This window comes from Glutamicibacter nicotianae (assembly GCF_006539525.1).
GTDB classification, from domain to species: Bacteria; Actinomycetota; Actinomycetes; order Actinomycetales; family Micrococcaceae; genus Glutamicibacter; species Glutamicibacter nicotianae.
Window position 1 is genome coordinate 1 of record NZ_BJNE01000006.1, and the last position, 196291, is coordinate 196291.

188 protein-coding genes and 2 tRNA genes are annotated in these 196291 nt (G+C 62.3%); 133 read left to right on the forward strand and 57 right to left on the reverse strand.

All coding sequences use genetic code 11. From position 1 onward, the window contains the following. Positions 1–54 precede the first annotated feature (54 nt). The 3 genes from ANI01nite_RS08460 to ANI01nite_RS08475 form a co-directional block, all read right to left on the reverse strand. Complete coding sequence (locus tag ANI01nite_RS08460) at positions 55–492, reverse strand: 6,7-dimethyl-8-ribityllumazine synthase (protein ID WP_073706713.1); 438 nt, start codon at positions 490–492, stop codon at positions 55–57. Between the two features lie 355 nt (positions 493–847). After that, positions 848–1870: an LLM class flavin-dependent oxidoreductase gene (locus tag ANI01nite_RS08470; RefSeq protein ID WP_073706714.1), complete on the reverse strand. Its 1023-nt coding sequence runs from the start codon at positions 1868–1870 to the stop codon at positions 848–850. A 52-nt stretch (positions 1871–1922) separates the two neighbouring features. Further along, a complete protein-coding gene (locus ANI01nite_RS08475) occupies positions 1923–2216 on the reverse strand; it encodes a helix-turn-helix domain-containing protein (RefSeq protein WP_058255293.1) in 294 nt (97 codons plus the stop codon). 46 nt (positions 2217–2262) lie between these two features. On the opposite strand from ANI01nite_RS08475, the gene map reads away from it, so the two are divergent. Then, positions 2263–3036 (forward strand): type I methionyl aminopeptidase, encoded by a 774-nt coding sequence (gene map / locus ANI01nite_RS08480; protein WP_038989739.1) that lies wholly within the window; start codon positions 2263–2265, stop codon positions 3034–3036. Here map and bioD read toward each other — a convergent pair. The 9 genes from bioD to ANI01nite_RS08525 all read right to left on the reverse strand — a co-directional run bounded on the left by bioD (position 3033) and on the right by ANI01nite_RS08525 (position 15347). Beyond that, the gene (bioD, locus tag ANI01nite_RS08485; protein ID WP_141357393.1) at positions 3033–3749 is read right to left on the reverse strand and encodes a dethiobiotin synthase; all 717 of its coding nucleotides are present in this window, start codon (positions 3747–3749) and stop codon (positions 3033–3035) included. The two genes, map and bioD, sit on opposite strands and share 4 nt — an antisense overlap. Beyond that, the gene (locus tag ANI01nite_RS08490; protein ID WP_141357395.1) at positions 3746–4924 is read right to left on the reverse strand and encodes a cytochrome P450; all 1179 of its coding nucleotides are present in this window, start codon (positions 4922–4924) and stop codon (positions 3746–3748) included. The genes bioD and ANI01nite_RS08490 overlap by 4 nt, the downstream gene beginning before the upstream one ends. Next, complete coding sequence (locus tag ANI01nite_RS08495; protein ID WP_141357397.1) at positions 4921–6090, reverse strand: aminotransferase class I/II-fold pyridoxal phosphate-dependent enzyme; 1170 nt, start codon at positions 6088–6090, stop codon at positions 4921–4923. Before ANI01nite_RS08495 ends, ANI01nite_RS08490 begins: the two co-directional genes overlap by 4 nt. After that, a complete protein-coding gene (gene bioA / locus ANI01nite_RS08500; protein WP_141357399.1) occupies positions 6083–7444 on the reverse strand; it encodes an adenosylmethionine--8-amino-7-oxononanoate transaminase in 1362 nt (453 codons plus the stop codon). Before bioA ends, ANI01nite_RS08495 begins: the two co-directional genes overlap by 8 nt. Next, a complete protein-coding gene (gene bioB, locus ANI01nite_RS08505) occupies positions 7441–8679 on the reverse strand; it encodes a biotin synthase BioB (RefSeq protein WP_141357401.1) in 1239 nt (412 codons plus the stop codon). Before bioB ends, bioA begins: the two co-directional genes overlap by 4 nt. Positions 8680–9342: 663 nt before the next feature. Then, a complete protein-coding gene (locus ANI01nite_RS08510) occupies positions 9343–9915 on the reverse strand; it encodes an NADPH-dependent F420 reductase (protein WP_141357403.1) in 573 nt (190 codons plus the stop codon). Positions 9916–10118: 203 nt separating this feature from the next. Continuing rightward, complete coding sequence (locus ANI01nite_RS08515; protein ID WP_141357405.1) at positions 10119–12467, reverse strand: GNAT family N-acetyltransferase; 2349 nt, start codon at positions 12465–12467, stop codon at positions 10119–10121. A gap of 10 nt (positions 12468–12477) precedes the next feature. Further along, on the reverse strand, positions 12478–13824 hold the full coding sequence (locus tag ANI01nite_RS08520; RefSeq protein WP_141357407.1) for a lysine N(6)-hydroxylase/L-ornithine N(5)-oxygenase family protein: 1347 nt from the start codon (positions 13822–13824) through the stop codon (positions 12478–12480). After that, positions 13821–15347: an aminotransferase class V-fold PLP-dependent enzyme gene (locus ANI01nite_RS08525; protein WP_141357409.1), complete on the reverse strand. Its 1527-nt coding sequence runs from the start codon at positions 15345–15347 to the stop codon at positions 13821–13823. The genes ANI01nite_RS08520 and ANI01nite_RS08525 overlap by 4 nt, the downstream gene beginning before the upstream one ends. Before the next feature lie 319 nt (positions 15348–15666). On the opposite strand from ANI01nite_RS08525, the gene ANI01nite_RS08530 reads away from it, so the two are divergent. The 7 genes from ANI01nite_RS08530 (at position 15667) to ANI01nite_RS08560 (ending at position 21785) form a co-directional block, all read left to right on the forward strand. Then, on the forward strand, positions 15667–16920 hold the full coding sequence (locus ANI01nite_RS08530; RefSeq protein ID WP_141357411.1) for an MFS transporter: 1254 nt from the start codon (positions 15667–15669) through the stop codon (positions 16918–16920). Between the two features lie 42 nt (positions 16921–16962). Further along, positions 16963–18036 carry a glycosyltransferase family 4 protein gene (locus tag ANI01nite_RS08535; RefSeq protein WP_038989725.1) on the forward strand — a complete coding sequence of 358 codons (1074 nt, stop codon included), beginning with the start codon at positions 16963–16965 and terminating at the stop codon, positions 18034–18036. A 139-nt stretch (positions 18037–18175) separates the two neighbouring features. Further along, a tRNA-Asn gene (locus ANI01nite_RS08540) sits at positions 18176–18251 on the forward strand. Between the two features lie 272 nt (positions 18252–18523). Next, on the forward strand, positions 18524–19369 hold the full coding sequence (locus ANI01nite_RS08545; RefSeq protein ID WP_052253506.1) for a phage holin family protein: 846 nt from the start codon (positions 18524–18526) through the stop codon (positions 19367–19369). An 86-nt stretch (positions 19370–19455) separates the two neighbouring features. Beyond that, positions 19456–20367 (forward strand): DMT family transporter, encoded by a 912-nt coding sequence (locus tag ANI01nite_RS08550; RefSeq protein WP_066139382.1) that lies wholly within the window; start codon positions 19456–19458, stop codon positions 20365–20367. 54 nt (positions 20368–20421) lie between these two features. Beyond that, entirely contained in the window at positions 20422–21609 is a 1188-nt protein-coding gene (locus ANI01nite_RS08555; RefSeq protein ID WP_038989723.1) for a glycosyltransferase, read from the forward strand. 99 nt (positions 21610–21708) lie between these two features. Beyond that, positions 21709–21785, forward strand: a tRNA-Ile gene (locus tag ANI01nite_RS08560). Between the two features lie 165 nt (positions 21786–21950). Here ANI01nite_RS08560 and ANI01nite_RS08565 read toward each other — a convergent pair. Beyond that, positions 21951–22484 (reverse strand): M23 family metallopeptidase, encoded by a 534-nt coding sequence (locus ANI01nite_RS08565; RefSeq protein WP_141357413.1) that lies wholly within the window; start codon positions 22482–22484, stop codon positions 21951–21953. Positions 22485–22880: 396 nt separating this feature from the next. On the opposite strand from ANI01nite_RS08565, the gene rpsB reads away from it, so the two are divergent. The 6 genes from rpsB to ANI01nite_RS08595 all read left to right on the forward strand — a co-directional run bounded on the left by rpsB (position 22881) and on the right by ANI01nite_RS08595 (position 28527). Next, positions 22881–23705 (forward strand): 30S ribosomal protein S2, encoded by an 825-nt coding sequence (gene rpsB / locus ANI01nite_RS08570; RefSeq protein ID WP_038989721.1) that lies wholly within the window; start codon positions 22881–22883, stop codon positions 23703–23705. A gap of 145 nt (positions 23706–23850) precedes the next feature. Next, positions 23851–24687: a translation elongation factor Ts gene (gene tsf, locus ANI01nite_RS08575; protein ID WP_141357415.1), complete on the forward strand. Its 837-nt coding sequence runs from the start codon at positions 23851–23853 to the stop codon at positions 24685–24687. Between the two features lie 203 nt (positions 24688–24890). Further along, entirely contained in the window at positions 24891–25613 is a 723-nt protein-coding gene (gene pyrH, locus ANI01nite_RS08580) for a UMP kinase (RefSeq protein ID WP_038989720.1), read from the forward strand. Between the two features lie 78 nt (positions 25614–25691). Continuing rightward, on the forward strand, positions 25692–26249 hold the full coding sequence (gene frr, locus ANI01nite_RS08585) for a ribosome recycling factor (protein WP_038989719.1): 558 nt from the start codon (positions 25692–25694) through the stop codon (positions 26247–26249). Beyond that, on the forward strand, positions 26249–27793 hold the full coding sequence (locus ANI01nite_RS08590; RefSeq protein WP_255314471.1) for a phosphatidate cytidylyltransferase: 1545 nt from the start codon (positions 26249–26251) through the stop codon (positions 27791–27793). Before frr ends, ANI01nite_RS08590 begins: the two co-directional genes overlap by 1 nt. A gap of 161 nt (positions 27794–27954) precedes the next feature. Further along, a complete protein-coding gene (locus ANI01nite_RS08595; protein ID WP_038989718.1) occupies positions 27955–28527 on the forward strand; it encodes a DivIVA domain-containing protein in 573 nt (190 codons plus the stop codon). 103 nt (positions 28528–28630) lie between these two features. On the opposite strand, the gene ANI01nite_RS08600 is transcribed toward ANI01nite_RS08595, so the two are convergent. Continuing rightward, positions 28631–29134: a MarR family winged helix-turn-helix transcriptional regulator gene (locus tag ANI01nite_RS08600; protein ID WP_141357417.1), complete on the reverse strand. Its 504-nt coding sequence runs from the start codon at positions 29132–29134 to the stop codon at positions 28631–28633. Positions 29135–29173: 39 nt separating this feature from the next. On the opposite strand from ANI01nite_RS08600, the gene ANI01nite_RS08605 reads away from it, so the two are divergent. Further along, the gene (locus tag ANI01nite_RS08605; RefSeq protein WP_141357419.1) at positions 29174–30124 is read left to right on the forward strand and encodes a DMT family transporter; all 951 of its coding nucleotides are present in this window, start codon (positions 29174–29176) and stop codon (positions 30122–30124) included. Here ANI01nite_RS08605 and ANI01nite_RS08610 read toward each other — a convergent pair. The 4 genes from ANI01nite_RS08610 to ANI01nite_RS08625 are packed head-to-tail and all read right to left on the reverse strand — an operon-like array spanning position 30121 to position 33941. After that, positions 30121–31596: a sodium/solute symporter gene (locus ANI01nite_RS08610; protein ID WP_369826770.1), complete on the reverse strand. Its 1476-nt coding sequence runs from the start codon at positions 31594–31596 to the stop codon at positions 30121–30123. The genes ANI01nite_RS08605 and ANI01nite_RS08610 overlap by 4 nt on opposite strands. Next, positions 31589–31996: a hypothetical protein gene (locus ANI01nite_RS08615; protein WP_052253504.1), complete on the reverse strand. Its 408-nt coding sequence runs from the start codon at positions 31994–31996 to the stop codon at positions 31589–31591. The genes ANI01nite_RS08610 and ANI01nite_RS08615 overlap by 8 nt, the downstream gene beginning before the upstream one ends. 17 nt (positions 31997–32013) lie before the next feature. After that, positions 32014–32730 carry a LytR/AlgR family response regulator transcription factor gene (locus tag ANI01nite_RS08620; protein WP_038989713.1) on the reverse strand — a complete coding sequence of 239 codons (717 nt, stop codon included), beginning with the start codon at positions 32728–32730 and terminating at the stop codon, positions 32014–32016. Between the two features lie 29 nt (positions 32731–32759). Beyond that, positions 32760–33941, reverse strand: coding sequence for a sensor histidine kinase (locus ANI01nite_RS08625; RefSeq protein WP_073706732.1), 1182 nt, complete (start codon positions 33939–33941; stop codon positions 32760–32762). Between the two features lie 197 nt (positions 33942–34138). Between ANI01nite_RS08625 and ANI01nite_RS08630 the strand changes: the two genes are divergently transcribed. Then, positions 34139–34483 carry a DUF485 domain-containing protein gene (locus ANI01nite_RS08630; protein ID WP_038989711.1) on the forward strand — a complete coding sequence of 115 codons (345 nt, stop codon included), beginning with the start codon at positions 34139–34141 and terminating at the stop codon, positions 34481–34483. Then, positions 34484–36109 carry a monocarboxylic acid transporter gene (locus ANI01nite_RS08635; RefSeq protein WP_052253503.1) on the forward strand — a complete coding sequence of 542 codons (1626 nt, stop codon included), beginning with the start codon at positions 34484–34486 and terminating at the stop codon, positions 36107–36109. An 86-nt stretch (positions 36110–36195) separates the two neighbouring features. On the opposite strand, the gene ANI01nite_RS08640 is transcribed toward ANI01nite_RS08635, so the two are convergent. Continuing rightward, positions 36196–36669, reverse strand: a complete 474-nt coding sequence (locus ANI01nite_RS08640) for an Lrp/AsnC family transcriptional regulator (protein ID WP_038989709.1) — start codon at positions 36667–36669, stop codon at positions 36196–36198. 150 nt (positions 36670–36819) lie between these two features. On the opposite strand from ANI01nite_RS08640, the gene pdhA reads away from it, so the two are divergent. From pdhA to ANI01nite_RS08695, 11 genes are all read left to right on the forward strand, one after another. Further along, complete coding sequence (gene pdhA, locus ANI01nite_RS08645; RefSeq protein WP_141357421.1) at positions 36820–37935, forward strand: pyruvate dehydrogenase (acetyl-transferring) E1 component subunit alpha; 1116 nt, start codon at positions 36820–36822, stop codon at positions 37933–37935. 14 nt (positions 37936–37949) lie between these two features. Next, positions 37950–38939: an alpha-ketoacid dehydrogenase subunit beta gene (locus ANI01nite_RS08650; RefSeq protein WP_073706846.1), complete on the forward strand. Its 990-nt coding sequence runs from the start codon at positions 37950–37952 to the stop codon at positions 38937–38939. Then, entirely contained in the window at positions 38939–40303 is a 1365-nt protein-coding gene (locus ANI01nite_RS08655; RefSeq protein ID WP_141357423.1) for a dihydrolipoamide acetyltransferase family protein, read from the forward strand. Before ANI01nite_RS08650 ends, ANI01nite_RS08655 begins: the two co-directional genes overlap by 1 nt. Positions 40304–40499: 196 nt before the next feature. Continuing rightward, the gene (locus ANI01nite_RS08660) at positions 40500–42131 is read left to right on the forward strand and encodes a peptide ABC transporter substrate-binding protein (protein ID WP_141357425.1); all 1632 of its coding nucleotides are present in this window, start codon (positions 40500–40502) and stop codon (positions 42129–42131) included. 190 nt (positions 42132–42321) lie between these two features. Further along, positions 42322–43248 (forward strand): ABC transporter permease, encoded by a 927-nt coding sequence (locus ANI01nite_RS08665; RefSeq protein WP_038989703.1) that lies wholly within the window; start codon positions 42322–42324, stop codon positions 43246–43248. Next, entirely contained in the window at positions 43241–44263 is a 1023-nt protein-coding gene (locus ANI01nite_RS08670; RefSeq protein WP_255314473.1) for an ABC transporter permease, read from the forward strand. Before ANI01nite_RS08665 ends, ANI01nite_RS08670 begins: the two co-directional genes overlap by 8 nt. 3 nt (positions 44264–44266) lie before the next feature. Beyond that, a complete protein-coding gene (locus ANI01nite_RS08675) occupies positions 44267–45910 on the forward strand; it encodes an ABC transporter ATP-binding protein (RefSeq protein WP_038989702.1) in 1644 nt (547 codons plus the stop codon). A gap of 437 nt (positions 45911–46347) precedes the next feature. Beyond that, the gene (locus ANI01nite_RS08680) at positions 46348–48156 is read left to right on the forward strand and encodes an ABC transporter family substrate-binding protein (protein WP_038989700.1); all 1809 of its coding nucleotides are present in this window, start codon (positions 46348–46350) and stop codon (positions 48154–48156) included. Between the two features lie 140 nt (positions 48157–48296). After that, a complete protein-coding gene (locus ANI01nite_RS08685) occupies positions 48297–49814 on the forward strand; it encodes an ABC transporter permease (RefSeq protein ID WP_141357427.1) in 1518 nt (505 codons plus the stop codon). A gap of 51 nt (positions 49815–49865) precedes the next feature. After that, positions 49866–50930: an ABC transporter permease gene (locus ANI01nite_RS08690; RefSeq protein ID WP_038989696.1), complete on the forward strand. Its 1065-nt coding sequence runs from the start codon at positions 49866–49868 to the stop codon at positions 50928–50930. Then, positions 50927–52627, forward strand: a complete 1701-nt coding sequence (locus ANI01nite_RS08695) for an ABC transporter ATP-binding protein (protein ID WP_141357429.1) — start codon at positions 50927–50929, stop codon at positions 52625–52627. Before ANI01nite_RS08690 ends, ANI01nite_RS08695 begins: the two co-directional genes overlap by 4 nt. Before the next feature lie 345 nt (positions 52628–52972). Here the strand turns inward: ANI01nite_RS08695 and ANI01nite_RS08700 are convergent, their stop codons facing one another. Beyond that, positions 52973–53434, reverse strand: a complete 462-nt coding sequence (locus ANI01nite_RS08700) for a GNAT family N-acetyltransferase (protein ID WP_141357431.1) — start codon at positions 53432–53434, stop codon at positions 52973–52975. A 69-nt stretch (positions 53435–53503) separates the two neighbouring features. After that, positions 53504–54178, reverse strand: a complete 675-nt coding sequence (locus ANI01nite_RS08705; RefSeq protein WP_223308907.1) for a TetR/AcrR family transcriptional regulator — start codon at positions 54176–54178, stop codon at positions 53504–53506. Positions 54179–54361: 183 nt separating this feature from the next. Here ANI01nite_RS08705 and ANI01nite_RS08710 point away from each other — a divergent pair, with 183 nt between their 5' ends. The 13 genes from ANI01nite_RS08710 to ANI01nite_RS08770 all read left to right on the forward strand — a co-directional run bounded on the left by ANI01nite_RS08710 (position 54362) and on the right by ANI01nite_RS08770 (position 67838). Then, entirely contained in the window at positions 54362–55516 is a 1155-nt protein-coding gene (locus ANI01nite_RS08710; protein WP_038989689.1) for an acyl-CoA dehydrogenase family protein, read from the forward strand. 86 nt (positions 55517–55602) lie between these two features. Beyond that, positions 55603–56817 (forward strand): 1-deoxy-D-xylulose-5-phosphate reductoisomerase, encoded by a 1215-nt coding sequence (gene dxr, locus ANI01nite_RS08715; RefSeq protein ID WP_141357433.1) that lies wholly within the window; start codon positions 55603–55605, stop codon positions 56815–56817. After that, on the forward strand, positions 56814–58163 hold the full coding sequence (locus ANI01nite_RS08720; RefSeq protein ID WP_038989688.1) for a M50 family metallopeptidase: 1350 nt from the start codon (positions 56814–56816) through the stop codon (positions 58161–58163). The genes dxr and ANI01nite_RS08720 overlap by 4 nt, the downstream gene beginning before the upstream one ends. Before the next feature lie 23 nt (positions 58164–58186). Next, positions 58187–58486 carry a YciI family protein gene (locus ANI01nite_RS08725; RefSeq protein WP_038989687.1) on the forward strand — a complete coding sequence of 100 codons (300 nt, stop codon included), beginning with the start codon at positions 58187–58189 and terminating at the stop codon, positions 58484–58486. 115 nt (positions 58487–58601) lie between these two features. Next, positions 58602–59024 (forward strand): alternative ribosome rescue aminoacyl-tRNA hydrolase ArfB, encoded by a 423-nt coding sequence (arfB, locus tag ANI01nite_RS08730; RefSeq protein ID WP_038989686.1) that lies wholly within the window; start codon positions 58602–58604, stop codon positions 59022–59024. A gap of 122 nt (positions 59025–59146) precedes the next feature. Continuing rightward, complete coding sequence (locus ANI01nite_RS08735; RefSeq protein WP_038989685.1) at positions 59147–59701, forward strand: NAD(P)H-dependent oxidoreductase; 555 nt, start codon at positions 59147–59149, stop codon at positions 59699–59701. Between the two features lie 139 nt (positions 59702–59840). Next, on the forward strand, positions 59841–61007 hold the full coding sequence (gene ispG, locus ANI01nite_RS08740; protein ID WP_038989684.1) for a flavodoxin-dependent (E)-4-hydroxy-3-methylbut-2-enyl-diphosphate synthase: 1167 nt from the start codon (positions 59841–59843) through the stop codon (positions 61005–61007). Positions 61008–61044: 37 nt separating this feature from the next. Then, complete coding sequence (locus ANI01nite_RS08745; RefSeq protein ID WP_141357435.1) at positions 61045–61857, forward strand: GNAT family N-acetyltransferase; 813 nt, start codon at positions 61045–61047, stop codon at positions 61855–61857. 262 nt (positions 61858–62119) lie between these two features. After that, entirely contained in the window at positions 62120–62824 is a 705-nt protein-coding gene (locus ANI01nite_RS08750) for a PDZ domain-containing protein (protein WP_141357437.1), read from the forward strand. Between the two features lie 52 nt (positions 62825–62876). Then, positions 62877–63623 (forward strand): hypothetical protein, encoded by a 747-nt coding sequence (locus ANI01nite_RS08755; protein WP_141357439.1) that lies wholly within the window; start codon positions 62877–62879, stop codon positions 63621–63623. Between the two features lie 362 nt (positions 63624–63985). Continuing rightward, the gene (locus tag ANI01nite_RS08760; RefSeq protein ID WP_141357441.1) at positions 63986–64726 is read left to right on the forward strand and encodes a hypothetical protein; all 741 of its coding nucleotides are present in this window, start codon (positions 63986–63988) and stop codon (positions 64724–64726) included. Between the two features lie 473 nt (positions 64727–65199). Next, a complete protein-coding gene (locus ANI01nite_RS08765) occupies positions 65200–66987 on the forward strand; it encodes a proline--tRNA ligase (protein ID WP_066139305.1) in 1788 nt (595 codons plus the stop codon). A 59-nt stretch (positions 66988–67046) separates the two neighbouring features. Then, positions 67047–67838, forward strand: a complete 792-nt coding sequence (locus ANI01nite_RS08770) for a TSUP family transporter (protein ID WP_141357598.1) — start codon at positions 67047–67049, stop codon at positions 67836–67838. 5 nt (positions 67839–67843) lie between these two features. On the opposite strand, the gene ANI01nite_RS08775 is transcribed toward ANI01nite_RS08770, so the two are convergent. Both ANI01nite_RS08775 and ANI01nite_RS08780 read right to left on the reverse strand, forming a co-directional pair. Beyond that, on the reverse strand, positions 67844–68185 hold the full coding sequence (locus tag ANI01nite_RS08775) for a hypothetical protein (RefSeq protein ID WP_141357443.1): 342 nt from the start codon (positions 68183–68185) through the stop codon (positions 67844–67846). Between the two features lie 551 nt (positions 68186–68736). Continuing rightward, positions 68737–69810: a hypothetical protein gene (locus ANI01nite_RS08780; RefSeq protein WP_141357445.1), complete on the reverse strand. Its 1074-nt coding sequence runs from the start codon at positions 69808–69810 to the stop codon at positions 68737–68739. Between the two features lie 175 nt (positions 69811–69985). Here ANI01nite_RS08780 and rimP point away from each other — a divergent pair, with 175 nt between their 5' ends. From rimP to rbfA, 5 genes are all read left to right on the forward strand, one after another. Further along, a complete protein-coding gene (gene rimP / locus ANI01nite_RS08785; RefSeq protein ID WP_038989669.1) occupies positions 69986–70552 on the forward strand; it encodes a ribosome maturation factor RimP in 567 nt (188 codons plus the stop codon). A 2-nt stretch (positions 70553–70554) separates the two neighbouring features. Continuing rightward, entirely contained in the window at positions 70555–71538 is a 984-nt protein-coding gene (gene nusA / locus ANI01nite_RS08790) for a transcription termination factor NusA (RefSeq protein ID WP_038989667.1), read from the forward strand. A gap of 139 nt (positions 71539–71677) precedes the next feature. Continuing rightward, positions 71678–71998 carry a YlxR family protein gene (locus ANI01nite_RS17205; RefSeq protein ID WP_052253499.1) on the forward strand — a complete coding sequence of 107 codons (321 nt, stop codon included), beginning with the start codon at positions 71678–71680 and terminating at the stop codon, positions 71996–71998. Positions 71999–72174: 176 nt separating this feature from the next. Continuing rightward, positions 72175–75072 (forward strand): translation initiation factor IF-2, encoded by a 2898-nt coding sequence (infB, locus tag ANI01nite_RS08800; protein WP_141357447.1) that lies wholly within the window; start codon positions 72175–72177, stop codon positions 75070–75072. Positions 75073–75173: 101 nt separating this feature from the next. After that, a complete protein-coding gene (gene rbfA / locus ANI01nite_RS08805) occupies positions 75174–75608 on the forward strand; it encodes a 30S ribosome-binding factor RbfA (RefSeq protein ID WP_141357449.1) in 435 nt (144 codons plus the stop codon). 87 nt (positions 75609–75695) lie between these two features. On the opposite strand, the gene ANI01nite_RS08810 is transcribed toward rbfA, so the two are convergent. Further along, on the reverse strand, positions 75696–76139 hold the full coding sequence (locus tag ANI01nite_RS08810) for a MarR family winged helix-turn-helix transcriptional regulator (protein WP_170214610.1): 444 nt from the start codon (positions 76137–76139) through the stop codon (positions 75696–75698). 82 nt (positions 76140–76221) lie between these two features. On the opposite strand from ANI01nite_RS08810, the gene ANI01nite_RS08815 reads away from it, so the two are divergent. Further along, complete coding sequence (locus ANI01nite_RS08815; protein WP_141357453.1) at positions 76222–76881, forward strand: maleylpyruvate isomerase family mycothiol-dependent enzyme; 660 nt, start codon at positions 76222–76224, stop codon at positions 76879–76881. 510 nt (positions 76882–77391) lie between these two features. Beyond that, positions 77392–77838 carry a YdeI/OmpD-associated family protein gene (locus tag ANI01nite_RS08820; protein WP_141357455.1) on the forward strand — a complete coding sequence of 149 codons (447 nt, stop codon included), beginning with the start codon at positions 77392–77394 and terminating at the stop codon, positions 77836–77838. Between the two features lie 18 nt (positions 77839–77856). On the opposite strand, the gene ANI01nite_RS08825 is transcribed toward ANI01nite_RS08820, so the two are convergent. After that, a complete protein-coding gene (locus ANI01nite_RS08825; RefSeq protein WP_255314474.1) occupies positions 77857–79257 on the reverse strand; it encodes a molybdopterin-dependent oxidoreductase in 1401 nt (466 codons plus the stop codon). A 4-nt stretch (positions 79258–79261) separates the two neighbouring features. On the opposite strand from ANI01nite_RS08825, the gene ANI01nite_RS16995 reads away from it, so the two are divergent. Further along, positions 79262–79384: a hypothetical protein gene (locus ANI01nite_RS16995; protein WP_255314475.1), complete on the forward strand. Its 123-nt coding sequence runs from the start codon at positions 79262–79264 to the stop codon at positions 79382–79384. Between the two features lie 155 nt (positions 79385–79539). Here ANI01nite_RS16995 and ANI01nite_RS08830 read toward each other — a convergent pair whose 3' ends face one another. From ANI01nite_RS08830 to ANI01nite_RS08840, 3 genes are all read right to left on the reverse strand, one after another. Beyond that, positions 79540–80364 (reverse strand): anti-sigma factor, encoded by an 825-nt coding sequence (locus ANI01nite_RS08830; protein ID WP_141357459.1) that lies wholly within the window; start codon positions 80362–80364, stop codon positions 79540–79542. After that, positions 80364–80945 carry an ECF RNA polymerase sigma factor SigK gene (gene sigK, locus ANI01nite_RS08835; RefSeq protein WP_239543236.1) on the reverse strand — a complete coding sequence of 194 codons (582 nt, stop codon included), beginning with the start codon at positions 80943–80945 and terminating at the stop codon, positions 80364–80366. The genes ANI01nite_RS08830 and sigK overlap by 1 nt, the downstream gene beginning before the upstream one ends. Before the next feature lie 170 nt (positions 80946–81115). Further along, the gene (locus ANI01nite_RS08840) at positions 81116–81778 is read right to left on the reverse strand and encodes a fasciclin domain-containing protein (RefSeq protein WP_038989659.1); all 663 of its coding nucleotides are present in this window, start codon (positions 81776–81778) and stop codon (positions 81116–81118) included. A 257-nt stretch (positions 81779–82035) separates the two neighbouring features. Between ANI01nite_RS08840 and truB the strand changes: the two genes are divergently transcribed. The 6 genes from truB (at position 82036) to rpsO (ending at position 86002) form a co-directional block, all read left to right on the forward strand. Then, positions 82036–82959 carry a tRNA pseudouridine(55) synthase TruB gene (gene truB / locus ANI01nite_RS08845; RefSeq protein ID WP_141357461.1) on the forward strand — a complete coding sequence of 308 codons (924 nt, stop codon included), beginning with the start codon at positions 82036–82038 and terminating at the stop codon, positions 82957–82959. A gap of 17 nt (positions 82960–82976) precedes the next feature. Next, entirely contained in the window at positions 82977–83339 is a 363-nt protein-coding gene (locus ANI01nite_RS08850; protein ID WP_083586687.1) for a hypothetical protein, read from the forward strand. A 9-nt stretch (positions 83340–83348) separates the two neighbouring features. Next, on the forward strand, positions 83349–83816 hold the full coding sequence (locus tag ANI01nite_RS08855) for a hypothetical protein (RefSeq protein ID WP_174787679.1): 468 nt from the start codon (positions 83349–83351) through the stop codon (positions 83814–83816). Between the two features lie 64 nt (positions 83817–83880). Then, positions 83881–84834, forward strand: coding sequence for a bifunctional riboflavin kinase/FAD synthetase (locus tag ANI01nite_RS08860; RefSeq protein ID WP_121866442.1), 954 nt, complete (start codon positions 83881–83883; stop codon positions 84832–84834). Between the two features lie 5 nt (positions 84835–84839). Then, on the forward strand, positions 84840–85625 hold the full coding sequence (locus ANI01nite_RS08865; RefSeq protein WP_141357463.1) for a class I SAM-dependent methyltransferase: 786 nt from the start codon (positions 84840–84842) through the stop codon (positions 85623–85625). Between the two features lie 107 nt (positions 85626–85732). After that, on the forward strand, positions 85733–86002 hold the full coding sequence (rpsO, locus tag ANI01nite_RS08870; protein ID WP_013348393.1) for a 30S ribosomal protein S15: 270 nt from the start codon (positions 85733–85735) through the stop codon (positions 86000–86002). Between the two features lie 139 nt (positions 86003–86141). On the opposite strand, the gene ANI01nite_RS08875 is transcribed toward rpsO, so the two are convergent. Continuing rightward, positions 86142–86879, reverse strand: a complete 738-nt coding sequence (locus tag ANI01nite_RS08875) for a type 1 glutamine amidotransferase domain-containing protein (protein ID WP_141357465.1) — start codon at positions 86877–86879, stop codon at positions 86142–86144. Between the two features lie 303 nt (positions 86880–87182). Between ANI01nite_RS08875 and ANI01nite_RS08880 the strand changes: the two genes are divergently transcribed. The 3 genes from ANI01nite_RS08880 to ANI01nite_RS08890 all read left to right on the forward strand — a co-directional run bounded on the left by ANI01nite_RS08880 (position 87183) and on the right by ANI01nite_RS08890 (position 91845). Beyond that, a complete protein-coding gene (locus ANI01nite_RS08880) occupies positions 87183–88853 on the forward strand; it encodes an amidohydrolase (protein WP_255314476.1) in 1671 nt (556 codons plus the stop codon). A 337-nt stretch (positions 88854–89190) separates the two neighbouring features. Further along, positions 89191–90288 carry a pyridoxal-phosphate-dependent aminotransferase family protein gene (locus tag ANI01nite_RS08885; RefSeq protein ID WP_038989650.1) on the forward strand — a complete coding sequence of 366 codons (1098 nt, stop codon included), beginning with the start codon at positions 89191–89193 and terminating at the stop codon, positions 90286–90288. 135 nt (positions 90289–90423) lie between these two features. Further along, positions 90424–91845 (forward strand): plasmid pRiA4b ORF-3 family protein, encoded by a 1422-nt coding sequence (locus ANI01nite_RS08890; protein WP_170214611.1) that lies wholly within the window; start codon positions 90424–90426, stop codon positions 91843–91845. A gap of 49 nt (positions 91846–91894) precedes the next feature. Here the strand turns inward: ANI01nite_RS08890 and ANI01nite_RS08895 are convergent, their stop codons facing one another. Then, positions 91895–92911: a S66 family peptidase gene (locus ANI01nite_RS08895; protein ID WP_141357471.1), complete on the reverse strand. Its 1017-nt coding sequence runs from the start codon at positions 92909–92911 to the stop codon at positions 91895–91897. A 178-nt stretch (positions 92912–93089) separates the two neighbouring features. Between ANI01nite_RS08895 and ANI01nite_RS08900 the strand changes: the two genes are divergently transcribed. Then, on the forward strand, positions 93090–93491 hold the full coding sequence (locus ANI01nite_RS08900) for a DUF4282 domain-containing protein (protein ID WP_038989647.1): 402 nt from the start codon (positions 93090–93092) through the stop codon (positions 93489–93491). A 68-nt stretch (positions 93492–93559) separates the two neighbouring features. Here the strand turns inward: ANI01nite_RS08900 and ANI01nite_RS08905 are convergent, their stop codons facing one another. The 4 genes from ANI01nite_RS08905 to ANI01nite_RS08920 are packed head-to-tail and all read right to left on the reverse strand — an operon-like array spanning position 93560 to position 97079. After that, positions 93560–93961, reverse strand: a complete 402-nt coding sequence (locus tag ANI01nite_RS08905; RefSeq protein ID WP_073706764.1) for a universal stress protein — start codon at positions 93959–93961, stop codon at positions 93560–93562. Continuing rightward, positions 93958–95544, reverse strand: a complete 1587-nt coding sequence (locus ANI01nite_RS08910; RefSeq protein WP_038989644.1) for a tripartite tricarboxylate transporter permease — start codon at positions 95542–95544, stop codon at positions 93958–93960. Before ANI01nite_RS08910 ends, ANI01nite_RS08905 begins: the two co-directional genes overlap by 4 nt. A 21-nt stretch (positions 95545–95565) precedes the next feature. Continuing rightward, complete coding sequence (locus ANI01nite_RS08915) at positions 95566–96069, reverse strand: tripartite tricarboxylate transporter TctB family protein (RefSeq protein ID WP_038989643.1); 504 nt, start codon at positions 96067–96069, stop codon at positions 95566–95568. Next, positions 96066–97079 carry a Bug family tripartite tricarboxylate transporter substrate binding protein gene (locus ANI01nite_RS08920; RefSeq protein ID WP_141357473.1) on the reverse strand — a complete coding sequence of 338 codons (1014 nt, stop codon included), beginning with the start codon at positions 97077–97079 and terminating at the stop codon, positions 96066–96068. The genes ANI01nite_RS08915 and ANI01nite_RS08920 overlap by 4 nt, the downstream gene beginning before the upstream one ends. 239 nt (positions 97080–97318) lie before the next feature. Between ANI01nite_RS08920 and ANI01nite_RS08925 the strand changes: the two genes are divergently transcribed. Both ANI01nite_RS08925 and ANI01nite_RS08930 read left to right on the forward strand, forming a co-directional pair. Next, positions 97319–98920, forward strand: coding sequence for a sensor histidine kinase (locus ANI01nite_RS08925; RefSeq protein ID WP_307723208.1), 1602 nt, complete (start codon positions 97319–97321; stop codon positions 98918–98920). A 10-nt stretch (positions 98921–98930) separates the two neighbouring features. Then, positions 98931–99605, forward strand: a complete 675-nt coding sequence (locus tag ANI01nite_RS08930) for a response regulator (RefSeq protein WP_141357475.1) — start codon at positions 98931–98933, stop codon at positions 99603–99605. Positions 99606–99653: 48 nt separating this feature from the next. Here the strand turns inward: ANI01nite_RS08930 and ANI01nite_RS08935 are convergent, their stop codons facing one another. Then, positions 99654–100514, reverse strand: a complete 861-nt coding sequence (locus tag ANI01nite_RS08935; protein ID WP_141357476.1) for a prephenate dehydratase — start codon at positions 100512–100514, stop codon at positions 99654–99656. 190 nt (positions 100515–100704) lie between these two features. On the opposite strand from ANI01nite_RS08935, the gene ANI01nite_RS08940 reads away from it, so the two are divergent. The 4 genes from ANI01nite_RS08940 to ANI01nite_RS08955 all read left to right on the forward strand — a co-directional run bounded on the left by ANI01nite_RS08940 (position 100705) and on the right by ANI01nite_RS08955 (position 103762). Beyond that, positions 100705–101448: an IclR family transcriptional regulator gene (locus ANI01nite_RS08940; RefSeq protein ID WP_141357478.1), complete on the forward strand. Its 744-nt coding sequence runs from the start codon at positions 100705–100707 to the stop codon at positions 101446–101448. Between the two features lie 66 nt (positions 101449–101514). Next, positions 101515–102489 (forward strand): thiamine pyrophosphate-dependent dehydrogenase E1 component subunit alpha, encoded by a 975-nt coding sequence (locus tag ANI01nite_RS08945; protein WP_141357480.1) that lies wholly within the window; start codon positions 101515–101517, stop codon positions 102487–102489. A 17-nt stretch (positions 102490–102506) separates the two neighbouring features. After that, complete coding sequence (locus ANI01nite_RS08950; protein ID WP_141357482.1) at positions 102507–103532, forward strand: alpha-ketoacid dehydrogenase subunit beta; 1026 nt, start codon at positions 102507–102509, stop codon at positions 103530–103532. Continuing rightward, positions 103529–103762, forward strand: a complete 234-nt coding sequence (locus ANI01nite_RS08955; RefSeq protein WP_141357484.1) for a biotin/lipoyl-containing protein — start codon at positions 103529–103531, stop codon at positions 103760–103762. The genes ANI01nite_RS08950 and ANI01nite_RS08955 overlap by 4 nt, the downstream gene beginning before the upstream one ends. Positions 103763–103883: 121 nt before the next feature. Here ANI01nite_RS08955 and ANI01nite_RS08960 read toward each other — a convergent pair whose 3' ends face one another. From ANI01nite_RS08960 to ANI01nite_RS08970, 3 genes are read right to left on the reverse strand one after another with little or no spacing between them, the layout of a single operon-like run. Further along, on the reverse strand, positions 103884–104894 hold the full coding sequence (locus tag ANI01nite_RS08960) for an NAD-dependent epimerase/dehydratase family protein (protein WP_141357486.1): 1011 nt from the start codon (positions 104892–104894) through the stop codon (positions 103884–103886). Then, positions 104891–107479: an alpha/beta fold hydrolase gene (locus ANI01nite_RS08965; protein WP_141357488.1), complete on the reverse strand. Its 2589-nt coding sequence runs from the start codon at positions 107477–107479 to the stop codon at positions 104891–104893. Before ANI01nite_RS08965 ends, ANI01nite_RS08960 begins: the two co-directional genes overlap by 4 nt. Then, on the reverse strand, positions 107476–108501 hold the full coding sequence (locus ANI01nite_RS08970; RefSeq protein ID WP_038989634.1) for a 3-oxoacyl-ACP synthase III: 1026 nt from the start codon (positions 108499–108501) through the stop codon (positions 107476–107478). Before ANI01nite_RS08970 ends, ANI01nite_RS08965 begins: the two co-directional genes overlap by 4 nt. A gap of 394 nt (positions 108502–108895) precedes the next feature. Here ANI01nite_RS08970 and ANI01nite_RS08975 point away from each other — a divergent pair, with 394 nt between their 5' ends. The 3 genes from ANI01nite_RS08975 to ANI01nite_RS08985 all read left to right on the forward strand — a co-directional run bounded on the left by ANI01nite_RS08975 (position 108896) and on the right by ANI01nite_RS08985 (position 111742). Continuing rightward, entirely contained in the window at positions 108896–110215 is a 1320-nt protein-coding gene (locus ANI01nite_RS08975; protein ID WP_141357489.1) for a YjiH family protein, read from the forward strand. Between the two features lie 129 nt (positions 110216–110344). Then, positions 110345–110596 carry a hypothetical protein gene (locus ANI01nite_RS08980; RefSeq protein ID WP_141357491.1) on the forward strand — a complete coding sequence of 84 codons (252 nt, stop codon included), beginning with the start codon at positions 110345–110347 and terminating at the stop codon, positions 110594–110596. Between the two features lie 171 nt (positions 110597–110767). Next, the gene (locus ANI01nite_RS08985) at positions 110768–111742 is read left to right on the forward strand and encodes an ADP-ribosylglycohydrolase family protein (protein WP_170214612.1); all 975 of its coding nucleotides are present in this window, start codon (positions 110768–110770) and stop codon (positions 111740–111742) included. Between the two features lie 21 nt (positions 111743–111763). Here the strand turns inward: ANI01nite_RS08985 and ANI01nite_RS08990 are convergent, their stop codons facing one another. Further along, entirely contained in the window at positions 111764–112075 is a 312-nt protein-coding gene (locus ANI01nite_RS08990) for a DUF1883 domain-containing protein (RefSeq protein WP_170214613.1), read from the reverse strand. 316 nt (positions 112076–112391) lie between these two features. Between ANI01nite_RS08990 and ANI01nite_RS08995 the strand changes: the two genes are divergently transcribed. After that, positions 112392–112994 (forward strand): hypothetical protein, encoded by a 603-nt coding sequence (locus ANI01nite_RS08995; RefSeq protein ID WP_141357497.1) that lies wholly within the window; start codon positions 112392–112394, stop codon positions 112992–112994. A gap of 100 nt (positions 112995–113094) precedes the next feature. On the opposite strand, the gene ANI01nite_RS09000 is transcribed toward ANI01nite_RS08995, so the two are convergent. Continuing rightward, positions 113095–114138 (reverse strand): NAD(P)-dependent alcohol dehydrogenase, encoded by a 1044-nt coding sequence (locus ANI01nite_RS09000; protein WP_141357499.1) that lies wholly within the window; start codon positions 114136–114138, stop codon positions 113095–113097. A gap of 465 nt (positions 114139–114603) precedes the next feature. Between ANI01nite_RS09000 and ANI01nite_RS09005 the strand changes: the two genes are divergently transcribed. Both ANI01nite_RS09005 and ANI01nite_RS09010 read left to right on the forward strand, forming a co-directional pair. Further along, positions 114604–115800 (forward strand): exodeoxyribonuclease VII large subunit, encoded by a 1197-nt coding sequence (locus ANI01nite_RS09005; RefSeq protein ID WP_244213620.1) that lies wholly within the window; start codon positions 114604–114606, stop codon positions 115798–115800. A gap of 293 nt (positions 115801–116093) precedes the next feature. Further along, positions 116094–118325: a polyribonucleotide nucleotidyltransferase gene (locus ANI01nite_RS09010; RefSeq protein ID WP_038989628.1), complete on the forward strand. Its 2232-nt coding sequence runs from the start codon at positions 116094–116096 to the stop codon at positions 118323–118325. 98 nt (positions 118326–118423) lie between these two features. Here ANI01nite_RS09010 and ANI01nite_RS09015 read toward each other — a convergent pair whose 3' ends face one another. Together ANI01nite_RS09015 and ANI01nite_RS09020 are read right to left on the reverse strand one after the other, a co-directional pair. Further along, positions 118424–119695 carry a DUF2254 domain-containing protein gene (locus ANI01nite_RS09015; protein ID WP_170214614.1) on the reverse strand — a complete coding sequence of 424 codons (1272 nt, stop codon included), beginning with the start codon at positions 119693–119695 and terminating at the stop codon, positions 118424–118426. 261 nt (positions 119696–119956) lie between these two features. Then, entirely contained in the window at positions 119957–120517 is a 561-nt protein-coding gene (locus ANI01nite_RS09020; RefSeq protein ID WP_141357505.1) for a phosphorylase family protein, read from the reverse strand. 121 nt (positions 120518–120638) lie between these two features. Between ANI01nite_RS09020 and ANI01nite_RS09025 the strand changes: the two genes are divergently transcribed. The 3 genes from ANI01nite_RS09025 to ANI01nite_RS09035 all read left to right on the forward strand — a co-directional run bounded on the left by ANI01nite_RS09025 (position 120639) and on the right by ANI01nite_RS09035 (position 123212). After that, positions 120639–121130 carry an S-ribosylhomocysteine lyase gene (locus tag ANI01nite_RS09025; protein WP_038989613.1) on the forward strand — a complete coding sequence of 164 codons (492 nt, stop codon included), beginning with the start codon at positions 120639–120641 and terminating at the stop codon, positions 121128–121130. Between the two features lie 142 nt (positions 121131–121272). Further along, entirely contained in the window at positions 121273–121665 is a 393-nt protein-coding gene (locus ANI01nite_RS09030; protein ID WP_141357507.1) for a hypothetical protein, read from the forward strand. A 176-nt stretch (positions 121666–121841) separates the two neighbouring features. Further along, positions 121842–123212 carry a M16 family metallopeptidase gene (locus ANI01nite_RS09035; protein ID WP_371858954.1) on the forward strand — a complete coding sequence of 457 codons (1371 nt, stop codon included), beginning with the start codon at positions 121842–121844 and terminating at the stop codon, positions 123210–123212. A gap of 70 nt (positions 123213–123282) precedes the next feature. Here the strand turns inward: ANI01nite_RS09035 and ANI01nite_RS09040 are convergent, their stop codons facing one another. Both ANI01nite_RS09040 and ANI01nite_RS09045 read right to left on the reverse strand, forming a co-directional pair. Then, positions 123283–124017: an alpha/beta fold hydrolase gene (locus ANI01nite_RS09040; protein WP_141357509.1), complete on the reverse strand. Its 735-nt coding sequence runs from the start codon at positions 124015–124017 to the stop codon at positions 123283–123285. A gap of 92 nt (positions 124018–124109) precedes the next feature. Then, positions 124110–124520: a hypothetical protein gene (locus ANI01nite_RS09045; RefSeq protein WP_141357511.1), complete on the reverse strand. Its 411-nt coding sequence runs from the start codon at positions 124518–124520 to the stop codon at positions 124110–124112. 194 nt (positions 124521–124714) lie between these two features. Between ANI01nite_RS09045 and dapB the strand changes: the two genes are divergently transcribed. After that, positions 124715–125473: a 4-hydroxy-tetrahydrodipicolinate reductase gene (dapB, locus tag ANI01nite_RS09050; protein WP_128469862.1), complete on the forward strand. Its 759-nt coding sequence runs from the start codon at positions 124715–124717 to the stop codon at positions 125471–125473. Further along, complete coding sequence (locus ANI01nite_RS09055; protein WP_141357513.1) at positions 125470–125922, forward strand: tetratricopeptide repeat protein; 453 nt, start codon at positions 125470–125472, stop codon at positions 125920–125922. The genes dapB and ANI01nite_RS09055 overlap by 4 nt, the downstream gene beginning before the upstream one ends. A gap of 60 nt (positions 125923–125982) precedes the next feature. Here the strand turns inward: ANI01nite_RS09055 and ANI01nite_RS09060 are convergent, their stop codons facing one another. Further along, positions 125983–127119, reverse strand: a complete 1137-nt coding sequence (locus tag ANI01nite_RS09060; protein WP_170214615.1) for a heparan-alpha-glucosaminide N-acetyltransferase domain-containing protein — start codon at positions 127117–127119, stop codon at positions 125983–125985. Positions 127120–127222: 103 nt separating this feature from the next. On the opposite strand from ANI01nite_RS09060, the gene dapA reads away from it, so the two are divergent. Both dapA and ANI01nite_RS09070 read left to right on the forward strand, forming a co-directional pair. After that, positions 127223–128134 carry a 4-hydroxy-tetrahydrodipicolinate synthase gene (gene dapA / locus ANI01nite_RS09065; RefSeq protein WP_141357517.1) on the forward strand — a complete coding sequence of 304 codons (912 nt, stop codon included), beginning with the start codon at positions 127223–127225 and terminating at the stop codon, positions 128132–128134. Between the two features lie 19 nt (positions 128135–128153). Then, positions 128154–129860 carry a ribonuclease J gene (locus ANI01nite_RS09070; RefSeq protein ID WP_038989607.1) on the forward strand — a complete coding sequence of 569 codons (1707 nt, stop codon included), beginning with the start codon at positions 128154–128156 and terminating at the stop codon, positions 129858–129860. A gap of 88 nt (positions 129861–129948) precedes the next feature. Here the strand turns inward: ANI01nite_RS09070 and ANI01nite_RS09075 are convergent, their stop codons facing one another. After that, positions 129949–130218: a hypothetical protein gene (locus ANI01nite_RS09075; RefSeq protein WP_066139183.1), complete on the reverse strand. Its 270-nt coding sequence runs from the start codon at positions 130216–130218 to the stop codon at positions 129949–129951. Between the two features lie 240 nt (positions 130219–130458). Here ANI01nite_RS09075 and ANI01nite_RS09080 point away from each other — a divergent pair, with 240 nt between their 5' ends. From ANI01nite_RS09080 to ANI01nite_RS09165, 18 genes are all read left to right on the forward strand, one after another. Next, positions 130459–131286: an ABC transporter ATP-binding protein gene (locus ANI01nite_RS09080; protein WP_121867782.1), complete on the forward strand. Its 828-nt coding sequence runs from the start codon at positions 130459–130461 to the stop codon at positions 131284–131286. Next, positions 131283–131969, forward strand: a complete 687-nt coding sequence (locus ANI01nite_RS09085) for an ABC transporter permease (RefSeq protein ID WP_121866463.1) — start codon at positions 131283–131285, stop codon at positions 131967–131969. Before ANI01nite_RS09080 ends, ANI01nite_RS09085 begins: the two co-directional genes overlap by 4 nt. After that, entirely contained in the window at positions 131966–132694 is a 729-nt protein-coding gene (locus ANI01nite_RS09090) for an ABC transporter permease (protein ID WP_038992621.1), read from the forward strand. Before ANI01nite_RS09085 ends, ANI01nite_RS09090 begins: the two co-directional genes overlap by 4 nt. Further along, positions 132691–133593, forward strand: a complete 903-nt coding sequence (locus ANI01nite_RS09095) for an ABC transporter substrate-binding protein (protein WP_141357519.1) — start codon at positions 132691–132693, stop codon at positions 133591–133593. Before ANI01nite_RS09090 ends, ANI01nite_RS09095 begins: the two co-directional genes overlap by 4 nt. Before the next feature lie 228 nt (positions 133594–133821). Beyond that, a complete protein-coding gene (locus ANI01nite_RS09100) occupies positions 133822–134841 on the forward strand; it encodes an ABC transporter substrate-binding protein (RefSeq protein ID WP_141357521.1) in 1020 nt (339 codons plus the stop codon). Beyond that, on the forward strand, positions 134841–136088 hold the full coding sequence (locus ANI01nite_RS09105; protein ID WP_141357523.1) for an MFS transporter: 1248 nt from the start codon (positions 134841–134843) through the stop codon (positions 136086–136088). The genes ANI01nite_RS09100 and ANI01nite_RS09105 overlap by 1 nt, the downstream gene beginning before the upstream one ends. A gap of 17 nt (positions 136089–136105) precedes the next feature. Further along, positions 136106–137191 carry a FecCD family ABC transporter permease gene (locus ANI01nite_RS09110; protein WP_255314478.1) on the forward strand — a complete coding sequence of 362 codons (1086 nt, stop codon included), beginning with the start codon at positions 136106–136108 and terminating at the stop codon, positions 137189–137191. Between the two features lie 30 nt (positions 137192–137221). Next, positions 137222–138019, forward strand: a complete 798-nt coding sequence (locus ANI01nite_RS09115; protein ID WP_141357527.1) for an ABC transporter ATP-binding protein — start codon at positions 137222–137224, stop codon at positions 138017–138019. Between the two features lie 79 nt (positions 138020–138098). Beyond that, entirely contained in the window at positions 138099–139502 is a 1404-nt protein-coding gene (gene mtr / locus ANI01nite_RS09120; protein ID WP_141357529.1) for a mycothione reductase, read from the forward strand. 87 nt (positions 139503–139589) lie between these two features. Beyond that, on the forward strand, positions 139590–140051 hold the full coding sequence (locus ANI01nite_RS09125) for a hypothetical protein (RefSeq protein ID WP_141357531.1): 462 nt from the start codon (positions 139590–139592) through the stop codon (positions 140049–140051). Positions 140052–140187: 136 nt separating this feature from the next. Continuing rightward, positions 140188–140439: a hypothetical protein gene (locus tag ANI01nite_RS09130; protein WP_141357533.1), complete on the forward strand. Its 252-nt coding sequence runs from the start codon at positions 140188–140190 to the stop codon at positions 140437–140439. A 96-nt stretch (positions 140440–140535) separates the two neighbouring features. Further along, entirely contained in the window at positions 140536–143526 is a 2991-nt protein-coding gene (locus ANI01nite_RS09135) for an FtsK/SpoIIIE family DNA translocase (protein WP_141357535.1), read from the forward strand. A 5-nt stretch (positions 143527–143531) separates the two neighbouring features. Next, positions 143532–144134 carry a CDP-diacylglycerol--glycerol-3-phosphate 3-phosphatidyltransferase gene (gene pgsA, locus ANI01nite_RS09140; RefSeq protein ID WP_141357537.1) on the forward strand — a complete coding sequence of 201 codons (603 nt, stop codon included), beginning with the start codon at positions 143532–143534 and terminating at the stop codon, positions 144132–144134. Positions 144135–144140: 6 nt separating this feature from the next. Continuing rightward, complete coding sequence (locus tag ANI01nite_RS09145) at positions 144141–144623, forward strand: CinA family protein (RefSeq protein WP_141357539.1); 483 nt, start codon at positions 144141–144143, stop codon at positions 144621–144623. Positions 144624–144819: 196 nt separating this feature from the next. Continuing rightward, positions 144820–145233, forward strand: coding sequence for a helix-turn-helix domain-containing protein (locus tag ANI01nite_RS09150; RefSeq protein ID WP_141357541.1), 414 nt, complete (start codon positions 144820–144822; stop codon positions 145231–145233). A gap of 111 nt (positions 145234–145344) precedes the next feature. Next, positions 145345–145569 carry a DUF3046 domain-containing protein gene (locus tag ANI01nite_RS09155; protein ID WP_038992632.1) on the forward strand — a complete coding sequence of 75 codons (225 nt, stop codon included), beginning with the start codon at positions 145345–145347 and terminating at the stop codon, positions 145567–145569. A gap of 241 nt (positions 145570–145810) precedes the next feature. Beyond that, on the forward strand, positions 145811–146863 hold the full coding sequence (gene recA / locus ANI01nite_RS09160; protein WP_038992608.1) for a recombinase RecA: 1053 nt from the start codon (positions 145811–145813) through the stop codon (positions 146861–146863). After that, positions 146863–147762 (forward strand): regulatory protein RecX, encoded by a 900-nt coding sequence (locus ANI01nite_RS09165; protein WP_255314479.1) that lies wholly within the window; start codon positions 146863–146865, stop codon positions 147760–147762. The genes recA and ANI01nite_RS09165 overlap by 1 nt, the downstream gene beginning before the upstream one ends. On the opposite strand, the gene ANI01nite_RS09170 is transcribed toward ANI01nite_RS09165, so the two are convergent. Further along, positions 147756–148064: a hypothetical protein gene (locus tag ANI01nite_RS09170; RefSeq protein ID WP_141357544.1), complete on the reverse strand. Its 309-nt coding sequence runs from the start codon at positions 148062–148064 to the stop codon at positions 147756–147758. The two genes, ANI01nite_RS09165 and ANI01nite_RS09170, sit on opposite strands and share 7 nt — an antisense overlap. A gap of 172 nt (positions 148065–148236) precedes the next feature. Between ANI01nite_RS09170 and miaB the strand changes: the two genes are divergently transcribed. From miaB to dapF, 3 genes are read left to right on the forward strand one after another with little or no spacing between them, the layout of a single operon-like run. Further along, the gene (gene miaB, locus ANI01nite_RS09175; protein WP_141357546.1) at positions 148237–149766 is read left to right on the forward strand and encodes a tRNA (N6-isopentenyl adenosine(37)-C2)-methylthiotransferase MiaB; all 1530 of its coding nucleotides are present in this window, start codon (positions 148237–148239) and stop codon (positions 149764–149766) included. Between the two features lie 4 nt (positions 149767–149770). Next, entirely contained in the window at positions 149771–150673 is a 903-nt protein-coding gene (gene miaA / locus ANI01nite_RS09180) for a tRNA (adenosine(37)-N6)-dimethylallyltransferase MiaA (RefSeq protein WP_038992604.1), read from the forward strand. 32 nt (positions 150674–150705) lie between these two features. Further along, positions 150706–151641: a diaminopimelate epimerase gene (gene dapF / locus ANI01nite_RS09185; protein WP_038992602.1), complete on the forward strand. Its 936-nt coding sequence runs from the start codon at positions 150706–150708 to the stop codon at positions 151639–151641. 70 nt (positions 151642–151711) lie between these two features. On the opposite strand, the gene ANI01nite_RS09190 is transcribed toward dapF, so the two are convergent. Next, a complete protein-coding gene (locus tag ANI01nite_RS09190; protein WP_038992599.1) occupies positions 151712–152317 on the reverse strand; it encodes a class I SAM-dependent methyltransferase in 606 nt (201 codons plus the stop codon). A gap of 420 nt (positions 152318–152737) precedes the next feature. Here ANI01nite_RS09190 and hflX point away from each other — a divergent pair, with 420 nt between their 5' ends. The 3 genes from hflX to ANI01nite_RS09205 all read left to right on the forward strand — a co-directional run bounded on the left by hflX (position 152738) and on the right by ANI01nite_RS09205 (position 157486). Further along, complete coding sequence (gene hflX / locus ANI01nite_RS09195) at positions 152738–154306, forward strand: GTPase HflX (RefSeq protein WP_038992598.1); 1569 nt, start codon at positions 152738–152740, stop codon at positions 154304–154306. Beyond that, positions 154299–156296 (forward strand): ATP-dependent DNA helicase, encoded by a 1998-nt coding sequence (locus ANI01nite_RS09200; RefSeq protein WP_038992597.1) that lies wholly within the window; start codon positions 154299–154301, stop codon positions 156294–156296. Before hflX ends, ANI01nite_RS09200 begins: the two co-directional genes overlap by 8 nt. 110 nt (positions 156297–156406) lie before the next feature. Then, complete coding sequence (locus tag ANI01nite_RS09205) at positions 156407–157486, forward strand: glycoside hydrolase family 76 protein (RefSeq protein WP_141357548.1); 1080 nt, start codon at positions 156407–156409, stop codon at positions 157484–157486. 56 nt (positions 157487–157542) lie between these two features. Here the strand turns inward: ANI01nite_RS09205 and lexA are convergent, their stop codons facing one another. After that, the gene (gene lexA, locus ANI01nite_RS09210) at positions 157543–158262 is read right to left on the reverse strand and encodes a transcriptional repressor LexA (RefSeq protein WP_073706797.1); all 720 of its coding nucleotides are present in this window, start codon (positions 158260–158262) and stop codon (positions 157543–157545) included. Positions 158263–158520: 258 nt separating this feature from the next. On the opposite strand from lexA, the gene ANI01nite_RS09215 reads away from it, so the two are divergent. The 8 genes from ANI01nite_RS09215 to ANI01nite_RS09245 all read left to right on the forward strand — a co-directional run bounded on the left by ANI01nite_RS09215 (position 158521) and on the right by ANI01nite_RS09245 (position 164740). Then, positions 158521–158874, forward strand: coding sequence for a LysM peptidoglycan-binding domain-containing protein (locus ANI01nite_RS09215; RefSeq protein WP_052253918.1), 354 nt, complete (start codon positions 158521–158523; stop codon positions 158872–158874). A gap of 80 nt (positions 158875–158954) precedes the next feature. Further along, the gene (locus ANI01nite_RS09220) at positions 158955–160061 is read left to right on the forward strand and encodes a histidinol-phosphate transaminase (RefSeq protein WP_141357550.1); all 1107 of its coding nucleotides are present in this window, start codon (positions 158955–158957) and stop codon (positions 160059–160061) included. Positions 160062–160083: 22 nt separating this feature from the next. Continuing rightward, positions 160084–160704, forward strand: a complete 621-nt coding sequence (gene hisB, locus ANI01nite_RS09225; protein WP_013348471.1) for an imidazoleglycerol-phosphate dehydratase HisB — start codon at positions 160084–160086, stop codon at positions 160702–160704. Next, positions 160705–161340 (forward strand): imidazole glycerol phosphate synthase subunit HisH, encoded by a 636-nt coding sequence (gene hisH / locus ANI01nite_RS09230; protein ID WP_038993703.1) that lies wholly within the window; start codon positions 160705–160707, stop codon positions 161338–161340. Between the two features lie 2 nt (positions 161341–161342). Further along, the gene (locus tag ANI01nite_RS16690) at positions 161343–161492 is read left to right on the forward strand and encodes a CG2302 family histidine operon protein (protein WP_162989234.1); all 150 of its coding nucleotides are present in this window, start codon (positions 161343–161345) and stop codon (positions 161490–161492) included. Positions 161493–161521: 29 nt separating this feature from the next. Beyond that, positions 161522–162259, forward strand: coding sequence for a bifunctional 1-(5-phosphoribosyl)-5-((5-phosphoribosylamino)methylideneamino)imidazole-4-carboxamide isomerase/phosphoribosylanthranilate isomerase PriA (gene priA, locus ANI01nite_RS09235; RefSeq protein WP_038993701.1), 738 nt, complete (start codon positions 161522–161524; stop codon positions 162257–162259). A 220-nt stretch (positions 162260–162479) separates the two neighbouring features. Then, complete coding sequence (locus tag ANI01nite_RS09240) at positions 162480–163361, forward strand: SseB family protein (RefSeq protein ID WP_128469885.1); 882 nt, start codon at positions 162480–162482, stop codon at positions 163359–163361. A 41-nt stretch (positions 163362–163402) separates the two neighbouring features. Further along, the gene (locus ANI01nite_RS09245) at positions 163403–164740 is read left to right on the forward strand and encodes an MFS transporter (RefSeq protein WP_141357552.1); all 1338 of its coding nucleotides are present in this window, start codon (positions 163403–163405) and stop codon (positions 164738–164740) included. Here ANI01nite_RS09245 and ANI01nite_RS09250 read toward each other — a convergent pair. Together ANI01nite_RS09250 and ANI01nite_RS09255 are read right to left on the reverse strand one after the other, a co-directional pair. Continuing rightward, positions 164737–165288 (reverse strand): GNAT family N-acetyltransferase, encoded by a 552-nt coding sequence (locus ANI01nite_RS09250; RefSeq protein ID WP_141357554.1) that lies wholly within the window; start codon positions 165286–165288, stop codon positions 164737–164739. The two genes, ANI01nite_RS09245 and ANI01nite_RS09250, sit on opposite strands and share 4 nt — an antisense overlap. Before the next feature lie 96 nt (positions 165289–165384). Beyond that, on the reverse strand, positions 165385–165750 hold the full coding sequence (locus ANI01nite_RS09255; protein ID WP_038993696.1) for a DUF1844 domain-containing protein: 366 nt from the start codon (positions 165748–165750) through the stop codon (positions 165385–165387). 329 nt (positions 165751–166079) lie between these two features. On the opposite strand from ANI01nite_RS09255, the gene infC reads away from it, so the two are divergent. From infC to ANI01nite_RS09300, 9 genes are all read left to right on the forward strand, one after another. Continuing rightward, positions 166080–166730, forward strand: a complete 651-nt coding sequence (infC, locus tag ANI01nite_RS09260; RefSeq protein WP_038993694.1) for a translation initiation factor IF-3 — start codon at positions 166080–166082, stop codon at positions 166728–166730. A 165-nt stretch (positions 166731–166895) separates the two neighbouring features. Continuing rightward, positions 166896–167090 carry a 50S ribosomal protein L35 gene (gene rpmI / locus ANI01nite_RS09265; protein ID WP_013348480.1) on the forward strand — a complete coding sequence of 65 codons (195 nt, stop codon included), beginning with the start codon at positions 166896–166898 and terminating at the stop codon, positions 167088–167090. A 104-nt stretch (positions 167091–167194) separates the two neighbouring features. After that, positions 167195–167842: a 50S ribosomal protein L20, sunset domain variant gene (rplT, locus tag ANI01nite_RS09270; RefSeq protein ID WP_038993693.1), complete on the forward strand. Its 648-nt coding sequence runs from the start codon at positions 167195–167197 to the stop codon at positions 167840–167842. Positions 167843–167953: 111 nt separating this feature from the next. Then, the gene (locus ANI01nite_RS09275) at positions 167954–168832 is read left to right on the forward strand and encodes a TrmH family RNA methyltransferase (protein ID WP_121866479.1); all 879 of its coding nucleotides are present in this window, start codon (positions 167954–167956) and stop codon (positions 168830–168832) included. A gap of 25 nt (positions 168833–168857) precedes the next feature. Further along, complete coding sequence (locus ANI01nite_RS09280; RefSeq protein WP_073706803.1) at positions 168858–169298, forward strand: (deoxy)nucleoside triphosphate pyrophosphohydrolase; 441 nt, start codon at positions 168858–168860, stop codon at positions 169296–169298. A gap of 74 nt (positions 169299–169372) precedes the next feature. Beyond that, complete coding sequence (locus ANI01nite_RS09285) at positions 169373–170014, forward strand: LppM family (lipo)protein (protein WP_141357556.1); 642 nt, start codon at positions 169373–169375, stop codon at positions 170012–170014. Positions 170015–170156: 142 nt separating this feature from the next. Further along, positions 170157–171236: a phenylalanine--tRNA ligase subunit alpha gene (gene pheS / locus ANI01nite_RS09290; RefSeq protein WP_128469891.1), complete on the forward strand. Its 1080-nt coding sequence runs from the start codon at positions 170157–170159 to the stop codon at positions 171234–171236. 3 nt (positions 171237–171239) lie between these two features. Continuing rightward, the gene (pheT, locus tag ANI01nite_RS09295; RefSeq protein ID WP_141357558.1) at positions 171240–173783 is read left to right on the forward strand and encodes a phenylalanine--tRNA ligase subunit beta; all 2544 of its coding nucleotides are present in this window, start codon (positions 171240–171242) and stop codon (positions 173781–173783) included. Positions 173784–173938: 155 nt separating this feature from the next. Next, positions 173939–174148, forward strand: a complete 210-nt coding sequence (locus tag ANI01nite_RS09300) for a hypothetical protein (protein WP_038993684.1) — start codon at positions 173939–173941, stop codon at positions 174146–174148. Here ANI01nite_RS09300 and ANI01nite_RS09305 read toward each other — a convergent pair. Together ANI01nite_RS09305 and ANI01nite_RS09310 are read right to left on the reverse strand one after the other, a co-directional pair. After that, the gene (locus tag ANI01nite_RS09305) at positions 174145–174627 is read right to left on the reverse strand and encodes a GNAT family N-acetyltransferase (RefSeq protein ID WP_141357560.1); all 483 of its coding nucleotides are present in this window, start codon (positions 174625–174627) and stop codon (positions 174145–174147) included. The two genes, ANI01nite_RS09300 and ANI01nite_RS09305, sit on opposite strands and share 4 nt — an antisense overlap. A 260-nt stretch (positions 174628–174887) precedes the next feature. Beyond that, the gene (locus ANI01nite_RS09310) at positions 174888–175409 is read right to left on the reverse strand and encodes a phosphoribosyltransferase (RefSeq protein ID WP_141357562.1); all 522 of its coding nucleotides are present in this window, start codon (positions 175407–175409) and stop codon (positions 174888–174890) included. Positions 175410–175703: 294 nt separating this feature from the next. On the opposite strand from ANI01nite_RS09310, the gene ANI01nite_RS09315 reads away from it, so the two are divergent. After that, positions 175704–177218 (forward strand): DUF5129 domain-containing protein, encoded by a 1515-nt coding sequence (locus ANI01nite_RS09315; RefSeq protein WP_141357564.1) that lies wholly within the window; start codon positions 175704–175706, stop codon positions 177216–177218. A gap of 71 nt (positions 177219–177289) precedes the next feature. Continuing rightward, positions 177290–177823 carry a 4'-phosphopantetheinyl transferase family protein gene (locus ANI01nite_RS09320; RefSeq protein WP_141357566.1) on the forward strand — a complete coding sequence of 178 codons (534 nt, stop codon included), beginning with the start codon at positions 177290–177292 and terminating at the stop codon, positions 177821–177823. Here ANI01nite_RS09320 and ANI01nite_RS09325 read toward each other — a convergent pair. The 3 genes from ANI01nite_RS09325 to ANI01nite_RS09335 form a co-directional block, all read right to left on the reverse strand. Then, complete coding sequence (locus ANI01nite_RS09325; RefSeq protein ID WP_141357568.1) at positions 177747–178010, reverse strand: AMP-binding protein; 264 nt, start codon at positions 178008–178010, stop codon at positions 177747–177749. The genes ANI01nite_RS09320 and ANI01nite_RS09325 overlap by 77 nt on opposite strands. Before the next feature lie 165 nt (positions 178011–178175). After that, positions 178176–179099 carry an amidohydrolase family protein gene (locus ANI01nite_RS09330; protein WP_141357570.1) on the reverse strand — a complete coding sequence of 308 codons (924 nt, stop codon included), beginning with the start codon at positions 179097–179099 and terminating at the stop codon, positions 178176–178178. Between the two features lie 16 nt (positions 179100–179115). Then, the gene (locus tag ANI01nite_RS09335) at positions 179116–180084 is read right to left on the reverse strand and encodes a quinone oxidoreductase family protein (protein WP_141357572.1); all 969 of its coding nucleotides are present in this window, start codon (positions 180082–180084) and stop codon (positions 179116–179118) included. Positions 180085–180292: 208 nt separating this feature from the next. Between ANI01nite_RS09335 and argC the strand changes: the two genes are divergently transcribed. The 7 genes from argC (at position 180293) to ANI01nite_RS09370 (ending at position 188337) form a co-directional block, all read left to right on the forward strand. After that, a complete protein-coding gene (argC, locus tag ANI01nite_RS09340) occupies positions 180293–181324 on the forward strand; it encodes an N-acetyl-gamma-glutamyl-phosphate reductase (RefSeq protein ID WP_141357574.1) in 1032 nt (343 codons plus the stop codon). Further along, positions 181321–182535: a bifunctional glutamate N-acetyltransferase/amino-acid acetyltransferase ArgJ gene (argJ, locus tag ANI01nite_RS09345; protein WP_141357576.1), complete on the forward strand. Its 1215-nt coding sequence runs from the start codon at positions 181321–181323 to the stop codon at positions 182533–182535. The genes argC and argJ overlap by 4 nt, the downstream gene beginning before the upstream one ends. A gap of 22 nt (positions 182536–182557) precedes the next feature. Next, positions 182558–183508: an acetylglutamate kinase gene (argB, locus tag ANI01nite_RS09350; protein WP_141357578.1), complete on the forward strand. Its 951-nt coding sequence runs from the start codon at positions 182558–182560 to the stop codon at positions 183506–183508. Further along, the gene (locus tag ANI01nite_RS09355; RefSeq protein WP_141357580.1) at positions 183505–184770 is read left to right on the forward strand and encodes an acetylornithine transaminase; all 1266 of its coding nucleotides are present in this window, start codon (positions 183505–183507) and stop codon (positions 184768–184770) included. The genes argB and ANI01nite_RS09355 overlap by 4 nt, the downstream gene beginning before the upstream one ends. A 52-nt stretch (positions 184771–184822) precedes the next feature. After that, complete coding sequence (gene argF / locus ANI01nite_RS09360) at positions 184823–185782, forward strand: ornithine carbamoyltransferase (protein WP_141357582.1); 960 nt, start codon at positions 184823–184825, stop codon at positions 185780–185782. 1 nt (position 185783) lies between these two features. Further along, entirely contained in the window at positions 185784–186287 is a 504-nt protein-coding gene (locus tag ANI01nite_RS09365; RefSeq protein ID WP_141357584.1) for an arginine repressor, read from the forward strand. Positions 186288–186372: 85 nt separating this feature from the next. Then, on the forward strand, positions 186373–188337 hold the full coding sequence (locus ANI01nite_RS09370; protein WP_141357586.1) for an HNH endonuclease signature motif containing protein: 1965 nt from the start codon (positions 186373–186375) through the stop codon (positions 188335–188337). Between the two features lie 80 nt (positions 188338–188417). Here ANI01nite_RS09370 and ANI01nite_RS09375 read toward each other — a convergent pair whose 3' ends face one another. Continuing rightward, a complete protein-coding gene (locus ANI01nite_RS09375) occupies positions 188418–188969 on the reverse strand; it encodes a macro domain-containing protein (RefSeq protein WP_141357588.1) in 552 nt (183 codons plus the stop codon). A 251-nt stretch (positions 188970–189220) separates the two neighbouring features. On the opposite strand from ANI01nite_RS09375, the gene argH reads away from it, so the two are divergent. From argH to tyrS, 5 genes are all read left to right on the forward strand, one after another. Then, positions 189221–190636, forward strand: coding sequence for an argininosuccinate lyase (gene argH / locus ANI01nite_RS09380; RefSeq protein ID WP_038993666.1), 1416 nt, complete (start codon positions 189221–189223; stop codon positions 190634–190636). 119 nt (positions 190637–190755) lie between these two features. After that, a complete protein-coding gene (locus ANI01nite_RS09385) occupies positions 190756–191496 on the forward strand; it encodes a maleylpyruvate isomerase family mycothiol-dependent enzyme (protein WP_141357590.1) in 741 nt (246 codons plus the stop codon). 107 nt (positions 191497–191603) lie between these two features. Beyond that, on the forward strand, positions 191604–192152 hold the full coding sequence (locus tag ANI01nite_RS09390; RefSeq protein ID WP_121866497.1) for an adenine phosphoribosyltransferase: 549 nt from the start codon (positions 191604–191606) through the stop codon (positions 192150–192152). A 217-nt stretch (positions 192153–192369) separates the two neighbouring features. After that, on the forward strand, positions 192370–194652 hold the full coding sequence (locus tag ANI01nite_RS09395; RefSeq protein WP_141357592.1) for a HelD family protein: 2283 nt from the start codon (positions 192370–192372) through the stop codon (positions 194650–194652). Between the two features lie 185 nt (positions 194653–194837). Further along, the gene (gene tyrS, locus ANI01nite_RS09400) at positions 194838–196157 is read left to right on the forward strand and encodes a tyrosine--tRNA ligase (protein WP_052254096.1); all 1320 of its coding nucleotides are present in this window, start codon (positions 194838–194840) and stop codon (positions 196155–196157) included. Positions 196158–196291: the final 134 nt, after the last annotated feature.

The following is a 196291-nucleotide window of genomic DNA, read 5'->3' on the forward strand; positions in this document are numbered from 1 at the left end:
GCCTTGGCCAGTGAAATCTTGGCCAAGGCGGCACGCCATTTTCCGCGAATTACTCTAGAGCTCGATAGCTGCCACTGCCTGCACTGCACGGGCAGCTTCTGCACCCTTTTTCAGGAAATGCTCGAAATAGAAGGCCTGGTGCTCATCGTTCGAGTGGAAGTGGTGCGGGGTCAGGCTGACCGAAAAGGTCGGCACGTCGGTGTCCAGCTGCACGCGCATCAGCCCGTCGACCACAGCCTGGGCCACGAAGTCGTGGCGGTAGATGCCGCCGTCAACCACTAGGGCCGCGGCCACCACTGCATCGTACTTCCCGGTCTTCGCCAGGCGCATGGCCTGGAGCGGCATTTCGTAGGCACCGGGTACGGCAACGACGTTGATGGAGCATTCCTGCCCGGAAGCTTTCATCTCGGCCTTGAACCCGGCAAGCGCCTGGTCAACGATATCCGCGTGCCAGCTGGCCTTGATGAAGGCGATGTTCAATGGCTTGCTCATGAGTTACTCCCTGGATCTGCGTGAAATCTTCTTGTTCTTTTGATCCACCCTAGTGCTGCAGGTCTCAATGAAATAACTGGGGAAGGAGTCGGCGTAACGATTCCCCCGCTTCAGTGCCAACCCAGTTGCGGGGCCACGTGCTTGAGCACCGATTCGATGACATGTGCGTTATAATCGACGCCCGGCTGGTTTGGAACTGTCGCGGCGAACCTTGATACGCTCCAGCCGGTGCTTCGAATGCTCTGCCATCTGGCTCTCCTGCACACAGAAAACCAGCCCGCGCCTTGCGGCAACGGGCTGATCATGATGTGGCTATGATGGCACGGTCAATCTAGGCGCACCATCCTTCGTTGTGCTACCGCCAACCTAATTGCGGAGCAACATGCTTGAGCACCGATTCGATGACATGCGCGTTGTAATCCACGCCCAGCTGGTTCGGAACGGTCAGCAGCAGCGTGTCGGCTGCGGCGATCGCTTCGTCCTCGGCCAGCTTCTTGGCCAGCTCATCGGGTTCGCCGGCGTAGGACTTGCCGAAGACCGCACGGGTCTTCGCATCGATGTTGCCCACCTGGTCGGAGCTGTAGCGGTCGCGGCCGAAGTACTGCCAGTCGCGCTCGTCGGTCAGCGCGAAAATGCTGCGGCTGACCGATACCCGTGGCTCGCGGGCATGGCCGGCATCTTTCCAGGCCTGGCGGTACAGCGCGATCTGCTCGGCCTGCTGGACGTGGAAAGGCTTGCCGGATTCATCGTCCTTCAGCGTGGAGCTTTGCAGGTTCATTCCCAGCTTCGCCGCCCATACTGCGGTGGCATTGGAGCCCGAACCCCACCAGATGCGCTCGCGCAAGGTGCTGGAGTGCGGTTCGATGCGCAGCAAGCCGGGAGGGTTGGGGAACATCGGCTTGGGGCTGGGTTCGGCGAAGCCCTCGCCGGAGAGCACTTCGAGCAGCCGCTCGGCGTGGCGGCGGCCCATGTCGGCATCCGATTCGCCTTCGCGGGGCTCGAAGCCGAAATGCCGCCAACCGTCGATAACCTGCTCGGGCGAGCCGCGGCTGATGCCCAGCTGCAGCCGGCGATTGGAAATCAGGTCGGCTGAACCTGCATCCTCGGCCATGTACAACGGGTTCTCGTAGCGCATGTCGATCACGCCGGTGCCGATCTCAATGCGGCTGGTCCGTGCGCCGATGGCGGCGAGCAGCGGGAACGGGGAAGCGTATTGCTGCGCGAAGTGGTGCACGCGGAAGTAGGCGCCGTCCGCGCCGAGCTCCTCGGCTGCGACTGCCAGGTCGATGGCCTGCAGCAGTGCGTCGGATGCTGAGCGGGTGCCGGATTGCGGATGGTCGGTCCAGTGGCCAAAGGACAAAAAGCCGATGTTCTTCATGCTTGGGGCAACAAGCGGCCGCATCCCGTTATTCCGCGGCGGACCAGCACGGCTAGCGGCGCAGCAGCCGCCTATCCGAAAGCCCTGCGGCCCTATCCGGCTCCGCGTCGTTCATGCTGGACCAGATGCTGTCCAGGGAAAGGTCCAGCACTGCTGCAATGGCGGCGATGGTTGAGAACGCGGGAGTGGCTACGCGTCCGGTCTCGATTTTCCGCAATGTTTCAGGGGAAAGCCCGGCCTCGAGCGCGATATCGAGGATGGTGCGTTCCCCGCGCGCCCGCCGAAGCAGTGCACCAAGGTTCTTTCCCTGCTCGATTTCGCGGGGAGTAAGCGGCAATCTGACCATGGAAAAATTATAGTACCGGTAAAGTTTGACCGGTATAATAATTGGAATGATTGAGATACTCACCCCCAGCGAACTGGACCGCGCCCGGGACACCGGACGCCTTGTTGGCACCATCCTGCAAACGCTCAAGAACCGGGTCAAGGTCGGCACCAACCTCCTGGAAATCGACACCTGGACCAAGGAACTGATCGAGGAAGCCGGCGCGGAATCCTGCTATGTCGATTACGCCCCCGCCTTCGGCAATGGTCCCTTCGGACACTACATCTGCACCGGTGTCAACGACGCGGTGCTGCATGGCTTGCCGTACGACTATGCGCTCGCCGACGGCGACCTGCTGACCTTGGATTTGGCGGTGAAGCTGCGCGGCATCGCTTCGGACGCGGCCATCAGCTTCATTGTGGGAGAGAAGCAGCGGGCAGAAGATCTCAAGATGATCGAGGTAACCCAGCGCGCCTTGGCCGCAGGTATCGCAGCTGCGGTCCCGGGAGCCAAGATTGGCGATATTTCCTTCGCTATTGGCTCGGTGCTCACCGCCGAAGGTTATCCGGTGAACCTGGAATTCGGCGGCCACGGCATCGGCAGCACGATGCACCAGGACCCGCACGTGTCCAATGACGGCCGTGCAGGCCGGGGCTACACGCTGCGCCCGGGCCTGCTGCTCGCGCTTGAACCCTGGATCATGGAAGACACCAGCAAGCTGGTCACTGATAAGGATGGGTGGACTCTGCGCAGCTCCACCGGCTGCCGCACCGCGCATACCGAGCACACCATCGCGATCACGGATACCGGAGCCGAGATCCTCACCCTGCCAAAGAACTAGCAGGGTCCAGGGCAAGGCCAGGCCAGTGTCGCGGCCGCTTCATGCAGGGCGGCGCGGCACCGGCTAGGATCGCGGACCAGGCCAGCTGGCAGCGCCCCGGCAAAATCCCAGCCATGGCCGGCGGCCATGTTCCGCAGATTCGCCAGATTTCGTTGATGCAGCGGCTCGGGCTGTTCCGGATAGCTGCCCAGCAGCAACGTGCCCCGGGTGAAACCGCGGGTACTGCAGGCCTCCAGGGTCAATGCCGTATGGTTCAGCGTTCCCAGATCCGGGCGGGCGGCCACGACGAGGCTGGCCCCCACGGCCTGCGCCAGATCGGCGATGGTTTCCCCGGCCGCTGTCAGCTCCACAAGCAAGCCGCCGGCCCCCTCGATGATCACCACATCATGCGTGGCATCGAGCTCGCCGACCTGCTGCACGTGCTGGGCCAAGGTGGGCAGCACAGCAGCCGGATCCAGCCCAGCGCACAGCGCTGCATCCACCGGTGCCATCGGGTGGCGCAGGCGCACCCCTTCGAAGGCCGAGAGCTGGCCGGGATTGCCCAGCCAGCGTGCCACATCCTGGGCGTCCCCGGGTTCTGACTTGCCCAGACCGGTCTGCGTCGGCTTGTAGATGGCGACGCTGTGCCCGTGGGACAGTGAGCGGGCGGCCAGCACCGCGGTGGCTACGGTCTTTCCGACCTCGGTATCGGTTCCGGTCATTGCATGGATCATTCCAGCATCCTCTCTGCAGGGTAGACGATGGGCACTGCGGGTGGCGCCTGGAATGACAGCAGATGGCCGAAGGGCACGGGCGGCCCATCGGCGACGGCCAGCGGCAGGCAGCGTGCGGTTTCGGAGAGCACCAGCTCGGTTTCCATCCTGGCCAGGGAAGCGCCCAAGCACCGGTGGATCCCGTAGCCGAAAGCCAGCGAATCATCGCCGGCGGCGCCGAGCTCGCCACCGGCCAAGCGCAGCACCAGCTGCTCCCCGGTGGCGAATTCCAGGTCCCCGATCCGCGTGTCCTTGAGGGCAATGCGCCGCCAGGTCGGCACCGAAGAGGCCCGGGCCAGCACCTCGCGCACCAGCCCCTGGGCCGCGGCCTCATCCGTGCCCGCTTGGGCCAGGGCTTCCCAGCGATGATCATGCAACGCCGAATGCAACGCGGTCTGGATGAGCATCGAAGTGGTTTCCTGTCCGGCGATGCCCAGGAAATAAGCCAGCGAGCGGATCTGGGGTTCGGATACCCCGGCCCGGTGCAATGCGGCGTAGAGATTCCCATCGTCGCGTTGCACTGCTTGGTGCACCGATGCATCCAGCCAGCCGTAGTATTGTGCCGCGCTGCGGGCAAGCACCAGCTGCCGCTGCGCATCGGGCCAACCCCAGAACAGCTCCAGCGAGTCCCGGCTCCAGGCCTTGAGCGTCCCCAGCTCGGGCACCGGCACCCCGGTGAGCCGGGCCATGGCTTCCACCGGGATCACGGCTGCCAATTCGGTGGCCAGATCCGCCGATTCCCCGTTGCGCAGCCTGGGTTCGAGGTCCGCGCAGATCCCGCGCACACGGTCGAGGATCGGCTCGCGCTGGGCACGGACCTTGGCGGGGCTGAAGAATCCAGCGACAATCCTGCGCACTTCCAGATGCGCTGGGCCCGAAGCGCTGGCCAGCACCTCGGGAAGCGCGAAGCGCGCCCGGGCAAGGATCCGCAGCGCGGCAGGTTCCGGTTCCACCGCAGTGGACAGGGCATTGGCCGGCGAGAACTCATCGGGCCGCGCCAGGATGGCGCGGACGGTGTCCGGATCCTCGATGCTCCGGTAGCGCGCGTTGACAACGTCCGGGTAGGCCTCGGACAGCGGCCCGGCGAGCGGTGCAAGGTCCAAGGCGCTCGCCGTCGCGGCGTAAGGGCAGCTCATGAATCCTCCTGGATGATGGCGCGGGCTACCGCGTGGACAGCCGCAGATAATTCCGGGTGCCCGTGGTGGGCATGGGCGGTGAGCCGGATGCGGGAGATGCCATCGGGCACGCTGGGCGGTCGGAAGCAGGCTACCGAGATGCCCTGGGCGGCCAGCGTTTCGGCCGCCCGGGTTGCGGCGCCGGCACTGGGCATCTTCACCGAGAGCACGGCTCCGGCTCCGGCTTCCACGTGGCCGGCCACGGCCGGGTGGGCTTGCAGCTGGTCGCGGATCAGCAGTGCATTCTCCGCCAGTGCGCCACGGCGTTGCGGCCCGGCCAAGCGCAAGGCCGCCAGCGCTCCGGCTGCCGCGGCAGGGGATAGCGCGGTATCGAAGATGAAGGTGCGGGCAGTGTTGACCAGATGATCGCGCAGTGCCACCGCGCCAGGCCCGCCCATGAGCACCGCGCCGCCCTGCGACCCCAGGGCCTTGGACAAGGTCGCCGTGGACACTACCCGTCCGTGGCCAGCCAGTCCGGCGGCCAGCACTGCGGAGCCTTGGCCGGTGGCAGCCAGCGAATGCGCTTCGTCCACCAGCAGCAAAGCGCCGAACTCGGCGCACAGTGCCGCCAGCCCGGGCAGCGGCGCGGCGTCGCCGAATACCGAATAGACGGATTCGACCACCAGCAGCACGCGGGGCTTGGGGCGCTGGGCGCTGCAGTTGGCTTCCAGCAGGCGGGTGAAATCAGCCAGGTCGTTATGCGCTGCGGTGGCGACCTCGGCACCCGATAGCCGGGCGCCGTCGATCAGGCTGGCGTGGGCATGCGCGTCGAGGATGAACAGGCTTCCCGGACCGCCGAGGGCGGCGAGTACCCCGAGGTTGGCGGTGTAGCCGCTGGAGAACACCAGGGCGGCTTGGCGCTGGGCGTAGTCGCAGAGCCCGGCTTCCAGCTCGCGATGCACCGGCAGGGTTCCGGCGGCCACCCGGCTGGCCGAAGCTCCGGCGCCGTAATCCAGGGCGGCCTGAGCGGCGGCCTGCCGGATATCGCGGTGCCCGGACAACCCCAGATAGTCGTTGGAAGACAAGTCGAAGAGCCCCGCCGCGGCCGTGTCCTCGCGTTGCAGCCCCCGCCGCTGGCGCACCGTGGCGCGCGTGGCCAGCCAGGAGTCCCAACCCGGCTCAGCCATGGACCTGCTCCACGGCGCCCACCACGCCGCGGCCCAGGACCGCGAGCTGTTCGGGGGTGCTGATATATGGCGGCATCACGTAGACCAGGTTCCGGAAGGGACGGATCCAGACCCCGCGCTGGACGGCAGCTTCGGTCACCTCGGCCACCTTCACCGGGGAGGCGAGCGCAATGGCCCCCACCCCGCCCAGCACCCGCACCTCCTGCACCGAGGCCAGATCAGCGGCCGGTGCCAAGTGGGTGCGCAACCCGGATTCCAAGGTGGCGAGCTGCTGCCGCCACGGAGCGCGCTCTGCCGAGGTGCCCGGTTCCCCGGCGAGCAGATCCAGCGAAGCGCAAGCCACCGCGCAGGCCAGCGGGTTGCCCATGAACGTCGGACCGTGCAGCAATGCCGCGCCCTCCGAGTCCCCGCTGCCGGACAGGGCCGAAGCGATCCGCGAAGAGCACAGCATCGCCGCCAGGGTCAGATACCCGCCGGTCAGCGCCTTGCCCACGCACATGATGTCCGGTTCGATGCCGGCATGCTGCACCGCGAACAGCAGCCCGGTGCGCCCGAAGCCGGTGGCGATTTCGTCGGCGATCAGCACCAGTCCGTGGCGGTCTGCCAGCTCGCGCAGGGTGCGCAGCACCGCAGGGGGATAGATGTGCATCCCGCCGGCTCCCTGCAGCACCGGCTCGAAGACGATCCCGGCCAGCGTGGTGGCGTGGGCCGCGATCAGCTCGTGCGTTTCCTGTTCCCATTGCGCCAATTCGGCGGCTGAATATTCCCAGCCGCCGGCGGCGTCGCGGCGCGCCGCAGGAGGCTTGGGCAGGAACAGCTCGCCGGAGGAGCGCGGGGCGAACGCGGCATGCATGCCGTCCACCGGATCGCAGATGCCCATGGTGGCGAAGGTATCCCCGTGGTAGCCGCCGCGCAGCGCGGCAAAGCGGTGGCGTCCGGTGCGGCCCTTGGCCTCCTGGTATTGCAGGGCGAGCTTCAGCGCTACTTCGACGCTGATCGACCCGGAGTCGGCCAGGAACACGTGGCGCAAGCTCTCCGGGGCCAGCGCGACCAGGCGTTCGGCCAGTTCGATGGCCGGCTGGTGGGTCAGGCCGCCGAACATCACGTGGCTGAAGCGCTCCAGCTGGCCGCGGGCCGCGGCATCCAGAGCTGGGTGGCGATAGCCGTGCACCGTCGACCACCATGAGGACATCCCGTCGATGACCTCCCGCCGGGTTCCTGCGGCGTCTTCCAGGACCAGCTGGGCGCCGTGCGCCTCGCGCACCGCATAGTGCGCGCCGGCATCCAGGGAAGCATAGGGGTGCCAGAGCAGCCCGGCATCCCTCTCCAGCAGCGTCGTTCCGGTGGCGATCATGCGTTAGGGCTCTGCGCGGTTCCGGCGCCGCGGCGGCGCAGCACCGGTTCGGCGCTTCCGTTGCCGCTGCCGCAACCGGGGGCAGAACTGCCGCAGGACGAAGAATCAGCAGCGGAGCAGCAGGAACCTGCGCAGCCCGTGGAACCGGCATTGCCCGCATCCGATGGCTGGCGCGCTGCATGGCCGGCGGCTTCGCGCAGTTCCGCGGCCAGCTGCATCGGGTCCTTGCCCTGTTGCCCGAGCACCACGAACCCGGCGTCGGCAATCATTGCCAGGTCGGCTTTCGCATCCTGGCCTTCGCTGGTCAGGTAGTCGCCGAGGAACAGCGAATTGGCCACTTCCAGCGCGGTGGCCTGCAAGGAGCGCAGGTGCATCTCGCGACCGCCGGCCATCCGCAATTCCTTGTCCGGGCAGGCCATGCGCACCACGGCCAGGATCCGCAGGCAGGCCAGCGGTGTCAGGTTCCAGGTCCCTTCCAGCGGGGTGCCATCGAATGGCATCAGGAAGTTCACCGGAATGGAATCGGCATCCAGCGCGCGCAGTGCGAAGATCGCCTCGACGAGTTGCTCTGGGGTTTCGCCCAGGCCGACGATGAGCCCCGAGCAGGGGGAGAGGCCGGCGGCCTGGGACTGCTGGACGGTGGAGACACGCTCGTCAAAGCTGTGCGTGCTGCAGATTTCCGGGTAGAGGGATTCGGCAGTATTCAGATTGTGGTTGTAGGCATCGGCACCGGCCTCCTTGAGCCGCTGGGCCTGCCCCTGCTTCAGGATGCCCAGGCAGGCGCAGACCTCGACTTCGGGATGGTCTTCCTTCAGCGCGCCGATCATCGTGGCCACCCGGTCGACATCGCGGTCCGTGGGCCCCTTTCCGGAGGCCACCATGCAGACCCGCGAGGCGCCGCCGGCGATGCCCAGGCCGGCCTGGTGCACCGCTTCTTCGGGCTTGAGCCAGGTGTACTTCAGGATTTCAGCTTTGGAGCCCAAGCGCTGCGAGCAGTAGGTGCAGTCCTCGGGGCACAGGCCGGACTTCAGGTTGACCAGGTAGTTGACTTTCACCGTGTTGCCGAAATGCTTGCGCCGAAGCAGTCCGGCCGCGTTGACCAGCCGTGTCGTGTCGGCGTCCGGCGTTGCCAGCAGGCCGAGGGCTTCTGCCTCGGTGAGCTGGTGGCCGTCGGCGATGCGGACGGCCAGCTCGGTGAAATCTGCGGTGCCGATGCGATGCGTGGAGATACTCATGGGGTCCTTAGCGTGGTTGGGCGACTGCCTGCCAAGAATCAGCCAGTCCTGAACGGTGTTCAATTGCTGGCCTCAATGTAGCACGAAAAGCCCCTAACTTGAACAATGTTCAAGTTAGGGGCTTGCACTGCTCCGCATGCGGCATCTGCTGCTCAGCTGGTGGTCTTGCCCCGGTAGATCCGCGCGGCCAGCGCCCAAGCCAGGAGCGTGATGCCCGCCAGCCACGCCAGTGCTGCCCACAGCTCGGAGCCCGCGGGGTCCTGCGATAGCAAGGCGCGCAGGGAATCGGCTATCGCCGTGATCGGCTGGCGCTGCGCGCTGTGGCAGAATTCTTCGCCTCCAGGGATTTCGCGGTCAACAGCAGCACCCTAGTCAAGGGGTTGCGGGTATCGGCAGCCGATGATGATTTCAGCAGCGGGACGGGACCCGAGGTTCGCGGCGGATTGCTCGATCTTCTCCTCGCCATGGCTGGCAGGAAACAGGTGCTCCCGCGGCTTGAGGGCTCAGGGGTTGAAGAGCTCGACCGCAGGATCGCAGCGCAAGTGCGGACGTAGGCAACTGGCAGCCAGAGGTGGGGAGTGCGGGCAGCTTGATGCACGGCAATGCCCCGGCGGTGGACATTGTCCACCGCCGGGGCATGGTGCGCATGAGGGGTTGGCGGGATTAGTTGACCCCGAAGCCTCCGGTCCAAGCGATCTTCTCGCCGGCTGCCAGGGAGATCTGCATGAAGCCGATGCCTTCCAGCTCGCGGGCGCGCTTGGTGGCGCCAGCGTCGATGGCGCGTAGGCCGCCGGCCGTGACCAAATCGGCCAGCTGGGACTTGGCATCCTCGTCATCACCGGCGATCAGCACGGTGGTCGGGGTGGTTCCGACCTTGCCTTCAGCGATGGTGGAGGCGAAGTTGGTGTTGAAGGCCTTGACGACTCGCGATGAAGGCAGGGTCTTGCTGATTTCTGCGGTGGCCGAGCTGTCTGCCGGGACAGTCAGGGAATCGAAGGTCTCGAAGTTCAGCGGGTTGGTGATGTCCACGATGATCTTGCCCTCCAGCTGTTCGCCGCGCTCGGCGATGATGCCTTCGATGGCCGGGTATGGGACGGCAAGAACAATGATGTCGCCGTAGGCGGCGGTGGCTGAATCGCCCGAGCCGAGCAGCTGGATGGTGGCCCCTGCCTTGCTGAAGACTGACGAGATGGCCTGGCCCATGTTGCCCTTGCCGATGATGCTGACGTTGACCATGATGACTCCTTGGAAATGTTGATTGAAGCTTTAACTAAATACTAGGAGCAATTGATTGAAGCGTCAAGTAATTTTCCAAAGAAAATTTCACCAATAGCCACCGCACTGCTTCCAGGACTGTGGATTGGGGCGTTGACTAGGCCAATGAACGGCAGTGCCGCCGCACCCGATCTGGGCGCGGCGGCACTGGGGAAAGTAATCGGTCAGGACACCGGGGCGGCCACGGCGGCCAACGGGTTCTCCAGATCCCCTGCATAGAGCAGGCCGCCGGATTGGTCGGCCAGGTCGAGCATCTGCTGGTTATTGCGCAACTGCAAGCGGTTCAGGCAAGAGAGCGGGAAACTCTGTGCAAAGAGCCCCAGCTCGTCGAAGCGGCCAGCGAACTGCGGGTGCTGCCCACGGTACTCAAGCAGCCGATCCACCACGGTCTTCCAGAATCCAGCTTCGGACAGCAGGCCTTCGGCATCCAGCAGCGGGGCGAGGAAGCGGAAGAACGAATCGAAGACATCCGTGAAGACCGACAAGACCGGGTCTCCTCCGGTACGCACCCGGCGGATCTCCTCCGGCAGTTCCACCCGATCCGACAGCACCGCAATCTCTTCGCCCAAATCCTTGAGCAGCACCTTCTTCACGACACCGTTTTCCAGCACCATGATTACGTTCTCGCCATGCGGCATGAACACCAGATCATAGGCTGCCAGGCAATGCACCAGCGGAATCAGGTAGGCATCCAGATAGCGGCTCAGCCACTCGGCCGGAGCCAGTCCGCTGCGGCGAATAAGGGCGCCGGCAAAGGATCGGCCGGATGCATCGACGTGCAGCAAGCTGGCCATCGTGGCCAGCTTCTCTTCCGGGCCGAGCAGGCTGATCGGGGACTCCCGCCACAGCGCGGCGAGCATCTTCCGCTGCGGATCGCTCTTGGTCGTTGCCGCTTCGAACTGCGGGTTGCGGTAGCCGACGGCCGCGATTTCCCGCAGCAGGGCGACCGGCTGGGTGGAGAGCACCGGGTCCTTTGCAAACAGCTCGCCCAGCCACTGGTTGATGGCCGGAGTCACCTTCATGTACTCGGCACTCAAGCCGCGCATGAAGCCCATGTTCAAGATCGACATTGCCGTCTTGACGTAGTGGCGGTGCGGGGTGGACAGGTTGAAGAAGGTGCGGATCGACTGCTGCGCCTGGTATTCGTCGGCGCCGATGCCGAGCCAGATCAATTGCTTGCGGGCAATGTCGTTGGCGAATGTGATCGACAGGCGGTTCTCCCACTGCCAGGGATGTACCGGAATGAACAGGTAGTCTTCGGGTGCATAGCCGGTACCGAACAGGGCGGCCTCCAAGGCCTCGTCCAGTCGCTGGCGTTCGGCTGGATCCAGCTCGCTAGCCAGCAGGCCTTCGTAATCCAGCGAATCGATGGCATCGAATTGCGCCCGGGACTTGTGGGCTGCCGCCCAGCCAAGGTGCAGGGCGGCCCCGGTTTCGGGGGCGTACTTCAGGTAGTCGGTGCGTCCGATGCCCATGCGTCCATTGTTGGCAACGAAGCACGGGTGCCCCTCGGTCATCGAGGATTCGATGAGCTGGAATGATTGTGCGGCGCTGCCATTGAATTCGGCCAGCTGCGCTGAATCATGGGTTGCATGGACCTGCTTGTAGCAGTGGCTGCTCAACGTGGAGGAGAGCTCCTCCAGATAGGTGGGAAGCTGCGCTGGGGAGAGCGTGAGTTCCTCGGCGAAGAGCGTGATGAATTCGATGGCATCCGCGTCTGCCGGCTGCCAACTGCCGTCAACGAAAACGTGGTGTTCCACAGACTGCGGTGAAACCATCCAGTGGTTCAGCTGGTAGCGCTGGGCGCTGAAGCTGTAGCGGTGCGCGTCCTTCTGGACTGAATATCGGCTGTCGCCATGCTCGGCAGGTTCCAGCAGGCGCTCATGCGAAAATTCGCCCAAGGCCTTGGCTAGAACATGGCGATTGGCGATATCCCAACGCACGGGGGAGAGGAACGAGGATTCCAAGCGGCGGCCGGTTGCGCTCTCGAAATCCTGGCGGGTGCAAATGGACAGCAGAGCCTGCTTGATCGAGCCGTCTGCCTCGGAAAGCTCCACTGGCCGTACCGGTCGGAAGCCGACGCGGGCATTCAGCGCATGGATGGCTTTGTTGCGCACATCTGGCTCCACGATGATTCGTTCAGTTCCAGGCAGGGCGAACGCCTGGACCATGGCTGCGGCCAGCGCCTCCAGCGTGAACCCGGGCTGGGGGTTCGCTGCCTCCGGCGCCAGGAAATGCAATCCGCGATCGCCACGTACATAGTTGTACGCGTCGGCCAGTGGGGAAGCGGCTGGGTCGTAGAGCTCGACCAGGAATTTCTCGTCTCCCGAAGCGTCGATACCGAGGAGCACTTCGTATCCGGGGGTAGAGAGCAAGGTGCGGTATTCCGCTTCGATCTCCTTTTCGGTCGCATTGGGCATGCCCCAGAACGAGGCGTGTTCGGTGGCAATCCACGAATGAAGCAGCGCCGAATCGTCGGGCAGTGAAACGGGGCGGAAGGTGTAGCTGGTCATCGGTAAATCCTTAGGCTCGTGCGCTGGCATTGGAGGAAGTGGGCAGGCCGCTGAGTTCAGCGGCGCCGAATCGCTGGAAGGCGATCCGTTGCTCTACCGGGTAGACCTCGCGTCCAGCCAGGCGGTTGATGATGACCGAATTGCGGTAGGCGCCCATGCCGAGGTCCGGGGCGGTGAAGCCGTGGGTGTGCAATTCGGCGTTCTGCACGAAGATGTCCTGATCCAGCCCGATGGAATACTCGCGGTCGACATTGAATCGGCCGTCGGGGAGGTAGTCGATGCGCTGGCTGATGCCTTCCAGGAAGTCCGGCGCGCTGGCACGGTAGCCGGTTGCCATGACCAGGTTGTCGGCAAGGAACTCCAAGTCTTCTCCGGTGCGCTCATGGTGCAGGCGGACGGCCAGGTAATCCGGGTCGGCGTCGATGCTCGTGGCAGCGCAACCGGTGCGCAGGTGCACATTCGGGGCTCCATTGACGCTTCGCTGGTAGAGCTCTTCATGGATTTCGTTGATCAGATCCGCATTGATGCCCTTGTAGAGCCCCTTTTGCTCAGCTGAAAGCACATCCCGCTGGTCCATGGGCAGGGAGTGGAAGTGGTCGATGTACTCCGGAGACGTCATTTCCAAGGTGAGCTTGGTGTATTCCAGCGGGAAATAGCGTTCCGAACGGGTTGCCCACACCAGATGGTCCTTGGCTGGCAAGCTGCGCAGCAGATCCAGGAAGACTTCTGCGGCACTCTGGCCGCTGCCCAGCACAGCTGCTACCTGCGGAGATGAACCTGGTGCCCGGGGCGAAAGGATCCGTTCGCGGTGGAACGCGTAGTCGCTGGAGTGCAGCACCTTGCCGCTGGCTTGCGCTTCCGGTGTGATGACAGGCGGCAGATAAGGCTGGGTTCCGGTGCCGAGCACCAATTTATCTGCGGTGAAGCGGGTCAGTCCCGCGGCGGTGAGCACCGACAGCTGGTAGGTCCCATCGCGGTAGTCGGCTTCGAGCACCCGGTGCCCGAAACGAACGCTGTGGATATTTTCCGCCGCCCATGCCAGATAGTTGGAATACTCTTCGCGCAGGGCATAGAAGTCTTCGCGGATGTAGAACGGGTAAAGCCGCTGTTTTTCCTTGAGGTAGTTCAAGAATGAATGCTTGCTGGTCGGGTCCGCCATGGTCACCAGGTCCGCCATGAAGGGAACCTGGAGGTGGGTTCCGGGAAGCATCATCCCGGGGTGCCAGATGAACTCCTCTCCGGCTTCGAGCACGGCGACATCCAGATCGGCCAAGCCGTCGGTCAAGGCCGCAAAGCCCAGGTTGAAGGGGCCAGCTCCAATGGCGATGGCATCAAAGTGTTCGGCAGGTTGAATCATTTCTTCTCTCCAAGGGTGCGTTCGGCCAGGATGCCGGAACCAATGCTGCAGATGGCGTCGAGGATCTCGCTGATATCGGCCAGGGTCGTATTCGGATTCAGCAGCGTGAGTTTCAGCAGCCGCTTGCCCTTGACCGTCGTGGCGGCGATCATTGCCTCGCCGCTGGAATAGAGGCGCTGGCGGATCTGGTTGGCCAGTGCATTGTGCTCTGCCAGGTCCAAAGGGTGCTGCGGATCTTCAAAGGAGAAGACCAGCGTGCTCAGCTGCACATCGGCTGCCATATGCAACTGGGCGCGCATGGCCACTTCCTGCTGCGCGTCCTCGGCCAACGCAATGACCTGGTCGAACATGTCGCCCAGGCGTTGAGCCCCCAAGGAGCGCAAGGTGACCCACAGCTTCAGCGCATCGAAGCGCCGAGTGGTCTGCAACGACTTCGCCACCTGGTTAGGGGTGGCGTCGGCCTCCGCACGCGGGTTCAGATACTCGGCATAGTGGGCGATGGATTCCATGGAAGCCGCAGAGCGGACCACCAAGGCGCTTGAACCGATGGGCTGGAAGAACGATTTGTGGTAGTCGACGGTGACCGAGTCGGCTTGTTCAATTCCATCCAGCCGGTGGCGGTGGGAACTGGAGGCGAGCAGACCGCAACCGTACGCGGCGTCGACGTGGAACCAAGCACCGACTTCCGTGGCGATGGCACGCAACTGGGGCAGCGGATCGATGGCCCCGAAGTCGGTATTCCCGCTGGTGGCGGAGATGGCCATGGGCACCAGGCCGGCGGCGCGATCCGCGTCAAGTTGCACGCGCAAGGCCTGGATATCCATGCGGTGCTGGGCGTCGGTAGGGATGGACACGGCTGCGTCGTAGCCCAGGCCCAGGAGCATCGCGGCGTTGCGAATCGAGAAATGCGCGTCCTCCGAGCAGTAGATCCGCAGGTTGGCCAGCCGTTCAGGCAAAGTTCCGCGCAGCTTCGCGGTCGCGGTGTTCCGCGCGATCAGCATGGCTTGGAGGTTGGATTGCGTTCCGCCAGAGGTGAAGATTCCATCGGCCTGCCCGGCCTCGAAGCCGATCAGCTCGGCGGTGAACTCGATGAGCTTGCGTTCGATCAGTGTGGCTCCGGCGCTCTGGTCGAAAGTGTCCATCGAGGTGTTGATGCTCGTGACGAAGTTTTCGGCGGCGACTGCAGGGATCACGACGGGGCAGTTCAAGTGCGCAGCATACTTCGGGTCGTGGAAGTAGACCGCGTCGTTGAAGTACAACTCGTTCAACTCGGTGAACGAGTCCTGGGTCGAACCCAAGGGGCGATGCAGATCGACCAGGTCGATGCGTGCTTTCAGCTGCTGCGGGGTCGGTCCGGTTGTCGGCGCGTTGACCGATGCCAATCGGTTGGCCACACGTGAGATGGCATCACGTGATTCGTTTTCGTAGACGTGGACGGTGTCTGCGCAGAGCAGCGCATCGTCGTAGATCGGCAGCGGCAGATCAGGTATTTGCAGGGTAGGCAGTGAGGCACCCAAGAGCATGCTCCTCAGATAGAGACAATCAATAGTTGGTCAGGCTCACCTAACAAGAATCAATTAACAACACACTTCAATTAGTTAATGCAAGCCGAGTAATTCGATGGATTCTCCCAGGGAAAAATTTCTCAATTTTCGCATCAGTGGCACGTGGTTGTGGTAAGTTGCCCTCTGACCTGTATGTTGATGTTTCAATAATTAGCTCTTTCAATAGCGAAGCGGAGTAATCGACTCGACTTGTAGCGTTCAAGAAGTATCGCTAATCGTTTGATTGTGTTTTCAGCGCAAGTATGTATGATCAAACAGTTGGAACAAGGGAGGGCAGGTGACTACGGTAAGCCCACGGAAAGCCGAGCGATCCCAGCGTCTGCTCCTCGGGGCGAATGCCACTGACGCGGCAGGACGCTCGCTATCGGATATCACGATTGACCTGTTGTTCGTTGGCGCCCTCGGGGCAACCGCCATGCAAATGGGCATGCTCAATACGCTTGGTTCCCTGGCCTTCGTGCTCGCAAGCATTCCCGCGGGCCATATGGTCGACAAGTATTCCGCGTTCCGTGTGCTGCGCATCGGTCTCGGGGCCAAGCTGTTCCTGCTGGGGTGCTTGGCGGTGCTGTCATCCGCAGACGCGCTATCGATCCCGATGGGAATGCTGCTGTGCGCATTGCTTGGCATCTGCAACGTCTTTTCCGAAACGTCGCAAACCACTGCCGTCCCGCAACTCATCGAAGATGATCCCGAGAACCGATCAGCGGGAATCAGCAAGCTGATCGCCTCGCTGAGCGCGGCGGACCAATCCATGACAGTGGTTGTCCCGGCCCTTGCGGGAACCGGCTTCGCACTGTGGGGAGCGCCGCCACTGCTGGGCATCTCGGCGGCACTGGGCCTGCTGGCCTTGCTGATGGCGCTGCGTGTGCATTCCCATCGCCCATCGCAAGGCCTTGGTGGCACGCTCAAGCCGTCGACCGAACAAGGCGGCATGCTCGCCGGCCTCAGATATCTTTTCCGGCATCGGCTGCTCTTGGCGATCACGGTTGCCGTGATGTTCTCCAACTTGGGGTTGGCCATCGGCTCGTCGGTGGAGGCGATCTTCATCATCAACGAGCTCGGCTTTGGCGAATTCGGGTACGGCATCTTCGTCTCGATTGGCGGCATCGGCGGGCTGATCGGCGCAGCAGTCGCAGGAAAGCTGGCTGGGAAGTTTCCGCCGGCAACGCTATTGGTCTGCACCGGTTCACTGCAGGCGGCATTGACTGGCTGCGTACTGGCCGCAGCCTACGTACCAGAACTGTGGTCCATGGTGCTGCTGGGCACGTTCTCGTTGGGCTGGGGAATCATCGTGCTGCTCTTCAACATTGCTGCCTCCTCATGGGTCGTGCAGATCGTTCCCGAGCACCTGCTGGGACGAGTCCTCAGTGCACGACGGCTATTCACCTTTGGAGTGGTTCCCGTCGGCGGTTTGGCTGGCGGCGCAGTGGCCAGCGCATGGGGGATTGCCGCCGGACTGCTTGGCTGGGTTGTTGCCGCGGCCCTCTCGGTTATCAGCTATCTGGCGATGCGCGGCCCGGCAACCCGTTAGGCTGGACAGCGTAAGCACCACGAACTAAAGGCAACTGCGCACGTGAAACTCGTTATCGACGCTCGATACACCCGCATCACCCACCACGACGGCATCAGCCGGTACACCGCTGGGTTGATCGAAGCCGCCAGCAAAGTTGCCGACGTCACGATGCTGGTCAACGACACCAGGCAACTGGGTATGCTTCCAGATGTCCCGTATTTGAAGATTTCCGGACCCACCAGTGTGTTCGAACCGTTCGTGGCCTTGCAGGTCAATAAGCTCAACCCTGATGTCGTGTTTTCGCCCATGCAAACCATGGGGACCGTGGGGCGAAAATATCCCGTGATCCTGACCCTGCATGATTTGATCTACTACTCGCATCCGCACGCGCCGAAATTCCTGCCCCTGCCGATCCGTGCCGGGTGGTTCCTGTTCCACCAGGTCTACTGGCCGCAAAGAATGCTGCTGAATCGTGCCGACGCGGTAGCTACCGTCTCCAACACCACCGCCAAGCTGATGCGCAAGCATCGATTGACCAAGAAGCATATTGGCTTGGTCTCCAACGCACCGACGGGAAACTTTGCACGCCGGGACCAGGCGAAGCGGCCAAGGAAGACCCTGATCTATATGGGCTCTTTCATGGAATACAAGAATGCCGAGACGCTCATCCGAGGTATGGCGCATCTGCCCGACTATGAGCTGCATCTGCTCAGCGGGATCAGCGAACAGCGTCATGCCGAATTAACCAAGCTCATTCCTTCAGGTGCCACTGTGGTATTCCACCGGGGAGTCAGCGATGAGGAATACGAACGGTTGCTCAGCGAGTGCACGGCTTTGGTCACCCTTTCGCGCGAAGAAGGCTACGGCCTGCCACTGGTTGAAGCCATGAGCATGGGAACTCCGGTGATTGCCACCGACATGCCGATCTTCCGGGAAGTCGCAGAAGACGCCGCGCTGTATGCGTCGGCAGATGATGCGCAGGGTTTCGCGGACCAAGTACGCACCCTGGATGAGCCCGGAGCCTGGAAAGAATATTCGCAACGGGCTGTGGAACGAGCCGCCCACTACTCATGGGAGCAGTCGGCGCAGCAGCTGCTGGAGCTGGCCAGGTATGCGGCAGATCACAGAAAGTAATTTGCTTCGCAGCGGCGGTTGAGCACCTTGTCGCACGCGAATAATGGCGGAAAATCGGGGAAGGGAACGTGTGCTCCGCATGAGGAGCTGCCGATTTGAAAACCGGACTTGGCCAGTGCTAAAGTATTACTCGTTGCATTCCTCCATAGCTCAATTGGCAGAGCATTCGACTGTTAATCGAAGGGTTACTGGTTCAAGTCCAGTTGGAGGAGCCAAGAAAACCTCCCAGTTGCACCAGCAACTGGGAGGTTTTGCTTTACCCGAAAACAGTGGTGCCGGTGCGCAAAATTGAAGTGAAAACCCGGCAACGCCTGAATCTCCTATAACCACAGGTGATTAGACGATAGACTTTCGAATCGTTACCAGTTACACCCACAGCATGAGATAAAGCAGTGGGTTTTACGCCTGAAGACTGAGTCGTATGCGGCAACCGGGGTGTTAGCGTTTGTTGTACCGGTTGCTGAGCGATCGAGAATATGGAGAAACCATGTCTGAAGCTGAATCGACGCAAGCTGACGAAAGCCTTAAGTCGAGTGTCAAGAGTGCTAAGGCGCAGGTTGATGGACTCAAGGAGCTTGTTCCACAACAGCTCTCGGACGAGATCAAGCTTGCGACCACCGTGCTCAAGGGCAAGGGAATCAGCATTGGCATGGCCGCGGCGCTTGCAGGCGCCGCACTGCTCGTAGTGCTGCTCTTCGTCATTGCCGTAGTAGTAACCCTGGTCAACGTGTTGGCTCTTTGGCTGCCAGGTTGGGCCGCCGCATTGATCGTTGCAGGTTTCTTCTTGCTGATTGCCGCCATCTTGGGATTGGTCGGATATTCAAAGGTCAAGAAGGCACTGCCGCTGAAGCCGGAAGCAGCTATTCGCGGACTCCGCCACGATTTTGGCGTGCTCAAGGATGGCAGCGCCTTCGATGTCAGCACTCTTGACGAGCCGCTGAAGAAGAAGTCGGCTGAGGATGATGAGTCCGCAGACAAGAAGAAGGAACCGAAGCCGCCGGCACCGAGCGCCGATGAGCTGGTCCTTCGCACCAAGCGTCGCCGCCGCCAGATCCAGGCACTGCGTGACAACCTGGGCGAAAGCGTGCAGGCTCCGCTGGCCAAGATCGACAAGGTGCGTTCCTTCACCCACGGTGCTGGAGAAAAGTTTGCCGGGGCAGCGGCCAAGGCCAAGGGATTTGTCCGCCCTTCCTCGTCTTCGTCTTCCGAAGACCAATCGGAGGCTGACAGAGCCGGCTCGCACCGCGCTGAACAGGCACGTCCATATATCGTGATGGCAGGCTCCGGGCTGGCACTGGTCGCTGTTATCCGGGCATTGTTCAAGCGCTCCTAGGTCTTTCGCCGACGGGGCCGTGCATCGGCCTTAATACGCGTGCACCAGCCCCGTCATTTGAAAACTTAGGCTAGAAAGGCACTGACATGGTTTGGATCGCTATCGCAGCGGCACTATGCAGTGCCTTTTGCCTTGCCTTTGGCGCGCACTTCCAATCGCAGGCAGTACGCAACGCAGTCGGCGGGCTGGATCTGACGCTTAAGAATGTCGGCAAGCTGGCCAGCAATAAACGCTGGATGAGCGGTTTGGGCCTCATGGCCCTGGGCATGGCCTTGAACGTCTTCGCCCTGGCCAGCGCACCGCTGACAGTGGTACAGCCGATCGGCGCCATTGCACTGGTGATCACCGCTATGGTCAATGCCAAGGAAACCGACCTGACGATGAACCGTCCCACCGTACTGGCGATCATCAGCTGCATGGTTGGTTCGGTTGGGTTCGTGCTGCTGGCAGTCACGGCCACCAGCGGCAACCAAGAAGTGACTGAAACCGAAGCCCACCTGATTGAAATGATCCTGGCGGTAGTCGTCGCCATCGTGGGATTGGCCACCATCTTCTTCCACAAGAAGCTTGGCGCGTTCTTCTTCATCCTCGGCGCCGGTGTGCTTTTCGGATTCGTTGCCGTGCTGGTGCGAACCATTGCCATCGCCGTATTGAATATCGGCGACAGCAGCTTTTTCCAACTGCCGTGGCTGGCTGGACTATCGGTGGCAGTCGCCGGGTTGCTCGGCTCGTACTTTGTGCAAAAGGCCTACTCAAAAGGGCCTCCAGACCTCGTCATCGCAGGGTTGACCGTGATCGATCCGATCATTGGCATTGCCATAGGAATCAGCATCCTCGGAGAGCTGCGTCCCGATGTCCCGGTACTTGTCACCGTGCTGATGCTGGTGGCTGCCGGTTTGGCTATCGTCGGCGTGACCGCGCTGTCCAGGCACCACCCCGACGTGATCGAACGCCGGAACAAGACCGAAGGCGAAAAATCCATGCCTGATTCCAAATAGACTGAAGCTGCAAATTTCTCTATCAAAAACTACAACGCGTGTGAACGCCGAAGGATGCCCGTGGCCAAGGAAAAACCGCTGACCATCGTCATTGCTGCTGACACTTATCCGCCAGACGTTAACGGAGCAGCGATGTTTTGCTACCGGTTGGCTACGGCGATGCATGCGCGAGGCCACCGGGTGCACGTGTTGGCAGCCCGTGGCGACAAGGGAAAGACCTATACGGAAATCCGCGATGAGGCTATTGTCCATCGCTTGGAATCGCACTCGGTACCGACCCATGAATACTTCCGCATCGTGTTCCCGTGGGAAGTCAATAAGCAGATCAGCAAGCTGCTCTCGGATATCAAGCCCGACGTGGTCCACGCCCAGAGCCACTACATGATTGGCCAGCGCACCATCGCATGGGCGCGGAAGAACAACGTTCGCTCCATCGCGACGAACCACTTCATGCCGGAAAACCTGGACCCATTCCTGCCGTTCCCGCAATGGTTCAAGCGAATTGTCGCGCACAATTCGTGGAAAGACATGGGGAAGATCTTTGGCCGTGCGGATACCGTCACGACCCCCACTCCGCTGGCCGCCAAGGCCATGCGCGAACGGGCCAAACTGAATCACGTGCTCCCGCTGTCCAATGGCATTGAGATCGGCAACTACGAGCTGGCGGACGGGGAAGAAATCATCCGCAATGAGTTCCCTACGATCTTGTTCGCGGGCCGCCTCGCGGTGGAAAAGAACATCAACGAACTGATCGAGGCTTTGCCTCTGATGAGCAAGGTGCCTGACGCCATCATCGAGATCGTCGGAGGCGGAGAGCAGCGCGCCCATCTGGAGAAGATCGCAGATGATTTGCAGATCCGAGACCGCGTCCGTTTCCTGGGACACGTCAGTGACGAGCAATTGCGCCAGGCCTACCTGCGTTGCGACGTATTCTGCCAGCCAGGCACCGCCGAGCTGCAGTCATTGGTGACCCTTGAGGCGCTTTCGGCGTCCAAGCCAGTGGTCCTGGCCAACGCGATGGCGCTGCCGCATCTGGTGGATGAAGGCGTCAATGGCTATATGTTCACGCCGGGTGATCGACAGGATCTGGCCAACAAGCTGGACCAGGTTCTGGCCTTGGACGAGCAGCGCCGCGCCAAGATGGGTGAAGCTGGGCACGAAAAGGTGAAGAACCACGCGCAGGAAAAGACGATGAACTCCTTCGAAGCCCTCTACCGGGGCCAAGAAGTGACCACCCACTAGCCGGAATGTCATCATTGGGTGCGCCAAATCGGTGTTTCGGCTAGTGATGCCCTAGAATATTTCGAGTGTGGTTGCACCGCTTCGGCGATGAACCCATGTGGGGAGTTAGCTCAGTTGGTTAGAGCAGGGGACTCATAATCCCTTGGTCGTCGGTTCAAGTCCGTCACTCCCTACCAAGGCAGATCGTCCAGCAGCTACTGAAAAATGAGTTGCTGGACGATTTTCTTGTTCCCGGTTCCGCTCCAGTGCACAGCTGGATCCCGCTGGATGCACGGGTGTGTGAAGAAGTGCATTGGAGCCGGATGATGATCCGGTTCGTGCCGTCCTCGGGAGATGCCGCGTCATTCGTTCAACGGCAAGAGAATCGATGGACGCATGTCGCGGATCAGCAATACCGGGTCGATATATTCTCCATCGAGGCGCACACCCCAGTGGATGCAACGGCCAGAGCAATGCGCCCCGGTTGCTGCCTGGCCCACCTTGGTGCCGGCCTCCACCCAGTCGCCCACCGAGACTTCAGCGGAAACCGGTTCGATGCTGGTCTTGAACCCGGAACCGTGGTCGATAACCAGCACAGGCCGGTCCACGATCACTGAAGCAAACGAGACCCGGCCGCGCTGCGGTGCGAAAACGGCATCACCAGCGCTGGCTGCCAAGTCCACGCCTCGGTGCCCGGGAAGCCAATTTTTCTCCGGTTTGTCGAAGGGCACCAGAATTGCCGGTTCGCCAGCCAGCGGCCAGCGCCAGCCATTGGTGGCGGCAAATGCGGCAGGTACCTGGACTTGCTGCGGCTCGGCGTCCGTGGGCGCGGCCGGAGGAAAGCTGAAGGCCAGCAGCAGAACCTGCAATCCTGCGAAGAGATACTTGATTTTCATCTTTCCAAGGTGTCCCCGGAACATGGATCATGGGCAACCAGGGGAACGGATTGTGGGCAAGGCAATGGGCTGCACATCACCGAAACCGCGGTGCGGGGCAAGGGGTTCTCTGTAGTACACTTGAAGCAGCAGTGTCCTGTCACAGGTGTGTCCAAAATTGGGTGCATCGGGCAGGAGATTGACTTCGCGTATGAGTATTCACAGCTAAATCGGCTGTGGCCTGAGGTTCCAGTGGTCCGAGAGAATCGGTGGACCGAAGTCGAGATGCCAAGCATCAATCAGTACTCATGCCAGGGCGGATATCCACAATGGCTATCTGCATCAACCCGAACAACCAAGAGCAGTTACCGCGGGCGCACGCGCGCCCGGTCCGCCACTGCTGAAAGGAGTTGCGACATGCCAGTCGTAACCATGCGAGAGCTGCTTGACAGCGGCGTCCACTTCGGCCACCAGACCCGTCGCTGGAACCCAAAGATGAAGCGCTTCATCTTCACCGAGCGCAACGGCATCTACATCATCGACCTGCAGCAGTCGCTGTCGTTCATCGACCGCGCTTACGAGTTCGTGAAGCAGACCGTTGCCCACGGCGGCACCGTACTGTTCGTCGGTACCAAGAAGCAGGCTCAGGAAGCCATTGCCGAGCAGGCTAACCGCGTTGGCCAGCCATACGTCAACCAGCGTTGGCTCGGCGGTATGCTGACCAACTTCCAGACCGTTTCCAAGCGCGTTCAGCGCATGAAGGAACTGGAAGAGATCAACTTCGAGGACGTTGCCGGCTCGGGCCACACCAAGAAGGAACTGCTGCTGCTGAAGCGCGAGCTGACCAAGCTGCAGAACAACCTCGGTGGTATCCGCAACCTGACCCGCACCCCTTCCGCTATCTGGATCGTTGACACCAAGAAGGAACACTTGGCTATCGACGAAGCCCAGAAGCTGGGCATCCCAGTTGTGGCCATCCTGGACACCAACTGCGATCCAGACGAGGTTACCTACCCAATCCCAGGCAACGACGACGCAATCCGCTCCGTCAACCTGCTGACCCGCGTTGTTGCTGACGCTGTGGCCGAAGGCCTCATCGCCAAGAACAACAAGGCTGCCGGCAAGACCGAGGGTGCTGCTGAGCCAATGGCTGAGTGGGAGCGCGAACTGCTTGAGGGCGAGAAGGCCAAGGCCGAAGCTCCAGCTGCAGACGCTGCAACCGAGGCTCCAGAAGCCAAGTAGTCACCTCCGTGACTCCAGAAGTTTGCCTGGGCGCACTAGCGTGTAGCTCGAGGTGAACTTCACCAAGTCTTGTGGGACGGGCCGGAAATCCGACCCGTCCCATAAGCAAAATAAACTTGAAACTCCTAGCTGAATGGGATTGCACGTGGCAAACTACACCGCTGCTGATATCAAGGCACTGCGCGAGCGCACTGGCGCCGGCATGATGGACGTTAAGAAGGCACTGGACGAGGCCAACGGCGACGCCGAGAAGGCCATCGAGATCATCCGTGTCAAGGGCCTGAAGGGCGCTACCAAGCGCGAAGGCCGTTCGACTGCTGAAGGCCTGGTTGCTGCCAAGGTTGAGGGCAACGTCGGCGTGATGATCGAGATCAACTGCGAGACCGACTTCGTAGCGAAGAACGACAAGTTCATCGCACTGTCCAACAAGGTTCTGGATGCCGCTGTGGCTTCCGGCGCTGCAGATGCAGAAGCACTGCTGGCTTACGAGCTGGATGGCAAGACCGTTGGCGACACCGTCATCGAAGAGGGCGCAATCCTCGGCGAGAAGGTTGTCGTACGCCGTGTTGCACGCATCGAGGGTGCCAAGGTTGCTTCGTACCTGCACAAGACCAGCAAGGACCTGCCAGCCCAGGTTGGCGTCCTGATGGCTGTTGACGCTGACAGCGAAGCTGCCGCAACCGTCGCGCACGACGTTGCAGTGCACACCGCTGCGATGGCTCCTACCTACCTGTCCCGCGAAGAGGTTCCAGCTGACAAGGTTGCCGACGAGCGCCGCATCGCTGACGAAACCGCTCGCGCAGAGGGCAAGCCAGAAGCTGCACTCACCAAGATCGTTGAAGGCCGCCTGACCGGTTTCTTCAAGGAAATCGTCCTGGTTGACCAGGCTTTCGCCAAGGACGCAAAGAAGTCCGTTGGCCAGGTCTTCGAAGAAGCTGGCACCAAGCCAGTTGCTTTCGCACGCTTCCGCGTTGGCGCCTAGGCTTTGCAGCTCTAAGCAGTAGCCATACGCATTAAGCGAACCGCGTTCGGGGCAACCTGAGCGCACAAGATCAAAGGGAGGTGGGCACCGAGAGAAAACTCGGTGACTCGCCTCCCTTTTCTTGAGCCCGGATCTCACGATAGCTTGGGATCTGGGACGTAGAACCCCCAGCTTGATTCCGACCTCCAGGAGTAAGACACCTCATGCCAAGCACCCCAGAAACCAAACGACGCCGCGTACTGCTCAAGCTCTCCGGCGAAGTATTCGGCGGCGGCAAGATCGGCGTTGACCCAGATACCGTTCGCGGCATCGCCCAGCAGATCGCCCAGACCGTTGGCGAGGTCGAGGTGGCAATCGTGGTTGGCGGCGGCAATTTCTTCCGTGGCGCGGAACTCTCCGCTTCCGGCATGGACCGCTCGCGCGCGGACTACATGGGCATGCTCGGCACCGTCATGAACTGCCTGGCGCTGCAGGACTTCCTGGAGCAGTGCGGTGTTGAAACCCGCGTCCAGTCGGCCATCGCCATGGCCCAGGTCGCCGAAAACTACATTCCGCGCCGTGCCATCCGCCACATGGAGAAGGACCGCGTTGTCATCTTCGGCGCCGGCGCCGGCTTGCCGTACTTCTCCACCGATACCGTGGCCGCGCAGCGTGCCCTGGAAGTCGATGCTGACGAAGTCCTGATGGCCAAGTCGGGGGTGGACGGCGTATACACTGCCGACCCGAAGACCGACCCAACCGCCACCAAGCTGGATACCCTGACCTACAGCGACGCCCTGGTCAAGAACATCCGCGTGATGGACCAGACCGCCATGACCATGTGCAAGGACAACAAGCTGGACATGCTGGTCTTCGGCATGGAAGGCGAAGGAAATGTGGCCGCGGCAATTCGCGGCGAGCGGATTGGCACCACCGTCACCGTCTAATCGGTGATCGTGGCTTAGGATTGAAGTAGATTTAATTTCCCGTAGCGGAAACACAGATGAAGTACTTGAGGAGTACCGGTGATTGAGGAAACGCTGGCGGATACCGCCGAAAAGATGGAACGCACCATTGAGGCCGCCAAGGAGGACTTCGCGACGATCCGTACCGGTCGTGCCCACCCAGGCATGTACTCGAAGGTCATGGTGGACTACTACGGTTCCCCAACCCCGCTGCAGCAGCTGGCTTCCTTCGCAGTGCCAGAAGCACGCACCATCACCATCACCCCATTCGATGTGACCGCTTTGCGCGAAATCGAAAAGGCTCTGGGCGATCCAGAAGTTGGCGCCAACCCATCCTCGGACGGCAAGATGATCCGCGTTGTCCTTCCGGTGCTGACCGAAGAGCGCCGCAAGGAATACGTCAAGCTGGCCAAGGCCAAGGGCGAGGACGCTCGCGTTGCACTGCGCAATCACCGCCGCAAGGCCAAGGATTCCATCGACAAGTTCGTCAAGGACGGCGAAATTGGCGAGGACGAGGGTACCCGTGCAGAAAAGGACCTCGACGCGCTGACCAAGAAGCACGTTGACGCAGTCGATGAGATCTTGAAGAAAAAAGAAGCAGAGCTGCTGGAAGTCTAATGCCAGGCTCGACAGACAACACTGAGGGCAACGCTTCGGCGGTGCCCTCAGTGGCATCCGGAGAATCCCAGCCCCTGACCCGACGTGAAGCTCGCGCGCGGCGCGAAGCCGCCGCCGAGGGGAAGAAACGCGGTTTCATGAAAAACCGCGGGGCAAAGGAAGCTCCAGAACCTGCCACTGGAATCCAGGAACCGGTCAAGCCTGCACCTGCCACTGCGGTACCCGCTCCACCGGCCATGCCAACGCCGGTATCAGCAGTGAAACCGGATGCCGGAAAAGATGCCGCATTGCCGACCCCTCAACCAGCTGCGGCTGGCAGCCAGGCAGCCGTGGAATCGACCGGCAAGGCTGATACCGCCAAGGCTGATACCGGGCAAGCGAAAGAGCGCGCCAAAGCCGCTTTCAAGGCCGACCTGTCCAAGCCGGTGAAAGCTGAGGCGCAGGCACCTGCCATGCAGGCAGAACCAGCGAAGCCTGCACAGCCGGCGGCACCCGGAAACGACAAGACGGTTCCGGACCCCGCGGCCGAAGATGACAAGCCGGAGAAGGCAGAAACAGCCACACCGGAAGCCGCATCTGCGGCGCAGAATCCCTCGCCCGCAGACAGCAAGCTGCCTGCTCCGCCGGTATCCGATTCCACGGATCTTGCCGAGACCGGGAAACCCGACGCGGAAGAAGCAGATATCCCTGCCGAGCTGCTGATCGGAACCCCGGAACCGAAGAAGTCGCGTGCAGGGCGCAATCTGCCAGCGGCCATCGGCGTCGGCGTGCTGTTGCTCGGAGTCGTGCTGGTTGGCCTGCTGTGGTTCCACCCGTTGTTGGTCATCGCGCTGATCGCGCTCAGCTGCATTGGCTGCTGGGAGGTGGCCAGGGCTACTACCCATGCCAAGACAGCGGTACCGCAATTGCCGTTGTACCTGTCTTCGATCTTGTTGCCGGCCAGTGCCATCTGGGGCGGGGTAGAGGCACTCGGGTTCAGCTATATTGCCTGCATCCTGATCGCTTTGCTTTTCAGGCTGATGGATGGCGCCAAGGGAGCGGTGGCCTCGGTGATGAGCAGCGTGTTCATCATCAGCTGGGTGCCGCTGCTGCTGTCCTTTGCTCTGCTCATTCTCGATTCGGTCAATGGCCAGTGGCTCATCGCCACGTTGCTGCTGCTTGCGGTCGCCAATGACACCTTCGGCTACATCGTGGGCGTACTGATCGGCAAGCATCCGATGGCGCCGAAGATTTCGCCGAAGAAGTCATGGGAAGGCTTTGCCGGATCAATGCTCGGTTCCATGGCCATCGGCGCATGCGCAATGCACTTCTGGATGGACATGCCATGGTGGACGGGTGTCATCCTGGCGTTCTTCACCACCATTGCAGCGACTACCGGCGACTTCTCGGAATCCATGGTCAAGCGCGAACTGGGCATCAAGGACATGAGCAACCTGCTTCCGGGCCATGGCGGAATCATGGACCGCTTGGACTCGGTACTGTTCGTCATTCCGCTGGGTTACGTGATTTCACATGTGCTGGCGTGGAGTGTCGCAGTCTTCTGACCGCGTCCCCGGCCCGCGACGCCAGCGGGTGTGATCCGCTACCGGAATGCACTCGCTGGTGTGGCCATCAGGCCAACTATCGGCACAAGCCAATAGAATATGAGGGGTACCGCCTGAGTGCGGTGCCCAACGGATATCTCCCTAGAGAAAAAGGAACTGTCGTGTCGCAGCAGCAAGATGCTCCGTTTTCCCGCGTACCGGACTCGGAATTCGGCTACAACGCAAAGCAAGTTGATGCGTTCCTGAGCCGTGCCCGTGCCACCTTCAACGGTGGAGGAAACGACGACAGTGTGGTCACCAGCCACCTGATCCGCCGCACCACTTTTGCACCGCAGAAGGGCGGGTACCAGGCCCGCGAAGTCGATGGCGCGCTGGACCGCTTGGAAGATGTCTTTGCCAAGCGCGAGCGTGATGACTTGATTGCCCATCAGGGCGAAGAGGTTTGGCTGCAGCAGGTTGGCCGCCTGGCCGCGATCCTGCGTGGCCGCTTGCACCGTGCCAAGGGCGAGCGTTTCCGCCGTCCCTCGCGTTCCAACGCGTCGAGCTACAACATCGAGGACGTCGATCGCCTGTGCGATCAGCTCATCGACTACTTCGAGAACGACGTGCCGATGGCCGTTGACACCGTGCGCCGCGTGGAATTCCGTTCTGCGCAGGGCACCGATGGCTACGAGGAGTCGCAGGTCGATGCGTTCCTCGACCGTGTAGTCGAGCTGATGGCTTCGATCGACTAGTCGCCGCCACCGGCTCCAAAGCCATGTCGCGGTCGGCAGCGGGAAATTCTCTCCCGTTGCCGTCCGCGGCTTTTTGCATTCATAGAGGGAAGAACCGGACAGCTTAGAGGCCTGGCTGTTCGTGGTGGGCCAACCAGTCGCGCAGCATGTTCTCCAGCACCGGACGGTCGGCGGGGGAGAGCTGTTCCACGAGGCGCTTTTCGTTGCGCATGTGGGCGGCAAAGGCTTCGTCGATTTTCTCTTTGCCGGTGGCAGTCAAGGAGATCAGGCGTCCTCGACGGTCTTCACCGGACTGGGTCCGGGTGACCCAGCCAATGCCTACGAGCTTGTCCAGCCGCTTGGTCATGGCTCCGGTGGTCACCATCGTCTGCAAGGCAAGTTCGCCGGGAGTCAGGGAGAACGGTTCGCCTGCCCGCCGCAAGGTTGCCAGCACATCGAATTCGGCTTCGGTCAGCCCGTGTTCTGCATACACCGCACAGAGCTCTTCAGTGAGGTAATTGGCCAGCCGGTGAAGCCGTCCGATAATTCCCTGCGGAGCGGTGTCGAGATCCGGACGCTGTTCGGCCCACTGCTGCTGGATGCGCGAGACATGGTCATTGTGCTGCATCCCTTTATCGTATCTTCCAAGGAAGCTAAAGTATCTTCCATGGAAGATACTTTAGCTTCTGCCGGAATTCGGCTGCGGACATTCGGATGGGTTGCGCTGACCGCGATTGCCCCGATCGCGTGGGGGTCCAACTACTACGTCACCAGGGAATTCCTTCCGGAAGACTCGGCGCTCTGGGGTGCGGCGATCCGCGCGTTGCCCGCAGGCCTGGTGTTGCTGGCGATATCCAGGAAACTGCCGCACGGCAGCTGGTGGTGGAAATCCGCGGTCCTGGGCATCCTGAACATCGGCGCCTTCTTCGCTCTGGTCTACGTGGTGGCGCAACTGCTGCCATCGGGTGTCGCTGCGACGACCATGGCGAGTTCCGCCGGTGTGCTCATGCTGTTCGCCTGGCTCATGCTCGGCGAGCGACCTGCACGCTGGCCGATGATCGGAGCGCTCATGGGATTCATCGGCGTGGCCGTCATGGTCTTCGATGCGCAGGGCGGCATCGATATCCGGGGCATCATCTCGTCCTTGGTCGCGATGCTCTGCTCAAGTGCCGGATTCATCTTGACCAAGCGGTGGTCGCAAGGGCTGCCGATTGTCCGGGTCACGGCCTGGCAGCTGGTGGCCGGAGGGGCAGTCCTGGTGCCCTTCGCGCTGCTCGTGCATGGAGCGCCGCCTCAGCTTGGTATCCAGGCGGCGGCGGGCTTCGGATATGTCAGCCTCGTCGCTACCGCGGCCGCATACCTCGCCTGGTTCACCGGGCTGCGCCAACTGACAGCATCGTCCGTGGGCCTTATCGGCCTGCTCAATCCAGTCACCGGCGTCCTGCTCGGAACCCTGCTGGCAGTCGAAAGCCTTGGGCTTCAAAGCATTTTGGGGATGGGCATGGTGCTCGGCGGGGTCCTGCTGGGGCTGGCCAACGGCTCCCGGCGCAAACCGCTTCCCGAACCAGAGTTGCCGAGCCGCGACGCGCCTGCCGGGCAAGCGGTGAAGGGCTGCTAGAACTTCGCCCGCCAGTCCGGGACATGGAGCAGGGCCATGACGCGTTCAACGTTGGCTGGCACGCTGCGCTTGGTACTGCGCGAAACGAAGATCATCACCAGGAAGGCCAGCGGAACGCTCCACGCCGCGGGCTGGCGCAAGAGATGGATCCAGATCTCGTCTTCCTGGGGCAGGAAGGTGCCGATCATCAAGGACAGCCCGCAGGAAATGCCGCCGGCCAGCAGGCCGGCAATCGCACCTCGCGCGGTCAGCGAACGCCACCAGATGCCTAGTAGCAGCAGCGGGCAGATCGTCGATGCAGTGAAAGCGAAGACGTTGCCAATGGCACCGGCCAAGGCCAAGGAATTGGTCACCACCGCAATCAAGACCGGCAGTGCGGTAGCCAGAACGGTAGAGATCCTGAATCCGCGCACGGTGCCGGAAAAGAATTCCTGCGACAGAGCGCCAGCGAGGGATACCACCAACCCGGAGGTGGTGGACAGGAATGCCGCGAAGGCGCCGCCGACCACGATTGCGGTCAGCGCGTCACCCAGGAATCCTTCGAAAAGGCGTGAGGGCAGCAACAGGATGGTGGCATCTGTTTCATTGGTGGCCCCGAGCTCCGGGGTGTACAGCAAGCCCAGGACACCCAACGTCGTGGGCAACAGGTAGAAGGCCGAGAGCAAGCACAGCACAATCACCGTGGTGGTACGCGCTGCCTGGCCGGTGGGGTTCGTGTAGAAGCGCACCAGCACATGTGGCAAGCCCAGGGTGCCGAAGAGCAGCGCCAAGATGATGGAGACCGTCTCGTAGAGATTCATCGCATTCGCGGACTCCAGCTGCGCGTACAGGGCCTGCGCATGGCCGGAGGACGAATGCTCTGGGATGGCGCGCCCCAGCAAGAAGATCGTGGGGATGACCAGGGCAGCCAGCTTGAACCAGTATTGGAATGCCTGGACGAAGGTCACCGAACGCATCCCGCCGGACAGCACCGTCACGCAGACCACCGCCGCGACAATGACCGGACCGACCCAGCTGGGGAATCCGGTGGCAATGGAGAGGGTCAGGGCTGCTCCGTGCATCTGCGGAACGATATACAGCCAGCAGATCACCACCACCAGATAGGTGGTGAGCTTGCGCAACATCGGGGAGCCTTCAAAGCGGATCTGCGCAAAGTCCGGAATGGTGTAGGCCCGGGAACGCCGCAGGGGAGCTGCAACGAACAGCAGCAGCATCAAGTAGCCGGCCGTGTAGCCGATGGGGAACCACAACCCCGATTGCCCCGAGAGCACAATCAGCCCGGCAACACCCAGGAACGACGCCGCCGAAAGGTACTCGCCGCCAATCGCCGAGGCATTCCACCACGGGCGCACGGTGCGCGAAGCGACGTAGAAGTCGGACGTAGTGCGGGACAGGCGCAAGCCATGGAAGGCAATCAGCATGGTCGTCAGGCAGACCAGCACCAAGGATGAAACTGACAGCAAGCTAGCCACGGCTGATGCTCCGATACCGTTCTTCATTGCGCTCGGCGGCCCTGTTATAGAGCATTCCAGCCACGATGATCAGCGGATACATCCCGATGCCCAAAACCCACCAAGGCAGCGGCAGGCCGAGCAGGCGGATGTCCTCGAAGACCGGCCAGAAGACGAGCAGCGCGCTGATGCCGACCAGCAGCGCCAGCAGGCCCGCAGCCACGGCGCAGGCCAGCCGCAGCTGGGAACGGATCAGCTGGCGAACATAGAACTCTTCTGCCGTGTGCTCGGGGCGGGCAGGGGAGACTGTCAAGGAGGCGTCTTGCGGAGCCTGCACGCGCACACGTTGCGGACGCTGTTCAGCGAATCGTCCGGGCGTTGGGGGCTCTTGCCGGCTGCTGTCTTGGGGAATCTGTTCCACGGAAGGACAGCTGCTTCCTACAGCGGGCGGACGCGATTGGCGGCCAGGCGCTCACGCAGGTAGGGCAATGCGCGACGGGAAATGGGAAGCTCGGTGCTGTTGACCACCACGGCGGCCTTGCCGGTTTGCAGGCGCACGGTCTCGATCTTGTCCATGCACACCAGGTAGGAGCGGTGGATCCGAACGAAGCCGGACTCGCCCCACTGCTGCTCCAGATCGTTGAGCGGAACCCGGATGAGGTAGCTCGAATCCTTGGTGTGCAATCGTGCATAGTCGCCCTGCGCCTGGACATAGGCGATGTCCGAGCGGGGAATCAGCTTGGTGATGCCGCCCTGGTCCACCGTGATCATTTCCGGCTTGGCAGGGGTATCTTCCACCAGTTCGCAGATGCGGCGCACGGATTCGGCCAGGCGCTGCGGGCGAATGGGCTTGAGCACGTAGTCGATGGCGGCCAATTCGAAGGCCTGCAGTGCCTGGTCCTCATCGGCAGTGACAAAGACGATGAGCGGGGGATTGGCGAAGCGGGAGATGACGCGGGCGATATCCAGGCCTGACAACGCAGGCATGTGGATATCCAGGAACAGCGCGTCGACCGCATTTTCCTCCAGCGCCTTCAGCGCCGCGGCACCCGAGGTGGCGCGGTGAATTTTCCCGATGCGGGAATCCTGGCTGAGCAGAAAAGCGATCTCTTCTACCGCTGGAAGTTCATCATCGGCAACCACCACGTTAATCATGCGAAAATTCTACCGTTTATCGGGATTATCTAAACATCCGACGCAATGGCGCTGGGCGGACGGAACTTCGGGACGCGCAAGGTGATCAGTGTTCCTGCCCCCGGCGCGGTCTCGATGACCAGACCATTTGAATTGCCGTAGAGCTGGCGCATGCGCAGGTCCACGTTGCGCAGGCCCACATGCATATTCGGGGTGTCGCCGGCCAGCACGCTGGCCAGCTGCTCGGGATCCATGCCCATGCCATCATCTTCCACGCTGATCAGCGCGTGCATTCCGTCCTCGGTGGCGGTAATGGAGATGACTCCGCCATCTGGACGTGCTTCCAGGCCATGGCGCACGGCATTTTCAACCAGCGGCTGCAGGGCCAGGAACGGAATTTGCGTGGGCAGCACCTCGGGGGCGATCTGCAGGGAGACCTTGATGCGCTCGCCGAAGCGGGCCTTTTCCAGCAGCAGGTAGCGGTCGATGGCTTCCAGCTCTTCGGCCAGGGTGGTGAATTCGCCGCGGCGGCGGAAGGAGTAGCGGGTGAAGTCCGCGAATTCGATGACCAGCTCGCGGGCGCGGGCAGGATCAGTGTTGATGAACGAGGCGATCGCATTCAGCGAGTTGTAGATGAAGTGCGGGGAGATCTGGGCGCGCAAGGCCCGCATCTGCGCTTCGAGCAGCATGGCCTTGGACTCATCCAGCTGCGCGGTGGAGACTTGCGCCGAAACGAAGACTGCCACCTCGGAGACGGCCCGCACAAAGCTGGCGCCTGCCCTGCGCGACAGGGCCGTCACGGTCCCGACACTCAGATCTCCTACGGTGATGGGTGCTGAAACGAAGTCCATGCCGGAAGAGCGCTCTACCTGGGTCTTGCCGGTCGCCAGCGCGCTTTTCGAAACGTTGGCTGCTGTCTCTTCATGCTCCGCAGTGAAATCGGCACCGGCATCGGTGGCCAGCACGTGGGTGGTGTCGGAGATCAGCAGCACCTGGCAGTTCAGCAGCCGGCGCAGCGCCTTGGCGCTTTTCGCCGCTCCGTCCTCGGTCAGGCCGCGTTCCAAATGGGGGACCGCAACCGACATGTGGTGCAGCGTCTTGTAGGTGGCTTCTTCGACGTCGGTGCCCATTTCCCGGGTGGAGCGGGAGATCTTGAAACCGAAGTAGCCGACAAGGGCGATTCCGACCAGCACGATGGCGACGATCAGGGTGACTTGCAGTGCTGGAGACATGTACCCCATCTTAGGGCCCCGCGAAATCCGTTGACCGTTCAGCGCGCCAAGGTGCGCCGTTGGGCGCAGAAAGCAGTCCGTTGAGCCACGAGCGGCACAGGCCCCCTAGTCGCCAAAGGATTAATCCCCAATAGTGAACTTAGTCACACAAGCGATGTGCGCTCAGTCACATCACCAACTCGCTCAAGGAGGGCATCATGAGTGCCAACCCGGAACACGACGTCTCTGCCGGCGTTGATTTCGTCAAGGAGAGCCAATCCGAGGAATTCCAGGAACTGCGCAAGACCCACCGCAGCTTCGTCTTCCCGATGGCCATCTTCTTCCTCGTCTGGTATTTCGCCTATGTGCTGCTGGCCGACTACTTCCATGACTTCATGTCCATCAAGGTCCTCGGCAATATCAACATGGGTATTGTTCTCGGGTTGCTGCAGTTCGTGTCGACATTCGCGATCACCGCTGCCTACGTCAGCTTCTCGAATAAGAAGCTCGACCCGAAGGCAACCAAGATCCGTGAGCGCCTTGAGCGCGAGGGAGTGAACTAAATGAACCAGCTCAGCATCCTGGCCCAGGCCGCAGGCGAGTCGACCCAGGTCGGCAACCCCCTGGTCAATATCGCCATCTTCCTGGCCTTCGTGGGCGTCACCTTGGTGATCGTGCTCCGTGCCTCCAAGAACAACAAGACCGCAGCCGACTACTACGCCGGCGGCCGCTCCTTCAGCGGAACGCAGAACGGCACCGCCATTGCTGGCGACTACCTCTCGGCGGCATCCTTCCTGGGCATTGTCGGCGCTATCGCCATCCAGGGCTACGACGGCTTCCTCTACTCGATCGGCTTCCTGGTCGCCTGGCTGGTTGCCTTGCTCCTGGTCGCAGAGCTGCTGCGCAACACCGGCAAGTTCACCATGGCCGACGTGCTGTCCTTCCGCCTCAAGCAGCGCCCGGTGCGCATCGCTGCGGCGATCTCCACCCTCGCGGTGTGCGTCTTCTACCTGCTGGCGCAGATGGCTGGCGCAGGTGCGCTGGTATCCCTGCTGCTGGGCATCGACGAGAAGTTCGGCCAGTCTCTGGTGATCGTCATCGTTGGCGCACTGATGATCCTCTACGTGCTGGTAGGCGGCATGAAGGGCACCACCTGGGTGCAGATCATCAAGGCCTGCCTGCTGATTGCCGGCGCGCTGATCATGACCGTGTGGACGCTGGCCCTGTTCGGCTTCAACTTCTCCGAACTGCTGGGCAAGGCAGCTGAAGTGGCCGGCAACCCGGAGATCCTGAACCCGGGCATGAAGTACGGCGTTTCGGAAACCTCCAAGCTGGACTTCATCTCGCTGGCACTGGCCCTGGTGCTGGGCACCGCAGGCCTGCCGCACGTGCTGATGCGCTTCTACACCGTTCCTACCGCCAAGGAAGCCCGCAAGTCGGTGGTCTGGGCCATCTGGCTGATCGGCGCCTTCTACCTGTTCACCCTGGTGCTGGGCTTCGGTGCCGGCGCGCTGATCGGCCCGGAGCGGATCCAGGCGGCTCCCGGTGGCGTGAACTCGGCGGCACCGCTGCTGGCCTACGAACTGGGCGGCACCGTCCTGCTGGGCCTGATCTCCGCGGTGGCCTTCGCAACCATCCTCGCGGTGGTTGCCGGCCTGACCATCACCGCAGCCGCTTCCTTCGCCCACGATGTGTACGCCTCGGTGATCGCCAAGGGCAAGTCCACCCCGGAGAAGGAAATGAAGGTGGCTCGCCGCACGGTTCTGGTGATCGGCGTCTTCGCCATCGCCGGCGGCATCGGCGCCCAGGGCCAGAACGTGGCCTTCCTGGTAGCACTGGCCTTCGCGGTGGCAGCCTCGGCAAACCTGCCGACCATCCTGTACTCGCTGTTCTGGAAGGGCTTCAAGACCCGCGGTGCAGTCTGGTCCATGTACGGCGGCCTCGGCTCGGCCCTGCTCCTGATCATCATCTCGCCGGTCTTCTCCGGTTCGGAAACCTCGATGATCCCGAGCATCGACATGGCGATCTTCCCGCTGGCCAACCCGGGCATCGTCTCGATTCCATTGGCCTTCTTCCTGGGCTGGCTGGGCTCGGTCACCGATAAGGGTGTCGAGGACATCACCAAGCAGGCGGAAATGGAAGTCCGTTCGCTGACCGGTGTCGGTGCTGAAAAGGCTGTCGACCACTAGCCGGGAATAGCGGCAAAGCGCAAAAGCAGAGTTCCGGGAACCAGCCAGCAGGCTGGTTCCCGGAACTTTTTTGCTGCCCTGGAGCGCTATGCGTTGCCGGAGAGCGAGTGCTGGAGCAGGGCGGTGGTGCGGTAGGGGACGAGCTCGGCCATGGACAGCGCCGAATCCGCGCGATTCACCCCGTCGATATGCAGCAGCTGGCCGTGCACCCGGAACAGTTCCTCGGCGTCCTTGGCAGCTACCCGCACCAGGATGTCGGCAGAGCCGGTGAGGCCGTGCGCCTCAAGCACCTCGGGGATGGCTTCAAGCTTTGCGGCAATGTCGCCCAGGCAGCGCTGGTCGACGTGCAGCTCGACAAAGGACAGCAGCCCGTAGCCCAGGACTTCGGGCGGGATGCGGCGGTCGATGGAATCAAGCACCTCGTTTTCCAGGCGGGTCATCCGCGTCTGCACTGTATTGCGCCCGAGGTTCAAGGCCGTGGCAATGGCTGCGCCGGTGCGCTTGGCAGCGCTGGAAAGCGCAAGCAGGATGCGCCGGTCGGTGGTGTCCAGAAGTTGCATAATGTGCACGTTAGCATCCCCAACGGCAATCAAACAGTGCGTTTTGCTCTAATTTTAAAAACACCATTGTGCATCCTGCCTTGCGTGAGTAGCATCACATTAAGCGGCGTTTGAGAATCAAAACCCGCAACCGACTACGTGAGAGTAAGGATGCCGATCGTGTCCACACAGCACATTGACGTAGCCGCCGGATGCCTACCCACGCATCAGCTGCTGAACGTCGACGGGAAACGAATCCCGGACGAAGAACTTGACCACTATCTCAAGGACCTCAAGGAAGCGGACCTTGCGGATTTCCTGCGCGACATGGTTGTCCTGCGCCGCATGGACAATGAAGCCACCGCCTTGCAACGCCAGGGCCAGCTGGGCCTGTGGGCTCCGCTGCTCGGCCAGGAGGCCGCGCAAATCGGCTCCGTGCGGGCCACCAATGACGACGACTTCATTTTCCCCTCCTACCGCGAGCATGGTGTCGCCTGGGCCAGGGGAGTGAAGGCAGAGGACCTGCTCAGCGTGTGGCGCGGAGCGCAGGCCAGCGGCTGGGATCCGAATGAAGTCAATATCGCCTGCCAGCAGATTGTCATCGGCTCGCAGGCCCTGCACGCCGCCGGGTACGGAATGGGCATCAAATTCGATGGCGGCAAGCAAGTCTCCGTAGCCTACTTCGGCGATGGCGCCACCAGCCAGGGCGACGTGAACGAAGCCATGGTCTTCGCCGCCAGCTACCAGGCACCGGTGCTGTTCTTCTGCCAGAACAACCAGTGGGCAATCTCAGAACCGGTCGCCCTGCAAAGCCGCACCCAGATTGCCGACCGCGCCCACGGTTTCGGGCTGAAGACCTGGCGGGTGGATGGCAACGACATCCTGGCCGTCTACGCCGCCACCAAGGCCGCGCTGAACCATGCCCGCCATGGCCTGGGCCCGGCTTTTATCGAAGCGGTCACCTACCGCATGGGCTCGCACACCACCGCCGATGATCCAACCCGCTACCGCAAGAGCGAGCAGCTCGAAGAGTGGAAGGCCAAGGATCCCATCGACCGCCTGGTGAAGTACTTGCATGAGATGGGTGCCGATGTGCAGTCCTACGAGCAGCGCGCGCAGAACGCCGCCGATGACCTCGCCGCGAAGCTTCGCGAGGCGATCACCAGCATGGAAGATCCCAAGGCCGAAGAGCTGTTCACCAATGTGTACGCAGAAAAGCATGAGCCAACCGAACGCGCAGCCAAGAACTACCTTGACTACTTGGCAGATTTTGAAGGTGGAGAGTAACCGTGGCAACCACCATGCTCAAGGCGCTGAACAAGTCGCTGCACGATGCGCTGGACCAGGACGAGAAGGTCATCCTGCTCGGCGAAGACATCGGAACCCTCGGTGGAGTCTTCCGGGTCACCGATGGGCTGAAATCCAAATTCGGCGAGCACCGCGTCGTCGATACCCCGCTGGCAGAATCCGGAATTGTCGGCAGCGCCATCGGCCTGGCCTATCGAGGCTATCGCCCGGTGGTGGAGATCCAGTTCGACGGCTTCACCTACCCGGCCTTCGACCAGCTGGTGTCCCAGCTGGCCAAGCTGCACTACCGTTCGCGGGGACGGGTGAAGATGCCGGTCACCGTCCGCATTCCCTATGGCGGAGGAATCGGCTCGCCGGAGCACCACTCCGAATCGCCCGAAGCCTACTTCGCCCACACAGCAGGCCTGCGGGTCTTCGCGCCATCGAGCGTCGAGGATGCCTACTCCATGCTGCGCCAGGCCATCGCTTGCGATGATCCGGTGATCTTCTTCGAGCCGAAGCGCCGCTACCACGAAAAAACCACCGCGGAACTTCTCCCCCCGGCGCCCGATGCATCGCCCAAGGCAAAGATCGTTCGCCCCGGCGAGGACGTCACCGTGGTCGGCTATGGACCCACCACCTACACCCTGGTCGATGCGGCCAAGGCCGCGGAAGATGAAGGCACCAGCCTGGAGGTCATCGACCTGCGCACGCTGGATCCGCTGGACATCGACACCGTGGCCGAATCCGTCAAGCGCACCGGCAAGCTGGTGGTGGTCCACGAGGCCAGCCGGACCAGCGGCATTGGCGCGGAGATCTGCGCCGAAATCACCGAGCGCTGCTTCGACTACCTGGAGCATGCCCCCTTGCGCGTCACCGGATTCGACATCCCGTATCCGCCATCGCGGCTCGAAAGCCACCACCTGCCCGACTTGGATCGAGTGATGCACGCGGTCGACACCGTGATGCGCCACCACGAGGCAACCGAAGGAGCTGCCAAGTGATGACCGCCCACACCTTCAAACTCCCGGATCTCGGCGAAGGGCTCACCGAATCCGAGGTGCTGAATTGGAAGATCAAGGTTGGCGAGCATGTTGCGCTCAACCAGATCATTGCCGAGGTCGAAACCGCCAAGGCAGTCGTTGAACTTCCCTCGCCCTTTGCCGGGTTCGTCCAGGCCCTGCACGCCACCGAAGGCGAAACCGTGCAGGTCGGCGGTCCGCTGGTCACTTTCGACCAGGAGCCCGGCGGTTCCGGCGAGCAGCCGGCAGCGCCTGATTCGGCGCAACAGGAGCAAAGCAAGGCCGGCGAACGCACCCCCACCCTGGTTGGCTACGGTGCGCCGGCAGATACCGGAAACCGTCCGAAGCGCAAAGCCCGAGGCTCGCGCAACCCGGAAGCTGTGCCAGCACCTGCACCAGCAGCTTCGGCACCAGTTGCATCCCAGCCGGCTGACGGGCCGGGCACCCATGAACGTGAACAGCATGCGGTGACCAGGTGCACCCCGCCGGTACGCAAGCTGGCACGCGATCACGGGGTCGATATTTCGGCGCTCGCCGGCAGCGGCGAGGACGGCTTGGTGCTGCGCCGGGATGTCCAGCAGGCCATCGACTCCGCCGGTGCCAGCACGCCAGCGGCCAAGGACAGCGAATCCATGTCTCCGCCAGACGCGGATCGCCATGTGAAGATCACCGCGGTCCGCAGGGCCACGGCCAAGGCCATGGTGCAGTCGGCGTTTACCGCACCGCATGCCACCGAGTTCCTCACGGTTGATGTCACCGAATCCATGGAGCTGCTGGAGCGCATGCGGTCGCATCGACTGCTCAAGAACCTGAAGCTCAACATCACAACGCTGGCAGCGCTCGTGGTGACGAGACTGTTGAAGACTTATCCCGCGCTGAACTCGACGTGGGATGAAAAAGCTGACGAAATCATTGAATTCGGGTCAGTGAATCTGGGCATGGCCGTGGCAAGTGACCGCGGTCTGCTGGTTCCGGTGCTGAAAAATGCCCAAGCTAAGACGCTGCCAGTATTGGCTGCCGAACTCAGCGGGATTATTCTCCAGGGCCGCGAAGGAACATTGTCACCAGCCCAATTGACCGGTGGCACCTTCTCCATCACCAACGTGGGGGTTTTCGGCGTGGATGCCGGCACCCCGATTCTTCCTCCGGGGCAGGCAGGAATTCTGGCACTAGGCCAAGTGAAGCGCAGGCCTTGGGAATACCAAGACCAAGTGGCACTTCGCCATACGATGACACTCGCATTGTCCTTCGATCACAGAGTGGTCGACGGCAAAGAAGCAAGCGAGTTCCTCGCAGGTGTCGGCTCGGTGCTGGAGGACCCCGGAATGATGAATATTTTTATTTGATTCAAAGTAAATCATGACCGGGCTGAAGTAAATTCAGCCGGGTGAATAAACCGATTTCAAGCATTGCTTTCATGACTATTCATTGGTTGTTTCGCAATGTTTGATGTAATCTCATTCACTACGTGCTATAGCTCACGCTTGCCTGCACGGCTCTGCGAAATGCAGAAGCAGCAACGATCTGTTGAGGAGAAATAGGATGCGATACTCGCACGCATCTAAGGCTGTCGTTTTATCTGCAGCCTTGGCGCTGACCCTGTCCGCTTGTGGCGGCGGTTCGACCGAAACCGCCGGTGGCGAAGGTGACGGCTCGTATGTCGTAACCGCAAACACCACCGAACCGCAGAATGGCCTTCTGCCGGCTAACACCAACGAAGTTGGCGGCGGTCGCGTCATGGACCTGATCTTCACCGGCCTGGTCAGCTACGACGCCAAGGGCGCGCCGGTCAATGAACTCGCCGAGTCCATCGAAACCGAAGACTCCCAGAACTACACCATCAAGCTGAAGGCCGGACAGACCTTCTCCGATGGATCCCCAGTAACTGCTGCTTCGTTCGTGGATGCCTGGAACTTCGGTGCCGCAGCCAAGAACGCGCAGTTGAACTCGTACTTCTTCGAGTCCATCAAGGGCTTCGACGAGGTCAACAAGGAAGGCTCCAAGAAGGATGAGATGGAGGGCCTGAAGGTCGTGGATGACACCACCTTCACCGTCGAGCTGTCCCAGCCTGAGTCCGACTTCCCGCTGCGCTTGGGCTACACCGCATTCATGCCATTGCCTGAAGCGGCATTCGAGGATCCAAAGGCCTTCGGCGAAAAGCCAGTTGGCAACGGCCCTTACAAGTTGACCGAATGGAACCACGACGTCAACCTGAAGCTGGAAGTCAACGAAAGCTACGAGGGCCCACGCGAAGCCCAGAACGGCGGCATCGACTTCAAGGTCTACCAGTCCACGGACTCGGCCTACAGCGATCTGCTCTCCAATAACTTGGATGTGCTGGACCAGATCCCGCCAAGCTCTCTGGCTTCGTACGAGACTGACCTGGGCGACCGCTCGGTCAACTCGCCATACGCCGGCAACGCAACCATCACCATCCCGGGCTACCTGGACCACTTCAAGCAGGGCGAAGAGGGCAACCTGCGCCGTGCTGCGATCTCCCGGGCCATTGACCGCCAGCTGATCATCGACAAGGTGTACCAGGGCGGCAAGGTCAAGGCCGACGACTTCACCGCACCAGTGCTCGAAGGCTACAGCGCAGACATTCCAGGCAGCGAAGTCCTGGACTTCGATGCAGCTGAAGCCAAGAAGCTGTGGGAACAGGCTGATGAAATCAGCAAGTGGGACTCCGGCGACGAATTCTCCATCGGCTACAACGTCGACGGCGCTGGCAACAAGGAATACGTCGAAGCTGTCGTCAACCAGCTGAAGAGCAACCTGGGCATCAATGCAGTTGCCCAGCCATTCTCGTCATTCAAGGAATTGCGCGAGAAGGTCACCAGCTACAAGATGACCGGTGCATTCCGTACCGGTTGGCAGGCCGACTACCCATCGCTGTACAACTTCCTTGGTCCGCTATTCGGCACCGGGGCCGGCTCGAACGATGGCAAGTACTCCAGCAAGGAATTCGACGACAAGCTGGCCGAGGGCCTGTCGGCCACGGATCCTGCCGAGGGCGCAAAGATCTTCAACGAGGCACAGGAGATCTTGTTCAAGGATCTGCCAGCCATCCCGCTGTGGTACCAGGCAGTCCAGGGTGGTTGGAGCGAGAACGTGGATAACGTCGAGTTCGGGTGGAACGGTGTTCCGCTGTACCAGCAAATCACTGGCAAATAAGTTCCCTTCAGCTTCCGACCAAGTCAGACCGGATAGAAGCTGAAAACGCGCTAAGGGAGACCCGAGAACAACAGGGTCTCCCTTTGGCGTGTTTGTCCTGCCTCGCAAAAACAAACGTCGAATTACTTATCGACGGAAAGAGGATGAAAATGGCCCTGTGCCCTCACGTGTCTCGAGGTGAGATGCAAGCATGTTAAGTTTTACCCTGAAGCGAATCTCGCAGCTGTTCCCGGTCTTCATCGGAGCAACGCTGCTAGTGTACTTCCTGGTTTTCGCCACTCCAGGTGACCCGATCGCCGCGCTTTCTGGTGGCAAGCCCATGAGCGATGCCACCAAAGCCGCGCTGACCGCGCAATACAACCTGGACAAGCCGTTCTGGGTTCAATATGGCCTGTATCTGAAGAACCTGGTGACCTTGGACCTGGGAACCTCGTTCTCCGGACAGGAAGTCAAGGAGATGCTCGCGCGGGCGTTCCCCGTCACGGCACGCCTGGCAATCCTCGCATTGGTGATTGAAGCCGTATTCGGCATCATCCTCGGCGTTATTGCTGGTATGCGCAAGGGCAAGCTGTTCGACTCGACCGTGTTGGTTGCGTCGCTGCTGGTCATTGCAGTTCCAACTTTCGTGCTCGGCTTCCTGCTGCAGTACGTGGTCGGTGTCAAGCTCGAATGGGCCAAACCTACAGTTTCCGGCGCGGCAACCTGGGGCGAACTGATCCTGCCCGCATTGGTGCTCGGCCTGGTATCGCTGGCCTACGTACTGCGCCTGACGCGTACTTCCGTCATCGAGAACAAGACCGCTGACTACGTACGCACCGCGACCGCCAAGGGCCTGAGTCGCAATCGCGTGGTTACCGTGCACATCCTGCGCAACTCTCTGATCCCCGTGGTGACCTACCTAGGCGCCGACTTGGGTGCACTGATGGGTGGCGCGATTGTCACCGAAGGCATCTTCAATGTGCCCGGTGTCGGCCACCTGCTCTACCAAGCAATCCAGAAGGGCGAAACCCCGACAGTGGTTGCAGTCGTAGGCGTTCTGGTGATCGTCTTCGTACTTGCCAACCTGATCGTGGATATGCTGTACGCACTGCTTGACCCAAGGATCCGTTATGCCTGAGAACCAGAACTTTAATCCCGAAGACGGCTTGCCCATCCGCAGCAACCGCGCCGGCAAGGTTTCCAAGTACAAGATCGAGCACTACGTTGCTCCGCTGGACGAAACCCCCCTGCAAGCGGTGGACTCGGTCAAGGAAACCGGCAAGCCCTTGTCCATGTGGGCCGAAGCTTGGCGTTCGCTGCGCAAGCAGCCGCTATTCATCATCTCCACGATCATGATCATCGCGGTCATCGTCGTAGCTGCCTTCCCTCAGCTCTTCACATCGATTGATCCGGCTGGCAACCAGGCTTGCCTCTTGGAGAATTCCAACGAACCAGCACGCCCTGGACATATCATGGGCTTCAACCTGCAGGGCTGCGATATCTATGCGCGCACTATTTACGGCACGCGTGCCTCGCTGCTGGTAGGTGTCTTCACTACCCTTATCGTGGTGTTGCTTGGTGGCGCCATCGGCGCGCTGGCAGGCTACTACGGTGGCTGGATCGACACGATCCTGGCCCGCCTGGGTGACATCTTCTTCGCCCTGCCGCTGATCCTGGGCGCCATCATCGTGATGCAGCTGCCGGCATTCCGCGAGAACCGAAGCGTCTGGACGGTTATCGTCACGCTTGCGATCTTCGGCTGGCCCCAGCTGGCGCGCATTACCCGCGGTGCTGTGATCGAGGCCCGCAATGCGGACTTCGTGAAGGCCTCGCGCGCTCTGGGCCTGTCCAAGTTCAGCGCGTTGCTCAAGCACGTGATTCCGAATTCCCTGGCACCGATCATCGTTGTTGCCACAGTGAACTTGGGCGTGTACATCGTGGCCGAAGCCACGCTGTCCTTCCTGGGCGTCGGGCTCCCACCTGACGTCATGAGCTGGGGCAACGATATTTCCTCGGCGCGTACCCAGCTGCGCAACAACCCGACCATGCTGATGTGGCCAGCGCTGTTCCTTTCGGTGACGGTTTTGAGCTTCATCATGCTCGGTGATGCAGTGCGTGATGCACTGGATCCGAAGGCCCGGAAGGGAGCCTAAGCAATGACTCAGAGTGCAACTCCAAAGCCGCTGCTGGAAGTCAAGGACCTGGCGATTACCTTCTCCACCCCTGACGGTCCGGTCCACGCGGTCCGCGACGCGAACTTCACCGTGATGCCCGGCGAAACCGTGGCAATCGTCGGCGAGTCCGGTTCGGGCAAGTCGACCTCGGCCCTGGCCGCTATCGGCCTGCTGGCCGGCAACGGCAAGGTCTCCTCCGGCCAGATTCTCTTTGACGGCGAAGACATTGCCCAAGCCAGTGAAAAGCGTTTCGTCGAGCTGCGCGGCAACCATATTGGCATGGTTCCGCAGGATCCGATGTCCAACCTGAACCCGGTGTGGAAGATCGGATTCCAGGTCAAGGAAACTTTGAAGGCCAACGGCTTGGCGGGGGACAACCCCAACAAGCGCGTGGCCCAGGTCTTGGCTGATGCAGGTCTGCCCGATCCGGAGACCCGTGCCGGCCAGTACCCGCACGAATTCTCCGGTGGCATGCGACAGCGTGCGCTGATCGCCATTGGCCTGGCCTGCCGTCCGCGCCTGCTGATTGCCGATGAGCCAACCAGCGCGTTGGATGTCACCGTGCAGCAGCAGATCCTGGACCATCTGGACACCATGACCAGTGAACTGGGCACCGCGGTGCTGCTCATTACCCACGACCTGGGCCTGGCAGCCGAGCGTGCCGAAAAGGTCGTCGTGATGTACAAGGGACGCGTCGTCGAATACGGCCCGGCGCTGGAGATCCTGCGCAACCCGCAGCATCCGTACACCCAGCGCCTGATCAATTCGGCTCCGTCGCTGTCTGCGCAGCGCGGGGACAAGCACGAAGCCATTGTGGACGAGATTGAGCCGGGCAAGGCTGAACCGCTGCTGAAGGTCAGCAACCTGACGAAGGTCTTCGATATCCGCAAGGGCTTCGGCAAGAAGGAGAAGTTCACCGCGGTGGACAATGTTTCCTTCGAGATCCCCCGGGGCACCACGACTGCCGTGGTGGGCGAGTCAGGTTCAGGCAAGTCGACCATCGCCCAGATGGTGCTGAACCTGCTGGACAAGACCGAGGGCGAGATCATCTTTGATGGCGAGCAGATCGGCAACCTGAGCGAGAAGCACTTGTTCAAGTACCGCCGGCGTGTGCAGCCGATCTTCCAGGACCCGTACGGTTCCCTGGACCCGATGTACTCGATTTTCCGGACGATCGAAGAGCCGCTGCGCATTCACGGCATTGGCAATGCGGCATCGCGGGAGAAGAAGGTCAAGGAGCTGCTGGAGCAGGTCTCCATGCCCGCTTCCACAATGCACCGCTTCCCGAATGAGCTGTCCGGCGGGCAGCGCCAGCGCATCGCCATCGCGCGTGCCCTGGCCCTGCAACCGGAAATGATCGTGTGCGATGAGGCTGTTTCCGCGTTGGACGTGCTGGTCCAGGCCCAGGTGCTGGAGCTGCTCGATGAACTGCAGCGCGAGATGGGCCTCACCTACCTGTTCATTACCCACGACCTGGCCGTGGTTCGCCAGATTGCAGATAACGTCTGCGTGATGGAACACGGCAAGATCGTAGAGCAGGGAACGACGGACGAGATTTTCGATACGCCAAAGAGCGCTTACACCCGCAATCTGCTGGCTGCTATTCCAGGTGCTTCACTGATCTAGCAGCCCCGGAATCAACTGGATGGGCCGGTGAAACCGAAAGGTTTCACCGGCCCATTCGGCGCTTAACCTAAGCTCAACCGGGGTCATATTCAACGAATATTTCAGATTTAATGAACCTGAAACAAACGTTGCAAAAATGTTATAAATCACTCCGCGAGTCAACATGCGTGAAACAGTTGTCCGATTGATTTTTCCCAATCTGAAAGAAATCCTTGAAATCTCGGGGATGTGAGGTGTGTCTCGAAAACTGGCGAGTAACAAGCGCATTGCGAATGACTCTCAGGGGCAGGGGGTGGCGGAAATCTGAAGCGCTTCTTTCTATATCCAAGCCAGAAAATTCGGGTTAGTCTATTCCTCAATGGATTGATCATGTGATCTGATCCACAGTGGATCCACCGATCCGGAACTCGTACCATTCAAGAACTCTAGGAGGCGAAATGCGGTTTCAGCGCGTTTCGAAAGCAGTAGCTGTAGGAGCTGCCCTGGCCCTGGCCCTGTCGGCTTGTGCTCCAGGCGGCGGAGACACCGGCGCAGACGCATCGAAGGATGCCAACGCAGGTGGAGGCAACGGCTCGGCAGAAGCAGCGAACAGCGGCAAGGCTGATCTCGGTGATATCACCACTGCCGACGACACCATCAACGTCACCGTGGGTGCACCGGAATTCATCAGCTACAACGGCTTTACTCCGAACACATACTCCACCTACAACTCGGCGATCGTGGATCGTATGTTTGCCGGCTTCAGCTACTTCGGCACCGACGGCACCCTGTACCCGAACGAGGCTTTGGGCAGCTACGAAAAGGTCAGCGACGACCCGCTCACCATCAAGTACACGATCGCTGAAGATGCCAAGTGGTCTGACGGCACCCCGATCACCGTCGCCGACTCCGTGTTCGCATGGGCAGTGCAGAACCTGAACCTCAATGAGGGTTCCAAGGAAAAGCCGCTGTTCAACTCGGTTTCCGTTGATCTCGGCGACACCGTGCCAGAAGGCCCGCAGGGCGACTGGGACGGCAAGGAATTCACTGTTGAGTTCGCCGAGCCTGATCCGGACTGGGCTCTGCAGACCTGGATGCTGCACCCAGCGCATGTTGTGGCCGAGGAATCGGGCATGAGCACCGAAGAACTCGTCAGCGCCATCCGCGCCGGGGAGTCCGACAAACTGAAGAAGGCAGCCGACTTCTGGAACGAAGGCTGGATGACCGACCCGGGCAAGCTGCCCGATGAGAAGATCTCGCCTGTATCCGGCCCGTACAAGCTGGGCAGCTGGAAGGCTGGCGAATCCGTAACCCTGGTTGCCAACGAGAACTACTACGGCCCTGCACCGGCAACCAAGGAATTGACCTTCCGATTCCTTGAAGACGCCAGCATGGTCCAGGCGCTGCAGAACAAGGACGTCGACGTCATCAACCCGCAGCCGACCGTGGATACGCTCGCGCAGCTGGAGAACCTGGGCGACGCGGTGGCTATCCAGAAGGGTGACACCCTGACCTGGGAGCACCTTGACTTCAACTTTGCCGAGGGCAACGCAATGACCAACCTGGAACTGCGCAAGGCCTTCGCCATGTGCGTTCCACGCCAGCAGATTGTTGACAACCTGGTCAAGCCGCTGAACCCAGACGCCATCGTGATGAACGCCCGCGAAGTCTTCCCATTCCAGGACAACTACCAGGAAGTAGTGGACGCATCCTATGACGGCCGCTACGACGAGGTGGACATCGAGGGCGCAAAGAAGATCCTCGAAGAGCAGGATGCTGTTGGCACCGAAGTGCGCATCGGCTACTCGGCACCTAACGAGCGTCGTGCCAACGAGGTTTCGGCCATCAAGTCCTCCTGCGATGAAGCCGGCTTCAAGATCGTGGACTCCGGTTCGGCTGACTTCTTCTCGCCAAATGGTGCACAGGATCGTGGCGACTACGAGGTAGCGCTGTTCGCTTGGGCAGGTTCCGGCCAGATCACCTCCGGCCAGAACATCTACGCCACCGGCAAGCCGCAGAACTTCGGCCAGTACTCGAACCCTGAAGTCGACGCCGCATGGGAGACCCTGGCAAGCTCGCTGGACCCAGCAGTCCACGCGGAACAGACCAAGAAGATCGAGAAGCTGCTGTGGGATGACCTGTTCGGCATCCCGGTATTCGCCCACCCAGGCTTGAGCGCCTCGGGTTCGGATATCCAGAATGTCCGCCACACCGCAACGCAGGACCAGATCGTCTGGAACGCCGAGCAGTGGGTACGTGCTGAGTAATTGCCCTAGGCAACGTACTTGCACAACGTGAGCGAACACGTGCGGGGCCCGATCACAAGTCGGGCCCCGCAGTGTGTTCAAAGGTCCCCAACCGCAAGGGCCGGCTCACTTCCGTGAGATGAAAGTAGGACATTAGAACCGTGTGGAAATTTATCGCCAAGAGACTGGGCTCAGCGCTGGCAGTGCTGTTTGCCGCATCGCTCTTGCTCTACGTGCTGGTTATCAATTCAGGCGACCCGCTCAAGGACCTCCGCGAAAGCAACGCGGATAACCGCGAGTACCTGATGGCCCAGCGTGTGGAATACATGAACCTGGATGCACCGTGGTACGGCCGCTACTGGGACTGGCTGACAGGTGCCAGCAAGTGCCTGATTGGCCAATGCGACCTGGGCCGGAATATCAACGGCGTAGAGGTCTCCGGCCTGCTGGCCAACGCCGCATCATCCACCTTGCGCCTGGTCGTGCTCGCTACGGTGATTGCCGCGGTTCTGGGTATCGCCATTGGCGTGCTGACTGCAATCCGCCAGTACTCCGGATTGGATTACATCGTTACCTTCCTGACCTTCCTCTTCTTCTCGCTTCCCGTCTTCTGGGCAGCTGTGCTGCTCAAGGAGTACCTGGCGATCAGCTACAACGACTGGCTGGCCGATCCGCAGATATCCGTGGGGACGTCCATAGCCATAGGCATCGTTGTCGGCCTCGTCTTGCAGATGTTCCTCGGCGGCTCGCTCAAGCGCCGTGGCATCACCTTCTTCGCCTCCGCAGTTTTCGTCCCGCTGGTGCTGCAGTACAGCCTGTGGCTGAATTTCTACCGCTACCCGCAAATGGGCCCGGCCATCATCATCGTGCTGACGGCTCTGCTGGCCCTGAGCGCCACCGCCATGAGCGTTGGCCTGAAGGAAAAGCGCGTGCTGTACCCGGCATTGATTACCGTGGTGCTGGTCCTGGCCATGTACTACGCGACCTTCTACATGCTGCTGGAGCCAAATGGCTGGATCCTCTTCTTCGGCCTGGTCCTCGCGGTAGTGATCCCGGCAGCCATCGGGCGTTTCATGGGAGGCCGCCTGCGCAAGGCAGCCATGTCCGTTTCCATCATCACCGGTGTCGCCGGCGCAGCGTTGACCATTATCGACCACCTGTTCCGTGCGTGGCCCAGGTTCCTGGACGTCAAGGGACGCCCCATCGCGACCATCGGTTCCTCCACGGCCAACCTCGAGGGCGGCTTCTGGGACCACTTCCTGGATAACGGCACCCAGCTGCTGATGCCAACGATCCTGCTCGCGGTGATCTCCCTGGCCAGCTACTCGCGCTACACGCGTTCCTCCATGCTCGAAGTGCAGCGCCAGGACTACATCCGCACCGCGCGCTCCAAGGGCCTGAGCGAACGCACCGTGATCTTCCGCCATGCGTTCCGCAATGCGATGATCCCCATTGCCACCATCGCCGCCTTCGACTTCGCCGGCCTGATCGGCGGCGCAGTGATCACCGAGCGCGTGTTCGGCTGGAAGGGCATGGGCGAAATGTTCGCCACCGGCCTGGACCATGTCGACCCAGCACCCGTGATGGCGTTCTTCCTGGTTACCGGTACCGCCGCCATCCTCTTCAACTTGCTGGCGGATATCGTTTACGCCCTGCTTGACCCACGAATCCGAGTCTAGGAGGCATGAATCAATGAATATCCTTCATGCCTGCAACCCTAAGGACCAGCGATGAGCACCACGAATAACAACTTGAACGAGCCGCAAAACCTGTCTTCCGTGGCCGAGGTGGAAGACGCCAAGCTGGCCCAGATCCACGAAAAGCCGAAGAGCCAGGGACGCATCGTCTTCGATCGCTTCGTCAGCCACAAGCCGGCGATGATTTCCACGATCGTGCTGATCGTCATCACAGTCTTCGCATTCAGCTCTATCGGCTGGGGCCCGTTCCCCGGCTGGTGGGGGCAGAACTACTACCATGCCGGAGCGGTCGTGGACGGCGGCAAGCCGACGCTGAGCCTGGTTCCCACCTGGCTCGGCGGCGAAGGCTTCCGCATCGGCGAGCACCCCTTCGGGCAGGACTCTGTGGGCAAGGACTACTTCGCGCTGGTCATGAACGGAACGCAGAAGTCCATCATCATCGGCGTCGTCGTCGGCCTGGTCGCCACCGTCCTGGGAACCGTCATCGGAGCTGTTTCCGGCTACTTCCGCGGCTGGGTCGATGAAATCCTGATGCGCATCACCGACCTGTTCATCGTGATCCCGCTGCTGGTCCTGGCGGCAGTGCTCGGCAAGATGGCCGGTGCCTCCACCGGCTCCATCATCACACTGGCCCTGGTGCTCGGATTGGTGACCTGGACCGGACTGGCCCGACTGGTCCGCGGCGAAATCCTGTCGCTGCGCGAACGCGAATACGTGGCCGCAGCCCAGGCCATGGGCTCGAAGACCAGCCGCGTGATCTTCAAGCACCTGATCCCGAACACCATGGGCGTGATCATCGTGAACGCCACCTTCGCGATCGCCGGCGCGATCCTGCTGGAGTCCTCGCTGTCCTACCTCGGCTTCGGCGTGAAGGCCCCGGAATCCTCGCTGGGCTTGCTGATCAGCCAGTACCAGAACGCCTTCACCACCCGTCCATGGCTGTTCTGGTGGCCAGGCATGATCATCGTTGCCATCGCCCTGTCGGTGAACTTCCTGGGTGACGGCCTGCGCGATGCTTTCGACCCGCGCCAGGTCGGAAAGAAGCGCCGCCGCCGCGCTGGCATGTTCGCCCTTCCAACCCGCAAGGAGAAGCCATGAGCCACGCAGCACCAATGAATGAACAAGGCTCAGAAGACTTCGCACTGAGCTTCAACGACCTCAACGTCGTCTTTGCCACCGGCGGGGCCGATGTCCACGCGGTCAAGGGCTTGTCCTTGGCCGTCCGCCCGGGGCAGGTCGTCGCGCTGGTCGGCGAGTCCGGTTCCGGCAAGTCGGTGACCTCGACGGCGGCCATGGGCCTGCTGCCGGAAAACGCGAATGTCTCCGGTGCCGCCAAGGTCGGAAACGTCAACGTAGTTGGCCTGGACGAAGGCAAGCTGCGCAAGATGCGCGCCACCGATATCGCCATGGTCTTCCAGGAGCCGATGACGGCACTGAACCCGGTGCTCACCATCGAGCGCCAGCTGACCGAAGCGCTGGAACTGCACGACATCGCCTACGGCAAGGAAGCGACCGACCGGGCTATCGAGCTGCTGGAAATGGTGGGCATCCCGGATCCCGCCAAGCGCATCAAGCAGTACCCGCACCAGTTCTCCGGCGGCCAGCGGCAGCGCATCGTCATCGCCATGGCGATCTCCTGCGACCCGAAGGTCATCATCGCCGATGAGCCGACCACCGCACTTGATGTGACGGTGCAGGCCGAGATCCTCGATCTGCTGCGCGAGCTGAAAGACCGGCTGAATACCGGCATCCTGCTCATCACCCACAATATGGGTGTTGTTGCGGATATGGCCGATGAAGTGGCAGTGATGTTCCAGGGCAACCTCGTGGAGACGGGCACCGTGGATCAGGTATTGCTGCGCCCAGAGCATCCATACACCCAGCGCCTGCTGGCTGCGGTGCCCCGCCTGTCCGCTCCGGCCGTTGTCACCACGCAGGCCGATGCGCACAGCTCGGAAACCGCCCCTCCAGGGCGCGAGCTGGTTCTGGAAGCCAAGGACCTCGTGCTGGAGTACGACATGCGCGGGAAGATCTTCCGCGCCGTGGAAAACGTGAGCTTCGATGTTGCCAAGGGCGAAGTCCTGGGCATTGTGGGCGAGTCCGGCTCGGGCAAGTCCACCATTGCCAAGGCGGTGCTGGGCCTGTTGCCGGTAGCTAGCGGCACCTTGTCGGTCAGGGGCCACAACCTGCCCAAGCTTTCCCCGAAGGAAGCACGCAAGGTCCGCAAGGACATCGGCGTGATCTTCCAGGACCCGGCCGCATCCCTGAACCCGCGATTCCCGATTGGAGAATGCATCACAGAACCCATGGTGGTGCACAAGATCGGCAGCAAGGCCGAGCGCACCAAGCGTGCCGAAGAATTGCTCGATGCGGTGAAGATGCCGCGCAACGTGATCAACCGGTACCCGCACGAGCTTTCCGGCGGCCAGCGTCAGCGTATTTGCATTGCCCGTGCATTGACCTTGAACCCGGAGCTGCTGATCGCCGATGAGCCGACCAGCGCCTTGGACGTGTCGGTGCAGGCAGTTGTCCTGGAGATGCTCCAGGAGCTGCAGCGGGACTTCAACTTCGCCTGCCTCTTCGTCAGCCATGACCTGGCAGTCGTGGACATGCTGGCGGACGCGGTCGTGGTGATGCAGTCCGGCAAGGCGGTTGAGCAGGGCATGGCGGACACTGTGCTGCATGCGCCAACCCATGAATACACCAAGCGGCTGCTGGCTGCGGCACCGGTTCCGGATCCGCACGAGCAGGCAGTGCGCCGTGAGGCCTGGCGCCTGCTGAACAACACGAAGTAGGCATTGCGCTGAACAGCGAAAGGGGCGCGTTTCCAATGTTGCCCTTGGAAACGCGCCCCTTTCGCCTGCCCTGGCACTTGGCCGATGTCCGCTCGTTGAAAGCGGTGCTGCTGGCAGGTAGAAGGCGGGTATTGGATACCACAGCGTTGTGCTCCGCAGGTTGGGCGAGGGCTCAATTCCGATGAACAGACGCCCAGCCAGCCTCCCGCGGAAACAACGTTGCCTTTCGCAGAACGAAGGCAACATTGCGGCCCGCCGAGGGGCAAACTTTGGCTGCAGGACCGTGTTAAGAAGCAAGAGCCGGCTCTCAATTGAGAGCCGGCTCTTGCTTAATGCGTTGGGAAATTAATCCAGCTGCATGACGTTTTCGGTGACAACCTCTGCACGGGCGTTGGAGAAGATCTGCTCGGTGCCGATGGTCTTGAAACCGCGGCGTTCCAGGACCTTGATCGAACCCAGGTTGTCCTGGACCACGTGTGCGGTCAAGGGGCGCTTGGTGTATTCGGCAAGGAATGCTTCTACTGCGCTGGTGGTCAGTCCCTTGCCCCAGTACTTGGTCGAAGTCCAGAAATTGATTTCTGGTACTTCGCCGTCGAAGACCAGAATGGATCCAACGACGTCGCCCTCATGCTCGATGGTGCGAACCAGAACATTAGGATCGTTCAGAATCGAGTTCCAGTGGTGGTCGAATACCGCGCGGTCGGCTGGGTTACGCGCCTGATAAGCGGCCATGAGGTTCGCCTCGGGTTCTTGCTGGTGAGCGAAGAATGCGTCCAAGTCGGAAGGGCGGACTTCACGTAGCTGCACGATAAAGGCCTTTCAATCGTATGGGTCAGCGTGCCGGTTTCGGCACGCCAGGGAATGGTGGCTTGAAACCTACACTACCGGGGAAGTGAGCGCCGCGAGTGCCATATTGGACAATAACGGCTTCAAACCCGATTTTTTAGTTCTCGGTGAGTGAGCGGAATGGGCTGTCGAGTTAAGCAAGCCGAAGACAGCATGCGCACGGAACCGGTGCGACTGCTTGCTTCCGGTGGGATGCAATTTTGCCAATTCGGTAGTCCATAGCCCGATATAGGAGTTCTGGAGTTTGCGAACCAGTTCCAGCTCGGCCTTCGGCAACGATTTCAGGTCGCGGTCTTGGACCTGCAGGATATCCGGGCGGGACAGCGAGAAATCGGTGTGGAAATCCACCAAGCGCGACAGCACCTCCAGGGGAGTGCCGCCGGCTTCCGCCGCTGTGCAACCTCCGGCGTAGATGTCTTTGGACATGTCTACCAGCAGGGCGATAAGCACGGCCTGCTTGCCAGCGAAATGCCGGTACACTGCCGGACCGGAAATTCCGCAGGCTGCGCCGAGGTCTTCCAGGGAAACGCCCGCGTAGCCATTCAAGGCAAATAGCCTTGTGGCTTCGCGTAACAGCGCTTCGCGTCGTTCAGCTTTGGCGCGCTCGCGATCTGTTGGTTCATTGAGCGATTGATATTTGCTCGCCAACACCATCAACTCCTTACGTTTGCCAAGCCCAGTCTGGACAACTGTGACGGCTGCCACTACTGTCAAAAATGTAGCTGTTCTACCCACCCGTAGGCAGTGACCAGTTAATAAATATTAACCATACTCGTCGCAGCGTGCGCTTCCAAGAAACTCGCGCACCAAGCGCATAACATGACCGCCATCGGATAATGCACACTCCGCAGCCGGTGTCGGTTCGTCCCTCAACGAAGAGAGAGCCTGATGATTGACCTCGAACTCGACGACCAGCATCAAGACCTGGTTGACATGGTCCGCGAATTCGCCCGAGAAGTCGTTGCTCCGCAGAGCGCGCAGAACGATGCGAACCATGCCTTCCCTTACGACATCGTCAAGCAAATGGGGGAGATGGGTCTCTTTGGACTTCCGGTCTCCGAAGAATTCGGCGGTTCCGGCGGCGACTACTTCCACCTCGCGCTGGCGCTTGAAGAGCTGGGCAAGGTCGACCAGTCGGTAGCCATCACCCTGGAAGCCGGTGTCTCCCTGGGCGCGATGCCGATCTACCGCTTCGGCAGCGAGGAGCAAAAGCAGAAGTGGCTGCCTGACCTGGCCGCTGGTGAACGCTTGGCCGGTTTCGGCCTGACCGAGCCGGGCGCAGGATCCGATGCATCAGCATCCTTGACCAAGGCGAAACTTGAAAGTGGCCAGTGGGTCATTGACGGCGCCAAGGAATTCATCACCAACTCCGGCACCGATATCACCTCCCTCGTCACGGCTACCGCAGTGACCGGCGTCGATGAAGCAACCGGTAAAAAGGAAATCTCTGCCATCATCGTGCCGACCGGTACCGAGGGATTCACCGCGGAAAAGGCCTACGACAAGGTGGGCTGGCGTGCCAGCGATACCCATCCGCTGAGCTTCAGCGGAGTGCGGGTTCCGGAGGAGAACCTGCTGGGCGAGCGCGGACGCGGATACGCCTACTTCCTGGAAATCCTCGACGAAGGACGCATCGCCATCGCCGCCCTGGCCACCGGCGCTGCGCAGGGCTGCCTTGACGAGGCGGTTAAATATGCCAAGACCCGTACCTCCTTCGGCCAGGCAATCGGCCAGTACCAGGGCATTTCCTTCATGATTGCCCGCATGGCCTCGCGCGCCCACACGGCCCGCTTGGCCTATTACGCGGCCGCGGCAAAAATGCTCGCCGGCAAGGACTTCAAGATTGAAGCCGCGCACGCCAAGCTGATTGCCAGCGAAGCGGCGATGGACAATGCAAGAGATGCTACCCAGATCTTTGGCGGGTACGGATTCATGAATGAGTCATTGGTGGCACGCCACTACCGCGATTCGAAGATCCTGGAAATCGGAGAAGGGACCACGCAGGTCCAGCAGATGCTCATTGCCCGCAGCCTTGGTCTCTGAACATCACCCGCAGGGAGCGCCGCATTCTGATTCCAGGGTGTGGCGCTCTTTGGGCGCTCACAGTTAAACGAACCATAATAGGTTAGGTGAGCTTCCAGAAAACCTTCATTCCAGCCGGGCATCCCCGTCGAGTCAGCCTGATCGGTTCCACCGGTTCCATCGGTACGCAGGGACTGGACGTCATCGAAGAGGCATCCGGCCAATTCTCCGTGGCCGCCTTATCCGGCGGATATAACCTTGAACTGTTGGCTCGCCAGGCCATCAAGCACCGCCCTGCAATGGTCGGCAGCGCCGTGGAATCAAAGGATGAGCTGGCCGCGGCCATCCAGGAGGCCGCCGAGGACGCATCGGTGACCGGATACGAACCCGAGCTGGTGGTTGGCGCGCAGGCAGCCACCGAGGTAGCCGCGTTTGCCGAGGCCGACGTAGTGCTCAATGGCATCACCGGTGCCATTGGACTGGCTCCGACCATCGCTGCGCTGGAAGCCGGCCACCTGCTGGCCCTGGCAAACAAGGAATCCCTGATCATCGGAGGCCAGGTAGTCAAGCAGATCGCAGCCCCTGGCCAGATCTCGCCGGTAGACTCCGAGCACTCCGCCCTTGCCCAGGCCCTGCGCTCTGGTGCGCCGGAGGAAGTGGCCAAGCTGCTGGTCACGGCCTCCGGAGGCCCATTCTTCGGCTGCACCTACGAGCAGCTGCGTGATGTCACCCCTGCCCAGGCACTGGCCCACCCGACCTGGGACATGGGGCGCATGGTCACCACCAACTCGGCCACCATGGTCAACAAGGCCCTGGAAGTCATCGAAGCCCACCTGCTTTTCGATGTGCCGCTGGAGAAGATCGAGCCCGTGGTGCACCGGCAGTCCATCGTCCACTCGATGGTGGAGTTCATCGACGGTTCGGTGATTGCCCAGGCATCGCCGCCGGACATGCGCCTGCCCATCGCCCTGGGCATCAATTGGCCGCATCGGGTCGACGGGGCCGCGAAGGCCTGCGATTTCTCCACCGCGGCCAGCTGGACTTTTGAACCGCTGGATGAAGAAGTCTTCAGCGCTGTGAAGCTTGCCAAGCAGGCAGCGTCCTCGTCGGGGACGCATATGGCCGTCTACAACGCCGCCAACGAAGTTGCAGTGGATGCCTTCCATGATGGAAAGATCCGCTTCACCGGCATCGTCGAGACCATTGAACGCGCACTGGACGCGTACACCCCGGTGAATGCCGAGCTGTCGGTGGAAACAGTGCTGGAAACCGATCGTTGGGCCCGTGCCCATGCAACGAAGATCATCGAGGCGAGCGCATGAGTGCATTGCTGTTCATCGGCGGCGTCCTGTTCATGCTGGTCGCCGTCGGGCTGTCCATCGCGCTGCATGAAATAGGGCACCTGGTGCCCGCGAAGCTCTTCAAGCTGCGGGTTCCGCAGTACATGATCGGTTTCGGCAAGACACTGGTTTCCTTCAAGCGGGGTGAAACCCAATACGGCATCAAGGCGCTGCCACTGGGCGGCTACATCTCGATGGTCGGCATGTACCCGCCACGCGAGCAGGTCGCTGCCGATGTTCCGGGGAAGAAGCCGAATCTCTTCCAGAAGGTCTTCGGCCAGATGGTCGATGACGCGCGTTCGCAGGCCAACGAAAACGTGCTGCCCAGCGATGAAGGCCGGTTGTTCTACCAGCTGCCGATCTACAAGCGCGTGATCATCATGCTCGGCGGCCCGATCATGAACCTGCTCATCGGGTTCGTGGTGATCGCCATAGTGCTCACCAGTTTCGGGCAGGCCACCCCGACCACCACGGTCTCCGAGGTGTACCAGTGCATTGCCAGCGCGCAGAACGCGGAGCAGACCGAATGCACCGACGAGGACGTCCCGGCTCCTGCCTACGAGGCTGGCCTGCTGCCCGGCGATACGATTACCGCGGTGAACGGCACCCCTGTCGCACAAGCCGAGTGGAACAAGCTCACCGATGTCATCCGCGATCATCCAGGAGAGCCCATCACCCTGGAATACTCCCGTGACGGGCAGAGCCACACCACTGAGCTGACCCCGTACCTGACCGAGCGTCCGGCCACTGACGAGAACGGCTATGTGCTGCTCGATGAGCACGGCGAATACATCATGACCAAGGTCGGTTTCGTCGGGATGGGCTCTTTGCAACGCGACTTGACCCAGCCCCTGAGCGCGGTTCCCGGTGTGATCGGGGAGCAGCTGCTGAAGATCGGTGACGTCATCCTTCACCTACCCCAGCGCATGGTGGATGTCGCCCAAGCGGCCTTCGGCAATGAGGAACGCGACCCCAACGGGCCGGTGTCCATTGTGGGCGTTGGACGCATCGCCGGAGAGATCAGCGCCGAGGATTCCATCTCGGTCGCCGACAAATTCGCAACGTTGCTGTCGCTCGTCGGGGGCCTGAACTTGGCGCTGTTCGCCTTCAACCTGATCCCGCTGCTGCCGCTGGATGGCGGCCACGTGGTGGGCGCGTTGTACGAGGGGCTGAAGCGCATGTTTGCACGGATCTTCAAGATCAAGAAGGTCAAGCCGGTTGACACGGTCAAGCTACTGCCCCTGACCTATGTCGTCGTGGTGGCGATGCTGGTCATGGGCGGGCTCTTAATATATGCGGATATCTTCAAGCCGATACAACTGTTCTGAGACGAGAGAAATAAGCTGTAGACATGACTGTTTTTGCTGTTGAATACGCTTACGCCGAAAATTCCACCGAGCTGCGCGACGAACACCGTCCAGCGCACCGCGAGTACCTCGGGGGATTCCTTGGCGAAGGATCGGTACGCCTTCTGGCTTCGGGGCCAACTCCGGTCAGCGACGGCGCGCTGTTGATCTTCGCAGCCGAATCGCAGGTGGCATTGGAAGACGTGCTGTCCAATGACCCATTCCAGCTGGTTGGCGCAGTCGGCTCGGCCACCATCACAGAATGGAACCCGGTCATGGGCCTGCTGAAGGAATTCGCTTCCTAGGCGACAGGTTGCATGTGCCAGCCTCCGTTGTTCTGTACCAAGAACGGCGGAGGCTGGCTGCCTTAAACGGCATCGATGGCCCAGACTGGCAGGGGAGAAGAAAGGGGAGAGCATCATGGATGTGCAGATTACGCCGGCACTGGCGATCCCTGCAGCGGAGCTGAAATGGCATTTCTCCCGTTCTTCAGGCCCAGGCGGCCAGCATGTGAATACCTCTGACTCCCGCGTGGAGCTCGCTTGGGTGATTGGCGCTTCACGGGCATTGTCCGACTGGCAGCGCCAGAGGCTGCTCGAGAAACTCGGACCGCGCCTCGTGGCTGGAGCACTGGTCGTGACTGCCGCCGAGGAACGATCTCAATGGCGCAACCGCCAGATTGCGCAGGAGAAGCTGGGGCGCATCATCGAAAAAGCCCTGGCGCCGGATGCGCCCGCGCGCAAAGCAACGAAAGCCACCCGGGGATCGCACCGGCGCAGGCTGAGCGCCAAGGCCAATCGCTCGGCCACGAAGCAGCTTCGCCGCAAGCCGGGAATGGACTGACCGGAGAAAGCAACTACTGTGTCCCATGTCACTGAAATCGGCGGAATGCCCGGTTTGGCGATGCGGTTGAAAGTAGATGAAGCGTCAGCTTTCTATTTATTCTGCCCCAAGGAGAACACCTTATGACCACCAAAGTCCTCACCCTCGTCGGTTCCCTGCGCAACGGTTCGACCAACCAGCAGCTGGCGGAAGCCACTTCGCACAACGCCCCCGAAGGCATGGAAGTTTCAGTGTTCAGCGGCTTGGAGAATATCCCGTTCTACAACGAGGACCATGACGTGGAAGGTGGCGTTCCAGCCGCAGCCCAGGCCCTGCGCGACGCAGCCGGCGAAGCAGACGCGCTGATGCTGGTCACCCCCGAGTACAACGGCACCATGCCAGCTGTCTTGAAGAATGCCATCGACTGGCTGTCCCGTCCCTTCGGTGCCGGTGCACTAAAGGACATGCCAACCGTAGTCCTGGGCACCGCCTTCGGACAGTACGGCGGCGTCTGGGCACAGGACGAAGCACGCAAGGCACTGAACATCGCCGGCGCCAACGTACTTGAAAACGTCAAGCTGGCCATCCCGAACTCGGTAGTGCGCTTCGCAGAACTGCACCCGAAGGACGACGCTGAAGTTGTCGAGCAGGTTTCCGGCGTGCTGAAGAGCATCAAGGAAATCGCCGAAGCCAACTAGGCTTTCGCAGGCTCCAGCTGCAAAATGATGGGAGAAAGGCCACGGTTCCCGTGGCCTTTCTCGCATCAATACCCGCTCACCGCGATACGGTGACATACTTGGAGTAGAGAAATACCCACAATCTATTCGGAGGCGTCCATTGACTTCGGTCAGCCTAGGCATGCCGGCAGGCCCACCGCCGGTACTCGCACCACGTCGTAAGACTCGCCAGTTCCAGGTTGGATCCGTAGGTGTCGGCTCCGACTCGCCGATTTCGGTCCAGTCGATGACCACCACCAAGACCCACGACATCAACGCCACCCTGCAGCAGATCGCTGAGCTGACCGCTGCCGGCTGCGACATCGTGCGCGTTGCCTGCCCAACGGACAAGGACGCGGAAGCGCTGAAGATCATCGCGATGAAGTCGCAGATCCCGGTCATCGCCGATATCCACTTCCAGCCCAAGTACGTCTACGCCGCCATCGAGGCAGGCTGCGGCGCCGTACGCGTGAACCCGGGCAATATCCGACAGTTCGATGACCAGGTCAAGGAAATCGCACAGGCTGCCAAGGACCACGGCACGTCGATCCGCATTGGCGTCAACGCCGGCTCACTGGACCGCCGCCTGCTGCAGAAGTACGGCAAGGCCACCCCTGAAGCACTGGTCGAATCGGCTGTCTGGGAAGCCTCCCTGTTCGAGGAACACGGCTTCCACGACTTCAAGATCTCGGTCAAGCACAACGACCCGGTGATCATGGTCCGCGCCTACGAGATGCTGGCAGAGCGCGGCGACTGGCCGCTGCATCTGGGCGTGACCGAGGCCGGTCCTGCGTTCCAGGGAACCATCAAGTCCGCGACCGCTTTCGGTGCACTGCTTTCCCAGGGCATTGGTGACACCATTCGCGTATCGCTGTCGGCCCCACCGGTCGAGGAAGTCAAGGTCGGCAACCAGATCCTGGAATCGCTGAACCTGCGTCCGCGCAAGCTGGACATCGTTTCCTGCCCATCCTGCGGTCGTGCCCAGGTGGATGTGTACACTTTGGCTGAGCAGGTTACTGCTGGGCTGGAAGGCATGAAGGCTCCACTGCGCGTGGCAGTCATGGGCTGCGTCGTCAACGGACCGGGCGAAGCCCGCGATGCGGACCTCGGTGTAGCTTCGGGCAACGGCAAGGGACAGATCTTCGTCAAGGGCGAGGTCATCAAGACCGTCCAGGAAGACCAGATTGTCGAGACTTTGATCGAAGAAGCCAACCGTTTGGCGGCAGAAATGGGACTGGACAATGACGAGAATCCTTCCTCGGGTTCTCCCGTGGTCTCCGTCAGCTAGAACTAGCCGACGAAGCGTCGAGGGAGCGCCGCGCATCTTGGGCCGTCGTGACACGGCCGCCCTCATCGAGTTGCTCGATCGCGACCCCGTCGCCAACATCTTCACCCGTTCGCAGGTGAACATCCACAAGTCAGCGGTTCCAGATGGCTTTGCCCATATCGTTGGCTTGGACGGCGGTGAAGGCCTTGAGTCGGCATGCTGGGTGGGCGCCAATATGGCGCCCACCGCCATGCCGGAGGCCGATGCCCAGAAATTCGCCATGCATGCCATCGAGACCCGCCAGCGATTCGCTTCGGTCTTCGGCCCGGCGGAAACCGTGCTGGCCATGCATGAGGTCTTGCGGGACGGTCCGCAAGAAATTTTCGAGCTCCGGGCGAATCAGCCATTAATGGCGATCTCGCACCACCCGTCGGGCGTTCGACGCAATCGGCTCCGCCCGGCCCAGGTCCAGGAATTCGATCGAGTGCTGCCGGCCAGCGCAGCAATGTTCGAAGAGGAACTTGGCTATTCGCCGTTGGAAAACGGGGGAAGCTTCTACCGCAATCGTGTACGCCAGCTAATTCGTGACGGGCATACCCTCTTGGACTGCGACCAGCGGGGCAACGTGATTTTCAAGGCTGACCTGGGCACGGTCACCGATGAAGTTGTGCAAATCCAAGGTGTTTGGGTGAATCCGATGTACCGCGGACAGGGGTTGGCTGCCGGCTACATGGCCTCCGCTGTGGACTACTCAATGCAGTTCGCGCCAGTCGTGAGCCTCTACGTCAACGATTTCAACACCGCTGCGATTAAGACATATCAGCGCATCGGATTTGAACAGGTCGGAACCTTCGCGACGATCCTGTTCTGATCTCCGAAGCCGGCGCCATGGAAAAGCGTTAATTTTCGAAGCCGACGATGCTGATTCGTTCGCAGATTCCTGTATGGCTTCAGCACAGCGAGCCTCGATGCCGTGGGGAATTGCAGCGCAACCCGATCGCGCGACGGGCGCCGCAATGAAAATGTCGACCCCGGCATTGTCCTCGTGATGTTTCGTCTTGTGCCCAACGCGGAAGCAACAATGCCCAGCGAATGATCCGCGGTCTTCTAGACTCGAAGGTGTAACGGCGACGGTGATGGGAAAATTGGTGGTTCGAGGCTTTGGCGCTAGAGCGCACTTGGGCGCTGCTATGTGCGCAGCAGTACTCCTGATGAGCGGGTGCAGCTCACCAGAAGCCGAAGTCGGCGCATCGCCGGTAGCCCAGGTTCGCCTCGATGGCGCACAGCTGGAGAACCTGCTCGAGGAATTCGCCCAAGAAGAAAAGAATTCCGAGGTCATCAGCGACAAGCAACTTCGTGAGAACATTCCGCAAGCCCAGGAATGGATCGAGAACGTCAAAGTGAATCCAAGCAAATGCGGGGTCACTTTTGCTGAGCCAGTGGCCGATCAATTGAGGAACGCCACGATGGGCGCCATTGAATTCGAGGACAGCTACCTCACGGTCGCAATCTACAAGGATTCTGAATTCTTGCAGGCCCAATGGGATGCCAAAACGGCGGCCAACGCTGATTGCGCGCGGTACACCGTCAAGCGGGGCGACGAGACTCGTGCCTATCATCTTGCCAAGCAGCCCATAGATTCTTCAGCAGGATTATCCGATGGGTATGTGATCACCAGCAGTGATGGGTCGTCGACCCAGCAGCAGCTGATCATTCGCACTGCCAGCTCGAATGTCCTTCTCGGCCTACAGCGCTCCACATCAGCGGGGAACACCGCGAATGAAGTTGAAGAAGCGTCAGAGATCCTTCAAAAGCTCATGGGCCAGCTGACCCAGTAGTTTATTTTTACGACGTCGTCGGCTCTTCGGCGGCAACAACGGAAAGCAGTATATGACTAAGCGTTTAACCCTTTGGGCCCTGCCATTGGCGGTGAGCATGATGCTGGCCGGCTGTTCTTCAAATTCAGCTAGTGAACCTGCGCAATCGGCTGCTTCAACGACCTCCGTAGACAGCCAGAAAGAGGCTGCCTCGGATGGCGCGCTCACTGCCGAGCAGGTGAAATCCGTCGCTTCCAAGCTTATGGAAGGCGACAACGCAGTCCAGGTGGTCGGCAACGAGCAAATGCAGCAGCAACTGGAAATTGCCAAGAATGCGAAGGCTCCCAGCGGCATCAAGCCGGAGAAATGCGCCGAGTTGAATGCCAAGTATTCAGTCACCGACTTGACAGCATCCGTATCCGCAACGGCAACCAGCTCCTCGGAATCCGTCGGCAAGGTCGTGCAGGTCTTCTCCTTGACAGACGATGCCACCCGCAACAACGTTTCACAGGCGCTGACCCTGGATGATCTAGAGGGATGCGAAAACGTCACCGTTGAGACCGGTGGCGAAAAAATCGAAACTGAACGCCAGATCCTGCCCTTGGACGTCAAAGCTGACCAGTCGTTGACCATGTCGACTCAAATGGACGCAGGTGCAGGACAGCTATTGACCTCGGTCGTGGTGCAGGCGCTGCGGGACGGCAATTTCGTCCTGGTTACCTTGCAGACAGGTTCGCAGCAAGCAGCTGAGCTGGCCGCGCAAGCGGTGGAATTGACGGATCGTGCGTTCGCCGAAATCGACGCGGTTCGAAAGCAATAGTCGTATGTGCTCGGTGCCCCGACTCGCCAATACCAGGCGGTGCTGCGCGTAGGAGCGGGATGCCCGTGGCGGTAGCGACGCGGATAGTTTGCCGAGAAGCAATGCATCTTCCGAGTCACATTGAAGCCCCTGGCAGTTGAAGTGCGATTCGACTGCCAGGGGCTTGTCCATGTGTGGCACCTGCGGATTTCTCTTTGACTGATGCTTTCCTGGCAGTGGGTGGCGCTTGACCAGCTCTTGACGATTCAAGTGAACAGCTTGCCCAAGTCCATTCGCTGCAACACTCTCTTGTTGTCTTTTTATTTCCAACATATTGTGAAATGCTGGGGGTGGCTTATCATCACCATAGTGAGGAAATCACCATGAAAAAGCGTTCACTCTGGGTGCTGCCCGTAGCAGTTGCCCTGGCACTGACCGGTTGCAGCTCGAATTCGGGAACCGAAGGAGCTGCAGGCTCTTCGGAGGCCCCTCAGGAACAGGAAAGCACGGCAGTCCCGGCGCTGACCGCCGAGCAAGCCGCTGCGGTCGCCAAAACTCTCGGTGGAGACGAACCGAATGTGCAGGTTCTGGATAGCGCTGCGCTGAGCGCCTCGGTTGAAAGCGCAAAGGGACTGATCGATCAGATGGAGATCGAACCAGCGCAGTGCGCGGAATTCGTTGCGCAGCAGGGAACCCAGGACCTGGACGGCGTCAACATGGCTGCAGCGATTGTCGTCGGCGAGGCCGGTGAGAGCAGCAGCTATTCGGTCGCTGGCTACGAGGATGCTGCCAAGCTGGAAGCAATCAACAAGATGGCAGATGCCAAGGACTTGCAGGGTTGCGAGGACTTCTCGATGAAGGTAGCAGGCCAGGAAGTTTCGGCTTCTGCCAAGATCCTGGATGCTGAGTCTGACGCAGACAAGACTATCGCTACCCACACCGCCATGACCATGAACGGTGCTGAAGTGCCGGGTGGTTCGTACCAGATTCAGGGCGTAGTTGGCGACAACGTCGTTGCCGTCTCCCACACCCAAACCACCGAACAAAGTGAAGACGAGGCTGTGAAGACTCTCGTTGATGAACTGAACAAGGCGGTTGCAGAGGTCAAAGCGGCGGCCAAGTAAGCTCGCTTCCGGTGGCGAATGCCCCTCTGGTTCCTGGACCAGAGGGGCTTCGCGCATTTGCATGGAAAATACTTCCAAAGTGAGGCAGCAGCTGCCGATGGATGGAGTGGTCTCAGACGAAGGTTCGGTTAAGAACCTGCTGATGAACCGTGTCCATGGCCAGTGGAGCGGCGCAATGTGCGGACACGCTCCGAGCAAGAATCAGTGAGAAACGCGCACCGAGGCGGTGTCTCGTTTAAAGTCACCTCCTCAATAAGCAAGAACCCTGCAACGCCCAGCAGTGGCCCAGAAGCGGGAGCAAGCTACTGAAAACGCAACACGGTTCCGCTCGACCCCTTGAATTTATTGGGAAGTCGCCGAAAGCTGTAGCATTGATTAAGGCCAATTTTCTGGCCAAAACCCATTTGATTTTGCATAGCTAGTCGGCATCCGGAAATATCTCTGAAGTCGACGGACGGAAAAGGACACCCCGAGTGGTTTTGAAGCTTTCCACTACCTTCTTGCGCACCTTGCGTGAAGATCCGGTTGACGCCGAAGTCGCCAGCCACAAGTTGTTGGTACGCGCCGGTTACATCCGTCGTGCGGCCCCGGGAATCTACACCTGGTTGCCGTTGGGTTTGAAGGTCCTTGCGCGTGTTGAAGCTATCGTTCGCGAGGAAATGAACGCTATCGGCGGCCAGGAAGTCCACTTCCCAGCGCTGTTGCCACGCGAGCCTTACGAGCAGACCGGCCGCTGGACCGAATACGGCGAAGGCCTGTTCCGCCTGAAGGACCGCAAAGATGCGGATTACCTCCTGGCTCCGACCCATGAGGAAATGTTCACCCTGCTGGTGAAGGACCTGTACAACTCGTACAAGGATCTGCCGGTCTACCTGTACCAGATCCAGAACAAGTACCGCGACGAAGCACGTCCGCGCGCGGGCCTGCTGCGCGGCCGCGAATTCATCATGAAGGATTCCTACTCCTTCAACATCGATGACGAGGGCCTGGACGAGGCCTACATGGCGCACCGCGCCGCCTACCTGAAGATTTTCGAGCGCCTGGGACTGGAAGTTGTCCCGGTCTTCGCGCAGGCAGGCGCCATGGGTGGCTCCAAATCCGAGGAGTTCCTGCATCCAACGGCTATCGGCGAGGACACCTTCGTGCGTTCGGCAGGCGGCTATGCTGCGAACGTCGAGGCTGTGACCACCGTGGTGCCAGAATCCATCGATTACACCAACGCACCTGCGTTCGAGGTCGTCGATACCCCGGACACCCCGACCATCGAAACCCTGGTGGCCGCGGCCAACGAGCTGCGCCCACGCGAGGCCGGTGCCTGGGAAGCCAAGGATACCCTGAAGAACGTTGTCCTGGCCGTGACCGACCCTGAAGGCAACCGCCAGCTGGTAGTCATCGGTGTTCCAGGCGACCGCCAGGTGGACCTGAAGCGCGTCGAAGCTACCGTAGGTGCCCCGCTGGGCATCATCGGCGAGGTCCAGGTTGAAGCCGCTAACGGCGAAGACCTGGCCAAGCACCCAGAATTGGTTGCTGGCTACATCGGCCCGGGCAACGGCCTGGACAAGGCTGTTCTGGGTACCGAGGGAACCAGCGGCATCACCTACCTGGTTGATCCCCGTGTCGTATCCGGCACCTCGTGGATCACCGGCGCAAACGAAAAGGGCAAGCACGTCTTCGGCCTGGTGGCCGAGCGCGACTTCGGCTTTGACGGCACCATCGAGTCGGTCAACGTGCTCGAAGGAGATCCGGCACCGGATGGCTCCGGCCCGCTGCGCACCGAACGCGGCATCGAAATGGGACACATCTTCCAGCTCGGCCGCAAGTACGCCGAAGCACTGGATCTGCGGGTCCTGGATCAGAACGGCAAGCTGACCGTCGTCACCATGGGTTCCTACGGCATTGGCGTCACCCGTGCGGTAGCCGCGCTCGCCGAGGCGTACCACGACGAAAACGGCCTGGCATGGCCAAAGCAGGTTGCCCCAGCCGACATCCACATGGTTGTCACCGGCAAGGGCCCAGAGCTGCTGGAAGCCGCCGAGAAGCTGGCCGCCGAATTCGAAGCGGCCGGCCTGGAGGTCATCCTGGACGACCGTCCAAAGGTTTCCGCTGGCGTGAAGTTCTCCGATGCGGAACTGATCGGCATCCCAACCATTGTCGTGGTGGGCCGTGGCCTCGCAGAGGGCGTAGTCGAGGTCAAGGACCGTACCTCAGGCGAACGCCGCGACGTCAAGGTCGAGGACGTCGTTGCGGAGCTGTCTGCCTAAGAGCGCGGCAGCCGAAAACTGAATAGGGGAGTAGCGCGGTGCAAGAGATCTTGGAATTGCTGTCCGTCAACGGTGAACCCGTCTCCTTCTGGCCCCTGGTTTTGCTGCTTCTGGCAGCCTTGGGCGCTGGATGGATCGACGCGGTGGTTGGCGGCGGCGGCCTGATCCAATTGCCCGCGCTGCTTCTTTTCCCCGGCGTCACTCCGGTGCAGGCGCTGGCCACGAATAAGCTCGGCTCGATCTTCGGGACTGCAACCAGCGCGGTGACCTACTACCGGCGCACCAGCCCGGATTTGAGAACTGCGATTCCGATGGCATTGACCGCGATGCTCGGGGCGTTCGGCGGAGCCGCGCTGGCAACAATACTTCCAGCCGAAGCGATTCAGCCCATCATCATCGCAGCACTCATTGCGGTGCTGCTCTTCACGATCCTCAAGCCCAAAGCGGGGGAGCTGTCGCGCCTGCGCTACACCGGGCATGGGCACTATCTGCGCGCCATCCTGATCGGGCTGCTGATCGGCGGCTACGACGGGATGATCGGGCCAGGCACTGGATCGTTCTTGATCATCGCCATGGTGACGGTGCTTGGCTACAACTTCCTGCAGTCCTCCGCCAAGGCGAAGATCGTGAACCTGTGCACCAATCTGGGTGCGTTGCTGCTCTTCGTCCCGACGGGGCACGTCTTGGTAGCCTTGGGCCTGGCCATGGGCTTGATGAATATGCTCGGCGGCTACCTCGGCGCGCGCATGGCCATCTCAAAGGGCAGCGCCTTCATACGCATCGTCTTCGTGATCGTCGTTTCGGCACTGATCATCAAGCTCGGTTCGGACCTGATCCTGGCCGGCAACTGAAAGGTCTAGCGGCTTCCGGCCGCTGATGAGCTAATTGGCGGGTAACCGGCATGATGCTGGACCTGTTGCGGTTCGATGGCATGAACCATGGAACTGGTCGGCATTTGCGCGATCCTGAAGGTCAGGAAGCTAGAGCCTAATGCGGCTTTGTAGAGTTGGGCAATTGTCGTGCGGGGTTCCAGCGGATCCACGGTCTTCAACGCGGTGGAACCGATTGATACGTACAAGAACCACAAATCGTTGTTCTCGGGGTCGAGGGTAGCGACCAGCACCGGAGGCTGATGCGCGGCTACGAGCGACATGACGTCGTTGACAGATTCTCCGGATTGAGCAATGACAATGGGCATGCCCTGAATCCAACCATGTGCGCTGAGCTGCGCACGACCTTGCCGTGAACTGATCACTTCGCTGACCAGTTCAGCTATCGTCGAACGCATGTATCGACCTGACATTTCAATACCTCCAATTGACGACCTAGCTGCAAGTGGTTAGTTCCCCAATAAGCGGAAGAAAGCGGAAAGTTTCACTCCGTTTTAGCGGAGCTGAATGCCGAATCTTAAGCACTTGTAATTCACCATAGACCCTTTGGCAGTGAATATCGAGAGCAGTTGAGTAGGAATGAAATTCATGTAGTTACAGCTCCATTCGATGGTGGGGAGAATAGGGAAGACTGGTAACTGAAATTACGGTCGATAACGAAAACCAGTATCGGGTATGCCAGTTTCAACGAGGGGCAAGGTTAAAAACCACTGATCGCTGAAACATTGCCTGCTTCATCTCGACAGAAACGCCTGTTCCAACGCTGGTCATAATTCGCCGTGGAGAATCAAGGTTGTAATTATTTCGTGATAAATCAACGACGTGGGAAATATGCCAGAAAAATCTGCAGGAACTCAAGCTATTTCTTGGACTCGACAGTTTCCAAGAGACGGTAGTCACTACTTGATCCGTGCAGTTCGCGGAGAGCTTGGAATGCTAGGGCGGAAATTTCCAATCCAGCGGCGCCATCGGTATTTCCCGCTGCTACGACCAGCGCTTCAGCAAAATCTTCTTCGGCTGCTGCGGAGAGCGTGGTTAGTTCTTCCAGTCCGCCTTCGGGCAATGCATAGGCGGGCTCGCGCAGGTCTGCACACCGGTCGTCAACGACGTCGCGCAGGCCGCGAAGCTGATTTCCCAATTCACTGCGCCGATCTTCAATGGCATCCTCGGCTGACTCAGCGCCACGAGCAGCCGTGAGCTGAAGAAGGAAATCCAGCGCGTAGCCGCGGTCCAGTGCACGGGCGACGGCCGTTGGCTCGATGTCCTGCGCTCCGGTGATTTCCATAGCCGGGTCCAGCAGATCTGCATGCGGCAGGCAGGCTACCAGCTGGTCATTCTGCTTTTCCTCGCCCGCGACTTTGCTCAGCGGCAGGGCCAAGCCGTGGTCGCGCTCGTCACCTGATGATGCAACTGCACGGCGGGCATCCAGATTGATCTGGAAGGCAATCTCGGCCAGTTTCGAATCCCTGGGAAGCGACGGCTCCTCGAATGCAGGCATCTGTGCCGAGGCATTGGCGACATTCGTGGCAAGGGCAACCAGTGCGTCGGGGGAGTAGCGTTGCGGCAACGCCGCAGGTTCTTGGTCATGGAAGCGCAATTCGCCGAGCAGCGCTGAACCCTGCGACAAGGAAGTTGCCAGTGCGGACAGCTGCGACGCGTTTTCCTCGGGTGCCAGTTTGGCCAAAGCCTGGGCCTGGGATGCCAGATCCGCGAGCTTTGCTCCCTGTTCCCACATCGTGCGTTGATCGGCGCTGGCCTCGCTGACTTGTTCGGGCAGTCCGTGCTCGACCAGGGCACCATGAAAGAGCGTGCTGCCTATTCCCCACGTCACTGCCACGGCAACTGCGCCAGCCAAGGTAGGAGCAATCCAGCCCGGAGCACGGCGTGCTTGCCTGTCGGAGCGAGGGGAGGAAGTAGGCGTTTTTTCAGTCATAGCGTTTCGATCATGCCATGATCAACACAGGCAATGAGGGCATTGGCGGTGCCGCGCGCCACGATGAATGGAGAATGGGCGTGAGTTCCTTCACCTGTGCCCGTTTGGATGTTCTCAATGAGCGGAACGCAATATAGGCTTAAAGGACAACATCGAATAGCGTGGGAGGATATCCATGACCGGAATGCCGGCCGATACCGAACAGGAAGCGCAGCGTCTGACTGCATTGCTCTCCAAAGACGTAGAATCCCACGGGCTTCTCTTAGAAGAAGTCACCTTGCGTCCCTCCGGCAAGCAAATGATCCTGCAGATCATCGTCGACAAAGCTGACGGGCATGAAACGCTGGATCTCGATGAACTTGGCGAAGTCACCACCACCATCTCCAATGCCCTGGACAAGGACGCCGTCTATGCGAATGCGGCTCCATACGAACTCGAAGTCAGTTCCCCTGGACTCTCCCGACCGTTGACTGCCCAGCGCCACTGGATCCGCGCCATCAACCGCATGGTCAAGCTTTCACTGGCGGACGGCACGAAGCTCCGCGGACGCCTGCTAGAGGTCAACGAAAATGACGTGCTGGTTGCCGAGCACCGCGAGCCGGCCAAGAAGGGCATGAAGGTCAAGGTGCTCGAACCTGCGACCCATGCATTTGAAAATATCCGCAAAGCAGTTGTCGATCCAGAACTGAACTTCGACGACGCGCTCTTGGACACTGTTGATACTGAAGATTTGGAGGGCTAAGCGTGGATATTGATATGAATGCGCTGCGCATCCTGGAAAAAGACCGCGACATCCCGATGGATGTCTTGATTCCAACCATCGAGTCGGCCCTGCTGCTGGCCTACAACAAGACCGAAGGCGCCATGCCTGGCGCTCGCGCGCATATTGAGCGCAGCAACGGCCATGTGGCGATCCTGGTGGAAGACCGCGATAACGCTGGCGTGCTGCTGGGCGAATTCGACGATACTCCTCACGGCTTCGGCCGCATTGCCGCTTCGACCGCACGCCAGGTGATCATGCAGCGCCTGCGGGAAGCAGAAGATGCGCAGGTCGTCGGCGAGTACGCGGCCCGTGTCGGCACCTTGATCTCCGGCGTCATCCAGCAGGGCTACTCCTCGCACATGGTGCAGGTCAAGCTCGGCGACCTGGAAGCGCTGCTGCCACCGGTCGAGCAGTCGCCAGGCGAGAAGTACCAGCACGGCAACCGCCTGCGCGCCTACGTTGTCTCGGCCGAGCGCGGCAACAAGGGCCCGGCCATTACCCTGTCGCGCTCCCACCCGAACCTGGTTCGCCGGCTGTTCGAAATGGAAGTTCCGGAAATCGCTGACGGCACCGTCGCGGTCGAGGCGCTGGCCCGCGAAGCTGGCCACCGCACCAAGATCGCCGTGCGTGCAACTAAGGCCGGCGTCAACGCCAAGGGTGCCTGCATTGGCGAAATGGGAACCCGCGTGCGCGCTGTGATGAACGAGCTGAACGACGAAAAGATCGACATCGTCGATTACAACGAGGATCCAGCAAAATTCATCGCAGCGGCTCTGTCCCCGTCGAAAGTCATCTCGGTGGAGATCCTGGACGAAAGTGAACGCCGTGCCCGCGTGGTTGTCCCCGACTCCCAGCTCTCGCTGGCGATCGGCAAGGAAGGGCAGAATGCCCGCCTCGCAGCCAAGCTGACCGGTTGGCGCATCGACATCCTGGCCGCATCGGGCGGCAAGGAACCGCAGCTGTAAGCAGCTGCCGAAGAATTCCAGTTCAGCGTGCTGGACGCCTGGTTGCGTGTGAGCCGCATCTCATGCGCGCTATGGCGTCCAAACGCGCTAGACTAGTAGATGGCTCGTAATAACTTGGGAAGGTGGCGACGGCGCTCGCATGAAGCTGCATCAGCAACGCACGTGCATTGGCTGTCGAACCGTAACCAATAAGAACGAGCTGCTCCGTTGGGTCCTCAAAGACGGTGCACCGCTGCGTGCGGTGAATCTGGATCTGCAAGGTTCCGCTTTCGGGCGGGGCGCTTGGACCCACGGGACCGAAAAGTGTGTGCAGCAAGCAGTGCAGCGCCGAGCGTTCGCGCGGACCTTCAGATCCGCGGTAGACGATTCGCAGGTACTGCAGGAATTCACTGCATACGAAGATCAGTTGGCAGCAAGCCAGCTATCTGGCAAACATGATGAAAGCGGGTCAGAAATCTGATGGCAACCCGATGAGTCGGCAATGCTGAGCGCACAACGATGAATTATCAGTTCTGCGTGATCCACCGTGCGACGGAAGAATTTCACGAATTACACAGCTGATCTGCCAGACCGCTGATCCAAAGATTTATCTTTTGATACCGGGGTTTGAGCAGATCACATCGACACAGGAGAGATGTGGCTAAACCCCGCGTTCACGAGCTCGCCAAAGAGCTCGGAATCACTTCAAAAGAAGCACTAACCAAGTTGCAGGACATGGGCGAATTCGTTCGTTCCGCTTCCTCGACCGTTGAACCACCCGTAGCGCGCAAGCTGCGCGACGCATTCCCGGGTTCGAACGGTGCCGCCAAGCCAGCAGCAGCTGCGAAGCCAGCCGCCGCCAAGCCAGCGACCCCTGGAGCTCCAAAGCCGGCAGCTACCCCAGGTGCCTCGGCGCCGAAGCCAGGCGCCAAGCCAGCTCCGGCTCCTGCTGCACCAGCAGCACCTGCCGCTCCAACCGCGAAGGCAACCCCTGGCGCTCCATTGCCGGGTGCAGCCCCAGCACCGAAGCCAGGCGCCAAGCCGGCTCCAAAGCCAGGCGCTCCGCGCCCAGGCAACAACCCGTTCTCGTCCCAGCAGGGAATGCGCGGCGCTGAGTCCGGCGAACGCCGTGGCGGCGGCAGCCGCGAAGGCGGTCGTGCCCCACGTCCAGGCGCCCCACGTCCGGGCGGTCCACGTCCAGGCAACAACCCGTTCTCCTCGCAGCAGGGCATGCGCGGCGAAGGTGGCCAGGGCGGTCCTCGTCCGCCACGTGACGGCCAGCGCGGTCCACGTCCAGCTGGTGCTGGCGGTCCACGCCCGGCCCGCGACGGCCAGGGCGGCCCACGTCCGCCACGCGATGGCCAGCGCGGTCCACGTCCAGCCGGCGCAGGCGGCCCACGCCCAGCAGGCCAGGGCGCTCCACGCCCAGCTGGTGCAGGCGGTCCACGCCCAGGCGCCGGCACCACTGCAACTCCGCGCATGATGCCTAACCGCACCGATCGTCCAGCCCCAGCAGGCGGCGGACGTCCGGGTGCAGGTGCCGGCGGACGCGGTCGCCCAGGTGGCGGCGGTGGCGGCACCGGTGGCGGCTTCCGCCCAGGCGCACCACGCGGACGCGGTGGCGTTGGCGGCGCTTTCGGCAAGGGAGGCGCCGGTCGCGGCAAGCAGCGCAAGTCCAAGCGCGCAAAGCGCCAGGAATTGGAGCAGATGAGTGCTCCGTCATTGGGCGGCGTGAATGTTCCGCGCGGCACCGGTGACACCGAGATCCGTCTGCGCCGCGGCGCGTCGATCACCGATTTCGCTGACAAGATTGGCGCCAACCCGGCCGCGCTGGTGACCGTGCTGTTCCACCTCGGTGAAATGGCTACCGCAACCCAGTCGCTGGATGAGGCGACCTTCGAGGTGCTCGGTGAAGAGCTGGGCTACAAGGTGCTTGTCGTCTCCCCAGAGGACGAGGACAAGGAGCTGCTCGAAGGCTTCGGACTGGACCTGGAAGCCGAACTTGAGGCTGAAGGCGAAGACGTGCTCGAAGAGCGCGCCCCGGTCATCACCATCATGGGCCACGTCGACCACGGTAAGACCCGACTGCTGGATGCCATCCGCCAGTCGAACGTCATCGAGGGCGAGCACGGCGGCATCACCCAGCACATCGGTGCATACCAGATCAACCATGAGCACGAGGGCCGCCAGCGCGCGATGACCTTCATCGATACCCCGGGCCACGAGGCGTTCACCGCCATGCGTGCCCGCGGTGCCGAGGTCACCGACGTTGCAGTGCTGGTTGTCGCAGCGGACGACGGCGTCATGCCGCAGACCGTGGAAGCGCTGAACCACGCACAGGCTGCCGGCGTGCCGATCATCGTCGCAGTGAACAAGGTCGATAAGGAAGGCGCCAACCCTGACAAGGTCATGGGCCAGCTGACCGAGTACGGCCTGGTACCCGAGGAATACGGTGGCGACACCATGTTCGTGAAGGTTTCTGCACTGCAGAAGCAGGGTATCGAAGAGCTGCTGGACGCTGTCCTGCTGACCTCCGATGTCTTGGAGCTGAAGGCGAACCCGGACAAGTCCGCTCGCGGCGTGGCTATCGAAGCGAACCTGGACAAGGGCCGCGGTTCGGTTGTCACCGTCCTGGTCCAGTCCGGTACCCTCTGCGTTGGCGACACCATGGTGGTGGGCACCGCCCACGGCCGTGTGCGTGCAATGTTCAACGAGAACGGCGAGAACCTCGACGTGGCACTGCCATCGCGTCCGGTACAGGTCCTGGGCATGTCCTCGGTTCCGCGTGCTGGCGACGGCTTCCTGATCACCGAAGACGAGCGCACCGCCCGCCAGATCGCTGACAAGCGCGAAACCGCAGAGCGCAATGCGTTGCTGGCCAAGCGCCGCAAGCGCATCACCTTGGAAGACTTCGACAAGGCTGTTGCCGATGGCAAGATCGATACCCTGAACCTGATCCTCAAGGGTGACGCTTCCGGTGCTGTCGAGGCACTGGAAGACTCGCTGATGAAGATCGAGGTCGGCGACGACGTGCAGCTGCGCGTCATCCACCGCGGTGTCGGTGCGATCACCCAGAACGACGTCAACCTGGCAACCGTGGACAACGCCATCATCATTGGCTTCAACGTCCGCCCAGCCGAGCGCGTGGCAGAACTGGCCGACAAGGAAGGCGTCGACATGCGCTTCTACTCGGTCATCTACTCCGCAATCGACGACATCGAAGCTGCGCTCAAGGGCATGCTCAAGCCGGAATACGAAGAAGTGGCCCTCGGTACCGCCGAGATCCGCCAGGTCTTCCGCTCCTCGAAGTTCGGCAACATTGCCGGTTCGATCATCCGCTCGGGCACTATCAAGCGCAATTCCAAGGCCCGCCTGGTACGCGATGGCAACGTCGTGGGCGACAACCTGTCGATCGATTCGCTGCGCCGCGAGAAGGACGATGTCACCGAGGTCCGCGAGGGCTTCGAATGCGGTATCGGCCTGGGGTCGTTCAACGACATCAAGGAAGGCGACATCATCGAGACCTTCGAGATGCGCGAAAAGCCACGCGACTAATTGCCGACAGGCAATTAGCAGTGTGACTCACTGATTCGTGGGCGTTTGACCGATAAGCTTTGGTCAAGCGCCCACGAGTTTTGAACCATTAGGAGAAAACCATGGCTGATTCAGCCCGCGCCGCACGCCTGGCTAAGCGCGTCCAGGTCCTCATGGCCCAGTCGCTGCGCACCGTCATCAAGGACGAGCGCATCGACAACGTCACCGTGACCGACGCGCGCGTCACCAACGACCTGCAGCACGCTACGGTGTACTACACCGTCTTTGGCGATGACGAGATGAAGAAGGACATCGCCGCCCTGCTGGAAAAGCGTGGCGGCGCCCTGCGCAAGGAATTGGGCCGGAACCTGACCATCCGCCTGACCCCGACGCTGGCCTTTGTTGCCGACGAGATCCCCGAGGGCGCCTCGCATCTGGAGGAACTGCTGGCCAAGGCCCGCGAGAAGGATGCTGAGGTAGCGGCCCTGCGCGAAGGCAAGGACTTCGCCGGAGACCAGGACCCGTACAAGAAGGACGAGGACGGCGACGAAGCCTAAGCTTCGAAGCGCCAACCGGCACCGTCTGCCCATTCCCCGGACCTCGCGTGATCGCCAGGTCCGGGGAATTTCTTGCATTGAATTGGCCTAACCGAGCTGGCGTTCCGGGGATTCAGCATGGCGGTCAACGAGTTCCCGCAAAGTTCCTAGATGCTGCTTGAGTTCTTTGAAAGCTGCCGGGCTCAGAAGATCCTGCCAACGCCGTTCAATCCTCGCTTCGATATCGCGCGCCGCCAGTTGCGCTTTCCGACCGTACTCCGTGAGGACAACCAGTTGGGCGCGGGCATCTCGTGGGTCATGCTGACGTGCAACCAAGCCGATCTCTTCCAGTTGCCTGAGCAGATAAGCGGCACTTTGCTTTGCGATACCGGCAGCGTTGGCTAACTCCGTTAATCTGCTGCCCTGTTCCCCGATTCGCGCTGCAAGCCTTCCCTGGGCAATGGTGAAATTAAACCCGGCATCGTGCAGCGCCGTGACGATTTCTTCTTCGAAAGCGCGCTGGGCGATGAAGAGCAGGGTTCCGATGGACATTTCTTCTCGACCTTCTATTGACATGTTAGTCAGAATATCTCACTATTTAGTCAGAGTCTCTTACTACTTGGAGGTGTGACAGATGTTGGCCGAGGAAATGTGGGATGTCATCATCGAGCAGCGCTTGGAACTCTTCAAGATTTTGCAAGCACTGAGCCCGGAACAATGGGCGGCGCCTTCGTTGTGCCAAGGATGGAGCGTCCAGGACGTGGCGGCGCACGTCATCAGCGCACCGCAACTAAACGCATCCTCCATGATGAAGCTGATGCCTTCTATGCTCAGGCACGGTTATAACGGGACGGTCCTGCGCGATGGGCAAATGCGGGGGAGAGCAGGCGCGTTTGCAATTCTTGAGCAGTACGAACGGTTCGCAACAATCAAACGAGGCCCATCGATGGTCAACGTGAAAGAAACCTTGACTGATACCTTGGTGCACTTCCAGGACCTTGTGCGACCCTTGGGAATCCGGCACATGATGCCGCCAGAAGCAGCGGTCGAAGTTGCTCAACGTCTGGGGCGGACGGGTTTGATGCTGGGCAGTCTCGACGTGATCCGTTCGGTGAAAATGATTGCCCGTGACGCCAGCTTCGAATCGGGGAAAGGGGAGCCGGTATTCGGGCCCATCGACGAGCTGGTAATGCTCAGGGCAGGGCGAACGCCACGCTGGGAAGCGCTTACGGGAGATGGCATCTCCATTGTCCGGGAGCTGCGGGAAAAGAAGGAAGCAAGGACGGATCCATAGCAGCCTAGCTGCAATGCCGTGAACTAGTGTCGCTGTCATGGCGTCTCCATGGGCACCGTCACGCGGTTTCGCTCGGGGCGGCGGCACCGCCTAGGACGCGGACAGCAGTCTGGAAATTTGAGACGGCTTGCGGGAGCTCTTTTTATTCTTGCCGAACTCCTACCGGGAATGCGAGCAATCAAGCGCACAGGCGCACAGGACTTCCTACGTGCCGTCCTCTGGAACCGCAATTACCGCCGGACAGCTCGACGAATGCAGGCCCGTATCTTGGAGCGCCGAACGAGCGGATCGCAGTCCGCTTTGGTCACCTGCGCACGAAGATGCCTTTACCGAGCGCGTCCCGGGACGATCTGTTTGACGCGGTCTCGGAATGGACGCGCTCTGGACGCTCGCAGGCTGATACGCGCAGAACTCGCGCCCTGCCGTGTGGCATTGGGGCCAGTAGACCCGGGGCGAGCTTGTGGGATAGCGTAGCCTTCACCAGCAGATGACAAAACAGAGGCCCGGATAATGCCAGTATTCACCACAGTGCTCAGCGCCACCGGCGGTAATAACGTTGGAATTGTCGTTCCGGACGATGTCGTAGCCGGTTTCGGCCGTGGCAAGCGGGTTCCGGTCGTGGTCACCGTCGACGGGGGATATAGCTACCGGAACACCATTTCATCGATGCGTGGCCAGTTCCTGATTTCCTTCAACGCTGAAACCCGCGCTGCCACGGGCAAGGGCGCCGGCGATGAGATCAATGTGGAACTCGAAGTGGATGATGAGCCGCGGACCGTCGAAATCCCTGAACCGCTGGCCGTGCTGCTCTCCGCCGAGCCCGAACTCCTTGAGGCATGGAACAAGCTCTCCTACAGCAAGCAGCGAGGCCATGTGGAGCCCATCGTGGCTGCCCGCGGCGAGGACACCAGGGCGCGCCGGGTCGAAAAAGTCATCAAGGCGCTGCGCGCCGACTAGGGTGCTGGTGGCTGGGGGTCACTGCACGGTGAACTGCAGGCGCTGCCAACCACTGGCGCCATCGGGCACCGGGTTGGCTTTTTCGCTGGTCTGCAGCTTGCCCTGCGCATCATAGGCGCGCACCGACGCCGCATGCATGCCCGGTGCCGCGTCCTTCCAGACGAAGCGCCACTGCCGCCAGGTATCCAGCGACGCTTCGGCGGCCAGCTGCGCATCCTCCCAGGGGCCGTCATCGATCTGCACCTGCACGCGTGAAATGCCCCGGGTCTGCGCCCAAGCAGTTCCGCCCAAGACAACTTCCCCTGCAGGGACCTCGGCGAAGGGCCGAGGCGTGTTGATCCGGGACGACATCTTGATGGGGCCGCGTTCGGACCAACCGCGAGTAGTCCAATAGGCGGCCTTGTCCTGGAAACGCGTCACTTCCAAATCGATCACCCACTTGGTGGCCGAGACGTAGCCGTAGAGACCGGGAACCACCATGCGCACGGGGAATCCATGCTCGAAGGGCAACGGCTCGCCGTTCATGCCCACGGCCAGCAAGGCCATCCGGTCATCGGTCAGGGCTTGCAGCGGGGTGGAAGCGCTGAAGCCGTCGTGAGAAGTCGAAAGCACCATATCGGCGCCGGCTTGGGGAACCGCGCGCTCCAGCACCTTGCGCAGCGGGTAGCCCAGCCACTTCGCGTTGCCTACCAGATCTCCTCCGACAGGATTCGATACGCAGGTCAGGGTCAGATACGTTTCCACGAGTTCCTCGCCCAGCAGCTCGTCGAAGCCGATGGTGAATTCATTCTCCACCATGCCGTGCACGCGCAAGGACCACTGGTTGGGGTCGATCTGCGGCACCGACAGCGCGGTGTCGATGCGGTAGAAATCCTGGTTGGGAGTAACGAAGCGGGGCATATTCGCCTCCTCTATTTGCACTCCTTCGGGCAGGGCCTTGGCCTTCGTCCGGGCCGCTGGCAGGCGCAGGGCGTTGCGGGCGGCGACAGCCATATTGCGTGTAGCGGAGACGGAGGTGGACACCGCGGTGGCCAGTGCCGCGGCCGCCAAGGACAGGACCGCGCCGCGCAAGAACATTCTGCGGCTTGGGCCGGCAGCTGCCGTGCCCTGGCCGGGTTCGGGGACGGTGGCTGTAGCCAGCCGGGCCAGCCAATGAAGAGCTCCGATTCCGACGACTGCGCCCAGCACCGTAGGGACAACATCCAGCAGGCTGGTGGACGCGCGGGCGGCCACAGCGCTGGCAAGCACCAGCGCCAAAGCAATGATGGCGGTGCAGGCCAACGCGAAACTCCGCTTGGCCAGCAGGCCGATCAGGGCAGAGAGCACCGCTGCCGCCACGCCGATGGAAATGAACAGCGCCAGCTTGTCATTGGTCCCGAAGGTGGCGATGGCGAAGTCCTTGAGCCATGGAGGCGTCAAGTCGATGATGGCAGACCCCAGTGCGAAAAACGGCGAGGAAGCACTATTGAAAAATGCCGAGGCCAACTGGGCGACGGAAAACATGAGCGCTGCCGAACATATTCCGGCTACCGCGTGGAAAATGTAAACCCTGCTACCGCGCTTGTTCTTGAAGCCCACTGCCACTCACCTCATGCGTTTCGTTCCATGTTCCCCTCCCTAATGCGGGGAAACAACCACTCACAGTGTTTTCGGAACGGGACGCACAGCAGATTGGAACCGGCTACAAGATCTTCTGCGATCTCATAGCGACTGCAGCATGATGGGATCCGTCGTCGGGGCGGGGGAGCCGGTGGCCGGCTCGACGGTGATCCCGAAATGAGTGATCCCCTGCATCGGATCGGAAACCATGATCATGCCGTTGGCATCGCTGCCCGTGAGCATTCCTGCCGGGACTGCGCCGTCGGCGGAAATCAGCCACAGCTCGTACCCTTTGTCGCTGGACAGCTCCGGCATGCCCGAGGTGGAAACCGCCATCAGTCCTTCGGCCGCGGAATAGGACAGCGTGATCGTTGCCCCGTCATCCAAGGTCTGCGTCTTGGACTTGGCATCGGGAGCCCCCAGGATCCGGGCGAGCTCTTCCTGATGTTCGGCCATGGCTGCCATTTTGCTTTCCAGCTCGCGCTGCTCGGAATTCTGCTGGATGGCCAAGCCGCCCAACGCCGCCGCTGCCAGCAGCAGGACGCCGGCGGCCAAGGCGAAGAAGCGCTGGGTGCCGCGCGGTGCCCCGGGCTGCGGCGCCGGGGGCGTTGCCGGGGCATCGGATTCACGTTCCGCACCAGCCGTGGAGCCACTGGCGGGGGAGCTGCCCGAGGCAGGCTCCTGGTCCTGGACGGGCGGCAGCTGCTCGGTGGCGCGGATAGCTGCCATGACATCGTTCTTGAGCCGTGCTGGGGGAGCAACCGGCTGCGCTGCCAAGCCGAGCAGTCCAGCAGTTTCCTGCAAGGCATCCAGCTCGTGGCGGGCCTGGGCGGCATCTGAGTCCTGGTGCGCGAGCTTGCCGCGGTCCTCGTCTCCCAGAGCTTCCAGGGCGAAGCTGTCGGTCCGCTCGTTCTCATGCTTTTCCATTACGCCACTCCCATCAGTTCTCGAAGCTTGCCCATGCCATCGCGTATTCGCGTTTTAGCGGTTCCCACCGGTACTTTCAGCAGCTCAGCGACTTCCAGGTGGGTGTATCCGCCGAAGTAGGCCAGCTGTATGGCTTCGCGTTGCGGTGCGCTGAGCTGTTGCAGTGCCCGGGCAACGCGTACGGTCTCGTCGTGCAAGATGGCGTTCTCTTCCACGTCTTCGTAGCTGTCCTGGAATTCCTTGATTCCAATGCGCAGATCCCGGGCTTGGCTCGCTTGGCTGGAGCGCACCCGGTCCACGGCTCGGCGGTGGGCTATGGTCAGCAGCCAGGATGCAGCGGTTCCGCGGGACGGATCGAAGCGCTTGGCCTGCTGCCACGCTTCGACGAATACTTCCTGGGTGACCTCTTCGCTCTGCGCCTGGTCGCGAAGCACCCGCAGCACGAGGCCGAAGACCCGCGATGCCATGGCATCATAGAGCGATTCGAAGGCAGATTCGGCCCCCAGCGCGACCTGTCGCAACAAGTCGTCTGGCGTTTGCACGGAATCGTCTTCCATGGCGTCGAGTCTATTGGAACTCATGAATCCTAGAGTCTCATGCATTTGTGCCTCAGCGGCGCTCTGCGGTGGCGTGGCGTTCGGGAAATAGCTGTGCTGCGGGAACCACGTTCCCGCAGCACCGGCGAAGGTGGTGCATGGAAGGTATTCCACGCACCACCTCCATGCCGGCGGACCTGCTGTTTCCGGGGGTGCTACTTCTTGGCCGGCGGCATCAGGACGGTGTCCACCAGGTACACGGTCGCGTTGGCGGTTTGCACGCCGCCGCAGATGACCGAGGCCCCGTTGACTTCCAGATCATCACCGCTGCCGGTGACTTCAAGATCCTCGCCCTGGACCGTTTTGTGGGTTCCGGGAAGATCAGCCGGTGCGATCTGGCCGGAAACCACATGGTAGGTCAGCACGCTGGTCAGGGTGTCGGCGTCCTTGGCCACTGCTGCCAAGTCATCCTTCGGAATCTCGGCGAAGGCGTCATCCACCGGTGCGAAGACGGTGAATTCGCCGCCGTTTAGCGTATCGACCAGGTCAACGTCCGGGTTCAGCTCGCCGGAGACTGCCGAGGTCAGCGTGGTCAGCAGCGGGTTGTTCGAGGCGGCGACGGCTACTGGATCCTGGGCCATGCCTTCTACCGAGCCATCACCGGTCGGGACTGCTTCTGCGTAGGCTGCGCAGCCTGGGCCAACGAGATTTCCGGCTGGATCCATGGCCGACTCGCTGGCCATGGGAGAGCTGCTTTCCGAAGCGGAAGCGGTGGGCGATTCCATGGTTTCCGAACCTGTCGAGCAGGCGCTCAGTCCCATGGCGGCGACTGCGATGAGCCCGAAGACTCCAGCGGCTTTGCTGTATGTGCGCTTCATGATTTTCTCCTTGCTTCGCCGCGACTATTGTCGTCGGTTCCTTACCTGTCCGTGCGGAGCAGGCTGTCATGGAGCATTCGGTGCCGGATGCCTGGCGGATTGGAATCCCGTCAAAATAATTTTCAGTCCCTCTGTGACGCGGCGTCCGGGTGGGTCTGCAGCCACGCTATCGGAGGGGGATTGGTCCGCACGTGGGATCTGCCACGCTTGGAACCCGCGGCAGGCTTATTCTCTGCACAGCCCATATACTGGAAGGCGTGAGTAAAGCCGGGCAGAACACGCAAGAGCAGGCATCAGGCCTCGTATTAGTCGACAAAGACCAGGGTATGACCTCCCATGACGTGGTGGGCCGCATCCGCCGACTCGCTGGGACCAGGAAAGTCGGCCATGCCGGCACCCTGGACCCGATGGCCACCGGCGTGCTGGTGGTCGGCGTGAACAAGGCAACCCGCTTGCTGACTTACATCGTGGGCCACGACAAGACCTACACCGCCACCATCCGCCTGGGGCAGAACACCGTCACCGACGATGCCGAAGGCGAGATCATTTCCGAACGCATCGCAGCAGCTGTCAGCGACGAGGACATCGAACGCGAGGTGGCCCGGCTGCGCGGCGACATCCAGCAGATCCCGAGCTCGGTCTCGGCCATCAAGGTCGATGGCAAGCGTTCCTACGCCCGCGTGCGCGCCGGCGAACAGGTGGAGCTCAAGGCCCGTCCGGTGACCATTTCGCGTTTCGAGATCCACGAGGTGCGCCGCGAAAACGGCGGCAAGATCCTCGACGTGGACGTCACCGTCTCCTGCTCATCCGGAACCTACATCCGTGCGCTGGCCCGCGATCTGGGCGAAGCATTGAACGTGGGCGGGCATCTCACCGCGCTGCGCCGTACCGAGGTGGGCCCGTACAAGATCGAGCTCACCCGCACCTTGGAGCAGTTGGCCCAGGAATTCGAGATCCTCCCCATTGAAAAGGCCGCCGCGGCGCTGTTCCCCAACCGCACGGTCAGCGTCGACGAAGCAGTCGAGCTGTCGTTCGGCCGCACCATCCCCGCCTCGCACTTGAGCATGGACATCGCCGAAGGCCAGACCGTTGCCGCGTTCGCGCCCAACGGCGTGCTCGTCGCGTTGCTGGAAGACAAAGGCGACAAGGCCCGTACCGCCTTGGTCTTCACCGCCAAGTAATCCCGAAAGGACCTGGCTTGATTGCCCTGAATGGATTCTTCATCGCCGGCGCGGTGGTCTGTGCGCTGGCGTTTCTGGTGGCAGTGATTGCAACAGCAATCCGCAAGCACCCGGATGACTGGGCGCTGATCGGCGCGGTGGCCACCGAGCTGTTCCTGATTGCCTACGGCATTGCGGCGGTGATCCGCCAGGCTGGCGGCAATGCGGTGCAGGGGGACCCGGTGGAATTCTGGGGCTACTTCATTACGGCGCTGATCATGCCGCCGATCGCGTTCTTCTGGGCCATCAGCGAGAAGAGCCGCTGGTCCAACGCCGTGCTGGCCGCGTCAGCCGCGGTCACTTTCGTTATGGTGTTCCGCATGGAACAGATCTGGCAGTAGGAGTACCCCATGGGTGAAAAGCAGCGCAACTCGCGCATCATGCAGGCCGCCGAGGCGCGCAGCGCCAACAAGGCCCCCAAGCCGAGCCGGTCCACCGGCCTGGGCCGCGTGATCATTGCCGTCTACGGCATCCTCGCTCTTGCGGCGACGGTCCGCGCGGTCTACCAGATCATGAGCAAATTCGACGAGGCTCCGATCGCGTACAGCCTGTCGCTGGTTTCCGGCCTGATCTACATCCTGGCCACGTTCTCGCTGTCCTCGGCCAAGCGTGGCGCCTGGCTGGTCTCGCTGTATGCGGTAGCCATTGAATTGGTGGGCGTGATCGTCGTGGGAATCCTGTCGCTGACCCACCCCGAAGAATTCGCGCATCCATCGGTGTGGAGCGGTTTTGGCGAAGGGTACGGATACGTTCCGCTGGTTCTGCCGCTCATCGGCTTGTGGTGGCTGTACCGTAACCGTAATGAGCGTCACGTCTAAAGACGTGCAAGAATTACCTCGGTGGGTTTTCCATCCACCGCAGCAGAATTTCTGAAGGAGCAAAGTGCACTATTGGAAGGGCTTGGATGCCGTCCCCGCGGATATGGCGCCCACTGTCGTGACCATTGGCAACTTTGACGGTGTCCACCTGGGCCACTGCGAAGTGCTGGATGCAGCTGTCACACAGGCCAAAGCGCGCTCTGCACAATCGGTGGCAATCACTTTCGACCCGCACCCGGCGCTGGTGCACCGTCCCGAGAGTGCTCCTGAATTGATCATGGGCATCGCCGACCGCATCGACACCCTGGCTAGCGTTGGCCTGGACGCCACGCTGATGATCCACTACACCCTGGAATTTGCGGATCAAAGCGCTGAAGAGTTCGTCCGTTCCATCATCGTGGAGAAGCTGAACGCCGTAGCCGTCGTTGTCGGGCACGATGTGCGGTTCGGCCGCGGCAATTCCGGAGACTTCGGCTACATGCAGGAGCTGGGAGCCAAATACGGTTTCGAGGTCATCGGCGTTGAAGACGTGGGGGATAAGCGGCGCTTGTCTTCGACCTGGGTGCGCGAGGAACTGGCGGCTGGCAACGTTGAGGCCGCCGCCGCGATCCTCGGCCGGCCGCATCGCATGCGCGGCGAAGTAGTGCATGGCCACGCGCGCGGACGCGAGCTGGGATTCCCCACCGCAAATCTGGATCCCGAAGCCACCGGCATCATCCCTGCCGATGGCGTGTATGCCGGCTGGGTCATCGACGAGGCCGAGGTGCGTTGGCCGGCGGCAATTTCCGTTGGCTCGAACCCGACCTTCGATGGTGTCTCCCGCGTGGTCGAGGCGCATGTGATCGACCGTCCCGAAGAAGGGGTGGAAGATTTCGACCTGTATGGCCAGCAGATTGTCGTCGAGTTCATTTCCCATCTGCGTCCGATGGTCGCCTACCGCGGCATCGAAGCCTTGATTGAGCAGATGACCGAGGATGTCGACCAGGCCCGTGCGGTACTGGCTGCCGAACGCCACTAGGAATCATGGCTGAAATACCTTCGTTGCCGCAACGCGCCTTCGTTGTGGGAGCACAGCGTCGCGAAGAATTGGCATCGGCGTTCCAGTCGGATGCCGAAAGCTATGACAAGATCCGTCCTTCCTATCCCCAGGAAGCGCTGGATTTCACGTTGCAGCACCGACCGGCAACTGCGGTGGATATCGGTTGCGGTTCGGGGATCTTCACCGAGCAACTGGTTTCTGCAGGCTTGGAAGTCACAGCCGTAGATCCGTCCGCGGACATGCTCTCGGTTCTGTCCAAGCGCTTGCCGCAGATCGAGGTGGTCTGCGCCACGGGCGAAGCCACCGGCTTGGACGCTGGCAGTGCCGACCTGGTGACCTACGCGCAGGCATGGCATTGGGTTGACCACCCGCAAGCCAGTGCCGAAGCGGCGCGCTTGCTCCATGACGGCGGTTGGCTGACGTTGCTGTGGAACCAGCTGGATGTCACCGTTCCCTGGGTGCACCGCTTGGCACGGATCATGCATGCAGGCGACGTGCACCGGCCCGAGCTGGAGCCGCCGTTGGGACCGCAGTTCCAGAAGCCGGAGCATGGCATCTGGCATTGGTCCATGGAGCTGGATTTCGATGAGATTATCGAGCTGACCAAATCACGCAGCTACTACCGCAAGTCCTCGGACACCACGCGGGCCAAGGTCGAAGCGAACCTGGCATGGTACTGGCATGAGCATTTGGGGCATGAGCCAGATAAGAAGGTGCAGGTGCCGTATCTCACCCATGCTTGGAGGTCCCGCCGGCGTCCCCGTCGGTGATATGATTGACGATGGTTCTCGCTGCAGTCCGCGGTTGCGAGTTTCCCCTGTGAATGCCTCGGCGTTCGCACTGACTTATGAACGCGGTCCAACTCTAGGAGTTTGTTATGGCATTGGATGCCACTATCAAGAACGAAATCATCAAGGCTTACGCTACCCACGAGGGTGACACCGGTTCGCCTGAGGTTCAGATTGCCGTCATGTCCCGCCGTATTTCGGACCTGACCGAGCACCTGAAGATGCACAAGCATGACCACCACACCCGCCGTGGCCTGATGGCTCTGGTTGGTCGTCGTCGTCGTATGCTCGGCTACCTGAAGAACACCGACATCGAGCGTTACCGTTCGCTGATCGAGCGTTTGGGCCTGCGCAAGTAGTCCTTGGCTTCAGAGCAAGAAAATCCCCGCCTCCGTCTCAGGAGGCGGGGATTTTTCTTGTCCGGCAGGGGAAGATCCGCTTAGCCGCGGTTGGGCGCGAGCGCTGTCCGCGCTGCTCCAAGCGGCGTCGCGTCACCGCTTATTCTGACTTGGCCTCAGTTTCTGCTTCGGCTGCCGCGGCCTCTTCGGCCTTTTCCTGATGGATCACCTCGGCCAGGAGCTTTTCCATTTCCTTGGCGACACCTGCAGCGGACGCCGGGTTCTGCCCGGTCACCAGTCGTTCGGAGACTTGTACATTTTCTTCGAAGTTATCGGCGGCGATATGCGTAGCGCCTTGCTCGGTGAGCTTGTCTGCGAGGAAGAACGGAATGATCTTGTCCTTGCCGACGGCCACCTCTTCGTCGTTGGTGAACGCTGCAACGGTCTTGCCGCTCAGGAGCTTCAGGCCATGATGCAACTCGACATCCAGTAGTCCAGCTGGTCCGTGGCAGACGGCGCCGACGACGCCACCCTTGTTGTAGATGTCGCTGACCACCTTCTGCAGGCCAGCATTGCCTGCGAAGTCCCACATGGTGCCGTGGCCACCCACGAGATACACCGCGTCGTACTGCGCAGGATCCACCACCTCGACACGTGCGGTGTTGTACAAGCCGGCACGGGTTGTCTCGTCTTGGGTGAACTGCACCTGGATCGGGTCATCCTGGTCCACCGTGTCGCGCGGGGGCTGTCCGCCCTTGATGGACGCAAAATCGACGAAGTGCCCGGAATCCCGGAACACCTTCCATGGGTGCGCGGCCTCGGCGACGTTGTAACCGGTAGGCTCCTTGTCCTCGCCGATTTCGGAAACGCTGGTCAGGACCATGAGGATTTTCTTCAAGGTGTGCTCCTTTCGCATTCGTCCTTCCACCCTTGTACAACCGGCAGACTGTCGCAAGGGGGACGCACAAGTTGCCAGCATGTTGTGCGGAACCATGCACCAAGATGTGAGCTAACGGAACCTTCCCTGGCCTGCAATTCCATGTGACGTTGGCGTGCAATGACAACGAATCCTGCGCGCAAAGCCAACATCCCAGGTGCGGACTTTGCCAGAATGAATGCACCCGCCGGGCGGCCGCCCGCCTTGCTTCCAGAAGGTTGCACAGGCCATCCGCCACGGGTCCCTGTCGAAAGGAATGCATTCGTGAACACAGTCCCTGACGTGATTATTTTCAACGGCACCATTCATACGCTGGATCCGCGAGACAGCATCGCCACAGCGATGGCGGTCAGTGAAGGAAAAATCGTCGCGCTTGGCGATGATGCCCTGGAGCTGCGCGGGGAAGAAACGGAGATGATCGATTTGGGCGGCGCCGCGATCATGCCCGGGCTGATGGATGTGCACAACCATCACATGCTTGCCGGGCAGATGGACCTGTTCGAGCTCAACGTGGCGCCGACGCTCACCCTCGATGAGTTCCTGGAAGCCGTAGCGGCATGGTCGCAGAAGCTGGACGCGGACCAGTGGGTTATCGGCGGCAGCTGGGGCTCGAGCCTGTTCAGCGAGCTCAACACACCCCAGGCGCTGGAGCGGCTGGATGAGGCCACCGGTGGACGGCCGGCCTTGTTCAAGGACGATGCAAAGCACAACCGGTGGGCGAACAGCCGCGCAATGGAATTTGCTGGCATCACCGATGCGACCGTTGACCCCGACGGCGGGAAAATCATGCGGGATGCCGAAGGGCGTGCCACCGGTGTGCTGCTTGAAGCCGCCGGAGTCATTGTCGAGCAGGCACGCGAGAGCTTGAGCCCGACACCGACCTCGCAAGTGGCCGAAGCCGCTGGACGAGGCATGGAAATACTGCATTCCTACGGCATCACCGGATTCCAGGATGCCGCCGCCTCCTTGCAGCTAATGCAGGCATTGAAAGAATTGGACGATGCGGGGAACCTGCACGCCTGGGTGGTCACCAGCATGCAGGCCAACGACTTCATTTTCGGAACCCATCCGCTGGGCGAGGGGATCATTGCGCAGCGTGAGCCAACCAGGTCCGCCCACCACCGTCCGGATTTCATCAAGATCTTCCTCGACGGCGTCCCTCCGGCCGGTACCGGAGCCTTCATCGAACCGTATCTGGAGGGCGTGGGTTTCCCGGAATGCCATTGCGGCAGCACGACCATGCCGCCAGAAGAACTCGAAGGCTGGCTGATGAGCACAGCAGTGCGGGGCATTTCAGCAAAGATCCACTGCACCGGCGATGCCTCGGTGCGACTGGTCCTGGACACTATCCAGAAGGTGCGCGAGGCTGGCTTAAGCGAGCCGAAGTACCATATCGCCCATGGCCAGTTCATTCACCCGGACGACCTGCCGCGCTTTGCAGAATTGGAAGTCACCGCGGACATCTCGCCGTCATTGTGGTTCCCGGGGGTGATCGCCGAAGCGATGAAACTGGTCCTTCCCGCCGAACGGGCATCCAGGATGCACCCGAACAAGACCTTGCTGGCCAGCGGGGCGCTGGTTGCCGGAGGCTCGGACTGGCCGGTGAGCGTCTCTCCGAATGCCTGGGAGGGAATCTACGGGTTGATCACCCGCAAGGATCCTACCGGGGCGTTCCCCGGAACCCTCTGGGAAGAGGAAGCGGTGACCTTGGCTGATGCCTTGCGCATCTACACGATCAATTGCGCCAAGGCCATGGGGCTGGAGGAACTGACCGGATCGCTGGAAGTAGGCAAATCCGCCGACTTCATCATGCTCTCGGCGGACCCGTTCGAAGTGGCCCTCGACCAGTTGCCGCTGATCACTGCGCAGCAAACCTGGTTCAGCGGGCAGAAAGTCTATGACCGTCTTGAATCCTTGAGCGTGCCGGTGAGCTAGACGCAGGCCCGGTAAGCTGAAAGCCGCTTAGATGCCAAGAGCCCCAGCCAGTGTCCCTGATCCGTTCCAGATCAGGGACACTGGCTGGGGCTCAAGCCCGTTGCACCGATTGCCCGAAGCGTGGACGGCCAGTTTGCGGCAGATGAGTTGGCACCCGCACGCCGCCATTCCTGAATCTCCAGCAGTATTGCCGGAATATCTCTCCGCGCTCGTGCCCGAAGCTGCGCAGCTCTCGCTGAAAATTTTGCAATGCGGAAGATATGTTTCGTTTTGCCGTGAAATGAGGGATAAGCTGGGCTCTAGTTGGAACATCCCATTGAGATGAAAGAGAGTCATCATGAGCAAGACTGTTCTTCAGCGCCATCTGTTCGGACCAGGTCCCTGCAACCCGTACCCAGAAGCCACTGCGGCACTCGGCTTGCCGCTGCTGGGACATTTGGATCCGGAGTTCATCGCACGGATGGACCGCGTTGCCGATGGCTTGCGCACTCTCTGGGGAACCAAGAACTCCCGCACCCTGCCGCTGAGCGCGACGGGATCAGCTGGCATGGAAGCCGCGTTCGTGAACACCATTAATCCGGGCGACGTTGCGGTGATCGCCATCAACGGCCTGTTCGGCGAGCGCATGTGCGAAGTTGCATCGCGCGTTGGCGCAGAAGTGGTCCGCGTTGAGCATGAATACGGAACTCCAATCGACGCCGAACGCGTTGCCGCAGCGCACCCGAACCCAACCGTCATTGCCGGCGTGCATGCCGAAACCAGTACCGGCGTTGTTTCCAATATTGCCGCGCTCGGAGCAATCAAGGGCGACGCCCTGCTGATCACCGATGCAGTGACTTCCATTGGCGGCATGCCAGTGCTGGCAGATGAATGGGGCATCGACGTCGGCTATGCAGGCACGCAGAAATGCCTCGGCGTGGCTCCCGGCCTGGCGCCATTCACGATTTCGGACCGCGCTTTCGAACGCCGGGTCCAGAAGCCGCAGTCCTGGTACCTGGATCTGGGCTTGCTCGGTGGCTACGCCACCGGTCCCACCGGAGGGCAGCGCACCTACCACCACACCGCGCCGGTCGCGATGGTTGCTTCGCTGGAGGCTGGCATCGACCGGATCATGGCCGAGGGCCTGGAAGCAGTAACTGCTCGCCACCAGGAAGCTGGCGGGTTGCTGCAAGCTGGCTTGCAGGAAATGGGCTTGGAGCTCTTTGCCCAGGAGGGGTTCCGCCTGCCGCAGCTGACCACCGTCTACGTTCCTGAAGGCGTTGACTCTGCGAAGGTCCGCGGCTACCTGCTTGACCGCTTCAATATTGAAATCGGCGGCGGCGTGGGCAAGTACGCGAGCACCGTGTGGCGCATCGGCATGATGGGCCCCAACGCGAATCCGGGGTCGGTGGCGTTGCTGCTGTCCGCGCTGAAGGAAGCGATCGCCAAGGCCTGATCGCCCACTTTTGCTGTCGAGGGACCCGCCGGGATTTGTCCGGGCGGGTCCCTCGACCTTTTCGCGGATGCTTGCCGCGTCTTCTTCCGTGCTCGCCGTTCTGGATTCGGGCAGTGGGCAGATATGCTCAAGACCATGACTGGTGTGATTTCACTGCAACGAATGCTGACCGTGCGAATCGAACTTGTCGGGTCCGACCCGTTGATCTGGCGCACCATGGACATGGACGACAGCCTCATGCTCGACGAGGCGGGACTGGCCCTGCAGTGCGCGATGGGCTGGGAGCACGCGCACCTGCAGGCCTTCCACAGCATCAACCCGCATCTCCGATCGCGCACCGACGAGGCCATCACCTGGTACGAGGAACAGAGCCGGCTGGAGATCGGACTGGGCGAAGCCCAGGAGACCACCACCCTGGGCCAGGCGCTCAGGGCGGCGGAAGGTGAACTCTACTTCGAATACGACTTCGGCGACGGCTGGATGCACAAGATCACGGTGGTATCGCAGCACGCCAAGGCGGCTGGCGACCCGCCCTACCGGGTCGTGGACGGCGAGCTGCGTGCCCCGCTGGAGGATAGCGGCGGAATCCACGGCTGGTACGAGAAGCTGGGCTTCTTCAACGGCAATCCAGCGCCCGACAGCTGGGAAGACCTCGAGGACGATGAAGCGGAGCAGATCATCGCCTGGATGCACTGGCGCGGTGGGCGCTGGAATCCGTTCAATCCCGGAGTCTTCGATGCCGAAGTAGCCGGTCGGCGCTTGGAACTGCTTGCCGCCCAGGGCGCCGGCTTCAATGGCCTGGGCCGTTGGTTCGAGTCGATGGATCCGGAGTTGCGCCTGGCCATGTCCGTACCTGCCGCCCAAATCGGCCTGGGCTTGCAGCCGGCCGGCGGGCCGCCGCCGTCCTGGTTCATTCAGCTGGTGCGGCCCTTCACGGTGCTCGCCGAGCTGTGCAGCGACGGGCTGATTCTCACCAAGGCTGGCTGGATGCCGCCGAAAGTTGTCGGCGATCTCGTGGAACGTTCAGACCTGGAAGGCATCGACTTCGAAAGCGGGTCCTCCAAGCGCGAAAACAACATGCTGACCGTGGCCAGGATTCGCGAAGCTGCGCAGCGCATGGGGCATCTGCGCAAGGCCAAGGGAGTGCTCACCACCACCCAGCGTGGGCGCAAGCTCATGGATGATCCAACGGCGATGGCGGAGCACATGGCCTCGCGCCTGGCACAGTACAAGGGCAATGATGTTCGGGACCGGAACATCGAGTGCGACTCGACGTTCGCCGGGTGGCTCATCCGCGCCGGTAGGTACATCCCGGATCGCATGCAACGCTACTCGGCGCAGCCGGAGTTCTTCTTGGACAGGTCCGAGATCCTGGAAATTTTCGGCTACTGGGACCCGAACCAGCAACGCCCGGTCAACGGCGACTCGTGGCTGCCCAGCGTCGAAGAGTGGTACCTGGTCGAACGGCTGCTGGAGTACCGGCTGCACCGGGAAGACAAGAAGGAAGAGCTCAACCCGCGGCTGGCCGAGCTGTCCCGCTACCTGCTGCAGCACTAGAAGCACGCGGGAGCCTCAGGTGCTCAGCCCGTGCGGCTGGGAATGGCTGCTAATCCAGCTGGTGCGCCTCGTGGGCAAAATCCATGCGGGGCACCTGACCTCGGGCTTCGAGCCGGGCGATGCCGCCGATGGGGATGGTGAACATCGGCGAGGTATGCCCGAAGTCGAGGTTGGCGACCACCGGCACGGTGGAGAGCAACGGATGCTTGGCAACGATTTGTTCCAGCAGGTCACGCGAAATGCTGGATTCGAGCTGGAATCGGCCGATGGCAAGGCCGCGGATTTTCTCGGCTCCAGGAATCTGCAGCAGCGAGGCAAGGCTGCGCGCGAATTCGTGGACGTCCGCGGCGCCGTCGTCCTCGACGAATAGCACAGCCCCGTCCAGGGACGGCATGAACTCGGTTCCCTGCAGCAGCCTCAGCGTGCCCAGGTGCCCGCCGATCACCATGCCCGTGGCAGCGCCTTCGTTCAGGATCCATGGTCCGCTGCTTGCGTTGACGCTGCGATTGTCCTGGTCCATGAACCACAGGTCGTCGGTGAATTCAGTGGCGTGCTCGATGCTCCAGGCATGCTCGTGGGTTGCCGCCCGGAACCACTGGCCGGTCGGCTCGAAGTGATCGCGCATGCCGAAGCTGGACCAGTGCGCGCCGATGTAGGTCACTAACCCGGTCTTGGCGTGCACGGCGTTGGCCAGCGCGGTGAAATCCGAGTAGCCGCAGAAGACCTTGGGGTTGGCGGCAATGAGCTCCCAGTCGAGGTAGGGTAGCAGCTCGTTGGAATTGAAGCCGCCAATGACCGAGATGATCCCTGCGACAGATGCATCAGCAAACGCGGCATGCAGATCGGCCACGCGCGATGGGATGGATGAGCTGTCGAAATCGTCATTCTCATCCACGTGCTCGCCGAATTCCAGCTTGAGCCCCATGGCATCGAAGCGTTCATTGACCCACTGCGTATTGTCGAATTCCATCACGAAGGTGCGGGAACACGAGGGTGCGATGACCCTGACGGCGTCTCCGGCTTGCAATCGGGCAGGGATGACGGTCGGCTTCAGTGGGCTTGGCATTCCACCAGTCTAGGCCCTGGCGTAGCTTTGGAGAATAGCTGCAGTGACTGTTCGGGAATTGTTGGCGAAATTTTTTGCAACAAATGATGATATTCCGCTCCAGCTACTGTGCGATTCCTGAGAAATTCGATAGCGTGGGCGTGACAGCACGATTTCTCTAAAGAAAGCAGGAAATACGGTGAAGTCCCTCTTCGACTTGGATTTCAGGCAGTTCATCACGCCATCGATCATCAAGATCGTCTACATCTTGATCATGGTCCTGTTGGCTATCGGCTACCTCGGACTGGTGATTACCGGGTTCATGGCTGACGCGATGCTCGGCTTCCTGATGCTCTTGATCGTCGGTCCATTGGTGTCCCTGGTCTACTTGGTTCTGGTCCGTGCAAGCCTCGAATCCTTGCTGGCGCAGATCCGCACCGCGGAGAACACCACTGAACTGGTTCGACTGGCCGGCGGCATCCCGCCGGCAGACGGCGGCTACCGCCCGCACCCGGGAAATCCGCCGGCTCCGCAGCAGCCGCAGGATCCAACTGCCAATGGCGGCAACAACACTCCGCCAGCCAACCCCTACCAGAAGTAGGGTTAGAGGCCGATGGCCCGCACCACTGGTGCGGGCCATCGGCCGTTTCGCGCGAAGGAGTGGCAGGATTACCAGTCGCTGGATGCCTTCAGCGAGAGCACCGGGCAGGAGGCTTGGAGCAGGATCCGTTGCGCGTTGCTCCCCATGAGGAACTTGCCCATGGCCGTGCGCTTGCGCAGACCGATCACGATCAGCTCGGCACGTTGCGCCTCGGCGATGTGCAGGATCTGGTCTGCCGCATCGGCTCCCTGGGAATGGCGTTCAATCCAGAAATCGATGCCTGCCTCAGCAAGCCGGGCTTCCAGTTCGTGATACTGCTTCGCATCAATGAGCCTGTCGTCTACCAGCTGGTCGCCTTTGGAGGAGTTCACCACGATCAATCGCGCCTCGTTGCGCCTAGCCTCGATAATTGCCCGTTCCAGGGCGGCTTCGCCTTCAGGCGAGGGGATGTACCCCACTACGATTGTCATGATTCATTCCTTCCAGCACCGTGGCTGTGCTCATTGCGGTGGGCAGGCTCTGCCAGCTCGGTCTGGTCGCCGCCAGCTGCGTTCTCGCCCAGCAGGGCTTCTGCAACGTCCGACCCGGTTCCGCGCTTGCGCCGGATGATGGAGATCAGCACCGGCAGCAGGAGCAGGAAGGCGATGAGCACGTAGATGCCCACGGCCAGCGGCTCGCTCCACAGCCCCGAGACCTCGCCGGCACTGAGCTGGAAGGTCTTGCGCAGCTGTTCCTCGGCCATGGGGCCGATGATGACACCCAGAATCAGCGGAAGCACCGGGAGGCCGAAGCGGCGCAAGGCGAAGCCCAGCAAGCCGATGATCAGCAGCAGCCAGAGGTCGGCGACCTGCATGTTCACCGAGAAGGCACCGAGCGTAGCGAAGAACAAGATGCCCGCATACAGGTAGGGGCGCGGGATCTTCAGCAACTTAGCCCATAGCGGTGCCAAAGGCAGGTTGATCAGCAGCAACAGCGTGTTGCCGATGAACAAGCTGGCAATCAGCGCCCACACCAAGTCGGGCTCATTCTCGAAGAGCAGCGGACCGGGCTGGATGCCCTTCATGGTCAAGAACGCCAGCATCACCGCAGCGGTGGCATTGGTGGGCAGGCCCAGGGCAAGCATTGGAGTCAGCGTGCCAGCGGCCGAGGCGTTGTTGGCAGCTTCCGGGCCGGCAACGCCCTCGATGGCGCCGTGGCCGAACTCCTCCGGATGCTTGGAGAGCTTCTTCTCGGTGACATAGGAGAGGAAGGTCGGAACTTCGGCACCGCCGGCAGGCAGCGCGCCGAAGGGGAACCCGTAGGCGGTGCCGCGAAGCCAGGGCTTCCACGAACGCTTCCAGTCTTCCTTGCCCATCCACGGGGCACCCACCGGAATGGTGCGTGCAGGGCTGGTGCGCAGGTGCGCGGCAATCCACAGCGCCTCGCCAATGGCGAAGATCGCCACGGCGACCACCACGATGTCCATGCCGTCGACCAGTGGCGCGAAGCCGAAGGTCAGGCGGCTCTGCCCGGAGACCGGGTCCATGCCGACCAGGCCGATGGCCAGGCCCAGGCCCAGGGCGGCGAAACCGCGGATCTTGGAAGAACCCAGCACGGCGGTCACGGTGACCAAAGCGAGGACCATGATTGCGAAGTAGCTCGGCGCACCCAGGCTCACGGCGAACTTCACGACGATCGGGGCAACGGTCACCAGCAGCGCGGTGCCGATGGTGCCGGCAACGAAGGAGCCGATGGCCGCGGTGGCCAACGCTTGGGCGGCCCGGCCCGCCTTGGCCATCTTGTGGCCTTCGATGGCGGTGATGACTGTCGCGGATTCGCCGGGGGTATTGAGCAGGATCGAGGTGGTTGACCCGCCGTACATCCCGCCGTAGTAGATGCCCGCGAACATGATCAGCGCACTGGAGGTTTCCATGCCGAAGGTCAGTGGCAGCAGCAAGGCCACGGCCATGGCCGGGCCGATGCCCGGCAGCACGCCGACAGCGGTGCCCAGGAGGACTCCGGCGAAGGCGAAGAGCAGGTTGATCGGGGTCAGCGCCGAGGCGAAGCCGCCCATCAAGAGGTCAAGAGTTTCCACTTACAGCACCCCCGAGAGGATTCCGGCCGGAAGCTTGATGCCCAGGCCAAGGTAGAAGCCGTAGAAGGAACCGAGAGCCAGTGCGAGGGAAATGACCAGGGTCAAAACCCAGCGTCGGGCGCCCAGGCAGGTCGCCGCACCGAAGAACATGATGGTTCCCGAGATGACCCAGCCGGCCCAGTTCACGATCAGCAGGTTCAGCACGAAGACGCCGATCAGCGGCAGCAGGACCTTCCAGTCCGAGGGCTGGCTCAGATCCACGTCTTCGCCTTCTTCGCCCTCGGCGAGGTTTCCGCGCATCACGGTAATGGCCAAGGCAATGGCTGAAAGAACAAGAATGCCCGAGACGACGTAGGGCAGGGCCTTGGGGCCGACCACGTCTGCCTGGGAGTACGTCACATGCAGCTGCGACGCATCAACAAACACGATGATTCCGACGAGAAGAAGAAACGCGGCGAACAGGAGTTCGACGCGTTTCTTCTTTGCGGTGCTTACTTCGCTCACGCCAGACCCAGGGTCTTCAGGACGTTGGCAACGCGCTCGTCCTGCTCGGTGAGGAAGGCCGAGAACTCATCGCCGGTCATGAAGGCATCGCTCCAGCCGTTGGTCTTCAAGGCTTCCTGCCATTCGGCCGAATCATGCATATCGGTGATCAGGTTGACCCACTTGGCCTTGTCCTCCTCGGAGATCTCCGGCGGAGCCACCAGGCCGCGCCAGTTGGAGAAGACCAGGTCGATGCCCGATTCCTTCAGGGTTGGCGCGTCCACGCCTTCGAGGCGCTCCTCGCCGCTGGTGGCCAGCACGCGCACGGAGCCCTCTTCGATCTGCTGCATGTACTCGCCGGCACCGGAGGCCGCGAAGGCCAGCTTGTTGCCCAGGATGGCAGGCAGCAAATCGCCGCCGCCGTCGTAGGATACGAAGTTCACGTCCTTGGGATCAATGCCCACGGCTTCAGCCAGCTGCATCGGCAGCAGGTGGTCCGGTCCGCCAGGGGAGGAGCCGCCGCCGACCGAGAGCTTGCTCGGATCCTTCTTCCAGGCCTTCACCAAGTCATCGATGGTCTTGTATGGCGAATCCTTGGACACCATGATCGCTCCGGGCTCTTCGATGAGCTTGGCAATCGGCGTGGTCTCGGTCAGCTTGGCGTCGGTTTCGTTGGTGTAGCTGGCACCGACCACGCCCAGGCCCATGAGCATGGCCAGATCGCCGTTGCCCTTCTCGTTGACAATGCGGGCCAGGCCGACGGTACCGCCGGCACCTGCAAGGTTGAAGACTTCTGGGTTGCTGGCCAGCGACGCGTCATCCATCACCTTGGCAGCAACGCGGGCGGTGGTGTCGTAGCCGCCGCCTGGGGTGTTCGGCACCATGATGCGAAGGTTCGCGATTGGGCCCTTGGACTCTGCAGCGTCGGTGCTGGAGGTCTCGGAGGTCACGCCGCAGCCAGTGGCGGTCAGTGCAAGCGCGGCAGCCGCGGCCAGCGCCGTCAGCGCACGGAAGGACTTGAATGGTTTCATGTTGACTCAGCCTCTTTGCTTTCATCGGGGTTGCGAGTGATTTCAACCTATGCGCGATGGTGAAGCAAGTCACTCTTGCGTACTCAAAGAAAATACTGTTCATTGTGTAACCAGAAATTGTGATCTGAACCATTCAAATCTTCGATAAGGTAGCACAGTGCCAGCTGCAAGCCGCCCAGCGGGGGTTTGCCGTGGGCGCAGTGGAATTCTGGAATTTTGGGGGCGAGGCAATGAAGTCCATGCGTTTATTTCTCGCTCAGCTGTACCCGCGCCGCAGGATGACCCTGGCCGGACAGTACCTGGTCCTGCAACTGCTGATTATCGCCGTGGTGCTCGCAGGAGTCATCACGGTCGCGCTGACCCAGGCCACCAATAACTTCGAGAAGATCGAGGGGCGCCGCAGCCTCTCGGCAGCCGAATCGCTGGCCGCCAACCCGCTGCTGCGCGTTCTGCTTCCGCAAGCGGAGCCGGAAATGGGCTCGGCGTTGCCTGCCATGGGTGAATCGGTACGCAGCACCTCGGGATTGCAATTCGTGATCATCGCCGATCCCCAGGGCACCGTCATCACCTCCAGCTACCCCGATGAAGTGGGAACCTCGATCCTGCACCCCGAATCCGCTGTCGCCGAAGGCCGCGGATGGACCGGGGAAATCTGGCGCAATGGCAACCATGTGCTGATTGCCCAGGTACCGGTGCTGGATGACGACGGGAAGATGGTCGGCATTGTCAGCGCAGGCCAAAGCTATCCCAGTACCGGCGAAATGATCCAGGATATCGCTCCCAGCGCCTTGGCCACCCTGCTCATTTCCCTGGTGCTGGGAACCACCGGCTCGGTACTGCTCTCCCGCAGGGTCAAGCACCAGACCCGCGGGATGGAACCGGGCGAAATCGCGGAGCTGTTCGAGCACCGAGAGGCCCTGCTGCACGGAGTCAAGGAAGGCATCATCTCGGTGTCTCCGGACAGCCGGGTGATGCTGGCCAATGACATCGCCGTCGAGCTGCTGCAACTGCCCGATGACTGTGTCGGCAAGACCCTGGACGAATTGGAGGTGGCGCCGCAGGTGCGGCACGCGCTGAACACCAGCCAGGAGCAGCCCGACCGCCAATTCCTTGTCGGCGAGCGGGTCCTGGTGTTCAACCGCATGCCGGTCAAGACCGCCAGGCGGGACCTGGGCTCCGTCACCACCTTCCGCGACAAGACCGAACTGACCCTGCTGGAGCAGGAACTGGGCGACAGCAAGGCCACGGCCGACATGCTCAGGGCGCAGACCCACGAATTCGCCAACCAGCTGCACGCGATTTCCGGGTTGATCCAGCTCGCGGAATACGACGAGGTCATCGGCTTCATCGATGGCGTGAGCTTCAGCAGGAGCAAGATCTTCGAGGACGTCTCCGCCTGCATCGCAGAACCCACGATTGCTGCGCTGCTGATTGCCAAGTCCAGCGTCGCCACCGAACGCGGGGTGCAACTGGCGATGGTGCCGAACTCGGCCTTGGGCCGGTGCGAGGACCAGCTGGCGCGGGATCTGACCACGGTGATCGGCAATCTCGTCGATAATGCGATGGACGCGGCCATCTCGGCATCCACGCCTCAAATCAAGGTCGGCATCGAGGAAACCAACGAGTTGGTCCGCGTCATCGTGAGCGACAATGGAGAAGGGATCGCCGAAGATGCCATCGACGAGATCTTCACCCAGGGTTTCTCCACCAAGGACAGCTCGGTCTCCGGCGGCCGGGGCTTCGGCCTGGCGATCAGCCGCCTCGTGTGCCGGCGCCGCGGCGGGGAGCTGGCCGCAGCCAGTGGCCACGGTGCCCGGTTTACCGCCACGCTCAGGAAGTAGGAAGCAAGAAGTGATCAAAGTACTGGTGATCGACGATGACTTCATGGTCGCCAAGGTGCACGCAGGGTTCGTCAACAGCGAGCCTGGATTTACCGTGGTCGGCGTGGCGCACTCCGCGAGCGACGCGCTCAAGGCCGCCGCCGCGCTATCTCCGGATCTGATCTTGCTCGACATCCACTTGCCCGACATGAATGGACTGGACCTGTTGCAGCGTTTGCGCGAAGTCCAGCCGGAACTCGACGTCCTGGTGATCAGTGCGGCGCGGGAAATGGAGACCGTGCGCCGTGCGCTGCGCGGAGGGATTGTCCACTACCTGATGAAGCCCTTCTCGCGCGAGGACCTGCGCGAGCGCCTGGAGCACTACGCCAAGACCTACCAGCCGCTGGGGCAGGCCACCGACCAGGAACTGCAGCAGGCCGACGTCAACAGGCTCTTCGGCCTCGCCGGACAGCAGCGCCGCCCGCTGCCCAAAGGCTGCAGCGCCGAAACCATGGAGCTGGTCCAGAACATCGTCAAGGAAGCCGCCGAACCCATCTCGGCCACCGAAACGGCTGAAAAGCTCGGGACCTCCCGGGTGAGCGCTCGCCGGTATCTGGAATACCTTGCCGAAGAGAACTTGGCGCAGGTGAACCTGCGCTACGGGGGAGTCGGCAGGCCCGAACGCCGCTACTCGTGGAGGACATAGGCCCCTGGCGCTTCCCGATGCCTGCAGGCGCCGGAAGCGGGTGCAGGCCTAGACGAAAGCTGCCGAAACGCGTTGGCGATGCTCGCTGGCGGCGTAGGTGCCGAGGATCTTGATTTCCCAGGTGAAGAATTCCAGCTCTTCCAACGCCAGGCGCACGGGCAAGTCTTCGGGATGGCCCTCGATGTCGACCATGAAGGTGGTGGCGGCGAAGGACGAACCGACCATGTAGCTTTCCAAGCGGGTGATATTCACGCCGTTCGTCGCGAATCCGCCCAATGCCTTGTACAGGGCGCTGGGCACGTTGCGCGCCTGGAACACCAGGGTGGTAATCACTGAGTCGGGAAGCTGCGAGCGGTGCGGCAGGTCCTGCTTGCGGGCGAGCACCACGAAGCGGGTCGTATTCGTCTGGTCGTCCTCGACCCCGGAGGCCAGCACATCCAAGCCGTAGAGTTCGGCTGCCATGGGCGGCGCGAGCGACAGCTTGGCAGGATCGTTCCAGTCGCGCACTTCGCGGGCCGAACCTGCAGTATCACCGGCGATCACCGGGATCAGCCCGTGCTCGCGGATGACCTTGCGGCACTGGCCGAGCGCATGGATGTGGCTGTGCACTTCGGTGGCTCCGGCGATGCTGCTGCCCGGCAGCCCGAGCAGGTCGAAGCGGATGCGCAGGTAATGCTCGCCGACAATGTGCAGATCCGATTCGGGAAGCAGGACGTGGATATCGGCAACGCGGCCGGCAATGGAGTTCTCTATCGGAATCATTGCCAGTTCGGATTCGCCGTTTTCCACCATGGCGAATGCGTCCTCGAAGCTGGCGCACGGAACGGCTTCCATCTCGGGGAAACGCTGCATGCAGGCCATATTCGAGTTGGAACCGGCCTCGCCTTGGTAGGAAATCTTCTTGCGCATTGAACCAACATATCCCAGCTCTACCGGAGGGCAGAAAAGCAAATACCAAGGTTTCGTGCGCCTTTCGGGAAAGTGCTTCTGGAGTGCGATGGATGTTGAATCGGCTCCCTGTTGGGCAGTAGCATCATTGGGGTATGATGCGGATCACTAATGAAGCTGTGGGGTCTTCTTCTGTTCTTGGGGGTGCAAGTTGGCAGAACCTACCTTGATTGGTTCGGTGCAAAAGGCGCTTCGCCTGCTTGAAGCTGTGGCGTCCAGCACCATGCCTTTGCCTGCGAAAAAGCTGGCACGTATGACAGAGCTTCCTTTGCCGACCACTTACCATTTGCTGCGAACTTTGGAGTTCGAGGGGTATCTGTCCAAGGTTGACGGCGGGTATGCGATAGGCGCCACAGCGCTGACCGTCCAGAACGAGGCCGTGCAAGAATTCCTTCCTCGTATAAGGCCAGTTTTGCGCTCACTTAGTGCCGAGCTGGGCGCGGCCACCTATTTGACTACCTACCAAGAAGGCGAAATCCATTTGCTCGCCATGGTCGAAGGGCCTGAAGGTCGCAGTGTGGATCTGTGGGTGGGCGTCCATGAATCGGGGCATGCCACGGCGTTCGGCAAGGCGATACTTGCCAACTTGAGCGAGGAATTGCGCGATGACTACATCAACAGCCATGACCTGCATGACCTGACACCCAACACCATCACCAGCAAGGGCAACCTGGAGCGCAGCCTGGCCGAGGATGTTCCCATCTGGTCGGATAAGGAAGAGTACCTGCTGGGGATCAGCTGCCATGCCGCCCCGATCTGTTCCAATGGCTTGGTCGGTGCTGTTGCTGTTTCACTACCCTCGCAGCGCACGTTGGCTGCGGAAGAATTGGTGAGCCTGAAGCGCGCCGCTCGCAGGTTGGGGCTGGCCATGGGGACACCTCTTATCACCATTTGAAATTCCTCCTCTTGTTGAGTGTGTGACGTGGATTACATCATTGAATCCTAGGCCCAAGGAGGGGACATGGACTCGAACACTCAACGTGAGCTTTACCAGCAGATGGTAACGATCAGGACATACGAAGAGACGATCTTGCGTGAGTATCACGCCGATAAAAAGCCGGTCTTCGATATTGGTGCTGGCCTGATTCCCGGCGAGATGCACCTGGCCGCAGGACAGGAACCAGTAGCCGCCGGAGTCTGCGCGCATGCCATCGACGGCGACTCCGTCACCGCGACGCACCGTCCGCATCACTTCGCACTGGCCCACGGCGTGGAGATCAATGCGATGACCGCCGAGATCTTCGGCAGGGTTGACGGGCTAGGCCGCGGTCGAGGCGGACACATGCACCTGTTTGATCCGAAAGCCAAATTCTCCTGTTCCGGAATCATCGGCGAAGGCTTGCCAGTAGCCGTCGGCCAGGCCCTGGCCATGAAGCGCCGAGGCACCAATAATGTAGCTATCGCGGTAGCCGGCGAAGGCGCCGCCAACCAAGGTGCCTTCCACGAATCGCTGAACCTTGCGGCCCTGTGGAAGCTGCCAGTGATCTTCGTGGTGGAAGACAATGACTGGGGAATCTCGGTTCCGCGCTCGCAGTCCACCTCGGTGCCATCCAACGCGGTGCGAGCAGCCGCCTACGGCATTCCCGGAGTCCGGGTTGAAGACAACGCTGTTGAATCCGTCTACGAAGAAGCCGGCAAGGCATTTGAACGGGCACGCAATGGCGGGGGACCGAGCTTGCTGGAAGTGAGCACGCTGCGCCTGTGGGGCCACTTCGAAGGCGATGCCCAGGGATACCGCTCTGATCTGGAAGGAGTTCCGGGCCGCGACCCGATTCCGACTTACGAGCAGACCTTGCGCGATGCAGGGGTCATTGACGATTCCTTCGTGGAGCAAACCCGCAGCGAAGCGGTCAAGCGGGTGGAAGCTGCAGTGGAATTCGCCAAATCCAGCCCTGAACCTGACCCATCCACCGCCGGCGACTACGTTTTCGCATAGCGAATAAGGAGCATGAAATGACTACGGAAGCGACAGGCACTCGCCGCCTGAATACTGCCAAGGCCACCGTTGAGGCGATCGCCCGGGAAATGGAACGCGATGAAAACGTGTTCGTCATGGGTGAGGATGTGGGACCCTACGGCGGCATCTTCTCCTCGACTACCGGCTTGCTGGAGCGTTTCGGGCCAGAGCGGATCATCGATACGCCCATCTCCGAAACAGGCTTCATCGGGGCTGCGATCGGTGCTGCCACCGAGGGCATGCGCCCGATTGTGGAATTGATGTTCGTGGACTTCTTCGGAGTCTGCATGGACCAGATCTACAACCACATGGCCAAGATCCACTATGAATCCGGCGGCAACGTCAAGGTTCCGCTGGTGCTGACCACCGCAGTGGGCGGCGGATACTCCGACGGCGCGCAGCACTCCCAATGCCTGTGGGGCACCTTCGCCCACCTGCCGGGAATGAAGGTCGTGGTGCCCAGCAACCCAGCGGATGCAGCTGGACTGATGACCGCGGCGATCCGCGACGACAACCCAGTGGTGTTCATGTATCACAAGGGCATCCAAGGCTTGGCGTGGATGAAGAAGAACCGCCGTTCGATTGGCCCGGTTCCTGAAGGGGACCACGTCGTGGAGATCGGCAAGGCCGCGGTACCGCGCAGCGGCAAGGATGTCACCATCGTGACGCTTTCGCTTTCGGTGCACCACGCACTGGACGTGGCCGAGGAGTTGGCCGGTGAGGGCGTTGATGTCGAGGTCATCGACCTGCGCAGCATTGTTCCCATGGATACCCAAGCGATTATCGACTCCGTAACCAAGACCGGACACCTGGTCATCGTAGACGAGGACTACCAGTCCTTTGGCCTTTCCGGTGAGATCGCTGCCCGGATCGCGGAGCATGATCCAACCATCTTGAAGACGCCGGTTGGCCGCGTGGCCAATCCAGATCTTCCAATCCCATACGCTCGGACGCTGGAATACACGGTATTGCCGACGCCGGAGCGAATTAAGGAAGCGGTATTGAAGCAGGTGGGACGATGAGTCAGGTACTATTCCCCATACTTTCCGAGAAAGACCCCGATGCTGAAGGCACCGTTGCCACCTGGTTTGTGGATAGCGGAGCCACCGTGGCCGAAGGCGAACTGATTGCAGAAGTTGCCGTAGACAAGATTGACATGGAAATCAACGCACCGGCCGCCGGCGTCTTGACTCATCTAGTCGAGGAGGGAGCCGTCGTTATCCAGAACTCGGCGATTGCCAACATCGCCTGAAAAGAACTGCAAGGCTTTTCACCCGTTCCCCCAAAACGGAGAAACGCCAGCTAAGCAGGAATGCAGCCCCGAAGCTTCCCCCAAGGCTTCGGGGCTGTATCGCGCTGGTCGCTAAGCGGTGTCAGGATGCGCGGTAATGATCCGCCAGCTTCTGCAAGCCTTCATCGATACCCACTTCAGGTTTCCAATCCAACACTTCGTGGGTTTCGCGCTGGTCGAACCAGTGCGCAGTGGACAGCTGCTCAGCCAGGAAGCGCGTCATTGGCGGTTCATCGTGCACCAGATCGCGCGAGCCTGCGGCCAGCCACAACTTCTCGATCACTGAACCGGCACCGCGGGCCAGCCAGCCCGGAACGTTGAGCTTCGGGACAGGGGTCCCGCCGGCCTGGCAGATGCCGGCAATCAATTCGCCCACCGGACGGGGTTCGCCATTGGTGACCACCAGGGCACGTCCATGGGCGTGGTCCATGCGCTCCAAGCCGCGAACGATGGCAGCCGCCGCGTTGTCGATATAGGTGGTGTCGATCAACGCCGCGCCATGGTCCAGCAACGGGAGCCGTCCGGCCTTGGCCCGCGCGATGACCCGCTCCACCAGTTGGGTATCGCCTGGCCCCCACACCACATGCGGGCGGATGGCTGCCACCCGGAACTCAGGCGAATCGTTGCCCAGGGCCTCCCGCTCGGCGGCCGCCTTGGAACGTGCATAGAATCCGCGCGCCTGCTGCGGATCGGCGTCGCCGGCACCGGCGCCAGCCAGGGATTTGCCAAAGTGGGCTACGGACGGCGAGGAAACGAAAACGAAATCCTTGACGCCCGATTCTTTGGAGGCTGCCAGCAGATTGCTGGTTCCGTCGATATTCGTGGCGACGAAATCCTCCCACTGGCCGGTAAAAGAGACTTTCGCTGCCAGATGGATGACTGCATCCATGGACTTTACGGCAGCAGCCACGGCATCCAGATCGGTGAGTGAACCGCGCACTTCATCGGTGGCACCGGCTGAAGCACCACGCTGGAAGGTGCGCACGTGGTGGCCGTTGTCGCGCAGCAGCTGTGCCACGGCGCCTCCGAGCATGCCGCTGGCGCCGGTGACCAGCACGCGGCGAGGGGTCGAAGCAGTGTCTGGAGCACTCACGGGTTGCGGATCCTTCCACCGGCGAGCGTAGCGGCGGCCCAGCCGGCTAGCGCGGCACGGTCAATCTTCGAATTATGGCGGATATCCGTCGGCAGGTTGGGCACTACCAGCACGGCTGCCACGTCGGTGCCGGTGGCAGCGACCGCGGAGCGCACCTGGCGCGCCAGTTCGCTGCTGGCCGGGCCCGGTTTGCGGGCTGGGGGCACGGTTTCCATTACCACCACTGCAGCCTGGGTTCCGTCGGGTCCCACGCCAACCAGCGCGGCACGGCCAGCGCCGGCAACCGACTCGGCAGCGTGCTCGGCCGCCACCGGGGTGATCGCGCCCTTGGCGGTGCGCAGCACATGGCCCAGGCGGCCCTCGACCCAGAGCCTTCCCTCGTCATCCAGGTGCCCGACATCGCCGGTGCGATGCCAGCCGGGGATCGAGCTGCTGTGCTGTTCGGTGATCCACAAACGGTCGTAGCGGTCCTTGACGTGCGGCGCACGCACCAGGATCTCGCCTGTGGCATTCGGGGTGAATTCCGGCTTATCGCCGGCCATACCCAACGCATCAATCGGCGCGATGGCAACCGTGGCCCCGGCGACAGCCGTGCCGACGCACACGCCATTGCCCTGGCCGGCGGTGCGGATGCCGGGAAGGTCGATATCGGTGACCGGCAAGGCCTCGGTCATGCCATAGGGGGTGTGGACTTCGGCCTGCGGCACCAGTTCCTGTACCTTGGCCAGCAATGGTTCGGGAATCGGCGCCCCGGCAGAAAGCATCAGCGAGACGCCTTCCAAGGTTTCGCGCTGGGCCTGGCCCAGCGCATCCTTGGTGTCCAGGACATTGGCCAACGCGGCGGGGGAGGCGAAGACCGTGGTTGCGTGCACCGCGGCGGCCGCATCGGCCAATGCGGTGGCGGTCAGGGTCCGCGGGGCGGTCACGTCCATGTCGGGGGTGACCGAGGTGGCTCCCAGGGCAGGACCCAGCAGCGCGAACGGCGCGAAGCCTGCCACCAGCGCGGAACCGGCCTTCAGATTGTAGGTTTCGCGCAGGGTATCGCGCATGGCTGCCAGCTGGCGGTGCGTGTACACCACGCCCTTGGCCGGGCCGGTGGAGCCGGAGGTGAACAGCACTGCCGCGTCGGCATCCGGGTCGGCCGGCTCGAAGGCCGAGGATCCGGTGGCTGCCTTGCCGCCGGCTGCATAGAGCTCGGGCAGGGTGTGGGCAACGCCCAGCAGCTTGCGCTTGGCAGCTGGCAGGTTGTCTGCAGAAATCCTGGTGCCTGGCCAGCCGAAGAGCCGCGCGCCGGTCAGGGCACGCTCGATGCCGATCAGGAAGCGGGGGCCGGAACCCTTGATGGCGCGTCCCATGCCCTTGGCGCCCAGGCCTGCATCAGCCACCACGATGACCGCGCCCAAGCGCAGGCAAGCATAGATCAGCGAGGTCAGCTCGATGCCCGGGGGCACCAGCAGGTTCACCCGGTCTCCGGCCTTCACACCGATCTGGCGCAAGCCGGTGGCCAGGGCGTTCACCCGCTCACCCAGCTCGGCCCAGGACAGCGAGCGCGCAGGGTTGATGTCCACCACAGCTGCCGAATGGTCATTGGTGCGCGAATCGAGTTCGGCAAGCATCGGACGGTAATCGCCCAGGGATTCGGCCCGCGAGGTGTTCCTGGATTCTTTCTCGCCGGCAAGCCACTGGAAGATCGGGGCGGCGATGTCGTTGTCCTCGCCCACCAGATGGCTGGAGCCCTCGAAGCGGTGCACCTGGGCGTGCGGCAGGCGGGAGAGCAGATCGCGCAGGTACCGGTCGGAGAAGACCGGGTCCTTCGGGCCCCAGAGCATCAGGGCCGGCACCTTCAGCGAGCGCACGGCCTGCGAGATCTCGTCCAGGGCAGGGCGGCTCGGGTGCTCGGGGGAGAAAGGGATATCGGCGACAAAGTTGGCAACTCCATCGCGCTTCGCCGCGCTGGTGTACGGGGCCATGAAGGCCTTGCGGACCTCAGGGGCCAAGGCCGGTTGCGCCAACGAGTGGGTGACCTGCAAGAAAGCAGGGGAGGTCTTGGTGCCCCAGGAATGCACCGCAGGGTGGGAGGCGAGTTTCAGCGCGGCGGGAAGCTCGAAGCCTGCCGGGTGGATTGCGGTGTTCGTCAGCACCACGTTTTCCAGCTGCTCCTGATGGGAGACGGCCCAGCCCAGGGAAATGATGCCGCCCCAGTCGTGGCCCACGGTGGTGACCTTGCCGGCCAGCCCCAGCGCGCCGGTCAGGTCGCCCAGGTCGTTGACCCGGTCGGCCAGGCGGCGGAAGGTGCCGGTCCGCTCGGAGAAGCCCATGTCCAGCTGGTCGACTGCCACCACGCGCCACGGCAATGAGTGCTCGCTGACGTGGTTCAGCAGGCTGCGCCAGAGGTAGGACCAGGTGGGGTTGCCATGCACGCACAGCAGGGTGCCGACCGGATCGATGCCACGTTGCTGGAGTTCTTCATGGTTGTCCAGGATGTGCCACCGGTGCGTGCTGCCCGGGGTGTCAACCTGCGAGGTGGACGGCACTTGAAGATACGTCGAGTAAATTGCATCTACACCGGGGAACAGCTCGGTCACCAGGCAATCTCCATCATCGCGGTGTTCAGGCCGGAACCGACACCCATGCAGAGCACCCGGTCGCCCTTCTTCAGCGAATCAGCTTCCTGGGACAGGGTCATCGGCAGGGAAGCCGGACCGACGTTGCCCCACTTGGAGAACGTGATCGGCACGCGGTCCTTGACCAGTCCGACGGCCTTGATGATGGCGTTGGTGTAGGACTTGGACACCTGGTGGGTGACGTAGCGGTCCATGGATTTCCAGTTCCAACCCGACTGATGGGCTTCGTTCCAAGCGTTCACCACCAGTTCCAGGCCGTTGTCCAGCAGGCCCTTGGTGTCCGTGTACATGCCCGAGGGGCCTCCGACGCACAGTTCGTGGTGCTCGGTGCCGGCTCGCGAGACGCCGCCGAGGATGCGGTGCGCATCCGGGTGCGCATCGGCCGGGCCGATGACCGCAGCCGCGGCACCGGAGCCCAAGGTCAGGGTGGCGAATTCACGCATGTAGTCATCGCGCGTGGAATTCTCGGCGTTCAGGCGCTGGAAGGTGGTTTCCTGGGTCGGCTTGGAATCTTCGCCGGCAACAATCAGGGCGTACTTGATCTGGCCCGAGTCGATCATGTTCGCCGCCAGGCTCATGCCATTGACGAAACCGAGGCAGGCGTTGGCTACGTCGAAGTTCATGGCAGAGGAGGGCAGGCCCAAGCCGTTGTGCACCTTGGAGGCCACCGATGGTTCCAGGTTGCGGCGGGTCACCGACGTGTTGATGAGCAGTCCGATGCTGCTGGCGTCGACACCAGCGGCATCCAGGGCCTTTTTGCCGGCCATGATCGCGGCATCGTCAAAGCCGACACCGTCGGACCACCAACGGCGTTCCTTGACACCGGAGACACGTTCCAGAAGCTTCTTGGACAGGCGCAGGCGTTTCAGGCTAGGAGCCAGCCGCTCATCGAATTCTGCCGAGCTCACCACCTCTGGTGCGAGAACGCTGTTCACTGATAAAAGCGCAACGTTGTGGTGCTTAAAGGTGGCATTGCCGTTCAAAATGGTGCCTTCGTTTCTGCTGGACTATCTATATGCTGCGTACTGCGTTGAAACGTCTGTGCCGATGGGAAAGTGCCCAGGGCTGCGAATGTATACTCCCTAGGTTATTCCCTGCATCGCGCCAAGACGTACTTGAGCGCGAGTTTTCAGCCGAAAGCTAGATGCAGGATCTATGCAGACTATATCGATCCTACAGACTAGTCCTATGAGAATCATGAAAAGTGGGCCGTTCATCCTGTGGGCTTTCTTCCATCCGCACAGCTGATCGAAAGCAAGTCTGAAACCCCGGACATGAAAAGCGATCCAGCTCACATTCACGGTCGAAGATCGCGTTGTATTGGATATCGCATCGATTCATTTTGACGGCCCTGTCCTCATCGAAAAGCGGTATCCAATGACAACTTCAAGCGTTGAAACCCAAGGCACGTTTCCAGTCGTTCTGCGATTCGTGGTCTACAGCCTCGTCGGCATCGTGTTCTTCTTCCTGCCCATCACCATCAACGGCAAGAGCACCATCCCGCTGGATCACCTGATTACCTGGATTCAAACGGCCGCGGCACCGGTGGTTCCGTACATCATCTTGCTGATGCTCGTCTGCGGAACGGTTCTTCCCTTCGCCACCGGTGGCTGGAAGGCATCAAAGGTCCGGGGCGTCTTCGCGTTCTTGAACATCCTCGGCCTGGTTGTCGGCTGCTCCCTGCTGTTCGACTTCGCTCCAGCATGGCTCAACGATCCGGACATGGGGCCGTTCCTGCTGGAAAAATTGGTGATTCCCGTAGGCCTGATCGTTCCCGTGGGGGCCATCTTCCTGGCCTTGCTGGTGGGCTACGGCCTGATGGAATTCCTCGGCGTCTTCTGCCAGCCGATCATGCGCCCGATTTGGCGTACCCCAGGCCGTTCGGCCGTGGATGCCGTGGCGTCCTTCGTTGGCAGCTACTCGCTGGGATTGCTGATCACCGACCGCATGTACCGCGGTGGGCGCTATACCGGACGCGAAGCGGCCATGATCGCTACCGGCTTTTCCACGGTGTCAGCCAGCTTCATGGTGATCGTTGCCAAGGCGCTGGATCTGATGGACCACTGGAGCCTGTACTTCTGGCTGTCGCTGGTCGTCACCTTTGCGGTGACTGCCATTTCGGTGCGCATTCCGCCGCTGAGCCGGGTTCCGGACACCACGTACCTGGGCATGGAACACGACAAGGAACAGGTGGTCACTGGCAACCGCGCACGCGTGGCCTGGAACGAAGCTCTGGGAGCCTCTCGGCGGGCACCGTCGCTGGCCAAGAACATCGGCGCCAACGTGTGGGACGGACTGAAAATGGCGATGGCGATCTTGCCATCCATTCTTTCCGTCGGACTGCTCGGGCTGGTGGTGGCACGCTTCACTCCGGTCTTCGACTGGCTGGGCTACCTGTTCGTGCCCTTCGCCTGGATCGTCGGGTTGGAAGATCCGCTACTGGCCGGCAAGGCGTCGGCGACCGGCATCGCCGAAATGTTCCTGCCAGCGACCCTGGTTGCGGGACATGAATCGATCGAGCTGCGCATGGTGATCGCCATTGTTTGCGTCTCGGCGATCATCTTCTTCTCGGCACTGGTGCCATGCGTCCTGGCAACGCAGATTCCGCTGAACATCCCGCAAATGGTTGCCATCTGGTTCGTGCGCGTTGTCCTGACCATCCTCATCGCGACACCGATCGTGCGCCTGCTCTTGTAGGTGGGCTGGGCAGCTTCCGCCCAGGCCTGTTGCTGTCCCAGCTTTGCGAAGCCTGAATGCCGTTGCATCGCACCGGTGATCCGTCGTTGAATGGTCGGATCGATATGAAGGAAGGTAAGGAAGGCTCCCATGAATCATTTAGACGAATCAGGTGTTCCGATGCAGGGCGATCCGAGTATTCCCGACCAGCCTGAGCCTCCTGCGCAGCCGCCGGCTCCCGACGCACCGCCAAGCCCATCCCACCCGGATGCGCCGCCGAGCCCTTCGCACCCGGATGGCCCGATGGCGCCTCCAGGCCCGCTGGATCCCACGCAACCGCCACCGGGGCACCCCTCAGACCCGACGACCCCGCCATCACCTGGATTCGCCCTGACACCGTGACCCAAACCAAGACGGCCAATGCCCTGCAGGAACCCGGTTCCTGCAGGGCATTGGCCATTTGTGGCTGCGGTAATCCGAAACCGCGCGGCCTGCCATGGTGTCGGTGCGCATCGGTACAGTGAACCTAGGCAGTTCTTCGCTGCCTTGGCGACCACCCATGGAAAGGCACGCATGGCTTATCCAGTAGAAGTGCTAGATCGGATTCTCGGGGTCATGACCGGCATGGCTGCCGGCGACGCCCTAGGCGCGGGCTATGAATTCAATGCGCCGTTGCCCGATTCCGCGCAAGTGGACATGATCGGCGGAGGGCTGGGCAACTTTGCACCCGGGGAGTGGACCGACGATACCTCGATGGCGATAGTCGTTGCCCAGGGCCTGCTGGGTTCCAACGGCAAGCTTGATGGCGCCGCAAGCGATTACATGGTGCGCGAATGGGCCAGATGGGCGGTGAACGCACCGGACGTCGGCAACCAGACCCGTGCCGTCCTCGCCTTCGCCCAGAGCACCGCGTCTGCTGACGGGAGAACTGAACCCAACACCGCAGACGCGCTCGCCGGTTCCGAGCAGATCCACAGGCGAACCGGCCGCTCGGGAGGCAACGGCAGCCTGATGCGCACAGCACCGGTTGCCCTGGCTTATCTGTCCGGAACGCCTGCCGCCGCATTCGACGCAGCGGCGGCCATCAGCAAGCTGACCCATTTCGATGACGAAGCCGCTGAAGCGTGCGGTCTGTGGACCGTCGCCATTCAGCACGCGGTGCTCACCGGAGAACTTGATATTCGCATCGGGCTTGAGCTTCTCAAGCCAGATCGCGCCCATGTGTGGGAACAGCGCATCGGGCAGGCCGAAACCCAACGGCCTCGGGACTTCGGCAACAATGGCTGGGTTGTTGAAGCATTCCAGGCGGCCTGGAGCGCCATCACCACCGCCGATGCGGTGGACGGGAAAGCCCGCTTGGTTCCGGTGGTGGAAGCTGCCGTTCGCGGAGGCGTGGATACCGACACCGTGGCAGCCATCGCCGGATCGCTTATCGGCGCGGCCACTGGCTTGGAAAGCGTCCCGGAGCAGTGGGTGGAGATGGTCCACGGCTGGCCAAGAATGCGGATGCAGGAGCTCGTTGATATTTCAAACGATCTTGCAGGCTAAGTTCCCGGACCTGCCGTCCGGCTAGTCACGGGAAGTGCGCCTCGCCTCCAGCTTCTGTGGAGGTACGACGCTGACTTCGTGGCGTACCCCGCGCACGCCAAGACCTGCCAAATCGATCGCGAGAAACCAGGGCCCGGATTTGGGCACCTTGATCCGGTAGGGTGCCCGGCGTGCCAGCCCACCGTACGATTCGAATTTTTCTCCGTCTTGGAATGCCGCGAAATTCTCTGGATCCATCAATCGGAGATTGGCCGGACCGCTGAGCGTCACTGCCAAGATAGTTCCCCGTTCAAGGAACTCCCAGGAGTACTCAGCGAAATTGGTTTCCGTCAATGCCTGCCTCCGGGGTTCGGATGATCCGCCGATTAGCAGACCCAGACCTATTAACCCAGAAGATGGACCGTCGCGGCAACGGGAACCAGCTTCTGGGCAAGAGCTGGTGGCCAACACGACTCGGGGATTAGGCATGGGAGGCTATGCCACCTCATCTGATGCCAGAGATGCCACAGAACCTTCCGGCCATCTCGATTTCAAGTTCCGTCAACCAGCCAAGCGGCGGATTGTCCGCTACCGGGGATACGCTATTTGCATGGGATAAATTCCCACGCAATTGGGGGCCGTGACGGCCAAGAGTAATAAGGCAAGATTCATGGATATTTTGACCGGCATTGGCCTTGAACAACTTCGACTGTGGATTTGGATTTTGGTGCTGGCCTTTGCCGTCGCTGTGGGTTTATGGCGCCGGCGCCAACTGGTGGCTGTCGCGCTTGCCTCGGTGCTCCTGTTCGCTACTCTCAACGCCGGCGCCGGGATCTATATCCTGAAACGGCTGGGTGATCCGCGGTGGACCGCAGGCGAGCCCCCGGTGAGCGCACCGGAACTATCCGGAACCCCGATCGTGGGCCAGCAACTGGTTCCCCTGGAATCGGCTTTGGAAGCAATCGCCGGGGGAGTGAACTCCTTCTGGGAATTCAGGCAGGCCCTGCCGGTGGCTCTCGACTTCTTTACGCGCAGCGGCTGGGCCCTGCTCGTGGCCATTCCATTGATCATTGCCATTATGATCCGGACTTTCCGGGCTGCCCGCCGGCGCCGGAAGGAGATGCTGAATCTCCGCGGTACGGTGGTGCAACTGCAGGCCGAAATCGCCGAGATAAAGGCGATCTTGCCCGCGCCCGCCACAAGAGCCGGTGTCACGGAGCTCGGGAACCAAACGGACAGTCCCCGCACGCGACGCTCGCGCCGCGGCGAATAGCCGCTAATCTGGCAGAAAGGGAACGGCGCCGGTTCCGCCCTGCAATGCAGAGGCAGCACCGGCGCCGTTCCCGTGATGCGCGTGCGTTGGGATCGCTAGGCTAGGCCAGCGTCGCGGTATCGATCACGAAGCGGTATCGGACGTCGGACGCCAGCACGCGCTCGTAGGCCTCGTTGATCTGCGTGGCATCGATGACCTCGATTTCTGCGCCAATTCCATGTTCGGCACAGAAGTCCAGCATTTCCTGGGTTTCCTCGATGCCGCCGATCTGCGAACCGGCGAAGGAACGGCGTCCGCCGATCAAAGCAAAGGCGTTGACCGGCAATGGTTCAGCCGGCGCGCCAACGTTGACCAAGGTGCCGTTCACGCGCAGCAGTCCGAGGTAGGAGCTGATGTCGATCGAGGCGCTGACGGTGTTGATGATCAGATCGAAGCTCTTGCGCAGATCCTTGAAGGTGTTCTCGTCGCTGGTGGCCCGGTAATCGCTGGCGCCCAGCTTCAGGCCGTCCTCCCTCTTCTTCAGCGATTGCGACAGCACGGTGACCTCAGCGCCCATGGCACTGGCGAGCTTGACTGCCATATGGCCCAAGCCGCCGAGTCCCACCACGGCAACCTTCTTGCCCGGTCCTGCACCCCAGTGCTTCAGCGGGGAGAAGGTGGTGATGCCGGCGCAGAGCAGGGGTGCGGCGACATCCAAGGAGATGCCTTCGGGGATGTTCAAGGCGAAGTTCTCGTCAACCACGACGTGCGTTGCATAGCCGCCCTGGGTCATGCTGCCATCACGGTCGAGCGAACCGTAGGTTCCCACGCTCTGCTCGCAGAACTGCTGGTCGCCCGCCAGGCAGTTTTCGCATTCCATGCAGGAATTGACTAGGCAGCCCACGCCAACGCGATCGCCCAGCTTGTGCTTGGTGATTGCTGAGCCGACTTCGGTGACGATGCCAGCTATTTCGTGGCCCGGGACCAGCGGATAGTTCTGGTTTCCCCATTCACCGCGGACCGTGTGGATATCGGAGTGGCAGATGCCGGAGAACTTGATATCAATCAAGACGTCGTGCGGACCTACAGCACGGCGCTCAATCTGTGTCGGGATGAGTCCTTCAGCCGCAGAGTGCGCTGCGTATGCGTTGACCATAGTTGCCATCAGGGTATTTCCTTTGTCTTGCGGGTTGCGACTGGCAATGTTCTGGGCTGCGGCGATCGCCGCAGTCCATCAGGGCGTGGCCCATGGAGAACAACAATCGGCAGGCTATGAATAATCCCGTTCTGAGTAAATTTCCCACGCCGTTCCGCTGCCTCCATAGGAATAATGCTGATCAGTTACTGCCAAACTGGTGTTCAACCCTGCACAAGCTCTTCATCCAGCGCTTCCATAGTGTCGGAGGTCGCCTTTAGAGTCGGTGCCATGGTGAGAAATTCAAGCGATTTGGCAATCCAGGAAGTTCAATCCCTAACGCAGCTGCGAAAGAGCCTGGCAGACAGTGTTTTGAGAATGCCTCCGGCGCATTTTCGAGGTGAAATCGTGGGACGAGTCAGAAAAATGGGATCGAAGAGATGGGCGACGCTGTTTGACGGCGACTGTGCAGTGGAAGTCGAATTCCCTGCGGCCATGTGCCCATCATGGCTGGGAGATGGCCACCAACTGACGGTGACAGCGAGGCCAAATATCGACTCCTGGCGACGAAATCCAGTGTGGGTTGCCGTTGGGAACTATGAGAATCACGGTCAACTCGCAGTTCAAGCAACGAGAGACAAAGGCCCTTGGGCGCTGCTCAGGCAAGAAACATCCCGGGAATTCGGCCTCCCGCTAGAGTCAAGCCAGAACTTGGAGACTATAGAGCCGGGCGGGAAGATCTCCAAGGTGCTAGTGCTGTGTGGCCGGGACAACCAAGTGCTCCTGGACTTTGTTCGTGGACTGCACCCGAAAGGAGTGAAGAAACGGGTTGCTGTCGAAGTTGCCGAGCTCAGGGTCCAAGGGCCCAGTGCCGTGCGCGAAATCTCGCGTAAGCTTTCGAGCCTCAAACCGGGCCAGGCCGATGCCGTAATCATATTGCGCGGCGGGGGGTCGTATGCGGACTTCGTCGCCTTCGACGACCGCGAACTGATCCAAGCTATTCGCCAATGCGCGCTTCCGGTCATCACCGCACTTGGACACAGTGAGCATGTGCCCTTGGCTGCGCGTGCGGCAACGGCCAGCTTCGATGTGTCGCAAACGGCCGGGATCGCGATCAGAACGGAAAACAACCGGCGCTGGTTCGCCGGCCAGCCGACCTCCAAACAGCTCAAGACGAAGATAGAACAGCTGGCCCGGGAACTGTCGGTACAGGGTTCCCGGACTTCGTCGCTGGAGCAGGCGAACGCACGGCTCAGGCAGGAACTTGCCGACACCCGGAATCACGCCGTCCAACTACGCGAACGGGGTGATGACCTGCAGCAGCACGCCAGCTTGCAAAACCGGGAAATGCATTCGGATCTGCTGGAGTTGGCCCTGCAGAAAATCCGCCTCAATTCGCTTTCCCGCGGACTGTGGTGGAGCCTATGGACGGCGCTCACGGCACTGGCAGCCCATGTCGATACGGGCCTCGGCACTGGCCAAACGGTAGCGCTTTCCATGTTGCCTGCCCTTTGGGCGATCTGGACGTTCACCGGAGGCTATCGGGCTCAAAGGATCATTGACTCATCCGATTGGCGAGGAGCCGTGATGGACGTAGATCTATGCTGGCTGCGCCCGCGGATCGCAGGCGCAACGGTGCCGCGTGATCTCTGCTGGTTGCTCAGGCATCGCAACGCATCGCTGCAACAGTGAATGGCGAACCCACAAGTTGCTGGCATGCGCCCATCGCTCAAGAACTGCGTCTTTTGCCAATTCCCGGTAGGCTAGTACATGGGTCTGCATGTTCTGTGCGGGCCCCGAATGAAAATAACTCCCAGGACTGACTGACCGTTGGTCCCGACCGCCAGTTTCCCGGTCCTCGGTAGTGACTTTCGCTAGGGCAAATAGCTGCCCCAGCGCGGGTCTCGATCGAAGACCAGATCTGGGTAGGGCTATACGGTTCGCTCATCCACCATATGGGAGCGATCGAAAGGAGCACCCCCTTAATGGAGGGTCCAGAAATCCAATTCGCCGAAGCGCTGATCGACAACGGCCGCTACGGTACCCGCACCATTCGCTTCGAAACCGGCCGCCTCGCCAAGCAGGCTGCTGGCTCGGCAATGGTCTACATCGACGAAGAGACCGCGTTGCTCTCGGCAACTACCGCCGGCAAGCACCCGCGCGAAGGCTTCGACTTCTTCCCGCTGACCGTGGACGTCGAGGAGCGCATGTACGCTGCCGGCCGCATCCCGGGCAGCTTCTTCCGCCGCGAAGGCCGCCCATCGACCGAAGCCATCCTGGCTTGCCGCCTGATGGACCGCCCGCTGCGCCCAGCCTTCGTCAAGGGCCTGCGCAACGAGGTCCAGGTTGTCGTCACCGTCCTGTCCATCGAGCCGGATGAGCTGTACGACGTTGTGGCAATCAACGCTTCGTCGATGTCCACCCAGCTGTCGGGCCTGCCATTCTCCGGCCCAATCGGTGGCGTTCGCGTTGCACTGGTTGATGACGGAAACGGCGCCCAGTGGGTTGCCTTCCCTAAGCACTCCGAGCTGAAGAACGCCGTCTTCAACATGGTTGTTGCCGGCCGCATCGCCGGCGATGACGTTGCCATCATGATGGTGGAAGCCGAAGCTACCGACAACGCTTGGGAACTGATCAAGGAACGTGGCGCCCAGGCTCCGACCGAGGAGGTTGTGGCCGAAGGCCTCGAGGCTGCCAAGCCATTCATCAAGGTCCTGTGCGAGGCCCAGGCCGACCTGGCAGCCCGCGCTGCTAAGGAAACCGTTGAGTTCCCTGTCTTCCGCGACTACGAAGACGATGCCTTCACCGCTGTCGAGGCTGCCGCTTCGACCCGTCTGGCAGAGATCTACACCATCGCTGACAAGCAGGAGCGCGACAACGCCGCAAGCGACTACAAGGACGAGATCCTGGCATCGCTGGCTGGCGAAGGCAACGCTTTCGAAGGCCGCGAGTCCGAGATCTCCAAGGCCTTCGGTGCGGTGACCAAGCACATCGTGCGCCAGCGCATCCTGACCGACCAGATCCGCATCGACGGCCGCGGCCTGGCTGACATCCGCCAGCTCTCCGCCGAGGTCGAGGTGCTGCCTCGCGTGCACGGTTCGGCCATCTTCGAGCGTGGCGAAACCCAGATCATGGGCGTCACCACCCTGAACATGCTCAAGATGGAACAGCAGATCGACTCGCTGTCCCCAGTGAAGTCCAAGCGCTACATGCACAACTACAACTTCCCGCCATACTCGACCGGCGAAACCGGCCGTGTTGGTTCGCCGAAGCGCCGCGAAATCGGCCATGGTGCACTGGCAGAGCGCGCGCTGGTTCCAGTGCTGCCAAGCCGCGAGGAATTCCCATACGCCATCCGCCAGGTCTCCGAGGCACTGGGCTCCAACGGCTCGACCTCCATGGGCTCGGTCTGCGCCTCGACCCTGTCGCTGCTGAACGCCGGCGTGCCGCTGAAGGCGGCTGTCGCAGGCATCGCCATGGGCCTGGTTTCGGACACCGTTGACGGCGAAACCCGTTACGCTGCCCTGACCGATATCCTCGGCGCCGAAGACGCCATGGGCGACATGGACTTCAAGGTCGCAGGCACCTCCGAGTTCGTGACCGCGATCCAGCTGGATACCAAGCTGGATGGCATTCCGGCTTCGGTGCTGGCCGCCGCGCTGACCCAGGCCCGCGAAGCCCGCCTGCACATCCTGAACGTGCTGAACCAGGCTATCGACGCTCCGGATGAGCTGAACGTCAACGCCCCGCGCATCATTTCGGTGAAGATCCCAGTGGACAAGATCGGCGAGGTCATCGGCCCTAAGGGCAAGATGATCAACCAGATCCAGGAAGACACCGGCGCAGACATCTCAATCGAGGATGACGGCACCGTGCTGATCGGCGCAACCAACGGCGAATCCGCCGAGGCTGCCCGTTCGGCCATCAACGCCATCGCCAACCCCCAGGTTCCTGAGGTCGGCGAGCGCTACCTGGGCACCGTCGTGAAGCTGACCACCTTCGGTGCGTTCGTTTCGCTGACCCCGGGCAAGGACGGCCTGCTGCACATCTCCGAGCTGCGCAAGATCAACGACGGCAAGCGTGTCGAGGACGTCGAAGACGTTGTCGGCGTTGGCCAGAAGCTGCAGGTGGAGATCACCAAGATCGATGACCGTGGCAAGCTGTCGCTGGCTCCAGTCGTTGAGGAAGAAGCTGAAGAAGCAGTAGCTGCTGAGTAGTCTTTAGATTCCTGCAGGAAAACCCCGATTCACTTTGGTGAATCGGGGTTTTCCTTCTCTTCAGACCAGCTCGATTGGCATGGCTGGCAGGTCAGCACCTACGCGGGTGCCGCATCCTCGCTGATGCCGGTGGCGCTCAGCGCCTCGAAGTGCAGGACTTCGACCTCGCGGCGATCTTCCTCCAGCTCCAGTGCGCGCTCGGCCCGGGCGAAGGAATCCTTTGCCTGCGCCTTCAAGGCTGCCGTCCATGGGGCATCGGCGCGCACAATCAGGGCACCGAGTTCCTTCTGGATCCGCATCATGACTTCGATGTCCGAAGCGCCATCGCGCGAGGTCGCCCGGAAGGCATCCTGGAGCAGGTCCTGCGGCTCAAGCGGGCGAAGGTGGACCCGCCCGGCGTCCGGGGAATCCGGAATCCTTGCCTGCATGGCGATGTCCAGTACGCGGTGCGTTGCTTCCAGGACCTCGATGGCGGTTCCCGGATCATTGATTCCGGGGGAGAGGGACTTGCTGGAGATTTCCGACAGCGCGAGCAGCCCGAGCCGCGGGTCCTGTTCGAAAGTCCGGTGGTTGGCGATCACGAAGGCCCGCTGGATCGCTTCCTGGCTCTCTTCCGACACCTTGCCGCTCAGGTGCGCAATGGGGTGCCCGGCAAAGATCCTTGAGCCTGGGCGGCGTTGGACCCAGAGCTGGCAGTTTTCCTGCTCGGCAATGCGCTGCAGAGCTGCCACGTCGACCTTGACCACGAATCCTGGATGGTCGCATTCCAGCGGGATGGCAGTCGTAGGCGGATCAACCCACAGCCGTCCGCCGAGCAGCGGCTGCTCGGCGTAGTCCGACATGGCCTGCGAGGCGGCATCGCCGACCCGGTCGATGATGTCGGCCATGCGGCCGAAAGTGGTGAGGAACGAGATCCAGCGCAGCAAGGTCACCAGCACCACGGCAATGACCAGGATGGTTCCCAACAGCAGCAGCGCTTTTTCCGAGCTGGAATAGACATCCAAGGACAACGCGATGATCCCGACGATGGAGAATGCGAAAGCCCCCACGAAGGTAGACAGGGCAGTATGGGAGGTCCGGTCGGCAATCAGCAGCTGGATGGAGCGGGGAGTACCGATTTGCGTGGCAGTGGAGTATGCCGAGACCATCGTGGTCAGGGAAAACGTCGTGACAGCCAGCATCGACGTGGCCAGGATCTGCAATAGCGTCGCGGCGGCATCGTTGCCGAGCGCTTCCAGCAGGTTCGCCGGAATGAGATTGCCCAGTGCTGGTGCGGCGATGGCCAGAAGGATTCCAGCTACGGTGAATACTGTGGCCCGGAACCAGATTCCGCGCAGCGACTGCTTTGCATAGCTCAGTGCTCTTACCATGAATCCTCCTTGTGCCCCCTGTTCGCAGCATGAAGGCATTACTTTCCTAGTCGGCCGCTCAAAGCGGTGACGGCTGAGCTAGACATTTTCTTGAGGTGAGTTTACGCCAGGAATTCCCGGGCTCCGAGAACCCGGGCCGACCTGCTCATGCACGGAGCGGCAGAATTCCGCGAGGCGACCCTGTTAAGCAGGACACCCGGCTGGAAACCAGCCGAGTGTCCAGTGCAGGTTGAATCTGGCTCTGGGGCCAGTGCCTGAATTTCAGCTCAGATGCTTGTCGAAGAACTCGCGCAGCTGGACGCTCTTCTGCTTGGCGATGTCATCCCATTCGTCGATCGACGCCGAGTCGTCCGCGTAATCGGATGGGATCTTGAAGATCTGCAGCGGGACATTGAAGCGCTGGCAGATGCTGGCGTAGGCGTAGCCTTCCATGTCGACGAGCGAGGCGCCCAAAGACTTGATGTGGATGCGCTGTTCGTCATTGGAAACAAAAACGTCACCTGTAGCCATGGTGGCCTGGAAATCAGTAAGCAGAATTTCACCCGCGGGATCCACATCCGCCGAAGGCAGCGGGAAATCGTGCTGGATCAGCTTGGTGACCTGGTAAATGGTGTCCAGGCTCGGGCGATCTTCACCGGCATGACCTACAACGCCGGCGGTGCCCAGTACTACGACGTTCTTGATGTTGCCCTCAGCGAGCACTCCAGCCAAGGCTACCGATGCGTTGATCTTGCCAACACCGGAAACGAGGTGCTCGACATCTGCAAAGGCTACGGCTTCGTCTGCGTGCGCAAAGACGAGCAAGGACTTCTGGTCCGACATGAACTTCCCCTCTAAAGAAATCGGCTCGGGGAGTGCTGCCCCGAACGTCCTAAGAAGTCTATCGGTTACCTCCTTCACTGAGGTCTCGATTCGCCAGACGGTGAGCAGATAGACTTTGCATATGAGTGATATTGAACTTGCTGAAGTTGAAAGCTTTGCACTGGACCACACCAAGGTGAAGGCGCCGTATGTGCGCAAAATCGGGGTGGAACACGGTCCCAAGGGCGATGCCATCACCAACTACGACATCCGTCTAGTCCAGCCAAACCACGGCGAGATTCCAACGGCTGGCCTGCACACCATCGAGCACACCATGGCTGGTTTGCTGCGTACCCGCATTGATGGCCTGATCGATTTCTCCCCATTTGGCTGCCGCACCGGCTTCCATATGATCCTGTGGGGCGAACCAACCCCGGCGGTTGTCGCCGCTGCTATCAAGAGCTCGCTGGAAGACATTGCCGAGAAGGTTACCTGGGAGGATGTTCCGGGAACCGAAGCCGTGAGCTGCGGCAATTACCGTGACCATTCACTGCACTCGGCTCGCGAATGGGCGAAGGTCGTCTTGGAACAAGGCATCAGCCTTGACGCGTTCGATCGTTCCAAGATTGCCTAAGCAGTAGCTTGTGAACTGGAAATCCCGTGTGTTCTGTTGGGGACGCGCGGGATTTTTTCTTGCTTGGCTGTTTCCTGGCCTGGCAGAAAGGCAGACGCCAAGCCGTAAATAAGCTGCAGAACCACTGCGAGCAGGCGCTAGCATGAAGACCATGCGCAGAGTTCTTTCCTTGGCATCAGTACTGGGCGCCATGTCGTTGGCTGTTAGTGGATGCATGAATTTCGATGCGGCAAGGACATCTAGCATCGGTGAGGAATGCCAATCGGCAATCCAGCGGCAGAACCAAGCCTGGTCCGATCCCGGAACAGCTGAAGAGCTGATCGGCGAAGCCGAGAAAAAGTCGCTTAGTGCTTGCAAGGACCTCGATGAGTGGAGCACTGCTGTCTCCTATAATCCCGGATCGATGGGATATCCGGAATTGAGTACAGAAGATGCCGCGAACACCGTTTACCTTGCCTGTGCCTCCAGCGACCCAGCGCGGCGGACCCCAGTGTGCGCTGATGCCGCGAAACGCGGATATCTCGATGCGACATGACCTGCAAATCTGCATGACGGTATTTCGATAGCAGCGGTTCGATCTCGTAATCTCCCAGAATGTGATGGCTCCATCACCAATGAGCTATTGCCTTCAAATGGCGTTTCTATGGGAGAATGAAAGACAGTGTACTTAGCTTGAAATCGCTATTCTCGACGAATTAAGGACGTATATTCGTGGCCATGATTCCATTGCCGTTGCATTCGGTGGAGACCACGCAGTTTTCTCCGATTGACCCGGCGGACCCGACGTTGGTCCACCGCGGCGAAGGCGGCTCTGAAGTCCGGCGCAGCATCCTGCCTGGTGGCGTACGAGTCCTGACGGAAGCGATGCCCGGACAGCGGTCCACTACTGTGGGATTCTGGGTTCCGGTCGGTTCCCGCGACGAGGAAGCAGGACACTACGGCTCCACCCACTTCCTGGAGCACTTGCTCTTCAAGGGCACTGCAAAGCGAACTGCCTTGGAAATTGCCCAGTCCTTCGACGCAGTGGGCGGCGAATCGAACGCAGCCACTGCCAAGGAATCGACCTGCTATTACGCCCGGGTGCTTGACACGGATCTGCCGATGGCGCTGGAGGTCATCGCTGACATGGTCACCTCAGCGGTGATCGATCCGCAGGAACTGGAGCAGGAACGCGGGGTGATCATCGAAGAACTTGCCATGGATGCAGATGACGCGATGGACGTCGCCCACGAGCGCTTCGTTGCCAACGTCCTGGGCGATCACCCGCTGGGACGGCCTATTGGCGGAACTCCAGAAGAGATCATGGAGATCTCCCGCGAGGCAGTCATGGAGCACTACCGTGCGCACTACCGCCCAAGCGAGCTGATTGTTACTGCCGCAGGTTCCCTGGAGCACGACAAGCTGTGCGAGCTGGTTCTCAAGGCGCTGGCTGAAGCTGGCTGGGAACTGGACCCGATGGCCGTACCGGAGCCACGCCGCATGGGCGAGCCAGCGCAGATCACCTCGAAGGCCGGGCTGGAAGTCATCAACCGCCCAGGCGAGCAAGCCAATATCATCATGGGCTGCTCGGGCATCACCGGCCACGACGACCGGCGCCAGGTGCTCGCGGTGCTGAACGCTGTGCTCGGCGGCGGCATGAGCTCGCGCTTGTTCCAGGAAATCCGAGAGAAGCGCGGACTGGTGTACTCGACCTATTCCTTCTCCGCCGCCTATACGGATGCCGGATACTTCGGCATGTACGCGGGTTGCGCCCCGGCCAAGGCGGCTCAAGTTATCGGGTTGCTCGGCGACGAGTTGGATCGCTTGGCCAAGGACGGCATCAGCGAGTCCGAATTGGCGCAGGCCAAGGGCCAGCTATCCGGCGGAACGGTGCTGGCCTTGGAGGATCCCGGAAGCCGCATGTCCCGTTTGGGCCGGGCAGAAATGATTACCGGCGAATTCCAAGATATCGACGAAGCCCTGTCCCGCGTCAATGCAGTCACTGCCCAGGACGTGCAGCAACTGGCTCAGGAACTGGCGGCCAAGGATCGTGTGATCACCGTGGTAGGACCGTTTGAGAATGAAGCCGCGTTAGGCCTCTAGAATCCGCTGGCAGTGCCCCTTGAATCGAATCTGAGGATCGTGATTCACGGGGCATTGCCGTTTTATTGGTTCAAACCGCGGCTTCTACTAGCGCCGCAAGCTCGGGCGCGTGGGAGAAATTGAAACCATGCGCACCATGGCGCATGACAGTAAGCTTGGCTTGCGGTGTTTTGGCGACCAAGCGAAGACCGAATTCCGGGGGAGATAGCGGATCCCGGGTGCCGCATACGACATCAACCGGGCAGTGCACCGTGCGGAGCAAATCGATGGTGGAGTAATCCAGCATCTGGGCGCAGCTCTTGGCCCACCATGGGATGCCGCAACGCAGGTAGTCGACAAGCGCGATCGCCTTCACCGAGTTCAACTCGTGCGGAAAATCCTCGAAGAGCCGGCGTGCCTGCCTGAAGAGCGTCGCCTCGCGGTCGTTGACCGCGGGAGCTGCAATGATCAGGTGCTTGACCAGGTCCGGCCACGCGCGAGCCAGCTCAATGGAAACCTGCGCACCCATGGAATGCCCGAGGACAATTGCGTTCTCCACCTTCAGCTCGCGCAACGCCAGTGCCACTTCGTGTGCAAAACGCGGTACGGTCACCGGGCGACCATCATCGAGATTCTTGCCATGGCCGGGCAGCTCGGGAACGATCACCCGATGCGTCTGCGACAAGATGTTTGCCAGCGGAGTGAAATAGCGGCTGGAAGCTCCGAGCCCATGCAGGAGCACCACGTCAGGCCCCTGGCCCGCGACGCGAACCGAGAGCCTGGTTTTCAAGGATTCGGGCAAATGCCCAAAGTACTCGTGGCGCACGCCAGCCTTTCATCGTGCGAAAAGTGCGCACATACAATCAGTAGGGAAAATCGACACGCTCGCCAGAAATGGCGGGACGAGCACCAAGGGAGCTAGCCGCCCACCCCGGTCGAATGCTGATTAATGGCGGAACGGAGATCTTCCGGGAAGAGTTCCTTAACGTCTTTTTCGTAGTCGGAACCGTCACTTGGACGACGCAGTTCTTGCCCGTCGATGCGGAATGGGAAGGCGTCGGCTTGAGCCGCGGCATCCGCGGATTCCTGGCTATCGGGTGCGCAGGTAGCCCAGCCGTAGGTCGTGGAATCCTCGATTCGGAAAACTTCTACCTGGCATGTCGGTGAATCGATAACTGTTCCCTGCTCTTGGACGATATCGATGATTGATGCTCGTTCGCCATCCGACAGGGTGATCGGTTCGCTGCCAGAACCGCAGGAAGTGCATGCAACGGTCGCGGCGAGGATTGCACCGATGCCGAAACCGATACGCTTAATTTTCTGACCCATGGCCCTGCTCACTATTTGGGAACTCCTGACACATATTTTTCCCCTATTTGCTGGGCAAAACAAGTTGGACTGGCCGTAGGGTGCCTCCGCAATAATTTGCCGACTGCTCCCTGCTGAGAAGTCGTTGCAAAACTCGAGAGAGATCACGTCATCGTTGGCAGGACTGGTGCGTTCAGGAGGATAGGCTTAAGCCCATGAGTGCACAGATCAAGGTGGCCGTGCTCGGCGCGGCAGGACGAATGGGCTCGGAAGCGGTCAAGGCCGTGACTGAGGCTGCAGACATGGAACTGGTTGCAAGCTTGGGGCGAGGCGACGACCTGTCGCAGATCCTCCAAGCCGGAGCAACCCACATCGTTGACCTTTCCGTGCCAGCCTCCACCGAAGACAATGTGCGTTTCGCCGTTGAGCATGGACTGCATGCGGTCGTCGGCACCACCGGCTGGGATGATGCCCGCCGGGCAAATCTGGAAGCGTTGCTCAGCGAGCATCCCGAAGCCGGTGTGCTGATTGCGCCCAACTTCGCCCTCGGCTCCGTGTTGGCCAGCGCGTTCGCTGCCACGGCAGCGAAGTACTTCGAATCCGTCGAAATCATCGAACTGCATCACCCCAATAAGGTGGACGCTCCCAGCGGCACCGCGGTGCGTACCGCTGAACTGATCGCCAAGTCGCGTGAAGCCGCTGGGGTACCAGCCAGCCCTGATGCTACCGAGACCCAGCTCGACGGTGCCCGCGGTGCAGTTGTCGATGGAATCAACGTCCATTCGGTCCGCTTGCGTGGCTTGGTAGCCCACCAGGAAGTGCTCTTTGGCGGACCCGGCGAGCAGTTCACGTTGCGCCATGATTCCTTTGACCGTGCCTCGTTCATGCCGGGCGTCCTTCTGGGCCTGCGCACTGTTGGCTCCCGTCCGGGGTTGACCTATGGGCTCGACGGCTATCTGGAGCTGGGCCAGTGAAAACCAAACTCTGGGTAGGCGGCATTCTGCTGCTGTTCGCGCTGTACATTGGCATGACGTTCACCCAGGCCATCCGCCTGCTGAATACCGGGGAACTGGTCGCCCAGATCATGGGCATTGCGATCTTGGTGATTCCTGCCTTGTGCGTCTGGATACTGATTCGCGAAGTGCTCTTCGGTTTGCGCACCGAGAAGATGGGCAAGGCCCTGGCCGCTTCCGGTGAGCTGCCAGAAGATCTTCCCCGCATGCCATCGGGACGCTTCATCCGTTCGGCGGCCGACGCAGATTTCCCCATCCATCAGCGGGACGTGGAAGAGAACCCGGAATCATGGAAATCCTGGTACCGTCTGGCGCTGGCATACGAAGCCTGTGGCGATAAGCCGCGGGCCCGCAAATCCATGCGTACGGCGATCACCTTTTGGCAAGCAGATCAGAAGGTCAGCCAGTAGAAATCACGAATACCAGCATAGTGCCGATGGCCCGGGCTCGTACGAGCCCGGGCCATCGTTCTAGAACTTCATCTTCGTTTCGGGATCGGTGTCAGCTCCGCTGAGTACCCTGACGCCATATTCCAGCGGGCCGGATGCCCGGCTGAAGCCGAGCCAAATTCCGCAGACGGCAGTGGCTGAACAGAGAATCCACCAGATGGCCGTCGGATCCATGTTCTCTTTCATCGCAGGCAGCAAGATGATGTGTCCGGCATACAGGGTCAGCGGTGCGCGGCCGGCGCCTGCCAGAATCCGGCCCAGCACGCCAAGTCGGCCAATAATCAGCGACAGCAGGCCGATGATTGCGGCGGCGCAGGCGGCGTTGTGCAGCGTGGACAGCAAGGAATTGCTGTGGCCGGTTGGCAACCAGAGGTAGGCGGGATTATCCAGGAACGGATCGAGATTGGTGCCCGGCAGGCGCCCGGTGGTGATCATTGTTGGAACGAGGGATAAGTCCAGACCCAGTTCTTGGGCTATGACCCCGGCATTCTTCATGCTCACCAGATGTCCCGCTGCGTAGGTCGCTGCTGCGATAAATGTCCCGCCCGCAGCAAGCAGGCCAGCAGTTCTCGTACTGCGAAGATTGCATCGTCCGATGGCTATTCCCAGCAAGCCGAATCCGAACCAGATCATCAAAGGGTAGTATCCGGTGACGGCCAGATCCTTGAGGAGTAATTGCGGGGTGAGAAGGTCTCCGAAGCTTGGATTATGGCCTAGAGAGTTCGCCATCCAGCTGCTGGCCAAGGGCCGCCACAGAACCGGCATCAGCAGCAGCCACAGGACTGAGACTACCCAAATAGTTATTCTTGTGAGCTTCAGAACCAGCGGAAGCAACAGAAATAGTAGTCCATAGTGGACAAGAATGACTGCGATGGCTTCATTTATTGACCCAATGGCCATTCCGAGCACGGCAATAATTAATGCTCTCAGCACAAGGACTGAGTAAACCTTAGGGTGGGAAAAGCCCTTCCGCGCCATGGATTTCGAGAGCAAACCCAGGGATAATCCGGCCAGCACCATGAACAGGACCGATGCCCTGCCGGAGGCGACAGCCCCGGTAAACGTTGGGGAGTAGGCGGGTGCGCCGCTGATTTCATACAGTGCGAAGACGTGCGCGGCGAACATGCCGAGGATGGCGGCAAGCCGCGCCGCATCCACGCCTAGGAGGCGCTGGGAACTACCCGAATCGTTCATGGAATCATCGCACCACGAATAGTTCCAGGGATGCCAATGCAACATGCGCGAGTGTAGATTTAATCCCATGGCTACAAGTGCAATTGATAATCAGGCATACCCGTTCGGAACCGTGCTGACCGCTATGGTCACGCCCTTCGACGAAGCGGGTGAAGTCGATTACGCGTTGGCCGCAAAACTGGCAACGAAGCTGGTTGATGATGGCTGCGACGGACTGGTTGTCACCGGCACCACCGGCGAAACCTCGACCTTGACCGATGAAGAGAACATCGAGATGTTCCGTACCGTCGCCAAGGCGGTGGGCGGCCGGGCCGCGGTGCTGGCCGGTTCCACCACCAACGACACCCGCCACTCCATCAAGCTGTCGCTGGCTGCCAAGGAAGCGGGCGTCGACGGTGTGCTGTTGACCACCCCGTACTACAACAAGCCAAGCCAGGCAGGCGTCATCGCCCACGTGAAGGCCATCGCCGAAGCTGTTGAGCTGCCCATCATGCTTTATGACATCCCTGGACGCACCGGCATTGCGCTGGCACCGGAAACCATTATCGAGCTGTCCAAGATTCCTCAGGTCATTGCGCTGAAGGATGCCAAAGCGGATTACCAGTCCACCACCACCGTGCTGGCCAACACCGATCTGCACGTGTACTCGGGCGATGACGGCCTGACCCTGCCACTGATGGCGGCCGGTGCGGTCGGCGTGGTTTCGGTCACCGCTCACGTTGCGGCCGCCAAGTACCGTACGCTAGTTAATGCAATGCATGCAGGAGATCTGGCAACTGCACGCACCACACACTTTGAGCTGGACGCGATCCAGCGCGGCATCATGGGCCACATTCAGGGCGCCGTTGCCGCAAAATATGGACTTCACTGGCAGGGTGTCCTGCCGAACACCGTCGTCCGGCTGCCGCTGTTGGCACCGTCGGACGCAGAGCTAGATGCCATCCGCGCGGACCTACGTGAAGGTGGATGGGATCTGTAACGAAAGGGACTAACCACATATGACTGAGAGTTCAGTAGGCAAGGCTGACGCTGCGCGTATGCAGACTCCGGCGAAGCTGAAGAAGGGGACAATGCGCATTGTTCCCCTCGGCGGCTTGGGCGAGGTCGGCCGAAACATGACCGTATTCGAACTCAACGGGAAACTGTTGATCGTCGACTGCGGCGTGCTCTTCCCCGAAGAGCACCAGCCTGGCGTGGATCTGATCCTGCCGGACTTCTCCTACATCAAGGACCGCCTGGACGACGTGGTGGGCCTCGTGCTGACCCACGGCCACGAGGACCATATCGGTGCTGTTCCTTACCTGCTGCGCCTGCGCGAAGACATCCCTTTGTACGGGTCCAAGCTGACCCTGGCCTTCGTTGAAGCAAAGCTGGCAGAACACCGCATCAAGGCCAACACCAACATCGTGGTGGAGGGCGAGATCGCGCAGGTTGGCAACTTCGAATGCGAATTCGTTGCCGTGAACCACTCGATCCCCGACGCCCTGGCAGTATTCCTGCGCACCGAGGCCGGCACCGTGCTGCACACCGGCGACTTCAAGATGGACCAGCTGCCGCTGGACGGCCGCATCACCGATCTGCGCCACTTCGCGCGTCTGGGCGAGGAAGGCGTGGACCTGTTCCTGCCGGACTCCACCAACGCCGAAGTCCCGGGCTTCACCGTGGCCGAACGCGAGATCGGCCCGGTCCTCGAAGCCAAGTTCGCGCGCGCCCGCCGCCGCATCATTGTCGCGTCCTTCTCCTCGCACGTGCACCGTGTGCAGCAGGTGCTGGATGCGGCCGCGATGCACGGGCGCAAGGTTGCCTTCATTGGCCGCTCGATGGTGCGCAACATGGGCATCGCCGAACGCCTGGGCTACCTCGACGTGCCGCAGGGCGTGCTGGTCGACCTGAAGCAGATCGACTCGCTGCCGGACCACAAGGTCGTGCTGATGTCCACCGGTTCGCAGGGCGAGCCGATGGCCGCCCTGTCCAGGATGGCCAACGGCGAGCACAAGGTCCAGGTCAACCCGGGCGACACCGTCATCCTGGCCTCCAGCTTGATCCCGGGCAACGAGAACTCGGTCTTCCGCGTGATCAACGGCCTGATGCGCCTGGGCGCGGAGGTCATCCACAAGGGCATGGCCAAGGTCCACGTTTCCGGCCACGCATCGGCTGGCGAATTGCTGTACTGCTACAACATCCTGCGCCCGAAGAACGTGCTCCCGGTGCACGGCGAAACCCGCCACCTGATTGCCAACGGCCGGCTGGCCGCGCAGGCCGGTGTCCCGGAGGACAACGTGCTGCTGGCAGACGACGGTTCGGTCATCGACATGAAGGACGGCGTTGCGAAGCTCGTCGGCCAGGTCGAATGCGGATACGTCTACGTTGACGGCTCCAAGGTCGGCACCATCACCGACGATGACTTGAAGGACCGCGTCACCCTGGGCGAGGAAGGCTTCATCTCGGTCATCACCGTGATCAACCGCCAGAACGGCACGATCATCTCCGGCCCGGATATTCACGCACGCGGTGTGGCGGAAGAGGACTCGGTCTTCAACGAGATCAAGCCGAAGATTGCAGCCGCGATTGTGGAAGCAGTGGGCAACAACCCGAACCACACCACGCACCAGCTGCAGCAGATCACCCGCCGCGTGATCGGCTCGTGGGTATCGCGCAAGCTGCGCCGCCGACCAATGATCGTCCCGGTAGTGCTCGAAGCCTAGACTTCCGGAATTATTGCCTCGAACCAATTATGGTTCGAGGCAATAATTTTTTGGACAGCTCCAACAGTGCCTGTGTAGAAATTCAGTGTCATCCAACGAAACTCAAGAATGCAGGCTTCGGCCAGTCAGGCCGTTCGATTGCCGGAGCAGGACTTTGAGGCACGACGTGCCCCGTTTGCGCGTCCATGACAATGACCGAATCCCACTGGTCCGCATCGATCCGCTCCAGCACCTCCCCGGTGCGAGTGTCCATGATAACGGCGCTGTCCCAATCACCGGTTGGGGTAAAACCTTGCGTGTCAGCGATTGCTGGTGACGAGAGAGCCAAGGCACCAATTGCCAAAGCGGCAGTAGCCATGAATTTCGAGCGTTTGTGCAATGTATTCTCCAAATGCCGTAAAAATGCTTTTGGCTCACTCTACCGACATTCTGGTAGGAATACGGTAAGCGCCAAACTGTTTGAAGCTGAATGATTCCCGGCATTGGGTGCTGTCACAGCGCATTTGAGGCAGAATTGGGCTCAACGCTAGCTCAAGGAGACGAAACATGCTCAGGCATCGCACAAGGTTCGGAATGAAACCGCCGAGGAGGAATGCGCATGATTGAGTTCGAGAACGTCTCGAAGCACTATCCGGATGGCACGGTTGCCGTCAAGGATTTCAGCCTGCAAATTCCGGCACACCGCACCACAGTCTTCGTGGGATCCTCAGGCTGCGGCAAGACGACCTTGCTGCGGATGGTAAACCGCATGGTTGATCCGAGCCATGGAGTGCTTCGGATCGATGGGGAGGACATCACCAACAAGCCAGCGGTGGAACTGCGTCGAAGCATTGGCTACGTCATGCAGAACTCGGGACTCATGCCGCATTTCACCGTCGCGGAGAACATCGCTACCGTGCCGCGGCTTCAAGGCATGTCCAAAGCCGCGTCACGCAAACGAGCCCTCGAACTCATGGAAACCGTAGGTTTAATTCCTGCGCAGGCCGACCGCTATCCGCACCAACTCTCGGGAGGCCAGCAGCAGCGAGTCGGTGTCGCCAGGGCACTTGCCTCGGACCCGAACATCCTGCTCATGGATGAGCCCTTCGGCGCGGTTGACCCTATCGTTCGCGCCGAGCTGCAAGAAGAATTGCTTCGACTCCAAAGAGAACTCGACAAGACCATTGTCTTTGTTACCCACGATATTGACGAGGCCTTCCTGCTGGGAGACCAGGTAGTGATTCTGGCGGCCGGCGCACAGAAGCTCCAAGTAGGCAGCCCCAGTGAAATTATTGAGCATCCAGCCAATGATTTCGTCGCCTCCTTCATCGGTGCGCAGCGTGGGTCCCGGGCATTGAGCCTGAAGCAGACGGAACATGGAACCGTCCTTATCGATGCCCAAGGTCGGACGCAGGGCAAGCTTGTCGAGGACGGAACAGTCCAGTGAACTGGATCCTGGAAAACCTCGGACTCATTGGGTCGCTTTCGCTGGAGCACCTGCGCCAGTCCGTGATAGCAATCGTTCTCGGATTCGCTGCGTCGATCCCGCTGGGTTGGGTGGCCTGGAAATACAAGCTCCTGCGCGGACCAGTCGTGAGCCTCACTGGATTGCTCTACACGATCCCTTCATTGGCTTTGCTGATGATACTGCCCGTGCTCACCGGGATGAGCGCGATCAGCGAAGCCAACTTGATTCTCGCTCTGGCGATCTACGCGGTCGCCATCATGGTGCGCAGCGTGGTCGACGGGCTGAACTCGGTCGACCCGGCAACCAGGTCGGCGGCAACGGCCATGGGCTACGGAACGGCACGTCGTTTCTTTGCTGTTGACCTCCCGTTGGCCGGCCCCGTGGTTCTGGCCGGATTGCGCGTGACCGCGGTCAGCACGATCTCGCTGGCCACGGTTGGCATCCTGGTCGGCGTCACCAACCTGGGCTACTTGTTCACCAACGGCTTGCAGCGCCGCATTATCGAGGAAGTTCTGGCCGGCATTATCGCAGTGGCAGCGATCGCCCTGCTGGTCGACCTGCTGTTGCTTTTGGCGGGTCGTTGGCTGATGCCGTGGACCACGGCGAGCACCTTGAAGCGGCGAACGCCGGCGCCGAAGTCCACTGAACAGGCGGCATCATGAATCTGATTTCCGATGCGCTGTCATGGATCTTCGCAGCTGAACAGTGGCAGGGCGATGGGGGACTGGCTGCCCTGCTGGGGCAGCACCTGCTGTTCACCGTGCTGGCAGTGCTGATCGCTGGCGTGATTGCCATCCCCGCCGGATGGGCAATCGGGCACACTGGCAAAGGGCGCGAAATTGCGGTCGGCATCGCCGGCATTGCCCGGGCGGTGCCATCCTTCGGCTTGCTGATCCTGCTGGTGCTGCTGCTCGGTGTACTGCACAAGCCAGAAGCGGCCCTGCTGACCTTCGTTGTGCTGGCGATTCCATCACTGCTTGCGGGAGCCTACACCGGCTTCGAAGCCATTGACCGCAAAACCATTGACGCTGCCAGGGCCGTGGGGATGACCGAATGGCAGATACTCTTCAAGGTCGAGATTCCACTAGGCCTCGCCCTGCTCGTGGGCGGGATCCGCTCCGCGGTGCTTCAAGTAGTGGCCACGGTAACTGTCGCCGCCTACGTGAACCTCGGCGGCCTGGGCTTGCCCATCATCACCGGACTGAACCTGCGGCGCTTCGACATGGTTCTGGGTGGAGCCTTGATGGTTGCGGCGCTGGCCCTTGTGCTGGACTTGGCATTTGCCATGGCCCAGAAAGCTGCCGTACCGCGCGGTCTGGGTGCACGCACGAAGAAGAAGTTCCACTATACCGATGACCAAATCACCCTCGAAAGGGAAATGTCATGAACAGGAAGCAGTTTTTCTCCACAAGCGCTCTCGTGCTGGCCGGAAGCCTGGTACTGGCCGGATGTTCCAGTGCGGACCCGCTGGCCACGGAAAGCGATGCCGCCCAGGATGGCGGAACAACGGTCGTGGTAGGTTCGCAGGCCTACTACTCAAATGAAATTGTCGCCGAGATTTATGCCCAGGCACTTGAAGGAGCCGGCATGGAAGTAGAACGGCAATTCAGCATCGGGCAGCGCGATGCCTACATGCCTCAGCTGGAAGACGGAAGCATTGACGTCTTCCCTGAATACACGGGCAACCTGCTGCAGTTCTACAAGGAAGACACCGAAGCACGTTCCTCCGAGGAAGTCTATGACGAGCTGAAGAAGTCCTTGCCTGAATCACTCGCGGTGCTCGAAGCCGCCGAGGCTTCGGACCAGGACTCCTATACGGTGACGAAAAAATTCGCCGAAGCCAACAACCTCACCAGCATCGAGGACCTTGCCGGCATCTCCGAACCATTGACCGTGGGCGGCCCGCCCGAACTTGCTGAGCGCCCCTACGGCCCCAAGGGCTTGGAAAGCACCTACGGCGTGAAGGCGGAGTTCTCTGCAACGGGCGATACGACCGTTGAAGACCTGGTCGCCGGCACGGTGAATATTGCCAACGTCTTTACCGCCGATCCGCGCATCCAGACCGAGGACCTCGTGGTTCTGGAAGATCCGAAGTCGCTGTTCCTGGCGTCAAACGTGGTGCCATTGGTGGCTGCTGATCAATCCGAGGAATTGGCGGAAGTCCTCGATCCGGTCAGCGAGAAACTGACGGCGCAGGTTCTGGTGAACCTGAATGTCCAAAGCACCGTGGACAAGAAATCGGCAGCCGACATCGCTTCGGCCTGGCTGGCTTCCGAGGGACTCTAGCCCGCAATCCAGCACAGAAAAGCAGCATCACGGCAGCCGTGCCGCCCGTTCAATATCGGGCAGTGCGGCTGCTTTTCATTGCCCGAAAACGGCTTGGGCTGGGAAGAGCGCGGTGCTGACATATTTTGACAATTGATAATGATTCTCATTAGTGTTTAGCGTTGTTGGCTGAGGACTCGCTGGAATTCGGCGGTCGACGCCCGCCTGCCATGAATGGAGCACTGATAGATGAAAAAACTCAACCCCTGGAAGCTGGCCGTGCCAGTTGCAGTCTTGGCTTTGGTCACCGGATGCAGCACGCCGGCCGGATCCGCCAGCGGCGCGCCGCAGGGTGCCGAGACGACAAACCTTGTCCTAGACAGCTGCGGAAGGCAAGTAGTCTTCGACAAGGCCCCGGAAAGCGTTCTCGCTGTGGGCTCGGAAGCGCCAGCCCTATTGACTGCCGCTGGAGCGGGAGACAAGCTCACGCACTACGCAGGCAGCATGCAGGTGCCTTTCGACGAAGAAACCATGGCGGTGGTGCGCAAAGCCGATCGGATCACCGAAGACTCCCATGACGTCTCCTACGAAATGATCCTGGCCTCGGGTGCGGACGTGGTGATCGGAACCGATATCGCAGCCGGAATCGATCTGGATTCGTTGGCAGAGCGTTTGGAAAGCGCCGGAGTGAAGATGCTGACCGTCAGCGGGTACTGCGCTGGATTCGAGGATCGATCCACCGGAGGACTGAGCGGTTTCGACCAGATCTACAAGGATGTGGAATCCTACGGACAGCTCTTCGGCAACGAACAGATAGCCGCCGGCTCGGTGAAGGACATGCGCTCCCGCGTCGAGCAGGCAGCGCGCAATGCCAAGCAGGCCAGTGGGCAGCGGGGCATGCCGTTGTACGTGCCCGTCTCCGGCACCTTGGGATCCTATGGCCATGAATCCCTGATTGCCGAGCAGATGGAATTACTGGGCATGGAGAACGTCTTCAGCGACGTTCCCAAGCGCTACTTCGAGCCCTCCACCGAAGAACTCGTGAACAGCTCAGCCGACAAGGTCTTCGCCATGTACCTGCCGACCGGGTCCTCGAACTTGGAAACGGACCAGCAGGTCATCGACGAGCTGCGCAACCGCCCCGAATTGGCGGGTTTGCCCGCCATTGACCAGGACAGCGCCATCGTGCCGCTGAACTACTACTATTCCTCGCCCGGTCCGCTGGCCGTGGACGGGGTCGAGCTGATCGTCGACCGGCTGGCCCGTTGATGAGCCAGCCCGACCTGCACACCACGCACCAATTGCCCAGCGAACGGCGCATTATCGCGGAGATCTGGCCTGCGCTGCTGGCCTCGGCACTGGGCTTGCTGCCCTTCACGGTGCTGAGCACCTTCCTGGTGCCCATCGCGGACTGGGCCGGGGCCGGCTACGCCGAAACTGGAACCCTGCGCGGGCTGGCCGGCATTGGCGCGGTGCTCGCCGGAGTTGCGCTGGCCCCGCTGATCGGGCGCATCGCCCCGGGCACCGTGGCCGCCGCGGCGTTGGGATTGATGGGCCTGGCAGCCATCGTGGGAACCTTTTCGGGACTGGCCGCGCTGGCGGTATTCTGCCTGGCCACCGGCGTATCCAACGCCTTGCTGTACCCCGCGCTGTCCACCGCGGCCGCGGACCGGTTCGGCACCACGCCGGCCGCCGGCCGGGCGGCCACCTTGGTGATGACGGCCCAGACTTTGGCTTCCACGGTGGGCGCGCCGCTGCTGGTGCTGCCGGCGCTGTTCTGGGGGTGGCAGGGCAATCTGGTCGCCATCGCCGTGCTCAGCATCGCGCTGATCCCGGCGGTGCTGCGCTACGGCCGCCGTGGCGCTGGGCACGCCGGGGACACCCCGGCCCCTGCCCGGCTGGGCTACCTTGCGGCCTTCCGCACCCTGGCTGGGGTGCCCGGAGCTCGGGCTCTGCTGCTGGTTTCCTTCGGGCGCGCCGGAGCCTTCATGGGGCATCTGGCCTTCCTCGCTCCGCTGTATGCCCAGAAATTCTCCCTGGATGCCAATTGGTTCGCCTTCGTCTGGTCGGTCAGCGGCGGGGCCTTCTTCCTCGGCCACCTGCTGGCCGGGCGAATGCTCAACACCGAAGACTCGCCGGCCCGCACCCGTGCCGTGATGGTTATCAGCCTGGGTATTTCGCTCGTGGCGCTGTCCGGGGTCTACCTCGCTCCGGTGCTGCCGCTGGCGGTGGCCGGCACAGCGGTGCTTTCGGCCAGCCACGCGGTGGTCTCGGCCGCCGTGATGAGCCTGCTGGTGAGCCGCTGCACGCAGGTGCGCGGCACCGCGCTGAGCCTGAACGCGGCCGGAATGTCCCTGGGCTTGTTCCTGGGCACGGCGGCTTCCGGCGCGGCGCTGGCCGGCTCCGGCTACCTGGCCGCCGCTGCCGTGCTGTGCGCATTGACATTGGTGGCGCTGGCTTCCGCGCTGACCCTGCGCACCCCTTCCCCTGCCAAAACCCTGGAAAGGCAACCATGACCCCGTTGGATTCTGCAGTGCGAGCACACCGGGAGCCGCTGGCCGGTTCAGGCGATGATCTGGATCATGACCGGCGCGCCCGGCACGCATGGCTGTGGATTTGCGCGCTGCTGAGCGTGTTGCTGGTCTCTGTGCCGGTGGCCGTAGGGCTCGGCCCGGTGGCCATTGAGCCGGGCACCGTCCTGCAGATCCTCAAGGCGCACCTGTCCGGGGCAGCCGACTCCGGTGCCTTCAGCGCATCGGATGAGTCCATTGTCCTGCTGCTGCGCGTTCCGCGGGTCCTTCTGGGCGCCGCCGTCGGCGCCGGGCTGGCCCTGGCCGGGGTGGCGCTGCAGGCGCTGACCCGCAACATCCTGGCTGAACCGTACCTGCTGGGCGTGACCTCCGGGGCGTCCACGCTCTCGGCGGCCTCGATCCTCTTCGGAGCGGCCGCCGGCATCGGAACGGCCTCGCTGGCGGCCAGCGCCTTTGCCGGGGCGTTGGCCGCGGGGATCTTCGTCTACCTGCTGGCACGGATCGGCTCCGAGATGACATCCACCCGTCTGGTCCTGGCAGGGGTGTCAGTGGGCTATGTGCTGCACGCGCTCACCTCGCTGCTGATTTTCGCTTCGGATGATCCCAACGCCGGGCGTTCGGTGCTGTTCTGGACCCTGGGTTCCTTGGCGCAGGCTACCGGGCAATCGGTCATGATCACCTGGGTCGTGGTGCTCGGGACAGCTACGCTGCTGGCCTATTGGTCGCGGCCGCTGGATGCGCTGGCCATTGGCGATGGCACCGCGCAGGCACTGGGCATAGCTCCGGCCAAGCTGCGCGCGTCCGTCATGGTCGTGACCGCGGTGTGCGTGGGTGCGCTGGTCGCCTCCTCAGGCGGCATCGGGTTTGTCGGGCTGGTGATTCCGCACGTGGCCCGGCTGTGCGTTGGATCGACGCACCGGATCCTGATACCGGTCGCTGCGCTGCTCGGTGCGGTGTTCCTGGTCTGGGCCGATGTGCTGGCCCGGACTGCCATGGCGCCGCAGGAACTGCCCCTGGGCATCGTGACGGCGCTGCTCGGTGCCCCATTGCTGTTCGCGCTGGTTCGCAAGCTCAATGCGGCCCAGTAGGAAAAACGAACCTGGAAGAAGGCAAGAAGAATGATTACTGCTACCGATATATCCGTGGGCTATGGCGGAAAGCTGGTCATCGAATCGGCAGGGCTGCAAGCCGGCTCCGGGGAAGTGGTCGGGCTGATCGGCCCCAACGGCAGCGGCAAGTCCACCCTGCTGCGCACGCTCTATGCGGCGCTGAAGCCCACCGCCGGTCTGGTGCTTGTCGACGAGCGCCCGGTCACCGAACTGCGCGGCAACGAACTGGCCCGCAGGATTGCGGTCGTGGCCCAGGAAACCCCCACCGAATTGCCGGTCAGCGTCGCCGAAATGGTGCTCCTGGGCAGGGCACCGCACCGCAAGGCGCTGGCCGCCATGTCCCGCGAGGACCACCGGGCAGTTGCCTCGGCGCTGGCCCGGGTCGGCGCCCGGCACCTGGCCGACCGCCGCTATTCGACCCTCTCCGGGGGCGAGAAGCAGCGCGTGCTGGTGGCCCGGACCTTGGCCCAGCAGGCCGAGCACCTGCTGCTGGACGAGCCCACCAACCACCTCGACATCCGCTACCAGCATGAGCTGCTGCGCATGGTCGGAGAACTGGGAACCACCACGGTGGTGGTGCTGCACGACCTGAATTTGGCGGCCCGCTACTGCAGCAAGCTGGTGCTGCTGGCCAACGGCGGAATCATCGCCGCGGGGACGCCCCACCAGGTGCTGGCGCCCGAACTCCTGCTGCAGGTCTACGGGATCCATGCACAGCCGGTGCTCGTGGACGGGATCCTGCAGCTGGTGTTCAGCCTGGCCGATGAGCCAGAACTGCAACATAGCGGAAGTCCGGTTCCCGGATGATAGCCTGCCCGGTAGGCAAGCGCTGTCCACACGCCTGCCTGCCGGGCCCCAAGCATTGACCGTGAAAGGTACACCTGCCATGACGTCTTCCGCCGCTATCGAAGCAGACAAGCACTACGATCTGATCATCCTCGGCACCGGATCGGGCAACTCCATTCCGGGGCCTGAATTCGACGGGCAGTCCATTGCCATCATCGAGAAGGGCGCCTTCGGCGGCACCTGCCTGAACGTCGGCTGCATCCCGACCAAGATGTATGTCTATGCCGCAGACGTCGCCTTGGAAACCAGGGAATCGGCACGGCTGGGAATCGACGCCCAGGTCAATTCCGTGGACTGGCCCGGCATCGTCAGCAGGGTCTTCGGCAAGCGCATCGATCCGATCGCCCAGGGGGGCGAGGAGTACCGCCGCGGCGAGCAGACGCCGAACATCGACGTCTATGACCAGCACGCGCGTTTCGTCGGCGAGCGCACGCTGCGCACCGGGCAGGGAGCAGAAGCCAAGACCATCAGCGCGGACCAGATTGTCCTGGCCGCCGGTTCGCGCCCCTTCATTCCGCAGGAAATCATTGATTCGGGGGTGCATTTCCACACGAACGAGGACATCATGCGCCTGGCGAGCCAGCCGAAGTCCATTGTGATCATCGGCGGCGGCTACATTGCCATGGAGTTCGCCCACGTCTTCGAGGCGCTGGGCACCAAGGTCACCATCCTGGCCCGCTCCGAGCTGATGCGCCACCTGGATGCCGACCTGCGCGAGCCCTTCAACCAGCTGGCCGCCGAACGCTACGACGTGCGCATGGGACGGACGGTGGCCAGCGCCGTGCAGGAAAGCGACGGGGTGGTGCTGACCCTGGATGACGGCTCCACCGCCAGCGCCGAGGTGCTGCTGGTAGCGACCGGGCGGGTGCCCAACGGCGACCAGTTGGACCTGCAGAATGCAGGCATCGCCTCGGACGACGGGCAGGTCAGCGTGGACGAATACGGCCGCTCGACTTCCGCTGAAGGTGTCTGGGCGCTGGGCGATATTTCCTCGCCCTTCCAGCTCAAGCATGTGGCCAACGCCGAGATGCGCGCGGTGCGCCACAACCTGCTGAACCCGCAGGACATGGTGAAGATGCCGCACGAGCACGTGCCGGCCGCGGTCTTCACCCACCCGCAGATCGCCTACGTCGGGATGACCGAAGATCAAGCCCGCGAGGCCGGGCATGATGTCACGGTCAAGGTGCAGAAGTACGGGGACGTGGCCTACGGCTGGGCGATGGAAGATGGCACCGGCATCGCAAAGCTCATCGCCGACCGGGACACCGGCAAGCTGCTCGGTGCGCACTACATGGGCCCGCAGGCCTCGACGCTGATCCAGCAGATGATCACCGTCATGGCCTTCGGACTGGACGTGCGCGAGGTGGCAACCAAGCAGTACTGGATCCACCCGGCCCTGCCGGAAGTCACCGAGAACGCGTTGCTCGGCCTGGATTTCTCCTAGCGGCCGAAGCTGGTCAGTTCACTGGCCGCCGGCAGATGAATCCGCAGGCCAGTAGCCAATGGTGCCACGCTGTCCTAGGCTGAAGCCATGACTCGGAATACCGCGCGAACCGCGACCTCGAAGACCGGCAGCTTGTTCCTGATCGCCGCGGGCGTGGGCTTGGGTCTGGGCGTGCTGGCGGTGCTCTGGATGTTCTGGCCGATCGGCCAGGATGGCTACGGCAGCAGCCTCGGCGAATTGGGCTTGCCGCTGGCCTGCGGCGCGATAGCCGGCGTGCTGATGGGGTTGATCTGCTGCAGCGGGGCGCATGCGGCCCTTGAAATCCAAGCCGCGGGGAAACCAGAGGCCAGTGGCACCCGGCAATCGGCAGCCGCCGGCCTCGGAGCTGCCGTCGCCGCCATGCTTCCCGCGGTGGCGATCGCCGCCATGGGCCTGGGCGATACGAATCCGGCACCATTCCTCGGTACTGCCCTGGGGCTGCTGGTGGTGTGCTTCGCCGCGGGATCCGCCATCCTGGCCGGGCTCAACTGCTGCACCGCCCGAGGCTGAAGATCTCGGGGGAGCGACGGCCCAAGCACCAGCTGGTTGCCAGCTGGGCGCCGCTGGCCGAGCACCGCTCGCTGTGGCAGGTTGGGAGGCGGGCGCCAGGTCCAGGCGCCGGTTCCAACGCAGAGAAGGAGAGCGCATGAAGTCCGCAAGCCGCCTCGGCGCCTGCGCCACGGCAACGATGCTGGCCGGGGCGTGGGCGCTGGCAGCCATCCCGGCCGCCTACGCCAGCACCATGGCCTACACCCAGGAAGTCTCCAGCGCCGGCACCTGCGCCATGATGGAAACTGCCACGGTGGATGCCTTCGAGGCCTCCGGGTACCAGGTGGACAGCCATGCCTGCATGCCAAGCCCCGGCGGCTACACCCTGGTGATCGAGTACACGCCATAGCCCGGTCCTGCGGCGTGATGATTATCTAGCCGCTGCAGCACCCGTGCAGACGTGTAAATTCGGGGTGCATCCAGCGTATGGCGATACCCTTGGAGTATGGCCCCACGTACCCAGTCTCAGGGGACGAAGAAGACTGCGACGCGCAAACCCAAGGCGTCCAGCTCCTCGTCCTCCAAGAAAACGCCCGAGAACCCGGATGCGGAACTCGCCCTGCCGCTGCGCGCAATCCGCAGCGTGTGGATGGGCATTGCCCGGATCTTCGGCGGCGCGTTCCGCCGCATCGGCGGAACCGTCAAGCCTGACTACGAGCTGCGCCGCGACGGCACCGGCTTGTTCCTCGCGCTGATCGCGATCATCGTCGCGGTCATCGAATGGTGGGGCCTGCGCGATGCCGGCTGGTTCGGCACCGGCGTGCACGCTGTCGCCGGCGGCACCCTGGGCTTCATGGCCGTGCTGCTGCCGGTCATCCTGTTCATCGGCGCCTTCCGGCTCTTCCGCTACCCCGAAGCTGTCACCGCGAACAACCGCATCGGCATCGGGCTGCTGATCATGACGCTCTCCGGCTCATCGATCGCCTCGCTGGCCAACGGCTCGCCGGCGGTCACCGACGACTTCGAAGCGCTGTGGAATGCCGGCGGCATGGCCGGGTCCATCCTGGGCACCCCGCTGGGCCTGCTGATATCGGTTCCGGGCGCCATGGCGGTGTTCATTTTCCTGGTGTTCATGTCGATCCTGATCGTCACCGCCACCCCGGTGATGCAGATCCCTGCGCGCGTGCGCGCCGGCTACAACCGCCTGCTCGGCCAGGACCCGGATACGCCGCGCGCCACCCGGGCCACCGCCGCGATGGAACTGGATGCCACCCGCGAAGACCACGACCAGTCCTACCTCTATCCCGAGGCCGAGGCCGAGGCCCCGGCACCGAAAAAGAAGAAGCCGGGCTTCTTCGAGCGCCGTGCAGCCGCCGCCCGCAAGGTCACCGAAGTCTACGACGTGGATGGGACGGAGAATTCCGACCGCTCCGGCGATATCGCCTACGACCAGGCGGTCATCGGCGAGGATGATCCTGCCACCGACGCGATGCCTGCGGTCAACCGCAACTCCGGCAAGATCTTCGACGCCGACGAGGCGGCCACCCAGGCCATCGCCCGCCCGCAGCTGGATGGCTCCGGCCCCGCCGACGCCAGCGAAGACGCCGCCACAGTGGCGATCCCGAAACCGGCCGGCCCGCCGCCGGGGGTCAAACGCCCCACCAAGGCCGAGGCCGAAATGGCCGAGATCATGGCCAACATCGGGCTGAAGGCCGAACCCGAAGCCACCACCTCAGCGATGGACCAGGTCTCCTCGCGCGCCGCCGGGCTCGGAACTTCCCCGCAGGCGCCGATCCCGGCGCGCAGCGAGCAGCTGCAGCTCTCCGGGGATGTCACCTACACCCTGCCCGAGGAGCACTACCTGCCTGCCGGCCCGCCGGCCAAGGAAGCCTCCGAAGCCAATCAGGTGGTGGTCGACGCGCTGACCAACACGCTGCAGCAGTTCAAGGTCGACGCGCAGGTCACCGGCTTCTCGCGCGGCCCGACGGTGACCCGCTACGAGATCGAGCTGGCCCCGGGCACCAAGGTGGAGAAGGTCACCGCGCTGTCCAAGAACATTTCCTACGCCGTGGCCTCCTCGGATGTGCGCATCCTCTCGCCGATCCCGGGCAAGTCCGCCATCGGCATCGAGATCCCGAACACCGACAAGGAAGTCGTCGCCCTGGGCGACGTGCTGCGCAGCTCCAACGCCCGCAAGTCCGAGCACCCGATGGTGATGGGCGTGGGCAAGGACGTCGAGGGCGGCTTCGTCGTGGCCAACTTGGCCAAGATGCCGCACCTGCTGGTGGCCGGCGCCACCGGCGCGGGCAAGTCCTCGTTCGTGAACTCGATGATCACCTCGATCCTGATGCGCGCCACCCCCGACGAGGTGCGCATGGTCATGGTCGACCCCAAGCGCGTGGAGCTCACCGCCTACGAAGGCGTGCCGCACCTGATCACCCCAATCATCACCAACCCGAAGAAGGCCGCCGAGGCCCTGCAGTGGGTGGTCCGCGAAATGGACACCCGCTACGACGACCTGGCCAACTTCGGCTTCAAGCACATCGACGACTTCAACAAGGCGGTCAAGGCCGGCAAGGTGCACCCTCCCGAGGGTTCCAAGCGCGTGCTCAAGCCCTACCCGTACCTGCTGGTGATCGTCGACGAGCTCGCCGATTTGATGATGGTCGCCCCGCGCGATGTGGAAGAGTCCATCGTGCGCATCACCCAGCTGGCGCGTGCCGCCGGCATCCACCTGGTGCTGGCCACCCAGCGCCCGTCGGTGGACGTGGTCACCGGCTTGATCAAGGCCAACGTGCCTTCGCGCATGGCCTTCGCCACCTCTTCGGTCACCGACTCCCGCGTGGTCCTGGACCAGCCCGGCGCGGAGAAGCTGCTGGGCCAGGGCGACGCGCTGTTCCTGCCGATGGGCACCTCCAAGCCGATGCGCGTCCAGGGCGCCTGGGTCACCGAATCGGAGATCCACCGCGTCGTCGAGCACGTCAAGAGCCAGCTGCAGCCCGAATACCGGGACGACGTGATCCCGGCCGCCGAGAAGAAGAAGCAGATCGACGAGGACATCGGAGACGACCTGGAGCTGCTGCTGCAGGCCACCGAGCTCGTGGTCACCAGCCAGTTCGGCTCCACCTCGATGCTGCAGCGCAAGCTGCGCGTGGGCTTCGCCAAGGCAGGTCGCCTGATGGACCTGATGGAATCGCGCGGCGTGGTCGGCCCTTCCGAGGGCTCCAAGGCCCGCGACGTGCTGATCCAGCCGGACGACCTGCCGATGGTGCTGGCCGCGATGCGCGGGGACGATCCGGCCACCAGCACCCCGTCGGCCACCGAGGCGGCGCTGGTAGCCGAGGCCAATGTGAACCATGCCGAGCCGGTCACCGACTATGCCGAGGACCTGGTCGCCAGGGATCTGGAGGATCGCCCGCAGGCCGTGGACTACTTCGACGGCTCCGATGACGACGATTCGGGCGAGGACGCCTGGAACCTGACAGGAAGAAACTGATACCCATGAGCGAGCAAGCTGGCCGCAGTGCCCAGCCACCGGTACCGACGCTGAACATCGCCAACGTGCTCACCACCATCCGCATCATCATGGTGCCGTTCTTCATCTGGGCGCTGATGGCGGACAACCACGAGCAGGGCCTGTGGCGCTGGGTCGCGCTGGCACTGTTCGTAGTGGCCATGTACACCGACAAGCTCGACGGGGACCTAGCGCGCAGCCGCGGGCTGATCACCAACTTCGGCAAGATCGCCGACCCGATCGCGGACAAGCTGCTCACCGGCTCGGCGCTGGTGTGCTTCTCGATCCTGGCCGAGCTGCCCTGGTGGGTCACCATCGTGATCCTGGTCCGCGAATGGGGCATCACCCTGCTGCGCGTGGTGGTCATCCGCTACGGCGTGATCGCCGCGAACATGGGCGGGAAGATCAAGACCGTGCTGCAGGCGATCGTGATCGGGGTCTACCTGCTGCCCTACACCCACACCATCGACTGGCTGGGCACCGCGGCCTGGTACCTGATGCTGCTGACCCTGGCGGTCACCGTGGTCACCGGCATCGAATACCTCATCAAGGCCGGCCAGCTGGCGGCGGCCGCCAAGAAGCGGAAGTAGGGACAGATGAAGCCCGCAGCCCCCGAGGTGATTGCCAAGGCCATCGACGGCGCCGTGCAGCTGGCGACCGCGGAATCGCTGACCGCCGGAATGATCGCCGCGCGCCTGGCCGAAGTTCCCGGCGCCTCGGCCGTATTGCGCGGGGGAGTCGTCAGCTATTCCTCCGAGGTCAAGGCCTCGCTGCTGGGCGTCGACGAAGCACTGCTGGCGGCCAACGGTTCGGTGGATCCCGAGGTGGCCCGGCAGATGGCCGTCGGCGCGCAGCGAGCCTGCGGCGCCGACGCGGCGATTTCGGCAACCGGAGTCGCCGGCCCTGAGCCGCACGATGGCAAGGCCGTGGGCACCGTGTATATTGGATGGGCCATGGGAGCCGACTCCGGGTCCGAGGCCCACCACTTTGTGGGGGACCGGGCGCAAATTCGCGAGCAGAGCACCCAAGCGGCACTTCACCAGTTCGCTTCCATCTTGGATAAAGCTTCTTCACAGTAAGACACGAAATACTTTTCTTCCTGTGATATTACGCAAAAACCATCCCGGATGTGGCGTAGCTCGCATTTATGTGATTAGGGTGAACGTACGGGAACAAAATCGTATGACCTGTCGTTGTACGAATTGCAGGGCCGCAAGGATGGCCCCCGTATTTGATTAGATCTTCGAGATGGACCTAGGAGCAGAGGCTAAATTCATGGTCAAGCAACCCGTAACTGTCAATGGTGTCGTCCGTTGGCGCGATATGGGAGAAGCCCATATGGTCCAGCCCGAGAAGGAGGAGCACAAAATGGTAGTACTCCGTCATGAAATCGGCGATGTCCTGCGCGACGTCCGCCAGCGCCAGGGTCGTACCCTGCGCGAGGTTTCGCACAGCGCACGAGTTTCCCTCGGATACCTGTCCGAGGTTGAGCGTGGCCAGAAGGAAGCCTCTTCGGAGCTGCTCTCCTCAATCTGCGTTGCGCTGGAAATCCCATTGTCATTGATGCTCCGTGAAGTATCCGAGCGCGTTGCCCTGGCAGAGGGCATTGCGGTCCCGGATACCGTCCCGACAGATATGGCCGACGAGTTTGCCGCCAAGGGCAACAGCAAGCCACTGGCCTCGGTCTAGCATCAATCTTTTTCAGGCCGCCGCTACTCAGTAATCGAGACTGCCGGCAGCCATGCAAGGAGCCTGCGCGAAATGCGCGGGCTCCTTGCCTTTGCGTGGGAGAATTATCAGGTGAAAATCAGCGATTTCTGGCGAAATATGGAAAACGAGTTCGGCCCGCGGTACTCCCGCGTGCTGGCCGATTCCATGGCCCTGACCGAACTCGGCAGCCTGACTGCGGCACAGGCGCTCGATAGGGGCATCAAGCCCAAGCAGATCTGGGAAGCCCTGTGCCGGGCGCAAGATGTTCCGGCTGAACGCTGGCTTGGCGTGGATATCGAGCCGAAGCAATCATAGGGGTTCCATTCGAATACCCATGCAGTAACTCTTCGAACACGCCGTGTTGAATTTCGAACACCTGTTCGGATAGGGTTATGCTGGAAACAACGCAGGAAACTGCGCCAAGAACTTAAGCACTGGGATTGTCCACACTTCTGGGCTATCGGAGTCCAAAGTGTCGGTGGGCAAGCATACTGTCTATTGCAGGACAAAAATCATGAGCAAGTACGTAGCAGGCTTGCAAGAGCAAAGGTGAACCATGGCAGCAAAAAATGATCGGGAAAAGGCGCTAGAGGCTGTCCTGGGCCAAATTGACAAGGCCTATGGCAAAGGCTCGGTCATGCGCCTGGGCGACGAAACCCGCGCACCCATTGAAGTAATCCCTACCGGCTCGGTTGCCCTGGATGCCGCCCTTGGCATTGGCGGATTGCCACGCGGCCGCGTGGTGGAGATCTATGGTCCGGAATCTTCGGGCAAGACCACGGTTGCCCTGCACGCAGTCGCCAGCGCACAGAAGGCCGGCGGTGTCGCGGCATTCATCGATGCCGAGCACGCGCTGGATCCGGAATACGCCAAGAAGCTGGGCGTCGACACCGATGCGCTGCTGGTCTCCCAGCCGGATACCGGCGAGCAGGCACTGGAAATCATGGATATGCTCGTGGGCTCCGGTGCACTGGATATCATCGTCATCGACTCCGTGGCGGCACTGGTTCCCCGCGCCGAAATCGAAGGCGAGATGGGCGACAGCCACGTCGGCCTGCAGGCTCGACTGATGTCCCAGGCATTGCGCAAGATCACCGGCCGCCTCTCGGCCTCGAAGACCACCGCAATCTTCATCAACCAGCTGCGTGAGAAAATCGGTGTCTTCTTCGGCAGCCCGGAAACCACCACAGGTGGCAAGGCGCTGAAGTTCTACGCTTCGGTGCGCATCGATATCCGCCGCATCGAGACCCTGAAAGAGGGCACCAACGCGGTCGGCAACCGTACCCGCTGCAAGATCGTCAAGAACAAGATGGCTCCTCCTTTCAAGCAGGCCGAGTTCGACATCCTGTACGGCCACGGCATCTCCAAGGAAGGCTCGCTCATCGACATGGGCGTCGAGCACAACCTGGTCAAGAAGTCCGGTGCCTGGTTCACCTATGACGGAGACCAGCTGGGCCAGGGCAAGGAAAACGCCCGCCGCTTCCTGCGCGACAACCCGGATCTGGCCAACGAGCTCGAACGCCAGATCCTGCAGAAGCTCGGCGTCCTGCCAATGGAAGAAGTTGAAGAAGACGAGACAGAACTGCGAGTCGTCGAGGGCGATCAGTAGTGGCCTCAGGCTTCCAACGACGTAGCGTCCGACCCGGAAAGAATTCCGGGTCGGACGCTACGTCCGTTTCCAAAGAGTTCCAGGGCGACCTCGAAGACATGCCGGACTGGGCCAAGCCCAGCCCGGAAGAATTGGAAGCCCAAGCGGCTGGGGAATCAGCCAAGCGGGACCGGGAGGCTCAGCGGGCATCCCAGCGCGCTGCGGCGCCTGCAATGCCGGCCGGCAGCACCTCGCGAACCATTGCCAGTTTCTCCGAGCAGCCGGCGAAACCGGGCAGCATCGAAGAGCTGCGCGCGGCCATGGAGCAGATTGTGGCTGCGCCCGCGCCGGCCAAACCGTCGAAGCAGGAACGCCGCGAAGCGCGCGAAGCGCGAAAAGCTGCCCGCCAAGCGGGGGAGCCTGAAGAGCTCAGCGACGACCAGTGGCGGGAAAAGGCGCGCGGAATTTTGCTGCGCCAGCTCACGGCCAGCGACAAGACCGCCAAGCAGCTCAAAGACAAGCTCCTTGAGAATGAATGCCCGGAAGACATTGCCGATGAGGTCATCGACCGCTATGCCGAGATCAACCTCGTGGATGATGAACGCTTTGCGAAGTCCTGGGTCGTTGCCCGCGCTCGCTCGCGTGGATTAGCCCGCGGTGCGATCAAGCGCGAGCTGCGCACCAAGGGGGTGGACGACGAGCTGGCCGCTGAAGCGCTGGAGCAAATCGATGACGAAGCGGAGGAGCAGCGAGCCCGCGAACTGGTGCGCGCGAAGCTGCGTCCCGAATCCATGGGCGCCGATCGGGACAAAGCCCTGCGCCGGCTCGTGGGGATGCTGGGCCGCAAAGGCTACAACGGCGGCATGGCGTTCAAGGTCGCCCGCGAGGAATGGGAAGAGCGCTTCGGCAATCGCTACTGATGTCGTTTCGGATGCCGCCCTGGTGCGTTTCTCCGGCGCTCAAGCCAATCGTCAATGCCCTGGTAGGCCCAGAGGCTCAAGACCAGGACCCCGGCAAGCATCGAGCCGACACCGATATTGAACAGCAGGCTGTCGGTTTGTCCATCAATGGGCGGGATGATGCCAATAGCGATCGGGATGGCGAGAAGGAAAAGCGCGGATAATCCTGCCATCCACCAGTGGAAGATCTTCATGCCGCGCGACAACCGCAACGGTCGGTACTTGCCGGTTTTCTGGTGCTTGCCTGGCGAATGGTTTTCCACGGGTTGCCCTTTCATACGCCGAATCAGCTATCGAAAAGCCTATTCCTTTTCCTGGCCTTCCACCCGAAGGCGCGCACCGACGGCCACTAGGCCGTAACCGTGAAGGCAACCAGGAGTCCAGCGGAGGCTCGCCTACATTTCAGCGGCACCCGATCTTCGGTAATCTTTAAGGGTGACTGAGCAACATACCTTGAGCAACATCGGCAGCGAAGAACTACCCCGTACCTATGAGGTACGTACCTTCGGCTGCCAAATGAACGTCCACGACTCCGAGCGCCTCTCTGGCCTGCTGGAAGATGCAGGGCTGAGCCGCAAGCCGGAAGAGCTGGCCGAAGAAGTCGCCGACGTTGTTGTCTTCAACACCTGCGCAGTGCGTGAGAACGCAGACAACAAGCTGTACGGGCACCTGGGCATGCTCAAGAACCTGAAGGCTGAACGCCCCAATATGCAAATTGCCGTCGGCGGCTGCCTTGCTCAGAAGGACCGCGACACCATCATCAAGAAGGCCCCATGGGTCGACGTGGTTTTCGGCACGCACAACATCGGCTCGCTGCCCACGCTGCTGGCCCGCTCGCGCCACAACCAGAAGGCGCAACTGGAGATCCTTGAATCCCTGGATGTCTTCCCCTCCACGTTGCCTACCCGACGCGAATCCGTGTACGCCGGCTGGGTCTCCATCTCCGTAGGGTGCAATAACACCTGCACCTTCTGCATCGTCCCTTCCCTGCGCGGCAAGGAGCGGGACCGCCGCCCGGGCGAGATCCTCGCCGAAATCCAGGCCCTCGTAGACGACGGCGCCATCGAAGTGACCCTGCTGGGCCAAAATGTGAACTCCTACGGCGTGGAATTCGGAGACCGCCTGGCCTTCGGCAAGCTGCTGCGCGCTTGCGGTGAAATCGAAGGACTGGAACGCGTGCGCTTCACCAGCCCGCACCCGGCGGCCTTCACCGATGACGTCATCGATGCCATGGCGGAAACACCTAACGTGATGCCGCAGCTGCACATGCCGCTGCAGTCCGGCTCGGACAAGGTGCTCAAGGACATGCGCCGCTCCTACCGGTCCAAGAAATTCCTCGGCATCCTGGACAAGGTCCGCGAACGCATCCCGCATGCGGCAATCACCACCGACATCATTGTCGGCTTCCCGGGTGAAACCGAAGAAGACTTCCAGGCCACCCTCGACGTGGTTGAAGCGTCGCGGTTCTCCTCGGCCTTCACCTTCCAGTACTCCAAACGTCCGGGCACGCCGGCAGCCGACCTGGACGAGCAGCTTCCCAAGGCAGTGGTGCAGGAACGCTATGAGCGCTTGACGGCGTTGCAGGACCGCATTTCCAAGGAGGAGAACGCGAAGCAGCTGGGCCGTACCGTGGAAGTCATGGCCACCGACCAATCCGGACGCAAGGCCGAAGAGACCCACCGTTTCTCCGGACGCTCGCAGGACCAGCGCCTGGTGCACTTCTCGGTACCTGAAGGTGCCCAGGCCCCGCGCCCTGGCGACCTGGTAACCCTGCCGATCACCGAAGTGGCGGCATTCCACCTGATCTCGGATCCCACCGTGGACCAGTACTCCCTGCGTCGTTCGCGCGCCGGGGATGCGTGGGACCGGGCGCAGGCCGAAAGCTGCGGGGTTCCAGCGCCGGCGGGGAGCGGATCCAAGGGCCGCACGAGCTTGGGCATGCCGACGTTGAAAGTGCGCAGCTAGCCATATGGCCACTTCGAACCTGCCGGTGATTGCGATCGTCGGTCCCACAGGTACCGGCAAGTCGGACTTGGCCATCGCCGTGGCGCAGGAACTGGGCGGGGAAATCGTCAATTCCGATGCCCTGCAGTTCTACCGCGGCATGGACATCGGCACCGCGAAGCTGCCGGTGAATGAGCGTGGCGGCATCGAGCATCACCTGCTCGACACCATGGGCATCACCGAGGAAGCATCCGTTGCCGCCTTCCAAGCCGAAGCCCGCGACCACTTCGCCCAAATCCGTGCCCGCGGCAAGGTTCCGGTGATGGTCGGAGGCTCGGGACTGTATGTGCGGGCGGCCCTTGATGTCATCGATTTCCCGCCGACAGATCCAGACGTCAGGAAACGGCTGGAGGCCGAGGTCGAGGCTCAAGGAGACGGACCGCTGCGCCGCCGGCTGGCTGAGGTTGACCCGGTATCCGCAGCACGCAATCTTGACTTGCGCCGCGCGATCCGCGCCCTTGAAGTCCACGAGATTTCCGGTCGGGCCTTCAGCTCCTTCATGCCGCAACGCGAGTATGCCGCTCCGGCAATCCAGATCGGCTTGAACTACGACCGCCAGGCATTGCATGAGGCCTTGGAAACTCGAGTGCACAAGATGGATGCCATGGGATTGGCCGCGGAAGTCGAGGGACTGCTCGGCCAGGGATTGCGCGACGGCAAGACCGCCTCGCGCGCCATCGGCTACCAGCAGTACATCGACTTCCTCGACGGGCAGATCACCCGGGACGAAGCCATTGACCAGACGGTCATTGCCACCCGCAAGTTCGCGCGACGCCAAATCACCTGGTTCAACGCAGATGAGCGGGTCAACTGGCTGAACCCGCTGGAACCTGGGCTGCTGGAAAAAACACTGCAGATCATCGGCTAGCCAACGTACGAACGAAAACTCTAGGAGCATTGATGTACCGCACCGAATTAGGTCAGCTGGCCGGACAACGTTTCGCCAAGGGCCATGCCACCGGCAACGACTTCGTGCTGATTGCCGACCCGGAAGCGCAGCTGGATCTCAACGCCGAACAGGTGGCGGCCCTGTGCCACCGCCGCTTCGGCGTTGGCGGTGACGGCCTGATCCGTGCCGTGCCCACCGCCAAGGTTCCCGGATACGAAGGGCAGTTCCTGGAGCATCCCAAGGCCTACTGGTTCATGGATTACCGGAACAACGACGGCTCCATCGCCGAGATGTGCGGCAACGGCGTACGCGCCTTCGCTCACTACCTGATTGCCGAAGGGCTCGTGAGCCTCCAGGTAGGGCAAAGTTTCCAGATCGGCAGCCGTGCCGGCGTCAAGGAAATTACCCGACTCGCTGATGGCTACGCGGTGAACCTCGGCCCCTGGGGATTGATCTTCGAGCAGGAAGCCGCCGAAAAATCGGTGGACTCCATGGTCAAGCCCAGAGGCTGGGAGCAGGCGCTGCCGGCCTTGAGCATCACCATGGGCAACCCGCACACCGTAGTTGCCTTGCCAGACGTCCAGATGCTTGAAGAACTGGACCTGTTCCAAGCCCCAGAGGTATCTCCGGTCCCTGCCAACGGCACCAACGTGGAATTCGTGGTTCCTTCCGAGCCGCTGATCGAAGAGGACGGGGTTGCCCAGGTCCAGATGCGCGTCCATGAACGCGGGGTCGGCGAGACGCTCTCATGCGGTACCGGTGCGTGTGCGGCCGCGGCAGCCGTACGCTACTGGGCACGCAGCACCGCGCTGATCAACCAGTGGGCTGTCAAGGTGCCCGGCGGTGTCGTCGGCGTTGAATTCCGTGGAAATGCAGAGGGCGGCGAAGATACGATCCTCAGCGGCCCGGCAGACCTGGTTGCACGCGGGATCATCGGTTCAGAGTAGACCTGATCGGCTCTATAGCAAAAATCGCAGAATAGCCTCGCGAGCGATTCTGCGATTTTGCTTTTGGCAATCAGGCCGGACGCGCTACCTTCAGCACTCGGAAGGCCTTGGCGGTCGCTTCACGGGTGATCTTCCAATCCGAGGGAAGCTGCTCAACCAGCCACTTCTGCAGCGAATCGCTACCCAGGTTCTTCTGCACCACCATCCATGCCTCGCCACCCGGGGCCAACCGCGGCAACCACAGCATCAGCAATTCATGCAGGGCATCCTTGCCGATGCGAATGGGCGGGTTCGACCAGATGGTGTCGAATTGCAGGCTCGGATCCACGGACTCAGGGGTGCCGACAACTACGTTGGACAAGCCGAGCGCCGCGGCGTTCAAGCGGGCCAGGTCGATGGAACGCTCATTGACATCCACGCCGTAGACCTCGGACTGGGGGGACTGCTCGGCGGCGGCCAGGGTGATGGGTCCCCAGCCGCACCCGATATCCAGAATACGTCCGCGAGGGGTTGGCACGTACTGCAGCAGCACCGCCGTTCCCTTGTCCAGACCGGCGGGGGAGAAGATTCCCGAGGCCGTCTGCACTTTGCGCAACGAGCCGTTGAGCTCGACTTCGATGGTGCGCCGTTCATCTGCCGAGGCCGGGCTGGCGGTGAAGTAGTGATCCGAGGTCATAGGCAAAGCTTATCGCCCAGTACGGATACCCCAAAGATCAGCGTCGGCAACGTGAGCAAGGCGATATGGGCGTGCGCAGATATCACTGATAGAGTTTTCCCTATGACTTTCATTTTCGTCTAATACGTAGCCCTCTTGGTTACCCGCGGTTCCACGAGCTGGCCGCGCAGTTCTTGCGCGCCCACCGGGCTGAATCAGCAGACGGCAAAGTCATTTCCCATTACCTGGCAGTTCTTCTTTCCAGAACACCGCACACGCCGTTGCTTACCGGTAACCATGCATTCACCTGTCTGCCCATAGACCTTTACTCCTTGCAAAGGACCACGAATGTTTGATGAACCAACCGAAACTGAACGCGCCACGTCGCAAAGTGGGGTCCACCCGCACTATTCTGGAAAGCGAAGTACTTCTAAGGAGACCATGACTAACTCCGAGTCACACGAGCACGATTCGGCATCGATGGATGATGCCCAGATCCAGGCCGCCATCGATCGAATTCTCGCAGCCGATGATGCGCAGAGCCCGCAGGTTCAGCACTTCGGCGAAGAAGAGAATTCCATTTTCGCTGGCCAGGCTACTGCACTGAACCGCTTTTCCTCAGGCCTCAGCAATTTCGACGGGGACCAGGAAGATCTGGAGGATCGCCGCGCGCTGCGTCGCGTCGCAGGCCTGTCCACGGAACTGGAAGACGTCACCGAGGTTGAATACCGCCAGCTGCGCTTGGAACGCGTCGTGCTGGCGGGCATCTGGAGCGATGGTACCGTCGCCGACGCCGAGAACTCCCTGCGCGAGCTCGCCGCCTTGGCGGAGACCGCAGGTTCCGAAGTCCTCGATGGCCTGGTGCAGCGCCGCAGCAAGCCGGACCCTTCGACCTTCCTCGGCTCGGGCAAGGCCGAAGAGCTGCGCGGAATCGTTGCGTCAACGGGTGCCGATACCGTGATTGTCGATGCAGAGCTGGCGCCATCGCAGCGCCGCGCCCTGGAAGACATCGTCAAGGTCAAGGTCATCGACCGCACCAGCCTGATCCTGGACATCTTTGCGCAGCATGCCCAATCGCGCGAGGGCAAGGCCCAGGTTGAACTGGCCCAGCTCGAATACCTGCTGCCACGTCTTCGCGGCTGGGGCGAATCGATGTCCCGCCAGGCCGGTGGCCGCGTAGGTGCCGCCGGTGGCGGCATCGGTTCGCGTGGACCGGGTGAAACCAAGATCGAGATGGACCGCCGCCGCATTCGCGACCGCATGGCGAAGCTGCGCCGCGAGATCAAGGCCATGAAGCCTGCGCGTGAAGCCAAGCGTGCCAACCGCAAGCGCAATGCGGTTCCAGCCGTGGCCATTGCCGGCTACACCAACGCCGGCAAATCCTCGCTGCTCAACCGCTTGACCAACGCCGGGGTGCTGGTGGAGAACGCGCTGTTCGCTACCCTGGATCCAACCGTCCGCCAGTCGGCGACCGAGGACGGGTTGACCTACACGCTGGCCGATACCGTCGGCTTCGTATCCAACCTCCCGACCCAGCTGGTGGAAGCCTTCCGATCCACGCTGGAGGAAATCGCCGATTCGGATCTCATCCTGCACGTCGTTGACGGGTCCCACCCTGATCCCGAAGGGCAGATCCAGGCCGTGCGCACCGTGCTCGGCGAAGTCGACGCGTTGAACATTCCAGAGATCATCGTGGTCAACAAGGCCGATGTGGCTGACCCGTTCGTCGTCGAACGCATCCGCAACCGGGAATCCAACACCGTGGTCGTCTCCGCGCACACCGGTGAAGGCATCCAGGAGCTGCTCGAAAAGATCAGCTCATCGATTCCACGCCCCGGCATCCAGCTTGAGGTGCTCATTCCCTACAACCGCGGGGATTTGATCGCCAAGCTGCACCAGAGCGAATCAGAGATCTTGGAAAGCGAACACCTGGAGGAGGGCACCCGGATGATCGTCAAGGTGCGCGATTCCCTAGCTGCAGAGTTGGAGACCTTCAACCTTCATGGATAAGCAAGAGCAGGCCCTGGGGCTCCTGGAGGCCGCGGTCACTTCCATGGGCGGTGCCATGCGCACCGGCCAGCAGGAAATGGTCAAGCATGTGGTCAGCGCGCTGGAAGATGAAAAGCACTTGCTGGTGCAGGCAGGCACCGGCACCGGCAAGTCGATGGGCTACCTGATTCCGGCGTTGGCCCACGCGCAGACCAGCGCCAAGCCGGTGATCGTCTCCACCGCGACCTTGGCGCTGCAATCGCAGATTGTCGGCCGTGACGTGCCGCGGTTGCTCGAATCGCTCAAGGGCAAGCTCTCGCGCCCGATGGATGTGGCCCTGCTCAAGGGACGCTCGAACTACCTGTGCCAGTACAAGCTCGGCGGCGGGTACCCGGATGACGAAGGCACGCTTTTCTCGATGGATGAGCCGGCAGCTCCTGCCGGCACCACCTATTCGCCGTTGGCCAGCGAGGTCATGAAGCTACGCGAATGGGCTGAAGAGACTGAGACCGGTGACCGCGATGAGCTGGTGCCCGGGGTCAGCGACAAGGCGTGGAAGCAGGTCTCGGTTTCGGCCATGGAGTGCTTGGGGTCGCAGAAGTGCCCGATGGCTGATGAATGCTTCTCGGAGATGGCTCGTGCCCGTGCCGCGGAGGCGGACGTGGTCATTACCAACCACGCCCTGCTGGCGGTATCGGCCTTCGAGGGGCTTTCGGTCCTCCCGGACTTCGAAGTCGCAATCATCGATGAGGCCCACGAACTGCAAGACCGCGTGACCAGCTCGGTGTCCGGGGCGCTCTCCGCACGCATGGTGCTCACCGCGGCAGGCGGCGCCAAACGCCATTGCGGAGTGAACGTGGACGAGATGGTCAAGGCGGCGAACCGCTTGGAGAAGTCGTTGACCGGTGTGCCCACGGGACTGCTGGAACATGGCCTGCGCGAAGACATGGGCATCGCCCTGAACGACATCGTGGAACAGGCCCGGCTGGCGTTGGCGCTGTCCAAGCCCGAAGCCAATGCACCGGCTGACGGCGGACGACAGACCGCCCGCTCCCAGCTGCAGGCGGTGATGGACGATGCGATTCGCATGCTCGAATCCGAAGAGCGCCGCGAGGTGCTGTACACCACCCGTCCGCGGGAGTTTGTCGAAGGCCGGGGCTACGTCGAAGCTGACGAGACCCAGCCAGCCACGTTGAACGTTGCCCCGTTGTCCGTTGCCGGCAAGCTGCGCGAAGGGCTTTTCGACGGGCGCACGGTCGTCTTGACCAGCGCTACCTTGGCTATCGGCGCGCAGTTCGACTCGGTCGCAGGCTCCCTGGGTCTGATGGGCGCCGGGGCTCCGTCCTGGACCGGCGTGGACGTCGGCAGTCCCTTCGATTACCCGAAGCAGGGCATCCTGTACGTAGCCAAGCATCTGCCCAAGCCGGGCCGCCAACTGGCTGCCGAGACGCTGGATGAGATCGAGGATCTCATCAAGGCCTCCGGCGGCGGTGCACTGGCTCTGTTCACTTCGAAACGCTCCGCCGAAGAAGCGGCAAGCATCTTGCGCGAACGCCTGGACGTGGAGATCCTGTGCCAGGGCGAGGGCAGCATGAAGTCGCTGGTCGAGCAGTTCAGCAGCGAACGCGACACCTGCCTGTTCGGAACCATGACCCTGTGGCAGGGCGTGGACGTGCCAGGAGATTCCTGCCGGCTGGTCATCATCGACAAGATCCCGTTCCCGCGCCCGGACGATCCGATCTCCAAAGCCCGTTCCGAGGACGTGGCCAAGCATGGCGGCAACGGCTTCATGCAGGTGGCCGCCACCCATGCGGCGATTCGCCTGGCACAGGGCGCTGGACGCCTGATTCGTTCGGTCGGGGACAAGGGCGTGGTGGCGATCCTCGATTCGCGCATGGCCACTGCACGGTACGGCAGCTTCTTGAAAGCGACGCTGCCGCCGATGTGGCCGACTGTCGACAAGAAGGTCATCACCGGAGTTCTCCAGCGCTTGAACCCGGACGGGAAATAGCCGCAGCCAGAGCACGAACTTGAGCTGTCCTCGGATTTGGGGCAGCTCAAGTTCTTTAAGCACTATCAGCAGGATGGTTGGAGATGCACTAAGGTCTGTGACAAGAACTGATGCCGCGTGAACCGGAAGGCACCATGGAGTCCATGCAGGAATTGGCACACCAAGCCGCCATCGACACCCATCAGCGTTTCGGACGGCGCGTCTTGCGGCTGCCCGGAACCTGGATTGGGCAGAGCTACAGCAGGGCGCACCGGTTGCGCGACGGAAGCTTGCTCAGCGATCTCAATGGCTGCGCGCACCCGTTTTCGGAGTGGAACTATTGGTGGCAGGCGCATTATCTGGATGCCATCATTGATGACGGCCACTCCTATCTGGCCGCAGGCGACGCGGAATCGGCGCGTGCCGAGCTGGCCCGGGCCAATCATCTGTTGCGTGGCATTCGAATTCGCAACTTCGGGATGCTGCCCAACTACTTCTTCGACGATATGGCGTGGCTTGCCTTGGCCAGCGGCCGTCTGGCGCAGTTCACGCTGGCCGTGACGGGAGAAGGAAACCACGCTGCTCAGACTGCAATGCGGGTGCTGGGAGAACAGCTTCAAGCTGGCATGGACGAGGTGCTGGGCGGCGGCCTGTACTGGTCGAAAAATCGGGATTTCAAGAATACGCCGGCCAATGCGCCGGCGGCCCTGTTCTTCGGCCGAACCGGCCAGGAGGACACCGCACGGCAGGTCCTCCAATGGCTGGAGAAGAACCTGTTCAGCGCCGAGCGTGGGCTGTATCTGGACGGGCTGCGGTTGACCAGCCAGGGGCACACGATGGAGCCAGCGGTCTATACATATAACCAGGGCACGGTGCTAGGCGCGTTGCTTGAGCTTGGCGAGCCAGCCGATCTGGCTCACGCCCAGGTGCTGATCGATGCGACCACGCACTCGCTGTCTTCCGCGGCCCGAGTACTCGCGTTCAACCGCGGGGGAGACGGGAACCTTTTTGCCGGAATCCTGTGCCGGTATCTGGCCCTCGCCGCGAAAGATCACCGCTTGGAAGCACCAAGCAGGGAGCAGGCCAGGCAACTGGTCACGGCAACTGCAGGCCATCTGATCGACCAGGAACCGCGCCGGCTCTCGGCGGCAGTCCAGCGCTGGATGATCTTCGCCGCGGCCGCCCAGATCGAGCTCGAGGCCGGCGAGTAGCTGATTAAACGAAAATTGCGCTGGTGCAAAGCACCAGCGCAATATCCACACGAAATCTAGAGTGAGCGCATGACCGAGACGACCCGTCCCATGATCTTTGCTGCATCACCCAAAATCGGTTCGTAGCGCGAGTTCTGTGGAAGCAGCCAAGTATGCCCATCACGCTGCCGGAAGGTCTTGACGGTCGCTTCCTCGTCCAGCAGGGCTGCGACGATGTCGCCGTTGTCTGCCGTCTGCTGTCGGCGGACAACTACCCAGTCGCCATCGCAAATCGCGGCGTCAACCATTGAATCGCCGGAAACCTTGAGCATGAACAGTTCCCCGTGGCCCACGAGCTGACGAGGCAACGAGAAAACATCTTCGACGGACTGTTCTGCCAGGATCGGACCGCCAGCAGCAATACGGCCAACCAGCGGAACCATGGTGGTGTCAGCAGAAGTGCTCAGCTCAATGATCTTGGCGTCTTCGCTGGCAGCCGGCTCGACCGGCTCCGAGACCTCGGCCTTTTCGGCATCGTCGGACAATTGCAGCGGAAGCAGGATTTCCATCGCGCGCGGACGGCGTGGGTCTCGACGGATATAGCCGAGCTTTTCCAACTGGCTCAACTGGTGGGTCACGCTCGAAAGACTCTTGAGTCCGACAGCGTCGCCAATCTCACGCATCGATGGCGGATAACCGTTCTTGCCGATAGACCGCTGGATCGTCTCAAGGATCTTCTTTTGGCGAATCGTCAGCGAACGTGCATTCGATCGGGGAGTGCGTTGTGATGCTGACATGAGATTTTGCCTTCCCTAGCAATCATTCGAAAGTTTGCGTGTCCAAACTGTCGGAGCTAGATGGTGAGATGTTTTCATTGCTCGTCTACTTCGAAATCTTAGTAGATAAGCGAGCTTCTTTCAAAGATTTGTTCGAAAACTTCTGGACAAGTTCCGCGAATCTCTGTTAGAACAGATATACGAGGTTCGAACAAGTTTTCGAATCCGTTCTTTCGAATAAAAATTCGCATCACTTGAATTTCTTGAGGAGACAACGTCATGGCTACCGTCGCACTTGACTCAGATCAGACCCAAGCGCCGCTGAAAATCCGCATCAACCGCCGCGGTTGGGCTGTGCTGGTGGGGATGCCCGTTTTCGCACTCACGATCGCTGCTGCTTTCTTCTTCTCCATGTTCGCCTCTGACGCGCATGCCGCGGCAGAAGATCCTGCTGGGGTTGGAACCATCGATGTCACCGTGATCCCCGGGGATACGCTATGGAGTTTGGCTCGCGACTATGCCACCGGTTACGACGTGACTTCCGCAGTTGGCCACATCGCGGAGCTCAACGCCTTGGACGGCAGCGAAATCCAGGTTGGAGATACCTTGTCGATTCCGGTCCTCGCCGGTTAGCTTCCCCCGCTGGCTAGAGTTTGTTACCTGCAGCCGTAGCGGATTCACTGGCGGGCTCGCTGCGCACGTAGACTTGATGCGTGAATGACCGCAGTGAACTTTTGAGTCAGCTGCCCTTGCGTGAGAATCTCCGCGGGCTATCCCCTTATGGCGCACCGCAAATTGACGTGCCGATCCAGCTGAACGTCAACGAGAACACCCATCCGTTGCCACCGGTAGTCGTAGACGCCATTGCCCAGGAAGTGGCCAAGGCAGCGGCAAGTCTGAATCGCTATCCCGACCGCGAGTTCACCGAGCTTCGTGAACTTCTTGCCGATTACCTCGGCCACTCGCTCACCAAGGAGAACATCTGGGCCGCGAACGGTTCGAATGAAATCCTGCAGCAGATCCTGCAAGCCTTCGGTGGTCCAGGCCGTACCGTGATGAGCTTCGGCCCCACCTACTCCATGTACCCGCTGTTGGCCAGTGGTACTGATACCACCTATATCGCCGGTGAACGCGCCGAGGATTTCACCCTGTCCGCCGAATCTGCAGCCGCGCAGGTCCACGAGCACAAACCGAATATCGTGTTCCTGTGCTCGCCGAACAACCCAACCGGCACCGCCCTTGGCCTTGATGTCATCACGGCCGTGTACGAAGCCATGAGCGAGCACAACGGCATGGTGATCGTTGACGAGGCGTACGCCGAATTCTCCTTGGCCAGCACCAAGTCCGCACTGAGTCTGCTTGAAGGCCGCCAGCGATTGATCGTCTCGCGCACCATGTCCAAGGCATTCGGCCTAGCCGGCGCACGCGTCGGCTACCTGGCCGCCGCGCCAGAGGTCACCGATGCCATCCGCTTGGTGCGGCTGCCGTACCACCTGTCGGCCGTGACCCAGGCAACGGCGATCGCCGCCTTGAAGAACATCGAGTTGCTGCTGGCGCAGGTCGAAGACATCAAGTCCCAGCGTGACCGCATCGTCGCGCGCTTGAAGGAACTGGGCCTGAAGCCATCGGTCTCCGACTCCAACTTCGTCTTCTTCGGTGGCGTCGAAGACCCCCACGCTATTTGGGAAGGCCTGTTGGAAGCCGGCATCATCATCCGCGACAATGGAATTCCGGGGACCTTGCGTGTTACGGCCGGAACCGAATCAGAAACCACAGCCTTCTTGGAACGACTTGCCGAACTGCTCGGCTCGCAGAAGTAATCAAAGACAAGCGAAGGAAGACATGTCTGCCGAATTGATTGGCGCACGTCGCGCCCGCATGGAACGCGTGACCAGCGAATCGTCCGTATTCGTTGAATTGGATCTCGATGGAACCGGCGTCTCGGAGATCAGCACCTCGGTGCCGTTCTATGACCACATGCTGACTGCGCTCTCCAAGCATTCGCTCATCGACCTCACCGTGCGTGCTACCGGCGATACCCACATCGATGTCCACCACACCGTTGAGGACACCGCGATCACCATCGGCGAAGTGCTGCGCGTGGCGCTGGGCAACAAGGCAGGCATCCGCCGCTTCGGCACCTCCTACGCTCCGCTGGACGAGGCGCTGTCCCGTTCAGTCGTCGATGTCTCGGGCCGGCCATACCTCGTGCACTCCGGCGAGCCTGCTGGTCAGGAATACCACTTGATCGGCGGGCACTTCACCGGCTCGATGACCCGCCACGTCTTCGAAGCCATCACCTTCCACGCACAGATCTGCGCTCACATCGAGGTGCTCTCGGGCCGCGACCCGCACCACATTGTCGAAGCGCAATTCAAGTCCTTCGCCCGCGCCTTGCGCGAAGCCGTAGAGCGCGATGAGCGCATGGGCGACAAGATCCCATCCACGAAGGGTGCCCTGTAAGTGGAGAAGAAAACAGTAGTTGTCCTGGACTACGGTTCAGGCAACGTCCGATCCGCCGTGCGCGCCTTGGAAGCCGCCGGCGCCGAGGTGGAACTGACCGCAGACCCGAAGAAGATCGTGGCTGCCGACGGACTGGTAGTCCCGGGAGTCGGCGCCTACGCCTCGGTCATGGAACAGTTGACCGCAACCGGGTCCCTGCGCTGGATCGGCCGCCGCATCGCCGGTGGCCTGCCCGTCTTGGGGATCTGCGTGGGCCACCAGGTCTTCTTTGAAGAAGGCGTGGAGCACGGGGTGAAAACCGAAGGCATCGGCGAATGGCCGGGCAAGGTTGAACGCCTCCAGTCGGATGTCATTCCGCACATGGGCTGGAACACGGTGCGCCCGCCGGAAGGATCCAAGCTTTTCGCAGGCATCGAGGACGAGCGATTCTACTTCGTGCACTCCTACGCTGTGCAGAAGTGGGAATTCGACGTCACCCAGCCAGCGATGACCCCGCCGCAGGTGACCTGGTCGACGCACGGGACGCCATTCGTGGCCGCCGTCGAGAACGGCCCGCTCTCGGCAGTCCAGTTCCACCCGGAGAAGTCCGGCGACGCTGGCGCACAGCTGCTGCGCAACTGGTTGGGGACACTCTAGGCATGTGGAGCCTCATCTTGGGTGTTATCGGGGCCTTCCTGATCGGCGGGGCCATTTCGCTGAAGAACCAGAAGGCCCATATTTCATGGATCATCGCGCTCTGGGTGCTTGCAGGCATGAGCCTGATCGCAGCCTGGGCCCTGACCTACTAACCACTTTTTACTTCTTCACTAAGGACATCATGAGCGAGCAACCAATCCTCGAACTCCTGCCTGCGGTAGATATCGCCGGCGGCCAGGCAGTGCGCCTGGTCCAGGGCGAAGCCGGTTCAGAGACCGGATACGGCGACCCGCTGGAAGCTGCGCTTTCCTGGCAGAACGCCGGGGCCGAATGGCTGCACCTGGTCGACCTGGACGCAGCCTTCGACCGCGGAAGCAATGTCGAGATCGTCCAGCGCATTGCCAAGGAACTGAACATCAAGGTCGAGCTCTCCGGCGGCATCCGCGACGACGCCTCCCTGGAACGTGCACTGGAATTCGGCGCTACCCGCGTCAACCTCGGTACCGCCGCACTGGAAAACCCGGAATGGACGAAGCAGGCCATCGCCCGCCACGGCGACAAGATCGCCGTGGGCATGGACGTGCGCGGAACCACCTTGTCCGGCCACGGTTGGACCAAGGACGGCGGCGACCTGTGGGACGTCCTAGCTCGCTTGGAAGACGCCGGATGCGCCCGCTATGTTGTCACCGACGTGACCAAGGACGGCACGCTGCGCGGTCCAAACGTTGAACTGCTGCGCGAAATCGCTGCCAAGACCAGCAAGCCGATTGTCGCCTCGGGCGGCATCTCCTCGCTCGAAGACCTCCGCGTCTTGCGTGAGCTGGTTCCTGAAGGCATCGAAGGCGCCATCATGGGCAAGGCGCTGTACTCAGGCCAGTTCACCTTGCAAGAAGCGCTCGATGTGGCAGGCCGCCGCTAGGCACCAAGCACCATCCGCGAAAGGCGATTCAGAAGCTCCCTGCTTCTGAATCGCCTTTCCATTTGTGAAGCCAGATTCCTGCAATACCTTCTCCTGGCAGCGATGGCGCACAGCTGGCAGGGGATGAAATCTGAAATGCCCCGCTCGGGGTGTCCAAGCTCATGAATGCAGTTTTGGAACTTCCTGCCAACAACCTCGAAACCACCGATAGCATGGAGCTATGAGCACCGAGCAACCTGAATCTGCACCCAAACGCCATCTGCCGGGACATATTGTCGCTGCGCTGGCGCAGGCAGGTTCAAAAACCGACTCTGCCGGCCAGGATTGGGAAGGCCGCGACCTGAGCGGCGAAGGCAACCCCCTGCATAACTTCGACAAGGACGACGGCAAGGCCGACGCCAATGTCGTTGCCGCCTTGGCAGCCTTGCGAGCCGGCACCGCGGGGGAGGGCGAAGTGCATCAATCCTTGTCACAGGCGCGCGTTTTCGTTGCGGTGGTCGCCCAGCTCGGTGAAGAAGCGATGACTGAACACGGCTTCGCCTCCGATAAGGAAGCCGATATGGCGCTGGTGAAGATCAAGGCTCCGGATGGCCGCATGGCCCTGCCGATCTTCACCACAGTTGAACGGCTTCAGACGTGGCACAAGGAAGCTCGGCCGGTGGCGGTCTACGCCCCGCGGGCGGCCCTCTCGGCAGTCAGCGAGGAATGCCAGCTGCTGGTCCTCGATCCCGGAAGCGATTTCACCTTCGTGCTTCGACGACCCGGGGTCTGGAACCTGGCTAAGCAGATCGAGTGGATTCCGAGTTATCAGAATCAGCAGATCGCCAACCTGGTGCAGGATGCAACCGAAGGCTTCAGCCAGTTGCAGACCGTCAAGGTTGCCCCGGGCAGGGGAGTCGGCTCCCGCAGCAAGGACGGGCAAGTTGTCCTTGGCGGAGGTTCCGGACCGGAACTCAACCTGCAGTTCGTCTTTGCTCCTGGAACGAGCGAGAACGACGCACGCGAGGCAACTCGCGCAATCCACGGGCGTTTGTCCCAGAACACCGAATTCGCTGAAGCAGTGGATTCCCTCGAACTCAGTTTGCACAGCGCGCCGAGCTAGACCGGCGGGCTCCTTTTGACCAGATAAGGAACTTTCCGGGCATGAAAAGCTATTGGCAGATCCTGCGCCAGCCGCAGATCTCACTGTTGTTGCTGATTGGCATGATTGCCCGCCTGCCGCACTCTGCCTTGAGCATGCTGCTGCTCCTGCATCTGGTGAACAACCTCGACCAATCCTGGGTTTCAGCGGGCCTGGTCACGGCAGTCATGACCCTGGGCATCGCCATCGGCGCCCCCTGGCGCGGAGCCCGCGTGGATGTCTGGGGACTGCGCCGCGCGATGATCCCCTCGGTGATCGTCGAAACCCTCGTCTGGTGCACGGTGCCCCATGTTCCGCTGGTTTGGGTCTACCCCTTGGCCTTCATCGGCGGGCTCTTCGCACTGCCGGTCTTCTCCGTGGTGCGTACCGCCCTGGGCATCATGACCACCGGTGAGCAGCGCCGTACCGCCTTCGCCCTGGACGCAACCGCCACCGAACTGGTGTTCATCGTCGGCCCGGCCAGTGCCGGCATTGTCGCCACCCAGGTCAGCAGCGTCATCGGCTTGAGCGTAATTGGCGTAACCTCGACGGTGGCCGGTTTGGCGCTGATGATACTGAATCCGCCAACACGCAGCGACGACCCCAAGGCGATTGCTTCGCGGGCCAACGTGCACGAAGAACGCCTGGGCGCGGAAGCCAGCTTCATTGCCGCCGCACCGATGGGCGTGCCCGAAGTCGAAGGCGAGCTGATTGCCGCCGGCATGAAATCCGCCCGTGCCCGGATCAAGCAGCGCGGACGCAACTTCAAGAACCGTTTCAACTGGGTCAGCGCTTCGGTCCTGGCGGTCTTCATCGCCTCGGCCGGAGCGGGCATGCTGCTCACCGGCACCGAGGTGGCCATCGTGGCCGAACTGGATGCGTCGGCGCAAAGCCACCAGCTTGGGCTGGTGTTCTTCTTCTGGTGCGGCGCCTCGCTGATGGGCGGCCTGATCTACGGGTCGATGACCCGGGTCATCTCTCCGCTGGTGCTGCTGCTGAGCATGGCAGTGCTGACCATACCGATGTATTTCGCGTGGGATACCTGGTCATTGGCGCTGTTCTCCGCCCTGCCCGGCTTCCTCTGCGCGCCAACTCTGTCGGCGGCTTCCGAATGGCTCACCGACCTGGTGGCCGAAAAGCGCCGCGGCGAAGCCATGGGCTGGTACGGTTCGGCGATGACCGCGGGTACCGCGCTGGGCTCTCCAATCACCGGCATCTTCGTCGACAACCTCGGTCCGGCCCCTGCCTTCATCGGCATCAGCACGATGGCCGCGCTGGTTGTAGTGATCGCGCTGATCGCCCAGCAGATCCGCCGTCGCGTGCGCCGTGCCCGCCGCCGTCGCCTGGAAACGATCGCCTAGGCGCGAGGCGCTGGCCTGAGCCGCGAGTACATGTACATGTCCTTGCGGTCGGAGCCCACCCGTTCCCAGCTGCGCAGCAACCCTTCGCGCTGGAAGCCGCAGGCTTCGGCGGTCCGCCACGACCCCTCGTTCCAGGGCTCCACGTAGAGCTCCACCCGTTCGATGCCCGGATGCTCCAAGCCCCAGCCCGCCAGCGCCGTCAATGCCTGCTTGGCAATGCCCCGGCGCCGGAACCCTGGGGCGATCCAATATCCGATGCTTGCCCGGCCCTGATGGGCATCGCGCAGCCAGAGGCCGATCTGCCCGGCGGCAGCATTTGTCATCGCGTCGGCGATGGCAAATGAGTAGCCGCTGCCCTCGGCGACCCGGCGATGCTGGCGTTCGATGAATGCCGCGTAGTCCGCTTCGGTCCCTTGTGCCGGGACAGTGGTGATCCGAGGAATGTACGGGTCGGCGGACGCCTGCCGCACGGTGGGGATATCGCTGGGCTGGAAGGGACGCAGGCGGTAGGCCCCGGCGTCCAGCACTGGCTGTTCGAGCATCTTCATGCTTCCAACCTAGCCGGTGATCCAAACAACAATGGACCCGTTTCCCGAAGGAAACGAGTCCATGATGTTAATCTCTTAAAATTCAGCCAATATTACCTAGTTGACCGGTCCGGTGAACTTCTCGCCCGGGCCCTTGCCTGGTGCATCGGGGATGATCGAAGCTTCGCGGAAGGCGAGCTGGAGGCTGCGCAGGCCGTCGCGCAAAGGCGCTGCGTGCTGCGAGCCGATCTCCGGCGCACCGGCGGTGACTAGGCCTGCCAGTGCGGTGATCAGCTTGCGGGCCTCATCGAGATCCTTCAGCTCATTGGCATCTTCGCCCTCTGCAAGGCCGCACTTGACGGCAGCTGCACTCATCAGGTGGACAGCGGCGGTGGTGATGATTTCAACTGCTGCAACTTCAGCGATATCGCGCACCTGCTGGTCCACGGAGTGCTGGTGCGAGTTGGTGTCTTCGTTAGTCATACTGCTAAGCTTGTCACAGACCGACTCGATGCCGGTACTTCTCGCAGTTCTCCAGTTAGCCCTGGACGAGGGATTCGTACTAGTATTGAGCCATGCAAGTGGAGGCCAACTCCCACCCGCTGTCGCCGTTTCAGGCTTCCGGGTAATTCGGCAGGATCGCAGCAATGCGATCCCCTAGCGCTTACGCGGGAACTTTCCCGTGTTCGGCTATGTCGTTCTTTCTGGCCTTCGCCTGCAATCGCAGACGGAGGCCTTCTTTGTTTGCGGTCATGGATTACGAATTTCAGGAGTGACACATCAGCGATCCACGCATTAACGAGCGCATTCGCGTGCCAGAGGTACGTCTCGTCGGCCCTAATGGTGAGCAGGTAGGCATCGTCCGCATTGAGGACGCGCTTCGTCTTGCTCTCGAGTCCGATCTGGACTTGGTCGAGGTGGCACCCAGCGCCAAGCCTCCAGTGTGCAAATTGATGGATTTCGGCAAGTACAAGTACGAAGCCGCCGTCAAGGCTCGCGAAGCTCGTAAGAACCAGACCAACACGGTCTTGAAGGAAGTCCGCTTCCGCCTGAAGATCGACACCCACGACTACGAGACCAAGGTCGGCCACGCACTGCGCTTCTTGGGCGCAGGCGACAAGGTCAAGGCCATGATCCAGTTCCGTGGTCGTGAGCAGCAGCGACCAGAAATGGGCATCCGCTTGCTTGAAAAGTTTGCAGCAGACGTCGCCGAAGTTGGGGTCATTGAGTCCAGCCCGCGCATCGATGGCCGAAACATGGTCATGGTTGTTGGTCCGCTGAAGAACAAGGCAGAGGCTCGCCGCGAGCAGCAGCAGAAGTCGGGTGGCCGCAATTCGGCCAAGCGCAAGATCCGCACCGACGCTCCGGTTGAGACCGAGGGCCAGAATGTCGCAGCTTCCATGGATGATGACGCCCGCGCCAAGCTGGAGCAGGCACGTCAGGCAGCTGAAGGCGACGCCTAGCCAAGCCTGTTGGGCTTTCGGGCCCGTCACCGTTCACGGTGAAGGAACTTCCTCCGGGAAGATCCAACTACAAGAGAACAACAGCGGTCACCTTTATCGGGGCCCGCTTCGGATGATCCCCACCCGGTGCCTTACCGGGTGGAGCACGTAAGGAGAACGGCAGCTATGCCGAAGTTCAAGACTCACAGTGGCGCCAAGAAGCGCTTCAAGCTCACCGGCAGCGGTAAGCTCGCTCGCCAGCAGGCCAACCGTCGCCACTACCTGGAGCACAAGTCCTCGCGCGTTACCCGTCGCCTGGCTTCTGACCAGATCGTCGCCAAGGCCGATGTGAAGACCATCAAGCGGATGCTGGGCCTCTAAGCTCTCCCTTTCGCACTACGGGGAAGCAATACCCCACCACCCATAGATTTCACCCATCCCGCGGCATTGCGGGCACTGGGGAACTGACTTGAAGGAGTACACACGTGGCACGTGTGAAGCGGGCAGTAAACGCCCACAAGAAGCGTCGCGTCGTTCTGGAACGCGCAAAGGGTTACCGCGGTCAGCGTTCGCGCCTGTACCGTAAGGCCAAGGAGCAGCTGCTCCACTCGTTCGTTTACAGCTTCAACGACCGCCGTAAGCGCAAGGGCGACTTCCGCCGCCTGTGGATCCAGCGCATCAACGCTGCATCCCGCGCCAACGGCATGACCTACAACCGCCTGATCCAGGGCCTGAAGGCTGCCCAGATCGAGGTTGACCGCCGCATGCTCGCAGAGCTGGCTGTTTCGGACTCGAACGCTTTCGCCACCCTGGTGAAGGTTGCAAAGGACGCTCTTCCAGCTGACGTCAACGCACCAAAGGCTGCTGCTGAGGTTGCTGCCCCTAAGGCTGAGAAGGCTCCAAAGGCTGCTGCCAAGGCTGTCGAGGGTGAAGGCGTAATCAAGGCTGTTGAAGGCGAAGACGCTCCTGAGGGCTTCGTCATCAAGGGCAACGCCGGCTCGAACAAGTACCACGTTCCAGGTTCGACCTGGTACGAGCAGACTGAAGCAGAGTACTGGTTCAACTCCATCGAAGCTGCCAAGGCTGCAGGCTTCGAACCAGCTGGCGGAGAATCCCGTCAGCAGATGAAGTAAATCTCTTCTCCCTTTGAGCTGAGGCTCAGGTAGGACAGATCACAACGAAGGACGGGTCCCGCGCATAGCGCGGACCCGTCCTTTGCGTGCATCTACCGGTATTCTCGAGTCATGAGCAGTTTTCCTCCAGAAGTGATGTCCAATCCACGCGCTGAACGGGTCAAGGCCATCGCGCGGCTGGCCAAGATCAAGGGCCGCGAAGCCACCGGTGAATACCTCGCCGAAGGCCCGCAGGCTGTTCGCGAAGCGCTCAAGGCCCATCTGGAGGACGACAACCTGGTCCAAGGCGTCTACGCCGTCGGCGGCTTCCTGGAAAGCCACGAGGAATTCGCGCAGCTGCTCGACGAGGCGAAGGTGCCAACCCGCATCGTCACCGGCGAGGTGCTGCACGCCATGGCCGACACCCAGACCCCGCAGGGCATCCTCGCGGTCGTCGCCATGTCCCAGCCGCAGCTGAGCGAGGTGCTGGACACCAAGCCGAAGCTGATCGCCGTGCTCTGCCGCGTGCAGGATCCGGGCAACGCCGGCACCATCCTGCGCGCCGCCGATGCCGCCGGAGCTGATGCGGTGATCCTGACCAAGGGCAGCGTGGACATCTACAACCCGAAGGCCGTGCGCTCCACCGCCGGCTCGCTGTTCCACCTGCCGGTACTGAGCAACATCGAATTCGACCACCTGGTCGCCGCCGCGAAGAGCACCGGAAGCCAAGTGCTGGCAGCCGACGGCTATGCCGCCCACAACCTCGATACCCTGCAGGATGCCGCCGTGCTGCGTGCACACCAACCGGGCACCGCCGCGCCCGAAGGCCAGCCGGTGCTCGAAGCGCCCACCCTGTGGCTGTTCGGCAACGAAGGCCAAGGCCTGGACGAGCACGAGAAGGATGCCGCCGACTACCGAGTGGCAGTGCCGCTCTACGGTGTCGCCGAATCCCTGAACGTGGGGACCGCATCCACCGTCTGCCTGTACGCCTCGGCCCGCGCCCAGCGCTAGGCGCAGAGGAGCATCCTGAACACCCATGAGCACTGAACTCAAGCAAATTGTCGCCGTGGCCATCGTCGATGACCTGGCGAAGCCCACCAAGCTATTGGCCGCGCGCCGCAACCGCCCAGCGGCCCTCGCCGGGCTCTGGGAATTTCCCGGCGGAAAGGTCGAACCGGGGGAGAGCGAAATCGAGGCCGTGCACCGCGAGCTGCGCGAAGAACTCGGGGTGCAGCTGCGTCTTGGCGCCCCAATCCCGGGCCCGCATCCGCAAGGCTGGCAGCTGAACGAGAAGGCCGCCATGCGCATGTGGTTCGCCCAGATCGCCGAGGGCGAACCAGCACCCCTGGACGGGCATGACCAGCTGGCCTGGCTCCAGCTCGATGACTCGCTGGGCGCTATCGTTCCATGGATTCCAGCCGATGCGCCGATCGTTGCGGCATGCCTGGCCCAGGCACGTGCAGGGGCGCAGCGCTGAACACCCGTAAGCTTGATACCACGCCAGCATCTGGCATATTGCCTATCACCGATATTTTTTGAGGAGCACACTTCGTGAAGCGAATTATGAGCGTTATCGCTCTGGCCTTCGCCGCCGTCCTAGCACTTTCCGGCTGCGTCAACATGAACGCAGAAGTCGACATCTTGGGCAAGGACAAGGTCGCCGGGGCCATGCAGCTGACCCTGCACAAGTCGACGCTCAACGGCGTCAGCTTCGAGGAAGTCCTCAACAGCCAGATCGACATCGAAGCGATGGAACAGCAGCTGGGGGACAAGTGGACCTACAGCAACGTTGATGATGGCGAGAACGTGGGCCTGCGCTTCGAGACCACCAGCCCGATGACCTACGTCCAGCTGGCCGACGCATTCAGCCTCTTCGGCTTCGAGATCAACCTGAGCGACGACGGGCAGGAATACACCTTCTCGATGCCGGGCGACAAGGCAGCCGTGGATTCCTCCTTCACCGAAGCTAACCTGCACGTCACCTTCCCGGGAGCTGTCACCTCGCACACCCCGGGTACCGTTGAGCACCACACCGTCACCTTCGACATGATCCAGGGCGCCGCCGCCTACGAGGCCACCGGCAAGGTCAACCACGCCATGTTCTACTCCGCAGTGTTCGGCGGTGCGCTGCTGGTCTTGAGCCTGGTCTTCGTGGCTGCATTCGCACCCAAGGCCGCCAAGGAAGCTCACTAGAAAGCGGCAACCCCGCTTCAAGGTAAGAAGCTTCACGCCAAGGGCCCGTCATCGGTGAAACGATCACGGGCCCTTAGCCATAGAATGGAAGCAGAGAATTCTACGCGTAAGTACAAGATAAGAGTAAGGATCGATCGATCCCATGTCTGATCAGACAACTGAACAAGCTCCTGTCGGGGAGTCAAATGTTCCGCACCCAACCGATGAAGCAGGCATCCAGCATGCGGTCGACGCCGCCCTGGCAGCCATCGAGGCAGCTGGCGACCTGAACGAGCTGAAGGAAGCCCGCTTGGCCCATACCGGCGAAAAGTCGGCGCTGTCGCTGGCCAACCGGCAGATCGGCAAGCTGGACAAGTCCGAAAAGGCCGTGGCCGGCAAGCTCGTGGGCGGGGCCCGCGGACGGGTCAACAAGGCGCTGGCCGCCCGCACCGTGGTGCTGGAAGAAGCCGAAGCCGCCCGCATCCTCATCGAGGAAACCGTGGACGTCACCGCGGCAGCCCGCCGCCGCCGCGTCGGCGCCCGCCACCCGCTCTCGGTGCTGCAGGACCGTGTCGCTGACATCTTCGTCGGCATGGGCTGGGAAATCGCCGAGGGCCCGGAAGTCGAATCCGAATGGTTCAACTTCGATGCGCTGAATTTCAAGCCGGATCACCCGGCCCGCGAAATGCAGGACACCTTCTTCGTGGAGCCTGCCGACGCGCACCTGGTGCTGCGCACCCATACCTCCCCGGTGCAGGTCCGCTCGATGCTCGAGCGTGATGTGCCGGTCTACGTGCTGTGCCCTGGACGCACCTTCCGCACCGATGAGCTGGACGCCACCCACACCCCGGTCTTCCACCAGTTCGAGGGCCTTGCCGTGGACAAGGGCCTGACCATGGCCGACCTGCGCGGCACCCTGGAGCACTTCGCCCGGCAGATGTTCGGCGCCGAAGCGCAGATCCGCCTGCGCCCTGCCTACTTCCCTTTCACCGAGCCATCGGCCGAGCTGGACATCTGGCACCCGGGTGCCAAGGGCGGTCCGCGCTGGATCGAGTGGGGCGGCTGCGGCATGATCAACCCGAACGTGCTGCGCGCCGCAGGCATTGATCCGGAAGAGTACTCCGGCTTCGCCTTCGGCATGGGCATCGAGCGCACGCTCATGTTCCGCAACGATGTCCCCGACATGCACGACATGATCGAGGGCGACATCCGTTTCAGCCAGCACTTCGGGATGGAGATCTAAGCAATGCGTATTCCACTATCTTGGCTGCGCGAGTACGCGCAGGTACCAGCCGACGCCTCGGCTGAAGACGTCATGGCAGACCTGGTCAAGGTCGGCCTGGAGGAAGAAGACGTCCACCGCCCTTCCGATGAGCTCTCGGGCCCCATCGTGGTCGGCCAGGTGCTGTCCCTGGAAAAGGAAGTCGCCTCCAACGGCAAGACCATCAACTGGTGCCAGGTCCGCGTGGTTCCCGAAGGGGCCGAGCAAACCCTGGCCGGCAAGGGCATCGACCCGTCCGGCGTGCAGGGCATCGTGTGCGGCGCGCACAACTTCGTGGAAGGCGACAAGGTTGTTGTCACCCTGCCCGGTGCCGTGCTGCCCGGGGACTTCAAGATCTCCCCGCGCAAGACCTACGGCCACACCTCGGCCGGCATGATCGCCTCCAGCCGCGAGCTGGGCATCGGCGATGACCACGACGGCATCATCGTGCTCTCCCGCCTGGGCCTGGACCCTCAGCTGGGCACCGACGTCATGGAGCTGTTCGGCCTGGATGACCAGGCGGCGGAGATCAACGTGACCCCGGACCGCGGCTACTGCTTCTCGATCCGCGGCGTAGCCCGCGAGTACGCGCTGGCCACCGGCACCTCCTTCACCGATCCGGCTTCGAAAGTGGTCGTCTCCGACGCGGCAGAAGCCGGCCATGAGGTCGTGCTGGCCGATGAGGCGCCGATCTACGGCGTGCCTGGCTGCACCCGCTTCGTGACCCGCGAGGTCAACGGCATCGACCCGAGCCGTCCGACCCCGCGCTGGATGGCATCGCGCCTGCAGCTGGCCGGCATGCGCTCGATCTCGCTGGTTGTCGACATTTCCAACTACGTGATGCTTGAACTCGGCGCGCCGCTGCACTTCTACGACGCTGACAAGCTGACGGGCGCCATCACCGTGCGCCGTGCCGCCGCAGGGGAGAAGCTCACCACCCTGGACGACAAGGAACGCGAGCTGTCCGTCGAGGACCTGCTGATCACCGACGAGTCCGGCGCCATTGGCATTGCCGGCGTCATGGGCGGCGCGGCCACCGAGGTCTCGCATTCGACCAGCCGCGTGCTGATCGAAGCCGCCCACTTCGATGCCGTGTCCATCGGCCGTTCGCGCCGCCGCCACAAGCTGCCGTCCGAAGCTTCCAAGCGCTTCGAACGCGGAGTGGACCCACGCATCATGCAGATCGCCGCCCAGCGCGCCGTGGACCTGCTGGTGGAGCTGGCCGGCGGCACCGAAACCGCCAAGGTCACCGATGCGGGCCAGATTCCTGCCGACACCACGATCCAGCTGCCGGCAGGATTCGCTGGCGCACTGGTCGGGGTGGACTACACCGACGAGCAGACCATCACTGCGCTGGAAGGCATCGGCGCAAGCGTCGAGCAGAACTCCGAGGGCTTCGCCGTCACCGCGCCAAGCTGGCGCCCGGATTTGGCCATCAAGGAAGACCTGGTCGAGGAAGTAGCCCGCGTCGTCGGCTACGACCAGATCCCGGCGACCCTGCCGGTGGCACCTCCGGGCCGCGGCCTGACCCGCACCCAGTCCCAGCGCCGCCGCCTGCTGCAGGGATTGGCGGATGCAGGGCTGACCGAGGTCTTGAACTACCCGTTCGTGTCCGAAGCGCAGAACAGCACCTTCGGTGCCGCGCAGGCGGGAACCGAGGTGAAGTCCATTTCGCTGGCCAACCCGATCTCCAAGGAATTCCGCTTCCTGCGCACCTCGCTGCTGCCAGGACTGCTGGAAACCGCCCGCCGCAACATCGGCCGCGGCTTCCGCGATCTGGCGCTGTACGAGGGCGGACTCGTCTTCCTGCCAGGTGAGCAGCTGGGCTCCTCGGTGCTGCCTCCGCTGGGCGCCAAGCCAAGCGATGAGGTCCTGGCCGAGCTGTTCAACGGCGTCCCGAACCAGCCATGGCACCTGGCCGCAGTGCTCACCGGCCGCGAGGCAACGCCTGCTGCCGGCTTCGCACCGCGTGCTTGGGACTGGGCCGACGCACTGGATGCCGCCTACTGCGCGGCGAATATCCTCGGCGTTGAGCTGGAGGTTGCCCAGGGCAGCCACCAGGCCTTCCACCCGGGCCGCGTCGCGGCGCTGAAGGTTGCTGGCGAGATCGTTGGCTACGCCGGCGAACTGCACCCGGCGCTGCTGAAGGATGCGGACCTGCCAGCTCGCACCGTGGCCATGGAACTGGACGCCGCTGCCATGATGGCCGCTGCACCTGCCGTGGTGGTCGCCCAGCAGCACCTGTCCACACAGCCGCTGGCTACCCAGGACGTGGCACTGGTTGTCGACCAGGACGTCGTGGCCGGCGATGTGCGCGACGCGGTGCGTGAAGGTGCCGGTGAACTGCTCGAAGACATCGCGCTGTTCGACGTGTACCAGGGCCAGGGCATCGAAGACGGCAAGAAGTCTCTGGCCTTCGGCCTGCGTTTCCGTGCCGCCGACCGCACCTTGACCGCCGATGAGGCGTCCGAGGCCCGCGCCGCCGCGGTGGCAGTGGCTACCGAGAAGTTCGGTGCTTCCCAGCGCTAGGCCCTGAATGTGCCGCATGCCCTGCTGCTATCTCGGGAATCGGGATAGCAGCAGGGCATTTCGCGTTCTGGCCGTGCACAGGGACTGCATGTTTGAGGTCTACACTTGATCTGGGATGAACCGACACGACGTCGAGATGCAGCAGGAGGCTGGAAGTGAAGGGATTGCGTTCTTGCGGTGCTGTGCTGCTGGTGTTCTTCCTCGGCATCTTGGCCGTTGCCGTGCTCATCGCGGCCGGATGGGCGGCGGTGCTGTTCATCCAGCGCGGCGCAGGAACCCACCTCGATGAGCCGCCCACGCCGAGCGTGTCGGTGGAGGAAGAAGCACCCGATCCGCTTCGCCCGTCGGAAACGTTCACGCCCTAGCTGGCAGGCGGCATCTGAACGGTGCGCATAGCCAGTGTCAGCGTAATGAGCCCGGGTCCTTCCCTCGCCTGGGCGATGAACCCGTAGCGGACAAGCACTTTCAGCGACGCGATATTCGCGTCGTCCACCCGTGCGATAAAAGCGCTGCGGCCGGATTCCTGCAATTGTGAGAGCCCTTCGCCGACGACTGCCTTCGCCAAGCCTTGGCCCCAGTATTCCGGGTCGATCCAATAGCCGATTTCGGTGGCCTGCCCGCGTTCGGTAGCGGTGAAGAGGCCAACCGGTGAATTCTGGCGGCGCGCGATGAACCAGGAGATCGACGGATCGCTCAGGGCGTGCTCCACGCGTTGCGCGGTGTATTCGTGGCTCCAGGTGCTGCCATCTCCGATAAAGGCCGTGACGCGTTCATCTGCCGCGAGGCGTGCAACGAAATCCGTATCTGTCGTGGCCATCGGCGTTAGCACCAGTGAAGGACCCATGGCTTCAGCCTATGCCGGTACGGCAGGAAGGCAAGCTTCGTTTCACGAGCCAAGCGGTTTCATGGCAAGAACCGTCAGTTCCCAGTAAAGACGGCCATGGCTTGGACTGGAGACCGAAATTTGGACTTGATCTGATTGAGTCGCACCGAGTTTGCGGGCATTGCTTGGAACACTGGCCTCTTCCATTCCCGTGGCAGGCACGGCAAAACAAAAGCAGGGAACGACGAAATTTCGTCGTTCCCTGCTGAAGTTGAAGAACATTACTTGGTTCCGCCAGCGGTAATCGGTGGCAAGTCCGACCATGGGAAGGTAATCCACTTATCGGTGCGGCGCCATTCATAGTCCGGGACCATGATGGTGCGTGGCTTGGTGTACAGGCAAACGGTCTTCACATCGGCGCCCCAGGCGGACACCAGATCGACAACCTTTTCGAGGGTGCGGCCGGAGTCGGAGACGTCGTCGACGATCAGGATCTTCTTGTCGCGCAGGTGGCCGTCATCAAGCATTGGGGGAAGAACCACTGGTTCAGGCAGGACGGTGCCGATGCCGGTGTAGAACTCCACGTTCAGCGCACCGCAGGCCTTGACACCCAGGGCGTAGGAAATGGAGCCGGCGAGCAGCAGGCCGCCTCGGGCAACTGCCAGGACGATGTCTGGCTCGAAGCCATCGTCGACAATGGTCTGTGCCAGCTCGCGGGATGCCGCACCGAAGGTGTCCCAGGTGAGGATTTCGCGCTCTGGTTCTGAAAGGACGGATGCCCCTGAATCGTCAATGCTAGTCATTCTGCAATTTTATCCCCGAATTCGTGGCAGCGATGCACAGTTGAAACCGACCGTTCACTTTTTCCTGCTGAGCCCGGAGGATTCCCATCCGCTGATTAGGCAAGAATAGGCATGCAATGGACCAGCTTGAGGAATCCATCACTTTTGGCGAAACCGTGCCAGGTGCCGGCGCATTGCGGGCTCGATGCGCCAAAAGCCTTCTTAATGATGACCCGTGCCGCATCCAAGATCGCTAGGATGGGAGAAAGGCCATCAGCCGGAGATAATCCGGAATCCCCATGAAGGAGACGCAACTTGAGCCCACGAACCTGGAACATCCGGATAGCCGGTGCCGCAGCCATGCTCTCTTTGGGACTGGCCGGGGCGTTGCCTGCCGCGCATGCGGCCATCGGAGTACAGGTCGCTGCGGGGCAGAACCTGGAATCGGTCACCATCGATGACTCCACGGGCAAGCTCAATGAGCAGCGGCTGCGTGATGCCTTGGAAGAACTCGATTTCAATGAGCCGACCGATGTGGCGATCTACGCCCGTAACGGGGAATACTCCGACGACATCAACACCAAAACTCTCGACTACGCCAAGTCAACGCATCCCGAATGGATATCCGGCAAGCCCGAAGACTACGGCGACTACTGGGCCGACGGCCTGTTCATCATCACCTTGTCCATCGAAGGAGAGGGAGACGGGCAGATCGGCACGTACTTCGGTGAAGACCGCAAAGTTTCCGAGAGCTCCATGGAGAGCATCCATGAAGCCGGCTACGACGATTTCAACCTGTCCCGCTGGACCGATGGCGTCATCGCCGTAGCCGACAAGGCATCCGTGATCATGAATCGTCCCTGGTACCAGCACCCTGCATTGTGGATTACCACCGGCATCGGTGGACTCGTTGCCGCCAGCGTCGGCGGAGCCGTGCTGCATACCCGGTCGGCACGGCGGAAAACCTTCGCCGAAGAACTGCACCAAGGCACCCTGCACCTGACCAACGTCACGATGGATCTGGAAGAAACCGAACTGGCGGCCCGTACATTGCCGTCCGCTTCAGGGCATGCCGCCGAGCTGGAACAGCGCTTCAGCAAGTTCATGGCCAAATACCGAGACTGCTTCGAAGCGCAGCAGTCGCTGGAGCAACAGAGCAAGAAAGAGCGTTCGGGCACCAACGGCGTGCGCCAGGCCAAGGAATTCCGCGAGTCAACCCAGTCCTTGGACCTGACGGATGACGCCATCATCGCCGCGGCCGCGCTCTATACCCGTTCGGCCACATGGCAAGATGCCTGGCATGCGCAGACCAAGCCGCTGGAAGAAGACCTGGACGATATCAGGGAATTGCTCAATGACGTCGAGCCGGAGCTGATGGGCAGCGCTGCCGCTCTGGCTTCCTACCGGGAAACAGCAACCACAGAGCTCAACAAGCTGACGGCGCAGCTGACCGAAGAATCGATCACCGTGGACCAGGCACTCGATGGATTATCCGCATTGCGTGCAGAGCTGACCGAAAAGCTGGACGTCTTCGCCCAAGCGCAAATCGAGGTGTACGCGGAGAATGCGGAAGAGAAGGCCGATATGCAGTCGGAGCTCAAGAAATCCCGGTACGAAACCCGTGCCTATGACGGCCGTTCCGGCACCATCTTGGATGTCCTGAATCCCGCCTCGATGTATTGGCGGGTGAGCGGCTACCACCACGGATATTCTTCAGGCGTCAGCGCAGTAACTGCCTCGCGTGAAGCGGCGAGCTCCTCCGGCGGAGTATCCAGCGGCTACTCCGGTGGCGGAAGCTTCTCGGGCGCTGGCGGATCCTCCCGCTTCTGATGAAATCCAGCAAGATCTTCGAGGACCTGTTTCCGCCGCCGGTGCGGGTCGTTTAGACCCGCATCGAGCTGGTGGAAGGCCCGTACTATCCCGAAGAAGAACGGTACATCGCCGATGCGGTGCCCGACAGGCAGCGTGAATTCCGCACCGTCCGGGTGTGCGCTCGCCGAGCCCTTCGAAAACTGGGCCATAAAGGCGCTGCCCTGGTCCCGGATGAGAAGCGGGCACCAATCTGGCCAGCTGGCGTTGCCGGGAGCATGACCCACTGCGCGGGCTTCCGGGCAGCCGCGGCAGCTTCCACGAATGATATCCGTGGCGTGGGCATCGACGCCGAGCTGCACGTCCCGTTGCCAGAAGAAATCCTCGACATCATCTCGCTTCCCGAAGAGCGGCCGATGGTCGAAGACCTATCGGCACGCTATCCGGATATCTTCTGGGAGCGGCTGATCTTCAGCGCCAAGGAAAGCGTCTTCAAGGCCTGGTTTCCGCTGACCAGGCAGTGGCTGGATTTCCTGGAATGCCGAATTCTCATCGATGCGCCAGCACGCCGATGCGGTCGCCCGCGCCCAGGCCCTGCTCGTGCAGCCGCCGGGCCTTATCCTTGACCTCGTCCAGGAATTCCGCGTAGCTTTCCACGCGCTGCCCGTCGTCGCTGGCCGGAGCGCCGGGGTGGGCCTTTGCAGTGGCCTGCAGGATGTCCATGAGGGTGCGCGCAGGCGGCGCCAGGGCACCGGAGGGGAACTGGGGTGGGTGGATTGGTGCATCCGGCGCTGGAGTTTGTCCGTTATCCATGCTGATCGGATCCGTCCCTTCACTAAAGTGCGTGTCGGTCCGCTGGGGGAGAGCGGTCCGGAAGCGAAGCGGATCCTGGAGGGGCGGAACGCGGGGTTCCATCAACCATTAAAGCGTGCCGCGGGCGGACCGCCGCAAGAATATGGTTGAACTGTCATGCATCTCTCAACTGTTGCGCACCGCCTGCAGCAGCCTGCGCGGGGTATCGTGCAGCACGTCGCGCATCCATCCCGCGCCCAGCGACCAGGATTCCAGCGCCTGGATCTGGTGGCTGTAGGAATAGGGGATATTCGGGAAGTCGGAGCCGAACACGATCTTGTGCGAGAGCCCGGCCACGAGCCGCGGATATTCCGCCGGCAGCGGGGCGATGCGGTTCATGAACCCGGTGCCCACCATGGTGGTATCCAGGTAGACGTTGGGATTTTCTGCGGCCAGCTGCGCGAACTGCACGTAGTCGGGCAAGCCGGCATGGGCGATGACCAGCACCAGCTGCGGATGCCGTGCCACCAGTTCGCGGATCGGCTCGATCCCGGTGAACCGGCCGGCATGCGGCCCATGCCCGCAATGGATCACCACCGGCGTCCGGGCCTCGGCGACCAGCTCCCAGGCGCCTTCGAGCAGCGGATCGAGCGGGGTGAAGCCGCCCACCTGCACGTGCACCTTGAACAGCTGCACCCCCTCGGCCAGCGCGGCGCGCACCAGTTCGGCGGCCCCGGGCTCCGGGTAGAAGGTGCCCGAACGGATCGCCTTGGGATGGCGCTGCGCGAACTGCCGCGAGTACTCGTTGAGCCAGGCGGCCATGTCCGGGCGGTGGGCATAATTCAAGGTGCCGTAGGCGATCACGCCCAGTTCCTCCAGCGCGGCGACGCGCTGCGCTTCGGGCATCCGGTAGCTGATCGGCCACGGGTGCCCGGTGCGCTGCGCTTCGCCATCGAAGTAGGACCAGACCTTGGCCAGCACGTTATCCGGCATGAAGTGCACGTGCAGGTCAATCAGCCCCGGGATGCCCAGGGCCTGCAGGTACGCCGGCACCTCCTCGTCGGTGGCGGGGCCGATGCCGGCGTGCCGGCCGGATTGATGCTCGTTCATGGCTGGGGATCCTGTGCTAGGGAACCAGGATGATCTTGCCGGTGGTGGCCCGCGATTCCAGCGCGGCGTGGGCCGCGGCGGCCTCGGTGAGCGGGTACTCGGCGCCGATGCGCACATCGATCTGGCCGGCGGCGACCCAGCCGAAGATGTCGCCGAAGCGCCAGTGCAGCTCCTGCTCGGTGGCCAGGAAGTCGTCGAGCTTCGGACGGGTCACGCTCAGCGAGCCGCCGGCGTTCAGCCGCTGCAGATTGAAGTCGGGCACCTGGCCGGAGGCGCCGCCGAAGAGCACCAGCGTGCCGCGCCGGCGCAGCGCCGCCAGCGAGGTCTCGAAGGTGTCCTTGCCGATGCCGTCGTAGACCGCATGCACTCCCGCCCCGCCGGTGGCCTGCTCGACGGTGGCCGCCACCTGGTCGTAGTCCACCACGTAGTCGGCACCGGCCGCCTTGGCCAGGTCCTTCTTCTCCTGGGTGGAGGCGGTGGTGATCACCGTCGCCCCCTTGAGCTTGAGCAGCTGGGTGAGGATCAGGCCCACGCCGCCGGCGCCGGCATAGGTCAGCACCACGTCGCCGGAGCGCACCATGTAGCTCGAATGCACCAGGTAGTGCGCCGTCATGCCCTGCAGGGGCAGCGCGGCGGCGATATTCAGGTTCACCGCGTCGGGCACCTTGCCCGCCCGCTTGGCATCCACCAGCGCGTACTGGGCGTAGCCCCGGGAACCGGAGGCGGTGGCCACCCGGTCGCCGACCTTGTAGTTCTGCACGCCGTCGCCGATCTGCTGAACCACGCCGGAGAACTCGGTGCCCGGGGTGAAGGGGTAGTCCACCGCGTACACGCCGCTGCGCTGGTAGGTTTCGATGAAGTTCACTCCGGTGGCGGCGATCTTCACCAGCAGCTGGCCCGGTCCCGGGGCAGGGACCGGGATTTCTGCCGGCACCAGTCCGCTGGCGTCGGACGGTTCGTTGACCACGATGGCTTGCTGCTGCATGGAATGGCGCTCCTTGGCTCTGCAGATCTCGAAACTCTGCGTATCTGGATCCCGGCGCTCGATGCGCTCGATGCCGGGCGGTCTCTACGGCCAGTGTAGGACTTCGGGCGGCCGTGCGGGCGCCGCGCGGGTGGATGTCGGGTTACGTGACGAAGAATTTTATGAATATTTATTAGCGTGCGTGAATATTTCGCGGTAGAATCTGGTCATGACGATTTCAGTAGCTGTTTCCGGCGCCAGCGGATACGCCGGCGGCGAGGTCCTGCGCATCCTCGCGGCGCACCCAGAGGTAGAGATCGGCGCGATCACCGCGCATTCGCAGGCCGGGCAGCGCCTCGGCTCGATCGCCCCGCACCTGCATGCGCTCGCCGACCGGGTCCTGGTGGACACCACCGTGGAAAACCTTGCCGGACACGACGTGGTGTTCCTGGCCCTGCCGCATGGCGCCTCGGCCGCCGTGGCCGCCGCCCTGCCCGAGAACACCCTGGTCATTGATGCCGGCGCCGACCACCGGCTGGAATCGGCCGCCGCCTGGGAGAAGTTCTACGGCTCCGAGCACGCAGGCTTCTGGCCCTATGGCCTGCCCGAGCTGCCCGGGCAGCGCCAAAAGCTGGCCGGAACCAAGCGCGTCGCCGTCCCCGGCTGCTATCCGACCGGCGCCCAGCTGGCCCTGGCCCCCGGCTTCGCCGCCGGGCTGCTGGAAGCCGACGACGTGGTCATCATCTCGGCTTCGGGCACCTCGGGCGCCGGCAAGTCGCTCAAGCCCCACCTGCTGGGCAGCGAGGCGATGGGCTCGATGAGCACCTACGGGGTGGGCGGATCGCACCGCCACATCCCGGAAATGGAGCAGGGCTTCTCCAAGCTGGCCGGCGAAGAAGTCACCGTCTCCTTCACCCCGACCCTGGCCCCGATGCCGCGCGGCATCCTGACCACCGCCACCGCCAAGGTGAAGCCGGGCGTCACCGCAGCGCAGCTGCGCGAGGCCTGGACCGAGGCCTACGCTCACGAGCTGTTCGTGCACCTGCTGCCCGAGGGCCAGTGGCCGACCACCGGTGCGGTGCTCGGATCCAACCACGTCCAGCTGCAGCTGGCCTTCGATACGCACGCGAACCGCGTGATCGCCACCGCCGCGCTGGATAACCTGACCAAGGGCACCGCAGGTGCCGCCGTCCAGTCGATGAACATCGCGCTGGGACTGGAAGAAAACACCGGACTGCTCATGCAAGGAGTCGCACCGTGAGCCTCGCCTACACCCCCACCCGTCCCTCGGCATCCGGCACCGGCGTCACCGCCCCGGCAGGCTTCGCGGCCGCCGGCGTGCCGGCAGGGCTGAAGTCCACCGGCAAGAACGACGTGGTCGTGGTGCAAAACCTCGGCCCGCAGTTCACCGCCGCCGGCGTGTTCACCTCCAACCGCGTGGCCGCCGCCCCGGTGCACTGGTCCAAGCAGGTGCTGGCCGATGGCCGCATCGACGCGGTGGTGCTCAACTCCGGCGGAGCGAACGCCTGCACCGGCGCCGAAGGCTTCGCCAACACCCATAAGACCGCCGAATACGCCGCGCAGCTGCTCTCGGTTTCCGCCGGCGATGTTGCGGTGGCCTCCACCGGGCTGATCGGCGTGCAGCTGCCGATGGACAAGCTGCTTCCCGGCGTGCAAGCAGCCGCCAGCGCCTTGGCCAGTGACCAGAACGCCGCCGATCAGGCGGCCGCGGGCATCATGACCACCGACACCGTGCCGAAGCTGGTCTCCCGCATCGTCGGGGCCCCGGGCTCCGGCCAGGTGGTCATCGGCGGCATGGCCAAGGGCGCGGGCATGCTCGCCCCGGCGCTGGCCACCATGCTGGTGGTGCTCACCACCGACGCGCAGCTGACCGCCGAGCAGGCCGATGCGGCCCTGCGCGCCGCCACCGCGATGAGCTTCGACCGCGCGGATTCCGATGGCTGCATGTCCACCAACGACACCGTGCTGCTGCTGGCCTCCGGCGCCTCGGGCACCACCCCGGACCTGGCCGACTTCACCGCCGCGCTGACCGACGCCTGCTGCGAGCTGGCGGCGAAGCTGATCGAGGATGCCGAAGGGGCCGATCACACCATCGCGATCCGCACCTTCAACGCCGCCACCGAGGCCGACGCGCTGGAAGTCTCCAAGGCCGTCTCGCGCTCCAACCTGGTCAAGACCGCCGTCTTCGGCAAGGACCCGAACTGGGGCCGCGTGCTCTCCGAGGTCGGCACCACCAAGGCGGCCTTCGAACCCGACGAGCTGAACGTCTCGATCAACGGCGTGATGGTCTGCAAGAACGGCGGCGTCGGCGAGGACCGCAACCTGGTCAGCCTCGAGGAGCGCAATGTGCGCATCGAGATCGACCTGAACGCCGGCACCGAGGAAGCGACCGTGCTGACCAACGACCTGACCCACGACTACGTCCACGAGAACTCCGCCTACTCCAGCTAGGCAGAAGCAAGGGAATTCAGCTATGGCCCACACCGCCCGCACCAACCTGGATACCGCCCAGTCCAAGGCCGAAGCGCTGATCGAGGCGCTGCCCTGGATCCAGCGCTTCGCCGGGAGCACCATGGTCATCAAATACGGCGGCAACGCGATGGTCAACGACGAGCTGCGCCGCGCCTTCGCCGAGGACATCGTGTTCCTGCGCCACGCCGGAATCAACCCGGTCGTGGTGCACGGCGGCGGCCCGCAGATCAACAAGATGCTCGACACCCTGGGGATCGAATCGGAATTCCGCGGCGGGCTGCGGGTGACCACCCCCGAGGCCATGGACGTGGTGCGCATGGTGCTCACCGGCCAGGTGCAGCGCGACCTGGTCGGCCTGATCAACTCGCACGGACCCTACTCGGTGGGCATGTCCGGCGAGGACGGCGCCACCTTGCAGGCGGTGCGCACCGGCACCATCGTCGACGGTCTGCCGGTGGATCTGGGGCTGGTCGGCGAGGTCACCCGCGTGCGCACCGACCAGGTCGACTCGCTGGTGGACGCCGGGATGATCCCGGTGATCTCCACCGTCGCCCCGGAGTTCGACGCCGACGGCGAGCCCACCGGCGCGGTGCTGAATGTCAACGCGGATACCGCCGCGGCGGCGCTGGCCACCGCGCTGGGCGCTGCCAAGCTGGTGATCCTCACCGACGTGGAGGGGCTGTACGCGGCCTGGCCGGACAAGTCCTCGCTGATCAGCTCCATCACCAACGACGAGCTGCGCACGATGCTGCCCGGCCTGGAATCGGGCATGATCCCGAAAATGGGCGCCTGCCTCAAGGCCGTCGACGAGGGCGTGGGGCAGGCCCACATCGTCGATGGCCGCCAGCCGCACTCGATGCTGCTGGAAATCTTCACCACCGCCGGCGTGGGCACCCAGGTGCTCCCCGCCGCCAACACCGCAAGCAACACCGCACAGAAGGACGCCAAGTGAGCGAGCACGCCGACCCAACCACCGATTCCGCGCTGGCCGGCAGCGCAGCCGCCGAGGTGGCCGGGCTGAGCCAGCTCTCCTCGGCCGCCCTGGCCGACCGCTACTCCAACTCCCTGCTGGGCGTCTTCGGCACCCCGCAGCGGGTGCTGGTGCGCGGATCGGGCTGCCACGTCTGGGATGCCGACGGCAACCAGTACCTGGATCTGCTCGGCGGCATCGCGGTGAACACCCTCGGCCACGGGCACCCGCTGCTCGCCTCGGTGATCTCCAGCCAGCTGGCCACCCTGGGCCATGTCTCGAACTTCTTCACCAGCCCCAGCCAGATCGCGCTGGCCGAGAAACTGCTGGAGATCTCCGCCGCCCCGGCCGGCTCCAAGGTGTTCTTCGCCAACTCCGGCACCGAAGCCAATGAGGCGGCGCTGAAGCTGACCCGGCGCAATGCCGGCACCGCCGACGCACCGCGCACCAAGGTGATCGCCCTGGAACACGCCTTCCACGGCCGCACCCTCGGCGCGCTGTCGCTGACCTACAAGGAGAAGTACCGCGCCCCCTTCGCCCCGCTGCCCGAGAACGTGCAGTGGATCGAGGCGGGGAACATCGAGGCGCTGCGCGCCGCGGTGGACGAGACCGTCTCGGCGGTGTTCATCGAGCCGATCCAGGGCGAGGCCGGGGTGCGGCTGCTTTCTGCCGAGTACCTGGCCGCCGCCCGGCAGATCACCCGCGAGGCCGGCGCGCTGCTGGTCTTCGACGAGGTGCAGACCGGCATGGGCCGCACCGGGTCGTTCTTCGCCTCCGCACCGGTGATCCCGGATGTGATGACGCTGGCCAAGGGCCTGGGCGGCGGCTTCCCGATCGGCGCGATGATCGTCTTCGGCGAAGAGAACACCAAGTGGCTGGCCCCGGGCGACCACGGCACCACCTTTGGCGGGAACCCGGTGGCCTGCGCCGCGGGCCTGGCGGTCATCCACACCATCGAAGCGCAGAACCTGCTGGCCCATGTGCGCGCCACCGGCCAGTGGCTGCGCGAGCAGCTGGCGGGCATCGAGGACATCTGTGCGGTGCGCGGCGCCGGGCTGCTCACCGCCTTCGAACTTGTTTCCGCGAACGCGCCGAAGCTGGTGGCCGCGGCGCTGGATGCCGGCTTCATCGTGAACGCCACCGACGAGCAGACCATCCGCCTGGCCCCGCCGCTGGTGATCACCACCGAGCAGCTGGGCACCCTGATCGCCGCCCTGCCGCAGCTGATCAGCGCGGCCAGCTAGCCGCCGGCATGAACCTCGCCACCACCCCTGAGACGAGCAAAGGAATCACCCCATGAGCGCAACCCGCCACTTCTTGACCGACCTGGATTTCACCCCCGACGAGCAGTCCAAGGTGCTGGATCTGGCCGCGGCGATGAAGGCCGACAAGTACGGCTACGCCCCGTACGCCGGCCCGCAGACCGTCGCGGTCTTCTTCGACAAGACCTCCACCCGCACCCGGGTCTCCTTCCACGCCGGCATCGCCGAACTGGGCGGCTCCCCGCTGGTCATCAACTCCGCCGATTCGCAGCTGGGCCACAAGGAGTCCATCGCCGACTCCGCCAAGGTGCTCGAGCGCATGGTCTCCACCATCGTGTGGCGCACCTTCGCCCAGTCGGGCCTGGAGGAAATGGCCGCGAATTCCTCGGTGCCGGTGATCAACGCGCTGTCCGACGACTACCACCCCTGCCAGCTGATCGCCGACCTGCTCACCGTGCGCGAGCACAAGGGCAAGACCAAGGGGCTGACCATGAGCTACCTGGGCGACGCGGCGAACAACATGGCCAACTCCTACCTGCTGGCCGGGGTGACCGCCGGCATGCACGTGCGCATCGCCGGTCCCGAAGGCTACCTGCCCGAGGCGCGCATCGTGGAGGCCGCGCAGCAGCGCGCCGCGGAAACCGGGGGATCGGTCATGATCACCACCGATGCCGCCGCCGCGCTCGCCGACGCCGACGTGGTCGTCACCGACACCTGGGTCTCCATGGGCCAGGAGGACGAGAAGGAAGCACGGCTGAAGCTGTTCACCGGCTACTCGGTGACCGCGCAGGCGATGAAGCTGGCCAAGGACGACGCGATCGTGCTGCACTGCCTGCCCGCCTACCGCGGCTACGAGATCGACGCGGAGGTGATCGACGGCCCGCAGTCGGTGGTGTTCGACGAGGCCGAGAACCGCGTGCACGCGCAGAAGGCGGTCATGACCTGGCTGATGGTCGCTTCCGGCCTGGCCGAAGACGACCGGGTGGAGCTCTAGGATGTCCGCCCAGCCCAGCACCAAGACCGCCCGCCAGGCCCGCATCCGCGCCTTCTTGGGAAACAACTCCGTCAAGTCCCAGGCCGAGCTGCTGGGCCTGCTCAAGGAGGACGGGCTCGAAGTCACCCAGGCCACGCTCTCGCGCGACCTGGTGGAAATCGGCGCGGTGCGCATCCGCGACAACTCCGGCCAGCTGATCTACGCGGTGCGCCAGGAGGGCGGGGACCGTTCCCCGCAGACCGCGATCACCCAGGAAGTGCTCGACGCGCGCCTGGCGAAGATCTGCGCCGAGCAGCTGGTCACCGCCGAAGCCAGCGGCAACATCGTGGTGCTGCGCACCCCGCCAGGCGCCGCGAACCTGCTGGCCCTGGCCATCGACCACTCGCAGATGCCCTCGATCCTGGGCTGCATCGCGGGGGATGACACCATCATGCTCACCACCCGCTCGGTCGACGGCGGCGCCGAAGTCGCCGCCCGCTTCCTGCAGCTGGCCGAGCCCCGCTAGGCACCAGCACCCTAGCCGCCGCGAACTTCTCCACAGTTCGCGGCGGCTTCGCCATGCCCGCCCCGTAGCGCCGGATGATCGGTGCATGGAACAACACGAACACGTCGGCACCCAAGGCACCGCAGGGCCTGCCGATCCGGCCACCGGCCTGGCCGCCGTATTGGCCAGCACCGCAGAGCAGCTGGCCAGCGGAACCCCGCTGGATGCGGCCAGCCTGCTGCGTGAAGAGGCCGCGTGCCTGAACCTGTTCCAGCACCTCGGCGCCCAGGCCTCGCGCAGCACCGATCCGCGCCTTGCCCTGGCCCACGCCTACTTCGCCGAAGCCTTCGGCCAGCACACCACCCGCGCCCTCATCATCGCCGCAAGCCTGGTGGAAACCACCGCAGCCCACGCCCTGGACCTCGATGAGTTCGACCACCTGCGCGCGGGCACCACCGACTTCAGCGCCCCGCCCCAATTCGCGCCCGGCCGCACCGTCTACCTGGATGCCGCCACCGTGCTCTCGCAGCTGCTGGATCTGAACTATTTCGAGGCCGACCGCCGCGTCAAGGACGCCCACCTGATCCATGCCCGCAAGGACATCTCCGGCGCCGCCTGCGCCCCGCGCTTCACCCTGCTTGCCGAGCACTTCGCAGCCCCCGCCCCCGGCCTGCCGGCTGCCGCCTCGGCCACCGCTGATACGAGTACCGCGGCGTCGTCCGCGCCCGCCGGCTGGGCCCTGCCGGCGCTGCACAACGCCCCGGACCCGCGCGAAGTGCTGAGAACCGCCCGCGCGCTGGACAAGTTCGAACCCGAAGACACCACCTTCGACGGCCTGCCCACCGCGGCGACCGCCAAAGCCGCCGACGGCATCTTGCTGGAGGAACACGCCGCCACGCATCTGAAGGAAGACCGGATCCGCATCCGCCAAAAGCGCATCAACGGCTTGATCAAGGACTACAAGGACGCGCACGCCCAGGGCAAGACCCCGAAACTGGGCCTTTTCCGAGGCAAGGTGGTCAACGGCGTGCATGAATTCATCGTGCGCGTGCGGGAGATCGACGCGGAGCTCTGGGAATCGCTGATCACGCAGGCCGACAACAAGCGCACCAAGGCCGGGGCCGCCGCCCGCCAAGCAGCAGACGCAGCAGATGCCGCCGGCGATGACCCGGCAGACGGCCAACCCTCCGGCAACAGCAGCTCAAATCAACAACCCGGAGATCCCGGCGATCCAGCGGCTCCCGGGCGGCCCACCGCCCGCAACGGCACAGAAGCCCCCGACGCGCCCGAACCCGGCGACCAGCCAACGCAGAATGGCGCGACCGGCCAAGACCCCGCGGGTGACGGGCTCTGGCACAGCGGCCAGCCGGCCCCGGACTGGGCGGGAGTTGGGCTCGACGATCCACCCGATGGAACCCCACCCGATGGAACCCCGCCAGATGATGCCCATCCGGATCCGGACCCGCCGGATAGGCCGAACCCGCAGGACCCGCTACCGGGCCTGCCGGACACCTGCTCGGTACCCGAACGCCGGCTCAACGCGCTGAACGCGATCCTGCGCAATACCGGCAGGGAAAGCAACGGCCAACGCATCATCCCTGAAATCGTGGTGCACGCGCACCTCGAAGATCTCCAGGATCTCGCATCGCTCACCGGCGTCAGCGCCCACGGCGTGAAAATCCCAGCGCCGCAGCTGCGCACCGTGCTGTGCGAAGCGAAGGTGCTCAGCCCGATCTACGACGCTGACGGGATGGTCATGGACATCGGCCGCGACGCCAGGTACTTCCCGCGCTGGATGAAGCTTGCCGCCCGCGACCGGGACGGCGGTTGCCTGGTCCCTGGCTACACGCAGGACCCGGCCCTGCTCGAATTCCACCACTTCAGGCCATGGGCCAAGGGAGGCCGGACCCGGCTCCAGGACTGCTGCCCGCTGTGCGCAGCGCACCACACCATGGTGCACAGCGGCTACCTGAAAGTGGTCAAGGTCAGGGGACTGCCCCACATCATCCTGCCCAAGCACCTCGATCCGCTGCAACTGCCGCAACGCAACGCCTATTTCGCCCGGACCTAGCTGCCTGGGATCGCAAAACTGCCGCGCACTCGGTACCAAGTGCGCGGCAGTTTTCGTGCGTTGATGCCGATCGGGCCGGATCAGGCGGCAAGCTCCTCCACGGCGTCAAGCGAGAATGCGCGCTCGAAAGCTGCCTGGACCTCGTCGGTATGGGCCACCAGAATGATCTTGTGGATCGGTGAAATGTGCTTGTTGGTCTCGACCCACCGGCTGATGGCTACATGGGCGATGTCGGCAACCTGTTCGGGATCCCATCCGAAGGCACCTGCGCCAATCGCCGGGAACGCGACCGAGTGGGCCTCATGGCGGGCGGCGACGTAGAGGGAATTCACGAAGCAATCATCGAGGATCTTCGGGTTCGGCTTGATCAGCGCCAGATTCGGAGCTGCGGTGTGCACGACCCACTTGGCCTGCAGATTCCCGGCCTTGGTGATGACGGCAATGCCCGAGGGGATTCCGTCGGGGTAGCGGTTGGCGCGAATCTCCCGGCAGGCGGCCAGCAGGCTGGGGCCGGCGGCTGCATGGATGGCGCCGTCGACGCCGCCACCACCGAGCAGTGAAGGATTAGCCGCATTGACGATGGCATCAACTTTCAGGGTGGTGATGTCGCCCCGGTACAGCTGGATTTCCATTTGGTACCTCCGAAGATCGTTCCGTATCGGCTCTATGATCACACCATACGCCCGGGCGCTGAGGACTGGAAGAGGCAAAACTTAAGGTTTCCTGCGTTTTCCAGAGCTCCATCGATCCTCGCCACGCAGGCCACGGCGGAAATCATGCGATGCATGAATTGGCACAACGTTGCATAAATATGAGTTGCATTGCATAAAGCTTTGCTAGAGTAGGGTGCAGTGCAATTTTTACCGGCAGAAAGGAACGGGCCATGGCCTCGTCAACAAATGAAGGATCGCTCTGGGGCGGTCGCTTCTCCGGCGGCCCAGCGGATGCAATGGCAGCGCTGAGCAAGTCCACCCACTTCGACTGGCGCCTGGCCAGCTACGACATTGCCGGATCCCGTGCCCATGCCAAGGTGCTCAATCGCGCTGGCCTGCTCACCGATGCCGAGCTGGCAGACATGATCACCGCGCTGGACCAGCTGGAAGCAGACGTGCTCTCCGAGGCCTATGTTGCCGCGCCCACCGACGAGGACGTCCACGGCTCGCTGGAACGCGGCCTGCTGGAGCGCGCAGGAACCACCCTGGGCGGCAAGCTGCGCGCCGGCCGTTCGCGCAATGACCAGATCGCCACCCTGGGCCGCATGTTCCTGCGCGACCACGCGCGGATCATCGCCCGCGGCGTTATCGACACCCTCGACGCCATGGTCCAGCAGGCCAAAGCGCACCCGTATGCGCCGATGCCCGGCCGCACCCACCTGCAGCATGCCCAGCCGATCCTGCTCTCGCACCTGCTGCTGGCCTACTCCTGGCCGCTGCTGCGCGACGTGCAGCGCCTGATCGACTGGGACAAGCGCGCCGCCGTTTCGCCCTATGGCTCTGGTGCGCTGGCCGGCCAGACCCTGGGCCTGGATCCGAACTTCGTCGCCGCCGAGCTGGGCTTCGACTCCGCCGTGCACAACTCGATCGACGGCACCGCAGCCCGCGACGTGTTCGCCGAATTCTCCTGGATCGCCGCCATGATCGGCGTGGACCTGTCCCGCGTGAGCGAAGAAGTCATCCTCTGGGCCACCAAGGAATTCAGCTTCGTGAAGCTGCACGACTCCTTCTCCACCGGCTCCTCGATCATGCCGCAGAAGAAGAACCCGGACATCGCCGAGCTGGCCCGCGGCAAGGCAGGTCGACTGATCGGCGATCTGACCGGCCTGCTGGCCACGCTCAAGGCGCTGCCGCTGGCCTACAACCGCGACCTGCAGGAAGACAAGGAGCCGGTGTTCGACGCCGCGGACACCCTGGAACTCCTGCTGCCTGCGGTCGCCGGAATGATGGGCACGCTGACTTTCAATACAGAGCGCATGGCCGAGCTGGCCCCGCAGGGCTTCGCCCTGGCCACCGACATCGCCGAATGGCTGGTCCGCCAGGGCGTGCCGTTCCGCGACGCCCACGAGCTCTCCGGCGCGGCCGTGCAGCTGGCCGAATCGCGCGGCGTGGAACTGTGGGACCTGACGGACGAGGACTACGCCGGGATCTCCGAGCATCTGACCCCTGCGGTGCGCGAGGTGCTCTCCACCGAGGGCTCGCTGAACGCCCGCAACGGCCAGGGCGGCACCGCCCCGAGCGCCGTCGCGGCGCAGCTGGAAGAGTTCGAACGCCAGCTGGCCGAGATCAAGGCCTGGGCCAAGTAGCACTGTCCACGTGGCAGCGGCCGTCGATCGGGAAGCATCCCGCCCGGCGGCCGCTGCCGTTTCAACCACAGCCTCCTGCCCTTGCGCATTTGTCCCAGGTTCGCGCTAGAGTGTGCTTCATGACACAACTCCTGGCTCCGGCCGAACTGATCGCACAGGTCACCACCGCATTGGATGAGCTGACCGTGCAGCTGCGCGAGGTTCCGGCCACGCAGTACACCAAGCCGAGCTCGCTGCCGGGGTGGAACACCGCCCAGCTGATCGCGCACCTGGCCTCTTTCGCGAAGGCCGCCGTGCGCCAATTCGAGCACGTCGGAGCGGACCAGCTGCCCTCGATGTACGACGGCGGCGCCGAGGGCCGGATCGAGGCGATCAACATGACCGCGCTGATGCGCCCCGAATCCCTGCGTGCCCTGGCCACCGACGGGTTGGCCCAGTTGCGCGCCGTCCTGCCCGGCGTCGAAGACGTCTGGGAGCAGCCGGTGGGGTACCGCCCGGGCGCCACGGCCGCGGACCTGATGTACGCGACCTGGCGCGAGATGCTGATTCACGCCACCGACCTGGACGAATTCGTCCGCCCTGCCGCCAGCTGGCCGGCGGCCTTCAGCGCGCACCTGTTCCGTGCGCTCGAAGCCCGCGTCCCGGAAGGAACGCGCCTGGTACTTCAGGCGCACGGGAAAACCCCGATCGTGCTCGGGAACGGCTCGAAATCCTGGGTCCTCTCGGGCGCGGATTTCGATTTGGCCGCCTGGATGGCAGGACGCCCGGCAGCCGGGCCGGTGCAGGTCACCGCGGCCGCCGATTCGGCCGCCGACCCGCAGCTGCTGCCCTGGCCCAGCGATCGGCTGATGGCCCGGTAGGCCACGCCGGGAGCTTCCGGAATGCCCCGACGCGGCGCAGGCGCCGCCCGAAATGTGCTCATGATTATGCACGAGCGTGGGAAAAGCTGCACGCAAAGGGACTAAAATTGGCAGACGTGACTACTTCTGAGAGCATTAGCGACCTGCTGGACCGACTGTGCGAGATCGTGCCCGACTACCCGCAGCCGGGGATCTCCTTCAAGGACCTCACCCCGGTCTTCGCCGACCCGGTCGGCCTGCGCCGCATGGTCGACGAGCTGATCGCACCCTTCGAAGGGCAGTTCGACATCGTCGCGGGCCTCGAAGCGCGCGGTTTCGTGCTGGCCGCGGCGGCCGCCTACGCATCGGGCAAGGGCATGCTGACCATCCGCAAGGCAGGCAAGCTGCCGCGCGAGGTCTACCGCGACGAGTACACCTTGGAGTACGGCACCAGCTGCCTGGAGGTGCACAAGGACGAGATCGCCCCGGGCACCCGCGTGCTGATCCTCGACGACGTGCTCGCCACCGGCGGCACCGTCGGATCGGCGGTCCGCCTGCTCCAGCAGACCGGCGCGAAGATCGCCGGCGTCGGCGTCGTGCTGGAACTCGACGGCCTGGGCGGCCGCGCCAAGCTGCCGGGGCAGCAGGTCGTGTCCTTGCAGGTCGTGCATTCCTGAACCTGTGTGGGCGGGTAACAATCCGCCACGGTTCCACGCCGCTGGCGAACAACCCTCCGGCGGGCCCGGACCGCGCGCGGGCAACGGCGCACGGGATTACCTGCGCCGGCGAAAAGGCGCGTATTATTATCTGTCCTGCGTTTTTACGCGGGAACCGTTGCACGCGGGGCCCTGCGCCCTGCACACGGGCACATCTTGAGCGCGAGGGGAAACTGGGTTGACCGACACCATCGAGGCCGATCTGCTAGCTGAATCCGAGTATGTGGGCCGCCTGTATGCGCGGCTGGACGAGTTGCGCGCCGAAAAGCTGGAGCAGCTGGAGCGCACCCGGGCCCAGGGGGCCGTGGGCACCTTCCAGAACATGTCCGAACGCGACTCCTTCGCCACGCTCTACGAGGACCGGATCGCCCAGCTCGACGCCGTCGAGGACCGCCTGGTCTTCGGCCGGCTGGACATGGCGGCCAACGGCCGGCAACAGCAGCCCGGCGACGCCGATTCCGCGGCCACGCCGCGCTACATCGGCCGCATCGGCCTGTCCGACGAGGACCTGAACCGGCTGATGATCGACTGGCGGGCCAGCGAAGCCGCCCCGTTCTACCAGGCCACCGCGCTGAATCCGCGCGGAGTGCGCCGCCGCCGCCACCTGATGCTCAAGGGCCGCTCCGTGGCAGGCATCGAGGACGACGTGCTCGACGAGACCTGGCTGGACGAGGGCCACACGCACCACGGCGAAGGCGCGCTGATGGCCGCCCTGCGCGAGAAGCGCACCGGCCGCATGGGCGACATCGTCGGCACCATCCAGGCCGAGCAGGACGCGATCATCCGCGCCCAGCTGCCCGGGGCCGTCGTGGTCCAGGGCGGCCCGGGCACCGGCAAGACCGCCGTCGCCCTGCACCGCGCGGCCTTCCTGCTCTACGAATACCGCGATCGGCTGAAGAACGCCGGCGTGCTGATCGTCGGCCCCTCCAACTCCTTCATGCGCTACATCGAACGCGTGCTCCCCTCGCTGGGGGAGACCGGCGTGGTCATGTCCTCGGTGGGCGATCTCTACCACGGAATCCACGCCGTGCCGGAAGCCAACCGCACCGTCGCCCGGCTCAAGGGCCAGCTGTCCATGGCCAAGGTGATCGCCAACGCGGTGCGCAACCGCCAGCGGCTGATCCCGGAAGACCGGACCCTGGTGGTGGAGGGTACGCGCTTGGTGCTGACCCCGAAGATGGTCAAGAACGCGCGCGAACGCGCCCGCCACACCCGCAAGCCGTACAACGAGGCTCGCGAGACCTTCGTCAAGGTGCTGGTGGGCGAGCTGGCCGAGCAGCTGCGCCGCAAGCTGGAGGAATCGGCCGGGCAGTCCTCGACCACCGACCGCTCCTACCTGCCGCAGGAGGTGCGCGAATCGCACGATGTGCGCGTGGCGCTGAACCTGTGCTGGATGCCGATGACCCCGCAGCAGCTGGTGGCCGAGCTGTTCGCCACCCCGCACCTTCTGGCCGCCGCGGCGCCGCATCTGGCCGAGCACGAACGCGACGCCCTGTACCGCCGGGCCGGCTCGCCGTTCACCGAGGCCGATGTGCCGCTGCTGGACGAGGCCGCCGGGCTGCTCGGCGACTTCGCCGACCCGCTGGAAGGCTCCCGCACCGCCCAGTACGAGGCCGATGTGGAGAACGCCAAGGCCGCCCTGCGCAATATGCACACGATGCTGGAAAACGCCGGCATCGACGGCGTGGTCACCGCGGAGCAGGTAGCCGGGGTGAACCAGGAAACCGCCGTGCGGCTCACCGCCGCCGAACGCGCGGTGGCCGACCGCACCTGGGCCTACGGGCATATCGTCGTCGACGAGGCGCAGGAGCTCTCGCCGATGCAGTGGCGCCTGCTGATTCGCCGCTGCCCGATGAAGTCCTTCACCATCGTCGGCGATATCGCCCAGACCTCGGCCGCCTCGGGCGCCAGCAGCTGGTCCCAGGCCTTGGAGCCGTTCTTCGGCGACCGCTTCGAACTCGAAGAACTGACCGTGAACTACCGCACCCCCGCGCAGATCGCCGACGCGGCGGTGCGCGTTGCCCAGGCCGCCGGCCTGCGCATCACCACCCCGCAGGCGGTCCGCGAGGGCGACTGGCCGCCGGTGCTGACCCGCACCACGGCCGACGGAGTGCAGGAGGCGGTGCTGGCCGCGCTGCGCGAAGAACTGGAATATTCGGCCGGGGGACTGCAGGCGATCATCGTGCCGCAGCAGGATCTGGCCCGCATCCGCGCGGCGGTCGAGCAGGTCTACGGCGACCGCGTCGGCAGCGGCTCGGGCGGGTTGAGCCAGGACATCGTGGTGATCACCGCGCGCGAGTCCAAGGGCCTGGAATTCGACGGCGTGCTGATCCTTGAACCTGCCGAGCTGGTGGACGAGGTCGACGGCGGCGTCGGCGATTTGTACGTGGCGATGACCCGCACCACCCAGCGGCTGCACGTGGTCCACGCCCGCGAGTTGCCCGAGGGCATGGAAGCCTAGCGGCCCGCGCGGTTGCAGATGTGACCAAGGGGCGGGCCGGGCAAGTGGCACGAGCCCGCCGGCAGGCGATAACCTTGAACCTGTGTGCCGGGAACGCAACCCCGACTCCCGGCGCGATCACAGGTGCACGCAGGCAAATGCGTGCACTCGGGGCAGAACGAAGACAGAAAATGGTCACAGTGAGCATGTCTGATACGAAGCAGAATCCCGTGATTGCGGGACAGAGCAACGACGCATCTTTCGAGAACGTCTGGCAGGAATTGAAGTGGCGCGGCCTGGTGCACGTGTCCACCGACGAAGCCGAGCTGGAACGAGCCCTGTCCGAAGAATCTGTGACCTACTATTGCGGATTCGATCCCACCGCGCCGTCCCTGCACCTGGGCAACCTGGTGCAGCTGCTGAACATGCGACGCCTGCAGCTGGCCGGCCACAAGCCGCTGGCCCTGGTGGGCGGTTCCACCGGCCTGATCGGCGACCCGCGGCAGACCGCCGAGCGCACCTTGAACACCAAGGAAACCGTGACCGAATGGGTCGCCAAGCTCCAGGCCCAGGTTTCCCGCTTCCTCTCCGCCGAAGGCGAGAATGCGGTGCGCCTGGTCAACAACCTGGACTGGACCGCGCAGCTGTCGGCCCTGGACTTCCTGCGCGACGTGGGCAAGTACTTCCGCGTAGGCACCATGGTCAAGAAGGAGATCGTGGCCGCGCGCCTGAACTCCGACGAGGGCATCAGCTACACCGAGTTCTCCTACCAGGTGCTGCAGGGCTACGACTTCCTGGAGCTGAACCGCCAGTACGGCTGCACCCTGCAGACCGGCGGCTCGGACCAGTGGGGCAACCTGACCAGCGGCACCGACCTGATCCGCAAGGTCCAGGGCAACTCGGTGCACGCCTATGGCACGCCGCTGATCACCAACTCCGACGGCACGAAGTTCGGCAAGTCCGAGGGCAACGCCATCTGGCTGGATGCCGAGATGTGCAGCCCGTACACCTTCTACCAGTTCTGGCTGAACACCGCCGACGCCGACGTGATCGACCGCCTGAAGGTCTTCACCTTCCTGACCCGCGAGCAGATCGCGGAATTGGAAACCGAGGTTGCCGAGCGCCCGTTCAAGCGCGTCGCCCAGCGCACCTTGGCCTGGGAAGTCACTTCCTTGGTTCACGGAGTGCAGGCCACCGAACAAGTGATCGCCGCTTCGGCTGCGGTCTTCGGCAACGGCGATCTTGGCGCAATCGATCTTCCTACCCTGGAATCGGTCATCGCCGAGCTGCCTTCGGCAAAGGTCGCCGCGGACGATCTGGGCATCCTGAATGTCCTGGTGGCATCGGGCCTGAGCAAGTCATTGTCCGAAGCGCGCCGCACGGTAGCCGAAGGTGGCGCCTACGTGAACAACGCCAAGGTCGACGGCATCGAAACCGAACTGGCCGAGTCGGACTTCCTGCATGGCCGGTACGCGATCGTGCGCCGCGGCAAGAAGAACATGGCAGTGGCTGAACTGGTCAAGTAAGGCCCGCGAACAGCTGCACTACACGAAACCGCCAGAAAAACTTGTGAACCAAGACACTTTTCTGGCGGTTTTGTTGTACCAAATTAACAAAATTCCTAGTCAAGCTCGAAATACTAAGGAAAAACAAGTCTGCT

What these genes read in the sequence shown, in the direction of transcription:
- ANI01nite_RS08545 (WP_052253506.1), top strand. Translation starts at nt 18,524, where the DNA reads ATGTCTGAAGCTGAATCGACGCAAGCTGACGAAAGCCTTAAGTCGAGT.
- ANI01nite_RS08590 (WP_255314471.1), top strand. Translation starts at nt 26,249, where the DNA reads ATGCCAGGCTCGACAGACAACACTGAGGGCAACGCTTCGGCGGTGCCC.
- dapB (WP_128469862.1), top strand. Translation starts at nt 124,715, where the DNA reads ATGAGTGCACAGATCAAGGTGGCCGTGCTCGGCGCGGCAGGACGAATG.
- ANI01nite_RS09090 (WP_038992621.1), top strand. Translation starts at nt 131,966, where the DNA reads ATGAATCTGATTTCCGATGCGCTGTCATGGATCTTCGCAGCTGAACAG.
- ANI01nite_RS08670 (WP_255314473.1), top strand. Translation starts at nt 43,241, where the DNA reads ATGCCTGAGAACCAGAACTTTAATCCCGAAGACGGCTTGCCCATCCGC.
- ANI01nite_RS08815 (WP_141357453.1), top strand. Translation starts at nt 76,222, where the DNA reads ATGTTGGCCGAGGAAATGTGGGATGTCATCATCGAGCAGCGCTTGGAA.
- hflX (WP_038992598.1), top strand. Translation starts at nt 152,738, where the DNA reads ATGACTAACTCCGAGTCACACGAGCACGATTCGGCATCGATGGATGAT.
- ANI01nite_RS09250 (WP_141357554.1), bottom strand. Translation starts at nt 165,288, where the DNA reads ATGAAGATGCTCGAACAGCCAGTGCTGGACGCCGGGGCCTACCGCCTG.
- ANI01nite_RS08735 (WP_038989685.1), top strand. Translation starts at nt 59,147, where the DNA reads ATGACCACCAAAGTCCTCACCCTCGTCGGTTCCCTGCGCAACGGTTCG.
- ANI01nite_RS08660 (WP_141357425.1), top strand. Translation starts at nt 40,500, where the DNA reads ATGCGATACTCGCACGCATCTAAGGCTGTCGTTTTATCTGCAGCCTTG.
- ANI01nite_RS08975 (WP_141357489.1), top strand. Translation starts at nt 108,896, where the DNA reads ATGACAACTTCAAGCGTTGAAACCCAAGGCACGTTTCCAGTCGTTCTG.
- ANI01nite_RS09105 (WP_141357523.1), top strand. Translation starts at nt 134,841, where the DNA reads ATGAGCCAGCCCGACCTGCACACCACGCACCAATTGCCCAGCGAACGG.
- argC (WP_141357574.1), top strand. Translation starts at nt 180,293, where the DNA reads ATGACGATTTCAGTAGCTGTTTCCGGCGCCAGCGGATACGCCGGCGGC.
- ANI01nite_RS09310 (WP_141357562.1), bottom strand. Translation starts at nt 175,409, where the DNA reads ATGACTAGCATTGACGATTCAGGGGCATCCGTCCTTTCAGAACCAGAG.
- ANI01nite_RS08760 (WP_141357441.1), top strand. Translation starts at nt 63,986, where the DNA reads ATGAAAAAGCGTTCACTCTGGGTGCTGCCCGTAGCAGTTGCCCTGGCA.
- ANI01nite_RS08885 (WP_038989650.1), top strand. Translation starts at nt 89,191, where the DNA reads ATGAGCAAGACTGTTCTTCAGCGCCATCTGTTCGGACCAGGTCCCTGC.
- ANI01nite_RS08780 (WP_141357445.1), bottom strand. Translation starts at nt 69,810, where the DNA reads ATGACTGAAAAAACGCCTACTTCCTCCCCTCGCTCCGACAGGCAAGCA.
- ANI01nite_RS08935 (WP_141357476.1), bottom strand. Translation starts at nt 100,514, where the DNA reads ATGCGCAAGAAGATTTCCTACCAAGGCGAGGCCGGTTCCAACTCGAAT.
- ANI01nite_RS08690 (WP_038989696.1), top strand. Translation starts at nt 49,866, where the DNA reads ATGAGCACCACGAATAACAACTTGAACGAGCCGCAAAACCTGTCTTCC.
- ANI01nite_RS08625 (WP_073706732.1), bottom strand. Translation starts at nt 33,941, where the DNA reads ATGTCTCCAGCACTGCAAGTCACCCTGATCGTCGCCATCGTGCTGGTC.
- ANI01nite_RS16690 (WP_162989234.1), top strand. Translation starts at nt 161,343, where the DNA reads ATGTGGAGCCTCATCTTGGGTGTTATCGGGGCCTTCCTGATCGGCGGG.
- pdhA (WP_141357421.1), top strand. Translation starts at nt 36,820, where the DNA reads ATGCCGATCGTGTCCACACAGCACATTGACGTAGCCGCCGGATGCCTA.
- ANI01nite_RS09200 (WP_038992597.1), top strand. Translation starts at nt 154,299, where the DNA reads ATGGATAAGCAAGAGCAGGCCCTGGGGCTCCTGGAGGCCGCGGTCACT.
- ANI01nite_RS09275 (WP_121866479.1), top strand. Translation starts at nt 167,954, where the DNA reads ATGAGCAGTTTTCCTCCAGAAGTGATGTCCAATCCACGCGCTGAACGG.
- pheT (WP_141357558.1), top strand. Translation starts at nt 171,240, where the DNA reads ATGCGTATTCCACTATCTTGGCTGCGCGAGTACGCGCAGGTACCAGCC.
- ANI01nite_RS08995 (WP_141357497.1), top strand. Translation starts at nt 112,392, where the DNA reads ATGGATATTTTGACCGGCATTGGCCTTGAACAACTTCGACTGTGGATT.
- ANI01nite_RS09205 (WP_141357548.1), top strand. Translation starts at nt 156,407, where the DNA reads ATGCCGCGTGAACCGGAAGGCACCATGGAGTCCATGCAGGAATTGGCA.
- ANI01nite_RS09365 (WP_141357584.1), top strand. Translation starts at nt 185,784, where the DNA reads ATGTCCGCCCAGCCCAGCACCAAGACCGCCCGCCAGGCCCGCATCCGC.
- ANI01nite_RS09075 (WP_066139183.1), bottom strand. Translation starts at nt 130,218, where the DNA reads ATGGCTACTGCCGCTTTGGCAATTGGTGCCTTGGCTCTCTCGTCACCA.
- ANI01nite_RS08755 (WP_141357439.1), top strand. Translation starts at nt 62,877, where the DNA reads ATGACTAAGCGTTTAACCCTTTGGGCCCTGCCATTGGCGGTGAGCATG.
- ANI01nite_RS08650 (WP_073706846.1), top strand. Translation starts at nt 37,950, where the DNA reads ATGCTCAAGGCGCTGAACAAGTCGCTGCACGATGCGCTGGACCAGGAC.
- mtr (WP_141357529.1), top strand. Translation starts at nt 138,099, where the DNA reads ATGACGTCTTCCGCCGCTATCGAAGCAGACAAGCACTACGATCTGATC.
- ANI01nite_RS08910 (WP_038989644.1), bottom strand. Translation starts at nt 95,544, where the DNA reads ATGGGCGGCTTCGCCTCGGCGCTGACCCCGATCAACCTGCTCTTCGCC.
- ANI01nite_RS09030 (WP_141357507.1), top strand. Translation starts at nt 121,273, where the DNA reads ATGAAGACCATGCGCAGAGTTCTTTCCTTGGCATCAGTACTGGGCGCC.
- ANI01nite_RS08675 (WP_038989702.1), top strand. Translation starts at nt 44,267, where the DNA reads ATGACTCAGAGTGCAACTCCAAAGCCGCTGCTGGAAGTCAAGGACCTG.
- ANI01nite_RS09070 (WP_038989607.1), top strand. Translation starts at nt 128,154, where the DNA reads ATGACTGAGAGTTCAGTAGGCAAGGCTGACGCTGCGCGTATGCAGACT.
- ANI01nite_RS09305 (WP_141357560.1), bottom strand. Translation starts at nt 174,627, where the DNA reads ATGGGTCCTTCACTGGTGCTAACGCCGATGGCCACGACAGATACGGAT.
- ANI01nite_RS09025 (WP_038989613.1), top strand. Translation starts at nt 120,639, where the DNA reads ATGAGTGATATTGAACTTGCTGAAGTTGAAAGCTTTGCACTGGACCAC.
- ANI01nite_RS09100 (WP_141357521.1), top strand. Translation starts at nt 133,822, where the DNA reads ATGAAAAAACTCAACCCCTGGAAGCTGGCCGTGCCAGTTGCAGTCTTG.
- ANI01nite_RS08710 (WP_038989689.1), top strand. Translation starts at nt 54,362, where the DNA reads ATGATTGACCTCGAACTCGACGACCAGCATCAAGACCTGGTTGACATG.
- ANI01nite_RS08725 (WP_038989687.1), top strand. Translation starts at nt 58,187, where the DNA reads ATGACTGTTTTTGCTGTTGAATACGCTTACGCCGAAAATTCCACCGAG.
- argB (WP_141357578.1), top strand. Translation starts at nt 182,558, where the DNA reads ATGGCCCACACCGCCCGCACCAACCTGGATACCGCCCAGTCCAAGGCC.
- recA (WP_038992608.1), top strand. Translation starts at nt 145,811, where the DNA reads ATGGCAGCAAAAAATGATCGGGAAAAGGCGCTAGAGGCTGTCCTGGGC.
- ANI01nite_RS09330 (WP_141357570.1), bottom strand. Translation starts at nt 179,099, where the DNA reads ATGAACGAGCATCAATCCGGCCGGCACGCCGGCATCGGCCCCGCCACC.
- hisB (WP_013348471.1), top strand. Translation starts at nt 160,084, where the DNA reads ATGTCTGCCGAATTGATTGGCGCACGTCGCGCCCGCATGGAACGCGTG.
- ANI01nite_RS09080 (WP_121867782.1), top strand. Translation starts at nt 130,459, where the DNA reads ATGATTGAGTTCGAGAACGTCTCGAAGCACTATCCGGATGGCACGGTT.
- pheS (WP_128469891.1), top strand. Translation starts at nt 170,157, where the DNA reads ATGTCTGATCAGACAACTGAACAAGCTCCTGTCGGGGAGTCAAATGTT.
- ANI01nite_RS08985 (WP_170214612.1), top strand. Translation starts at nt 110,768, where the DNA reads ATGGCTTATCCAGTAGAAGTGCTAGATCGGATTCTCGGGGTCATGACC.
- ANI01nite_RS08830 (WP_141357459.1), bottom strand. Translation starts at nt 80,364, where the DNA reads ATGGAAAAGCATGAGAACGAGCGGACCGACAGCTTCGCCCTGGAAGCT.
- miaA (WP_038992604.1), top strand. Translation starts at nt 149,771, where the DNA reads ATGGCCACTTCGAACCTGCCGGTGATTGCGATCGTCGGTCCCACAGGT.
- ANI01nite_RS08630 (WP_038989711.1), top strand. Translation starts at nt 34,139, where the DNA reads ATGAGTGCCAACCCGGAACACGACGTCTCTGCCGGCGTTGATTTCGTC.
- dapF (WP_038992602.1), top strand. Translation starts at nt 150,706, where the DNA reads ATGTACCGCACCGAATTAGGTCAGCTGGCCGGACAACGTTTCGCCAAG.
- ANI01nite_RS08895 (WP_141357471.1), bottom strand. Translation starts at nt 92,911, where the DNA reads ATGCCAAGCCCACTGAAGCCGACCGTCATCCCTGCCCGATTGCAAGCC.
- rpmI (WP_013348480.1), top strand. Translation starts at nt 166,896, where the DNA reads ATGCCGAAGTTCAAGACTCACAGTGGCGCCAAGAAGCGCTTCAAGCTC.
- map (WP_038989739.1), top strand. Translation starts at nt 2,263, where the DNA reads ATGATTGAGATACTCACCCCCAGCGAACTGGACCGCGCCCGGGACACC.
- ANI01nite_RS08495 (WP_141357397.1), bottom strand. Translation starts at nt 6,090, where the DNA reads ATGGCTGAGCCGGGTTGGGACTCCTGGCTGGCCACGCGCGCCACGGTG.
- tyrS (WP_052254096.1), top strand. Translation starts at nt 194,838, where the DNA reads ATGTCTGATACGAAGCAGAATCCCGTGATTGCGGGACAGAGCAACGAC.
- ANI01nite_RS08475 (WP_058255293.1), bottom strand. Translation starts at nt 2,216, where the DNA reads ATGGTCAGATTGCCGCTTACTCCCCGCGAAATCGAGCAGGGAAAGAAC.
- ANI01nite_RS09130 (WP_141357533.1), top strand. Translation starts at nt 140,188, where the DNA reads ATGAAGTCCGCAAGCCGCCTCGGCGCCTGCGCCACGGCAACGATGCTG.
- ANI01nite_RS08550 (WP_066139382.1), top strand. Translation starts at nt 19,456, where the DNA reads ATGGTTTGGATCGCTATCGCAGCGGCACTATGCAGTGCCTTTTGCCTT.
- ANI01nite_RS08680 (WP_038989700.1), top strand. Translation starts at nt 46,348, where the DNA reads ATGCGGTTTCAGCGCGTTTCGAAAGCAGTAGCTGTAGGAGCTGCCCTG.
- priA (WP_038993701.1), top strand. Translation starts at nt 161,522, where the DNA reads ATGAGCGAGCAACCAATCCTCGAACTCCTGCCTGCGGTAGATATCGCC.
- ANI01nite_RS09255 (WP_038993696.1), bottom strand. Translation starts at nt 165,750, where the DNA reads ATGACTAACGAAGACACCAACTCGCACCAGCACTCCGTGGACCAGCAG.
- dapA (WP_141357517.1), top strand. Translation starts at nt 127,223, where the DNA reads ATGGCTACAAGTGCAATTGATAATCAGGCATACCCGTTCGGAACCGTG.
- ANI01nite_RS09125 (WP_141357531.1), top strand. Translation starts at nt 139,590, where the DNA reads ATGACTCGGAATACCGCGCGAACCGCGACCTCGAAGACCGGCAGCTTG.
- ANI01nite_RS08515 (WP_141357405.1), bottom strand. Translation starts at nt 12,467, where the DNA reads ATGACCAGCTACACCTTCCGCCCCGTTTCACTGCCCGACGATTCGGCG.
- arfB (WP_038989686.1), top strand. Translation starts at nt 58,602, where the DNA reads ATGGATGTGCAGATTACGCCGGCACTGGCGATCCCTGCAGCGGAGCTG.
- ANI01nite_RS09385 (WP_141357590.1), top strand. Translation starts at nt 190,756, where the DNA reads ATGACACAACTCCTGGCTCCGGCCGAACTGATCGCACAGGTCACCACC.
- ANI01nite_RS08945 (WP_141357480.1), top strand. Translation starts at nt 101,515, where the DNA reads ATGGACTCGAACACTCAACGTGAGCTTTACCAGCAGATGGTAACGATC.
- rbfA (WP_141357449.1), top strand. Translation starts at nt 75,174, where the DNA reads ATGGCTGATTCAGCCCGCGCCGCACGCCTGGCTAAGCGCGTCCAGGTC.
- ANI01nite_RS08840 (WP_038989659.1), bottom strand. Translation starts at nt 81,778, where the DNA reads ATGAAGCGCACATACAGCAAAGCCGCTGGAGTCTTCGGGCTCATCGCA.
- ANI01nite_RS09145 (WP_141357539.1), top strand. Translation starts at nt 144,141, where the DNA reads ATGAAGCCCGCAGCCCCCGAGGTGATTGCCAAGGCCATCGACGGCGCC.
- ANI01nite_RS08775 (WP_141357443.1), bottom strand. Translation starts at nt 68,185, where the DNA reads ATGCCCATTGTCATTGCTCAATCCGGAGAATCTGTCAACGACGTCATG.
- ANI01nite_RS16995 (WP_255314475.1), top strand. Translation starts at nt 79,262, where the DNA reads ATGATGGCAGACCCCAGTGCGAAAAACGGCGAGGAAGCACTATTGAAA.
- ANI01nite_RS08490 (WP_141357395.1), bottom strand. Translation starts at nt 4,924, where the DNA reads ATGAGCTGCCCTTACGCCGCGACGGCGAGCGCCTTGGACCTTGCACCG.
- ANI01nite_RS09020 (WP_141357505.1), bottom strand. Translation starts at nt 120,517, where the DNA reads ATGTCGGACCAGAAGTCCTTGCTCGTCTTTGCGCACGCAGACGAAGCC.
- bioA (WP_141357399.1), bottom strand. Translation starts at nt 7,444, where the DNA reads ATGATCGCCACCGGAACGACGCTGCTGGAGAGGGATGCCGGGCTGCTC.
- ANI01nite_RS08980 (WP_141357491.1), top strand. Translation starts at nt 110,345, where the DNA reads ATGAATCATTTAGACGAATCAGGTGTTCCGATGCAGGGCGATCCGAGT.
- ANI01nite_RS08665 (WP_038989703.1), top strand. Translation starts at nt 42,322, where the DNA reads ATGTTAAGTTTTACCCTGAAGCGAATCTCGCAGCTGTTCCCGGTCTTC.
- argF (WP_141357582.1), top strand. Translation starts at nt 184,823, where the DNA reads ATGAGCGCAACCCGCCACTTCTTGACCGACCTGGATTTCACCCCCGAC.
- ANI01nite_RS08635 (WP_052253503.1), top strand. Translation starts at nt 34,484, where the DNA reads ATGAACCAGCTCAGCATCCTGGCCCAGGCCGCAGGCGAGTCGACCCAG.
- lexA (WP_073706797.1), bottom strand. Translation starts at nt 158,262, where the DNA reads ATGTCAGCATCACAACGCACTCCCCGATCGAATGCACGTTCGCTGACG.
- ANI01nite_RS09240 (WP_128469885.1), top strand. Translation starts at nt 162,480, where the DNA reads ATGAGCACCGAGCAACCTGAATCTGCACCCAAACGCCATCTGCCGGGA.
- ANI01nite_RS08905 (WP_073706764.1), bottom strand. Translation starts at nt 93,961, where the DNA reads ATGACAATCGTAGTGGGGTACATCCCCTCGCCTGAAGGCGAAGCCGCC.
- ANI01nite_RS09190 (WP_038992599.1), bottom strand. Translation starts at nt 152,317, where the DNA reads ATGACCTCGGATCACTACTTCACCGCCAGCCCGGCCTCGGCAGATGAA.
- rimP (WP_038989669.1), top strand. Translation starts at nt 69,986, where the DNA reads ATGACCGGAATGCCGGCCGATACCGAACAGGAAGCGCAGCGTCTGACT.
- ANI01nite_RS08955 (WP_141357484.1), top strand. Translation starts at nt 103,529, where the DNA reads ATGAGTCAGGTACTATTCCCCATACTTTCCGAGAAAGACCCCGATGCT.
- ANI01nite_RS08655 (WP_141357423.1), top strand. Translation starts at nt 38,939, where the DNA reads ATGACCGCCCACACCTTCAAACTCCCGGATCTCGGCGAAGGGCTCACC.
- rpsB (WP_038989721.1), top strand. Translation starts at nt 22,881, where the DNA reads ATGCCAGTCGTAACCATGCGAGAGCTGCTTGACAGCGGCGTCCACTTC.
- ANI01nite_RS08510 (WP_141357403.1), bottom strand. Translation starts at nt 9,915, where the DNA reads ATGGTCAACGTCAGCATCATCGGCAAGGGCAACATGGGCCAGGCCATC.
- ANI01nite_RS08810 (WP_170214610.1), bottom strand. Translation starts at nt 76,139, where the DNA reads ATGTCCATCGGAACCCTGCTCTTCATCGCCCAGCGCGCTTTCGAAGAA.
- ANI01nite_RS08565 (WP_141357413.1), bottom strand. Translation starts at nt 22,484, where the DNA reads ATGAAAATCAAGTATCTCTTCGCAGGATTGCAGGTTCTGCTGCTGGCC.
- ANI01nite_RS09045 (WP_141357511.1), bottom strand. Translation starts at nt 124,520, where the DNA reads ATGGGTCAGAAAATTAAGCGTATCGGTTTCGGCATCGGTGCAATCCTC.
- ANI01nite_RS08865 (WP_141357463.1), top strand. Translation starts at nt 84,840, where the DNA reads ATGGCTGAAATACCTTCGTTGCCGCAACGCGCCTTCGTTGTGGGAGCA.
- ANI01nite_RS08525 (WP_141357409.1), bottom strand. Translation starts at nt 15,347, where the DNA reads ATGCTCTTGGGTGCCTCACTGCCTACCCTGCAAATACCTGATCTGCCG.
- pgsA (WP_141357537.1), top strand. Translation starts at nt 143,532, where the DNA reads ATGAGCGAGCAAGCTGGCCGCAGTGCCCAGCCACCGGTACCGACGCTG.
- ANI01nite_RS08720 (WP_038989688.1), top strand. Translation starts at nt 56,814, where the DNA reads ATGAGTGCATTGCTGTTCATCGGCGGCGTCCTGTTCATGCTGGTCGCC.
- ANI01nite_RS09005 (WP_244213620.1), top strand. Translation starts at nt 114,604, where the DNA reads ATGTGCCCATCATGGCTGGGAGATGGCCACCAACTGACGGTGACAGCG.
- ANI01nite_RS08695 (WP_141357429.1), top strand. Translation starts at nt 50,927, where the DNA reads ATGAGCCACGCAGCACCAATGAATGAACAAGGCTCAGAAGACTTCGCA.
- ANI01nite_RS08620 (WP_038989713.1), bottom strand. Translation starts at nt 32,730, where the DNA reads ATGATTAACGTGGTGGTTGCCGATGATGAACTTCCAGCGGTAGAAGAG.
- pyrH (WP_038989720.1), top strand. Translation starts at nt 24,891, where the DNA reads ATGCCAAGCACCCCAGAAACCAAACGACGCCGCGTACTGCTCAAGCTC.
- ANI01nite_RS08920 (WP_141357473.1), bottom strand. Translation starts at nt 97,079, where the DNA reads ATGAAACCATTCAAGTCCTTCCGTGCGCTGACGGCGCTGGCCGCGGCT.
- ANI01nite_RS09325 (WP_141357568.1), bottom strand. Translation starts at nt 178,010, where the DNA reads ATGGATAACGGACAAACTCCAGCGCCGGATGCACCAATCCACCCACCC.
- ANI01nite_RS08460 (WP_073706713.1), bottom strand. Translation starts at nt 492, where the DNA reads ATGAGCAAGCCATTGAACATCGCCTTCATCAAGGCCAGCTGGCACGCG.
- ANI01nite_RS08470 (WP_073706714.1), bottom strand. Translation starts at nt 1,870, where the DNA reads ATGAAGAACATCGGCTTTTTGTCCTTTGGCCACTGGACCGACCATCCG.
- ANI01nite_RS09150 (WP_141357541.1), top strand. Translation starts at nt 144,820, where the DNA reads ATGGTCAAGCAACCCGTAACTGTCAATGGTGTCGTCCGTTGGCGCGAT.
- ANI01nite_RS08925 (WP_307723208.1), top strand. Translation starts at nt 97,319, where the DNA reads ATGCGTTTATTTCTCGCTCAGCTGTACCCGCGCCGCAGGATGACCCTG.
- ANI01nite_RS08855 (WP_174787679.1), top strand. Translation starts at nt 83,349, where the DNA reads ATGGGTGAAAAGCAGCGCAACTCGCGCATCATGCAGGCCGCCGAGGCG.
- ANI01nite_RS09375 (WP_141357588.1), bottom strand. Translation starts at nt 188,969, where the DNA reads ATGGAAATCCAGCTGTACCGGGGCGACATCACCACCCTGAAAGTTGAT.
- ANI01nite_RS17205 (WP_052253499.1), top strand. Translation starts at nt 71,678, where the DNA reads ATGAAGCTGCATCAGCAACGCACGTGCATTGGCTGTCGAACCGTAACC.
- ANI01nite_RS08640 (WP_038989709.1), bottom strand. Translation starts at nt 36,669, where the DNA reads ATGCAACTTCTGGACACCACCGACCGGCGCATCCTGCTTGCGCTTTCC.
- ANI01nite_RS09245 (WP_141357552.1), top strand. Translation starts at nt 163,403, where the DNA reads ATGAAAAGCTATTGGCAGATCCTGCGCCAGCCGCAGATCTCACTGTTG.
- ANI01nite_RS09095 (WP_141357519.1), top strand. Translation starts at nt 132,691, where the DNA reads ATGAACAGGAAGCAGTTTTTCTCCACAAGCGCTCTCGTGCTGGCCGGA.
- ANI01nite_RS09335 (WP_141357572.1), bottom strand. Translation starts at nt 180,084, where the DNA reads ATGCAGCAGCAAGCCATCGTGGTCAACGAACCGTCCGACGCCAGCGGA.
- ANI01nite_RS08950 (WP_141357482.1), top strand. Translation starts at nt 102,507, where the DNA reads ATGACTACGGAAGCGACAGGCACTCGCCGCCTGAATACTGCCAAGGCC.
- ANI01nite_RS09215 (WP_052253918.1), top strand. Translation starts at nt 158,521, where the DNA reads ATGGCTACCGTCGCACTTGACTCAGATCAGACCCAAGCGCCGCTGAAA.
- argH (WP_038993666.1), top strand. Translation starts at nt 189,221, where the DNA reads ATGGCCTCGTCAACAAATGAAGGATCGCTCTGGGGCGGTCGCTTCTCC.
- ANI01nite_RS08520 (WP_141357407.1), bottom strand. Translation starts at nt 13,824, where the DNA reads ATGATTCAACCTGCCGAACACTTTGATGCCATCGCCATTGGAGCTGGC.
- ANI01nite_RS09280 (WP_073706803.1), top strand. Translation starts at nt 168,858, where the DNA reads ATGAGCACTGAACTCAAGCAAATTGTCGCCGTGGCCATCGTCGATGAC.
- ANI01nite_RS09115 (WP_141357527.1), top strand. Translation starts at nt 137,222, where the DNA reads ATGATTACTGCTACCGATATATCCGTGGGCTATGGCGGAAAGCTGGTC.
- ANI01nite_RS09370 (WP_141357586.1), top strand. Translation starts at nt 186,373, where the DNA reads ATGGAACAACACGAACACGTCGGCACCCAAGGCACCGCAGGGCCTGCC.
- ANI01nite_RS08890 (WP_170214611.1), top strand. Translation starts at nt 90,424, where the DNA reads ATGACTGGTGTGATTTCACTGCAACGAATGCTGACCGTGCGAATCGAA.
- bioB (WP_141357401.1), bottom strand. Translation starts at nt 8,679, where the DNA reads ATGAGTATCTCCACGCATCGCATCGGCACCGCAGATTTCACCGAGCTG.
- ANI01nite_RS08555 (WP_038989723.1), top strand. Translation starts at nt 20,422, where the DNA reads ATGCCCGTGGCCAAGGAAAAACCGCTGACCATCGTCATTGCTGCTGAC.
- ANI01nite_RS08605 (WP_141357419.1), top strand. Translation starts at nt 29,174, where the DNA reads ATGGAAGATACTTTAGCTTCTGCCGGAATTCGGCTGCGGACATTCGGA.
- rpsO (WP_013348393.1), top strand. Translation starts at nt 85,733, where the DNA reads ATGGCATTGGATGCCACTATCAAGAACGAAATCATCAAGGCTTACGCT.
- ANI01nite_RS08820 (WP_141357455.1), top strand. Translation starts at nt 77,392, where the DNA reads ATGCCAGTATTCACCACAGTGCTCAGCGCCACCGGCGGTAATAACGTT.
- ANI01nite_RS09010 (WP_038989628.1), top strand. Translation starts at nt 116,094, where the DNA reads ATGGAGGGTCCAGAAATCCAATTCGCCGAAGCGCTGATCGACAACGGC.
- ANI01nite_RS08600 (WP_141357417.1), bottom strand. Translation starts at nt 29,134, where the DNA reads ATGCAGCACAATGACCATGTCTCGCGCATCCAGCAGCAGTGGGCCGAA.
- ANI01nite_RS09015 (WP_170214614.1), bottom strand. Translation starts at nt 119,695, where the DNA reads ATGGTAAGAGCACTGAGCTATGCAAAGCAGTCGCTGCGCGGAATCTGG.
- bioD (WP_141357393.1), bottom strand. Translation starts at nt 3,749, where the DNA reads ATGATCCATGCAATGACCGGAACCGATACCGAGGTCGGAAAGACCGTA.
- ANI01nite_RS09135 (WP_141357535.1), top strand. Translation starts at nt 140,536, where the DNA reads ATGGCCCCACGTACCCAGTCTCAGGGGACGAAGAAGACTGCGACGCGC.
- ANI01nite_RS09000 (WP_141357499.1), bottom strand. Translation starts at nt 114,138, where the DNA reads ATGGCAACTATGGTCAACGCATACGCAGCGCACTCTGCGGCTGAAGGA.
- sigK (WP_239543236.1), bottom strand. Translation starts at nt 80,945, where the DNA reads ATGAGTTCCAATAGACTCGACGCCATGGAAGACGATTCCGTGCAAACG.